This window comes from Pedobacter sp. MR22-3 (assembly GCF_026240075.1).
In the GTDB taxonomy this organism is placed as follows: domain Bacteria; phylum Bacteroidota; class Bacteroidia; order Sphingobacteriales; family Sphingobacteriaceae; genus Pedobacter.
Window position 1 is genome coordinate 115,344 of sequence record NZ_JAPIVF010000001.1, and the last position, 230,686, is coordinate 346,029.

217 protein-coding genes and 1 pseudogene (1 of these 218 running past the window's edge) are annotated in these 230,686 nt (G+C 38.5%); 87 read left to right on the forward strand and 131 right to left on the reverse strand.

Annotation, left to right across the window (positions count from 1 at the left end; all coding sequences use genetic code 11):
• Both OQ267_RS00500 and dcd read right to left on the reverse strand, forming a co-directional pair.
• A protein-coding gene (locus OQ267_RS00500; RefSeq protein WP_265834508.1) for a TonB-dependent receptor plug domain-containing protein crosses the window boundary here: on the reverse strand, positions 1-1,599 show its 5' portion. The gene continues 1,089 nt to the left of window position 1, outside the view; only the first 1,599 of its 2,688 coding nucleotides appear in the window; it begins with the start codon at positions 1,597-1,599; the stop codon falls past the left edge of the window.
• An 80-nt stretch (positions 1,600-1,679) separates the two neighbouring features.
• Positions 1,680-2,216: a dCTP deaminase gene (dcd, locus tag OQ267_RS00505; RefSeq protein WP_088299623.1), complete on the reverse strand. Its 537-nt coding sequence runs from the start codon at positions 2,214-2,216 to the stop codon at positions 1,680-1,682.
• A gap of 72 nt (positions 2,217-2,288) precedes the next feature.
• Here dcd and OQ267_RS00510 point away from each other — a divergent pair, with 72 nt between their 5' ends.
• From OQ267_RS00510 to OQ267_RS22410, 5 genes are all read left to right on the forward strand, one after another.
• On the forward strand, positions 2,289-2,936 hold the full coding sequence (locus OQ267_RS00510; protein ID WP_265834509.1) for a 4'-phosphopantetheinyl transferase family protein: 648 nt from the start codon (positions 2,289-2,291) through the stop codon (positions 2,934-2,936).
• A 12-nt stretch (positions 2,937-2,948) separates the two neighbouring features.
• Entirely contained in the window at positions 2,949-3,677 is a 729-nt protein-coding gene (gene lipB / locus OQ267_RS00515) for a lipoyl(octanoyl) transferase LipB (RefSeq protein WP_088299625.1), read from the forward strand.
• Positions 3,678-3,807: 130 nt separating this feature from the next.
• The gene (locus OQ267_RS00520) at positions 3,808-4,452 is read left to right on the forward strand and encodes an SGNH/GDSL hydrolase family protein (RefSeq protein WP_265834510.1); all 645 of its coding nucleotides are present in this window, start codon (positions 3,808-3,810) and stop codon (positions 4,450-4,452) included.
• A gap of 85 nt (positions 4,453-4,537) precedes the next feature.
• Positions 4,538-5,053, forward strand: coding sequence for a DUF5684 domain-containing protein (locus OQ267_RS00525; protein WP_265819147.1), 516 nt, complete (start codon positions 4,538-4,540; stop codon positions 5,051-5,053).
• Positions 5,054-5,068: 15 nt separating this feature from the next.
• A complete protein-coding gene (locus tag OQ267_RS22410; protein ID WP_265834511.1) occupies positions 5,069-5,389 on the forward strand; it encodes a DUF2752 domain-containing protein in 321 nt (106 codons plus the stop codon).
• 5 nt (positions 5,390-5,394) lie between these two features.
• Here OQ267_RS22410 and OQ267_RS00535 read toward each other — a convergent pair whose 3' ends face one another.
• The gene (locus OQ267_RS00535; protein ID WP_265834512.1) at positions 5,395-6,138 is read right to left on the reverse strand and encodes an RDD family protein; all 744 of its coding nucleotides are present in this window, start codon (positions 6,136-6,138) and stop codon (positions 5,395-5,397) included.
• A 142-nt stretch (positions 6,139-6,280) separates the two neighbouring features.
• Between OQ267_RS00535 and OQ267_RS00540 the strand changes: the two genes are divergently transcribed.
• From OQ267_RS00540 to OQ267_RS00565, 6 genes are read left to right on the forward strand one after another with little or no spacing between them, the layout of a single operon-like run.
• On the forward strand, positions 6,281-7,243 hold the full coding sequence (locus OQ267_RS00540; protein ID WP_265834513.1) for a stage II sporulation protein M: 963 nt from the start codon (positions 6,281-6,283) through the stop codon (positions 7,241-7,243).
• The gene (locus OQ267_RS00545) at positions 7,236-8,111 is read left to right on the forward strand and encodes a hypothetical protein (RefSeq protein WP_088299631.1); all 876 of its coding nucleotides are present in this window, start codon (positions 7,236-7,238) and stop codon (positions 8,109-8,111) included. The genes OQ267_RS00540 and OQ267_RS00545 overlap by 8 nt, the downstream gene beginning before the upstream one ends.
• Before the next feature lies 1 nt (position 8,112).
• Complete coding sequence (locus tag OQ267_RS00550; protein ID WP_088299632.1) at positions 8,113-8,847, forward strand: DUF4129 domain-containing protein; 735 nt, start codon at positions 8,113-8,115, stop codon at positions 8,845-8,847.
• Entirely contained in the window at positions 8,844-10,034 is a 1,191-nt protein-coding gene (locus OQ267_RS00555) for a DUF4350 domain-containing protein (RefSeq protein WP_088299633.1), read from the forward strand. Before OQ267_RS00550 ends, OQ267_RS00555 begins: the two co-directional genes overlap by 4 nt.
• On the forward strand, positions 10,015-10,992 hold the full coding sequence (locus tag OQ267_RS00560) for an AAA family ATPase (protein WP_088299634.1): 978 nt from the start codon (positions 10,015-10,017) through the stop codon (positions 10,990-10,992). Before OQ267_RS00555 ends, OQ267_RS00560 begins: the two co-directional genes overlap by 20 nt.
• Positions 10,993-11,032: 40 nt before the next feature.
• Positions 11,033-12,379, forward strand: coding sequence for a DUF58 domain-containing protein (locus tag OQ267_RS00565; RefSeq protein ID WP_265834514.1), 1,347 nt, complete (start codon positions 11,033-11,035; stop codon positions 12,377-12,379).
• 298 nt (positions 12,380-12,677) lie between these two features.
• On the opposite strand, the gene OQ267_RS00570 is transcribed toward OQ267_RS00565, so the two are convergent.
• The 4 genes from OQ267_RS00570 to OQ267_RS00585 form a co-directional block, all read right to left on the reverse strand.
• Positions 12,678-13,736 (reverse strand): nucleoid-associated protein, encoded by a 1,059-nt coding sequence (locus OQ267_RS00570; RefSeq protein ID WP_265819153.1) that lies wholly within the window; start codon positions 13,734-13,736, stop codon positions 12,678-12,680.
• Positions 13,737-13,806: 70 nt separating this feature from the next.
• On the reverse strand, positions 13,807-14,289 hold the full coding sequence (locus OQ267_RS00575; protein ID WP_088299637.1) for a MarR family winged helix-turn-helix transcriptional regulator: 483 nt from the start codon (positions 14,287-14,289) through the stop codon (positions 13,807-13,809).
• Complete coding sequence (locus OQ267_RS00580; RefSeq protein WP_265834515.1) at positions 14,289-14,792, reverse strand: GNAT family N-acetyltransferase; 504 nt, start codon at positions 14,790-14,792, stop codon at positions 14,289-14,291. Before OQ267_RS00580 ends, OQ267_RS00575 begins: the two co-directional genes overlap by 1 nt.
• Before the next feature lie 102 nt (positions 14,793-14,894).
• The gene (locus OQ267_RS00585) at positions 14,895-15,467 is read right to left on the reverse strand and encodes a TlpA family protein disulfide reductase (RefSeq protein ID WP_265834516.1); all 573 of its coding nucleotides are present in this window, start codon (positions 15,465-15,467) and stop codon (positions 14,895-14,897) included.
• A 103-nt stretch (positions 15,468-15,570) separates the two neighbouring features.
• Between OQ267_RS00585 and OQ267_RS00590 the strand changes: the two genes are divergently transcribed.
• Positions 15,571-15,903, forward strand: a complete 333-nt coding sequence (locus OQ267_RS00590) for a hypothetical protein (RefSeq protein ID WP_088299640.1) — start codon at positions 15,571-15,573, stop codon at positions 15,901-15,903.
• 161 nt (positions 15,904-16,064) lie between these two features.
• Positions 16,065-18,383, forward strand: a complete 2,319-nt coding sequence (locus OQ267_RS00595; protein ID WP_265834517.1) for a TonB-dependent receptor — start codon at positions 16,065-16,067, stop codon at positions 18,381-18,383.
• 204 nt (positions 18,384-18,587) lie between these two features.
• Here the strand turns inward: OQ267_RS00595 and OQ267_RS00600 are convergent, their stop codons facing one another.
• The 5 genes from OQ267_RS00600 to OQ267_RS00620 all read right to left on the reverse strand — a co-directional run bounded on the left by OQ267_RS00600 (position 18,588) and on the right by OQ267_RS00620 (position 27,186).
• On the reverse strand, positions 18,588-19,328 hold the full coding sequence (locus OQ267_RS00600) for a rhamnogalacturonan acetylesterase (protein WP_265834518.1): 741 nt from the start codon (positions 19,326-19,328) through the stop codon (positions 18,588-18,590).
• Between the two features lie 3 nt (positions 19,329-19,331).
• Complete coding sequence (locus OQ267_RS00605) at positions 19,332-20,354, reverse strand: pectinesterase family protein (protein ID WP_265834519.1); 1,023 nt, start codon at positions 20,352-20,354, stop codon at positions 19,332-19,334.
• A gap of 82 nt (positions 20,355-20,436) precedes the next feature.
• Complete coding sequence (locus tag OQ267_RS00610; protein WP_265834520.1) at positions 20,437-22,083, reverse strand: DUF4957 domain-containing protein; 1,647 nt, start codon at positions 22,081-22,083, stop codon at positions 20,437-20,439.
• An 18-nt stretch (positions 22,084-22,101) separates the two neighbouring features.
• The gene (locus OQ267_RS00615) at positions 22,102-23,937 is read right to left on the reverse strand and encodes a RagB/SusD family nutrient uptake outer membrane protein (protein ID WP_265834521.1); all 1,836 of its coding nucleotides are present in this window, start codon (positions 23,935-23,937) and stop codon (positions 22,102-22,104) included.
• An 18-nt stretch (positions 23,938-23,955) separates the two neighbouring features.
• On the reverse strand, positions 23,956-27,186 hold the full coding sequence (locus tag OQ267_RS00620) for a SusC/RagA family TonB-linked outer membrane protein (RefSeq protein WP_265834522.1): 3,231 nt from the start codon (positions 27,184-27,186) through the stop codon (positions 23,956-23,958).
• Positions 27,187-27,445: 259 nt separating this feature from the next.
• Between OQ267_RS00620 and OQ267_RS00625 the strand changes: the two genes are divergently transcribed.
• Both OQ267_RS00625 and OQ267_RS00630 read left to right on the forward strand, forming a co-directional pair.
• Positions 27,446-28,480, forward strand: coding sequence for a LacI family DNA-binding transcriptional regulator (locus OQ267_RS00625; protein ID WP_088299645.1), 1,035 nt, complete (start codon positions 27,446-27,448; stop codon positions 28,478-28,480).
• A 144-nt stretch (positions 28,481-28,624) separates the two neighbouring features.
• Complete coding sequence (locus OQ267_RS00630) at positions 28,625-29,809, forward strand: class I SAM-dependent rRNA methyltransferase (protein WP_265834523.1); 1,185 nt, start codon at positions 28,625-28,627, stop codon at positions 29,807-29,809.
• Between the two features lie 267 nt (positions 29,810-30,076).
• Here the strand turns inward: OQ267_RS00630 and OQ267_RS00635 are convergent, their stop codons facing one another.
• Complete coding sequence (locus OQ267_RS00635) at positions 30,077-30,421, reverse strand: hypothetical protein (protein WP_088299647.1); 345 nt, start codon at positions 30,419-30,421, stop codon at positions 30,077-30,079.
• Between the two features lie 104 nt (positions 30,422-30,525).
• Between OQ267_RS00635 and OQ267_RS00640 the strand changes: the two genes are divergently transcribed.
• The 3 genes from OQ267_RS00640 to OQ267_RS00650 all read left to right on the forward strand — a co-directional run bounded on the left by OQ267_RS00640 (position 30,526) and on the right by OQ267_RS00650 (position 33,307).
• Complete coding sequence (locus tag OQ267_RS00640) at positions 30,526-31,551, forward strand: Gfo/Idh/MocA family oxidoreductase (RefSeq protein WP_088299648.1); 1,026 nt, start codon at positions 30,526-30,528, stop codon at positions 31,549-31,551.
• A 62-nt stretch (positions 31,552-31,613) separates the two neighbouring features.
• Entirely contained in the window at positions 31,614-32,384 is a 771-nt protein-coding gene (locus OQ267_RS00645) for a zinc-dependent peptidase (RefSeq protein WP_088299649.1), read from the forward strand.
• A gap of 8 nt (positions 32,385-32,392) precedes the next feature.
• Positions 32,393-33,307, forward strand: coding sequence for a DUF6263 family protein (locus tag OQ267_RS00650; protein WP_265834525.1), 915 nt, complete (start codon positions 32,393-32,395; stop codon positions 33,305-33,307).
• Positions 33,308-33,473: 166 nt separating this feature from the next.
• Here OQ267_RS00650 and OQ267_RS00655 read toward each other — a convergent pair whose 3' ends face one another.
• From OQ267_RS00655 to OQ267_RS00670, 4 genes are read right to left on the reverse strand one after another with little or no spacing between them, the layout of a single operon-like run.
• Positions 33,474-34,334: a hypothetical protein gene (locus tag OQ267_RS00655; RefSeq protein ID WP_265834526.1), complete on the reverse strand. Its 861-nt coding sequence runs from the start codon at positions 34,332-34,334 to the stop codon at positions 33,474-33,476.
• 4 nt (positions 34,335-34,338) lie between these two features.
• Positions 34,339-34,713 carry a GntR family transcriptional regulator gene (locus OQ267_RS00660; protein WP_265834527.1) on the reverse strand — a complete coding sequence of 125 codons (375 nt, stop codon included), beginning with the start codon at positions 34,711-34,713 and terminating at the stop codon, positions 34,339-34,341.
• A 17-nt stretch (positions 34,714-34,730) separates the two neighbouring features.
• Complete coding sequence (locus OQ267_RS00665; RefSeq protein ID WP_265834528.1) at positions 34,731-35,540, reverse strand: hypothetical protein; 810 nt, start codon at positions 35,538-35,540, stop codon at positions 34,731-34,733.
• Between the two features lie 6 nt (positions 35,541-35,546).
• Complete coding sequence (locus OQ267_RS00670; protein ID WP_265819169.1) at positions 35,547-36,374, reverse strand: ATP-binding cassette domain-containing protein; 828 nt, start codon at positions 36,372-36,374, stop codon at positions 35,547-35,549.
• Positions 36,375-36,553: 179 nt separating this feature from the next.
• Between OQ267_RS00670 and OQ267_RS00675 the strand changes: the two genes are divergently transcribed.
• The 3 genes from OQ267_RS00675 to OQ267_RS00685 all read left to right on the forward strand — a co-directional run bounded on the left by OQ267_RS00675 (position 36,554) and on the right by OQ267_RS00685 (position 39,120).
• Positions 36,554-36,952, forward strand: a complete 399-nt coding sequence (locus OQ267_RS00675; RefSeq protein WP_088299655.1) for a DoxX family protein — start codon at positions 36,554-36,556, stop codon at positions 36,950-36,952.
• Positions 36,952-37,941 (forward strand): aldo/keto reductase, encoded by a 990-nt coding sequence (locus tag OQ267_RS00680; protein ID WP_265834529.1) that lies wholly within the window; start codon positions 36,952-36,954, stop codon positions 37,939-37,941. Before OQ267_RS00675 ends, OQ267_RS00680 begins: the two co-directional genes overlap by 1 nt.
• A 99-nt stretch (positions 37,942-38,040) precedes the next feature.
• Entirely contained in the window at positions 38,041-39,120 is a 1,080-nt protein-coding gene (locus OQ267_RS00685) for an NADH:flavin oxidoreductase/NADH oxidase (protein ID WP_265819171.1), read from the forward strand.
• A gap of 130 nt (positions 39,121-39,250) precedes the next feature.
• Here the strand turns inward: OQ267_RS00685 and OQ267_RS00690 are convergent, their stop codons facing one another.
• The 11 genes from OQ267_RS00690 to OQ267_RS00740 form a co-directional block, all read right to left on the reverse strand.
• Positions 39,251-40,867, reverse strand: a complete 1,617-nt coding sequence (locus tag OQ267_RS00690) for an NADP-dependent glyceraldehyde-3-phosphate dehydrogenase (RefSeq protein WP_088299658.1) — start codon at positions 40,865-40,867, stop codon at positions 39,251-39,253.
• A 39-nt stretch (positions 40,868-40,906) separates the two neighbouring features.
• On the reverse strand, positions 40,907-42,280 hold the full coding sequence (locus OQ267_RS00695) for an MFS transporter (RefSeq protein ID WP_088299659.1): 1,374 nt from the start codon (positions 42,278-42,280) through the stop codon (positions 40,907-40,909).
• A gap of 16 nt (positions 42,281-42,296) precedes the next feature.
• Positions 42,297-42,959, reverse strand: coding sequence for a bifunctional 4-hydroxy-2-oxoglutarate aldolase/2-dehydro-3-deoxy-phosphogluconate aldolase (locus OQ267_RS00700; RefSeq protein WP_172406422.1), 663 nt, complete (start codon positions 42,957-42,959; stop codon positions 42,297-42,299).
• The gene (locus tag OQ267_RS00705) at positions 42,952-44,007 is read right to left on the reverse strand and encodes a sugar kinase (protein WP_265834530.1); all 1,056 of its coding nucleotides are present in this window, start codon (positions 44,005-44,007) and stop codon (positions 42,952-42,954) included. The genes OQ267_RS00700 and OQ267_RS00705 overlap by 8 nt, the downstream gene beginning before the upstream one ends.
• Positions 44,008-44,096: 89 nt before the next feature.
• Positions 44,097-45,497 (reverse strand): glucuronate isomerase, encoded by a 1,401-nt coding sequence (gene uxaC, locus OQ267_RS00710; protein ID WP_265834531.1) that lies wholly within the window; start codon positions 45,495-45,497, stop codon positions 44,097-44,099.
• A 249-nt stretch (positions 45,498-45,746) separates the two neighbouring features.
• Positions 45,747-47,393, reverse strand: a complete 1,647-nt coding sequence (locus OQ267_RS00715; protein ID WP_265834532.1) for a UxaA family hydrolase — start codon at positions 47,391-47,393, stop codon at positions 45,747-45,749.
• A gap of 2 nt (positions 47,394-47,395) precedes the next feature.
• Entirely contained in the window at positions 47,396-48,991 is a 1,596-nt protein-coding gene (locus OQ267_RS00720; RefSeq protein WP_265834534.1) for a tagaturonate reductase, read from the reverse strand.
• 23 nt (positions 48,992-49,014) lie between these two features.
• Positions 49,015-50,028: a pectate lyase gene (gene pelA, locus OQ267_RS00725; protein WP_265834536.1), complete on the reverse strand. Its 1,014-nt coding sequence runs from the start codon at positions 50,026-50,028 to the stop codon at positions 49,015-49,017.
• A 76-nt stretch (positions 50,029-50,104) separates the two neighbouring features.
• Positions 50,105-52,039: a glycoside hydrolase family 88 protein gene (locus OQ267_RS00730; RefSeq protein WP_265834537.1), complete on the reverse strand. Its 1,935-nt coding sequence runs from the start codon at positions 52,037-52,039 to the stop codon at positions 50,105-50,107.
• The gene (locus OQ267_RS00735) at positions 52,039-53,712 is read right to left on the reverse strand and encodes a glycoside hydrolase family 28 protein (RefSeq protein WP_265834538.1); all 1,674 of its coding nucleotides are present in this window, start codon (positions 53,710-53,712) and stop codon (positions 52,039-52,041) included. Before OQ267_RS00735 ends, OQ267_RS00730 begins: the two co-directional genes overlap by 1 nt.
• Before the next feature lie 158 nt (positions 53,713-53,870).
• Complete coding sequence (locus OQ267_RS00740; protein ID WP_265834539.1) at positions 53,871-54,827, reverse strand: pectinesterase family protein; 957 nt, start codon at positions 54,825-54,827, stop codon at positions 53,871-53,873.
• 286 nt (positions 54,828-55,113) lie between these two features.
• On the opposite strand from OQ267_RS00740, the gene OQ267_RS00745 reads away from it, so the two are divergent.
• Together OQ267_RS00745 and OQ267_RS00750 are read left to right on the forward strand one after the other, a co-directional pair.
• The gene (locus tag OQ267_RS00745) at positions 55,114-56,751 is read left to right on the forward strand and encodes a glycoside hydrolase 43 family protein (protein ID WP_265834962.1); all 1,638 of its coding nucleotides are present in this window, start codon (positions 55,114-55,116) and stop codon (positions 56,749-56,751) included.
• Between the two features lie 39 nt (positions 56,752-56,790).
• Positions 56,791-57,555, forward strand: a complete 765-nt coding sequence (locus OQ267_RS00750) for a rhamnogalacturonan acetylesterase (RefSeq protein WP_265834540.1) — start codon at positions 56,791-56,793, stop codon at positions 57,553-57,555.
• A 50-nt stretch (positions 57,556-57,605) separates the two neighbouring features.
• Here OQ267_RS00750 and OQ267_RS00755 read toward each other — a convergent pair whose 3' ends face one another.
• The 4 genes from OQ267_RS00755 to OQ267_RS00770 all read right to left on the reverse strand — a co-directional run bounded on the left by OQ267_RS00755 (position 57,606) and on the right by OQ267_RS00770 (position 62,592).
• Positions 57,606-58,040, reverse strand: a complete 435-nt coding sequence (locus OQ267_RS00755) for a carboxymuconolactone decarboxylase family protein (protein WP_265834541.1) — start codon at positions 58,038-58,040, stop codon at positions 57,606-57,608.
• A 333-nt stretch (positions 58,041-58,373) separates the two neighbouring features.
• Positions 58,374-58,943, reverse strand: a complete 570-nt coding sequence (locus OQ267_RS00760) for a Crp/Fnr family transcriptional regulator (protein ID WP_265834542.1) — start codon at positions 58,941-58,943, stop codon at positions 58,374-58,376.
• Between the two features lie 21 nt (positions 58,944-58,964).
• Positions 58,965-59,738, reverse strand: coding sequence for a GLPGLI family protein (locus tag OQ267_RS00765; protein ID WP_088299669.1), 774 nt, complete (start codon positions 59,736-59,738; stop codon positions 58,965-58,967).
• A 43-nt stretch (positions 59,739-59,781) separates the two neighbouring features.
• Positions 59,782-62,592 carry a TonB-dependent receptor gene (locus OQ267_RS00770; protein WP_265834543.1) on the reverse strand — a complete coding sequence of 937 codons (2,811 nt, stop codon included), beginning with the start codon at positions 62,590-62,592 and terminating at the stop codon, positions 59,782-59,784.
• A 134-nt stretch (positions 62,593-62,726) separates the two neighbouring features.
• Between OQ267_RS00770 and OQ267_RS00775 the strand changes: the two genes are divergently transcribed.
• Positions 62,727-64,535, forward strand: coding sequence for a DUF4153 domain-containing protein (locus tag OQ267_RS00775; RefSeq protein ID WP_265834544.1), 1,809 nt, complete (start codon positions 62,727-62,729; stop codon positions 64,533-64,535).
• Between the two features lie 61 nt (positions 64,536-64,596).
• On the opposite strand, the pseudogene OQ267_RS00780 reads toward OQ267_RS00775, so the two are convergent.
• Positions 64,597-65,313, reverse strand: a pseudogene (locus OQ267_RS00780) (3-ketoacyl-ACP reductase).
• Between the two features lie 64 nt (positions 65,314-65,377).
• On the reverse strand, positions 65,378-66,919 hold the full coding sequence (locus tag OQ267_RS00785) for an aldehyde dehydrogenase family protein (protein ID WP_265834545.1): 1,542 nt from the start codon (positions 66,917-66,919) through the stop codon (positions 65,378-65,380).
• A gap of 123 nt (positions 66,920-67,042) precedes the next feature.
• Here OQ267_RS00785 and OQ267_RS00790 point away from each other — a divergent pair, with 123 nt between their 5' ends.
• The 8 genes from OQ267_RS00790 (at position 67,043) to OQ267_RS00825 (ending at position 75,967) form a co-directional block, all read left to right on the forward strand.
• Positions 67,043-69,556: a M1 family metallopeptidase gene (locus OQ267_RS00790; RefSeq protein WP_265834546.1), complete on the forward strand. Its 2,514-nt coding sequence runs from the start codon at positions 67,043-67,045 to the stop codon at positions 69,554-69,556.
• 369 nt (positions 69,557-69,925) lie between these two features.
• On the forward strand, positions 69,926-71,329 hold the full coding sequence (locus OQ267_RS00795) for a tetratricopeptide repeat protein (RefSeq protein WP_088299675.1): 1,404 nt from the start codon (positions 69,926-69,928) through the stop codon (positions 71,327-71,329).
• A 60-nt stretch (positions 71,330-71,389) separates the two neighbouring features.
• Positions 71,390-72,157, forward strand: a complete 768-nt coding sequence (locus OQ267_RS00800; protein WP_265834547.1) for a phosphosulfolactate synthase — start codon at positions 71,390-71,392, stop codon at positions 72,155-72,157.
• Positions 72,158-72,238: 81 nt separating this feature from the next.
• Positions 72,239-72,982 carry a shikimate dehydrogenase family protein gene (locus OQ267_RS00805; protein WP_265834548.1) on the forward strand — a complete coding sequence of 248 codons (744 nt, stop codon included), beginning with the start codon at positions 72,239-72,241 and terminating at the stop codon, positions 72,980-72,982.
• Between the two features lie 39 nt (positions 72,983-73,021).
• Positions 73,022-73,612 (forward strand): gliding motility lipoprotein GldD, encoded by a 591-nt coding sequence (locus OQ267_RS00810; RefSeq protein WP_088299678.1) that lies wholly within the window; start codon positions 73,022-73,024, stop codon positions 73,610-73,612.
• A 3-nt stretch (positions 73,613-73,615) separates the two neighbouring features.
• The gene (locus OQ267_RS00815) at positions 73,616-74,254 is read left to right on the forward strand and encodes an MBL fold metallo-hydrolase (RefSeq protein WP_265834549.1); all 639 of its coding nucleotides are present in this window, start codon (positions 73,616-73,618) and stop codon (positions 74,252-74,254) included.
• Positions 74,255-74,351: 97 nt separating this feature from the next.
• Positions 74,352-75,581, forward strand: coding sequence for an ABC transporter permease (locus OQ267_RS00820; protein WP_172406423.1), 1,230 nt, complete (start codon positions 74,352-74,354; stop codon positions 75,579-75,581).
• A gap of 2 nt (positions 75,582-75,583) precedes the next feature.
• A complete protein-coding gene (locus tag OQ267_RS00825; protein ID WP_265834551.1) occupies positions 75,584-75,967 on the forward strand; it encodes a hypothetical protein in 384 nt (127 codons plus the stop codon).
• 126 nt (positions 75,968-76,093) lie between these two features.
• Here OQ267_RS00825 and OQ267_RS00830 read toward each other — a convergent pair whose 3' ends face one another.
• The 3 genes from OQ267_RS00830 to OQ267_RS00840 form a co-directional block, all read right to left on the reverse strand.
• Positions 76,094-77,773 (reverse strand): sodium/sugar symporter, encoded by a 1,680-nt coding sequence (locus OQ267_RS00830; RefSeq protein ID WP_088299681.1) that lies wholly within the window; start codon positions 77,771-77,773, stop codon positions 76,094-76,096.
• A 130-nt stretch (positions 77,774-77,903) separates the two neighbouring features.
• On the reverse strand, positions 77,904-79,235 hold the full coding sequence (gene xylA, locus OQ267_RS00835; RefSeq protein WP_088299682.1) for a xylose isomerase: 1,332 nt from the start codon (positions 79,233-79,235) through the stop codon (positions 77,904-77,906).
• 24 nt (positions 79,236-79,259) lie between these two features.
• Positions 79,260-80,735, reverse strand: a complete 1,476-nt coding sequence (locus OQ267_RS00840) for a xylulokinase (protein ID WP_265834552.1) — start codon at positions 80,733-80,735, stop codon at positions 79,260-79,262.
• 229 nt (positions 80,736-80,964) lie between these two features.
• Here OQ267_RS00840 and OQ267_RS00845 point away from each other — a divergent pair, with 229 nt between their 5' ends.
• The 4 genes from OQ267_RS00845 to OQ267_RS00860 all read left to right on the forward strand — a co-directional run bounded on the left by OQ267_RS00845 (position 80,965) and on the right by OQ267_RS00860 (position 83,933).
• Positions 80,965-81,300: a tRNA-binding protein gene (locus OQ267_RS00845; RefSeq protein WP_265834963.1), complete on the forward strand. Its 336-nt coding sequence runs from the start codon at positions 80,965-80,967 to the stop codon at positions 81,298-81,300.
• A gap of 851 nt (positions 81,301-82,151) precedes the next feature.
• Complete coding sequence (locus tag OQ267_RS00850) at positions 82,152-82,619, forward strand: nucleoside deaminase (RefSeq protein ID WP_088299684.1); 468 nt, start codon at positions 82,152-82,154, stop codon at positions 82,617-82,619.
• A 144-nt stretch (positions 82,620-82,763) separates the two neighbouring features.
• Entirely contained in the window at positions 82,764-83,372 is a 609-nt protein-coding gene (locus OQ267_RS00855) for a superoxide dismutase (RefSeq protein WP_154279497.1), read from the forward strand.
• Between the two features lie 99 nt (positions 83,373-83,471).
• Complete coding sequence (locus OQ267_RS00860) at positions 83,472-83,933, forward strand: hypothetical protein (RefSeq protein ID WP_265834553.1); 462 nt, start codon at positions 83,472-83,474, stop codon at positions 83,931-83,933.
• 264 nt (positions 83,934-84,197) lie between these two features.
• On the opposite strand, the gene OQ267_RS00865 is transcribed toward OQ267_RS00860, so the two are convergent.
• Both OQ267_RS00865 and fcl read right to left on the reverse strand, forming a co-directional pair.
• Positions 84,198-85,130 (reverse strand): hydrogen peroxide-inducible genes activator, encoded by a 933-nt coding sequence (locus OQ267_RS00865; RefSeq protein WP_265834554.1) that lies wholly within the window; start codon positions 85,128-85,130, stop codon positions 84,198-84,200.
• 187 nt (positions 85,131-85,317) lie between these two features.
• Positions 85,318-86,244, reverse strand: coding sequence for a GDP-L-fucose synthase (gene fcl / locus OQ267_RS00870; protein WP_265834555.1), 927 nt, complete (start codon positions 86,242-86,244; stop codon positions 85,318-85,320).
• A gap of 113 nt (positions 86,245-86,357) precedes the next feature.
• On the opposite strand from fcl, the gene trmB reads away from it, so the two are divergent.
• On the forward strand, positions 86,358-87,008 hold the full coding sequence (trmB, locus tag OQ267_RS00875; RefSeq protein ID WP_265834556.1) for a tRNA (guanosine(46)-N7)-methyltransferase TrmB: 651 nt from the start codon (positions 86,358-86,360) through the stop codon (positions 87,006-87,008).
• Positions 87,008-87,340 (forward strand): MGMT family protein, encoded by a 333-nt coding sequence (locus tag OQ267_RS00880; RefSeq protein ID WP_265834557.1) that lies wholly within the window; start codon positions 87,008-87,010, stop codon positions 87,338-87,340. The genes trmB and OQ267_RS00880 overlap by 1 nt, the downstream gene beginning before the upstream one ends.
• On the opposite strand, the gene OQ267_RS00885 is transcribed toward OQ267_RS00880, so the two are convergent.
• A complete protein-coding gene (locus tag OQ267_RS00885; protein WP_265834558.1) occupies positions 87,330-87,689 on the reverse strand; it encodes a hypothetical protein in 360 nt (119 codons plus the stop codon). The genes OQ267_RS00880 and OQ267_RS00885 overlap by 11 nt on opposite strands.
• Positions 87,690-87,746: 57 nt before the next feature.
• On the opposite strand from OQ267_RS00885, the gene OQ267_RS00890 reads away from it, so the two are divergent.
• The 3 genes from OQ267_RS00890 to OQ267_RS00900 all read left to right on the forward strand — a co-directional run bounded on the left by OQ267_RS00890 (position 87,747) and on the right by OQ267_RS00900 (position 89,139).
• Positions 87,747-88,100, forward strand: a complete 354-nt coding sequence (locus tag OQ267_RS00890) for a carboxymuconolactone decarboxylase family protein (RefSeq protein WP_265834559.1) — start codon at positions 87,747-87,749, stop codon at positions 88,098-88,100.
• 87 nt (positions 88,101-88,187) lie between these two features.
• Entirely contained in the window at positions 88,188-88,550 is a 363-nt protein-coding gene (locus OQ267_RS00895; protein WP_265834560.1) for a four helix bundle protein, read from the forward strand.
• A 1-nt stretch (position 88,551) separates the two neighbouring features.
• Positions 88,552-89,139, forward strand: coding sequence for a DNA-3-methyladenine glycosylase I (locus OQ267_RS00900; protein ID WP_265834561.1), 588 nt, complete (start codon positions 88,552-88,554; stop codon positions 89,137-89,139).
• Positions 89,140-89,278: 139 nt separating this feature from the next.
• Here OQ267_RS00900 and OQ267_RS00905 read toward each other — a convergent pair whose 3' ends face one another.
• Entirely contained in the window at positions 89,279-89,962 is a 684-nt protein-coding gene (locus tag OQ267_RS00905) for a hypothetical protein (protein WP_265834562.1), read from the reverse strand.
• A gap of 203 nt (positions 89,963-90,165) precedes the next feature.
• Between OQ267_RS00905 and polA the strand changes: the two genes are divergently transcribed.
• Together polA and OQ267_RS00915 are read left to right on the forward strand one after the other, a co-directional pair.
• Positions 90,166-92,970, forward strand: coding sequence for a DNA polymerase I (gene polA, locus OQ267_RS00910; protein WP_265834563.1), 2,805 nt, complete (start codon positions 90,166-90,168; stop codon positions 92,968-92,970).
• Between the two features lie 88 nt (positions 92,971-93,058).
• The gene (locus tag OQ267_RS00915; protein WP_088299697.1) at positions 93,059-93,397 is read left to right on the forward strand and encodes a hypothetical protein; all 339 of its coding nucleotides are present in this window, start codon (positions 93,059-93,061) and stop codon (positions 93,395-93,397) included.
• Between the two features lie 102 nt (positions 93,398-93,499).
• On the opposite strand, the gene OQ267_RS00920 is transcribed toward OQ267_RS00915, so the two are convergent.
• The 5 genes from OQ267_RS00920 to OQ267_RS00940 all read right to left on the reverse strand — a co-directional run bounded on the left by OQ267_RS00920 (position 93,500) and on the right by OQ267_RS00940 (position 97,495).
• Positions 93,500-94,177 (reverse strand): metal-dependent hydrolase, encoded by a 678-nt coding sequence (locus tag OQ267_RS00920; protein ID WP_265834564.1) that lies wholly within the window; start codon positions 94,175-94,177, stop codon positions 93,500-93,502.
• Between the two features lie 75 nt (positions 94,178-94,252).
• Positions 94,253-94,558 (reverse strand): YbaB/EbfC family nucleoid-associated protein, encoded by a 306-nt coding sequence (locus OQ267_RS00925; RefSeq protein ID WP_088299699.1) that lies wholly within the window; start codon positions 94,556-94,558, stop codon positions 94,253-94,255.
• A 98-nt stretch (positions 94,559-94,656) separates the two neighbouring features.
• Positions 94,657-95,640, reverse strand: coding sequence for a hypothetical protein (locus OQ267_RS00930; protein WP_265834565.1), 984 nt, complete (start codon positions 95,638-95,640; stop codon positions 94,657-94,659).
• A gap of 5 nt (positions 95,641-95,645) precedes the next feature.
• Positions 95,646-96,875 carry a serine hydrolase domain-containing protein gene (locus tag OQ267_RS00935; protein WP_265834566.1) on the reverse strand — a complete coding sequence of 410 codons (1,230 nt, stop codon included), beginning with the start codon at positions 96,873-96,875 and terminating at the stop codon, positions 95,646-95,648.
• 68 nt (positions 96,876-96,943) lie between these two features.
• A complete protein-coding gene (locus OQ267_RS00940) occupies positions 96,944-97,495 on the reverse strand; it encodes a cupin domain-containing protein (protein WP_265834567.1) in 552 nt (183 codons plus the stop codon).
• A 964-nt stretch (positions 97,496-98,459) separates the two neighbouring features.
• On the opposite strand from OQ267_RS00940, the gene OQ267_RS00945 reads away from it, so the two are divergent.
• Entirely contained in the window at positions 98,460-98,837 is a 378-nt protein-coding gene (locus tag OQ267_RS00945) for a GxxExxY protein (protein WP_265834568.1), read from the forward strand.
• 165 nt (positions 98,838-99,002) lie between these two features.
• Here OQ267_RS00945 and OQ267_RS00950 read toward each other — a convergent pair whose 3' ends face one another.
• Positions 99,003-100,694, reverse strand: coding sequence for a pyruvate dehydrogenase complex dihydrolipoamide acetyltransferase (locus OQ267_RS00950; protein WP_265834569.1), 1,692 nt, complete (start codon positions 100,692-100,694; stop codon positions 99,003-99,005).
• A gap of 30 nt (positions 100,695-100,724) precedes the next feature.
• The gene (pdhA, locus tag OQ267_RS00955) at positions 100,725-101,720 is read right to left on the reverse strand and encodes a pyruvate dehydrogenase (acetyl-transferring) E1 component subunit alpha (protein WP_088299705.1); all 996 of its coding nucleotides are present in this window, start codon (positions 101,718-101,720) and stop codon (positions 100,725-100,727) included.
• A 654-nt stretch (positions 101,721-102,374) separates the two neighbouring features.
• Between pdhA and OQ267_RS00960 the strand changes: the two genes are divergently transcribed.
• From OQ267_RS00960 to OQ267_RS00970, 3 genes are all read left to right on the forward strand, one after another.
• Entirely contained in the window at positions 102,375-102,932 is a 558-nt protein-coding gene (locus OQ267_RS00960) for a C40 family peptidase (RefSeq protein WP_088299706.1), read from the forward strand.
• Between the two features lie 89 nt (positions 102,933-103,021).
• Entirely contained in the window at positions 103,022-104,119 is a 1,098-nt protein-coding gene (locus OQ267_RS00965; protein ID WP_265834570.1) for a CapA family protein, read from the forward strand.
• Positions 104,120-104,183: 64 nt separating this feature from the next.
• Positions 104,184-104,372 (forward strand): hypothetical protein, encoded by a 189-nt coding sequence (locus tag OQ267_RS00970; protein WP_088299708.1) that lies wholly within the window; start codon positions 104,184-104,186, stop codon positions 104,370-104,372.
• Between the two features lie 44 nt (positions 104,373-104,416).
• Here the strand turns inward: OQ267_RS00970 and OQ267_RS00975 are convergent, their stop codons facing one another.
• Together OQ267_RS00975 and OQ267_RS00980 are read right to left on the reverse strand one after the other, a co-directional pair.
• Positions 104,417-104,602, reverse strand: a complete 186-nt coding sequence (locus OQ267_RS00975) for a hypothetical protein (protein ID WP_088299709.1) — start codon at positions 104,600-104,602, stop codon at positions 104,417-104,419.
• 108 nt (positions 104,603-104,710) lie between these two features.
• Positions 104,711-106,753, reverse strand: a complete 2,043-nt coding sequence (locus OQ267_RS00980; protein ID WP_265834571.1) for a M13 family metallopeptidase — start codon at positions 106,751-106,753, stop codon at positions 104,711-104,713.
• 89 nt (positions 106,754-106,842) lie between these two features.
• Here OQ267_RS00980 and OQ267_RS00985 point away from each other — a divergent pair, with 89 nt between their 5' ends.
• The 3 genes from OQ267_RS00985 to OQ267_RS00995 all read left to right on the forward strand — a co-directional run bounded on the left by OQ267_RS00985 (position 106,843) and on the right by OQ267_RS00995 (position 109,803).
• A complete protein-coding gene (locus OQ267_RS00985; RefSeq protein ID WP_088299711.1) occupies positions 106,843-107,775 on the forward strand; it encodes an SPFH domain-containing protein in 933 nt (310 codons plus the stop codon).
• 204 nt (positions 107,776-107,979) lie between these two features.
• Positions 107,980-108,873, forward strand: a complete 894-nt coding sequence (locus tag OQ267_RS00990) for an SDR family oxidoreductase (protein WP_265834572.1) — start codon at positions 107,980-107,982, stop codon at positions 108,871-108,873.
• Between the two features lie 9 nt (positions 108,874-108,882).
• Positions 108,883-109,803: a helix-turn-helix domain-containing protein gene (locus tag OQ267_RS00995; RefSeq protein WP_265834573.1), complete on the forward strand. Its 921-nt coding sequence runs from the start codon at positions 108,883-108,885 to the stop codon at positions 109,801-109,803.
• 77 nt (positions 109,804-109,880) lie between these two features.
• On the opposite strand, the gene OQ267_RS01000 is transcribed toward OQ267_RS00995, so the two are convergent.
• The 4 genes from OQ267_RS01000 to OQ267_RS01015 form a co-directional block, all read right to left on the reverse strand.
• Entirely contained in the window at positions 109,881-112,049 is a 2,169-nt protein-coding gene (locus tag OQ267_RS01000; protein ID WP_265834574.1) for a carboxy terminal-processing peptidase, read from the reverse strand.
• Between the two features lie 293 nt (positions 112,050-112,342).
• Positions 112,343-113,023 carry a hypothetical protein gene (locus OQ267_RS01005; RefSeq protein WP_265834575.1) on the reverse strand — a complete coding sequence of 227 codons (681 nt, stop codon included), beginning with the start codon at positions 113,021-113,023 and terminating at the stop codon, positions 112,343-112,345.
• A gap of 29 nt (positions 113,024-113,052) precedes the next feature.
• Positions 113,053-113,895, reverse strand: a complete 843-nt coding sequence (locus tag OQ267_RS01010) for an isoaspartyl peptidase/L-asparaginase (protein ID WP_265834576.1) — start codon at positions 113,893-113,895, stop codon at positions 113,053-113,055.
• 115 nt (positions 113,896-114,010) lie between these two features.
• Positions 114,011-114,886: a cyanophycinase gene (locus tag OQ267_RS01015; protein ID WP_088299717.1), complete on the reverse strand. Its 876-nt coding sequence runs from the start codon at positions 114,884-114,886 to the stop codon at positions 114,011-114,013.
• Between the two features lie 293 nt (positions 114,887-115,179).
• On the opposite strand from OQ267_RS01015, the gene cphA reads away from it, so the two are divergent.
• Positions 115,180-117,795 (forward strand): cyanophycin synthetase, encoded by a 2,616-nt coding sequence (cphA, locus tag OQ267_RS01020; RefSeq protein WP_088299718.1) that lies wholly within the window; start codon positions 115,180-115,182, stop codon positions 117,793-117,795.
• 62 nt (positions 117,796-117,857) lie between these two features.
• Here cphA and OQ267_RS01025 read toward each other — a convergent pair whose 3' ends face one another.
• From OQ267_RS01025 to fumC, 8 genes are all read right to left on the reverse strand, one after another.
• Positions 117,858-118,313, reverse strand: a complete 456-nt coding sequence (locus OQ267_RS01025; RefSeq protein ID WP_265834577.1) for a ferritin-like domain-containing protein — start codon at positions 118,311-118,313, stop codon at positions 117,858-117,860.
• Positions 118,314-118,670: 357 nt separating this feature from the next.
• The gene (locus tag OQ267_RS01030) at positions 118,671-119,435 is read right to left on the reverse strand and encodes a ThuA domain-containing protein (RefSeq protein WP_265834578.1); all 765 of its coding nucleotides are present in this window, start codon (positions 119,433-119,435) and stop codon (positions 118,671-118,673) included.
• Positions 119,436-119,481: 46 nt separating this feature from the next.
• Positions 119,482-119,916 (reverse strand): low molecular weight protein-tyrosine-phosphatase, encoded by a 435-nt coding sequence (locus OQ267_RS01035; RefSeq protein ID WP_265834579.1) that lies wholly within the window; start codon positions 119,914-119,916, stop codon positions 119,482-119,484.
• A 2-nt stretch (positions 119,917-119,918) separates the two neighbouring features.
• On the reverse strand, positions 119,919-120,338 hold the full coding sequence (locus OQ267_RS01040) for a hypothetical protein (protein ID WP_265834581.1): 420 nt from the start codon (positions 120,336-120,338) through the stop codon (positions 119,919-119,921).
• 105 nt (positions 120,339-120,443) lie between these two features.
• Positions 120,444-121,250: a S1/P1 nuclease gene (locus tag OQ267_RS01045; RefSeq protein WP_265834582.1), complete on the reverse strand. Its 807-nt coding sequence runs from the start codon at positions 121,248-121,250 to the stop codon at positions 120,444-120,446.
• 1 nt (position 121,251) lies between these two features.
• The gene (locus OQ267_RS01050; protein ID WP_265834583.1) at positions 121,252-121,767 is read right to left on the reverse strand and encodes a fumarate hydratase; all 516 of its coding nucleotides are present in this window, start codon (positions 121,765-121,767) and stop codon (positions 121,252-121,254) included.
• Positions 121,768-121,815: 48 nt separating this feature from the next.
• Complete coding sequence (locus OQ267_RS01055; RefSeq protein ID WP_265834584.1) at positions 121,816-122,151, reverse strand: hypothetical protein; 336 nt, start codon at positions 122,149-122,151, stop codon at positions 121,816-121,818.
• 68 nt (positions 122,152-122,219) lie between these two features.
• Positions 122,220-123,617 carry a class II fumarate hydratase gene (fumC, locus tag OQ267_RS01060; protein ID WP_265834585.1) on the reverse strand — a complete coding sequence of 466 codons (1,398 nt, stop codon included), beginning with the start codon at positions 123,615-123,617 and terminating at the stop codon, positions 122,220-122,222.
• Between the two features lie 479 nt (positions 123,618-124,096).
• Between fumC and OQ267_RS01065 the strand changes: the two genes are divergently transcribed.
• From OQ267_RS01065 to hisS, 3 genes are all read left to right on the forward strand, one after another.
• Complete coding sequence (locus tag OQ267_RS01065; RefSeq protein ID WP_265834587.1) at positions 124,097-125,719, forward strand: sensor histidine kinase; 1,623 nt, start codon at positions 124,097-124,099, stop codon at positions 125,717-125,719.
• A 1-nt stretch (position 125,720) separates the two neighbouring features.
• On the forward strand, positions 125,721-126,464 hold the full coding sequence (locus OQ267_RS01070) for a LytR/AlgR family response regulator transcription factor (protein ID WP_265834588.1): 744 nt from the start codon (positions 125,721-125,723) through the stop codon (positions 126,462-126,464).
• Positions 126,465-126,655: 191 nt separating this feature from the next.
• The gene (gene hisS, locus OQ267_RS01075; protein ID WP_265834589.1) at positions 126,656-128,047 is read left to right on the forward strand and encodes a histidine--tRNA ligase; all 1,392 of its coding nucleotides are present in this window, start codon (positions 126,656-126,658) and stop codon (positions 128,045-128,047) included.
• Positions 128,048-128,250: 203 nt separating this feature from the next.
• On the opposite strand, the gene OQ267_RS01080 is transcribed toward hisS, so the two are convergent.
• Positions 128,251-128,982 carry a class I SAM-dependent methyltransferase gene (locus OQ267_RS01080; protein ID WP_265834590.1) on the reverse strand — a complete coding sequence of 244 codons (732 nt, stop codon included), beginning with the start codon at positions 128,980-128,982 and terminating at the stop codon, positions 128,251-128,253.
• Between the two features lie 378 nt (positions 128,983-129,360).
• On the opposite strand from OQ267_RS01080, the gene OQ267_RS01085 reads away from it, so the two are divergent.
• The 4 genes from OQ267_RS01085 (at position 129,361) to OQ267_RS01100 (ending at position 133,716) form a co-directional block, all read left to right on the forward strand.
• On the forward strand, positions 129,361-130,641 hold the full coding sequence (locus tag OQ267_RS01085) for a replication-associated recombination protein A (RefSeq protein ID WP_265834591.1): 1,281 nt from the start codon (positions 129,361-129,363) through the stop codon (positions 130,639-130,641).
• Between the two features lie 57 nt (positions 130,642-130,698).
• On the forward strand, positions 130,699-132,171 hold the full coding sequence (locus OQ267_RS01090; RefSeq protein ID WP_088299730.1) for a DUF5687 family protein: 1,473 nt from the start codon (positions 130,699-130,701) through the stop codon (positions 132,169-132,171).
• A gap of 1 nt (position 132,172) precedes the next feature.
• On the forward strand, positions 132,173-132,865 hold the full coding sequence (locus OQ267_RS01095) for an ABC transporter ATP-binding protein (protein WP_265834593.1): 693 nt from the start codon (positions 132,173-132,175) through the stop codon (positions 132,863-132,865).
• Between the two features lie 173 nt (positions 132,866-133,038).
• Positions 133,039-133,716 (forward strand): OmpA family protein, encoded by a 678-nt coding sequence (locus OQ267_RS01100; protein WP_172406424.1) that lies wholly within the window; start codon positions 133,039-133,041, stop codon positions 133,714-133,716.
• A gap of 77 nt (positions 133,717-133,793) precedes the next feature.
• Here OQ267_RS01100 and OQ267_RS01105 read toward each other — a convergent pair whose 3' ends face one another.
• Complete coding sequence (locus tag OQ267_RS01105; protein WP_265834594.1) at positions 133,794-134,036, reverse strand: DUF6814 family protein; 243 nt, start codon at positions 134,034-134,036, stop codon at positions 133,794-133,796.
• A 1-nt stretch (position 134,037) separates the two neighbouring features.
• Positions 134,038-135,558: an MFS transporter gene (locus tag OQ267_RS01110; RefSeq protein WP_265819230.1), complete on the reverse strand. Its 1,521-nt coding sequence runs from the start codon at positions 135,556-135,558 to the stop codon at positions 134,038-134,040.
• Between the two features lie 122 nt (positions 135,559-135,680).
• On the opposite strand from OQ267_RS01110, the gene OQ267_RS01115 reads away from it, so the two are divergent.
• A complete protein-coding gene (locus OQ267_RS01115) occupies positions 135,681-136,571 on the forward strand; it encodes a bestrophin family protein (protein WP_088299735.1) in 891 nt (296 codons plus the stop codon).
• Between the two features lie 61 nt (positions 136,572-136,632).
• Here the strand turns inward: OQ267_RS01115 and OQ267_RS01120 are convergent, their stop codons facing one another.
• The 5 genes from OQ267_RS01120 to OQ267_RS01140 all read right to left on the reverse strand — a co-directional run bounded on the left by OQ267_RS01120 (position 136,633) and on the right by OQ267_RS01140 (position 141,536).
• Positions 136,633-137,409, reverse strand: coding sequence for a TerC family protein (locus OQ267_RS01120; RefSeq protein ID WP_265819231.1), 777 nt, complete (start codon positions 137,407-137,409; stop codon positions 136,633-136,635).
• A 135-nt stretch (positions 137,410-137,544) separates the two neighbouring features.
• Entirely contained in the window at positions 137,545-138,912 is a 1,368-nt protein-coding gene (locus OQ267_RS01125) for a S41 family peptidase (protein ID WP_265834595.1), read from the reverse strand.
• A gap of 134 nt (positions 138,913-139,046) precedes the next feature.
• On the reverse strand, positions 139,047-140,333 hold the full coding sequence (locus OQ267_RS01130) for a hypothetical protein (RefSeq protein WP_265834596.1): 1,287 nt from the start codon (positions 140,331-140,333) through the stop codon (positions 139,047-139,049).
• Between the two features lie 125 nt (positions 140,334-140,458).
• Positions 140,459-140,986: a hypothetical protein gene (locus OQ267_RS01135; RefSeq protein WP_265834597.1), complete on the reverse strand. Its 528-nt coding sequence runs from the start codon at positions 140,984-140,986 to the stop codon at positions 140,459-140,461.
• Positions 140,979-141,536 carry an RNA polymerase sigma factor gene (locus tag OQ267_RS01140; protein ID WP_172406425.1) on the reverse strand — a complete coding sequence of 186 codons (558 nt, stop codon included), beginning with the start codon at positions 141,534-141,536 and terminating at the stop codon, positions 140,979-140,981. Before OQ267_RS01140 ends, OQ267_RS01135 begins: the two co-directional genes overlap by 8 nt.
• A gap of 199 nt (positions 141,537-141,735) precedes the next feature.
• Between OQ267_RS01140 and OQ267_RS01145 the strand changes: the two genes are divergently transcribed.
• From OQ267_RS01145 to aspS, 4 genes are all read left to right on the forward strand, one after another.
• On the forward strand, positions 141,736-142,137 hold the full coding sequence (locus tag OQ267_RS01145; RefSeq protein ID WP_265819235.1) for a hypothetical protein: 402 nt from the start codon (positions 141,736-141,738) through the stop codon (positions 142,135-142,137).
• 77 nt (positions 142,138-142,214) lie between these two features.
• Positions 142,215-142,439 (forward strand): DUF2798 domain-containing protein, encoded by a 225-nt coding sequence (locus OQ267_RS01150; RefSeq protein WP_265834598.1) that lies wholly within the window; start codon positions 142,215-142,217, stop codon positions 142,437-142,439.
• A gap of 15 nt (positions 142,440-142,454) precedes the next feature.
• Positions 142,455-143,024 carry a Crp/Fnr family transcriptional regulator gene (locus OQ267_RS01155; RefSeq protein ID WP_265834599.1) on the forward strand — a complete coding sequence of 190 codons (570 nt, stop codon included), beginning with the start codon at positions 142,455-142,457 and terminating at the stop codon, positions 143,022-143,024.
• 175 nt (positions 143,025-143,199) lie between these two features.
• A complete protein-coding gene (aspS, locus tag OQ267_RS01160; RefSeq protein WP_088299742.1) occupies positions 143,200-144,945 on the forward strand; it encodes an aspartate--tRNA ligase in 1,746 nt (581 codons plus the stop codon).
• 316 nt (positions 144,946-145,261) lie between these two features.
• Here aspS and OQ267_RS01165 read toward each other — a convergent pair whose 3' ends face one another.
• The 7 genes from OQ267_RS01165 to OQ267_RS01195 all read right to left on the reverse strand — a co-directional run bounded on the left by OQ267_RS01165 (position 145,262) and on the right by OQ267_RS01195 (position 150,305).
• The gene (locus tag OQ267_RS01165; RefSeq protein ID WP_088299743.1) at positions 145,262-145,699 is read right to left on the reverse strand and encodes a hypothetical protein; all 438 of its coding nucleotides are present in this window, start codon (positions 145,697-145,699) and stop codon (positions 145,262-145,264) included.
• Positions 145,686-146,066, reverse strand: coding sequence for a phage holin family protein (locus tag OQ267_RS01170; protein ID WP_088299744.1), 381 nt, complete (start codon positions 146,064-146,066; stop codon positions 145,686-145,688). The genes OQ267_RS01165 and OQ267_RS01170 overlap by 14 nt, the downstream gene beginning before the upstream one ends.
• 55 nt (positions 146,067-146,121) lie before the next feature.
• Entirely contained in the window at positions 146,122-146,388 is a 267-nt protein-coding gene (locus tag OQ267_RS01175) for a YtxH domain-containing protein (protein WP_088299745.1), read from the reverse strand.
• A 71-nt stretch (positions 146,389-146,459) separates the two neighbouring features.
• Entirely contained in the window at positions 146,460-147,509 is a 1,050-nt protein-coding gene (locus tag OQ267_RS01180; RefSeq protein ID WP_265819237.1) for an AI-2E family transporter, read from the reverse strand.
• A 49-nt stretch (positions 147,510-147,558) separates the two neighbouring features.
• Entirely contained in the window at positions 147,559-148,971 is a 1,413-nt protein-coding gene (locus tag OQ267_RS01185) for a sigma-54-dependent transcriptional regulator (protein ID WP_265834600.1), read from the reverse strand.
• 131 nt (positions 148,972-149,102) lie between these two features.
• Positions 149,103-149,882 carry an enoyl-CoA hydratase-related protein gene (locus tag OQ267_RS01190; protein ID WP_088299748.1) on the reverse strand — a complete coding sequence of 260 codons (780 nt, stop codon included), beginning with the start codon at positions 149,880-149,882 and terminating at the stop codon, positions 149,103-149,105.
• A gap of 3 nt (positions 149,883-149,885) precedes the next feature.
• Positions 149,886-150,305 carry a cobalamin B12-binding domain-containing protein gene (locus tag OQ267_RS01195; RefSeq protein WP_088299749.1) on the reverse strand — a complete coding sequence of 140 codons (420 nt, stop codon included), beginning with the start codon at positions 150,303-150,305 and terminating at the stop codon, positions 149,886-149,888.
• A 288-nt stretch (positions 150,306-150,593) separates the two neighbouring features.
• Between OQ267_RS01195 and OQ267_RS01200 the strand changes: the two genes are divergently transcribed.
• Positions 150,594-152,249, forward strand: coding sequence for a glutamine--tRNA ligase/YqeY domain fusion protein (locus tag OQ267_RS01200; protein ID WP_265834601.1), 1,656 nt, complete (start codon positions 150,594-150,596; stop codon positions 152,247-152,249).
• Positions 152,250-152,382: 133 nt separating this feature from the next.
• On the opposite strand, the gene OQ267_RS01205 is transcribed toward OQ267_RS01200, so the two are convergent.
• Positions 152,383-153,219, reverse strand: a complete 837-nt coding sequence (locus tag OQ267_RS01205) for an N-acetylmuramoyl-L-alanine amidase (protein ID WP_265819624.1) — start codon at positions 153,217-153,219, stop codon at positions 152,383-152,385.
• Positions 153,220-153,332: 113 nt separating this feature from the next.
• Here OQ267_RS01205 and OQ267_RS01210 point away from each other — a divergent pair, with 113 nt between their 5' ends.
• The gene (locus OQ267_RS01210) at positions 153,333-155,012 is read left to right on the forward strand and encodes a dipeptidyl-peptidase 3 family protein (protein ID WP_265834603.1); all 1,680 of its coding nucleotides are present in this window, start codon (positions 153,333-153,335) and stop codon (positions 155,010-155,012) included.
• Between the two features lie 266 nt (positions 155,013-155,278).
• Entirely contained in the window at positions 155,279-157,717 is a 2,439-nt protein-coding gene (locus tag OQ267_RS01215; protein ID WP_265834604.1) for an outer membrane beta-barrel protein, read from the forward strand.
• Between the two features lie 87 nt (positions 157,718-157,804).
• Here the strand turns inward: OQ267_RS01215 and carB are convergent, their stop codons facing one another.
• Both carB and OQ267_RS01225 read right to left on the reverse strand, forming a co-directional pair.
• Complete coding sequence (gene carB, locus OQ267_RS01220) at positions 157,805-160,642, reverse strand: carbamoyl-phosphate synthase large subunit (RefSeq protein WP_265819242.1); 2,838 nt, start codon at positions 160,640-160,642, stop codon at positions 157,805-157,807.
• 351 nt (positions 160,643-160,993) lie between these two features.
• On the reverse strand, positions 160,994-161,311 hold the full coding sequence (locus tag OQ267_RS01225; protein WP_088299754.1) for a carboxypeptidase-like regulatory domain-containing protein: 318 nt from the start codon (positions 161,309-161,311) through the stop codon (positions 160,994-160,996).
• A gap of 474 nt (positions 161,312-161,785) precedes the next feature.
• On the opposite strand from OQ267_RS01225, the gene pnuC reads away from it, so the two are divergent.
• Entirely contained in the window at positions 161,786-162,403 is a 618-nt protein-coding gene (pnuC, locus tag OQ267_RS01230; RefSeq protein WP_265834605.1) for a nicotinamide riboside transporter PnuC, read from the forward strand.
• Positions 162,387-162,917: an ATP-binding protein gene (locus tag OQ267_RS01235; protein ID WP_265834607.1), complete on the forward strand. Its 531-nt coding sequence runs from the start codon at positions 162,387-162,389 to the stop codon at positions 162,915-162,917. The genes pnuC and OQ267_RS01235 overlap by 17 nt, the downstream gene beginning before the upstream one ends.
• Before the next feature lie 224 nt (positions 162,918-163,141).
• Here OQ267_RS01235 and typA read toward each other — a convergent pair whose 3' ends face one another.
• Positions 163,142-164,947, reverse strand: coding sequence for a translational GTPase TypA (gene typA / locus OQ267_RS01240; RefSeq protein WP_088299756.1), 1,806 nt, complete (start codon positions 164,945-164,947; stop codon positions 163,142-163,144).
• Positions 164,948-165,227: 280 nt separating this feature from the next.
• On the opposite strand from typA, the gene OQ267_RS01245 reads away from it, so the two are divergent.
• Positions 165,228-165,569, forward strand: coding sequence for a hypothetical protein (locus OQ267_RS01245; RefSeq protein ID WP_088299757.1), 342 nt, complete (start codon positions 165,228-165,230; stop codon positions 165,567-165,569).
• 63 nt (positions 165,570-165,632) lie between these two features.
• Here OQ267_RS01245 and OQ267_RS01250 read toward each other — a convergent pair whose 3' ends face one another.
• The gene (locus OQ267_RS01250) at positions 165,633-166,082 is read right to left on the reverse strand and encodes a VOC family protein (protein WP_265834609.1); all 450 of its coding nucleotides are present in this window, start codon (positions 166,080-166,082) and stop codon (positions 165,633-165,635) included.
• Positions 166,083-166,229: 147 nt separating this feature from the next.
• On the opposite strand from OQ267_RS01250, the gene OQ267_RS01255 reads away from it, so the two are divergent.
• Positions 166,230-166,907, forward strand: coding sequence for a TIGR02117 family protein (locus OQ267_RS01255; protein ID WP_265834611.1), 678 nt, complete (start codon positions 166,230-166,232; stop codon positions 166,905-166,907).
• Between the two features lie 3 nt (positions 166,908-166,910).
• Here OQ267_RS01255 and OQ267_RS01260 read toward each other — a convergent pair whose 3' ends face one another.
• Positions 166,911-167,720, reverse strand: a complete 810-nt coding sequence (locus OQ267_RS01260; protein ID WP_265834612.1) for an alpha/beta hydrolase — start codon at positions 167,718-167,720, stop codon at positions 166,911-166,913.
• Between the two features lie 166 nt (positions 167,721-167,886).
• Between OQ267_RS01260 and OQ267_RS01265 the strand changes: the two genes are divergently transcribed.
• The 9 genes from OQ267_RS01265 to OQ267_RS01305 all read left to right on the forward strand — a co-directional run bounded on the left by OQ267_RS01265 (position 167,887) and on the right by OQ267_RS01305 (position 175,640).
• Positions 167,887-168,591: an esterase family protein gene (locus tag OQ267_RS01265; RefSeq protein WP_088299761.1), complete on the forward strand. Its 705-nt coding sequence runs from the start codon at positions 167,887-167,889 to the stop codon at positions 168,589-168,591.
• An 81-nt stretch (positions 168,592-168,672) separates the two neighbouring features.
• Positions 168,673-169,728, forward strand: coding sequence for an ATP-grasp domain-containing protein (locus OQ267_RS01270; RefSeq protein WP_088299762.1), 1,056 nt, complete (start codon positions 168,673-168,675; stop codon positions 169,726-169,728).
• A 26-nt stretch (positions 169,729-169,754) separates the two neighbouring features.
• Positions 169,755-170,855 (forward strand): carboxylate-amine ligase, encoded by a 1,101-nt coding sequence (locus tag OQ267_RS01275; protein WP_088299763.1) that lies wholly within the window; start codon positions 169,755-169,757, stop codon positions 170,853-170,855.
• Between the two features lie 7 nt (positions 170,856-170,862).
• Positions 170,863-171,690, forward strand: a complete 828-nt coding sequence (locus OQ267_RS01280; protein WP_265834615.1) for a type 1 glutamine amidotransferase — start codon at positions 170,863-170,865, stop codon at positions 171,688-171,690.
• Between the two features lie 188 nt (positions 171,691-171,878).
• Positions 171,879-173,066, forward strand: a complete 1,188-nt coding sequence (locus tag OQ267_RS01285; protein ID WP_265834616.1) for a hypothetical protein — start codon at positions 171,879-171,881, stop codon at positions 173,064-173,066.
• A 153-nt stretch (positions 173,067-173,219) separates the two neighbouring features.
• Positions 173,220-173,378, forward strand: a complete 159-nt coding sequence (locus OQ267_RS01290) for a FeoB-associated Cys-rich membrane protein (protein ID WP_088299766.1) — start codon at positions 173,220-173,222, stop codon at positions 173,376-173,378.
• Positions 173,379-173,387: 9 nt separating this feature from the next.
• A complete protein-coding gene (locus tag OQ267_RS01295) occupies positions 173,388-173,975 on the forward strand; it encodes a Crp/Fnr family transcriptional regulator (protein WP_088299767.1) in 588 nt (195 codons plus the stop codon).
• Positions 173,976-174,175: 200 nt separating this feature from the next.
• On the forward strand, positions 174,176-174,706 hold the full coding sequence (locus OQ267_RS01300; RefSeq protein ID WP_265834618.1) for a YceI family protein: 531 nt from the start codon (positions 174,176-174,178) through the stop codon (positions 174,704-174,706).
• A 64-nt stretch (positions 174,707-174,770) separates the two neighbouring features.
• A complete protein-coding gene (locus OQ267_RS01305) occupies positions 174,771-175,640 on the forward strand; it encodes a pirin family protein (protein WP_265834619.1) in 870 nt (289 codons plus the stop codon).
• A gap of 54 nt (positions 175,641-175,694) precedes the next feature.
• Here the strand turns inward: OQ267_RS01305 and ispF are convergent, their stop codons facing one another.
• The gene (ispF, locus tag OQ267_RS01310) at positions 175,695-176,174 is read right to left on the reverse strand and encodes a 2-C-methyl-D-erythritol 2,4-cyclodiphosphate synthase (protein WP_265819254.1); all 480 of its coding nucleotides are present in this window, start codon (positions 176,172-176,174) and stop codon (positions 175,695-175,697) included.
• Between the two features lie 71 nt (positions 176,175-176,245).
• On the reverse strand, positions 176,246-177,430 hold the full coding sequence (gene porV, locus OQ267_RS01315) for a type IX secretion system outer membrane channel protein PorV (protein ID WP_265834620.1): 1,185 nt from the start codon (positions 177,428-177,430) through the stop codon (positions 176,246-176,248).
• 600 nt (positions 177,431-178,030) lie between these two features.
• On the opposite strand from porV, the gene OQ267_RS01320 reads away from it, so the two are divergent.
• A complete protein-coding gene (locus OQ267_RS01320; protein WP_172406427.1) occupies positions 178,031-179,698 on the forward strand; it encodes an SUMF1/EgtB/PvdO family nonheme iron enzyme in 1,668 nt (555 codons plus the stop codon).
• 61 nt (positions 179,699-179,759) lie between these two features.
• On the opposite strand, the gene OQ267_RS01325 is transcribed toward OQ267_RS01320, so the two are convergent.
• The 31 genes from OQ267_RS01325 to OQ267_RS01475 all read right to left on the reverse strand — a co-directional run bounded on the left by OQ267_RS01325 (position 179,760) and on the right by OQ267_RS01475 (position 207,413).
• Positions 179,760-180,260 carry an acetyl-CoA carboxylase biotin carboxyl carrier protein subunit gene (locus OQ267_RS01325; RefSeq protein WP_265834621.1) on the reverse strand — a complete coding sequence of 167 codons (501 nt, stop codon included), beginning with the start codon at positions 180,258-180,260 and terminating at the stop codon, positions 179,760-179,762.
• Positions 180,261-180,264: 4 nt separating this feature from the next.
• Complete coding sequence (locus tag OQ267_RS01330) at positions 180,265-180,990, reverse strand: DUF4159 domain-containing protein (protein WP_265834622.1); 726 nt, start codon at positions 180,988-180,990, stop codon at positions 180,265-180,267.
• Positions 180,987-181,691, reverse strand: coding sequence for a 16S rRNA (uracil(1498)-N(3))-methyltransferase (locus tag OQ267_RS01335; RefSeq protein ID WP_265834623.1), 705 nt, complete (start codon positions 181,689-181,691; stop codon positions 180,987-180,989). Before OQ267_RS01335 ends, OQ267_RS01330 begins: the two co-directional genes overlap by 4 nt.
• 9 nt (positions 181,692-181,700) lie before the next feature.
• Positions 181,701-183,056, reverse strand: coding sequence for a hemolysin family protein (locus tag OQ267_RS01340; protein ID WP_172406438.1), 1,356 nt, complete (start codon positions 183,054-183,056; stop codon positions 181,701-181,703).
• Positions 183,057-183,127: 71 nt separating this feature from the next.
• Entirely contained in the window at positions 183,128-183,679 is a 552-nt protein-coding gene (locus tag OQ267_RS01345; RefSeq protein ID WP_029282047.1) for an inorganic diphosphatase, read from the reverse strand.
• Between the two features lie 8 nt (positions 183,680-183,687).
• Positions 183,688-184,338: a DedA family protein gene (locus tag OQ267_RS01350; RefSeq protein ID WP_088299777.1), complete on the reverse strand. Its 651-nt coding sequence runs from the start codon at positions 184,336-184,338 to the stop codon at positions 183,688-183,690.
• 46 nt (positions 184,339-184,384) lie between these two features.
• Positions 184,385-185,758 carry an NADH-quinone oxidoreductase subunit N gene (locus OQ267_RS01355; RefSeq protein ID WP_265834624.1) on the reverse strand — a complete coding sequence of 458 codons (1,374 nt, stop codon included), beginning with the start codon at positions 185,756-185,758 and terminating at the stop codon, positions 184,385-184,387.
• A gap of 3 nt (positions 185,759-185,761) precedes the next feature.
• Positions 185,762-187,225, reverse strand: coding sequence for a complex I subunit 4 family protein (locus OQ267_RS01360; protein ID WP_265834625.1), 1,464 nt, complete (start codon positions 187,223-187,225; stop codon positions 185,762-185,764).
• A gap of 20 nt (positions 187,226-187,245) precedes the next feature.
• Positions 187,246-189,147 carry an NADH-quinone oxidoreductase subunit L gene (gene nuoL / locus OQ267_RS01365; RefSeq protein WP_322974701.1) on the reverse strand — a complete coding sequence of 634 codons (1,902 nt, stop codon included), beginning with the start codon at positions 189,145-189,147 and terminating at the stop codon, positions 187,246-187,248.
• 13 nt (positions 189,148-189,160) lie between these two features.
• The gene (gene nuoK / locus OQ267_RS01370; RefSeq protein WP_010601897.1) at positions 189,161-189,490 is read right to left on the reverse strand and encodes an NADH-quinone oxidoreductase subunit NuoK; all 330 of its coding nucleotides are present in this window, start codon (positions 189,488-189,490) and stop codon (positions 189,161-189,163) included.
• Positions 189,490-189,993, reverse strand: a complete 504-nt coding sequence (locus OQ267_RS01375; protein ID WP_088299780.1) for an NADH-quinone oxidoreductase subunit J — start codon at positions 189,991-189,993, stop codon at positions 189,490-189,492. Before OQ267_RS01375 ends, nuoK begins: the two co-directional genes overlap by 1 nt.
• Positions 189,994-190,124: 131 nt before the next feature.
• The gene (locus OQ267_RS01380; protein ID WP_088299781.1) at positions 190,125-190,628 is read right to left on the reverse strand and encodes a NuoI/complex I 23 kDa subunit family protein; all 504 of its coding nucleotides are present in this window, start codon (positions 190,626-190,628) and stop codon (positions 190,125-190,127) included.
• A 2-nt stretch (positions 190,629-190,630) separates the two neighbouring features.
• The gene (nuoH, locus tag OQ267_RS01385; protein WP_088299782.1) at positions 190,631-191,668 is read right to left on the reverse strand and encodes an NADH-quinone oxidoreductase subunit NuoH; all 1,038 of its coding nucleotides are present in this window, start codon (positions 191,666-191,668) and stop codon (positions 190,631-190,633) included.
• Complete coding sequence (locus OQ267_RS01390) at positions 191,668-192,678, reverse strand: 2Fe-2S iron-sulfur cluster-binding protein (protein WP_088299783.1); 1,011 nt, start codon at positions 192,676-192,678, stop codon at positions 191,668-191,670. The genes nuoH and OQ267_RS01390 overlap by 1 nt, the downstream gene beginning before the upstream one ends.
• A gap of 60 nt (positions 192,679-192,738) precedes the next feature.
• Entirely contained in the window at positions 192,739-193,287 is a 549-nt protein-coding gene (locus tag OQ267_RS01395; protein ID WP_088299784.1) for an ORF6N domain-containing protein, read from the reverse strand.
• A 59-nt stretch (positions 193,288-193,346) separates the two neighbouring features.
• Entirely contained in the window at positions 193,347-194,714 is a 1,368-nt protein-coding gene (gene nuoF, locus OQ267_RS01400) for an NADH-quinone oxidoreductase subunit NuoF (protein WP_265834626.1), read from the reverse strand.
• Between the two features lie 76 nt (positions 194,715-194,790).
• Positions 194,791-195,306 carry an NADH-quinone oxidoreductase subunit NuoE gene (gene nuoE, locus OQ267_RS01405; RefSeq protein WP_265819261.1) on the reverse strand — a complete coding sequence of 172 codons (516 nt, stop codon included), beginning with the start codon at positions 195,304-195,306 and terminating at the stop codon, positions 194,791-194,793.
• Entirely contained in the window at positions 195,299-196,513 is a 1,215-nt protein-coding gene (locus tag OQ267_RS01410) for an NADH-quinone oxidoreductase subunit D (protein ID WP_265819262.1), read from the reverse strand. Before OQ267_RS01410 ends, nuoE begins: the two co-directional genes overlap by 8 nt.
• A 5-nt stretch (positions 196,514-196,518) precedes the next feature.
• A complete protein-coding gene (locus OQ267_RS01415; RefSeq protein WP_088299788.1) occupies positions 196,519-197,019 on the reverse strand; it encodes an NADH-quinone oxidoreductase subunit C in 501 nt (166 codons plus the stop codon).
• Entirely contained in the window at positions 197,019-197,561 is a 543-nt protein-coding gene (locus OQ267_RS01420) for an NADH-quinone oxidoreductase subunit B (protein WP_088299789.1), read from the reverse strand. Before OQ267_RS01420 ends, OQ267_RS01415 begins: the two co-directional genes overlap by 1 nt.
• Before the next feature lie 185 nt (positions 197,562-197,746).
• Positions 197,747-198,118: an NADH-quinone oxidoreductase subunit A gene (locus OQ267_RS01425; protein WP_088299790.1), complete on the reverse strand. Its 372-nt coding sequence runs from the start codon at positions 198,116-198,118 to the stop codon at positions 197,747-197,749.
• An 81-nt stretch (positions 198,119-198,199) separates the two neighbouring features.
• Complete coding sequence (locus tag OQ267_RS01430) at positions 198,200-199,915, reverse strand: tetratricopeptide repeat protein (RefSeq protein ID WP_088299791.1); 1,716 nt, start codon at positions 199,913-199,915, stop codon at positions 198,200-198,202.
• A gap of 74 nt (positions 199,916-199,989) precedes the next feature.
• Entirely contained in the window at positions 199,990-200,892 is a 903-nt protein-coding gene (locus OQ267_RS01435; RefSeq protein WP_265819264.1) for a PstS family phosphate ABC transporter substrate-binding protein, read from the reverse strand.
• Between the two features lie 9 nt (positions 200,893-200,901).
• Positions 200,902-201,129 carry a hypothetical protein gene (locus tag OQ267_RS01440; protein ID WP_088299793.1) on the reverse strand — a complete coding sequence of 76 codons (228 nt, stop codon included), beginning with the start codon at positions 201,127-201,129 and terminating at the stop codon, positions 200,902-200,904.
• 6 nt (positions 201,130-201,135) lie between these two features.
• Entirely contained in the window at positions 201,136-201,957 is an 822-nt protein-coding gene (locus tag OQ267_RS01445) for an energy transducer TonB (RefSeq protein ID WP_088299794.1), read from the reverse strand.
• A gap of 17 nt (positions 201,958-201,974) precedes the next feature.
• Positions 201,975-202,481: an ExbD/TolR family protein gene (locus tag OQ267_RS01450; RefSeq protein ID WP_088299795.1), complete on the reverse strand. Its 507-nt coding sequence runs from the start codon at positions 202,479-202,481 to the stop codon at positions 201,975-201,977.
• 3 nt (positions 202,482-202,484) lie between these two features.
• The gene (locus tag OQ267_RS01455) at positions 202,485-203,099 is read right to left on the reverse strand and encodes a biopolymer transporter ExbD (RefSeq protein WP_088299796.1); all 615 of its coding nucleotides are present in this window, start codon (positions 203,097-203,099) and stop codon (positions 202,485-202,487) included.
• 74 nt (positions 203,100-203,173) lie between these two features.
• Positions 203,174-204,004: a MotA/TolQ/ExbB proton channel family protein gene (locus OQ267_RS01460; RefSeq protein WP_010601914.1), complete on the reverse strand. Its 831-nt coding sequence runs from the start codon at positions 204,002-204,004 to the stop codon at positions 203,174-203,176.
• A 298-nt stretch (positions 204,005-204,302) separates the two neighbouring features.
• Positions 204,303-205,898: a phosphoenolpyruvate carboxykinase (ATP) gene (pckA, locus tag OQ267_RS01465; protein WP_265834627.1), complete on the reverse strand. Its 1,596-nt coding sequence runs from the start codon at positions 205,896-205,898 to the stop codon at positions 204,303-204,305.
• Positions 205,899-206,140: 242 nt separating this feature from the next.
• A complete protein-coding gene (locus tag OQ267_RS01470) occupies positions 206,141-206,491 on the reverse strand; it encodes a translation initiation factor (protein ID WP_088299798.1) in 351 nt (116 codons plus the stop codon).
• A gap of 40 nt (positions 206,492-206,531) precedes the next feature.
• A complete protein-coding gene (locus OQ267_RS01475) occupies positions 206,532-207,413 on the reverse strand; it encodes a diacylglycerol/lipid kinase family protein (RefSeq protein ID WP_265834628.1) in 882 nt (293 codons plus the stop codon).
• 224 nt (positions 207,414-207,637) lie between these two features.
• On the opposite strand from OQ267_RS01475, the gene metK reads away from it, so the two are divergent.
• Positions 207,638-208,888: a methionine adenosyltransferase gene (gene metK, locus OQ267_RS01480; RefSeq protein ID WP_088299800.1), complete on the forward strand. Its 1,251-nt coding sequence runs from the start codon at positions 207,638-207,640 to the stop codon at positions 208,886-208,888.
• A gap of 61 nt (positions 208,889-208,949) precedes the next feature.
• Here metK and OQ267_RS01485 read toward each other — a convergent pair whose 3' ends face one another.
• Both OQ267_RS01485 and OQ267_RS01490 read right to left on the reverse strand, forming a co-directional pair.
• On the reverse strand, positions 208,950-209,480 hold the full coding sequence (locus OQ267_RS01485) for an ExbD/TolR family protein (RefSeq protein ID WP_265834629.1): 531 nt from the start codon (positions 209,478-209,480) through the stop codon (positions 208,950-208,952).
• Positions 209,481-209,575: 95 nt separating this feature from the next.
• Positions 209,576-210,109, reverse strand: a complete 534-nt coding sequence (locus tag OQ267_RS01490; RefSeq protein ID WP_088299954.1) for a superoxide dismutase family protein — start codon at positions 210,107-210,109, stop codon at positions 209,576-209,578.
• 118 nt (positions 210,110-210,227) lie between these two features.
• Between OQ267_RS01490 and OQ267_RS01495 the strand changes: the two genes are divergently transcribed.
• Both OQ267_RS01495 and OQ267_RS01500 read left to right on the forward strand, forming a co-directional pair.
• Positions 210,228-210,575, forward strand: a complete 348-nt coding sequence (locus tag OQ267_RS01495; RefSeq protein ID WP_088299802.1) for a hypothetical protein — start codon at positions 210,228-210,230, stop codon at positions 210,573-210,575.
• A 136-nt stretch (positions 210,576-210,711) separates the two neighbouring features.
• Entirely contained in the window at positions 210,712-211,569 is an 858-nt protein-coding gene (locus tag OQ267_RS01500) for an EamA family transporter (RefSeq protein WP_265834631.1), read from the forward strand.
• Between the two features lie 41 nt (positions 211,570-211,610).
• Here OQ267_RS01500 and OQ267_RS01505 read toward each other — a convergent pair whose 3' ends face one another.
• From OQ267_RS01505 to tssO, 12 genes are all read right to left on the reverse strand, one after another.
• Positions 211,611-212,201 (reverse strand): hypothetical protein, encoded by a 591-nt coding sequence (locus OQ267_RS01505; protein ID WP_265834632.1) that lies wholly within the window; start codon positions 212,199-212,201, stop codon positions 211,611-211,613.
• A gap of 3 nt (positions 212,202-212,204) precedes the next feature.
• Positions 212,205-212,972 carry a hypothetical protein gene (locus OQ267_RS01510; protein WP_265834633.1) on the reverse strand — a complete coding sequence of 256 codons (768 nt, stop codon included), beginning with the start codon at positions 212,970-212,972 and terminating at the stop codon, positions 212,205-212,207.
• An 877-nt stretch (positions 212,973-213,849) separates the two neighbouring features.
• Positions 213,850-214,245: a type VI secretion system tube protein TssD gene (gene tssD, locus OQ267_RS01515; protein WP_088299806.1), complete on the reverse strand. Its 396-nt coding sequence runs from the start codon at positions 214,243-214,245 to the stop codon at positions 213,850-213,852.
• Positions 214,246-214,375: 130 nt separating this feature from the next.
• On the reverse strand, positions 214,376-214,771 hold the full coding sequence (tssD, locus tag OQ267_RS01520; RefSeq protein ID WP_029281978.1) for a type VI secretion system tube protein TssD: 396 nt from the start codon (positions 214,769-214,771) through the stop codon (positions 214,376-214,378).
• Between the two features lie 290 nt (positions 214,772-215,061).
• Positions 215,062-215,634 carry an NAD(P)H-dependent oxidoreductase gene (locus tag OQ267_RS01525; protein ID WP_088299807.1) on the reverse strand — a complete coding sequence of 191 codons (573 nt, stop codon included), beginning with the start codon at positions 215,632-215,634 and terminating at the stop codon, positions 215,062-215,064.
• Positions 215,635-215,836: 202 nt separating this feature from the next.
• Positions 215,837-217,228 (reverse strand): DUF5458 family protein, encoded by a 1,392-nt coding sequence (locus tag OQ267_RS01530; protein ID WP_253248952.1) that lies wholly within the window; start codon positions 217,226-217,228, stop codon positions 215,837-215,839.
• A gap of 18 nt (positions 217,229-217,246) precedes the next feature.
• Positions 217,247-217,693, reverse strand: coding sequence for a hypothetical protein (locus tag OQ267_RS01535; RefSeq protein ID WP_265834634.1), 447 nt, complete (start codon positions 217,691-217,693; stop codon positions 217,247-217,249).
• Between the two features lie 55 nt (positions 217,694-217,748).
• The gene (locus OQ267_RS01540) at positions 217,749-220,265 is read right to left on the reverse strand and encodes an ATP-dependent Clp protease ATP-binding subunit (RefSeq protein WP_265834636.1); all 2,517 of its coding nucleotides are present in this window, start codon (positions 220,263-220,265) and stop codon (positions 217,749-217,751) included.
• 5 nt (positions 220,266-220,270) lie between these two features.
• Positions 220,271-222,646 (reverse strand): type VI secretion system protein TssR domain-containing protein, encoded by a 2,376-nt coding sequence (gene tssR, locus OQ267_RS01545; RefSeq protein WP_265834637.1) that lies wholly within the window; start codon positions 222,644-222,646, stop codon positions 220,271-220,273.
• 38 nt (positions 222,647-222,684) lie between these two features.
• The gene (locus OQ267_RS01550) at positions 222,685-223,662 is read right to left on the reverse strand and encodes a PKD domain-containing protein (protein ID WP_265819273.1); all 978 of its coding nucleotides are present in this window, start codon (positions 223,660-223,662) and stop codon (positions 222,685-222,687) included.
• Positions 223,663-223,706: 44 nt separating this feature from the next.
• On the reverse strand, positions 223,707-224,192 hold the full coding sequence (locus OQ267_RS01555; protein WP_088299812.1) for a type VI secretion system transmembrane protein TssO: 486 nt from the start codon (positions 224,190-224,192) through the stop codon (positions 223,707-223,709).
• A gap of 9 nt (positions 224,193-224,201) precedes the next feature.
• Positions 224,202-224,723, reverse strand: a complete 522-nt coding sequence (tssO, locus tag OQ267_RS01560; protein WP_265819274.1) for a type VI secretion system TssO — start codon at positions 224,721-224,723, stop codon at positions 224,202-224,204.
• Positions 224,724-224,894: 171 nt separating this feature from the next.
• On the opposite strand from tssO, the gene OQ267_RS01565 reads away from it, so the two are divergent.
• Positions 224,895-225,329 carry a GPW/gp25 family protein gene (locus tag OQ267_RS01565; RefSeq protein ID WP_088299814.1) on the forward strand — a complete coding sequence of 145 codons (435 nt, stop codon included), beginning with the start codon at positions 224,895-224,897 and terminating at the stop codon, positions 225,327-225,329.
• Between the two features lie 27 nt (positions 225,330-225,356).
• Positions 225,357-227,222, forward strand: coding sequence for a hypothetical protein (locus OQ267_RS01570; RefSeq protein WP_265834638.1), 1,866 nt, complete (start codon positions 225,357-225,359; stop codon positions 227,220-227,222).
• A gap of 19 nt (positions 227,223-227,241) precedes the next feature.
• Here the strand turns inward: OQ267_RS01570 and OQ267_RS01575 are convergent, their stop codons facing one another.
• Positions 227,242-228,180, reverse strand: a complete 939-nt coding sequence (locus OQ267_RS01575) for a type VI secretion system baseplate subunit TssG (RefSeq protein ID WP_265834639.1) — start codon at positions 228,178-228,180, stop codon at positions 227,242-227,244.
• 115 nt (positions 228,181-228,295) lie between these two features.
• Between OQ267_RS01575 and OQ267_RS01580 the strand changes: the two genes are divergently transcribed.
• Both OQ267_RS01580 and OQ267_RS01585 read left to right on the forward strand, forming a co-directional pair.
• A complete protein-coding gene (locus OQ267_RS01580) occupies positions 228,296-229,189 on the forward strand; it encodes a TssN family type VI secretion system protein (protein WP_265819277.1) in 894 nt (297 codons plus the stop codon).
• A 17-nt stretch (positions 229,190-229,206) separates the two neighbouring features.
• Positions 229,207-230,346 (forward strand): hypothetical protein, encoded by a 1,140-nt coding sequence (locus tag OQ267_RS01585; protein ID WP_265834640.1) that lies wholly within the window; start codon positions 229,207-229,209, stop codon positions 230,344-230,346.
• Positions 230,347-230,686: the final 340 nt, after the last annotated feature.

Consider the following 230,686-nt stretch of genomic DNA (forward strand, 5'->3'; position numbering starts at 1 on the left):
TCCCTGTGTGAGCAGTAAATTATCGAGTTCTTTTTGTGTAGCAACATCATCTTTTAAAAAATAATGGTTTGGTTTTTCCACATAGCCGGCAAGGTCTGAAGTTAACAGGAACGAGGTTAAAATATTGGTCTCATTGTCCTCATCAGGAGCAACTTTACTGGCATTGGTAACTGCCACAGAGAAACTGCTCACCTCGGGCTTTTGCTGATTTGTAGCATCGAACGTTACCGTTGTTTTTGCCTTTTTATTGTTTGAGACTGCTGTCGTATTTAAAGCGATATCCAGTTGATCTGCTTTATTTTTCACAAAAATCAGTCTTTCAGATACAGGCTCATTAGTAGCGGAGAAAAGGGTGAATTGTACAATGCCACTTGGTAAATTCTTCTTCAGTATGTAAGCCATCAGCACCTGTTTATCCATTTTTGCTTTAGATACATAGCATATATTTCCGGCTTGCTGTCCTACTACTTTTAACTCTGCTCCGTTAACCAAATCAGCACTTGACATAATTTTAAGGGAAACTTTTGCTGTATCTAAATTATTAATCGCAATGGCATAACCGCTTTTTTGCGCTAACGGCATTTTAATATCCTTTGAAGAACCATCGGCAAACTTGATTTTGGCGGTATATACTTTACCGGCCTGGGCATTAAAAATAAAGTTGCCCATCCCAAGGTATGTGGTTTCAAAAGCGGTGACTTCCGCCCCTTTATCATCAACGATTGTTCCTTTTACATTTTCACCGTGGCCAGCGGCATTTACCGCTTTAATGGCGATCTTCTGCGGCAAATCTTCTATTAAATTTCCACCTTCGGGCAGAAACTGAACATCAACATCATTTGAAGTAGATGTAATGGGGATTGATTTTACCACTTTCTGCTTATTATCCAGCGTAATGGTGGCTATAATTTTCCCTGATTTATTTGAATTTGCCGTTGTATTTACAAAAGTAATTACGGCATCACCATTTACATTCGTTTTTGTTTTTCCCTTTTCAACTGATTTATAATCCAGCTGTACATCATAACTTACCTCACTGTTTTTATAAGCTAAACCTACTTTATCCTCAAAATGAATGGTTGCTGTAACTTTATCCGTATTATTTTCTCTTTTGAAATCGTATTGTGTGTCAGTGAAAACCTTATTTGCCCAGCTATTTCCAATTTTTATACTTTTGTCGAAGAAAAAGGCTGTGCCGAAATTCCGCATGTAATTGGTATAAGCCCTGATGCGGTAATTGCCTTCAGAAAGCGTGTCAGCAAGTTTAAAATCCCCCCAGGTAATGCCACCCACTACAGGCAGTTTCAGCTGCTTTTTAACAGAATCTTTCTCGTTAATCAACTCTACATAAAGTATTTCACTTAAGGCTGATGGTGCCGAAGATTTGGCATCCAAAACATAGGCCTTAAACCAGATATCGTCGCCAATGGCGTAATAAGGCTTATCTAAATGAAGATGCACTTTCTCTTGCGGATATTTGTTGGTATAATCTTCCAGCTTCTTCAGTAGCTGTGTAAACGGATCATCGTCCAGTTTAAAGGCTGAAAAGCCAAGGATTATCAACAGAAAACTGAGAACGAGCCTGATGCTTAATTTCATTTTAAGAAAGCTATAATAAAAATATGCCTCAAGGTACAAAACTCAAGGCATATAATAATGAAGGTATTATGAATTTTAGCTTAGAACTTATTCTTCCACATCATACTTTCTACGGGACGGGTTGTTTTATGATTATACTTTGCATTGCCCTTTGTATTGTACATGGTTTCAATGTTTCCTTCCACTACAAAGTAGATTAATTGCCCGATGGGCATGCCGGCATAAATTTTAACCGGTTGTGCAACTGATATCTCCAAAGTCCAGGTATTGCAGAAACCAACATCCCCTTTACCAGCGGTAGCATGGATATCGATACCCAGCCGGCCGGTACTGCTTTTTCCTTCGAGAAAAGGCACATGGCTATGTGTTTCGGTATACTCCAGGGTTACCCCCAAATACAGCGTACCGGGATGGAGGATATAACCATCCTTCGGGATTTCAAAATGTTCGATCTCATTATGTGCTTTTGCATCTAAAATGCGGCTTTTGTATGTAGCCAGGTATTTGCCTAAATGAACGTCATATGAATTAGTTCCCAGGCATTCGCGTTTAAAAGGCTCAATGATAATGGTACCCTTATCAATTTCTTCCAATATCCTTTTGTCAGATAATATCATTTTTATGCGTATTTTTGGCCTAAATTATTAATAAATTAAGATAATGTTGCATGCCAATCTCCAATTTTATAGATGCCAATAGTTTATAATAAAAATCTTGATGACCATTCGGTTCTGGCCATCTGGAAAATTGAAGAAACCGAGGAAGAAATGTTGGCTGGCCTCCAACTCAAGCAACACGAACGCGATATTATTTCTTCCTTCAATAATGGCAAAAGGCTCTTGCATTGGCTAAGTACGCGGCTTTTGCTGCGGAAAATGCTCAATACAGCCGATTATATTGATTGCCAGTTCGATGAAGACGGCAAACCCTACCTGGTAAATTCTGATTATCAGATCTCATTAAGTCACTCTTATGATTATGCTGCAGTGATCATTAGTAAGGAATTTGCCGTTGGTGTAGATATTGAACTGATTAAACATAAGATTAAAAGCATTAAACATAAATTTCTGAGCGACATTGAACTTGCCCAGAAGCAAATTGGCAACAATACAGAAGGCCTCTATGTAGCCTGGTGTGCCAAAGAAGCCATCTATAAATGGCATGGCAAAAAAGGACTCGAATTTAAAAGAGATATTCATATTAAACCTTTTAAGCTAAAGGCTGAAGGAAATTTAAATGCCCTGGTGGAGTTACCGGGAGGCACCAGGGAATTAACGGTTAATTACTTTAAAACTAATGACGGTTATATGCTGGGTTATGTGGTAAACAAAGCGTAAAATTTGATAAAAATGAGTGAGTTGGAAGAAAAAGCCCTGGAAGTTAAACGGGTACCTACCCAATTTATCGATTGGGGTTTAACCGATTATCAGGATGCCTGGGACAGGCAGGAAAACCTGCTGAATAAAACGGTAGCCCTGAAAACCGAAAACAGGGTTAATGGTACGCAATTGCCTACACCTAACTACCTTATTTTTAACGAACACCCTCATGTTTATACTTTAGGTAAAAGCGGACATCCAGACAATTTATTACTGGATGAAGACGGTCTTATAGAAAAACAAGCTACTTATTATAAAATTAACCGTGGCGGAGACATTACCTATCACGGGCCCGGGCAAATTGTGGGTTATCCGATTCTTGACCTGGATAATTTTTTTACCGATATCCATTTATATCTCCGCACGCTTGAAGAAGCTGTTATTTTAACCCTAAAAGATTATGGTATTGAATCTGGTCGCTACCCGGGCTATACCGGTGTATGGTTGGATGCAGACAATGAAAAAGCACGAAAAATTTGCGCAATGGGCGTTCGTTGTAGTCGCTGGGTAACCATGCACGGCTTTGCCTTTAATGTAAATGTAGACCTGGATTATTTTAAGAACATTGTACCCTGTGGTATTGATGATAAAGCAGTGACATCTTTAGAAAAAGAACTGGGCTATAAATTGGATATGGAAGCGGTAAAGGGTAAATTGAAGCAGCACATTGCTGATCTTTTTAAAATGAAACTCATATAACTACATCCAAAAACAATCCTGATCATTTCAAAACCCCTGTAATTGGTTTTGCGTACATAAGAGCATGAAAGTTTTGTTTTCGGTTATTTTATTTTCTTTGCTAACTTGGGCTAGCACTACAAAAAAAAGCATGTTATCTACTGATCAAACCACGCCTGTACCTAAAGAAAAACTATCCTACCTGGCCCTGGGTGATTCCTATACCATTGGCGAAGCTGTGGCACCACAGGAATCCTTTCCTTTTCAGCTACAAGACTTATTAAGCGCAAAAAATTTAGATGTATCATCTCCAAGAATTATTGCCACAACGGGCTGGACTACCGATGAACTGCAAAGCGCCATTAAGCAGGCTGATATTCAAAAAAAATATGACTTCGTTACGCTATTAATCGGGGTGAATAATCAATATAGAGGTTACCCGATTGAGCGTTATAAAGAAGAGTTCTCCGCATTGTTACAAAACACAATTGTTTTTGCCAGCGGGAGAAAAGATCGTGTTTTTGTGGTTTCTATCCCCGATTGGGGTAGTACTCCTTTTGGAAAAGGTTCAGGTAAAGACATTAACACCATTGCTAAAGAAATTGATGCATTTAATGCCGTTAATCAATCTATCGCGCTGGCGGCTGGCGTGAGTTATACCGATATTACACCTGCTTCAAGAAATGCAGCTACAGATTTAGGGCTCGTAGCTAAAGATGGCTTACATCCCAGTGGTAAAATGTATGCCAGCTGGGCTGCTGAATTATCCCCAAAGGTTTTAAAAGCACTGGACTAATCAGACAAATAGTTAGGTAATTGTAAATAAAAATTTTACTTTAGTTTAACTATTTAAATCTAAAACCTTAAAAAAACAGAAAATTATGAATGAGTATGAAGCAAGCGGAATAGCCGCGGGAATTGGTACGGGTATGGTCATCTTATACCTGGCGATTATTGTACTATGGGTGGTTGGTATGTGGAAAGTATTTGAGAAAGCCGGGAAACCTGGCTGGGCGGCAATCATTCCGATTTACAATTTTATTGTAATGATTGAAATTGTTGGAAAACCAATGATCTGGGTGCTTTGGTTAATCCTTCCTTGTGTAAATTTTGTTTTTATCGTATGGCTATACAATTTGGTAAGCAAAAGCTTTGGTAAATCAGAAGGCTTTACTGTTGGAATGCTTCTATTTCCATACATTTTCTGGCCAATTTTAGGTTTTGGAGATGCTAAATACTTAGGCCCATCTGCAGCTGAAGCGCAAAACGGTGGTTTCGGAAACAATCCTTTCAATAACCCGAACAACCCGTTTAATACTCCAAATAATCCGTTCAACAACCCTAATGATCCTTTCGGGAATAAACAAAATCCGAATGATGGTCAGGGTAATGTTTAAACTCAATTGATTACAATGACATTTATATTTTGCAGCTCAATCAGCTTTTTTGATTGGCTGCAAAATCATTTATTAACCTGCCCTTTTAAAGCACTGACGGGAATTGATTGCCCCGGATGTGGTTTTCAACGATCATTGATTGCATTGTGCAAAGGTGACTTTGAAACCAGCTGGATGCTTTATCCTCCAACGATTCCACTAATATTTCTTTTCCTGACAGCCGGAATATTGTATAAATTTCCGGTCAAACATCAATCATTGGTGCTTAAAACACTTATGCTGATTGTAGGGAATTTCGTTATGATTTCTTATATCTACAAAATGTTTATCCAATAAGCTGGTTAAACACTCATGTTTGAAGTCAGGTGGCTATAATCCTTTAACACCGTTTCCAGGAATTGCAATTCATTCATCCCGGTAGGGATATTAACCAGAATATGTGCTTTGGTTTTGGCAGCCATAGTATAAATCAGCTCAGGGTTTCCGGTTTGGTAATAACTGGTTAACACCTCATGAACTAATTCTATATCACGATCGTTCAGGTGGAGCACTTCTTTAAAAACAGGCTGATATTCATCAGGCAGGCTAAAATTGAATGCCACATTCTGAATTTCGGTGCGGGGTTTCGTTTTAATAAGTGTGGTTTTTGCCAGAATATCCCCAACGCGCTGGTGATTTTTAGTGACTACCACAGCAATCAGCGCCACTACTCCCCAACCGAAAGGAATGCCAAAATCGACCATCCTGAATAACCACCTTAGAAGATACTGCCCAAAGGTAGGTTGGCTACCATCCAAGCTGATGACTTTTATTTTCAATGCCTTTTTACCGAAGGTTTGTCCGTTCATGAACAGTTCGCAAACCAAATCGTAAAAAACAATCATCACTACATATAAAATCAGTACGACATATAAACCAGTTGACGACAGGCTGAAAGCTGCAATTAACCCGATAATGGTTGCCAGAAAATAAAGTACCGCAAAACCAGCCAGATCAATACACCGTGCAGCAATCCGTTCGCCCAAACCGGCAATTTCATATTCAATATCTATATTCTGGGCGGTACTGATTTTGATGGTATCCATATTTCAAACATAATTTTTTTTAAGGATAAATGTGCTTAACTGCAATCAGTTTTTTTCTATTGCGGCAAACTAATGTTATGGATCGCTTTTTGTATCTGTTAAAATTTAACTATTTTAACCCGGGATTTGGATAGCCATTTAAATGAGAGAAGCATTATTTGTTAAACAGCATACAGAAAAATGGAAACGCTTTGAAGCGACACAACATGCCAATCCTGATGAAATGGCCAATCAGTTTATAGAAATAACCAATGATCTGGCTTATGCTAAAACATTTTACCCCAACTCTAAAACAACAGCTTATTTAAACGGGCTGGCCTCCAAACTGCATCAGTCGGTTTATAAAAACAAGAAAGAAAAATCAACCCGATTCTTCCATTTCTGGAAAACAGAACTTCCGCTTATCTTTTTCCTTCATAGAAAACAGATTCTGTATGCCCTGGTCTTTTTTTTAATTTCATGTACCATTGGTGCCTTATCTGCTAAATATGATGATACTTTTGTACGCCTGATTATGGGCGATGGTTATGTAAACATGACCAATGAAAATATTGCAAAAGGTGATCCCTTTGGGGTTTACAAACAGCAAAATGAATTCCTGATGTTTTTACAAATAGGCGCAAATAATATTTATGTTGCGCTTTACACCTTTGTACTGGGCATTATTTTTTCATTCGGATCTGTTGTTTCCTTATTTAGAAACGGCATTATGCTGGGTTCATTCCAATATTTCTTTTTTAGCAAAGGACTGGGTTTACAGTCGGTACTGGTGATCTGGATTCATGGAACCCTGGAAATTTCTGCCATCGTTCTGGCAGGAGCTGCCGGCCTGGTTTTGGGAAATAGTTTTCTCTTCCCTAAAACCTATACCAGAATGGAATCTACCTTAAAAGGTGCAAAAAATGGATTAAAAATGGTACTGGGCCTGATCCCAATCTTTATTGTAGCCGCCTTTTTTGAAAGTTTTGTGACCCGCCATACCGAAATGCCAATGGCCATCAGCCTGATGATTTTGTTATCATCAGCTACATTTATCATCTGGTATGTTTTTATCTATCCATCAAAAATTAATCATAAACAAACGCTAATCAACTCATATGACTGAAAATATTGAATTTAAAAAACGAAGGGATTTTGGTCAGGTTATTAATGATACCTTCACCTTTATGCGGCAAAATTTTAAGCCACTGATTAAAACTTATTTTATCTTTTGCGGGCTGTTTGTGCTGGCCAGCATGTCTACCATGTTAATGCAGCAATATAAAACGGTTAACGTAATCAACACCATGGGTACGGGAGCTAGTTCGCCCGGACTCGGACTGTACGGAATTGAATATTTCCTTTCTATAATTTTTTCATTAGCCAGTTACGCCAGCATGACGGTGGCTATTCTTTCTTACCTTGCTATTTATGTACAAAAGGGGAATCAAACACCCACTACGGAAGAAGTTTGGGGATTCTTCAAATATTATTTCTGGAGGGTTTTTGGCAGTTCCATTTTACTCTTGCTGATGGTGCTGGTAGGCTTTATCTTTTGCCTCGTTCCTGGTTTTTACCTTTTCCCGTTTGTGGCCCTGATGTTTCCGATTATGGTGATTGAGAATGCCTCTTTATCTTATGCTTTCGGCAGGAGCTTTAAACTCATCAAAGATCATTTCTGGATTACTTTCGGAACTTTAATTGTGGTGTGGATTATTATTTACGCCTGTATGAGTATGATTGTATTGCCCACCACACTATTTGGTATGATCGGAATGTTTTCCAGTAAAGGAGTACACATGTCATTAACCTTAACCCTGATCAGTACTGTACTGCAGTCACTTTGCCAGGTATTTACGATTGTGCCCGTGATTACCATTACCCTCATGTATTTTAATTTAATTGAGGAAAAAGAAAATGTAGGTTTAATGGAAAGAATCTCAAATTTCGGAACTTCAGAAAAACCAATTGATACCCGCCCAGAAGAATACTAAAATGTCGAAATTTCTGCTCCATTATCTTCTTATTGGCTTACTCTTTTTTATGCCGGTCATCAGCAAAGCCCAGGCTCATGCTGCTAAACCAAAGCAGGAGAAACAGGAGATGAAAATCGATAGCAGCCAGATTACGCCATCGAAGTTCGACAAACGTGCCATCAGCGATTACAAAGAGCAAAAGGAATTTCAGTATGATCAGATTGAAGGCCAGCAACTCTCGCTTTGGGAAAGATTCTGGATGTGGTTCTGGAAAATGATCAGCAAAATATTTGTTGGCGCAGCATCTAATTCAGTGTCAAAATATTTCTTTATTAGCCTGGGTATTGCCTTACTGGCTTTTCTGGTTATTAAAATGATCGGTGCAAAAAATATCTTCAGCAAAAAACCGCTGGAAACCATTTTACCATACGACGTTTTAAACGAAAATATTCATGAAATAGATTACGATAAAGAACTACATCGCTTAATAAGCGAGGGTAAATTCCGGCTTGCCGTGAGGTTGCTGTATTTAAGGGCTTTAAAAAAATTGAGTGATGCCCAGCTGATTCAATGGCAACCAGATAAAACCAATTACAATTATTTAACGGAAATCAGCAAACCGGAACTAAAGAATGATTTTAGCCAGTTAACCCTTCAGTTTGATTACATCTGGTATGGAGATTTCCCCATAGACGAACAAAAATTTGAGCCGATAAAGCAATCATTTAACCATTTTAACAACCAGATAAAATGAGGAGCTTTAAAATTTACTTCGCGCTCGGATTAATACTGATTTTTGCCTATTTAATGGCGCAGTACAATAAGCCCGTACCTACCAATTGGGAGCCAACCTATCTTTCTACTGATAAAATCCCTTACGGCACTTATATTCTTCACCATAGAATAAAGGACATCATCCCCAATGCGAGTGTAAAGGCAACGCAGCAGACCATATACAATACCCTTAAAAACAGCCGGTATAATCAATCTGCCTATATCATTGTAGCACAAAATGTGAATTTCGAAAAATATGAGTTCGAACAGATCAAAAAATATATGCAGGCCGGGAATGATTTGTTTATTGCCAGTTATGATTTTGGAAAACTCGAAAAATTCTTAAATTTCAATACTGCCGGCACCATCTCCAGAAATGGCAGTGCGCTAAATTTCACCAACCCTAATTTGAAAACCGACGCCAGTTATGGCTTTGAACGCGGTATAGGTACGCAGTATTTTGGCAATATTGATGCAAAGCAAACGATAGTTTTAGGCGTTAATGCCAGTCAGCAACCTAATTTTATCCGCTTTAACTTTGGTAAGGGATCACTGTTTCTGATTGCAGAACCCGGGTTTTATACAAATTTTGTATTGCTGGATAAATATGGTGCAGAGTATAGTGCGAAGACACTGAGTTATCTTCAAAAAAGGAAAACAGTCATTCTGGATGAATATTTCTCTGCAAAGAAAACTGAAACTACTGATGTTTTAAGGGTATTTTTTGCACATCCCGAATTGAAGTGGGCTTATTACCTGACCATCTTCAGCCTGATTATTTTTGTACTTTTTGAAATCAAACGCAAACAACGCATTATTCCTGTTGTAGATCCGATGACAAATACATCAGTTGAATTTGTAAACGTAGTAGGCAGTGTTTACTACCATGAAAGAAACAATCAGGATATTGCCATGAAGAAAATGAATTACTTTCTGGAATATTTACGATCCAGGTATTATATCAAAACGAATGAAATTGATGCGAATTTCGCTAAGCTGATGATGGAGAAAACAGGCATCAATGAACCATTGGCTAAAACCCTAACCCGGTATATGATGAATATGCCTGCCATGGCGAATTTAAGCGACCATGAACTTATTAATTTAAACCAAAGTATAGAACAGTTTTATCAAAATACGCAACGCAATGGAGCAGGAACAATTTAACCCACGCACGGATTTAAGCGTACTAAACGCAGCAGTAGATCAAATCAGAAATGTGTTGGGCAATATCATCGTCGGACAGAAGCAAGTAATCGACTTTCTGATTGTTGGCCTACTGGCTGATGGACATATCCTGATTGAAGGCGTGCCGGGAGTGGCCAAAACATTGAGCGCAAAGCTACTGGCCAAATCCATTGATGCACAATTTTCGCGGGTGCAGTTTACACCGGATTTAATGCCTTCAGATGTATTGGGAACACCAATATTTAACACCAAAACCGGTGACTTCGAATTTAGAAAAGGTCCGATTTTCGGAAATATCATTCTGGTGGATGAAATTAACCGTGCCCCGGCAAAAACACAATCGGCTTTGTTTGAGGTAATGGAAGAGCGGCAGGTTACCATTGATGGCGAAACTTACCTGATGGATGAACCCTTTATGGTGCTGGCTACCCAAAACCCTATCGAACAGGAAGGAACTTACCGTTTACCTGAAGCGCAGCTGGATCGGTTTTTATTTAAAATTGAAGTTAAATATCCTTCTCTGGAAGAAGAAACCGCTATTTTAATGGCGCAGCACACGTTGGTAAATAAAAGCCTGGCGGCAGATGTTAAAGCGGTTTTATCAGTCCAACAAATTCAGGACGCCAGATCCATCATCCGGAGTCTGTTTGTAGAACCGAAATTACTGGAGTTCATTGCTAAAATTGTAAATGAAACCCGGAACAATCCATCGCTATATTTGGGTGCATCGCCAAGGGCATCTTTAGCGATTGTGCATAGTGCTAAAGCACTGGCAGCCATTCAAAACCGCGATTTTGTAACACCTGACGATATTATCGCAGTAGCTGTACCTGTGCTGGCACACCGGATTTTGCTCTCACCTGAAAAAGAAATGGAAGGTTTAACTACCAGCGACATCGTTCACCAGATTATTAAAAAGATAGAGGTACCCAGGTAGTTCATAAAAAATGTTAACCGATTAAACCGTCAATCCTGTTTTGAAAAAATTCTTTCAGCAATATTATACAAACCTTTATCTGACAGACCGGCTGTTTGCGGCACTGGGATTTTGCATTATACTTTTCCTGCTGAGGTTCTTTTTCTCCTGGCTGGGCGAAATTCCAGAGATAGCATTAGGTGTGCTATTGATATTATGGTTTATCGATATCTTGATTCAGTACAGAAATTCAGAAGGGATTGAAGCGAAAAGAATCACCTCAAAACGTTTAAGCAATGGCGATGAAAATCCCGTTCAGATTGAGGTTAAAAATAAGTATGGCTTTAAAATAAAGCTTCGTGTAATAGACGAAATTCCATTTCAGTTTCAGCTGCGGAATAAAGATTTCAGACTAAGTTTGCAGCCTGGAGCCATTAAATCCATTCATTATAACCTTCGGCCTACCAAACGCGGGGAATATGATTTTGGCTTTATCAGGATTTTCATATCATCACCCATTGGTTTAATCAATCGACGGTATAATTTTGATGGTGCTAAAGTATTGCCCGTTTATCCTTCCTTTATCCATCTGGGTAAATATGAATTGATGGCTGTTTCGCGCTACCTCACAGAATTTGGCATTAAAAAAATAAGAAAAGTTGGCCAAAGCAGTGAGTTTGATCAAATCAAAAACTATGTTGGCGGAGATGATATCCGAACCATTAACTGGAAAGCTACTGCGCGAAAAAGCGCATTAATGGTGAATACTTACACCGATGAACGTGCCCAGAACATTTATTGCATGATTGATAAATCAAGGGTGATGCGCATGCCTTTTGAAGGTTTAAGCTTACTGGATTATGCCATTAACGCCAGTGTGGCACTATCTAAAGTGGCCATGCTGAAAGAAGATAAAGCAGGTTTAATTACCATATCAGAGACGATCGGAGCAATCGTTCCTGCCGACCGTAAATCTTCTCAGTTAGGCACCATCATGAATGTTTTGTATAAAGAGAAAACCCGATACCTGGAAAGCAATCTCGAAGTTTTGTATAGTTCGGTAAGGACTGTCGTGAAACAACGTGGACTACTGGTATTTTTCACCAACTTTGAAAGTTTATCCGCATTGCAAAGACAACTTCCCTATTTAAAGAGAATAGCTAAATATCACTTGCTTTTGGTGGTTTTCTTTGAAAACACGGAATTAAAAGCATTGAGTACCGAACCGGCAAAAGATATAGAGGGTATTTACCACCAAACCATTGCCGAAAAATTTATCTATGAGAAAAAGTTAATGGTTAAAGATCTGAATAAACATGGCATTCTTTCCGTACTTACACCACCGAAAAAATTGACCGTGAACGTGATTAATCAGTACCTGGCTTTGAAAGCACAACAGCGGATTTAGTCTTTAGTCAGGAGTCCTAAGCCTATTCACTGACCTGAAAGGATTACAAGTATTTTGATGTTTAGATTGCTGCTCGAAAAACTGACGAAGTTTCCAGGCACACAACCCATCAAAACTTCATCAGCCGGAATAAATTACCGACTTTCAATAGTTTAAAGATGAGGTGATGAGGTTAAAGGGTTAGGTTAATCCTTTGCTTGAATTTATTAGTCTATTTACGCCCAAAACTCCAAACGCTTAACTCCGAACGCCAAACTTATCCCGCCTGGACTCCGGACTAATGACTAAAGACTCCCTATCACTCTTCTTCTCTAAAATACACTTTATAAAAATTCATCGATTTATCATCATCGTAACCTTTTTCAATCATGTCTTTATTGCCGTGGATGTAAATGTGGAAGTTTTTATCCAGCTTAAGCACACTTTTATAGGCCCTGGCTTGCTTCTTCACGGCTGATTCTGCAATCTCGAAATGATCAGCAATGGGTGATTCAAATTCCTCTTCATAATTCTTTTTATAATTTTTGAAGGATTCAATTCCTTCAGCATTCCCAATTACTTCGTTTCCGAATTCTTCGATATCAAAAGTTTCCTTTTCCTTAAAATATTTCATGGAGCGGTTGAGGAGATCAATTTTATCGGCCTTGCTGATTTCATAATCATCATCCAGCTTCTGCGTGACAAAGTTTTTATAAACCCCCAAAACATTATTGGTTTGGTTATAACTGTCGTTCCTGATTTTTAGTTTTAAAAACTCATCCTTCCAGTATACGGCAGATTCGTTGCTGCTCTTCGATTGATCCAGAACCACTACTTTATAACCTTCTTCTTTTTCAGTATTGAAAATCAGGCAACCTTTATCCAGTTTATTGATGCTGATGGCATCTTGTTCATAGCTCATGTTAAAGCCATCATCTTTTGGAAAAACCTTTAGGTAAGTATCCTTTGTTTCTGATTTAAAAATCCCGAGTACGTCTAACTGTTCACCCTCAATCTGCACTTTTTCAAAGTAGGCCACATACATTTCTCCCGATTTTATTTTCGGGTGGTTAGCCACATCATATAAATATTTGGCCAGCTGCTGAGAATCTTCATGAAAAAGTTCGGTGTTCTCAAAAATTTCGTGTGCAAAATGATAAACCTCATTCAGGTTTAAATTATCATTAGGATGAAAGAAGTGGTAAACCTCATTTACTTTTTCAAAGGGTTTAAGAAAGTATTGCATTAACAAATTGCTCAAAACTTCATCATCTATCCTGAGCGGAGCATCAGATAATTTATAATATTCTTCAACCAGTTTATTACCGGTATGGTGAATGGAGAGTTGTTTCAGCGAAGCTTCGAAAAATGAGATCATAGCGGCAAAAATAGTAAAATCATTGGTTAACCTTCTCCGTCATCCCATCATTATACCATTCGGAATTCTATTATTTTTTAATATAAACTTCCGCCCTTTGTAGAAAAGTCTTTTCCTTTAAGCCTGCTTCAACCTCGTTTATGGCTTTCATTAAATTATTTTGCGTATTGGTAATATCTGCTGTGGCTTTAATGATCACCTCCCAAACGGGCTCCATGGCAGAAAGAAGGGTAGTTCCTTTTTCAGTAAGCTCAATCAGGCGCTTACGCGTATCTACTTTGTCTTTTTTAGACCGGATTAACTTTTCCTTCTCCAATTCTTTTAACAAACTAATGGTTGAAGGGTGCGCATAACCAATTTCATCAGAGAGGGAAACTACGCTCATCGTCGATTTTTTATATAAGGTATATAATACAGGAAACCATTTTGGCTGAAAATCTATCCCGAATGCTTTATAAATCAGCAAACCATCTTTGCGGATCTGATCACTTAGCCTTTGCAAGCGGGTAGATATCGCCAATAAACCAGAAGCATCAATTACATTTTGTTCCATTAAACAGATTTTAAATGAAGGCTGTAAAAAACATTGTCAACGGGCATCCGCGGAAAGTAAACGGGTAAATCTTCCATTGCGATGGGTTTAAACCCATTACGTTCATAGAAACGACAGGCTGCTTGCAGGATATCCCCGGTTCCTAAATAGATTTCATGCAAATTATTATCTTCACAAAAGGTTAAAAGGTTTTGAAGTAAAGTCTGCGCTACTCCTAATTCTTTCCCACGAAATTCTTTTTTAACAAACATCTTCCTGATGGTACCCGAATGATGGTTCGGTGCCGCAATTAAAGCAATGGTACCAATAAGTTCGCCTTTTAATATCGCTCCCCAAAAGGCTCCTCCAGAACCATCGTAATATTCCTCAATATCCAATAAATCAGGTTGGGCAGCTAAATCGATATCGACCTTAAATTCTATTTGCTGAATGGGCAGAATTAACCCGATAATCGCTTCACAGAAATGATTATCTAACCGTTCAATTTTAAGTTTGTTTTGCATTTATCAAAATTATAACACAAATATACGTAGTCAACTACATATATCACAAATAAATATTATTAGGTCAAATTTCTTGATAATGGACAGTTCATGGAAAGAAGGCTATTTGGTGTTCTTTAGTTTATTAATGAAGTCTACGAACTTTTGATCGTTGTAATTTGCCATTCCCTCATGCCGGAATGATAATCTGCCTTGCCGGTCAAAGATTACGGTTGTGGGCAAGGCACTTTCGAAAACCTGTTTCGGGATTTCACTGGCGAAGGCATATACGGGTAGTTCATACTGGCGGTCTGCGATGAACTTAGCAGATTTTTTAAGGTCTCCATCCGCATCTACAAAAATGAAAACCACATTTTTATCATTTTTAAATTGGGTAAATAATTTATGCAACGAGGGCATTTCTGCCCGGCACGGCGGACACCAGGTGGCCCAAAAATTCAGGAAAATGACCTTGCCTTTTAAATCTCCCAGGTCAACAAGTTTGCCTTTAATATCTTTAAATTTAATCCCATCCAAATCAGAAGCCAATGAAACCGTTTTTACCGGGTCGGGTGTGTAAAATCCGATAGTCATCAAACTACGCAGGAGAAATGCTTTCGCGTCAGGAACGAAGATAATCGTCAGCAAAAGCATGAAAAACAAAATATTTATACTATTTCTCTTAACTAATTTCATGTTTAAGCCTTTAAGCCAGCGAAAATCTGATCATTATGGACATATAATCAATGTTACTTTTCAAAGATATTGTTTTGATCAATAATTTATTACTTTTGAGCCATTGAAAAAGCATCAGCAAAATATTAGAAAATATTTTTCAGCATTTATGCTGTTTACCTTTGCTATTGCCTTAACGCCATGGAGCGTTTTACACCATCACCAGGAAATTCCTGTTTCTAAGAAGGAAGTCAACTGCCATCACCTGACCCACGTTCAGGCACATAGCGATACCTGCTTAGTTTGTAATGCCAGTTTTGAAAAGGATTATGTGCAAACCCATCAGGTTTACCGCATTTTTCTTTCTGCTACCATTTTTAGCCGGAAAGAGCCCGTACTCAAGAGTTCATATACCCAGTTACTCAGCACCAGCTTACGCGGTCCGCCTTTAGCCTGATTTCCTGAAAGGTACATCCCTTCTATATTATTTAATACCTGAGCAAGGCTTTCTAAGCTTTTAACTCGCTATTCCCATTATTACGAATTAAAATCGTTTTGAATCTGCCCTGATGAAATATTTCGGTGGCCATTCATAATATTTATTATAAAAACAAAACAATGAAAAAATTACAGCTTATTGGCTTAGTGATTCTATATACCATATTCAGCAGTACGGTTTTCGCTGCCACTTTAAAAGACATTACCGGAAAAGTAACAGATGCCAGCAACAATCAGGCATTGCCGGGTGCATCTATTTATATCCCCGATTTAAAAGTGACTGCTGTGACCAATACAGCTGGTGAATTTACCTTAAATAACCTGCCTGCAAAGGGAAGTTATCTGGTAGAAGTTCATTTTATTGGCTACAAAACAGCTACACAAATCGTAAACTTTGCTGAACCATCCAATTTAACTTTCGCCTTGCAGCCTACAGCAATAGAAACCAGGGAAATTGTTATTACCGGTAGCATCATCAGCAGTACCAGTAAACGAAACAGTGCATCATCGGCTGTATTAGATAAGGAGCTGTTACTGGCACCATCTACTAACCTGATTGATGCATTGACTAAAATTCCAGGGGTATCACAAATTACCACCGGACCTTCTATATCAAAACCAGTCATCAGAGGGCTGGGCTATAACCGCATTGTTACTTTAGATGACGGGATTAAACAACAGGGCCAGCAATGGGGAGATGAACACGGAATTGAAATTGATCAGTTTAAATCAGACCGTGTGGAGGTTTTACGCGGAGCAGCTTCATTAATGTACGGATCGGATGCATTAGGTGGCGTAATTAATTTACTGGAGCCAAGTACAGCTCCGGATGGACAGGTAAAAGGGGAGTTGATCAGCAACTATTCTACCAATAATGGCCTAACAGCTAACTCTTTAATGTTGACCGGAAATGAGAATGGCTTTGTTTGGAGAGCCCGTGGCACCTACAAAAATGCTTATTCTTTTAAAACACCTACCGGATACTTCCCAAATTCAGGATACAATGAAACGGATTTTAGTGGTATGGTCGGACTGAATAAAAGCTGGGGATATGCTCACCTGAACGTTTCCAATTTCCACAATAACATTGGATTTTATGATCCGTTTCTGGATGCCAATGGAAATTTTGTAAAGGAAAACGGAGATCCGTTTTTAAATTCTGAATTCAAAAGCCGCAGCTTAGATTATCCACGTCAGGACATCAGACATTTTAAAATTGCGTTAAATAATAACTTTATTCTGGGCAATGGTAATTTAAAGGCAGATTTTGGTTACCAGCAAAACCAACGTCGTGAACTGGAAGACGGGCCAAGTCCATCTTTATTCTTTGACCTGAAAACATATAATGCTGATTTGAAGTACTACATCCACGAAACCAATGGATGGCAACCTGTTTTTGGTTTAAGTGCAGATGCCGGACACAGCCAGAATAAAGCCAATGATGAATTTCTAATTCCGAATTACGATACTTATGGTTTAGGTGTATTTGCCTATGCCAAAAAGAACTGGGAAGATAATACTTTCAGTATTGGTGCCCGTTATGATTATCGTAAAAACAATGGCAAACAATTGTTTGTAGATGGCGAAGAACGCTTTGCTCCTTTCCAGAATAAGTTTTCCAATGTAAGTGGTGCTTTAGGTTTTACCCACCAATTTAATGATGAATTAAACTTTAAGGCCAATGCAGGTTCAGCTTTCCGTGCACCTAATCCGGCAGAACTGGCTTCTAATGGCGTACATGAAGGAACCTTCCGTTATGAAGTTGGTAATCCGAACCTGAGTCCAGAACGCAGTTATCAGGTAGATGCTGCTTTAGAATATGAAGGTAAAATCATTAGTGCAAGTGCCAGCGTGTACAACAACTATATCCGAAATTTTATTTACGCTTCAACCAATGGCGAAACGACCATTTCAGAAGGCAGCCAATATCCTGTTTACCGTTATGGCCAGGTGAATGCCAACTTATACGGTGCAGAAGCAAGCTTAACCATCCATCCGGTTCCCTTTATTCATTTCGAAAATACTTTTGGCTATGTTCATGCACATAATAGTACCTTAGACAGGCCTTTGGCTTTTATTCCTGCCGGAACATTGAGAAACGAACTTCGTTTTGAGCCTAAGTTTAAAGGGACAAATGATGCTTACTTATCAGTTGGCATTAACTCTGCGTTTAAACAAAATCGCGTGGATGAAACTTTTGAAACGCCAACGAGCGGATATACTCTACTAAATGCAGGCATTGGCGCAACCTTTACATTAGGCAAACAACCTGTTAAGCTTTCTGTATCAGCAAATAACCTGCTTGATCAGAAATATTATGATGCTTTAAGCAGATATAAGCCAGGACGTTTGAGTTCTGAAAACCCTAATCTGGGCGTTTATAACACAGGCAGAAATATCACTTTTGGCTTGTATGTACCCTTTACGCTAGTGAAATAAATAATTTAACGACTATAAAAGCCGCAGATTCACAGATAAAATTCGGTGAGTTTGCGGCTTTCGTTTTTATGTAATACTTTAAACATTGTAATGAAAGGTAGGATTTAGTACCGGCGTGAAGCCATCTCTCTAAAATAGATTGCTTCGTTGGCTGATAAAGCTGCCTTAGCAAAGACGATTAGCTGAATCTCCTTGCTTAGAATATTATTTTAAACTCTTCGCAATGCTGAGTTGATTTTCTTTGATGCCTTTTGCCACCAAAGCGGCTATTTGTTTTGCCCCATCCGGGTTTAAATGGGTATCATCTTTCTTTCCATTAGGGTAATTTACATTTCCAGCATCCACATGCAGAAACAGTTTTACTGATCCTTCATCACCCAGGTTATTTAATAACTGTTCTGTTTTAGCAAGCATATCAATCAATGGTACTTTTAGGGAATCTGCTACTTGCCTGGTTATGGCAGGATAAGCACCATGGGTATCCTTTAAAATGCCGTTTTTAAAACTTCTCCTGGAGATTGGTGTAAGCAAAACGGGAATGCCCTTTTTACTTCTGGTTTCATTCACATAATTCACCAGGTTCATTTTAAAATCAGTTAAAGAAACACCCACAGTGGGCTTGTCAATCTTTTCATCATTATGCCCGAACTCAATTAAAACGTAATCACCTGCTTTTAAATTTTCAAGGATGGGCTCCCAGTGGTTTTCTGCCCGGAAAGATTTTGTACTCCGTCCGTTCAGGGCCCTGTTCTCCACTTTAACATCACCATTAAAAAACGATTGTAGTTCCATACCCCAACCTGTTTCGGGATAAGCTTCCGGCTGCTTGTTCGCAGCTGTAGAATCACCAATAATGTAAAGTGTTGTTTGTTTTTGAATGAAGGAAAATCCACTCAGGATGATCAGGCTAGTTGCAGCAAAAAGGGCAAAAAATTTTGTTTTCATGTGCTAGTTTTTTATGGTGGGGTTCCAATGATCAGTGCTACTACTGAATATGTTTTTAACCGTATAATCTTTAGCTTCCTGATTCGTTAACTGCCTGCTCCAGTTTAATCTTGTATCCGGAGATGCGCCCGCACCAACGCTTTTGTATTCAGCATAAAAAGTAGTTTTCTCTTTATCCGGAAACATTTTATCGCCTTTCCAGGCATTCCATCCTTCCGAAAGGATATGTTTGCCTAAATCACATTGGATGAAGACCGTTTTGGCAAAGGGCCTCCAGGGTCTGCCGAGATAAACCTTATTGACAGTTTGATCAGCGATCAGTTTACAATTAAGAAAGACGAAGCCAAATTTTTGATTTTTAGAAGTGGCGGCAGCTGTAACATATGAATCACTTAAACTTTTTATTTCACAATGCTGAAATACGGCTGTAGCCTCTCCGAAAATAAAATCTGTAGTCCCTTCAATGATGCAGTTTACATAATACTGCCTGCTTTTTTCTGTGGCGGCATACAGGGTATCCTGATGGCCTAAAAATTTACAGTTTCGTGCAACAAAGCGATCACCTTCTACATGAAGCGCAACGGCTTGTCCTACCCGGCCGGAAGAATTGATGATGGTCAGGTTTTCCAGCCTGCAATTATTGCCCTGAACCAGAACAGTATAAGAGGTGTACGTGCTCATTTTTTCATTCCCAAAAGCATCTTTGTTCAAATTTATCTTTCCTGAATAATCATTAAAAGTAATAATGGTTTTTTCCCTGTTTTCTCCTACAATGCTAATATTGCTTTTCCAGGATGGGATAACCAGTTTTTCCTGATAGACTCCGTTCTTCACTAAAATTTTGACTTCCTTTTCACCCAAATCTCGAGTGGAATTTACAGCTTCCTGAATGGTTTTGTAGTTACCACTTCCATCTTGTGAAACAGTTATTTCGGCCGGATACCTGGGATCCTGCGCATTGGCCTGCATAAAAAACAAAGCCGGTATAAACAGGGCTATATATCTGAATAAAAGGATTCGATGCATATGCAGAAGGTTAAAATCTAAGATTTAAAGATCAATAAAAAAGGGCAGAATAAATCCTGCCCTTTACTAAAATTGAGAGGCTTTAATATGTCCATCTTGGATCGCCAATCGCACCACCTGAATTACCTGCAGTTCTGAGTGTAGAAGTTGCCGGAAGAGAAAAATCAGTTGTTGTGGCAGACCACCCTAGGTTTTGTGTTTGGTTACTGGTTAATGTTGCCGTGCCAAAGGTTAAAGCTGTACCTCCGGTTAAAGCACTTGACAGGTTAAAGTAGTTACTGTTTGTAATGCTCAATATGCTTCCTGCGCCGGTTGACCTGATGGCAGCGGCATTCACGGTACCTGATTTTGGCGTATTTGCAAAAATGCTGTTTTGTATGGTAAATTTAATGGGGTTTGCAGCGGCATCCAGCAAGGCATATTTCGCATTCCCTCCAAAGCCATTAAAGGTTGAATTACTGATGGCTACAGATGGCACTACATCACCGGCATAAGTGGTACTCGCTGTAACCAAACCCGGACCAGCATTGTAAAATGTAGATTTAGATACACTGATGGTATTAAACTGCATTTTATTCACGTGGAAGGTGTAGTATGCTGAAGAACCATTCAGTCCCATTTCATAAACGATGGTATTATTTACTGAGATATTAGTTATTTTAAAATCCCTGGCGGCAGCTCCTCGGTCTCCACGGAGAAATGCTGTTGTAGCACCATGTACAATACAGTTTTCTACCACTACATTGGTGAAGGTTGCTGCTGAGCCATTTGCTGCCTGAGAACCAATGAAGTTGATAAAATAAAGTGCAGCTCCGGCCGTACCATCAAATTCGATTCCTGAAAGCGTAACACCTGCGCCTGTACCCTCAAGATCTATTTCCTTATAATTGACTTTTGTATCGGATGGATTACCGGAAGTCGATTTTAGGGTAATGGTTTTCTGCGTAATAAATGAAGCAGTAGCCAGCGTGTAAGTGCCGGGATTTAATCCGATGATGGCACCATTAGCAGCATTGGTAATAGCTGTGGCCAGGTCATCACCAGGATTCAGTTTTACCGTGTAATTAGTCGGCAAAAGCGTGGTAAACGTTACAAGTCCTTTACTTTTGGTGCCGTCAAAAAGTTCTGCACTGTATAAAACCCCTGCTGTTATTCCGCTAATGGTTTTAATACCGGCAGCTGCATCGGTAGTGCTAAGCGATGTTGTTATGGCAGCACCTGTAGCAGGAGTAAGTACAATTGAACTCAAACCTGTCGTTGGCTTAAAGCGAAGCGTAATATTATTTTCTTTAATGTCGTTATCTCTTACGGCCAGAAACAATTGTGTGCCGCTCAACTGAAACACACTGCTTCTTACATATTTAGATTCAGGTTGATCAGCAGTGGCATTGGCCTTAATTCTGGCGTAATATTTTGTACGAACCGGAATATTGTCTTCAGTAACCGTTACCCCCGCTGCATCTGATGTTGCAGAGTATTTAATGGTTGCAAAGGTAGAATCGGTAGAGAAATCAATACTGTATTTTAAAGTTTTACCTGTGGCCATTAATGGAATTGTCCAGGTTAATTTGGCTTGAGTTTCTCCGGCAGTAATTTTAACTTCACTAGGTTTAAATAGTCTGGCAGGTTCATCCGGCTGATCTTCCGATTTTTTACAGGCATTCAGTGCCATAGCCATTAAAATAAGTATGGCCAATCTGCTGCTGATCTGAGCTATTATTTTTTTCATTATTGATGTTTCTAAGCGTTAATAACCAAAGTTTTGTACCATGCTGGTATTTTCGATCAAAGCAGTTTTCGGATAAGGGAAAAGCTCCTTTTTATTGGCTTCGAAATAAAAGGCTATACCTGTTGAAGTGCTGGTAATTGAATTGTCCTCCGTTACAGATTTTCTCCAATTTTTGGTGGTGTATCCTGTTGGTGCCGAAGCAATGCCTAATCCAGGCGAGGCGAAAACATTGTTGGGTGTACCGCCGTACAAATCTAAAGTGGCTACTTCATTTACACTGGTACCTAAAAGATAATTTCCTTCCTTCGCATAAATATAATCCGGAACTCCGGCATATGCGCCTGTTCCGGCAATTAGTGCCCTTATTTTGGCCCGCGTTTCTTCAAATTTACTTCCAAGTAAGTTCCACCTGATCAGGTCGTATTTCCTAATCGCTTCGCCTCCGAATTCCAATAACCGTTCTTTAACCAATGCATTAAAAAATTCGGTTTTAGCAGTTGGCGCAACAGGGATTTGTGTTTCAAAACCCAGGTAAGCCCGTTTTTGCACTTCCTGCAGGGCGCTTATTGCTGCAGCAGATGGCGCACCATTAATTTCATTATCGGCTTCTGCATACATTAACAATACATCCGCAAAACGGATCAAAGGCCAGTTAACACTGAAATTCTGTGCTGCGGAAGAACCATTATAGGCTGTCCATGACTTGCGGAATTTTCCATCCGTCATGGTAAAAAGCGTGTTGATGATCTTTTTTGAGGTAGCTGTAATTTCGAAGACGCCGATGGTTACGTCTCGGCGGCAATCTTTAGTGACATCGAAATCATAAAAATAAGTTGGAATGGCATTCATCCCGCCACCGCCCGTACCATAAGTAGAAGCGGCATTGAAACGGACTCCATTATAATAACCCAATTTACTATCGGTTGAAGCATTACTTCCAAAAGCAGCCACTTCAAACATCAGTTCATGTGCATCATCCAGTCGGGTTCCGTGCAGGGTTTTAAACACGTTTTCATAACTTGGATTTAAGCTGTGTTCCGACCTGTTATTCATGATATCCAGACACTCGTCAAATGCGATTTTATAATAAGTTAAGTAATCGCTGCTGCGCGTCATCTGGTTCCGTTTCAGGGAATAACCGCCACGCGCCAATGCTAAACGGGCCCGCAATGCTTTGATGGCACCTTTTGTAAAGCGAAAACTTCCATATTCAGTAATGCCACTTCTCCATGGCACCAGGTCTTCTGCCGTTTTTAAATCGGCAATAATTTTATCGTAGGTTTGGTTACGGTCTACATTGGGACCATAAAGTGATTCCGCATCTGCTGATGGCACGAAAGATACCGGCACATCTCCCCAGTTGCGGATCAGTTCATGTAAAAATTGTGCCCTTAATGCCAAAGCTTCGCCCAGATAGCGTTTCATAATGGTTTTATCCGCTTCTGATCCATTGTTATAAAGTTTGGAAGCCGGAATGTATTTAATACAGATATTGGCACGCTCTACCCCCTGATAGAGTTGCAGAAATGGATTGGTAAGATCTGTATTATCAGCACTTGCTCCATACATACTTATTCCACGGCGATCAGAAGAACTGTAGCTCCCTGAGGTTCTGAAATCATCAGCACTGACGCCAAATAAGGTAGAGATCCGGTTGCCATATCCGTTATCGCCACAAAGCCTGTTGTACACACCAATAATAGCTGCATTGGTGTTGGCAGTGCTTTCAAAAACCACATCCGGTGAGGAGGTAGACGGAGATTGCACATCTAAATATTTTTTACAGGCGGTATTGAAGCAAACTGCTGCAATCATGAAGACCATTAAAGCAGATTTTATAAATTTATTGTTCATTTTTCTTTAATGTTAGGATTAAAATACCATGTTAATACCGGCAAGAATATACCTGCTACGCGGATATGCGGCGTAATCTATCCCGGGTGTGAGCGGGTTCGACCGACGGGTATTGGCTTCCGGATCGTAACCGGTATAACCCGTAATGGTATATAAATTGTTAACTGTTCCGTAAACCCTGAGTTTAGAAATGAAACCCGTTCTTTTCATTAATTTCTGCGATAAGGTATAGCCTAAAGTAACGTTGCTGATTCTCAGAAACGAACCATTTTCTATGGCATAGGAGGTAAGTGCATAATTACCGGTTGTTGGCGTCCACATGGTGGTATTGGCATTCATGGCCGTTAATAGATTTGGATCGGTAACTTTCACCCCATTTGCATCAAAGTTCTGCCAGCGATCATTCATCACAGAAAGTAAATTATTGTCTTTTACATTGTATTGTGAAGTAAACTCAATTTTATTGGCATTATAAACCTTGCTTCCATAACTGAAGTTGACAAAAACCGTCATATCGAAGTTTTTATAGGCAAACTGGTTATTAAAACCTCCTGTAAATTTCGGCTGTGAGGTTCCTAAAACCGTCCTGTCATCATCACCAATCATCATGCTGGTTGATGAGGAAAGCTTTTTAACCTTCATGTCACCTGGCTGCGGATCACGACTTCCTAACAGCACCCTGCTATTGGCAACCGTTGGCTTTAAAGTATATGTATAGGCACCCGTTGTTGCATTTTGTACGGACGTAAAATCATCTATGGTATAACGGCCGTCAGAAACAAAACCATAAAACTGCCCTACAGGCTGACCAACTTCTACTTTAAAATCGCCAAGGCTATTTACCCAGCCAGATTGGGTGATGTAGGAGTTTACACCATTTTGAAGTTCAATAATTTTATTGCTGTTGAAGGAAATGTTAAAACTGGTAGTGTAATTAAAATTCTGCGTTTTTACCGCCTGATAATTTAATTGTACCTCAAAACCTTTATTTTGCGTTTTACCTACATTTTGTTGTTGGGTAGCATAACCCGTAGTTTGCGGAACATTGGCATTTAAGAGCAGGTTTTTAGTCCTGTTGTCGTAATAATCCAGGTTAAGGGAGAGCCTGTTTTTGAACAGGTCGATATCAATCCCTAAGTTTTTAGAAAGATTGGTCTCCCAGGTAATATTCGGATTGGACAAAATATTACCCGTGGCCGTACCGGAAATCAAACCCGGAGTAACGACATTATCTCTGTCGGCATAACCACCAGTAGTAGAACTGATGTAAAACAAGGTTCTGAATAAATCCTGGCCAATACGGTTGTTTCCGGCAGCACCATAACTCATCCTGACTTTAAAGTTTTCCAGCCAGTCAAGATCCAGGTCCTTCACGAATTTTTCTTCGGTTACCCTCCAGGCCAATTGGGCCGATGGGAAATAGCCCCATTGCTTGCCTTCCGCAAATAAGGAAGAAGCATCCGTTCTGAAGTTTACAGTAGCTAAATATTTGTTTTTGAAGGCATAAGAAAGCCTGCTGAATAGGGAGAACTGCCTTGTTCCGGTAATTAAAGATATTGGCCTTTCTTGTACCGTATTTGGCGGAGCCGCACTTTTAAAGGCATCTTCGGCAGAAATATTTATAGGAAAAAATTTAGTGGTGGTAGACCTGGAATCGATGTCGATCATGTTAATTTCCTGTCCAACCAGAATATCTAAACTGTGGTTTTTACCCAAATCTGGTTTATAAGAAAGGGTATTGGTATTGATGAAAGACTTTTGTGATACGGTATCCAGTTGAATGGCTGGTAAGCCTGCGCTGTTTCTGGCCACGTTACTTACGGGACCGTTAAAGGTATTAATGTGCCTGCTCACCCTGTTGTAACCTACAGTACTTTTAAAAGTCAGGTTTTTTAAAATGGAATATTGTGCATAAGCACTGCTGATCAGGTCATTTCTGTAATCGTATCTCAATTCCTGGTTGGCCAGCGTAATGGGATTGGATAAACCTGTAGTGAGGTAATCTGCATCAAATAAATCGCCACTGTCGCTCCCGCCCGAATATGGCTGATAACGCACCGAGTTTCTTAAGCGATTGGTGCCTTGTGATCCTGTTGATGTTGTACCTACACCATCCACACGCTGATGGCTATAACGTGCATTCACCCCAGCCCTTAACTTATCCGTAAATTTGTGATCCAGCCGAACGGAGGCAAAAGTTCTTTTAAAGCCTGAATTCAGCATGATGCCGTCTTCATCCGTATTATTCACAGAAACATTATAGGTTGTTTTTGCTGAACCTCCGGAAAGATTTAACACTTCGGTATGGCTGAAAGCTTGTCTGCCAAAAACTTTGTCCTGCCAGTCAATGTTCGGAATATTTTGATAGATATCTAAATCCTCAAAAGTACCGTAGCGCTTGGAGAAACTGTCCTTAACATCCTGTGTAGTATTGTTATTATAAAGTTCGTATTGGTATTTAACAAATTCATAAGGGTTCATGACATCCAGCTTATTTACAATCTGCCTGGCACCGGCATAGGCATCAAATGAGATGATTGGTTTACCCGGTTTACCGCTTTTAGTGGTGATGATCACGACACCGTTTGCTCCCCTGCTGCCATAAATCGAAGTGGATGCCACATCTTTTAATACATCAATGGATTGAATCTCATTTGGCGATAAAATGGATAAGGCGTTTTCAACCTGAATCCCATCAACAATATAAAGTGGTGAATTATCGCCTGTGAGTGAACTTCCGCCACGAACTTTAATCACTACTTCTGCCCCCGGACTTCCTTCTGTTGTGGTTACTGAAACCCCGGCCAGCTTTCCGGCCAATGCCTGTGCTGCAGTACTTACCGGAAATTGCTCAATATCTTTTCCGGAAACAGAAGAAACAGCACCAGTTAATGCTTCTTTTCTTACTGAACCATAGCCAATATTTACCGTCACTTCCTGTAAATTATTGGCATCTTCTTCTAAGGTAATGTCTAATTTACTCTGATCGCCAAGCGTAACCACGCGGGTTTTATAACCCACATAGGCAAAAGTAATAACCGCTCCTTTACCTGGAAAAGCGATTTTATATCCTCCATTGGCATCCGTACTGATGCCAGATTTGGAATCCTTTACGGTTACACTTACCCCAACTAAAGCCTGCCCGTCAGCTTTATCTTTTACGGTTCCGGTGAGCTGTTTATTTTGTGCATAAACTGCCGTAAACCCGAAAAAAGTGAGAAATAATAGAAAGCGAAAAACTCTGCTCATAATGCTAATTAAATAAATACTTGGTTTTAAGTTTAAATGGACATATGCCTGTAGAAGAAAATTCTAAGTCGGGATGATTGGGTTTGTTAATATTTGGTTACGTTGACTGAAACAATTTTACAAACTTAAAATGGATTGAAATCAGATTTAACTAAAAAAGTGTGCAATCGTTCCCAAAAACGTCTATATAACGTTTATTAAATTCGGTTTCAAAATCATGAAAAGAGATATTTTTTGTAACTTGTACGCATCACGAAAAATGAGATTTGAAACTTCTACCATAAAAGATATTGCCAAGGCCTTAGGATTATCCACTTCTACCGTATCCAGGGCCTTGAGAGACCGTTACGAGATTAGCGAAGAAACAAAAAAGCTGGTTTTAGCTTATGCAGAAAAGGTTAACTACCGGGCTAATCCCATTGCCCGTAGTTTAAAAGAACGCAGAAGTTATTCCATCGGAATTATTGTGAGTGAAATTGCCAATAATTTTTTCTCACAGGTGATTAATGGAATTGAGTCCATCGCATATGATCGGGATTATCATGTCATTATTTCGCAAAGCCATGAGTCCTGTAAACAGGAAAAACTCAACGTAGAGCACCTGGCATCACGTTCTATTGACGGCCTACTGATTGCCCTTTCTTCTGAAACCCAGGATATTGAGTATTTACGGAGTTTATATGCCAAAGGTTTACCTATCGTATTTTTCGACAGGGTACCTGAAAACTTTGAAACACATAAAGTTATTGCCAATAATTTTAAGGGCGCATTTGATGCTACTGAACACCTGATTCTGTCAGGAAAGAGAACGATAGCACATTTAACCAATTCCGAAAATCTTTCCATCACCAGAGAAAGGTTAAAAGGTTACCAGGCGGCCCTGGCCAAATATAATATCGAATTTAAAGCAGAACTGGTGAAATATTGCCAGCACGGCGGCATGCATAGCATTGAACTGGAAGAGGCGGTAAAAGAACTTTTACCTTTTAATCCGGATGGTATTTTTATTTCCAGCGACAGGTTAACAACTGGTTGTATCATGGCGTTGAAAAAAACCAATCCGGGCGTGGCACATAAAATCGCCATTGCCGGATTTACCAATTCCAATCTGGTTGAACTCTTCTCCCCTTCCCTTACTTCGGTAAAACAACCTGCTTTTGAAATGGGACAAGTGGCAACAGAATTGCTGATCTCCATGATTGAGGCCAAGCGACCGGTGACTGAATTTGAAGTGAGGGTTTTAGATACTGAACTGGTTAAAATGCAAAAGACTTTAGGAAACAGATTTTTGTAAATAGCTGTGCTTACATGAGCACCGCATTTACTTTTTTAAAATACTTTGCTTACTGGCTATCGGCTCCTTGTTTTACGCTCCCCACCTGTCGCCCAACGCCATCCGCCTGTCGCCAATTTCCAAACTAATACTTACCTTTGCCGAATGGTAGAAATCGTATTAAAAAAGGGAAAAGAGAAAGCGGCATTGCAAAGACATCCATGGGTATTTTCCGGAGCTTTAGAAAAAGTTAAGGGTAAACCAGAAGATGGTGATGTGGTTAAAGTTTTCGCCTTTGATCACGAATTTCTCGCCTATGGTTATTACAACAGCAACTCACGCGTGGCCGTTCGTTTACTGGAATGGGATGAAACCCAAACCATCGATCAAAACTGGTATCAGAACAGATTAACCCAGGCCATCGCCTCCCGTCAGTTTATCCTGAATGAAGAAACCAATACCTGCCGCCTGGTGTTCAGCGAGGCCGATTTTCTACCCGGCTTAATTGTGGATCAATATGCAAACTTCCTGTCTCTGCAAATTTTAAGTTCTGGCATCGAAAAGGTAAAAACAATTATTGTCGACATCTTAAGATCTGTTCTACAGCCGAAAGGAATCTTCGATAAAAGTGATGCGACCGCCCGAACACATGAAGGTTTACCAATTGAAAATGGATTGCTTTGGGGCGAAAATCCACCAGAATTACTGGAAGTAAAAGAAAACGGAATTACCTATAACATCAACATTGCCGAAGGGCAGAAATCTGGCTTTTATTGCGATCAACGTGATAACCGGAATATTTTAGCCAGTTATACCCAAGGTAAAAAGGTGTTAGATTGTTTCAGCTATAGCGGAGGCTTTAGTTTAAATAGCCTGGCCCATGGTGCTGCAAGCATTACCAGTGTAGATAGTTCTGGCTTGGCGGTAGAAACATTGAAACAGAATGTAGCCTTGAATCAGTTTGATCCGGCAAAAGTGAATGCAATTCAGTCGGATGTAAATAAACAGTTGCGTGCATTTAAGGATGCCGGAGAAACATTTGATGTCATTGTACTTGACCCGCCAAAATATGCACCATCCCGCTCTGCTTTAGATCGTGCGGCAAGGGCTTATAAAGATTTAAATCGTTTAGGCATGTTACTTTTGGAAAAGGGCGGTTTACTCGCTACTTTCTCTTGCTCGGGTGCTGTTGACATTGAAACCTTTAAACAAATTATTGCCTGGGCTGCACTGGATGCGGGTAAAGAGGTGCAAATCATTAAGCAATTCTGCCAGCCTGAAGATCATCCGGTACGGATTTCTTTCCCGGAGGGAGAATATTTAAAGGGATTGTTATTGAGGGTACTTTAATAAAATAATCTGTTAAGTCAGCCTGCAAAATTCTTCAACACTTACTTAGGCTATGGAAACTTCGTATTCAATTTTCCATCCAGATCCTCGGAATCTCTGTAATCTGCGGGAAACAATTACCGGCAACGATCTAGATTTAATGAAAGAAGATGAATTGATATTTCCTCAAACTTGTGAAGTTCTTCAGCGGTAAGACCTTTTGAACTTTCGACACTTGATTTCTCCACCATCCAGATCCGTGGAATCTCTGTCTGTTGGAAACAATTCTTAAGAATAAATATCTTCAAAATAACTCACCACCAAAGATTTCATCAGCATTTCCTGTTCAAGCATGGTATAGGGCGGTATGGCCTTGATTAATTTCCAGTGTGGCCAGCCATCCTGATCTAAACCTTCCAGCTCATAAAATCCCATTTCGCTGAGTAGACGGCAGGTGGCAATATGCATGAGTTCTTCTTTTTGCCTTTTGCTATATTTTTTTGGCCCTTTGCCTAACTCCTGCACGCCAATCAGAAAAAGCATCACCTTCAGGTCCGGGAAATCAGAATCAAACTCCTTCGCAATTTTCTCCTGCAATATTTTCCATTTGGCATTAATCTCCGACGGTTTCATATTTGCAAAGATAGTGTAAAAAGGTTCATCCGAAGGTTGAAAAGCTTGTCAGTTTAGCGCAAAACTTTAAACTAGAATCGTACTTTTACGTACAATCACAATTTATGAGTGCAAATTTGAATAAAATAATAACAGCTGGTTTAATGGCCTATGGCATGTCAGGAAAGGTTTTTCATGCGCCATTCTTAAATGCACACCATGGTTTTAAATTGAAAGCCGTAGTGGAGAGAAGCAAGAAAAATGCGGTGAAAGATTATCCCAATATCTTAAGTTACAGCAGTATCGATGAACTTTTGAATGACGAAGAAATAGAACTGGCTGTTATTAATACGCCAAATAATCTTCATTACGAACACTCGAAAGCAGCCCTTCAAAAAGGGAAGCATATTTTAGTTGAAAAACCGTTTACAGCCACTTCTGCTCAGGCAAGAGAACTATTCAAACTGGCAGATGAAGTAGGAAAGCAGATCTTTTTTTACCAGAACCGCCGTTGGGACAGTGATTTTACATCCGTTAAAAAAGTGCTGGCCAGCGGTAAACTCGGAAAGCTGAATGAAATGCATTTGCGTTATGACCGTTATAGAAATGTAATCGGACCAAAAGCCTTTAAAGAACAAGCGATTGAGGCCAGTGGATTGCTTTATGATTTGGGTCCACACCTGCTTGATCAGGTCATCAGTATTTTTGGTAAACCAGAAAGCTTTCACAAAACGCTGGGTAAAAACAGAAAAGATACTGTGGTTGATGATTTTTTTACCATACAGCTTAATTATAATGATAGCGTTAATGTATTTGTTACTTCTAGTATGTTGGTGGTGAATCCACAGGCTGCATTCGTGCTACATGGGGTAAATGGCAGTTTCATCAAGGAGAGAGCCGATGTACAGGAAGAACAATTGCTATCCGGACAAAAACTAACCGATGCCGGTTATGGAATTGAACCTGAGGGAAAGCAAGGTTTACTCACTACTATTGATGAAAATGGTGATAAAACCGAAGAAATTATTCCATCTGAAATTGGAAGTTATCTGCCGTTATTTGATGCCGTTTATCAGTCAATAGTAGCTGGCAAAACTTATCCGGTTAGCCGGGAGCAGGTACTGATCCAACTGGAAATATTGGAAAGCTGAACAGGAACAGGCAAAATTATTTAAAAATCTAACCAATGGCTGAATAGCCAAAAAATACCCGCATGAATTCATTACCTTTTGCCTATTTAATTCCCATATTTTTAATCGCACTTTATTTTATTTTGCGTAAAAAGAAGCCTGCTATTGAGCCTTTAACTGATACAGACCGAAAGATTCTGGATGATTATGTGGGGTATTACCATAACCTTGACTCCACTGATAAACTTAAGTTTGAGCAAAAGGTGGCAGAATTTTTCAGCACGGTTAGAATAGAAGGCATTGGGTTAGACATGACTACATTAGATGAATTGCTGATTGCTTCCAGCGCCGTAATTCCCATCTTCGGTTTTACCGACTGGCAGTATAAAAACTTAAGCAGCGTGTTGTTATATCCGGATACCTTTAACAAAGATTTTCAGTTTGAAGGTGGCGAACGGAATATTGCCGGGATGGTAGGAACAGGCTACATGAACGGACAAATGATTTTATCGCGTTCTGCGCTTCGGCATGGTTTTTCAAAAAGTGCCGGAAAAGAAAATACAGCCATTCATGAGTTTGTACATCTTTTGGATAAATCTGATGGTGCTACCGATGGTGTTCCGGAAAATCTGATGGCGCATGAATATACTTTGCCCTGGATCAAAATGATGCACGAAGAAATGGAAAGAATTGAAGATAATCAATCAGATATCAACCCATATGCCATCACCAACGAAGCAGAATTTTTTGCAGTAGTTTCAGAATATTTTTTCGAAAAACCAGAGCTGTTGAAAGAGAAACACCCTGATCTATACCATGCACTGAGCAGAATTTTTGCGCAGCAACCTGTTTAACTTATAAAATGAATGTGTTCAAAATATTCCCGGTTCTAGGACTTATTCTTATAAGTATAACTGCAGGTGCCCAGAAAAAATATGTGCTCAGGCAAAACTTTCCCATCGGAAAAAAATATGATTTCACCTTGATTTCCGATCAGGTGATTAACCAGAAAATGGCCGGACACAGCATCAACCTGAGCCAGAATATCGGCACAGATTACCTGTTCGATATCCGAAATGGCGAAGGGCAGGAGAAAAATATTGAGGTGACTTATAAGCGTATTTTCATGAAATCTAAAGGAATGGGCAACCAGATGGAAATGGATTCTGAAGATGCTGACACGACTAAGGAAAATTCATTTCGTGGCTTAAAGGATGCAACATTCCAGATGGTGATGTTGCCGAACGGCACCCTTAAATCGGTAACCGGAACAGAACAAATGGTGAATACTATGGTTGAAAAGATGAAGGCAGATACGCTGATGAAGAACAAAATAAAAGCCAGTTTAAGTCAGCAGTTCAATGCAGAGGGAATGAAGCAAACGCTGGAATCTTCTCTTAAAATCTATCCGGATCAGCCGGTTAAAATTGGCGACAGCTGGACGGTTGACACCAGGATGCAGCTGACCATGCCGGTAGAAACCATTACACGGTATACCCTTAAGGAAGTAAAGGATAATATTGCTATCCTGAATATTAACGGCACTTTAGTTTCAAAGGGCAGTTTTAAAAGTATGGGTAACACAATCGATACGGATTTAACCGGAACCAACGTTGGCGATGCCGAGCTTGATATTAAAACCGGCCTGATCCTTAAAAGTCATCTGCGGATGGAATTAACGGGTAAGATGCAAACAGGTGGTCAGAATATTGATTTTGAATTGCAGGGAATTAATAAAATTATGGGTAAGGAACAAGTAAACCCCACAGGTTTTTAAAACCTGTGAGGTTTGGCGCAAAAACCTTGTCGAAAAATCGTCATTTCAAGGACTCTTCCAGTCCACAAAGCAATCTATTTTGTAAGAAAGATTGCTACACTCAAGCTCTAAATCCTGTCCTTCTGTTCGCAAGAACGAATTTATCCTTAAGTATTGCCAGCTGTTTTTATTTTGACGATTGCTTCCCGTAAAATTGCTTCATGTATCTTGCCGGGGTATTGATTTTCGTAGCGTCTGAGAAATTTCCCATTGCCTCAATAACCTTAATTTTATCCAATGAAATGGTTGAACTGCCCTTATCCGTAATCAATAAACGATCAATTTGGTACTTATTTCCATCAACGTCATCTCCTGAAATGGTAATATCAGATTTCCCGGATAATGTAAGCGCTAATGATTTGTAGGAAGATGAAGTGCTTCTGAACTCAACATCCATCAGGTTTAGCTTCAGTTCATTCACTTCATTATGGCTTAAGGAGAAGTCATTTACCTGATCACCATTTACATTTAATTGCGAAATCTTAGTTTTCTGATCAAATGAAACACTGTTTATATTCTTTAGATCAAGGTTAAGCTGCTTGAGTTTTGTATTCAGCTCCAGCTGCAAAACATCTGCAACGGCAAGCTGATTAAATTTCGGCGCAAAAATCACCAGGTTTAAAACGTACTTATCGTCGTCCTGATTTGCCTTTCTGGAAATATTCAACCTTCCATTGGCATCAACAATGGCTTGATAATGTTGATCGTTATCCTCAGAAATTTTATACCCATATGCGGGGTTTTCTACTAAGGTCAGATTTAATATCGCCTTTTCTGAACCATTGATGTTTATCAGGTTAAATGCCTGATCGATTTTATGCGATACGAATGCAGGTGTTTTAGTGTCAAAATGTGTTAAGCCTTCATTATTTTTAATGGCTTCATTTATTGTGATATAATTTACTTTGACGTAGGTGGCAATCACCAAAATGGGAACAATAATCAGCAATGCTGCAAGCGCGATTAATAATTTATTACTTGTTTTCATAATTCTAAACGTTAAAATTTTCATTAACAAAAGTTTCATATTTACGTTGCAGTTCATCAAAGCTGATGTTTAACAAGTAAATATTTCGGAATAAAACGGGTAGCTCATCATCTATAAAATGTGCTTTTCTAAAATCTTTTACTTGGTCTATGGCCTTCTCCGCTACAAAAAAACCTATTCCCCTTTTATTACTGATGATATTTTTAGTTTGTAATAATTCATATGTGCGCATAATGGTATTCGGGTTCACTTCCAGTTCAACCGCCATTTCCCTCACCGATGGTATTTTTTCTTCAGCCTTCCATTTTTCCAGCAAAATATGCTCGCAAACATAATCTGCTATTTGCAGGTATATTGCCTTATTATCTCTAAATTCCATATGTATACCTTTTAATGTTAAACTTCTTTCTCTTTCAGACGGATATAAGTGATGAACCATAAAATCAGGGTAATAATGGCACTCACCAGAAATATCCAGGTCAGCACATCAATCTCTTTAATATGAAGATTAATCCTTGTCATATTCCTGGTAAGTAAGTCACCGGTTTTATAAATCAGGTAACCACCTGCATAGGTAAAAACCACAACTGAAACAGCTGTTTTAATATAATGGAAGCGGTTAAAGTAAATGGAACCCAAAAGAAAAAGACTTATAACTAAAAATGGAAACGCAAAGAAAGCACTGCAATATTTAAGGTATTTTTGATCACTCATCACCTGATCAAAAAGACCATCTGTCATTTTCAATGGTGTTTTTATGTCTGCAGCAGATTTAAAGGCCGACAGGTTGGCGTTCAGGTATTTCACAAAACCCAGATCAATCAGATAAAAAACCAGTAAATACCCAAACAAGGTTACCACTACGGTATAAAAAATGCCGACCATGAACTTTTCAAAGGTTGAAGCCGGGATCATCAGTTCATGTATGGCTCTTGATTTCTGACCAAAATTATTAAAGTAAGTACTGGAAGTGATGCTGATGAACAGAAAGCCCAGCATCAGAAAAAGGCCGTATCTGAAACGCATATCTAGATTGCCATCATGATCAAGAATATTATGATCTCCAGTAGATGGGATAAAATAAGAATAAAAGGCAAATATGATTCCGGCCAGCACAATCAGCGTTCCCAAATAAATTTTCCCAAAATCCATCCATTGTCTTTTTACCAGTAATCCGAACCGGTTAAAGTTGAAGGTATTGTTCATAGGTACTTAATTAAAATAAGGTTTAAATTTTGTTTTCTCGGTCAGTATAGCATTAAACAGCAGTTCAAGGTCGAGCTTGCTCTCTTCCTGGTGGTAGTTTGGCATTACGGCATTATATCCTGACAATGAGGGCTCAGCATAAATAATGCTGTCATCAACCGATTTGATTTTCTTGAAAGTCAGTTTTTCCGTAATTTCTTCTACTGAAGCATGTAAAGCGATGTTGTTTTCATCCAGCATCATCACCGTATCAATTAAATTATCCAGATCCCTCACCTGATGCGTGGAAATAATGATGCAGCAATCGTCCGTTAAGGCTGAAGCCATTATTTTTCTGAACTGTGCCTTCGAAGGAATATCCAGTCCATTTGTAGGCTCATCCATGATAATCAGTTTGGCTTGTGTAGCCAATGCAAATGCAATAATGACCTTTTTCTTTTGTCCGTAACTCATGTGAATGAGTTTCTGATTTACGGGGATATCAAATTCTTTAATCAACTCAGTAAAATAATCATGATTAAATTTTTTATAAAATGGAGCATTGGCATTGACATAAGCATCAATTTTAACGGCAGGCAAATAAAACTCCTCCGGAATGAAGCAAATTTGTTCAAGCATAGCCGGTGTTCTTTTAGCCGGATTAAATCCAAAAACATCCAGCGTACCACTTTGCGCATAAACCAGGCCTGCCAGATTTTTCAATAAACTCGATTTGCCAGCGCCATTTTTGCCAAGCAAACCATAAATATGACCAGCATGTAACTGGAAACTGATGTTTTTGAATAACGGACCGTTTTTGCCATATCCAAAATGAAGATTGTTAACTTTTATCATGCCTACTGTATTAGTTAAATAATACACTAATATAAAGTTGATTTCTGATATCTCCAAATTTTTTATTTTTTTCATTTACAGAGATCGTTTATAACTTGTTTGTAAAATGCACGAAAAGCTCTTTTATATTAAAACATGATCCATATAGAGATTGTATCTTTAACAGTAACGCAATAATCATGGATACAAAACAGGCTTATTTATTAAGCAGAATGGCAATCGGATTAAGCTTTTTCGGACACGGGCTGGTTCGTTTACCAAAACTTGATGGTTTCAGCCACTGGATGATGGAACAATTTTCTAAATCATGGCTGCCTGAAGCTTTGGTATTGCCTTTTAGCTACGCCCTACCCTTACTGGAATTTGCATCAGGGCTAATGATCTTAACCGGATTGTTCACCAGGCAGGGATTACTGTTAGCCGGAGCCGTTTCGCTGGCCCTTATTTTTGGCACCACCATGATCGAAAATTGGGAAGCCTTGCCTTCACAGCTCATGCACATCGCCTTCTTATCTGTGTTACTGGCTTACCTACCACACAACAGTTATGCAATTGATCAAATGATAAAAAAAAGATAATGGAATATAGAAAAATAGGAAAATCAGATTTAGAACTTTCAGTAATTACTTTTGGAGCATGGGCCGCAGGTGGGTGGATGTGGGGCAGCACAGACCGCAACGATGCCATTAACGCCATTAAAGCTTCTTACGATTTAGGTGTAACTTCTATTGATACCGCTCCGATTTACGGTCAGGGTGATAGTGAACAAATTGTTGGCGATGCCATTAAAGGAATTTCCAGAGATAAACTACAGATTGTAACCAAATTTGGTATGCGCTGGGATTTAGCCAAAGGCGATTTTGGTTTCAAAAGTAAAAACAATGAGGGCAAAGACATTGATATTTATAAATATGCAGGTAAGGAAAGTGTAATTTATGAATGTGAGCAATCTTTAAAACGGCTGGGAACAGATTATATTGATTTGTACCAGATTCACTGGCCGGATTTAACCACGCCTATCAGCGAAACTTTTGAGGCCGTGAGCAGGTTAATTGAACAGGGAAAAGTGCGTTATGCAGGGGTTTGCAATTATAATGCAGCACAGCTGAAGGAGGCTGACCAGACTTTAGAGATTATTTCCAACCAGATTCCGTTTAGTATGGTCAACCGCGGCGTTGAAGATGAAACAGTTCCCTATTGCATTGAAAATAATAAATCTGTTTTGGCTTATAGCCCGATGGAACGTGGTTTGCTGACCGGAAAAATTACACCGGGTTATCAGTTTGAAGAAGGCGATCACCGGAAGGACGTTAAATTTTTTACGGCTGAAAACATTGAAAAAACAAATGCTTTTTTAAATAAGATTAAGCCGCTGGCCGATGAAAAAAATGCATCGCTTTCTCAGTTGGTTTTAAGGTGGACAGTGGAGCGTCCAGGGATAACCATTGCTTTGGTTGGGGCCAGAAATGCCAAACAATCCGTTCAGAATGCTGAGGCTATCAATGTGAAGTTATCAGCAGATGAAATTCAGCTGATCAACACAGAACTGAAAAACGCAGGTTTTTAATTTCATCAACGCAACGCATGTAAAGGGAAAGCAAAATAGGCAGATAAATCTAAATTTTTATGTCTCCCTTTTTAATTTACGTTATAATATCATATTAATATGTCAAAATTATTTTCTCCTTTCACCATAAAGGATGTTACGTTTAAAAATAGAATTGTAATCTCGCCCATGTGTCAGTATTCGGCAGTGGATGGTTTTGCCAACGACTGGCATTTGGTGCATTTGGGCAGTCGCGCGGTAGGTGGTGCAGGCCTGATTATTCAGGAAGCGTCAGCAGTAACTCCAGAGGGCAGAATTACACATGCAGATTTAGGCATCTGGAAGGATGAGCATGTGGAAAAACTAAAACAGATTGTTTCGTTCATTCACGAAAATGGGGCCCTTGCAGGTATTCAACTGGCACATGCCGGCCGGAAAGCAAGTTGTGATTTACCCTGGAACGGTGGTGAACAACTGGCGGCAGGCGAAAACAGCTGGAAAACAGTTGGGCCTTCACCCATTCCTTTTAAACCGGGGCAGGTTGCGCCACATGAGCTGAGTATTCCTGAGATCCAGGAAATTGTTTTTGCTTTCCGGGCTGCGGCAAAACGGGCACTTGATGCGGGCTATAAGGTGGTGGAAATCCATGCGGCACATGGTTATTTATTACATGAGTTTTTTAGCCCGATCAGCAATAAACGTACAGATGTATATGGTGGAAGTTTCGAAAACCGCATTCGTTTGGTTATTGATGTGGTAGAAGCCGTACAATCTGTCTGGCCGGAAACTTTACCATTATTCGTACGCATTTCTGCCACCGACTGGACAGAAAACGGATGGAATGAAAATGATTCTTTACAGTTATCAGCCGTATTAAAAGATCGGGGTGTAGATTTAATCGATACTTCGTCGGGAGGAAATGTACCAGATGCAGTTATCCCTGCCGGGCCAAACTATCAGGTGCCTTTTGCAGATCAGATCAGGAATAAAATCGGTATTTATACCGGTGCTGTAGGTGTAATTGTGGATGCCCATCAGGCTGAAGAAATTTTACAGGAAGGCAAAGCCGATTTGATTTTCATCGCCAGGGAATCTTTACGTGATGCTTATTTTCCTACACATGCCGCTCAGATTCTCGGTGATGATGTGGAATGGCCGAATCAGTATGTACGGGCCAAAAGAGAAACCTTTAAAAAGTAAGTACCATATGAATAGCTTTGATAGCCTTTATTAGCAGATCCTTATAAAAGTTGTCAAAACTAAGATCTTTAAAACTGACGAAGTCTTGCTGAGCACTTGCTTTTGAGACTTCGCCAGTTGGCTATTTAGCTTAAAAAATATATTTCGTACTTAAGAAATTGGAATCATTTCCATTTACAATCTCATTCAGTAATTTCTTGTTGTCATCCGTAAATTTGGTAGCCACCAATGAACGAATAGAAAAAGAACGCAAAGCATCAACTACAGAAAGCGTTCCTTCGGCACTGTCTTTTCTTCCTGTAAAAGGAAATGCATCCGGCCCACGCTGGCACTGGCAGTTAATGTTCACTCTACTCACCTGGTTTACCAAAGGATCAATCAGTGAAGAAATCACCGCAGCATTATTACTGAAAATACTCACTTGCTGTCCGTGTGGCGATCCAATTAAGTATTCAATAGGCTCTTCCAGATCATCAAATGGAACCACCGGCACAATCGGACCAAACTGTTCTTCACGATATAATTTCATATTGCTGTTTACCGGATAAACAATTGCCGGATAAACGAACGTTTCGAAGGTTTGTCCGCCATTTTTGTTTACCACTTTCGCTCCGTGTACAATGGCATCATCAATACATTCTTTCAGGTATTCAGGTTTATTTAACTCCGGAAGCGGGGTAAGATTTACACCTTTCTCCCAGGGCATTCCGAATTTCAGTTTCTCCACTTCTGCAGATAAACGTTTTAAAAATTCCTGTGCCAGGCTGCGGTGCACATATATAATTTTAAGTGCGGTACAACGCTGTCCGTTGAATGACAGTGCGCCAAGAACCGTTTCAGAAACGGCTAAATCCAGATCAGCATCTTTGGTGATAATAGCTGCATTTTTTGCATCTAAACCTAAAATTGCACGCAAACGATTCACTTTGGGATGCAATTTCTTCAGTTCATTAGCCACCTTACTTGAGCCGATCAAGGTTAATACATTAATTTTTCCCGACTTCATTAAACCCGGAACAATTGTATTTCCACGGCCATAAATGGTGTTTACCACCCCCTTTGGGAAACTAGACCGGAAAGCCTCCAATAAAGGATAATGCAATAGGGTACCATGCTTAGGTGGTTTGAACAAAAGCGTATTGCCCATGATCAAAGCAGGAATCAGGGTCGTGAACGTTTCATTTAAGGGATAATTAAACGGGCCCATACAAAGCACCACGCCAAGTGGTGAACGGCGAACCTGTGCCACAATGCCTTGCTCAATCTCGAAACGGGAAGATTGACGGTCGATATCTTTCAGCGCATCAATTGTGGCATAGATGTATTCCACTGTACGGTCAAATTCTTTAACCGAATCGGCATAAGATTTACCGATTTCCCACATGATGAGTTTGGCAACAATTTCTTTTTGCTCTATCATTTTGTGGGTAAAATTTTCTACGCAGGTGATGCGGTCGGCCACACTCATGGTTGGCCATTGTCCGCGGCCATTGTCGTAAGCCGCAACAGCAGCATCCAAGGCTTCGGTAGATTCTTTTTCCGTACAAACCGGAAAACTACCAATCCGCTTCCGCTGGTAACCTTCAGGCGTTTTTACGCAAACCGGGGAGAAAACCTCGTTGAAAGGTCCGTTCCAGGTTTTCATTTCACCGTTCGACAGAAACGCTCTCTGATTAATTTCTTCTTTCAGCCTGAATTCATCCGGAATCTGGCTTTCTTCAACGAAAATACTTTCAAGATCTAGCATGGTGTTCAATTGGTCATTTATTAAGATTTATAATTTAGTTTAATCCAGTTCTATCACTTTGTATTTTGGAACGAGAAATTTCATCACTGTCCAGGCGATTACATAGGCAATGGCACAAAATGCAAACATAATGGTATAGCCCGTTTGAATATGGCCCAAGGCTTTATAATGATCGAATAAAGCGCCACCTGCTTTTGAAACAATAACACCACCTAAACCACCCGCCATTCCGCCGATTCCGATAATGGAACCTACCGCTTTTTTAGGAAACATGTCAGAAACAGTTGTAAAAATATTTGCAGACCAGGCCTGATGTGCCGATGCGCCAATACCTATAAGGATAACGGGAATCCAGAAAGTATAATGACCTAAAGGTTGCGCCAGGAGCACGACCAAAGGAAATAATGCAATCACAAACATGGCTTTCATTCTGCCTTCATATACATTATATCCCTTTTTCAGAAAATAGGCCGGGAACCATCCACCACCAACACTTCCAATCATGGTCATGCTGTAGAGGATAAATAAAGGAAAAGAGATGGATGTACCTTCCATGCCATACTGTGCTTTAAGATAGGACGGTAGCCAGAACAGGAAAAACCACCAAACACCATCGGTCATAAACTTACCGAAAGTAAAAGCCCAGGTTTGTTTGTAACCCAGCAGTTTAAACCACGACACTTTTTTGGCTTCGGTTTCAGATTCTGTAGGCACAATTACCTGCTCATCTGTGTCACACAGGATGTATTCAAGTTCAGGTTTCTTCAATCGTTTTTGCTCTTCCGGTTTATCATAAAATATAAACCAGAAAATCAGCCATAAAAAGCCCACCCCGCCAATAATCAGGAAGGCAGTTTCCCAGCCCCAGGCTTCGGCAATATAGGGTACGGTTGCCGGCGCAAGGATAGCACCAACATTGGCTCCGGAATTGAAAATCCCGGTGGCCAGAGAACGTTCTTTTTTAGGGAAATATTCTGCCGTAGCTTTGATGGCTGCCGGAAAGTTTCCCGATTCGCCAAAACCCAGCACTGCCCGTGATACAATAAACCCCAACACCGAAACTGATATGCTGGTAATGCCAATCAAGGCCAGTAAGGAGGAAACAGCCTCCCCAACCGGAATGGCTTTTGCATGCAGGATTGCCCCTAAAGACCATACAATGATTGCGATGGCATAACCCCATTTGGTCCCCAGCTTATCGATAATTCTTCCGGCGAATAGCATGGAAATGGCATAAACAAACTGAAAGGCTGCCGTGATGTTAGCATAATCGGAATTTGTCCAGCCAAATTCAGTTTCAAGCTTGCCCGAAAGCAAACTTAATACCTGGCGATCTAAATAATTTACGGTAGTAGCAAAAAACAGCAGGGCACATATTGTCCACCTGTATTTGCCAATCTTGGTACGGTTCATTTGGTTAGTTGTTAAGTTATTTGCTCTGCTTGATCAGATCGAGCGCTAGTTTTGTGTTTTCAGAAAGCTCCTCATAAAGCCCTTTATTCATGACCTCTTTACTGATCAATTTGCTGCCCATCCCCACGGCACAAACCCCTGCTTTAAACCAGGTTTTCAGGTTATCGGCATTAATTTCCACACCACCTGTTGGCATAAAAAGCTGACCAGCGAAAAGATCTTTAATGGAAGAAATAAATTCAGGCCCTAAGATATTGGCCGGGAAGATTTTAATCAGCATGGCCTTATGTTCCTGTGCGATGCTGATTTCGGTAGGTGTCATACAACCCGGAATCCAGAGCATCCCTATTTTATTCGCAATTTCTGCTACTGCAGGATTAACAATTGGCGCTACAATAAAATCTGTTCCTGCCTCAATAAAAGCATTTGCATCAGCTGGTGTTTTAATGGTTCCAATGCCCAGATAAAGATCGGGCATTTCTGCATCTCTGATTTCTTTAAGCTTTTTAAAATTTGGCAAAGCTGATTTTCCACGATTGGTATATTCAAATACGCGAACACCGGCTTTATATAACGTACGTAATATTTCTACACTCCCTGTTTCACTATCCTGGTAAAAAAGTGGCAGCATGCCTTGTTCTAAAATGGCATCTAAAATCTTGTGTTTGTTACTAATCATGGTGTATTATTCTTTTTTCAATATCCGCCACGGTACTGGTGGTGGCATCGCTTGGGATGTATAATTTATCGTATGCCGCTGCGGTGGCAAAATTTAGGGTTTCAGCCACCGGAAGATGGTTGTAAAAACCATAAATCAATCCGGCCATAAAACAATCGCCACTGCCTACCTTATCTAGAATCTCATCAGAAACATATTCTGGCGAAACGGTTAATTCATCATTACTGTAAATGGCTGTATAATACCTGATGCCCTTCCCATGATCAAAACGAAAGGTATTGGCAACAACCTTACATGCCGGAAACAAACTTAATATTTCTTTGGAGGTATCAGTAGCTTGTTGCAGTAACGTTTCCTTTGCATAGCCTTCTGTTGGCAACAAATCTTCGTGAAGTGCCGTGCCCAGCATTTTATTTGCTGCCCATACGTTGCCCATAATCAGGGTACAGTATTTAGCCAGTTCCGGAAGGATATCGATTGGCTCTTTACCATATTTCCAGAGTTTGGCCCTGTAATTTAAATCCATAGAAATGGTGATGTTCTTTTCGCTGGCTACCTTTAAAGCTTCCAGACAAACATCTGCTATAGATTGATTAACCGCCGGACAAATCGCACTAAAATGAAACCAGGTTACCCCCTCAAAAACATCATCCCAATTGATCTGACCTACTTTTAAATTGGCATAAGCAGAATTAGCCCGATCATAGATTACGCCGGCATTTTTTAAATCTTTTCCTTTCGTAAGATAATATAAACCCAAACGGTCGCCATGAAAAACCATAGACCCGGTATCAACATTTCTTTCATTAAGATAGCCAACAATATCCTGCGTAACTGAATTTTCAGGCATGGCAGACAGATAAGCAGAGGGCACTTGCCAAAGTGCCAGCGCAGTAGCCACATTGAGTTCTGCTCCACCAATGTAAAAGGGCAGTTTATTCTCATTCAGCCACTGTCCATCACTATCAGGGCAGATACGTAGAAGGATTTCTCCAAAACTTAAAACTTGTTCTCCTTTTTTTATGAAGGATGCGAATTGATTACTCATGTTTTTTTCGGCTTGTTTATTCACTTTAGTTCGTATGCTAAGAACCGTTAATTATTTAGGTTTGTGCTGACAGAAAGCGAGGTGCTGAATTAAAAAGTAAAGTAATTTTTTGCGTTAAAGTACGAAATATCCTGCACTATTTTACCCACCCAATCCAAATCGTCAGGCAATTCGCCATTCTCTATATCTTCGGCAAAGAGGTTACAGATTATCCTGCGGAAGTATTCATGTCGTGGAAAAGACAGAAAACTTCTGGAATCAGTTAACATCCCAACAAGGCGGCTCAGAAGCCCCATATTTGATAAGGCATTTAGCTGTTTAATCATGCCGTCTTTCTGATCCAGAAACCACCATGCCGATCCAAACTGCACTTTACCAGCGATTGATCCATCGTTAAAATTCCCAATCATGGTGGCAATTAATTCATTGTCTGCCGGATTTAAATTGTAAATAATGGTTTTTGCCAGTTGATCCTGATTATCTAAACGGTTTAAAAACTTAGACAGCATTCTGGCCTGAGAAAAATCGCCGATAGAATCCCATCCTGTATCCGGACCAAGCTGGCGCAGCATCCGGGCGTTGTTGTTGCGCAAAGCCCCCAAATGATATTGTTGCACCCAGCCTTTTTCATGGTCCCACTCGGCAAAACAGATCAGCATGGCTGATTTAAATTTCAGGTTTTCCTCGTAAGAAATTTCTTTTTTACTTCTGATTTTTTCAAAAATGGAAGTGATTTCCTGATCGGTATAATCCTCGGCATAAATCTGCTCCAAACCGTGATCTGAAACGGAACAGCCGTTCGCAGCGAAGTAATCATGACGGCTTTTTAAGGCATTGAGATAATCCTGAAAATTGCTGATCGATGTCCCAACCACACTTTCTAACTTATCAATGTATTCATTTAAACCCGTCACATCGTCACTATTCATGGCCTTATCCGGACGGAAAGCAGGCAACATCTTTAAAGCCACCCCTTCTTGAGCCAGCTGCTGATGAAAATTCAAACTATCTAATGGATCGTCAGTAGTGCAAACGGCTTCGACATTCATCTTCGCCAGCAAACCACGCACTGAATATGCTGGTGTTTGCAGTTTGGCCGAACATTCATCGTAAATTTTACGGGCTGTTTTGCCTGATAAAATATCGGTGATCCCGAAATAACGTTGCAATTCCAGGTGTGTCCAGTGGTATAAAGGATTACGTAAGGTATAAGGAACAGTTTCTGCCCATTTTTCGAATTTTTCAAAATCTGATGCATCGCCAGTGATGTATTTTTCATCTACACCATTGGCACGCATCGCCCTCCATTTGTAATGATCACCAGCCAGCCAGACCTGTGTAATATTCTCGAACTGTTTATTGTTCGCAATCTGATCAGGAATAAGGTGATTGTGGTAATCAATAATGGGTAACGATTTTGCAAAATCATGGTAAAGCTTTTCAGCTGTTTTGCTTTGCAAAAGAAAATTTTCGTCTAAAAATGGTTTCATTCTATTTGATTTGAGACATTAGATTTGAGATGATCAAAACGCCTGTCTATTCATTTCATTTATTAATAATCTTTGTATGATGTTTTGTGAAGACACAGAACATTAACTTCTTATGGTATTTATCCTCATTGAGCAGTACGACATTTTAATTTCGAAAGAAATGACTTCGTATCTCGCAATGACGGTTTTTACGCCAGAGACTTAGGACTAAAGACTTCTGACGCTAGACTCCCGACTAATGACTCTGTACTACAAACTCACTCCCCGTTTCCATGGAATAAAATCATCCTGGTTTAAGAGGACTGCTTTCGGAATTACCTCACCACTGGCTGCTTTAATACAATATTCTAAAATATCTTCGCCCATTTGTTCGATGGTTTTTTCCCCTTCAATTACCGGCCCGCAGTTGATATCGATGATATCGCCCATGCGTTTGGTTAAAGCATTATTGGTAGACACTTTTATGGTAGGACAAACCGGGTTTCCTGTCGGCGTTCCCAATCCGGTTGTAAACAAAATAAGCGTTGCACCTGAAGCAGCCTTACCAGTGGTGGCTTCCACATCATTACCGGGCGTACAAACCAGGTTTAAGCCGGGCTTGGTGGCAGGTTCGGTGTAATCAAGCACATCTTCTACCGGCGATGTTCCGCCTTTCTTCGCCGCACCTGTACTTTTAATGGCATCCGTAATTAAGCCATCTTTAATGTTTCCAGGTGATGGATTCATGAAAAAGCCCGAGCCCACGTTTTCTGCAGCCTGGTTATAAGCTGTCATCAGCTGGATAAATTTACGGGCCGCAGTTTCATCTTTTGTGCGATCAATTAACTGTTGCTCGGCGCCACAAAGCTCCGGGAATTCAGCTAAAAGTATGGTTCCGCCCAGGGCCACCAATAAATCCGAAGTATAACCCACTGCCGGGTTGGCGCTGATGCCGCTAAAGCCATCGCTTCCGCCACATTTCACGCCTAATACCAGTTTGCTTAAAGGTGCTGGCTGACGTTCAATTTTATTGATCTCCGTTAAACCGATAAAGGTTTTCCTGATCGCTTCTTTTACCAATTGTTCTTCACTTTGCGATTGCTGCTGTTCGAAAATAAACATTGGTTTATCGAAATTCGGCGAACGTTGTTTTAAGTCATCCACAAAATCCTGCACCTGTAAATTCTGGCAACCTAAGCTTAAAACAGTAACTCCAGCCACATTCGGATGATCTGCATAAGCAGCTAAAAGCTTGCTTAATGTTGCTGCATCCTGACGGGTACCGCCACATCCGCCCTGGTGGTTTAAAAACTTAATGCCATCTACATTTTTGAAAATACGATTGGCTACATGATTGGCCTGTCCGATAGTGGTGGTATCAGCCTCGCTTAAATCTTCACCATTTTTATAAGCCTCTACCAGATGATGAGCGTATGATTTGTATTTATCAGTAACGGCATAACCCAACTCATTGTGCAGTGCTTCACGGATCACATCCAGGTTACGGTTTTCGCAGAATACCGTTGGAATAAATAACCAGTAATTTGCTGTACCCACGCGACCGTCATTACGGATGTACCCGTTAAAGGTCCTAGCTGCAAATTTAGAAACATCAGGTGCATGCCACTCATAATGGTAGGGTTTAAATTCATATGGATCTGAAGCATGTTTGGTATTTTCAGTATCCATTAACCCACCTTTAAGGATAAAATGTTGCGCTTTACCTACCAAAACGCCATACATGATGATGTGATCACCTGCATTCATATCCTGCATGAAAAACTTATGCTTCGCCTGAATATCATCCTGTAAAACATATTCATCTCCATCGTAAATAATGGTTTCGCCCTTTGTTAAATTTTGTAAGGCTACCAGCACATTATCATTGGGATGGATTTTTAAAATTCTAGTCACCATTTTTAATTTGTTCTTTCTTGATGCAAGTTACTTAAAGTTTCCTTTGCACCTTTATTTTGTAATTGTTCTACGTAAGATTTTACAGCTGCATTAAAACCAGGATAATTGTTTAGGTTTTTATCCCATAAACGCCGATCGCCCAATGTATTTTCTACCACTGTTTCAGGGTTTTTCCAGTAACCGTGAAGCACTTCAGCGAACTCATCCTGCGTAGTGTACCTTTTTCCATTAACGGTGGATACATATTGGCCGCCATCCTGAGTAACATTCATGAAAACGATGTAGGCAGCAACACCGAGCGCAGTGCGCTGAGGCACCTGGTTATGAAGTGCATAATATTTTCTAATCAAAGGCATATTACGCATCTGCAATTTCTGGGTATAGTTTAGCGTAATGGCATGCCATTGATGGTCTAAAAACGGATTACTGAAACGATCGACCACACTTTTAGCAAAAGCGAGGGCTTCATCTTTGGTAATATCTTCATTTTCTACTGCCGGTACAATTTCTTCCTGCATTAGTTTCAACACATGGTTAGCAAATTCTCCATCAGCCATAGCTTCTTTTACGGTATGGAAACCTGCTAAAATGGCTAACCCACAGCTAATGGTATGCGTTCCGTTTAACAAACGGAGTTTCAGCTCTTTAAATTTATCAATGGAGGGTACAATAAAAACGCCTTTATCTGCTGAAGCAAACGATAAAATTTCTTTCACTTTCTCATTTGATGATTCAATTGCCCAAAGCCTGAACGGCTCAGCCATGATCATCAATCCATCAGTATACCCGAGTGCATCTTCCATGCTTTGCTGTGCTTCTGCCGGCAGCTTTCCGGGCACAATCCGGTCTACCAGTGTTTTGCAGAAATGATTAGCTGTTTTCAACCAGTTTTCGAAATCCCAACCCAGTTTATTTTGAATAGCCAGATCGAGTACAATTTCTTTTAATTTATCGGCATTATCACTAATAAGTTCTGTTGGCACAATTACCATCCCGCTTTCCTCCGATCCGTTGAAGGCTTTATATCTTTCATGTAAGAAAGCCAACAGTTTACCTGGAAAGGATTGCGGTGGCGCATCCGTAATTTTATCTTCACTTTTTACAATTCCAACTTCAGTTGTATTTGAAATCACAACCTTCATCTCGGGCTGATGTGCCGTTTTTAAAACTTCTGCCCATTCGGATGTTGCTGATAATACACGGCTTATGGCCGCATTGATCATGTTTTCTTCCACTTCGTCACCATTTTCAATCCCTTTAACACAAAGTGTATACAAGTTATCCTGATTAGCAAATTCATCTGCGCCGGCTTTAGCTGTTGTTTTAACCACCACTACTCTTCCGTTAAAAATGCCCTGATGATTGGCCTGATCAATAAAATAATCCGGCAAGCCACGTAACAGAACGCCGGTTCCGAATTGGATTACCCGCTCTGGCAACTCCAACATTTCAGCGGTTGGCTTTTTCACCTTTTCTTCGCTAATGTTCTTTAAATTTTCTTTGTTTAGAATCATGTTCACATCATTTCGTCCTCTCGGGAAACGAGCCATCTTTAACGGTAAAATCCCTACCTGTAGTTTAAGATTGCTTCCTTCCACGCAATGACAAGTCTTATTTTTATTTAATTTCCGTTAGCAGCCAACCACTTCGGGTATTCTTTTTCTATCAATTTTTGTCCCCAGTTACCATACCAGGCATAACCATTCCTTCTTTCCGGACTTAATTCTTCCAGCTTTGATTTTATGGAATTATCGCGGTCGCCAAAAAGGGGTACGTTCTTATCTAAATCATAAAAGCGTGCCCAAACCATTCCTGATGGATCGGCGATTAGCGCGGCTGTTTTTCCTTTTTCCCTGTCGAAACGATAACCTGTTATTTTATAAGTATCGAACCATTTTATTGCGGCGGCTATTGCTGCTTTTATTTCATTAGATGGGTTTTGAATACGCATGAGAAAACGAACAATACCAACTGATTCACTTGTACTTAAAGAAGCTGGCTCAAAATTCCGGGCTTTTGCCGGTAACATCGAGTCTTTATCATATTGTGCTGCCCAAATGGTGCGCACACCTTGTTGTTTTACCTGAGTTTCCAACATGCATTGAGTTCCTTTTACAATGGCCTTTTTAACTTTCGGAAGATACTTTGGGTTAACGACTTCGAAATCATTTTTCCCACTGGCAATGTCTTGTAAAATATTCAGCACATTGACCATTGCATCATCATTGTATGTAATTTCAGAACGGTAGGAAGATTGATCGGGATAATACTGAGGCCAGCCACCATTATCATATTGAGCCGCCAGCATATAATCCAGCCCTTTTTCTGCAGCTTTCAGGTAAGTTTTGTTCTGCGTTTTTTTATAGGCTTTTACCAGGTAAACGACTTCCCGACTGGTCGCCTTATTATCAAATGTAGCATGCTTATCTTCAGTGGCTTTTATTCTGGCAAGCAATGCAGGTGTTAAGTCTGCACCATAATTGACAACACTCTTATCTTCCAGTTGCTTTGGCCAGCCGCCGTTTCCTAACTGATAAACCAACATTTTTTCTGCGGTTGAATCGGTTCGCATTTGTGCATAGCAAGATGCCAGCAGGAAACAACAGATAACGGTTAATAATAATTTTATGCTCATTTTGTTGTTCGTTTCATTAACCAAAATCATGAACTGAATTAAACTGTTTTCTCCTTAAGTTAAGGCCTTTAAATTCTTATTTCTTAGCCGGCACCTGCTTGATTAACCAGTTCACCAAATCGTTGGTTGCCTTAAAATTTTCAAATTCTGCTGGCAATTTTCTTCCATCGATATATTCATTGTAGAACCATGGATCGCCAACGGCGAATACCGTTCCTTTGCCATATTTTGCTGTCGCGATAATTACATCACCTTTATCGGTTAGCGCAGCAACTGCAGGCATTTTGGCAACGATGGTTGAAATTTCTTTGATGTACACTTTTTTCGCTGTTTTGAAAATCGAATTTCCTGCCGGGATTTTGATTGCACCCTGTTCAAAATTTGAGCCTTGTACTTTGTTGCGGCTATCCTCATTAAATTTAATTCCGAAGGATTCTGGCAATACATTAAATTTAGTGATCTCGCAATTGCCCACATCATTAAGCAATAGCACTAAAATACCGCCAGCTTTCACCCATTCGCTCACTTGTTTGGCGTGTTCGGCATTCATGAAATTTGGATTTGCTGTTTCCTTTTCGGTATCCGGATCAACAATAATATAAATATTACTGCCTTTTAAATTCGCTGTGGTTGGCGCAACTTTTAAGGTTGAGGTTTTTACACCTGCATCGTTAAAAACCTTTCCAAGCAAAGAAAATCCATTGTTATCATCTTCATTCCAAAGGTAATGGAAGGGGATTTTATCATCGGCTGGGCCGGTCATGTACTCGTTGTTAAAGAAATTGTCGACCGTAACGGTAAGACCTTTTCCAGTTTTAGGCAATGCGGCTATTTCCATTTCGGCGGCTGCACAAATAAAAGCTCCAACACCTTTCGGATCGTTGGTAATCACTTTCTCACTGATGTAATATTCAAAGCTGCCATCACGGTATTTTGGCTTTCCGCCTAAACCAGAAACAGAAACGGTTTTAGTCAGGTTTACCCTTTCATCACCAGCCTTTTCAATAAATTCTTTCTTTAAACCGGCATAACCTTTACTTGCTGCAGCCATAAAATTTTGTGGTAACCAGCCTTTGCGAACACCTTTAGCTAAACCATACACAAACATACTCGATGCGGAACTTTCCAGGTAATTGCCTTTTTTAGCGGGCAGGTTGAGGATATCAAACCAAACGCCTGATTTAGCATCCTGAACTTTTACTGCAGCAGTGGCTGTACGGTTTAAAATGGCCAATAATTCTTTTCGTTTCGGATGATTTTCAGGAAAATTATCCAATACATCAACCAAAGCCATCATGTACCAACCCATTGCCCGCCCCCAGAAGTGCGGCGATAAGCCTGTTTTCTTATCTGCCCATCTTTCGGTCCTGCTTTCATCATAACCATGGTATAAGAGACCTGTTTTCAGATCGCGAGCATTTTTTTCCATCCAGATAAACTGATTGGCAATATCATCATAAGCAGCATCTTTTTTCATCAGACGAGCATATTCCGCGTAAAAAGGCTCGCCCATATACAAGCCATCAAGCCACATCTGGTTGGGATAAATTTTCTTATGCCAGAAGCCCCCCTCTTTCGTTCGCGGCTGTTGCTGCAACTGATCATAAAGTTTATTTGCTGCCAGAAGGTATTTTTGCTGCCCGGTAACTTTATACAACAGCAGAAGCGAACGCCCGTTTTTAATATTGTCGATGTTAAAATCTTCCGCCTTGTAAGTAGCAATATTTCCTTCCTTATCTAAATAAGCATCCATAGATGACTGGATGTATTTAAAATAGTCACCGTTTCCGGTATTGCGCCAAACGGCAGCGGCACCTTCAAGCACTACACCCATATCGTATGTCCACTTCGGACCTTTCGCACCTTTTAGTACAGCAGTATCCTGAAACAATTTCTCCATTGCAGTCCTGGTTAACTGTTCAGAAAGTTTCTTTTGTGCAAAACCTGTCAGCGATAATACTGAACATCCCAGAAATGCGATTGCGGTATATAAAACTGATCTCTTCTTCATTATTTTGAAATCTCTAATGCATTTTTATTGACTTCAGCAGCACTGCTGGATACCTTTTTTGCTTTTGAAGCATCTGTGCCGCTTACTTTAATTCCTTTTGATTTATCGCCGGCTACATTAAATAATAATTCGGCACCGTTTTTATACTGGAGTTTATCGATATTGATATTGGAGCTGTTCTGAATATTCACAACCGGGTTAGAGTTATCGGTAATCACCTTTACATTCTTTAAAAAGATGCCTGTTGCTTCAATGATTTCAATGCCTTCTTTAGCCTTAATGGTTACATTTTCCAGGTGAATGTCTTTGATATTCATTTCTGGCAAACCCCTGAAAAAGATGGCTTTTTCAGCACCATTCGCCACCACATCTTTAATATAAAAATTTCTGAACTGTGGTGTAGCTTCCGTAACCGGAATCATGACACTTTTAATGGCCTCACGTTTTTCACCCGCCAGCACAATGGGATCAACGGCGGCATAATACATATCAAACAGGATGGCCTCACCCGGAATATCAATCATGTTGATGTTGTTTACATAAATATTTTCTACAATTCCACCACGCCCACGTGTTGTTTTAAAGCGTAAGCCAATATCGGTACCAATAAAAGAACAATCATATACCCAGATATTTTTAGCACCACCGCTCATTTCACTTCCTATAACGAAACCGCCATGCGCATGGTATACTACATTATTTCTTACAATTACATTTTCTGTTGGTACACCACGCTGGCGTCCGGCTTCATCTCTGCCAGATTTAATGCAGATTCCATCATCACCAACATCAAAAGTGCTGCCTTCAATTAATACATTTTTACAGGATTCTACATCTACCCCATCACCATTTTGTGCATACCAGGGGTTTTTCACCTGAAGATTTCTCAAGGTTAAATCTTCACAAAGCAGGGGATGCAGGTTCCAGGCGGGTGAATTTTGAAAAGTAACCCCTTCTAAAAGGATGGTTTTACAATTGGTGAGCACGAGCAGATTCGGACGGAGAAAATCTTTGATATCTTCATAATCCTTTGCTGTTTTACCTGATTCAATGACACCTGCATTTTTGGTATTTGAGCCCTTAACGGTTTTAGCCGACGGGTACCACATTTTGCCATCTTCGCGAACAATTCCACCGGAAGTAACCAGGTTTTTCCATTGGGATTCTGTTAACTTATCTTTTTTTACCATGCGCCACGCGCCACCGTTCCCATCGATAATGCCGGTTCCGGTAATGGCAATGTTTTCCAGGTTTGTTCCTGAAATCGGACTTTGGTTGCGCCAAGCCGGCCGGCCTTCCCAATTTCCTTCCACCAGTTTATATTGATTGAAATCAGCTGTAAACTGAAGAATAGCATCTCTTTTTAAATGAAGATTCACGTTACTTTTCAGTTCTATAGGCCCGGTAAGCCATAAACCTGAAGGGATTACCACCACTCCGCCACCTTTCTGGCTGACACTGCTTATGGTTTTATTGATGCTTTCTGTATTTAAAGCTATGCCATCACCTTTAGCGCCAAAAGCAACAATACTGGTGGTATCATTTTTAATTTTAACCTGGCGGATAACTGGTAAACTCGTTTTTTGCTGGGCTTTTGCTATACCAGCACTACAAATAAGGATAAAGGCGAGGGCTATTTTAGAATGGCATAAACTTCCAGAAATATATTTCATTATTTGTGCGGTTAAATTATACTTGGTTATTGTAATAACAAGTGTACGTTGTTTGCCTTTAAAAGCGAAGAGAAATCTATGCAAACGTTGCCGGAGAAAAGCATCAGATACCTGCCATACAAATAATTAAAAAACTGAAATACAAAGCCTTACATACATTATTTTTGTTCAGGATTCCATCCGCGGAAAACGTTTTCCATAATGTAACTTTTATACGCCTCATTGCTGAGCTGATGAGACCATTTCACCCGCTTTTCAGGCCGGGCACCTTTGCCGCTGTTTTGATATTCAGCATAATAAGCAGTTTGTTCATTGCTTTCTTTCCCCCAGTTATCCCAGCCTTCAGGTCGAATCAGTGCCGGAAGCTCACAGTTTAAAAATACCACCTTTGCATAAGGCCGCCACGGACGCCCCAGATAAAAGCTGTTTTCAGGCGCATCGCCTTTGATTGTACATTGGTTAAAAACATAGCCAAATTTAGTCGTATCAGCAGTTGATGCAGCGGTAATGTAACCTTGCTTTTTGCAAAAAAGCGTACATTTTTCAAACCAGGCAGTAGCAGAACCAAAGATAAAATCTACCGTTCCTTCAATGTAGCAGTTTTTATAAAATTGCCGGTTATTACCACCATAAGTATAAAGCGTATCCTGAAACCCCAGAAACCTGCAGTTTATGAAAGCAGATTTATCGCCACCTACCCAAACGGCAACGGCCTGCCCCACCGGACCAGAAGAATTTTCGAAGGTGATATTTTCAGCTGAAAATCCTTCTCCATAAATATAAAAACTGGAAGATCCTGAAGTACCTTTATCTTCTCCGAAAATGTTTTTCTTCTGTGCAAAATCATCATAGGTTAAAATGGTTTCATTTAAACTTTCACCAATCAACCTGACATTTTTTTTAGATGCGGCCAGCACTAATTTTTCTTTGTATATCCCTTTTTTAATAAGAATAATTGTGACCTTATTTCTAAAATCAGGTACCGCATGGATGGCTTCCTGCACCGTTTTAAAATCGCCACTCCCTTTGGTATCTACCACAAAATCAGGTTTAATGTCGATGGCATTTACCCTTATGGCACAGGTAACAAGCAAAATCAGGACTATAAATTTCATATCGGCTTTGGCTAGGTACAAATAAAACCGGCTACGCAAGGTTTAAACTTATTACGCAGCCGGGCTTTAACAAATATATGATGAGCAATTTTAAACATTAATATCTACCGGAAAGAAAAATCTGGGATAATAAATGCTGCAAACGATATCGGGAACGATTGCACAGTATCGTCTTGATCAAAAATAAAAAAAGGCTTAATCTTGTTAGTTGGCTAATCTGCAGGCTTGATTACATAAATAGCCAAAGATTTAATGCGATAATACTAACCATATATCAATCATCATGATGAAATATTTCCTGAAATTCATACTTGTAACGGGCCTTTGCTTCCACGCATTGGCACAGTCTCAGAATAATAGTGATATCTCAAAAGTTTGGATAGCTGATCAGGGCAATGGTACTTATCAAAACCCGGTTATTTATGCCGATTATTCTGATCCGGATGCCATCCGTGTGGGCAATGATTTCTATCTGATTGCTTCAAGCTTTGATGCCGTTCCGGGCTTGCCCATTCTTCATTCAAAAGACCTCGTTAATTGGAAAATTATTGGTCATGCTTTAAAGAGGCAACCTCCATTTGATCATTTTGAAAAAACACAGCATGGTAATGGTGTTTGGGCACCCTCTATCAGGTACCGAAATGGTGAATTTTATATTTATTATCCCGATCCGGATTTTGGCATTTATCTAACTAAAGCAAAAAACATTACAGGAGAGTGGTCTGACCCGAAATTAGTGGCTGCCGGAAAAGGTTTGATCGATCCTTGTCCGTTTTGGGATGAAGATGGAAAAGCCTACCTCGCCTATGCTTATGCCGGAAGCCGTGCCGGAATTAAAAGTGTTTTAGCCGTAATGCCGCTTACTGCTGATGGAACCAAAGCTACCGGGACGGGTAGAATTGTTTATGACGGACATGAATCAGACCCGACCATTGAAGGACCTAAATTTTATAAACGTAATGGCTTTTATTACTTATTTGCTCCTGCTGGCGGGGTCTCTACTGGCTGGCAATTGGTATTAAGAAGTAAAAATATTTATGGTCCCTATGAAAGAAGGGTGGTGATGGATCAGGGAAAATCAACAGTTAACGGGCCACATCAGGGTGCCTGGGTTAACACACCAACCGGCGAAGACTGGTTCCTCCATTTTCAGGATCAAGATGCTTATGGAAGAGTGGTTCATTTACAGCCCATGAAATGGACAAATAACTGGCCGATAATTGGTACTGACCAGGATAATGATGGCATTGGAGAACCGGTCATGATTTATAAAAAACCAAATGTTGGCCAAACTTATCCGATGAGTACGCCAGTAGAAAGTGATGAATTCAATGCAACAGATTTAGGCTTGCAATGGCAGTGGCAGGCCAACCCGCAGCCTACATGGATGTTTACCGATGCAGGTAAAGGTGTTCTGAAATTGTATACTGCAAAAGTTCCGGAAGAAGCGAAGAACTTGTGGGATGTGCCCAATTTACTGATGCAGAAATTTCCTGCAGAAGAATTTACGGTCACGACTAAAGTAAATTTTAAACCCAATCCAAAACTCGAAAATGAACAAACCGGATTAGTGATAATGGGTAGAAGCTATGCTAAAATCAGTATTAAAAGTAAAAATGACGGACTTTATCTGATGTTTGGCATTTGCCAGAGTGCAGATAAGGGAAAAGCCGAAAGCGAAAAAGAAATTGCCAAACTTAAATTAGGTCAGGTTTATATGAAGGTAACGGTTGCTAAAGGTGCTAAATGTCAGTTTAGTTTTAGTGAAGATGGCATCATGTTTAAACATGTTGGTGATGAATTTCAGGCTACAGCCGGACAATGGATTGGTGCAAAAGTAGGCTTGTACGCCATAAGGGATACACAAACCAATGATGCCGGAATAGCAGAGTATGATTGGTTCAGAATTGATAAATTAAAATAACTGCGGTATATGAAAAAATATGTTCAAATCTGTCTCTTCATGGGATTAACAGTTTTGCTGATGTCGTTTATGATAAAACGCGAACCCGTAAAAGTTTACCTGATTGGTGATTCTACTGTTGCTGATTACAGCCTGGAAACCGATTACATGCAGAAACGTTATCCTTTAACAGGCTGGGGACAGGTTTTTCAACAATTCCTGATAAAAGATAGTCTGAAAAATTTAAATCATCTGATCAAAAATGATAGTGCCCTGGTAATCGACCAAGCAAAAGGCGGCAGAAGCACCCGGTCATTTTTTGAAGAAGGCAGATGGAAAGCGCTTTTAACTACATTGAAGAAAAATGATTTAGTCCTCATTCAATTCGGACATAATGATGCAGCGAAAGATAAACCTGAGCGTTATGTTGATATCCCTGGCTATAAAAAATTTTTAAGAATGTATGTAAATGAAACCAGGGCGAAAGGTGCCAAACCTATCCTGATTACTCCCGTAACCCGAAATTATCCCTGGAAGAATGGAGTACTTGGCAGTGCTCATGGTGAATATCCTCAGGCCGTCATGGATGTAGCGAAGGAATTAAGTGTTCCGGTAATTGACTTAACAACACTTTCCGCAGATTTATTTACTTCAAAAGGCATTGATTTCGTTACCAAAAATTATTTCATGAATTTAGATTCCGGGAAATATGTTGCTTATCCTAAAGGACAAAAAGACAATACCCATTTTCAGCCGGATGGCGCAAAAGAGATTGCCAGGTTAGTATATGAAGGCTTAAAAAAAATCAATACATCTTCAATGTAATCACTAATATGAGCGGGATTTAACCGATCACATTAGTGATCCCAGATTATTTATCCAACGATTAATTTCGTGGCGATGGCAATTCTATTCCAGGCATTGATGGTAATAATCGCCATTATAACCTGAGCTAAATGCTGCTCATTAAAAAAACGAGAAGCGTTACGGTATGTCTCATCAGAAACATGCTTTGAAATTAAAGTTACCTCTTCCGTTAAAGCCAAAACAGCTTTTTCTTTTTCAGTAAACAAAGTAGTTTCTCTCCAGGCATTCAGCAAGTATAAACGCTGTTCAGTTTCGCCAATTTTACGTGCATCTGTACTGTGCATATTCAGGCAAAAAGCACAACCATTAATTTGCGATGCCCTCATTTTAATCAGCTCCAATAATATGGGGTCAATTTTAGTGTTTGATAAATACTTTTCTAAACCATACATGGCTTCATAAGCTGCTGGCTCTGCTTTTTTAATGTTAATTCTAGTTTCCATTGTTATATTTTAATTACGCTATAAAGGTCCGGAATCAATAGATCAAAAAACTTAATCTAGTTTAAGAAAAGAGGCTACTTAACCGCAAAGGACACCAAGCTATTTGCAATGAATTCAAAATTGGGAAGGTTTAATAATCATATTGCCTAAACATAGTTCAGTGCCTTCCTTGGTTGAAACAACTGAGATTGTTGCTTATTTGCATTAAATGATAAGAATAAACATCTATTTTAAATTTGCCTATAATAAGAACATATATAAGCTCAACTATTTTGGATACCCATTATATACTTAGCACATACTATTTCCGTATATGCCTTAAATGGTAAAACATTATCGCTTCGCCCTTATTTTACTTAAAAACTCAGGTGTAAAACCTAAATATGAAGCCAGCATATATTGTGGAATGCGCTGTACAAATTCGGGAAATGATCTGTTAAAATGATGATACCTTTCTTCTGCCGTCATGCTGTACAGATACCTGATCCGCAATTGGCTGGCCTGATGGCTTTTCTGCAATACCTGTCTGAAATACCTCTCCAGCTTTGGTAATTGAGCAAACATTTCTTCATAATGGCGGTGCTCAATGGCAATAACTTCAGTCGTTTCAGCAGCCTGGATAAAAAACTCAGAAGGTTGTTGAAAAAGAAAGCTGGTCAGGTCAGAAAGCCACCAGTTTTCAATGGCAAACTGCGTGGTTTGTTCTGCACCTTTGATATCAATAAAATATAACCTTAAACATCCTTTTGCCACAAAATAATTGGCCCTGCAAACCTGCCCCTGTTCCAGTAAATAAGATTTCTTTTGAACTGTCAATGATTTGAGCAAAGCCGACAGTATTTCTTCTTCCTCCCCACTTAAATTTATAAACCTGTTGATATGACTAAATAAAGATTGATACATTATAGCGAATATACAGATGAATTACATATCTGCAGATTTTAAGATATCACTGGCATAATTGCCCCAGTCCTTTAACGCACGCTTTAAAATATCACTCAACTGTTTTTTATTTACAAGCTTCCCTTTTGAAGGTACTTTAAGCTGGGCATCCGTAACCTCTATATCTTTTACTTTCGTTGCAAACCAGGTAATATGTTCACGCGGCAAGGCTACGCCTAATATCATACCTGGTAATCCATTAAAGGTTTCCGGACCGCCAGATACCGGAATGGCATCGGCATAAAAGGCAACAACGTAAATAGAATCCATCATTAAAGCATTTGCCCGCCTGCAATCATAGCCTGCAATATTTCTGAATTCATCTGTTATTTTCCAGTTTATTTTGCGGATGGAATCTTTAACCAGGTAAGTTTCTTCATAAACCGATTTTTGAATAATACTGGTTTCTGATTTAAGATTACTTAAAATAATGTTATTCTGCTTTGCCGTCGCGAAATTACCTAACCAATTGTTAGATACACTTTCATCTGCCAGCGGATTAAAAAATGTTTGGTTGTTCTTAAAAGTAAGCTCACTTTTCAAAGTTTTAAATTGCGGGTTATTTTTTTGATACTGCTCCAGCGCCTGTGCACTCCAAAAGTTATCAGGATATTTTTTTGCCTGATCTTGAATCAATGCGTAAACATTGATCTTTTTCTCAAATTCTATAATGCCCTGGTTCACAAACCTCGCATTTTGCGCCATTGCATTATTCATTGTGCAAACCAGCATCAGTAAAGTATATTTTAATTTCATTTATAATATTTTAAAAGGATTTTGAATCATTACCATTCAAATTTTATTTTTGAGGCGCACCACCGCCCATTTTATTAAAATCCCAAACCAGGGAGAACATAAAATAACGGCTGATATTATTATAGCTTGTTTGCGTGATCATATTGGAATAGGAAGACCGCCTGAAACCCCGGTTCTGATTAAATAAATCATTACCGCGAATGGTAAGTTTCAGATCTTCATTTTTAAAGAAACATTTGGTTACAGCTGCATTGATAATGATCTGTTCGAAACTGGTATCAAAAGCTGGCGATTTAGGTGTGTAAGTATATTCACCATCCGCACGAAGTTTGATTTTTTTCGGCAGGGTTAAGCTGAAGCCTCCCCAACCTTGCATCCCCCATCCTTTATTTGCCCGATCTTTTTGAAGCGAGGCTACCTGTGCATGATAACTCGGACCAAAGTTTAAATAGATTTCACTCTTATCCTTATACCTGTTAATCTGTAATGAAGGAGAAAAGCTGGTACTCACAATTTGATTTAATTCGACCACATCACTTAACTGACTTTTTACGTAGCTATAATTTGTATTGCCATTTGCATTTAAATTTAGCCCGATATTGGCATCAAACAGAAATTTAACTTTTCTATTGAACCCGCTATATACACTATAATTAACCGGCGTTCTATCTGTTAAATTAACAGATTTCGCTATTGTCTTTCCAGAAGCATCTGTTTCTGTGCTACTGACTATTGCTTTGTTAACAAAGCCGAAACTACCGTTAATGTATATTGATTGCTGACTCAAAACTTTATAAGCGTTATAACTTGCATTAAATCGACTATTGAAGGATGGTGCCAGATCTGGATTACCAAGAGGTTGATATAAAGGATTATCATTTACCCTTACCGGCTGCAACTGGTTAACGGTAGGTTGGTTTGTACTTCCGTTATAACTGAACCTAAAAGCCCTTTGAGCGGAGAATTTATACATGTAACTGGCTTGAGGTAACCAATTTACGAAACTTCTGCTATAACTTTGATTAGAGAGTTGCTCAAATTGATCAAACTTTGCGGCACTCACCTTACTACCAAAACTAATAGTTGTTTTAGGCTTTTTATAGTTAAAAACAGCTCCACCCTGATTAAGGTATTGACTTGCTTTAAAATCATTGCTGAATTCTTTATCCAGAATATCATAATTTCCAGGTGATGATTGATTGAAAGATTTACGATCAGAACGACTTTCATTAATACCAAAACCATAATTTAACACTAAAGAGATTGATTTTGTTAGTGGCTCATTGTAAGTTAAATTGCTACTAAAAATAGAACTCTGGGTATTGTTTTTCTTTAACTGATCTGTAACTTCCTTTCTTAAAGGTAAACCAGCTTCATCATAATATTCTACAACTGAATTTAAAAAACCATCTGAATTGAGATCATTGAGATTCTGACTAAGACTTACTGAATAATTACGCCCTGCTTTTTTTAGCTTTTTGTTATAAAAGGCAGAGATATTAAATGTTTGTTCTTTACCATTGTTACTATTCGACTGCCTATTTTCGTTGAGTTTGGAATTGTCGCCCCTTAATCCAATACTATTTAAGCTGGAGATATTATCACTGTTTTTAAGCAGGCCATCTACTGATACTTTGAGGTTACTGGTGGTATCCGGTTTGATGGTATATACTGCATCAATTTTCTGCCTGAACACATTTCGATCAGAATTTTCATCGGTATTTGTATTGATAATACCATCAGGTAAATTATTCTGACTAAGGGTATTTTTAGTCGTTTTGATGCCTAAGGCACCCAACTTATAATTGGTGTTAATACTCTCCTTATCGCTATTCCATTTATTATCATAATGTGCACCGCCGGTTAAGGCCCGGGGTATCCCTTCACCATAATAATTTCCGTTTTCTAATTCATCTCCATCCCCATAGCTAAACCACATGTTTCCATCATCACTCATTTGCATATTACTATTACCCGCACCTAATTTATTGCCATCTTCCCAACTCAAACCCGTAGTACCGTTATTTGCGGCCGTACCATAAACAGAAAACTTTTGTTTGGCTTTGAAGCGGTTAAACAATGCCTGGCCCTGATAAAAATCTTTAGTACCATAACCCGCATCAATCTTTCCGAAGTAACCACTTTTCTTATCTTCTTTAAGTTTTATATTGATGGTTTGTGTTTTTTTCCCATCATCAACACCTGTGAAGGCTGCCTGATCGCTGGATTTTTCATAAAGTTGAACTTTATCCACCATATCCGCCCTTAGGTTTTTAGTTACCAAGGTTGGATCATCACCAAAAAATTCCTCTCCATCTATCAATACTTTAGGTACGGTTTTCCCCTGGGCCGTAATTTTCCCATCCTTATCTACCTGTATTCCCGGCAGTTTTTTTAACAAATCTTCCACTTTATCATTTGGTTGTATACTATAACTTGATGCGTTAAACTCTGTAGTATCGCCCTTAATTTTAATAGCGGCCTTTTCGCCTTTAATAATTACATCTGCCAAAAGTTTGGCTATTCCGGTTAAATTAATCGTACCAAGATCTATGTCTTTTTTAGTAGAATCTAAGGTAAAGTGATCAACAAAATCAGCATACTTAGGATAAGAAACCAATAGCATAAACTTGCCATTTTTAATACCGTTGATTTCAAAGGAGCCGTTTTCAGCAGACCTGGTAAATTTCACCAGCGTAGAATCTTTAGCATTTAATATGGCAATGGTAGATCCGGAAAGTAAAGTAGTTGAAGCAGTGTCAATGGTGCGGCCTTTAATCTGGTGAACAATTTGCGCCTTCAGGTAGGAAGTAACAAAAACCAGAAAACACAGGCAGAGGAGCGTTCGTTTCATAAGATAATTGATTAGCTTGGTGCTCTAATATAAAACTAATTAATTAGTTAAAAAAGGCTTTAACTTTTTTTAACAATATGATCACACCATATTTAAATCATTAAAAAAATTATATTTAATCAAATTTTAAATTGATGAAACTCCCATCTATACAACACCTTTATAAGGACTTATTAACCGTTGTTAAACGCTTCCCGCTACAGTTCGTATTTATTATTGTGGCAACAGTATGCTGGACATATTATATTCATCTTGACCGTTATGGTGCAGATTCATTGCTTAACGCCGCTCTTCACAAGATTCTGATAAAAGCTATATTAATCAGTAACCTCGGCCTTACCCTTACACTCGCTTTAGATTTACTGGCAGAAAAAAAGGCATATAAGCCTGGAAAAAAGTGGCTGATCAGGATCTTTACGGTTTTGAGTTGCCTGTCGCTCTTTTTCTTATTAGATCCTGCGGATAACTTTGCTGATCAGTTAAGAATTGCATTGATGGCATTTGCCTTTCATTTGTTTGTTGCTTTCTCTCCATTTATGGATAAAGGCCAGATTAATGGCTTCTGGCAATTTAATAAAGTGTTGTTCCTCCGCTTTCTAACAGCAGCGCTTTATTCTATTGTGCTGTATGGTGGTTTAGCGATAGCCCTGGTAGCCATAGATGGCTTATTCAATGTCGCTATTTATTGGAAAACATACATGATTGTTTTTGCAATCATAGTCGCTGGTTTTAGTCCGGTATTCTTTTTAGCAGGTATACCCACCAATTTCGAACAACTGGAAAAAGAAGCTGCTTACCCTAAAGGACTGAAGATATTTACACAATTTGTACTTATTCCACTAATGACCATTTACCTGGCGATTTTATTATTTTATGAAATCAAAATCATGATAAGTTGGTCATTACCTAAAGGTTTGGTGTCCAGCCTGATTATTGGTTACGCCGTTTTTGGAATCCTATCATTGCTCCTTATTTATCCGATGAAAGAGCAGGAAGGAAACAGCTGGATAAAACTTTTCTCGCGTTTCTTTTATAGCATGCTGATTCCGCTCATCATACTCCTCTTATTGGCAGTTTGGAAGCGGGTTGAACCTTATGGAATAACAGAAAGCAGGTACATACTAATACTGATTGCCCTATGGCTAACTTGCATAACGGTTTACTTTCTCTTTAGTAAAAGGCAAAACATTAAACTCATTCCCATTAGCCTGGCTATTTTAACGATGCTTGCAGTTTACGGACCTCAAAGTGCATCTGCTGTTTCTAAATACGCACAAATTACAAGGCTCAAGAAGATATTATCCTCTCAAAAGGCCGAGGATCTAAAGGAAAAGCCATCTGTGGTGAAATATCTCGTATCCAAACATGGCTTAAGTGCTTTGCAGCCTTTTACTTCAAAGAACCTGACTCATATTGAAAATGTAATTGACAGTCGAGATGATTATCAATATGTCAAAGATAAGATAAAAGTGGATACTGCCTTTTCCACTTTAAAGATCAACGACAAGGATATTTATCCCGCCGATACCCAATATACTTTTTTAAGTACCGATCATGATTTCCCTGCGATTAGCGGATTTGATTACCTGCTGGATATAAATAGCTATGAAAATACGGAAAAGGTTTTCAATGGCATCCAAATAAAAATAGATCGTACTAATGATAAAGACTTAATCATTAACCTGGGTGATACAGCCAAATTAGCAATTAAACTGACTAAAATTTTTGAGGAATCAGTAGAACTGGCGAAAGCTAAAAAATTAAAATCAACTAAAAATTATAATGAATTTCTCCTGCCTGCCAATAAGCTAACTTTTTCTAAAATAGTGAAGAATTATCAGTTTACTTATACAATTGGTCAAATCAGAGGTTACAAAACTGGAAGTAGTTTACAGAAAAACTGGTTTGATATTGAAGCGCATTTATTGATTAAAAAATTATAGTATAAAACTATTTTGGAAAGGGGCTGTATCAGGAAAAAATGAACAGCCCCTTTTCTTTTTTTTACGGATTGGTAGACCAAACGGCTGCATCTTTTACAAACACCCGTCTGTTAAGCTTCAATTGAGCAATAATCAGTTCTGCTATATCTTCGGGTTGCATCACCTTATCAGGATTACCATCGGTAAGTTTTAAATCAATAGCCATATCCGTTGCCGTAGTACTCGGCGATAATGCCGTTACCCTGATGTTATGTTTTCTCATTTCCTGCATTAATGAAACAGAAAAAGCATTAACTGCCGCCTTAGATGCCGAATATGCACTGGTTACTGCCGCAGGACTAAATGCTGATGAACTTGAAATGCTAATAATCTCACCAGTTTGCCTTTCTATCATTTCCGGCACAACTGCACGGGTTACATAATAAGTACCCATTAAGTTAGTTTGAATAATCCGCTCCCAGTCTGCTATTTCCATTTATAAGAATTTACCAAACTTTCCAACACCAGCATTATTGATCAAAATTTCAATAAAACCCAACGCTCCTTTAACCGTTTCTATGGCATGGTTTACAGAATCGATATCACTAACATCCATAGTTGCAACAGCTATTTTTACGTGATATTGCTTTAACTCTTCTGCCAGTTCATCTAAATGACTTTTCGTTCTGCCAACTAAGGCTACGTTTACACCTTCTTTTGCTAAAGCTGTGGCAATAGCCTTTCCTATGCCTTTACCCGCACCGGTAACGATTGCATTTTTTCCTGATATATTTTCCATTGTTACATTATTAATATGGCGTTAAACTTTTTAAAAGTTAGTAACGCTAACCTAAATCATTTCATTACAAATCAAACTTAATCCCTTGTGCCAAGGGCAAGGTATCCGAATAATTGATTGTGTTCGTTTGTCTGCGCATATAAGCCCTCCAGGCATCAGATCCGCTTTCTCTTCCACCGCCGGTTTCCTTTTCACCTCCAAAAGCACCACCAATCTCAGCACCTGAGGTACCTATATTTACATTCGCAATCCCGCAATCTGATCCTTTTGAAGATAGAAAAAGTTCAGCTTCTCTCAAATTCAAAGTCATAATTGCTGAAGATAAACCCTGTGGAACACCATTTTGTAAAGCAATGGCTTCTGCTAAGGTTTTATATTTAATCAGGTATAAAATCGGCGCAAAAGTTTCATGCTGCACAATTTTGAAGTCATTTTTAACTTCGGCAATACAGGGTTTTACATAACAACCGCTGCTGTAATGATCGCCGGTTAACACACCACCTTCCACGATAAATTGACCACCTTCGGCTTTACATTTCTGAATCGAATCCAGATATGAAGCCACAGCATCCTGATCAATCAACGGACCAACATGATTACTTTGATCCAGCGGGTCGCCAATCCGTAACTGATCATAAGCCTTCACTAATTTTTCTTTAAAGGTATCATAAACACTTTCCTGAATAATCAATCTTCTGGTAGAGGTACAACGCTGACCAGCTGTACCTACGGCACCAAAAACAGCACCGATTAAACTCATATCCAAATCAGCATGTTCTGAAATGATAATCGCATTATTACCTCCCAATTCCAGCAAGGTTTTACCCAGGCGGGCGCCCACGGCTGCAGCAACTTCTTTTCCCATCCGGGTAGAACCTGTTGCAGAAATTAAGGCCACGCGGCCATCATGGGTCATCGCTTCTCCCACTACCTTGTCGCCCAAAACCAGGTTACAAACGCCTTCTTCTATATCATTGGCCTTAAAAACTTTAGCAATAATATGCTGACAGGCAATTGCCGTTAAAGGTGTTTTTTCAGAGGGTTTCCAGATGCAAACATTGCCACAAACCAGCGCCAAAGCTGCATTCCAACTCCAAACGGCCACCGGAAAATTAAATGCTGAAATAATGCCAACAATCCCCAATGGATGCCATTGCTCATACATGCGGTGGTTCGGGCGTTCACTATGCATGGTTAAGCCATATAACTGGCGCGATAAGCCTACTGCAAAATCACAGATATCAATCATTTCCTGCACCTCACCTAAACCTTCCTGCAAACTTTTTCCCATTTCGTATGAAACCAGTGCGCCCAGAGCTTCCTTATTCACCCTCAAAGCATCACCAAACTGCCGGATTAAATCTCCACGCTTTGGAGCTGGCACGGTTCTCCATTCAGAAAATGCCAGCTGAGCCTTTTTCACCACCTGGTTATAGTCTTCAGCAGTGGCAACCTTGGCAGAAGCAATTAATTTTCCATCAACAGGAGAAAAACTTTCCAACAATTCAATGTTGGAAAGGCCACCCCAATTACTTCCTGTACTAAAAGCAGCATTATTGGCTTTTACACCTAACTGATCCAAAATGGATTGAATATCTGTCTTCATATAGCTAAACGATTTACACAAAAAAACAAAAAATTAAGAGAAAGCAGGTACATTTGAGTCTTTACTTTATCACAATAATTTAGATGTTGTTTTAAAGATAACAGACCCATAAAATCATAAAAAATGAATAATAAGTTTCTCACCTGCAGTGCGCTGTTGCTGACTTTTTTTGTGGCAGGTAATCTTTCAGCTCAGGAAAAATCTTCAGAAAAGCCCGAAAATTTATCTGTCTACCGTGTTACCCCCACTAAAATTAATGATTTGGTGCATACCAAACTGGATGTTTCCTTTGATTATGCCAAACGTTATCTGTACGGAAAAGAATGGGTAACCTTAAAACCTCATTTTTACCCGACAGATTCCCTTACCTTAGATGCCCAGGGAATGGATATTAAAACCGTTGCATTAGTAGGTATCAAAGGAAATACACCGTTGAAATATGTATATAACAACAATAAGTTATACATTAACCTTAATAAAAAATACACTAAACAAGAAAAATATACCATCTACATCGCATATACGGCGAAGCCGGATGAATTAAAAGTAAAAGGTAGTGCAGCCATAACGGATGCGAAAGGATTATACTTCATCAATCCGGATGGAAAGGATAAAGATAAACCTGTTCAAATCTGGACACAAGGTGAAACCGAATCTTCTTCAGCCTGGTTTCCGACGATAGATAAGCCAGACCAAAAAACTACCCAGGAAATTTCGATGACAGTTAAATCGAAATATACCACCTTATCCAACGGAAAACTAGTCAGCCAAAAACCCAATACAGATGGTACCAGAACCGATACCTGGAAGATGGACTTGCCGCATTCTCCTTACCTCTTTATGATGGCCATTGGCGATTTCAAAATCACAAAAGATACTTATAAAGGCAAAGAGGTTAACTATTACCTGGAACCAAAATACGCACCTTATGCCAAACAGATTTTTGGGAAAACCCCTGAGATGATGAAGTTTTACAGCGAAACTTTAGGGCTGGATTATCCCTGGAATAAATATGCACAGGTGGTGGCCAGAGATTATGTTTCGGGTGCTATGGAAAATACCACGGCAACTTTACACGGTGAGCAGATTCAGAAAACAGATCGCGAATTGTTAGATGGAAATGAAGAAGGCACCATCGCACACGAACTCTTCCACCAGTGGTTTGGCGATTATGTAACGGCAGAATCATGGTCAAACTTAACCATGAACGAATCTTTTGCCACTTTTGGTGAGATTATCTGGCAAGGACATGATGCGGGTAAAGATGCCGAAGATAAATTACGCTATGAAAAACTTCAATCTTATATCAGTTCCACCAAAAATGGAGAAAGTCCTGTTTTAGCGCGTTTTCACTATGCAGATAAAGAAGACATGTTTGATAATGTGAGCTACGCAAAAGGATCTGTTATTTTATATGCACTGAAAAATCAAATGGGCGATGCGGCTTTTTATCAATCGCTCAATAAATACCTAACCACCAACGCATTTAAAAATGGGGAAACGCACCAATTGAGATTAGCCATGGAAGACGTGACCGGCAAAGACTGGAGTCCTTATTTTAACCAGTGGTATTACAATGGCGGCCACCCCATTTTAGCTATAGATTATGGCTATCAAAATGGAAAGGCCACTATTAAAGTGAAGCAAACACAAGATTCAAGTGTACAAACTTTTACCTTACCAGTTAAAGTGGATATCTATGCAGCCGGGAAAAAGATCAGAAAAGAAATTATTATCGACAAGCGTGAAGAGACTTTTTCTTTTGACGTAAGCAGCAAGCCAGATTTAATTGATTTTGATGCCGATAAAATTATCGTTGGCGAAATGAACGACAATAAAGTGGCTGAAGATTATTACTTTCAATATAAAAATGCACCAAGTTATGCCAACAGACTTGAAGCACTGCAATTCATTATGCAAAGCAAAGCCATAAGCGGTCAGCAGGTTTTATTGGCAGCCCTAAAAGATTCGTCAGGCGATTTACGTGCCTTAAGCATTGCCGGTTTAAATCTTGAAGATGCCCAAATTAAAGCTGCGGCACTTCCGGTTTTATTACAGCTGGCAAAAACAGACCGGGATACTGAAGTGAGAGCTGCAGCAATTTCCAAATTGGGAGAAACCGGCGATCAGACTTATAAAAGTTTAATGTCCGAAAGCCTAAAGGACAGATCTTATCGCGTGATTGCGGCAGGAATAAGCGGTCTGGCAAAACTTGCCCCTAAGGAAAGTATAAGCACGCTATCAGCATTGGATCAGGATACAAAAGATCATATTGCGCCTTCGATTGCCGAACTTTACATTGGCGATCCGAAAGATGAACACCAGGAATTTTATACAAACATTATGGATAAGGGAGACCGGAATAAAGTTTTTGCGGTGATTGGTCAATATTTTCAGTACCTGAGGGCCAATACCAATCCGGCTGTAACAGAAAAAGGCATTAAAAATATTAAAGATGCCATTGAAAGACTGAAATTACAGCCTTACCTGAATAAACAACTTTCATCAGCATATGAAGCTACGGCCCAGGGTAAATCCAAGCAAGCCGGCGCAGCAAGCGGAGAAGATAAAAAGAACCTGATGAAACAGGCTGAGATATTCAAAAAAGCAGCTGTTGATTTAGGAAAAGAATCATAAAAAATTAAGGTTGATGAGTCAGATCATCAACCATTTTTCTTTGCTTAATGCCGGCCTTTGAAAGCAGTGGTTTTATAGGGTGTAGTACCCACAACCAAAGATATTACGGCTTAATTTTCATGACTTCATCATTACCTTAGTCAGGCAAATTAGTGCTATTTTTGTAAGAGAAGGGAAAAGGAGCCGCGATGTTGAAAAAATATTTTGATTATCCACACCTTATAATTAGAACAATAAGCTTTATTTTCAGTTGCTTACATCTTTTTCAACAACTGATGTTAATAATTATTTCTTAACCGAATAATTTAATTTGGTAAACTTATATTGTATCTTTCTGCCAATTGGCACGGTTCTTTAATTTAATTATATATGGAAGAAGAATTCTTTTTTGAATCCAATGAAGACGCACAACGTTCGGTAGAGCGCTATGAAGAGATGATCCGCAATCAGGATCAGTACTTTTTTGATGCAGGCGCCTTTGAGTATATTGTAGATTTTTACATCGAAAAAAATGATCCGGTTAAGGCTTTACAAGTGGTAGATTATGCCATCAATCAACATCCTTATGCCACCGTATTTTTAATTAAACAGGCACATCTTTATATTTTAACCAATAATAATGATCAGGCTTTTTTAGCCTTGCAAAAAGCCGAATTACTGGAACCATCAGAGCCGGATATTTATCTGCTCCGTGGTAATATCTTTCAGAATACCGAGCGTTTTAGTGAGGCACTGGAAAATTACGAGAAGGCATTGGGCTTAGCCGAAAGTACGGATGAAATTTTATTGCAGATGGCTTATGTATACCAGAGCATGGGCGATTATGAAAGTGCCATCACCTACATTAAGCTGAGCCTGGAACAAAATATGGAAAACCAGGATGGCTTATATGAGCTGGCTTTCTGTTACGATGTTTTAGACAAACAGGAAGAAAGTATTAAATTCTATCAGCAGTACATTGATACCGATCCTTATTCATATGCAGCATGGTATAATCTGGGCAACAGTTTTCATAAATTAAATCTTTTTGAAAAAGCCATAGATGCTTATGACTATGCAATTTTAATCAAAGAAGATTTCAGCTCGGCCTATTTTAATAAGGGAAATGCCCTGGTACAGCTTGACAAGTACGATGAGGCCATAGATGTTTATAAGCAAACTTTCGAATATGAACAGCCCAATGCCGATACCTATTGCGCCATCGGGGAATGTTATGAGAAGTTGGAAAAGATGGACGAAGCCCGCTCCTATTACAAAAAGTCGGTAAAAATGGATCCGAAAATGGCTGATGCCTGGTTCGGAATTGGCGTAACCCTTAACCATGAAGAACGCTATTTTGAATCATTGCATTTTTATAAAAAAGCAATCGACCTGGAAGCGGAAAATGCTGATTTCTGGTTTGCTATGGCTGATGCCTACTATAAATTAGGGCAGATTGAAGAATCTATTACGGCTTACGAAAAGGTTTTGGAATACAATCCGCTTGATATTGAAGCCTGGCTGGATTTCAGCACAGTATTGTATGAACAAGGGAAATTGCTTGATGCATCAGAAACAATGGCTGAAGCCATTAAGAATAATCCGGAAGCAGCAGAATTATACTACCGCATGGTGGCATACCTGTTTGCAATGGGAAATTATGCAGATGCGCTGGGTTATCTCGAAACCGCTTTAACCACTGATCCCGATAAGCATTACATCTTATTTGAATATTTACCGCAGCTGCAGGATAACAGTGCCATTATTAATGTTATTAACAGATATATCAGGTAAAAGCCTTTTGAGAAAAATTTAACAAATAAATCTCAAAATTTTTTTCACTTTTGTACGCATATGAATTACCCATTATTAAACGTTCCTGAACGTCCTGCTAAACCACGCCAGAAAGGCCTCACCATGGTTATGGATAAAGGATTAAGCCTTCGCCAGGTGGAAGATTTTATCGAAGTTGCCGGCGTACATACAGATATCGTAAAATTAGGTTGGGCTACATCTCACGTTACACCAAACCTTAAAGAAAAATTAGCTTTATATAAAAGTTCCGGCATTCCTACTTATTTTGGAGGAACATTGTTTGAGGCCTTTATCATCCGGAATCAGTTTACTGATTATCAACGCATTCTAGATCAATACGGAATGGAATACGCCGAAGTATCTGATGGTTCCATTGAAATTGAGCATGACCTGAAATGTGGCTACATTTCCGAACTGGCTAAACAGGTAACTGTAATTTCTGAGGTAGGCAGTAAGGATGCAGCTAAAATATTTGCGCCATACAAATGGATCAAATTAATGCAGGCAGAACTTGAAGCTGGCTCCTGGAAGGTAATTGCAGAAGCACGCGAAGGTGGAAATGTAGGAATTTACCGTGGCAGTGGCGAAGTACGTGAAGGCCTGGTAGATGAAATTCTGACACAGATTCCGGAAGAAACCATCATCTGGGAAGCACCGCAAAAAGAACAACAGGTTTGGTTTATCAAACTGATCGGCTCAAATGTTAACCTGGGCAATATTGCACCGGCAGAAGTGATCCCTTTAGAAACCATACGTTTAGGACTTAGAGGTGATACTTTTGATTACTTCCTGAACCAAACTAAATAACCTACAGTCCTGATAAGGATGCATAGTTAAATAAGCCTTGCAGGTTTCAAAACCTGTAAGGTTTGCTGTTTATATATCAATATGAAAACTTACGGCTTAATCGGATTTCCGCTATCTCATTCCTTCTCTAAAAAGTATTTCACAGAGAAATTTTTAAATGAAGGCATTGTTAATCATCGCTATGAGCTTTATCCTATTGAACAGATTCAATCACTGCCTGAATTATTAAGTGCAGATGCGACATTAGCCGGCTTAAATGTTACTATTCCACACAAGGTAAGTATTTTACCATTCCTGAATGAGATAGAAGAGGCTGCAGAAAAAATTGGGGCAGTAAACTGCATATCCATCAAACGGCTTGAAGGTGAAGTTTATTTAAAAGGCTTCAATACGGATGCCTTTGGCTTCGAAAAGTCTTTAGTTCCCTTACTTAAATCACACCATAAAAAAGCATTGGTATTTGGTGATGGCGGAGCAGCTAAAGCGGTTAAATATGTATTGGAGAAACTGGGTATTGCCTATCTTACCGTGGTGCGTAAACCCATTGAAAATGGAATTTTATATGCTGAAGTTACACCGGAAATTTTCTCCAGCCATACTTTGCTGATTAATACCACCCCGCTGGGAATGTTGCCTCATGTGGATGCCTATCCGGAAATAGATTATTCGCAGATCGGGCCGCAGCACCTGGCCTACGATTTAGTGTATAACCCTTTAGAAACTGCTTTTCTGGCAAAAGCAGCCGCCCGGGGTGCTGTAATTAAAAATGGGCTGGAAATGTTGCATCAACAGGCTGAGCAAGCCTGGGACATCTGGAATAAATAATTTTAATGGCTGTTAAGGCTTTATTAATGATTAGGAACAATGAAATTAAAATACCTTATCCTTTTTCAGTTTGTTCTGCTGTTGAGTTTTTCGGCTTGCCAAAACAATGATTACAGTCCGAAACCTAAAGCATATTACCGCATTTTATATCCAAAAAAAACTTACCAGCCACTTTTAGCACCGGTTCCTTTCCGTTTTGATTATCCGGAATATGCTACGCTGGAAAAAGATGTTAGCCGTGATGCGCAAAAGTATTGGTACAATTTACATTTTAAGCAGTTTAACGGTTTTCTGCATTTAACATATTATGATATTTCAGGCAAAAAGGAATATGACAATATGGTTGAAGATGCCAGGAAATTAGCTTTCAAACATACCATAAAAGCCAGCGCCATCGATCAAAAACTTATTCACTACCCAGATAGAAAGGTTTATGGAATTTATTATGCCATTGAAGGAAATACGGCTTCTTCGGTACAGTTTTTTCTAACAGACAGCACAAAACATTATTTTAGGGGTGCCTTATATTTCAATGAGCGCCCGCAATATGATTCCATAGCACCAGTAATTAATTTTATTAAAAAAGATATCGACACCCTGATCTCTACCTTCAGGTGGAAAAACCAATAATATATGATTACAGTAAAAACCCTGACCTTTAATGCCTACAGTGAAAATACATATGTTTTATTTGATGAAACAAAGGAATGTGTAATTATAGACCCAGGCATGTATGAAGGCCATGAGCAAAATGAACTGACTATTTTCATTAAAGAAAATAACCTTAAGCCCCTTTTGTTGCTGAATACGCATTGTCATCTTGATCATGTTTTTGGTAATAAATTTATCTTCGATACTTATGGATTAAAACCACAGTTTCATAAGGGCGAACTGGAAGTATTAAATGCTGTTCCGGGTTATGCACCAGCAATGGGTTTTACTAAATACCAGATTTCTCCACTTCCAGATAAGTTTTTAACAGAAACAGATACCATCACTTTTGGAAACAGTTCGCTTACCATCATTTTTGCTCCGGGTCACTCTCCGGCTCATTTATGTTTCTACAGCGCGGCAGATCATACCTTAATGGGTGGTGATGTATTATTTCAGGGGAGTATTGGCCGTACTGATCTTCCGGGCGGAAATCATCAGCAATTAATTCAAAACATTTCACAGAAACTTTTCGTTTTACCTGATGAAACAATGGTATATCCAGGCCATGGTCCGGCAACAACTATTGGTTATGAAAAACAAAACAATCCTTTTTTTTAAAATAATACAGGATGATTAACGAGCCATACATTGTGCGGGGTTCACAAGCCTGGCCTTTTATCTTTAAACCCTCAACCTTTTAATTATCTTTACTGCTGTGAATACGCCACTATATATTGCAAAACGTTATTTGTTTGCAAAAAAGTCTACCAATGCCATTAACCTGATATCCGGCATATCAATGGTTGGGGTAATGGTTGGAAGCGCGGCACTCATTATTATCCTTTCCGTATTCAATGGACTGGAAACAGTGGTTCTTGGTTTATTTGATACCATGACACCAGAGCTCGTCATTGTACCGGCAAAGGGTAAAACATTTGACCCAAATACACCATACTTTTCATCACTCAGAAAAAATGCTTCGGTATTTTCTTATACAGAAGTACTGCAGGAAAACGCCTTGTTAAAATACAATCAAAAACAAGCCGTAGGCATGGTTAAGGGGGTAAGCCTGGCCTATTTAAAAAACAGTAAGCTGGATAGTTCTATTAAAGAAGGCCATTTCATCTTACAGAACAAAAATGGTTATAGTGCTGTAATAGGTTCTACATTACAAAGCCAGCTCGCCGTGAATACCCTTGATCCATTTACAGAAATGGAACTTTTCTCACCTAAGAAAACCATTGCAGTGAACTCATTAAACCCGACAGATGATTTTGTCAATAAGAGCATCAGGGTAAGTGGTGTTTTTGAGGTACAACAGGAATTCGATAATGGCATTATTGTACCGTTGGCCTTTGCCAGAGAATTGCTGGGGGAAGAAAAAAATGTATCCACTATAGAAATAAACCTGCAGGCCGGAACTGATGTGGACCATTTTCAGGAAGAAGTGGCTTCCAGGCTTGGAGAGGCTTTTGAGGTGCGTAACCGGGCAGAACAAAACCGGTCGCTCTACCACATCTTAAACACTGAAAAATGGGCGGTTTATATTATCCTGACATTTATTCTGATTATTGCTATTTTCAATATCATTGGTTCATTAACGATGCTGGTGATCGATAAAGTAAAAGACATTGCCATTTTAAGCAGCCTGGGAGCGAGTAAAAAGCTCATTAAAAGGATTTTCTTATTTGAAGGCATGATGATTACCATGTCTGGCTGTATATTAGGATTGATTATCGGGCTGATTTTCTACTTTATTCAGCATAAATATGGCATTATCAAAATGGGAGAAGCAAATTTGCTAATGGAATCTTATCCAATCGGACTCAAGTGGAAAGACTATGTCTTAGTATTCGTTACGGTTGGATTTTTTTCATTTTTGGCATCAGCTTTGTCATCAAATTTAAGTGTCAAAAAGATAGACCAAATTAATCAAACGATATAAGGATGAAGTTATTTAAACAAGCATTTGTAGGTGTTATGCTCCTTGGAGTAGCTGTTGCAGCTTGTAATAGAAAGGATAAAGCCGAGCGGGAAGAAAGTAACGTTAAGGTGGTAAAAGGATTATATAGCTTTGGTCCGGAGATGAAATCATTCACCATGTGTGACGATGGCCGGGAATATTGGGTGGCAGACAGTGTTAAAAATCTGGAGCTTTCCTACAGCAATCTGAATTTCGAAAAGCCCTATGAACCCGTTTATGTTGAACTGGAAGGTTATTTTTCCAAATCAGATACAACAGCCGTTTCGGCAGATTTTGATTCCACTTTGGTGGTTACAAAAGTTCTGAAAATCAGCAAGGAAATTCCTGATGGACCTTGTGCACAATAACCATTCACGTATATGAATAATAATATATTGGCATTAATTACGCCGCAAAACAAGTTAACCACAATATAATTAAACAGAAAGAGCTCCTAAATGGAGCTCTTTCTGTTTAATAGCATTTAGTCTGCACTACCAGTAAATTCCGTAAAGCGCAACCAACAAACCAACAATGATTAAAGCACCAACCGCAAAGCTTGTTGTTGTTTTAAACATGTTCGAATCGATTTCAAGTCCTTTTGGATTGGCGATACCTTTTCTGTTTTCAGTTAAGCTGATTAATACCATTCCGAGAATACAGAATACAAATACGATGCCCATTCTATCAAGGAAGGGAATTTCATAGATTCCGGCGGCCGTTTTAACAGAAAAACCTATTCCTGATAAGAAAGAAAGATCCATCATTCCAGGTAAGAATTTCAATAGTAAGGATAAGCCGAAACCACCAATTGTTGCAAATAGCGCCGCATTTGAAGTAGATCTTTTCCAGAAGAAACCCAAAATAAACATGGCAAAGATACCTGGAGATACAAAACCTGTATATTCCTGAATGTATTGGAAACCACCTTTTTTGTCAATCCCTAAGTGAGGTGCAATTAAAACACCCAATACCATAGCAACTACAACAGCAATTTTACCTGTAAATACGAGATCTTTCTCTGAAGCATTGGTTTTCAAAACCTTTTTATAAATATCAAGTGTGAAGATGGTTGCAATACTGTTGGCCTTACCCGCTAAAGAAGCCACTACTGCCGCGGTTAAAGCTGCAAATGATAAGCCTTTTAATCCGGCAGGTAATAAGTTTAACAATACCGGATAAGCACGGTCAGGGTTTACAGAACCATCCTGCAACATTTCTGCCTGGAAAACACCATCCTTGTACAGCACGTAGGCTGCGATACCCGGAAGCACAACAATGATAGGCATTAATAATTTTAAGAAAGCGGCAAATAATAAACCGCCACGGGCCGTTTTTAGATCGGCGCCCAACGCACGTTGTGTGATGTATTGATTACAACCCCAATAATTTAAATTCACAATCCACATCCCGCCGATTAAAACGCTTAAACCTGGCAAATCGATGTAGTTTTCATTATCCGGTTTTAAAATCATGTGAAAATGCTCTGATGCTTTTGAAGTCATCAGGCTGTAGCCTTCTAAAACACCTGATGTACCATAATGGGTAGACACTAAATTCAGTGCCAGGTAAGTTGTTGCCAACCCTCCAAGAATTAAGAAAAACACCTGGATTACATCGGTATAGCCAATTACTTTCATACCACCAAGGGTAATCAAAATGGCAAATGCAGCAATGGCATACATACAGAAAGTTAAATCAAAGCCTGATATACTGCTTACTGCCAGTGCACCTAAATATAAGATGGAAGTTAAATTAACTACAACATATAAAAGTAACCAAAACACGGCCATAATCATAGCAACAGTACCATTGTAGCGCTGATGCAGGAATTGAGGCATCGTTGCAATTTTATTCTTGAGGTAAACAGGAATAAAGAAAACAGCAACAATAACCAATGTTAAAGCACCCATCCATTCGTATGTAGCAATGGCCAATCCCATCTTAAAGCCGGAACCACTCATTCCTATAAACTGCTCAGCAGAGATATTGGAGGCAATGAGTGATGCACCGATTGCCCACCAGGTAAGCGAACCTTCTGCTAAAAAGTAATCTTTGGAACCTGTGGATGCAGATTTTTTCTTATTGTAGATGTAGAGGCCATAGGCAGCTACAATAACGAAGTATACTGCAAATACAATGTAATCCTTCGTGTCCAGTAAGTTTTGTTTCATTGAATGATATAAAGGTTATTTGGTTTAGAAATCTAAATGTAGTAAAATCATAAATTAATATTCACATTTTTTTAAATAAAAACGTTAAAAAGACGCTTATTAATTTATGATCCTACTGAAACATTAAATTTTAGATGTATCTGTTAATTAAATTTTCCAGATATTCTTGTCTGCCACTTCTCACTTCGGGCTCTCCGTTTTCGGCAGCATAGTTTCTTAAATCTTCTAAAGTCAGTTTTCCCTGTTCAAATTCGGCTCCCTTTCCGCTATCAAAAGAGGCATAACGATCAGTTCTTATTTTTTTGTAATCAGATTTTTGCAGAATGGCGTCAGCAGTAACCAAAGCACGTGCAAAAATGTCCATACCGCCTACATGGGCATAAAATAAATCTTTGGGATCTGTAGAGTTACGGCGAATTTTAGCATCAAAATTCACACCACCACCCTGCAGGCCACCGCCTTCCAGGATAATCAGCATGGCTTCTGTTAACTCGTTAATATCATTTGGAAACTGATCCGTATCCCAGCCATTCTGGTAATCGCCGCGGTTTGCATCAATTGAACCCAATAAACCACTATCAACCGCAACCTGTAATTCATGCTGAAAAGTATGACCGGCCAGGGTAGCATGGTTAACCTCTAGATTTAATTTAAAATCATTTAATAAATCATACTGCTGTAAAAAGCCTTTAACCGTAGCAGCATCATAATCGTATTGGTGCTTTGAAGGTTCACAAGGCTTAGGCTCAATAAAGAAGGTACCTTTGAATCCTTGTTTACGGGCATAATCTTTGGCTGTATGTAAAAATTTGGCCAAATGCTCTTGCTCACGTTTCATATTTGTATTCAGCAAACTCATGTAGCCTTCTCTACCACCCCAGAACACATAATTTTCACCACCTAAAGCAATTGTAGCATCTAATGCGGCCTTCACCTGTGCAGCACCATGTGCCAAAACCTTGAAATCGGGGTTAGTAGAAGCGCCATTCATATAACGTTCATGGCTGAATAAATTTGCCGTTCCCCAAAGTAATTTCACACCACTCTCGGCCTGCTTCTGTTTGGCATATTCAACCAGCGTTTGTAACCTGTTTTCGTTTTCAGCAACATTATTACCATAATCAACCACATCCACATCATGGAAACAATAGTAAGGCAACTGCATTTTAGTAATAAATTCAAATGCAGCATCCATTTTGTCTTTAGCCCTTTCAACAGCATCTTTCTTTTCATCCCAAGGGAAAACATGGGTGGCACCACCAAAAGGATCTGCCCCGTTTCCGTTAAATGAATGCCAATAGGCACAAGCAAATTTAAAATGCTCATTCATGGTTTTTCCGGCCACTACTTTATCAGCATCATACCACCTGAAGGCAAGCGGATTATCACTTTCCAGACCTTCGAATTTAACCTGATCTATACCTTTAAAAAATTCTTTTTCTCCTGTTACGACGTTTTTCATTGTACTCTTAATTTGCGGTTCTGTTTATAATAATTTGATTAAAATTTCTTTCCATTCCTGATATACCGTTTCGTATTGTTCCGTATTTTTCGGGGTTAGGGTTTTAATGACCTGGTGTTGCTTAAAAGCATCTTCAGCACTATTAAAAATTCCGGCACCTATTCCTGCGCCTAATGCCGCACCAACACTTCCGTCATTTTCATATAATTCAACCGGGATACCGGTCACATCAACAAATGTCTGCGCAAATACCTCACTTAAAAATAAGTTGGCCCGGCCTGCCCGAATTACTTTTGGTTGCATCCCGTTTTCACGCAGGATATCTAAACCGTACCTGAAAGAAAAGGCAATGCCTTCCTGCACCGCGCGGAATATATCGGCCTGCTGATGAATGTTAAGATCAATACCCAGCAATTGTCCGCCTGTATATTTATTGTTCAGCATGCGTTCTGCCCCGTTTCCAAAAGGAATCACTTTTAAACCCTTACTGCCAATAGGCGAAGTTGCGGCCAGTGCATTCAATTCCGGATAGCTGGCATTTGGCGCAAAATTGTGTTTTGCCCACCGGTACATGCTGCCGGTTCCATTGATGCACAGCAACACGCCTGTATGTTTCTTTTCTTTGGTATAGGTGACATGGGCGAAGGTATTTACCCTTGATTCCTGATCGTAAGTTAACTGATCACTTACCCCATAAATAACGCCTGAGGTGCCTGCCGTTGCAGCAACTTCACCTGGCTTAAAAACATTCAGTGATAAGGCATTGTTAGGCTGATCACCTGATTTATATGATACCGGAATGCCGGCTGCAAGTCCAAGCAAAGCAGCGGTTTCATCAAGCAGTTTTCCATGGGATGAAAATAATGGCTTCACTTCCGGAATAAGACTTTCTTCAAATCCGTAATATTTCATTAAATCGCTGGAAATCTTATCATTCTGAAAATCCCAGAAAATCCCTTCTGATAAAGCCGGAATACTGGTAGTGATGCTTCCTGTTAATTTCATGGCAATAAAGTCGCCAGGCAACATGATCTTATCAATCTGCCCGAAAACCTCAGGCTCGTTTTCTTTCACCCAAGCCAGTTTAGAGGCCGTGAAATTGCCCGGAGAATTTAATAAATGTGATAAAGATTTTTCCCGACCAATGGCCTCGAAAGCACCGGCACCGATTTCAACAGCCCTGCTATCGCACCAGATGATACTGTCACGCAATACCTGTTGGGCTTTGTCTACCACGACTAAACCATGCATCTGGTAAGCAATGCCGATCGCCCTAATTTCTTTAGGATCAAAATCAGCTTTAGCATTCACTTTTAATATGGCTTGTTGTACATTTTCCCACCATTCTGCCGGCGATTGTTCTGCCCAACCGTTTCTAACAGATTTTATCGCTGTTTCCTCGTCAGGATATTGAGCTGTTGCCATACATTTTTGTGTGGCTGTCTCTACAACTGCAACTTTTATAGATGATGTACCAACATCAATACCTAATAAATACATTCGTTTATAATTGGATTTTTTTAATATTTGGTTATGCAAACGGTTGCATAAAGTTAATTGTAAAATTCTGAATCGCAAATTTTTTATCTTTTATAATGCTTTTTTTACCTGAAGCGACTGTTAGAGTTCACCTATTAAACCTTGATTTTAAATTTAAAAGATGAATAACACACCAAAGAAGCCAGTATTGCTGATAATTTATTACTTTAGTTACCATAAAATAAAAGTGATGCAACAAATATCCTGGGATGATTTTGAAAAGGTAGAACTCAGAGTCGGAACGATTATAGAAGCTTTAGAATTTCCAGAAGCCAGACGTCCCGCATATAAATTACGTGTAGACTTTGGCGAGTTTGGTATAAAAACCAGTAGCGCCCAAATTACCAAACACTATACCTTAACAGAATTAATTGGCAGGCAAATTATAGGTGTGGTTAATTTCCCAAAGAAACAAATCGGAAAATTTATGTCTGAATTCCTGGTTACAGGGTTTGCAGATGAAAATGGCGATATTGTATTATCTGCTGTGGAACGTAAAGTTCCCAATGGAAGCAAATTGGTATAAGTTGGCAAGGCAGATTTTATACTTTTCTTAAGCGGGAACCATTTTACATTCTATATTTCCCGCAGATCAAAGTGATGCACGCAGATTGCTAATGGCCTGAAACAAAACCCTACTTTAATCCGCGAGAGCACCGCAAATCAGCCGGAACCTTCTTACAATTTATATTTCTCGCAGATCAAAGTGATGCACGCAGATTCTTAATTACCTGAAACAAAACCTTACTTTTATCCGCGAGATCTCCGCTAATCAGCGGGAACCTTTTACAATTTATATTTCCTGCAGATCAAAGTGATGCACGCAGATTCTTAATTACCTGAAATATCTCAACATCTTCTTTTATCCGCGAGATCACCGCTAATCAGCGGGAACCTTTTTACAATTTATATTTCCCGCAGATCAAAGTGACGCACGCAGATTGCTAATGGCCTGAAACAAAACCCTACTTTAATCCGCGAGATCACCGCAAATCAGCCGGAACCTTTTTACAATTTATATTTCCCGCAGATCAAAGTGATGTACGCAGATTGCTAATGGACTGAAACAAAACCTTACTTTAATCCGCGAGATCACCGTAAATCAGCGGGAACCTTTTTACAATTTATATTTCCCGCAGATCAAAGTGATGCACGCAGATTCTTAATTACCTGAAACAAAACCTTACTTTAATCCGCGAGATCACCATAAATCAGCCGGAACCTTTTTACAATTTATATTTCCCGCAGATCAAAGTGATGCACGCAGATTGCTAATGGCCTGAAACAAAACCTTACTTTTATCCGCGAGACCTCCGCAAATCAGCGGGAACCTTTTTACATATTAAATCAGCCTTAAAGATTCTCTATATTTGTTTCATGAGTTTTTACAATTTCGATGACACTGATTCAGGTGAAGAAGATATCCATTACATGAAGCTGGCTTTAGAAGAGGCTAAAAAGGCATTGGCCGAAGATGAAATTCCCATTGGTGCTATTGTGGTGAGTAAAAACCGGATTATTGGACGGGGTTATAATTTAACAGAACGCTTTAACGATGTAACTGCACATGCCGAAATGCAGGCTTTCACTTCTGCAGCGCAAACCATTGGTGGTAAATATCTAAAAGATTGCACGTTATATGTAACGATTGAACCCTGTGTGATGTGTGCCGGGGCCAGTTACTGGACGCAAATCAGCAGGATTGTGTATGGTGCACGGGAAGAAAAACGAGGTTTTATTTCTAAGGGGTCAAACCTCCTTCATCCAAAAACAATTTTGAAAGGAGGCGTATTGGCAGATGAATGTTCCTTATTGATGAAAAATTTCTTTGCCAGAAAACGTTAATTATCAAATCTATTTTACGCATATTTTATTCTGATCAGGCTTTTACGAAAGTGAATACCATTTGATGATAATAACATGAACAAATCTTAACCTACGAATGTTATATTTGCTCAACAAACATTTTTAAATTTAAAACATAAAACTATGGCTTTTGAATTACCAGCGTTACATTACGCTACAGACGCATTAGAACCGCATATTGATAAAACTACCATGGAAATCCACCATGATAAACATCATCAGGCTTACGTAACGAACTTAAACAAAGCTGTTGAAGGCAAACCTGAAGCAAATTTAAGTATCGAAGAAATTGTTAAAAACATTTCAAAATATCCTGCTGCTGTTAGAAACAATGGCGGTGGTCATTATAATCACTCTTTGTTCTGGAACGTTTTAGGTCCGAACAAAGGTGGCGAGCCTACTGGCGATTTAGCTAAAGCGATTAATGAAACTTTTGGTTCATTTGCTGAATTAAAAACTAAATTACAGGAAGCTGGTGCAACCCGTTTTGGATCAGGCTGGGCCTGGTTATCTGTTGGTGCGGATAAAAAACTTCAGGTTTCATCTACACCAAACCAGGATAATCCTTTAATGGATGTTGCTGAAGTAAAAGGCACACCTATTTTCGGTATCGATGTTTGGGAACATGCGTACTACTTAAAATATCAGAATAAACGCCCGGATTACTTAGCTGCCATCTGGAACGCAGTAAACTGGGATGCTGTTGCAGAACTTTACAAAAAAGCATTGTAAGCAAATCCATTTAAATCAGAGAGAAAGTCCCGGCATTAAAATCGGGACTTTCTTGTTTTAAGATAATTACCTAACTTTACAGCTATTAAAACATTCAAAATGAAGCGGGTTATATTTTTACTCTTTATATTAGTTGGGATCAGTGGCTTGGTAAATGCACAACAAAATAAGGTTCCTACACCAGACGAGATTGCTAAAAAAAATGTAGATGATTTAGATAAAAGATTAAAACTAAACGATACGCAAAAAAGCGTTATTTATCGTTTTACCTTTAATCAGGCCAAGGAACAGGCAGATCTTATTAAAAGACAACAAGCTGGTAATTCACGTGAAGACGATGTAGACAAATTTTATAAACTGCAAAACGAAACCTCCAAAAATATCCGTAACGTATTAAAAGGTGAGCAACAAGCCGAATATGATAAGGTAATTGAAGAACGTTTGAGCGGTAAATCAGCTAAAGGAAAAAATAAGAAAAAGAAAAAGGGTGAAGAGGAAGAAGTAGAAGGTGATATTAAAGGATTGTTATCTGCACCTCCGCTTGAACAGCAAAAGCAATAATCCTACCGAGAAGTGTTCTAATTACGAGTATAGGCCTCCCTCTAATAATGTTGCTTCATCCAATGAAAAATTGGCTTCACAATGACGATTATTCGTAAGTTGAAAAGTTCAGAATTCTTCATTGAGGTTGAAATGATAGATGATAACAAGACGGGTCGTCATTGCGAGGAGGTACGACGAAGCAATCTTTCTTACTAAGAAGTCCCTATATTGATTCTTCTATACGATCAGTACAACCTAAATGTTCCTTAACAGCACTGAATATTAAATCCCCACAATATCCTTTTTTTTCTTTTGCTTCATGGTTTTAGGAATGATGGCTAAAATTTCCTCTTTTAAAGCATTCAGCATCCGCTTTTTGATAAAGTTTTTATGTGTAACCAAGCTGATCTCTCTCACTGGTTCAGGCGATTTGAAATGACGTATTTTCGCGGTTTGTTTCACACTTAACTCGGCAATAGCCAACTCAGGCAGCAAGGTTGCACCACCGTTTAAATCAACCATTCTGATCAATGTTTCTACGCTTCCTGTATTGTATTCCAAGCCCTGCATCCTGTTGTTTTTGGTAGACCGGCAAATATTTAAAACCTGGTTGCGCATACAATGGCCTTCGTTCAACAGCCAAATATTTTCCTCATTGAGGTCATCAGCATCAACTGCTTTCTTTTTATACAGCTTACTATTTTTACTAATATAACTTACAAAGTTCTCATAATAAAGAGGTGTCTCTGAAATATTCACATCAGTTAAGGGCGTAGCCAAAATACCACAATCCAAAACACCAGTTTTAAGGTGATGAATGATATCTTCAGTAGTATATTCCCAAATCAATAGTTTAAGATCAGGATATTTTTCCAGCATCGCTGAAATGACCTCAGGCAATAAATAAGGGGCTACGGTAGGAATTACCCCAATTTTAAGTTCTCCTAAAACATCTTGCTGCTGACTGCTGATCAATTCTTTCACCTTCCCACTCTCCTGCAAAATCACCCTGGCTTGTGCAATTACCTGAGCACCAATTTCTGTCGGAAAAACGGGTTGCTTACTGCGATCAAATATTTTAACACTTAACATTTCTTCCAGCTTTTGAACTTGCATACTTAGCGTGGGCTGCGTCACAAAACATTTTTCGGCAGCAGTGACAAAACTTCTGTAAGTATCAACAGCAACTATATATTCAAGCTGAACTAATGTCATATCATAGAAATTGATTTATTTATTCAAAGATATAAATTTTAACTATAGCGGGAAATGATTGATGGATGGAATGAATAAATGATAGCATGAAGAAATATTTAACTGATTGGTTTATGACAAATAGCTATACTCCATACCTTAACATGCTCTCATTTAAAATTCTTCATTTCAATTATTTTCTAATTTTTTAATCCCTGCTTTTAAAATCTTCGTATGCCAATGCAATTCCTTCCCGCAATTCAACCTGATGTTTCCAGCCTAAATCATGCAGTTTGGTCACATCCATCAGCTTTCTGGGTGTTCCATCAGGCTTGGTTGTATCAAAAACCAGTTCGCCTTCATAGTCTAAAACATCTTTGATCAGCAACGCCAAATCTTTGATCGTTAAATCATGACCTGTACCAATATTGATTAGATGAGGTTCATTGTATGTTTGCATCAGAAAGTAACAGGCATCAGCCAGGTCATCAGCAAACAAAAACTCCCGCATTGGCGACCCTGATCCCCAAACCACTACTTCTTTTGCATCATTTACTTTCGCTTCATGAATTTTCCGGATCAGCGCAGGTAAAACGTGTGAATTTTGCGGATGATAATTATCATGATAACCGTATAAATTAGTTGGCATAACGGAGATAAAATTAGCGCCATACTGATCACGGTATGCATCGCACATTTTGATACCGGCAATTTTTGCAATGGCATAAGGCTCGTTGGTTTCCTCTAAAGTTCCGGTGAGCAGATAATCTTCTTTTAAAGGCTGTGGTGCCAATTTGGGATAAATACAACTCGAGCCTAAAAACATTAGCTTTTTAACCTGATTAAGGTAAGCATGGTGGATAACATTATTTTGGATAGCTAAATTGTCATAAAGAAAATCTGCCCTGTAAGTATTATTCGCTACAATACCACCAACTTTCGCAGCAGCCAGAAAAACGTAATCAGGTTTTTCAACAGCAAAAAAATCGTTCACTGCTTGCTGGTTCCGGAGATCCAGTTCAGCTGAGGTCCTGGTGATGATGTTTGTATAACCTTCTTTAAGCAGTTTCCGGTGAATTGCCGACCCTACCATTCCACGATGCCCGGCTACATATATCTTATCGTTTTTTTCCACAGTAATTTTTATAGGCTGTAAAAATACAATTCCTGAATAAGAATGGCATTAATCTTTATGTCAAAACATATACGATATTGATTTAATTGTATTTTTGCAGAAAAATTAAACTTTTGGGTAAAGATAAACTTAGGCGTTTTGCGGAGATCGAAACCTTTGCAAACGTATATCAATTAGAAGAAGGCAAAGTATTAAAGGGAAATTGGGCAGCTCATCATTTCAAAAATGCCAATCCGGTGGTGCTCGAACTCGCTTGTGGTAAAGGCGAATATTCTGTAAACCTGGCCAGGTTATTCCCGGATAAAAATTTCATCGGTATCGATTATAAAGGTAACCGCATCTGGCGTGGTGCCAAAACCGCTATTGAAGAAAGCATTGATAACGTTGCATTTCTGAGAATACAGATCGAAAATATCCTCGAGTATTTTGCAGAAGGTGAAATTGATGAAATCTGGATTACTTTTCCTGATCCTCAGCCACAGGATAGCCGGGAAAAAAAACGACTCACCTTTCCCGCATTTTTGAACCGATATAAACAGGTCTTGAAACCAGGTGGATGTGTAAACCTGAAAACAGATAACGACCAGCTTTATGCCTACACTGTTGAAAAAACAACAGCGTTAGGTTTGATCGTGCACAAAAATACGGATCATCTGTACACTTCGGAGTTTGCTGATGATGTATTATCGATCAAAACTTATTACGAAAAGAAATACTTATTACACGATAAAAACATCAATTACATCCAATTTTCATTTGAGTAATGAACACCAACTTTTACGAGCAGGTATATGAAATTGTGCGACTGATTCCGAAAGGCAGGGTTACCTCTTATGGTGCCATCGCTAAAAGTTTAGGTGCAGCAAAATCATCGAGAATGGTTGGTCATGCGATGCGTTTTGCAGGTACCGCACACCCGAAAGTACCGGCACATCGTGTGGTAAACAGCAGTGGATTACTGACAGGAAAGTTTCATTTCGGAACACCGGAAATGATGGAAGAATTATTGGCCAAAGAGGGTATCCAGGTAAAAGGTGATAAGGTTTTAAATTTCAAACAGGTTTTCTGGAATCCGCTGGAAGAGATTACAGAATAACCGGCAAGCTTCTTTTATAATCTGTGATGGTAAAAATAATTAAAATCAAAAGACCTAAACAGGCATAAAACATTTCATCAACCACATTACCTTTAAACACAGTAAAGGCCAAAATAATTAAAGTGACGCTAACCACAAGTTCAAATAAACCATGAAGCTTTAGACTGATGATTTTAAAAATACCACCACTAAAATTGGTACAGATGGTTAAAAGAAATTGGACAATTCCGAGGGTATAAGATAATGTTGAACCGGTTTCAGAAAGACCAAAGAGATCTGGCGAAATCAGGAGCAACATCACCAGCATATAATCTAAAACGGCATGAAACTTAGGGGATATAATTTTCATATTCAATCATTTAATAAACAAACAATCGTCTCTTAAAAAAGATTTAAATTTTACAATATGGGAAAGTTAGTAGAAGAATTTAATGGCTATCGTGAAAAAATGAACGATAGAATCATGGAAACTGCAAATACAAACATCAAGCGTTTTTTTGCTTTAGATACCACTTCATATGCCGATGGTGCCTTAGATGTTAAAACAAAAGAAATGCTTGGTTTAGTTGCATCAATGGTTTTACGTTGCGATGATTGCATTAAATATCATTTAGGAAAATGTCATGATGCTGGTGTAAACAGTGAAGAAATGAATGAAATTTTTATGATCGCCAACCTGGTTGGTGGAAGCATCGTAATCCCGCATTACAGAAGAGCAGTGGAGTATTGGGATGAACTTTTAGAGGGTCCAAAGTCTTGAGTCATTAGTCAAAACCCGTTAGTTAAAACTATAAATTTAAAAAACAAATAATTATTCCTAATCGCTATATTAGATAAAAAAAATAGTATGGGAAAGTTTAGAGAGTTAATTGCCTATAAAAAAGGTTTTTGCTTGTTGATGGAGATTTATACATTAACTAAAGACTTTCCAAAAGCTGAACAATATAGCTTGGTTGATCAAATTAGGAGATCGTCTAGATCGGTTTGCAGCAGCATTGGCGAAGCCTATAAAAAAAGACGATATCCAAATCATTTCATCAGTAAACTAACTGATGCAGATATGGAAAATGGCGAAACGCAGGTTTGGCTCGATGTGGCTTTTGCTTGCAAGTACATCTCTGATGAAACATTTAAGCATTTAGATGACCAATGTGAGGAAATAAGTAAGTTATTAAACTACATGATAAACAACCCTGCTAAGTTTGCGTAAAATGACTCAAGACTTTAGACTCAAGACTCAGGACTTAACAACCCGCTGCACCTGGGCCGGCACTGATCCGCTATACATCAAATATCATGATGAAGAATGGGGTAAGCCTGTTTATGATGATCAAACTTTATTTGAATTTCTGATCCTGGAAGGTGCGCAGGCCGGCTTAAGCTGGATTACCATTCTTCGCAGAAGGGAAAATTACCGCAAAGCCTTTGCCAATTTTGACGTACAAAAAGTGGCCGCATTTAATGAGCAGGATGTTGAACGCCTCCTGAACGATCTGGGCATCATCAGAAACAAACTGAAGGTAAATGCTGCAATTTTAAACGCCAGACTGTTTATCGAAATTCAAAAAGAATTCGGAAGTTTCTACAATTATATCTGGGCTTATATTCCTGGTCAGAAAACCATTGAAAACAATATTCAGAAGATGAGCGATGTACCAGCCAGCACAGAAATCTCCGATCGGATGAGCAAGGATATGAAAAAACGTGGCTTTAAGTTTTTCGGTACCACCATTTGTTATGCTTTTATGCAGGCCACTGGTATGGTAAATGATCATTTAATGAATTGCTGTGCGCGATAATTAATGATTTTCAAACCTTATAGCCTGATAAATTTGTTGTATACTAACGTTGAAACCCCTGGTTATTTTAGCTTTCGTGCTATATCTTTAACCCATAGTTAATCTCGATCTTAAAATCATTCAATCCTGTAAGTCCTTGTTATTTCTTCACCTCATTATAGGCTTTTACCAACTCAATTACATCGCGAATATTATACTCAGCGCTATATTCGACTTTCTCTTTAAAACCCGGAGCATCGCCCAGCTTTTGCAGTAAAATGGTTCGCACAGCAGCACGCTTATTATCATCAGTAATGGCCTTAACCGATAGTTCCTGCAGCGGACCTGAACCCGGCTTTTCAATAAAGTATCTTACTACAGATGCACCGGCAGGCTTTTCTCGCCGGGCATTACCGCCACCACCTATGCTAATTCCTCCACCCATGCCCATGCCACCAAAACCTCCGGTTCCTGCCCCAATCCCCACAGACGGACGAAACCTAACTTTTCTATCCTTCGCTGCAGGCACCAGATCGCCCCCACCAAAAGAATATAAATTCACTGCCCCTAACTCCATTACTTTTACAAAGCGGTATTCAAAATTTTTACCGTTAGCAAAACCCTTACTTAGGAAAGCATTGCCGTTCCAGAAAAAATTCTTCACGTCCTTAGCTGGCAGAAAAACATCACTTTCATCATTGGCACTGATTAAAACAGAGAAATAATCTGTTCCTTTTATGGTACCACGAATCACATCGTCATTATTTTTTACGATGAAATCCTGGGCGAAAAGATGGGTTATTGAAAATAAGAAAAGAGATACAGCAAATAGAAACTTCATCATATGAATAGCCTTTATACAAATAACGTGAACTCAAACCTAAATCTTATTATTTAAACCATAAAGTTGCATTTTTTTTAATCCTTTGCATTCACTGGATTTTGTTGAAAAAGCATTTTAATGATTTGGCTAACTTTGGTTACTTTTACTCGAATAAGTAAACAATAAACCGGAGTAATCCTTTTTATCTGTGTAATCAATATTTTATGAAAAAACTCTTTCTTCTAGATGGAATGGCATTGATGTATCGGGCGCATTTTGCATTAAGTAAAAATCCCCGATTCACTTCTTCCGGAATTAATACATCTGCTGTTATGGGCTTTACCAATACACTGCTTGATGTTTTAAAGAAAGAAAAGCCAACCCATATGGCGGTGGTTTTTGATACAGATGCACCAACAGAAAGACATACATCCTTTGAAGCCTATAAAGCACAGCGCCAGGCCATGCCGGAGGATCTGGCGGCAGCCATGCCTTATGTAATCAAACTCATCACCGGCTTTAATATTCCGGTCATTACGTCTGATGGCTATGAAGCGGATGATATTATTGGTACCCTGGCAAAAAAAGCCGAGCAAAAAGGCTATCAGGTTTTCTGCATGACCCCGGATAAAGATTTTGCTCAGCTGGTATCTGAAAATATCTTTATTTATAAACCCGCCCGTATGGGTAACGACATGGAAATTCTGGGCGTTAAAGAGGTACTGGCCAAATGGGAAATTGAGAACGTACTCCAGGTGATTGATATTTTAGGATTATGGGGTGATGCTGTGGATAATATCCCTGGGATTCCGGGAATCGGCGAAAAAACCGCCAAGTCTTTAATCAAGACCTATGGATCTATGGAAAATATCATTGCCCACTCACACGAGCTTAAAGGTAAGCAACGTGAAAATGTAGAAAACTTTGCTGAACAGGGATTAATTTCAAAAAAGCTGGCCACTATTATTTTAGATGTCCCCGTAGAATTAGATGAAGCCAGTTTAGAAATCTGCGATCCTAGTCGTGATTTGCTCGAACCCCTTTTTACTGAACTTGAATTTAGAACTTTAGGTCGCCGTGTTTTTGGTGATGAATTTTCTGTAACCACTGCCAGGTTTGGAGAAGGCACACAGACAGACTTATTTGGCAATCAATCCGGAGAATCCATCCAATATACCAACACTTTAGAAGAGGAACCTGCAGAGAAGCTGCCAGCCAAAACGATAGAAAACACCGAACATGATTATCAGCTGGTGGATACGGCTGAAAAACGTGCTGATTTAATTAAACTTTTATTAGCAGAGCCTAAAATTTCTTTCGATACCGAAACCACCGGAACGGATGCCAACATTGCCGATCTTGTAGGTTTGTCATTCTCCATTAAACCCGGAACCGGATATTATATTCCGCTTTCTGCAGTCAGAGACGAAGCACAGGCCATTGTTGATGAGTTTCGGGTAGTTTTAGAAAATCCTGAAATTGAGAAAATCGGACAAAACACTAAATATGACATTCTGGTTCTGAAATGGTATGGTATAGAAGTTCAGGGGAAAATTTTTGATACCATGCTGGCCCACTACCTGATTGATCCGGATACGCGACATGGGATGGATATTTTAGCTGAAAATTACCTGGGTTATTCACCCATTTCTATTACCAAGCTGATTGGTCCAAAGGGAAAAAACCAAGGCACGATGCGTGATGTTCCGGTGGAAGACGTTGTAGATTATGCTGCTGAAGATGCTGATGTAACCTTGCAACTGGCTCAAATCTTTGAACCGAAATTGGTAGAGCTCAATGCCGCTAAACTTGCAGAAGAAATAGAAAATCCTTTGGTATATGTTCTTGCTGATATCGAAAAAGAAGGTGTTCGCATTGATATGGACACGCTTAAAGCTTATTCTGCCGAATTGGAAATTGAAATCCGCAAAGCAGAGCAAAGCGTTTATGAAAAAGCGGGCTTAACCTTCAATTTAGCCTCTCCAAAACAATTGGGCGAAGTTTTATTTGATAAACTACAGCTTGATCCTAAAGCTAAGAAAACAAAAACAGGACAGTACCAAACCGGCGAAGATGTACTCATGGCCCTGGCAAATAAGAGCGATATTGTAAAAGACATTTTAGATTTCAGGCAGTTACAAAAACTAAAATCTACTTATGTTGATGCACTACCATTAATGGTCAATCCAAAAACGGGCCGGGTGCATACTTCATACAATCAGGCTGTTGCCGCAACAGGCCGGTTAAGTTCTAACAACCCTAACCTTCAGAACATCCCTATCCGTACGGAAAGAGGAAGAGAGGTACGTAAGGCATTTATTGCCCGGGATGAGAACCATATCTTGCTGTCTGCGGATTATTCACAAATTGAATTAAGGATAATTGCCGAAATCAGTAAAGAAGAAAACATGCTGGATGCTTTTAACAACGGCATTGATATTCACACCGCCACAGCAGCAAAAGTATATGGCGTAAGTATTGAAGATGTAGATAGTACGCAGAGAAGAAATGCAAAGGCGGTTAACTTCGGTATTATTTACGGCCAATCTGCTTTTGGTTTATCGCAAAACCTGGGCATACCGCGTAAAGAGGCTGCTGATATCATTGAACAATACTTCACCCAGTATCCGGGCATTAAGCGATATATGAGCGATACCATGAACTTTGCCAGGGAAAATGGTTTTGTAGAGACGATTATGGGTAGAAGACGGTATTTAAGAGACATTAACTCAGCCAATCAAACAGTACGTGGTTTTGCAGAACGAAATGCTATTAACGCACCTATCCAAGGTTCGGCAGCAGATATGATCAAAATTGCGATGATCAACATTCATCGCGAAATGAAAGCACAAAATCTGCAGTCAACCATGACCATGCAGGTACATGATGAGCTCGTGTTTGATGTAGTTAAATCTGAAAAAGAAGTGATGAAATCTATTATCCAGGATAAGATGGCCAATGCCATTAAGTTAACCGTTCCAATTGTAGTAGAAATTGGTGAAGGAGATAACTGGTTGGCCGCTCATTAAACTAAATAGTCATCTTCATTAAAACTTCATTACGATTAATCAATTTTACATCAACAAATAAACGAGTAAAACAAAAAAATAAAGAATTATGAAAAAGTTATTAAGTTTAATCGCAATCGCAGCATTTGGTTTATCTACAGCATTTGCTCAAACACCTGCAACAACTCCGGCTAAAGCTAAAACTGTTGTTAAAAAAGAAGTAAAAACTACAACAGCTCCTGCAAAAGCAGCTGCAAAACAAGAAACTAAAAAAGTAGAGACAAAAACAACAACTGCAACTTCTAAAGTTAAAGCTGATGGTACTCCGGATAAACGTTTTAAAGAAAATAAAACTAAATCAGTAACTAAAGTTGATGTAAAAACTAAAAAAGACGGTACACCAGATATGCGCTATAAAGCAAATAAAACTGCTGCTAAAAAAAATTAGGTTAGTATGATGATTGAAAAAGGGTTCTGACGAAAGTTAGAACCCTTTTTTATTATCCTCTTTCTGGTATACTTACCCCTCAGAAATCATATAACAAATCAGCTATAAACTGATGGTTTCACCAATCTTTGGAAGTAATAGCGTTTTGTCCTCGCGCTTAAATTTGGCTATCGCATCTTCTTCATTGATACTAATCGGAGGAAAAGTATTATAATGTACACCTATTATCTGATCACAATTGATGTATTTAGCTGCGATAACAGCATCGTCTACATCCATCGTATAGTGACCACCGATAGGTAAAATGGCATAATCAAGGTGATGCAGTTCAGCCAGTAACTTCATTTCTGAGGTTAAAGCCGTATCGCCGGCAAAATAAATTTGCTTACCCTCTAATCCCAGCACAAAACCCGCCGGATTTCCGCCATAGCTTCCATCAGGATTTGAACTGCTGTGAACAGCCCATACGGTACGCAATTTACCAAAAGGCATTGTTTGTGTCCCAAAATTAATGTCGGTAACCTTTTCAACACCTTGTTCCTTTATCCATTTGGCTACCTCTACCACTGCAATAACCTGTGCATCGGTTTGCTTAGCCAATTCCACTAAGTCAGCCACATGGTCACCGTGCCCATGACTAACCAAAATATAATCGGCTTCAATTTTAGAGATATCTACATCTTTAGCCAGTGGGTTTGATTTAATAAATGGATCAAAGAGAAATTTTTTGCCATCTGCTTCAATTAAAAAGCAAGACTGACCATAATATGTATATTTCATATATCGGAGATTTAATTATTGTATACCTGGTAATGAACTTATAGCTTCACCACCCAGTTAGGACTTTAAAATTAATTACTGTCCAAACATGCCACCTAAACCACCCAGCATGTCTTGTGCCGAGGCCTGCATTTCTGTAGCACTTACTTCTTCAGCATTCGCCAGGGCTTTATTGATGGCAGTTAACAGCAATTCTTCCAACGCCTCCTTATCTGTATTTTTTAAAAATTCATCATCAATAGCAACACCGGTAATGGCTTTATTGGCTGTTGCTGTAATCTTGATGGCTCCATTTTCGACTTCACCAAATACAGAAATGGTATCTAAACGTTTTTTAATTTCCTCAGCTTTTTGTTGCGCTGCAAATAATTTATCGAACATATTTATTGTTTTTATAGTAAACGAAACTCGGCTGGATTGGTTTTCAAATGAAGCGTGTAAAAGCATTAATTTACACGCTAATACTTTTCTGCTATTTTTTAAATTCTTCCCAGAATAGTATTGAGTTCATCAAGAAAGCGATCAATTTTTTTAGTACCCATAAAACTCTTTAAAGACATTACACGCATTTTATCTTTACCAGGCAGGTAAATTTCGGCATTAACCTCTGTGCCCGAATAAATCAGGTTTGTGGTTTTTCTAACAATCTGAAAACGAATAATATCATCAAAAGCATATTCTTTCACCTTACGTCCGCCAAAAGTAGCATGGATTAATTTTCGCTGGTGTTTATCAAATTTTACACTTGAAAATACCATGTAGAATAACACCAGACCAATTATAAGCGGGAAATAAGTCACCAGAATCCTTTTAAAGTCATTTTCTCCAGCCATAAAATCTGGTTGAAGTAAGATGGCAACCGTAATCCCTATCATAATTAGACCAACAATCACTCCTCCAATTTTCTGCTGTTTTAATTGGTAAATGCCGCCTTCTTCTTTAAAGAATTCAAAGTCATAAATCGCCTGTTTCGGAATTACCGGTGCGTTGGCAAAAACAAGTTCATCAATTTTTGGTAAAACCTCATTCTGATACTGAATTAGGTTAGCATCGGTAACCTTACTATACCCGTTAGATACTGGCAGCCCTTTCCCATGCCTGTTACTTTTTTTAAATAAGCGATAACTGTATCCGCCACCATAAACTTCATATGAGTCAACAGCGGCAATATCATCAAAAGAAATAGAGCCAACTGGTAAAAAACCAATCTTCCGATATAATGTTCTGTCCGTTCCATTAAAGATTAATTTTGATTCTGCCATCCAAACTAAGAGTAACGGAACCATTAACAGTACCCCACAATAAATTATGGCAGTGCTTTGAGAATAGCCGCTCATCTGAGTAGAAAGATAGTAAACAAGCCCTAAAAAGAGAATAAAAAAAACCAATCCAACTATCCGTAAATTACGTTTCGGATAAATGGTGAGCGTATTTGGCTCAATAATCCATTTTGTCTTTGCCATAAAAATTAATCTTCATCTGAGCCTGGTAAGCTCCCGTTTCCATGATAAGCACCTTTACGGATAATTGGCATATTCAAGTGTTTGTATAAATCATCCAGATGCATTAAACTTCCGTTAGTTAAATTTCCCAAAAATATAACGATGATGTTTTTATCTAAATCACGCACATAGATGTGCCTGAAACCATGCCACCATCCGGTATGGTATACCACCTTGTCCATCTTTTCACCATCAAACATTCTCCATCCATAGCCATAGTTAAAGTGGCCATTTACAGGCTTATTACGCCCAACGTATGAAGAATCGCTACTTTTTTTGGTAATTAGTCGTCCGTTTTTAAGATACTTATCAAATAAAACCAAATCATGTAACGTACTGTAAATTCCTTTATCTCCAACTGGGCCATCTAAAAAATTCTGTGCAACAGAGTACTTCCAGGTACGATCATGCCCTACCACGTCAACCGGAATTTTTTCATATTCGGTGGTGCTGTATACATGCGTATGTTTCAAGCCTGCAGGTTTAAAAATATGCTCCATCATGTATTGCGAGTAGCGCTGTCCTGTAACCTTTTCAATGATCGCTCCCAAAACCATAAAATTGGAATTGTTGTAATGGAAACGATTATCTGGTTTGGTATAGGGATTTGGTTTGCGCTCAGCAATTACATTCATCACTTCCTGGTTGGTCACGCCCTTTTTCATCGGACGCTTTTCCTTCCTCCAGATATCATCAATGAAATAAACATAATTCATCATGCCGCTACGGTGACTCAGAAGCAATTTTATAGTAATGCCATCATATGGAAAGTTTGGAAAAAACTTCTTTACATTATCATTTAACGACAATTTACCGGCCTCAACCAACTGCATAATGGCAGTTCCGGTAAAGGTTTTGGTAATAGAGGCCAGTTCAAACTCTGAATTGATCTTTAAGCTGTCGCGATGCAGATAATCTGCCCAGCCAATTGCTTTTTCATATAGAATTTTGCCATCCTTCGCAACGAGCATATTTCCATTAAACCCATACTTTTTATGCAGGTTCTGTACAAAATCAGCGATCCACTTATCACCTTTCGCCGGATCGTATGCAATTAAAATACTGTCCGCCTTATCATCTTCTTTTACGCGGATTTTGGCGTCAGCAGCCTTTTTCTCTTCTGATTTTTTGCTGTTGCATGCGGTTAATAAAGTGACAGAGAGGGCTAATACTGAACAGATATATCTAAAATTCATTTATGTAAAAAAAGAGGGATTTAAAACCCGAAAATTAAAGAATTTTAGACGTTTAATCAGAAAGAGTTTTAAACATTTGCGCATTTTTGATGATACCAGCATTCGAACAAATGTCCTTTGCTTCCATAAACCGGATCATTATCCGGATTCTTAACTTTTGCAATCTCTTCATCTGCCTCCGGACGCTCCTCGGCTTTGCCATACCTAATATTGTATGCGGCTCCGTTTGGATAAGCACCAACTACCGTAAAGTCTTCACTGGCACTTAATTTCATGTGTGCAACACCTGCAGGAATTACCACAACATCGCCTTTATCCAATTCAATACAAACGCCGTGTTCACCACCAAACTGTACTTCGGCTTTGCCACAGAATACCCCCATTACCTCATGCGTATTGCTATGATAATGTGGATAATCAAAAATCCCATCCACCCAGGCATTAGAATATCCGTTTTGGGCAAACACTTTTTTAATCACTTCTTCAGTTTCATCAGGATGAATCAGGAAAGCACCCTTATAAATCATTAAAGGTAATTTTTGATTATTGGGGAAATTTCCGTTTTCTGCTATTGTATGTGATACAAGATAAGCTTCCTGTATTAATTTTTCTTTATTCATGATTGTGGTATTTCCATAATTAACAAAGTAATGCAGAAAGGGTTTAGGATTTGTTTTCAAAATTGCCTGCAGTCATGGAGGTTTAGTTGTTGAATATGCTGGATGACGCATGAAGGCTTATTTCATCGGTGAGATCTGCGCAATCAGTAGGAACGATTAAACGCATTTTTTTATTCCCGCAGATCAAAGATGATTAACACAGATTTTCAATATAACGCCTTAATACATCCTCAAGGTCTTATATCTGAGAGATTCCCGCAAATCAGCGGGAACCATTTAAACGTATTTTTACTCCCGCAGATCAAAGATGATTAACGCTGATTTTCAATATAGCGCTTAATACAACCTCAAAGTCTTATATCTGAGAGATTCCCGCAAATCAGCGGGAACCATTTAAACGCATTTTTTTATTCCCGCAGATCAAAGATGATTAACGCAGATTTTTAATATAGCGCTTAATACATCCTCAAAGTCTTATATCTGCGAAATCCCCGCATATCAGCGGGTACCATTTAAACACCTTTTTTTCTCCCGCAGATCAAAGATGATTAACGCTGATTTTTAATATAACGCTTTACATCCTCAAAGTCTTATATCTGCGAAATCCCCGCATATCAGCGGGTATCATTTAAACACCTTTTTTTCTCCCGCAGATCAAAGATGATTAACGCAGATTTTTAATATAGCACTTAATACATCCTCAAAGTCTTATATCTGCGAGATCTGTGCAAATCAGCGGGAACCATTTAAACGCATTTTTTACTCCGCAGATCAAAGATGATTAATGCCGATTTTCAATATAACGCTTTACATCCTCGAAGTCCTATATCTGCGAGATCTGTGCATATCAGCGGGAACCATTTAAACACATTTTTACTCCCGCAGATCAAAGATTTACATAGATTTTAATTAAATTCTTATATTAGACTATTCATCCCATTCTTAACATCAAAACAATTTAACAATGGATGAAAATGATATTTCTTATCTGGTACGTGGTGCTATCTTTAAAACATATCATACACTTGGTCCAGGCTTATTGGAATCTGCCTATGAAGCGATATTAATTTATTTGCTAACTGAAGATGGCTTAAGTGTCAGGAGGCAAGTTCCTTTACCAATCATCTTTAATAAGATAAAACTTAAAACAGGATATAGGGTAGATTTACTTGTCAATAACTTAGTAATTATTGAAATAAAATCTAATGAAATGCTTGCTCCTGTTCATCATAAACAAGTATTAACCTATTTAAAATTATCAGGTATTAAGCTTGGCTTGCTGGTCAATTTCAATACGTCGAATATAGCTGCATCAATCCATCGCAAAGTGAATGGATTGTAAAAAACTTCTGCGCAGTTAAATTATATGTGTAATGAATATCTAAGGGATGTCTGAAATTGCTGGACATATTGCAAAATTCAAAACTCAAAAAAGCCACTCCTATTCAGGAATGGCTTGATGTATATTTCTCAGTCCGAAAACTGAAACTTGTAATTTGTTAACTGATTAAGCTAATAACCTGATTGGTTCTTCAAGTAATCCTTTCAAGGTTTGCAGGAACTGTGCTCCGGTTGCACCATCAACGACACGGTGATCGCAACCTAAAGTCAACTTCATAACGTTACCTGGAACAACAGCACCGTTTTTAACAACAGGAACCTGTTGTATAGCACCTACTGATAAAATTGCACCATCAGGAGAGTTGATAATTGAAGTAAACTCATCAATACCAAACATACCTAAGTTAGATACGGTGAAAGTAGAACCTTCCCAATCTGCTGGTTGTAATTTTTTAGCTTTTGCTTTACCACCGAAGTCTTTCACTTCTGCAGAAATATGTGATAATGATTTCCCATCAGCAAAACGTACTACAGGAACCAATAAACCATCTTCAACAGCCATCGCTACACCAATGTTGGTATGTTCATTGAAACGGATTTTATCTCCACCCCATGATGAGTTAACAGCAGGGTGTTTCTTCAATGCAACTGCAACCGCTTTAATTACGATATCATTGAATGAAACTTTAACTGAGGCAACAGCATTAATTGCCGTACGGGCTGCCATTGCATTATCCATATCAATACTTACGGTTAAGTAAAAATGAGGAGCAGTAAATAAACTTTCAGCTAAACGTTTGGCAATTACTTTACGCATTTGCGAAACCGGCTGTTCAGTGTATTTAACTTCGCCAACATAAGTAGGAATTACCGGAGCTGCGGCCGCTGCTTTCGGTTGTTCGCTGCTTTCTGCTTTTGGCTTCCCGCTTTCAGCTGGTGCTACTGGCTTATAGTTTTCAATATCTTTTTTAATGATTCGACCACCTTCTGCACTACCAGAAACCTGCGATAAATCAATTCCTTTATCTTTGGCAATTTTCTTAGCCAGAGGCGATGCTTTTACACGACTATCAGAAGAACCTTCTGCAACAGGAGTTGAAGTGGCGTCAGCGGCTGTTGTTTGCTTCTCTTCTTTCGGTGCTTCGGTTTTTTCTTCGCTTTCTGCTTTAGGCTTTGCGTTTTGATCTCCACCAGCCAAGATACTACTTACATCCGTTCCTTCAGGACCAACAATAGCTATAATTCCATTTACCTTAGCTGCTGAACCTTTCTCCACACCAATGTGCAATAAAGTCCCGGTTGCATAACCCATCACTTCCATAGTTGCCTTATCGGTTTCTACATCAGCTAAAACATCATCGTCCTTAACTTTATCGCCCACTTTTTTATGCCATTCAGCAATTACGCCTTCAGTCATGGTATCACTTAGCAAAGGCATCCGAATTACGGTAACACCTTTTTCTGCCAGTTCTTCCTCGCTTAAACCACCACCTTGCGCAGGAGCAGTTTCTTCTTTTTTATCATCAGCCTTAGGCACGTCATCTTTACTTTCAGACTTCGGACTTGCCGACTCCTGACTTCCAGACTGTTCTGCTTCTAAAGCTGCTTTGTAATCTTCACCTTCTTTACCAATAACGGCCATAACAGCATCAACAGGCACAGCGGTTCCTTCTTCTACACCGATGTATAAAAGCGTACCATCCCAGTAAGATTCCATATCCATTGTTGCCTTGTCAGTTTCTACTTCTGCCAAAACATCTCCGCTTTTCACTTTATCGCCCACTTTTTTATGCCACTTCGCCAAAACCCCTTCGGTCATGGTGTCGCTCATTTTGGGCATTTTAATTACCTCAGCCATTACATCTAATTAATTGAAATCTTTAAAATATTAGTCCATTACATAAGGATAGTTTTCTGTCATATACACATCTTTGTATAATTCAGAAACTTCCGGCCACGGAGACTCTTCAGCAAATTTAACTGCCTGGTCTACTGTTGCTTTAACTTTAGCTTCTACTTCTTCAATCCAGGCCTCATCGGCATATTTTTCTTTCAGGATTGTTTCTCTCGCCAATTCAACCGGATCTTTAGCCTTATAATCTTCTAATTCTTCTTTAGTACGATATTTAGCCGGATCAGACATGGAGTGTCCACGGTAACGGTAAGTTCTCATTTCCAGGAAGGTTGGTCCTTCACCTTTACGGGCGCGCTGAATAGCTTCATCCATTGCATTATGAACAGCAACAGGGTCCATACCATCAACAGGTGCGCATGGCATGTCAAAACCTAAACCAATTTTATAAATATCAGTCATGTTGGTGGTACGCTGTACCGAAGTACCCATGGCATAACCATTGTTTTCACAAACAAAAATTACCGGTAATTTCCACAACATGGCCATGTTAAATGTTTCGTTTAATGCACCCTGACGTACTGCGCCATCGCCCATATAACAAATATTAACATTATCTGTTCCTTTATATTTTTCTGCAAAAGCAACACCAGCGCCTAATGGAATCTGACCTCCAACAATTGCGTGTCCACCATAAAAATTATGTTCTTTGCTAAACATGTGCATTGAACCACCTTTACCTTTAGAGCAACCTGTAGCCTTACCATACATTTCTGCCATGATGCTGTCGGCACTTACACCTAAAGCTAAAGCATGAGCGTGATCGCGATAAGTAGTAATCATCGAATCACCTTTTTGCATTGCAGATATTGCACCTGCTACAACAGCTTCTTGTCCAATGTATAAATGACAAAAGCCACGTATTTTTTGTTGTCCGTATAACTGGCCAGTTTTCTCTTCGAATTTGCGCATCAGCAACATCGACTCAAACCACTTTAACCAGGTATCTTTATTTATTTCTACTGCACTCATTTTAGGGTATTTGTTTTTTTGCGACAGCAAATCTAATTTTTTTATTATAATTTTTGGCACTTTCTAATGTAAAAACATCATAATATCAGCTATGAAATTACATTTACCTTTTGTTACTTAACCATTTGGCGTTCATATCTCCCTATTCTTCAAAAAAGGCAATTTCACGGATGATTAATTTCACGATTTAACAAATTACTTATTCTAATGATTGTGAAATTTTATTCTGCGAAACTTTACCACACCACAATTAACCAATTCCCTTTCCATCAGATCGTATAGAAATACTTATGCAAAAAAATCCGGAAATTAATTTCCACTTTTTAAGGAATTAAAGCTCGCGATGGTAAATACAGATTGATTTAACGTTTCAATTGCTCACTTATTAATCATCTTAAATAACTTTGAGCCAGAACAATTAAAATCAATTCGAAGTGGTCTAATTTTCTTCAAAAATTGTTTTCTATCTTGGGATAATTTTAAATATAAAACACCGTTAACTAACATGTCACAACGTGGAGATGTTAATAACTTTTACTTTTTAACACAAACATTTGGATGACATTTGTATAATTGATACCTTTGACAAATCAACAATAAGCCAAAATGGTTTACGTTACTGTGTAAGTGAATACCCAAACATAACTGTATAACATGATTAAAAAATTTTTGTTTTCATCCATAATTGCTATCTGTACGCTCTCAACTGCATTTGCACAAACAAAAACAAAAGAATCTGGTAAAGACTTAAATGATCCTGACAACTTAGCTTCACAATACTTTTCTCAGGTTATGGGTGTAGCGGTAGATGCAACATCGAACTTAAAATTATATAAGTTTATTTACGAATGGATCGGAACACCTTACAGTTATGGTGGTTCAAGCAAAAAAGGGATTGATTGCTCTGCTTTTACCAAAGCGATATACGACAAAGTTTTCAACACTACAATCAGAAGAAATTCTCGTGATATCTTTAGTATGGTAGACCCATTATCTAAAGAAGATTTAAAAGAGGGTGACCTCGTTTTCTTCAAGATAAGAAGCAGAAGTATTTCTCATGTTGGTATCTATCTTGGTGATAACAGATTTGCACATGCATCGAGTTCACGTGGTGTCGTGATCAGCAATTTAAATGAGCCCTATTACAGTCGTTATTTTTACAAGGGCGGCCGCGTTTTAGAATCATTTAAAAAAGAATTTACAGTAGAATAAATACGATTGTAGATTTACGATCTTTGATTAAACAGATATAGTCCTCCAGAAGTAATTTTGGAGGATTTTTTTTATCCCATCCATAGCCGATGAAATTCATAAAGACATCTTTTTTAACCCTTTCCGCAATCGTTACCATCTTCAGTTGCACCAACAATAGTGCACAGGTGGTGGTATCAACAGCTAAAACAGATACTGTAGTTATAAAAATAAAAGATACCATTTCCATCACCGCCGTTGGCGATATCATGCTGGGCTCAGCCTTTCCATCCACTTCAAACCTTCCTGCTGATGATGCAGTGAATAGTTTTCAGGCGGTTGATAGCCTATTAAAGGGTGATATTGTTTTTGGTAATCTGGAAGGTTGTTTTTTAAACTCAGGTCATTCTACAAAATGTAATGGCATTAATCCCAATAATTGCTATGCATTCAGAATGCCGGAGCGCTATGCCGGTATCTATAAAAAAGCAGGCTTTAATGTATTAAGCATTGCCAATAACCACGTGGGCGATTTTGATTCGAGAGGAAGAAAAAACACTGCCAGAATTTTAGATTCGTTACAAATTCATTATGCTGGTCAGCTGAACAAACCTTTCGAAATTTTTGAAAAGGATAGCGTGAAATATGCTTTTTGTGCATTTGCGCCAAATGAAAATACCGTTTCCATTAATAAAATTGAAAGTGCAAAAACTTTAGTTGCACATCTGAAAACAATGGCAGATATCGTGATTGTCTCCTTTCATGGTGGTGGCGAAGGCGCCAGGTTTGAACATGTGCCACGTAAAAATGAAATATTTTATAAAGAAAACAGGGGCAATGTTTATGCTTTTGCCCATGCTGTAATAGATGCTGGTGCAGATGTGGTTTTAGGTCACGGCCCGCACGTTACCCGAGCCGTAGAAGTTTATAAAAACAAGTTCATTGCTTATAGCCTCGGAAACTTTTGCACTTATGGCATGTTCAGTCTGAAAGGCAATAACGGCATTGCACCATTGCTTCAGTTGAAGGTAAATGCCAAAGGTAATTTCCTTTACGCCGATGTGACATCTATACAACAAGATAAAATTAAACGGTTAACACGGGATGAAAGCCACCGTGCTTTTAAACGCATGAAGGAGTTAACAGATATAGATTTTGCAGGCCATCAGCTCAATTTTGAAAACAACAGGATTACTTTAAAAAATTAATTTCCTGTTACACCAATTCTGATTTATTTCCGAATCTTTGTTACTTACTGAAGTTAAACAGCATATGAAAAAAGGACTAGTTCTTCATTACATCATCGGCATCGCTGCAGCAGTTTTAGTATTGGCCGCAGCTTACTACATCAACCAGAATCCTAAAAACCTGCTATCTGCTGGAATTATTATTTTGGCTGGCTGTCTGGTTGCATTTAGCCAGTATCAGATTATAAAGCATAAAAGAAAAAACAAGCACTAATACCGATTAAAGGTTGTTTATCCAGCGATCTTATAGGAAGAGTATTAACTCTCGTCTTTGGTATTTTTAACAAGCCCAATTCCAGACACGAAGAATATCAATCCGATAATACCGTACACAAATAAGCCACGTGTATTCTGACTGTGGTTGACAAAGCCATATCCGGCATAGATGAGTCCGATAATGCCCAGAACAGTTAATATGGTTCCGAAAGTGCGTTTTATATTCATGATTTTAGATTAATAGTGTAAATACAACAAATACCAACTTTTGTTTTAAAGCGCACAAAAAAAGCCACGTCCTTTTTTAAAACGTGGCTTAAATTTATTTATTCAGCATTACCAAACACCTAGCCTGTTTTCTGGAGCCAGATACATTTTAGCTGTAGTGGGTATATTAAATGCCTTATAAAATGCTTCCATGTTATAGACGGTGCCATTTACCCTAAAAATTTCCGGACTATGTGGATCAGTCTTAATACGAACACGCATTGATTCATCTCTGGTTTTCATTCTCCAAACCTGAGCGAAACTTAAAAAGAATCGTTGATCTGGTGTAAATCCATCGATTTTCTTATCGCTTTTAGCTTGTTCGGTTAATTTAAAGGCATCATACGCAATATTCAAACCACCAATATCAGCCAGATTTTCACCTAAAGTTAATGAACCATTCACATGCTGATTATCCAAAAGTGTAAACTTATTATATAATGCAACTACTTTATCGGCTTTACTTTTAAATTTCGCGGCATCTTCTTTCGTCCACCATTCTTTTAAATTACCAGCTGCATCATATTGTCTGCCCTGATCGTCAAATCCATGTGTCATTTCATGGCCGATAACGGCACCGATAGCGCCATAATTAATGGCATCATCAGCATTGAAAGCAAAAAATGGAAATTGCAGAATGCCGGCTGGAAATACAATTTCATTATAGGCAGGGTTATAGTAGGCATTTACTGTAGGCGGTGTCATAAACCATTCCGTTTTATCAACCGTTTTACCCAATTTAGCCATCATCTCTTTATAACCGTGCTTTCTTGCCGATTGAAGGTTAGCGAAATATGTACTTCTCGAAATTTCCACATCATCATACTTTTTCCATTGATCAGGATAGCCTATTTTTTTGATAAATGCATTTAACTTCTCGAGGGCTTTCTTTTTAGTTTCGGCAGACATCCAATCTACTTTTTTGATTCGTTCTGCATATACTTTCTGCAGGTTATTCACCAATTCCAACATACGTTTTTTAGCTTCAGGCTTAAAATATTGTTCGGCATAAAGCTGTCCCAGTAAGTCGCCCAGATTACTATCCGTATTGTTAACCATTGTTTTCCATCTTTCAGTTTGTGCAAGCTGGCCATACAAGGTTTTACTAAAGAATTCAAATTTTGCCGTTCTAAAGGCTTTAGTAAGTGCATTTGCAGCATTATTCAGTGCATCAAACTTTAGTTTTTCCTTCCAGGTTTCAATGGGCTGGCTTTTTATCAGGGCAGATAATGCCTGGTAATATTTTGGCTGTCTGACAATAATGCTATCCGTTGATGCGCCAAGATTTTTCAGTACCGTATTAAAATTGATATTTGGAATTTGTTTCTGGAAATCTGCAACCGCCAGCTTGTTATAATTTTTCTGAGGATCACGCAATTCAACCGGGGTTGAATGTGATTTTGCCAACATGGTTTCCAGCTTTAAAATATGGTCGGCATAGGAGGAGGCATGAGCAGAATCTCCGGCAAGGTTAAATATTTTGGTGATGTATTTCAAATATTCTGTCCTGATTTTTTTTGCCTTATCATCCTGATCGAGATAATAACTACGTTCTGGTAAATTTATCCCTGTCTGGGTAAAGATAAGCACGTTTTTTGAACTCATTTTATCATCCGGATCAACACCAAAACCGAATAAGTCTCCATTGCCATTTTTAAAACCTTCAGATACAAAATTAATGAGATCCTCATCGTTTTTAATACCATCTATTTTCTCCAACAGTGGCTTTACTGGCATTACACCAAGCTTTTCGATGGTTAAAGAATCCATTCCACTGGCATAAAAATCGCCTACCTTTTGTTCATTACTACCCTTTGCTACTTTGCTTTTAGCCGCGTTTTCCAGAATGACCTTTAAATTTTTAAGGTTATCATTATACAAGGTATAGAAAGAACCCCATCCGGTTTCTGTTTGTGGGATTTGCGCATTTTTCATCCATTTTCCATTGGCATAAAGGAAAAAGTTATCGCCGGGTTTTACTGTCGAATCCATTCCGGCAGTATCAAAAAAAACAGTCCGCTGATCTGTTTCTGTAGCTTGATGATTTTTATCATTCTGACAGGCTGCGAATAACATTATTGCCGCCGCAGAGAGAAATAAATTCTTTTTCATGTAGTATAATCTAGTTAGGAAAAAATAAAGCTACAAAAAGCATTATGTAGTTTGTATGATTTTTTTTTAACTTCAAAAAAAATCTAATTATGCAGTACACTATTTACATTCTCATTTTCCTGGCGATTATTATTTTGCTAAGCTCATTTGTTACTGTTAAACAAGGAACCATAGCAGTAGTAACGGTTTTCGGAAAATACCGTAGACAACTCAGGCCAGGATTAAACTTCAAAATCCCACTAATAGAGCAAATTTATTCCAGAATTTCAATTCAAAATCGCTCTGTTGAGTTGTCATTTCAGGCAGTTACCCAGGATCAGGCCAATGTTTATTTTAAAGCAATGCTTTTATATTCTGTTGTTAACCAGGATGAAGAAACCATCAAAAACGTAGCCTTTAAGTTTGTAGATGCAACCAATTTAATGCAGGCACTGATCAGAACAATAGAAGGTTCCATCCGTGCTTATGTGGCTACCCAGAAACAGGCCAATGTTCTGGCGCAACGTAACGAAATCGTTTTGCATGTTAAAGAGCAGATAGACCAGGTTTTAGATGGATGGGGTTATCATTTACAAGATCTTCAATTAAATGACATTACATTCGATGAAGAAATTATGCGCTCCATGAGCCGTGTAGTTGCTTCCAATAATTTAAAGGCAGCTGCAGAAAATGAAGGTCAGGCCTTATTAATTACCAAAACCAAAGGTGCCGAAGCAGATGGTAACGCCATTAAAATTGCAGCGACTGCCGAGCGGGAAGCTGCACAACTCCGTGGACAGGGTATTGCTTTGTTCAGAGAAGAGGTAGCAAAGGGTATGACCAATGCCGCGCATGAAATGCAACAGGCAAATTTAGATACTTCAGTTATTTTATTTACCATGTGGACGGAAGCGATTAAACAATTTGCCGAATATGGTGAAGGTAATATCATTTTCCTGGATGGCAGTACAGAAGGCATGAATAAAACCATGAAAGAAATGATGGCCATGCAGTTAAGTCAAAATCCTCCAAAGAAAGACTAATATATTCTGCTATATAGAGAGACTGTTGCTGAAATGCAGCAGTCTTTTTTTTGCCCTGTATAATTTCGTTTTGGCTAAATCAAAAATGGATTAGGCTAAATAGTGTACTCAAAAATAATGGAGTTTTGTACAGTGATTAAAGAGATACGTATGCGGGATCTCAAAACTCATGTAACATTATTTATGAAATTAAAATAAATCGCTATGAAAGTTTTTGTAACAGGAGCAACAGGCTTTGTTGGTTCAGCTGTAGTAAAAGAATTAATTAATGCCGGCCACCAGGTTTTGGGTTTAGCCCGAAATGAAGCTGCAGAAAAAGCACTATTGCTGGCCGGTGCCGAAGTGCATAAGGGTGACCTGGAAGACCTGGAAAGTTTACGCAGAGGAGCAAATGCTGCTGATGGGATTATACATACTGGATTTATTCATGATTTTAGCCGTTTTAGAGCCGTATGTGAAATTGATCGTGTAGCAATAGCGACTATTGGAAATGAAATAACGGGAACGGATAAGCCCTTTATTGTTACCTCCGGAACGTTGATCGTGAGCCCTGGTCAACTGGCTACTGAAGATAAAATGCCTGATTATAATGGTCAAAATCCCCGGATTGCTACAGAAAAAGCAGTTGATGAACTTGCTAAAAAGAATGTCCGCATATCAGTTGTCCGTTTATCGCCATCAGTTCATGGCGAAGGCGATGTGCATGGCTTTATACCCATGCTTATTGATATTGCCCGCCAAAAGGGTTCATCAGCCTATATAGAAGATGGCGCAAACCAATGGACAGCTGTTCATCGTCTTGACGCCGCTGTTCTTTTCAGATTGGCTTTGGAGCAGGCCAGGCCTGGAGCTCGTTTTCATGGTGTGGCGGAAGAATCAATAACCTTTAAATCGATAGCTGAAGCCATTGGTAAGCAGCTGAACTTACCTGTTGTATCAAAATCAAACGATGAAGTTGCTGCCCATTTTGGCTGGTTTGAACATTTTGCAAATATTGACGGGCCTGCTTCAGGAAAATTAACCCGTCAGCGTTTGCATTGGGAGCCCCAATATTCCGGTTTAATTCAGGATTTGGAGCAAGGGATTTATTTTACGTAAATTATAACCATGGAAAACTTGAGCCGCTACCACTTTAAAACAATATCAGAATATCATAAACTGGCTGGATTGCCCAAGCCTGGGCATCCGTTAATTAGCGTTGTTAACATGGAGGAAGTGCAAATGCAGGTGAATGGACGATCAAAGACGATGATTTTTGATTTTTATTCCATAGCACTAAAGCGTGTTCCGGATGCTAAAATTAAATACGGACAGCAAATGAGCGACTTTGATGATGGTGTGTTATTTTTCATGGCTCCGGGTCAAGTTTTTACCGTTGAAGTTAATCAGGATCAATACCATCGTCCAACTGGCTGGATGATTCTGTTCCATTCAGAATTACTCTGGAATACGCATCTGGCTAAAACCATAAAAGATTATGATTTCTTCGACTATGCCTTATTTGAAGCCCTGCATGTTTCTGAAAATGAAGAAACAATTCTTAATGCCATTGCCCAATTGGTAAAAAATGAAACCAATAGCAATATCGATCACTTTACTCAGGATGTCGTGATCGCGCAAATAGCATTGCTTCTCAATTATGCACAACGTTTCTACGGACGGCAATTTATTACACGTAAAGCCATCAATCATCAGCTACTTGATCAACTGGAAGAGATTGTTAAGGGTTACTTTGCAAATGATAATCTTGGCCTTAGGGGATTGCCTACGGTAGGTTACATCGCTGAAAAACTAAATGTTTCGCCAGGTTATCTTTCCGGACTATTAAAAACACTTATTGGACAGAATACACAGCAATATTTACATCAAAAACTGATTGACCTGGCTAAAGAGAAACTCTCTACCACAAATCTTTCCATTAGTGAAATTGCTTATGCACTTGGTTTTGAACATTTGCAATCTTTTACAAAGCTGTTTAAATCCAAGACAAACCTTACCCCCTCGGCGTTCAGGCAATCTTTTAATTGAAATCTGGTCTTGAGGTTAATTCCAAAAAAAATCGGGCGATCTGAAATAGATCGCCCGATTTTTTTCACTTTTTATGATTAAAGTTTAGGTACCGCTGCACCTCCTAAATTCATTACATAATTACCAGATTGCTGCATAAAATCACCCATCACTTTTAAAGATTCATCTTCAATGAAATCAAAAGTATCCTGTTTGGTTATTTTCTCTCCTTTCTTAATTGCAGGCAAGCCTCTCAAAGCCCTTAAATCATTTTGTCTGGCCAAAGATTTGGCTTCCTGGGCTTCTCGTTCAGCTTTAAGCTTGGCCTCATTCAAGGGAACAGAAACTTCCTTATCACGCTTTTTCAATTCAGCAATATCCTCTTTCAGGTATTTAAAATCCAAAGAGTTTGAGATACGTTGTTCACTGTTTTTCATGAGTCCTGCTTTTACAGCTGAGAGGTTAGCCACTGCAGTAAAATTAGAACTCGGAATAACATCCCAGGGCAATGCCGATGGTTCAGTATCCTCTCCGATTTTATCCATTGGATAAAGTGAAGGAAAAATAACATCCGGTAAAACACCTTTATGCTGCGTACTGCTTCCGGCCACACGGTAAAATTTAGCCATGGTAAGGTTAATCTGGCCTAAGTTAATATCTGAAGCATTAGTTGAAGTTGGTGAAGTACCAAGTGTTTTGTCTTTCGTTACCAGGCCGGCAATTTTCTGCAACATGCCCGGGTTAACCAGTTTATTCAAATCAATAGATGATTGAACAGTTCCCTTACCGTAAGTTTGACTACCCATAATAATTCCACGTCCATAATCCTGTATCGCTCCGGCAAAAATTTCTGAAGCTGAAGCACTTAAACGGTCAACTATAACACCAAATGGTCCATTCCAGGCCACACCTGCATTTTCATCTTCATCCACTTCGATCTTGCCTCGCAGATCTTTTACCTGAACAACTGGTCCGCGGTCAATAAATAAGCCTGTAAGGGAAATCGCTTCTACAAGAGATCCGCCGCCGTTGCCGCGTAAATCCATTACAATAGCATCAACCTTATCAATATTTTTCAAAGAATCCACTAATTTCCGTACATCACGGGTTGTACTTTTATAGTTCTTGTCTCCTGCATTAGCCGCTTTAAAATCAGCATAGAAAGCAGGAAGTGAAATCACGCCAATTTTATAGTTCTTGCCATTGGTTGTTACCGTTTTTACTTTTTTCTTAGCAGACTGATCTTCGAGAATAACCTTCTCGCGCATCATCTCAATAATGACGGGCTTAGAAGACATTTCTTTTCCAACCGGAATAACTTTTAAGCGTACTTTAGTTCCTTTCGGACCTTTAATTTTACTGACAGTGGCATCTAATCTCCACCCTACAATATCCACAAAATCATCATTTCCCTGGGCAACAGCAATAATCCGATCACCCGCAGTCAATTGTTTTCCTTTAAACGCTGGTCCGCCGGGGATAATTTCGGCAATCTTTACTACTTCATTTTCCAGTTGTAAACGTGCACCAATACCTTCAAAAGATCTTGACATTTCTTCATTAAATTCTGTTGCTCTTGCCGGAACAAAATAATTGGTGTGTGGGTCAATTGATTCTGTAAAGGCATCCATCAGGATCTGAAAAACATCCTGATTATTATTTTTAGCGATCTGCGATTTTAAGTTCTGATAACGTTTGGTAAGCGTCGTAACATTTTTATCCTGGGCAGAGCCAGCCAGGTTTAAATTAATCAGTTCATACTTTACCCTTTTTTTCCAGGTATCATTTAATGCTGCTGTTGAAGGTGCCCATGGCAGCTTTTCACGATCGTAAACATAGGTGTCATTCTGGTTGAAATCGTATTTATTTTTAATCTGCGCCAGCGAATAGGCAAAATATTCATTCAGTCTTTTTGCGTAAACATTATAGATATAAAACGGACCACTCAGGTCACCATTTTTAAAGTCATCATCCAGCGTATACCTGTATTTCTCAAATGCGGCAATATCAGAAGCTAAGAAATAATTTTTCCCCTGGTCTAAAGCCTTAATATATTTATCAAGGATTAAAGAAGAAATGGAATCATTTACCTGAACTTTTTTATAGTTATAGCTTTCAATCAGGTTGACTACTTCTTTGATCACAAGCTGTTGTTGCTGGTCAGGCATAACATTCGCAATGCCATCCACTATTGGCTGGGGCTTTGGAGCAGCATGACATGCAATCACTGCTGCCGTAAAAATTACAAAAAATACTCTCTTCAACATCTTTTTAAATGATTTAAAATCCATTTTCAATTCTATATAGCCAATATGATACCATTTTAACGAAAAAACAAAAAAGAGACAGCATTATTACCGTCTCTTGTTAAAACTGATCAAATCTAACCAAAAGCTTCTTATTTAACAATTCTAAAATGGTAACGTAATTAGATTTAATTTGTTTTAAGATCTTAGATCATCAGGCTTTTATGCCGGATTGACCACAAGAATTTGGAAATGAATTTTTGTGAACAAAAATCTTTGTTCGATTGCCTTTTATAGTGAAAGTAGCAGGGATATTATTTTAAACCCTTTTTAGGATTTGTTTTAGCGGAAATCATTTCCCTTGCATCACGAATCTGGCCTTTATATTGTGTAATTTTTACCGAATTGGCAAACCACTCTGCAGCTTTAAGATCCCTTAAAGCCAAGGTAAAATCTTTCTTTTTTATTTTAACCTGCACAATGCCCAAAACTGATTCAAGGTAGGCATTATTGCTTTTTAACTGTTTGGCCAGCATGCCTTGCTGGGTATAAAACCACATGGATTGTGTGGATTTATTATTGGCCAGATAGACCTTACCAAGTAAGCCATAGGTATTCATCAGGCCATTTCTGCTGCCCATTTTAGAATAGTTTTTAAGCGCAACATTTAATAGAATTTGTTCTGCATCACCAAAACGACCGAGCATATAATGCATATTGCTCATTTTTATAATGGCCTGACCGTACCTATTAAAGTTTTTAACTGAATTATATTCAAATGCGGCCTTGCCAAATAAGGTCAATGCTTCATTAAAATCGCCCTTTTTTTCAAAACTCTCCGCTTCTTCATAAAAGGAATTGCCATCTACCAGATCAAATTTTGATACCGATATTGTTATCGCATTGCCAGTAGCGGGCTCCTGGCTATCAAAATTTTGAGCATGTAGTTGAAATGAGGCAAAAAGGCTTATGAGCGCCAATACAATTTTGGACATGCAACAAAAATAATACTTTATATTTAACTTTAGTTAAATACCTGTAAATTAACATCAAAAGATGCCCAAACCATGTAAGGGTGTGAATCGCAATGATAAATTTCACCAGTATTGGAGATGCCAATAACTCCTGCAAAACCATCAAATGATTTAAGTTCCCGGAAAGATTTGTCGCAGGCATCTTTTAAAGAAAACCCGTCGGTAACCCTGGTCACTATTTTTGAGGCCAGTGCACCACTCACAATATCTTCGCCAACTCCGGTACAGGAAACACCGGCAAACTGATTAGCGTAGTTACCTGCTACTGTAGCTGAATCACTTACTCTACAAGGAATTTCAAATCCTTTTCCTCCTGTAGATGTAGCCGCCGCAATATTGCCGTCCGCATCTAAAGCCACACAACCTACAGTTCCCTTATTGTTTTGCTGGTTTATCTTCGCTTCATATTCAGATTGCCGCTGATCAGTAACCGGATTAAAATACCTAAACCCTTTTTCACGTGCAAAGTGTTGCGCACCTTCACCACTCAGTACCCGGTCATCATATGCCAATAAACTTTGTGCAATCTGAATGGGGTTCTTTACCTCTTCTACATTAATCACACCGCTGAATTTTTCCGTCTTCCCATCCATTAAGGAAGCGCTTAAGCGTACTTTCCCGTCACTTTGAATCTGAGAACCAATCCCTGCATTAAACAGTTCATTATCCTCAAGCAAAGCAACCGTATAAACAACTGTTTCAAGTGCAGAATGATTTTCCAGGTAAGCGTAACCAAGCTGAACAATAGCAGACAGTGCATCCTGTTTGGCTTTCTTTGTTTCCTGATTGGTTGATGACTCGCTGAAAAAGCCACCATGTATAATTAATTTCATTTTTAAGAGATTGAGATGTTAGATATGAGAAGTTAGATTGAAGTGCTAAGCCCTGAACTTTTTAGCGTTGAGCGATAACCTCAGGCCTTCTACCTGGTAAACCTTCAACCTTTCACTATTCTATCGGAACAACTTTTGGATGGTGGATCACCAGGCTATGATCAGTCAGATCGTAAACATCGCCGTCACACATCACATGCACCACCATATTTTTGATAGATACAGGCTGACCCATTTCTACATCGGTTAAATTGGTATCAGCCATCTGACGGCCATCAACCAGGATTACCATGCCTGAACCAATGGCTTCCATGATGTGTCCATCCGAGATAAATAAGCCCGTGTCTTCACCCAGGCCGATCCCCAGAATCCCGGGATTACTCGCAGCGGCATAAAGTAATCTTCCAATCCGCCCGCGCTGCACGAAGTGTGTATCTACAATTACATCATCAATAAAACCCAGTCCGCCTGTAATTTTCACCTCACCCTTTAGCAAGGCATCCTTACTGCTTCCCTGATAAATCATATTCTTGGAACTTGCCGCCGCACCTGCTGATGTTCCGGCAATAACTACGGGTTCCGTTTTATATTTATCAATCAGAATCTGATGGATTTTGGTTCCACCGAAAATAGATGATAGCCTTAACTGATCTCCTCCGGTAAAAATAATCACTTCAGCGGCCTTAATGCGCGCGCAATTTTCTTCGGCATTTGCTTCTTCCCGATTGGTTATGTTCAATACGCCAACATTATGCACATCTAACTGGGCATAAGCCTTAATGTATTCTTCCCCCACTTTTTCGGGCATTAAAGAGGCCGTGGTAATGATTTCGAACCTCGATTCAACATCTCTGACTGATTCTGTCGTAATTCTCTTTAAAATTCCCCGTTCGAAAAAATTCATATTTTCGGGCAATCCGAATTGTGTTTCTGCAAAGCTGCCTGTATTTATTGCACCTCCAATAATGATGAGTTTGCCCTTAGGAACCATTTTATGTGTATTAGTATTCTATCAAAAAACCCAAATATATCAGGTTAAGATAAAAAACACGACTTTTTTTGTCAATAATTCTGCAATTATCAACAATGGTTGAAATAATTATGAATAATTTGAGTTAAAGTTAGGTCTGAAAATAAAACAAATCACCTATGAAATTGATTTAGCTATTTGAATTGCCAATTTTCAAAATAAATGCATAATTTACAATCATCAATTTTAGTCTCTCCATTTGAAAAAAGGTTCGCCTAAAATCCGTTCTTTTAATCATAACGACAAAACATTACATGAAGATACATAACATACAAGTATTAAGAGGACCAAATATATGGTCGATTAACCGCAAAAAACTCATCCAGATGAGACTGGATTTAGAGGAGCTGGAGCAAAGACCAACCAATCTGATTGAGGGGTTTAGTGAGCGAATAGAAAAATTATTACCCAGTATGTTTATACACCGCTGCTCTAAAGGTGTGGAAGGTGGTTTCTTTACACGCGTTAAAGAAGGCACTTGGATGGGGCATGTGATTGAACATATTGCCCTTGAAATTCAAACCATTGCCGGAATGGAAACTGGCTTTGGCAGAACCCGCCAAACCAAGACTGAGGGGATCTACAATGTCGTATTCAGCTATTTGGAAGAAAAAGTAGGCGTTTATGCCGCAGAGGCGGCAGTGAAAATCGCTCAGGCACTGATTGATAATGAAGAATATGATTTGGAGCATGATATCAGGAGGATGAAGGAAATCCGTGAACTGGAAGCCCTTGGCCCAAGTACAGGATCAATTGTTCAGGAAGCAGTGAGCAGAAATATTCCATGGATCAGGTTAAATAAAAGTTCGCTGGTGCAGTTGGGTTATGGCAAAAACCAGGTGCGTTTCAGGGCAACCATGACTGAAAAAACCAGCAGCATTGCCGTTGACATTGCCAGCAACAAAGAAGAAACCAAGCGCTTATTAACCGAAGCAGCCATTCCCGTAGCTTCAGGTGTAACCATTTCGAATCCAGATGAACTGGAAGCATCGGTAAATAAAGTAGGTTTTCCTTTAGTTTTTAAACCACTGGATGGAAATCACGGCAAAGGTGCCACCATTAATGTTAAAACCCTGGAGGCTGCCAAAGAAGCTTTCGAATATGCGAAGACGTATTCGAGAAAAGTCATTATAGAAAAATTCATTACCGGCTTTGACTTCCGGGTGCTGGTGATTGACCATAAGGTAGTGGCAGCTGCGCAGCGTGATCCGGCACATGTACTGGGAAATGGTATTCACACGATCCAGGAGTTAATCGATAAGGAAAATGAAGATCCACGTCGCGGTTACGGGCATGAAAATGTATTAACCGAAATCGCTGTTGACCGTGATACTTTAGATTTACTGGCCAAAAAGGAATATACTTTAGAAACCATTCCTGAAAAAGGTGAGGTCGTTTATTTAAAATCAACAGCTAACCTGAGTACCGGGGGAACATCCATCGATGTAACGGATATTGTTCATCCGCAAAATATATTTATCTGCGAAAGAATTTCGAGGGTAATCGGACTGGATATCTGCGGAATTGACATCATGGCGCAAAACCTGACCCAGCCACTAACAGAAAATGGCGGTGTGGTATTGGAAGTAAATGCTGCCCCGGGTTTTAGAATGCACCTGGCACCAAGTGAAGGCTTACCCAGAAATGTTGCCGCTTCTGTTGTAGACATGCTTTACCCGCAGAACAGGCTATCCTCTATTCCCATTATAGCGGTAACCGGAACCAATGGAAAAACCACCACTACACGGTTAATTGCCCATATTATCCGCAGTAACGGTAAACGTGTAGGTTATACCACCAGTGATGGTGTTTACGTGCACAACACCATGCTGATGAAAGGCGATACCACAGGGCCGGTTAGTGCCGAATTTATTTTAAAAGACCCTACGGTAGAATTTGCCGTTCTTGAAACTGCCCGTGGTGGAATTTTAAGAGCCGGACTGGGTTTTAATGCGTGTGATATTGGGGTGATTACCAATATTCAGGAAGATCACCTGGGTATATCTGATATCCATAACCTGGATGATTTAACCCGGGTTAAAGCGGTAGTAGTTGGCGCTGTTCGCCGTAAAGGATGGGCCGTATTAAATGCTGATAACGGCTATTGTGTAAAAATTGCCAGAGATGCACGCTGTAATGTAGCTTATTTCAGCATGGATGAAAACAATCCGGTGATTAAAGAACATTGCAGAAAGGGTGGTATTGCCGCCATATATGAAAATGGTTATATCACCATTAAAACGGGAGACTGGAAATTAAGGGTTGATAAAGCGACACATATTCCGCTTACTTTTGGCGGCGCGGTGAACTTTATGATTCAGAACGTTCTGGCAGCAACATTGTCAACTTACTTATGGGGCTACAAGCCGGAAGATATCCGCTTAGCCTTAGAAACCTTTATCCCATCTGCAGCACATACACCTGGCAGGATGAACGTGTTCCGGTTTAAAGATTTTAAAGTATTGGTAGATTTTGCACATAATCCTGATGGTTTTAATGGCGTGAAAGCATACCTGCAAAGCGTTGAAGCCACAGAACATGTAGGCATCATTTCCGGAACGGGCGACAGGCGTGATGAAGATATTATTGAAACCGCGCGCATCTCGGCACAAATGTTCGATAAGATTTACATTTGCCAGGAAAAATACCTGCGCGGCCGTAAGCAAGATGAACTGATCAATTTATTGATTAAGGGCATTAAAGAGGTAGATCCCAACAAGGAAATCATCATCAATAATAAGAGTACAGAATGTTTGCAAATTGCCATCAATACGGCGAAAAAAGGATCTTACTTAACCATTTTAAGTAACACCATTGATAACACCATCCAGCGCGTAACTGAACATCTGGATAGAGAACTGGAATCTTAAGAAGCAAAAAATCCTCCTGATATGAGCTATCAGGAGGATTTTTTCGTTTCACTCAGGCCAAATTATACCTGAGCATCGCGCAATCTTTTGATTTCATCGTGTGAAGTCCTTAATGAAGCTTTCTGTTCTGAAATCAAGGTTCTGATGTTGGCCGGAAGATCTTCCACTTCTAAAGCCATTTTATAAGCGCTTTGAGCTGCATCTTCTCCACCTTCACAATTATTTAAAACTGTTTTTCTGTCATGGCCTGTAAATAAGGCTTTAACATCCATCCAAGCCCTATATATTTTTCCAGAATTTGTGGTACCTGTATCAATATCTTCTCCTAAAGCAGCGATCTCTGTTCCCAGAGCCATTTTATATTTCTGACTTTCTGAGATCATATCGAGGAATAAGGATTTTAAATCGGCATCGGCATCTTTTAATTCGGTACGTGCTTTTTCATAACCGGCAATACGGTCGTTATTAATTTGCACTAAATCGTTTAATACTTCTGTTGTTATTGTTGCAGTATTCATGTTTTTATAAGTTTTGATGTACTAATGGAACATGATCGGCATGGAATAGTTTATATTTATTTCTAAATTTTAATTCCTGAAAATACTATCGCCTCATTTTCAATCATCAGCTGACATTTCGCCATGATATGATTTCTTTTCAAATAGCTTAAAAATTCCTCGAAACTTTTAAATATCAAAAGACTTTATTTACTGAAAGGTAGCGTATACCTGACGTTTAAGTTCGTACTTTTCAACTAAGTATTAATAGTTAATGCTCTCTGTCAGGTTTCGGTTTCCAATATTTGACTCCTGATTAAACGTCATGAAAATGATTAGATTTTTATCTTTCTCATTTATTATTGCAGCTTAATTGAGTTACTCCAGTAGTTTGGTTTTTGCTTTGCGGTAATCCAGTTTTTGATGTTTTCCAATTGCATATACTATGCCTCCATTTAAGTGCATCAGAAATTTTTGATCGTTCCAACATTCTTTGGTGTGCCCCATTGAAGTGTAAAACGCCCGGCCGCCATCAAAATTATGGTACCAGCTGAAGGGATGAAAATTACCATTATTACCACCCTGATAAGAAGCTTCATCAATCGTGATCAGCACTTTGATATCCGGATTGACATTTTTGAAATTATAAAGCTCATCTGTATGCATCCAGACAGAATCTGTCAGAAACCTGGTTGCAGGGTGCTTTCTATCTTTTATGACAAATCTGGCTTCCTGCACTTTGGGGTGGCTAACAAAGTAAGCACCTACCAATTTGCCATACCATGCCCAGTCATATTCTGTATCTGTTGCGGCATGAATGCCCACAAAGCCTCCTCCCGCCTGGATATAACGTTCAAATGCTGATTGCTGTATGTCGTTCAATACATCACCTGTGGTGCTTAAAAAGATAATGGCAGCATACTTTTTTAAATTACTTTCGGTAAAAAGCTCCGCGTTTTCGGTGGTATCAACAGTATAATGATGTAACTGACCTAACTGGATAATTGCTTTTTTACCTTCTTCAATAGATGCATGTCGATAGCCTTTTGTTTTAGAAAAGACCAGAATACCGGGATAGCTTTGCGCAAATGCGATACTTTGCAGGATGACTAGCGTAATCGCCATTGTTATTATTTTTTTCATCGAAATTTGGTTAGACGTTTAAATGCTTTCTGTAATACAGATAAATTTAGGAAAGTTCTTTGATAATTTCTTTACACCGATCCTCAACTTGTTTACAAACTGGTGCAAACAGGGTATCATCCCAATAAGGATCTGCCAATTCATCATCCTTTAGAAAAAGTTTAACCTTCAACCGCTCCTCTTTTGTCTTGGCCAGATTCTTAACATCGCTTAAATTTTTCCGGTCCATCACCAGAATCAAATCATATGTTGAAAACATAGCAACAGAGAATTGTTGCGCCCTTTGCCTGCTGATGTCATAGCCAGAATCCTGAGCCGCGGCTATACTTCTACGATCAGGTGCCTGACCGATGTGCCAGTTTCCGGTTCCGGCCGATGCAATTTCCCAATCCAAGTTTTCCTGTTTTGCAAGGTGACGCATAATGCCCTCAGCTAAAGGAGAGCGACAAATATTACCCAGGCAAACCATTAAAATTCTCAATGCTATTTAGATTTATACACGTATACAAAGGTATAAGTTTTTCCATCTTGTTCGGTCGTGGTGGTCTGTGTCAATTTTTTGCCATCAAAGAATAACGGCGTTGAAGGGGAAGCAGATAAAACAATCTTGTTACCTTCTCTTTTCCAGGTTTTTACACTCGCATCGTTCATCCTGTCGCAAAGTGCCCCATTAGCACCCGCTACGTAAGAACTATCTTTGGCAAACGATAGTGATAAGTTGGCTACACAACTTTCGGGTCCTGATAGCGCTATATAGTTTTCGCTCGTCTTATCGCCCATGGTCATCGCCGGCTGAACCGTTACTGATTCAATTACCCATTTTTTTGAAACAAGTGTTTTATAAGCATCTTTTGTACAGGCAATCGCAGTGCAAATTAAAAGTACAGATAATAGTTTTTTCATATCGTTAAATGTTGGATGTATGTAAGGTAAAGGAAATTAATGATGAATTTGCTGCATAAAGAAAAATCCCCCATTTCTGGAGGATTTAAATGTGCTGTAAGCAGGTTATCCGTAAATGTCATTCAGCATTTTAGCCAACCGAACACCACCTTTTAATAATTGCTGGTTAAGTGTTTCAGACCAGTCGAAATTGTAGCGGTAGCTTAACCTGGAATCTGGTTTTGCACCTTCATAAATTTTACCACAAATGGTATAGGCATCATAAACGCAATCTTTTAAACTCGTATTTTGCCAATTATAAAGCTCAACGGCTGATGGATGGTTAATCGCTTTGGCAAATTCGGTATAACTGAGCTGTTGATATTCAATTAATTGCTCATCCCAAACACGGTGCAGGTTAGATTTTTCATTAAACCACATCACTGAAACCTTATTCCCGCCTAAATCTTCCTTATGTGCAACGTGCATGGGCTGACATAAATCGCCGGCCATATGCACCAGCATCCTCAGCGCCAGTTTCTTTTCTGATGCCGTACTGCTTGCCTTTTTCAAAACGGCAGTTAAATCGATGATCTTATTGTAAAGGTTTGGTGCTTTTTCCGTTTCTAAAATATGGTAAACCCCCTGCTTATCCAATCCTCCGGGAAGGTTCACAAAATGCCAGTTGTACATGTAATTATAAGTGGAATCTGATTTTATAAAATCGCCCCAGTTGGCAGACATGGCCAAAGATTCTGTTCCTAAAATAGCCCTGATAGCCTTACGGGTTTTGGTCTTTAAGTAACTATCTGCAATTTCTCCGACTACACGGTGACCTATCATCCCCCAGGCATTGGCCTGAACAGGTAAATAGGCGAGCAGGCCAATGACAGCAATGGTTTTTAATTTCTTTTTGATCGATTTAAATTTCATTTTATAATTCTTTTTGTACGCAGGTGATTTTTTCTTTGAGTGCTAATCTGATTTCACTTTGATCATTTAAGCTCTCTAATATCAAGGTATCAGTTGAATGTTTTTTGATCAGAAAGTTTTTATCGTAACGGCCAATGCGGTAACAGCCGGAAATTTTCTGTTTATAATTGGCATGTGTAAAGGTGGCACCTACATATAGCGTATCGCCCCTAACCGCATACACGCCTTTTGCATATTCTTTCCAGATTCCATTATGGTAACAAGAATCTTCATAAAAGTTTATTTTGCTGTGCGTGACCAGATCAATATAAATAGAATCGCAGGTTATTTTAAAATGATGCTGTGTATAATTGCTCCGCTTATGGCTAAAAGCGACGGTATCCTCATTCCATACCCCCTGCATAAATTCTTCACCTTTACCTTGAATATTGGGCCGCCTGGAACAGGAAGAATACAGCAAAATGGCGGTGAAAAACATCACATACAGAAATTTTAGTTTTTGATTGTTTTTTGGCATTGTGCTGATGAAAATGTAAAATAAGGTTTCTGATGCATTGCCGATGTTTTAAAATTTTTCGCGAAACAGCTTATTGGCATTTAGCATATTATTGATTAATAGAAAAAGCCCGGTTGCAAAAAAAAGCCCGCCTAAAAGACCAATACCTCCAAGTATAGAATAGTAAAAACTTACCTCTCCAACGGGCATTGCTCTATTTTGAGCTATATGTGGCATCCAAATATACATGCCACTTATCAATAAGGTAATTCCTGAACCCACACAAAGTAAAATGGCATCAACCCTTGCGATTTTAATCATGTAAAGATAAGAGGCAATAAAAACCAAAAGTGGTGAAATTAATGGTACCAAGGCAAATAAGAATGGCAAAACTGAATTATCCATGTTTTATTAATTAAGCTTTTATTTAATTCAGGCCTGATAGTTTTTGAAACCTACCAGGCCTGAATATGCTATTTTAAACTTCCAACCATATCTTCCGGACGAACCCATTCATCGAATTGCGCGTTGGTTAATAAGCCCAATTCTACAGCCGCAGCTTTTAGCGTTTTGTTTTCCTTGTGTGCCTTCTTAGCAATTTTTGCCGCATTCTCATACCCTACATGTGGATTTAAAGCAGTTACCAGCATCAGTGAGTTTTGCAAATGCTTTTCAATTTCTGGTAAATTCGCCGTAATGCCTTCCGCACATTTATCAGTAAAAGAAACACAGGCATCACCAATTAAACGGGCAGATTGCAATACGTTAGCTGCAATTAAAGGTTTGAAAACATTTAATTCGAAATGACCCAACATCCCGCCTACTGAAACGGCTACATCATTACCCATTACCTGGGCACAAACCATGGTTAAAGCTTCTGGTTGTGTTGGATTTACTTTCCCGGGCATAATAGAAGAACCGGGCTCATTATCAGGAATCACAATTTCACCAATTCCACAACGTGGACCAGAGCTTAACATCCGCACATCGTTTGCCACTTTCATTAAAGCAACTGCAGTACGTTTTAAAGCACCGGAAAGTTCAACCATTGCATCATGTGCTGCCAAAGCCTCAAACTTATTTGGTGCGGTAACAAAAGGCAAACCCGTTAATTCGGCAATTTTCTTCGCCACTAAAACATCGTAACCTTTAGGTGTATTTAAACCTGTACCAACAGCCGTACCACCTAAAGCCAACTCAGCCACCATCACAAGGGCATTTTTAATGGCGCGGATGCTGTTATCAATTTGCTGTACATAACCTGAAAATTCCTGCCCTAAAGTAAGCGGAGTTGCATCCATAAAATGGGTACGACCTGTTTTAACAATCGCGTTAAATTCTTCTACCTTTTTAGCCAGGGCATTTCTTAAATGTTCTAAGCCTGGAATGGTGTTTTCTACCGTAAGTTTATATGCTGCAATGTGCATTGCAGTAGGGTAAGTATCATTAGATGATTGTGATTTATTTACATCATCATTTGGGTGAAGTACTTTTTTATCATCGGCTAATGCACCACCATTGATGACATGTGCACGGTTTGCAATGACTTCATTGCCGTTCATATTACTCTGTGTACCAGAACCTGTTTGCCAGATCACCAATGGAAATTGATCGTCTAAATCGCCGGCAATAATTTCATCACAAGCTTTTGCAATTAATGTTGCTTTTTCAGCAGAAAGTACACCAAGTTCGGTGTTAGCTAAAGCAGCGGCCTTTTTTAAATAGCCAAAAGCATGAATAATTTCTTTAGGCATCGACCCTTCCGGTCCGATTTTAAAGTTATTGCGTGAGCGTTCGGTTTGTGCACCCCAGTATTTGTCTGCAGGCACCTGCACCTCGCCCATGGTATCGTGTTCTATTCTGAAACTCATGATAATTTTGATTTTTATTGTCGCAAATTTAAGTTTTTTGCCTATAAAGCAAGGTATTATCTTCGATATTTAAAATCTATGATTTGAGAGTTATTTGATTATATCTACAAAAACCAAAACGTAAATGGTCACTTGAAGATAGTTAAATCAGACTGTTAATACATTTTGCCCGGCTTACAATAAAGTAACCTTTTTGATAAAGTTAGGTCGTATTTTAGACGCAGTTTAGTCGGGTACAATTGTCATAAGTCCGACGAACCTCCGACTTAACCCCGTCGAAAGTCCCTCGCAACCGTTCCGATATTATTATACTGTCTTATTACTAAAATAAGTTTACAGTAAGCCTGATTCGGTTTCGCTTTACAGATTAAATACTGACCGTAACCATTCAAATACTAAGTTGATGGTTTCATTTACTATTTTGGCATTTTACAGCCCGGAATTTAAGCGGAGGTTTAGGGAAAATTAAAACTTAAATTATGAAAAAGATAATTTTCATACTGTTCAACTTAATTATTGTTGTTTCTAATGTGAAAGCGCAAAAAGGCATCAACTTTTCTGGCTCATACCCTGGCGGAGGCAAACTACTCATGTATGTTGATAGTTCAGCTAAAAACGTTTATTATGCAAATGTATTCCCCAATCAACCAAATACCTCATTTAATTATTTACCAGATGTCAATAATGTAAGTATTCAAATCAATTTTAGAAAAACTATTAATATAGGAGATTACAGGTACACCATAATAGTAGACCATAAGCCGGTCGCCGTAAACAAATCCATCAATAAAGCAACGTTGATTGACACTCATGCGGGTGGAGATGAAGAACTATTCAGCACCACAACACTGGGAACCTTCCCTGTAAATGGTAAAGTGATTACAATATTAGGATATAGCATTGAAACACCCCTTGATGTTGATAGATCCGTTTTTTATGGTAAGCCTCTTCCGAAAGCTAAAATCAAAACATTTGCAAAGCGTTTCAAAACTGACAAAGGCGTTGACTATAGTCACATAATCGACCCAAAAGGAGCGACAAAACTCACTTTTACTGAAAAAGATGATGAACTGACAATAGTGAAAGACAAGTCTGATATTGATTATATATATTACACCTCTATAAAAGACAAACAAACAAATAAAATAATTTTCGAATCAACTTCCTGGCAATATGGGAGTATTATCGACGAAACAAATCAGTATTCACCTTATTTAAAATTTGATAAAAGCATTTTCAAAAAATCGGGAGACTATGAAATTATAATTCAGCCCATGATTAAATGGACTAATTGCCGTAATTGTGATATTTCGCCAAAAGAAATAGAAAAATATACAGCCAGATATATGCTTGCTGTAACTTTAGATGAACCAAGAATGTTCTCAGGGAGAACGATGTTAATTTTTGGAATTATTACTCCATTACTGCTTGCTGCTATTTTTGTGGCAACACTTATCTACATCAAAAGGAAGAATGCAAAAAAACTAGCACAACAATCCAGGCAAAAAGAAATCGCTCAACTTCAACTTAACTCTGTTCGTTCACAATTAAACCCGCATTTTTTATTTAACGCACTCGCTGGCATCCAAAACCTGATGAACAAAAACGAAATCGATAATGCTAACCGTTACCTCAGTAAGTTTGCCCGACTAACCAGAAATGTATTAGATAGCAAAGAACTCTTCAGTTTAACAGAAGAAAAGACATTGCTGGATGATTACCTGCAAATGGAACAATTGCGTTTCGGCTTTGAATACCAGTTGAATACTACTAATGATTTAGATACTGAAAACATAGAAATACCTGCGATGCTTTTGCAGCCTTTTGTGGAAAACGCTGTTAAACATGGTATTGCTGAAAAAGGCCCTGAGGGTAAGATTATCTTGCGTTTCGAGAAGCAAGCATCAGATTTAATTTTAAGCATTAAAGACAACGGCAAAGGTTTCGATGCAGTTCAAACGTATAATGGTTTAGGCTTGGCGTTGAGTAAAAACCGGATATCTTTACTGAATACGATTTATAAAAATACGCCTTTCGTTCTGGATATTCGGTCAGGAATGGAAGGAACAATAGTTACGATTACTTTAACACAATGGTTATAGAATGAGAGCAATTTTAGTAGATGATGAAATGGCAAATCTGGAAAACCTACAGGCTTTGCTGATGAAAAATTGCCCACAAGTTAAGGTTGTGTCCATTTCCAGCAACATTGATGATGCCTTTGAACAAATAAACCTGCACCGACCGGATTTACTTTTTCTTGATATTCAGATGGGAAAAAACACGGGCTTCGATTTGCTTAACAAGCTTATAGAAAAACCATTTGAGGTTATTTTCGTAACGGCCTACGACAATTACGGAATCCAGGCAGTAAAATTTGCTGCCCTGGATTACCTGCTAAAGCCAGTCGACCCTGACGAATTGGTAGCAGCTGTTATTAAAGCTGAAGCAAGAATTGCGAATAAGATTAATGGAGAACAACTCAATTTTCTACTTAATCAAATTAAACGAAGTGAGCAGAATATTCCTAAAATCGCATTGCCCCAACAGCACGAAATCCGTTATGTTTCAGTGGATGATATTGTACGTTGCGTTGCCGATAATACATACACTTTTTTCCATTTATCAAATGGTGAGCAGATCTTAATTTCCAAGCCGTTAAAAGAATATGCTGATTTGCTAAAACCGCAAGGATTTGTCAGGGCACACCAAAGTCATCTGGTAAATCCGAAGTTTGTTAAAAGCTGGTTAAAAGAAGATGGTGGACTATTGCTAATGAGCAACGGCGATAAAATCCCGGTATCAAAACCGAACAGGGAAATGGTTAAAGCTGTGTTGGGGAAGTAGGATTAAGCTGATGAATATTTCTTAATATTCTAAATTTTGTCGTCATTTCGACCGCAGCGGAGAAATCTTTAGAATAAACGCGATAGCAATGTTCAAAGATTTCTCCATTGCGCTTCGCTCCAGTCGAAATGACGACTACTGGGCGGTAAAACATAACCGTGGTTAATAAACCTTTTTGTACTTTTGCGGCTATGTCAGTTATTAAACCCTCATTAGCAAAAGGTACCCGCGATTTTTCACCGGTTGAAATGGTCAAACGCAACTTTATTTATGATACCATTAAAACGGTTTTCAGAAAATATGGTTACGCTGAAATTCAAACACCAAGCTTTGAAAACCTTTCTACCTTAACCGGCAAATATGGCGATGAAGGGGATAAACTGATTTTTAAAATTTTAAATAGCGGGGAATACCTCAAAGATCCTAAAAAGAAATCTTTCGACTTTGCAGAAGAGGAAAACAGCAATAAACTAATCCCATTAATCGCTGAAAAAGCCCTCCGCTACGACTTAACCGTTCCTTTCGCCCGTTACGTGGTGATGCACCAGCATGAAATTACGCTACCGTTCAAACGTTTTCAGGTGCAGCCGGTATGGCGTGCAGACAGGCCACAAAAAGGCCGGTACCGAGAGTTTTATCAATGTGATGTGGATGTGGTAGGCTCAGACAGCTTATTAAACGAAGCTGAATTTATCCTGATTTACAACGAAGCCTTAGCCAAATTAGGTCTGAAAGATTTCAGCATTAAAATAAATAATAGAAAAATTCTATCAGGCATTGCCGAGATTATAGGCAAACCTGATTTAATTATCGACATGACTGTAGCCATTGATAAGTTGGATAAAATTGGCCTGGATGGAGTGAGTAAAGAACTTTTAGAACGCGGCTTTACAGAAGATGACCTGGAGAAACTTCGTCCGGTGATTTTATTAGAGGGCAGCAACGAAGAAAAATTAGCAAGCCTGAAAGAAGTTCTTGCTACCTCAGAAACAGGCTTAAAAGGTGTTGCCGAAATTGAGCAGGTTTTCGAATATGTAGAAAGTTTAATTTCTTATGGTTTGCCTTTAACCGCAAAACTCGAATTAGATATCACCCTGGCCCGAGGCCTAAATTATTACACCGGTTGTATTTTCGAAGTCAAAACCAATGAGGTAGCCATGGGTAGTATTGGAGGAGGTGGCCGCTATGATGATTTAACCGGCATGTTTGGTTTGAAAGATTTAACTGGAGTGGGCGTTTCTTTCGGTGCAGATCGTATTTATGATGTTTTAGAAGAATTAAATCTTTTCCCGACATCAGCAGAAGTGGGTACTAAGGTTTTAATCAGCAACTTCGATGCCGAGGCAGAAAAATATGCTTTGCCTATTTTACAACAATTCAGAAGTGCAGGTGTTGCAGCGGAGCTTTACCCATCTTCAGCGAAATTAAAAAAGCAAATGGCTTATGCTGATGCGAAGAAAATCCCATATGTTATTTTAATCGGTGGCGATGAAATGGCCAGTGGTGAATTAACCTTGAAAGATATGCAAAGTGGCGAGCAGAAAAAACTGACGGTTTTAGGTATTCTGGATTTGCTGAAATAAGGTTTTCGATTTTAACCACAGCTTATACCAAGGGTTTCACAGGGGGAAAACAGAGCTTTTTAAAGCCTTGTTATCGCGCCTATCCGTAACAATAGCCTAAACTTCGTGTTCGTTGTGCCTTTTCTTGGTGTTCTCCGTGTTAAAACTAAACATCCAACTTTGCGTTTCTTCGCGCCTTTTATTTGTTAGCTTGGCGGTTAAACTTACCTCCCAACCCGCAACAACACCGGAAAACGCACTTCTTTATCTGCATCATTGCCCCAGGCTTCTTTTAACTCAATCATCACATACTCCAGCGGATTGCGTTCATTTGCCTTTTTATAATGCTGCAGTGATGACCAGGTATTTAAATATCCGATCAGCTGGTTAAAATTCCAGGTGGTTTTGATTTGAAAATGAGGTGCTGTAATTTCCTCAAAAGGGAAAGGAATCGTTTTATAACCCTCCTCGATATACCGGCGTTCACTATCCCAGTATTTACCTAAAATATCTTCATATAATTTATAAATGACCTGATCCACTTTTTTATCAATCAGCATCAAACCATAACCCATCACAGCAATCAAACCATTTGGTTTCAAGGTACGCTTCACTTCCGAATAAAAGGCTTCAAAATTGAACCAGTGAATAGCCTGGGCTACTGTGATTAAATCGAAACTTTGATCAGCAACATTTACCTGATCGGAAGATTCGACTTTATATAAAATATTTGGCAATTTAAGTGCCTGGCTCAATTGTTTCTCACTGATATCAGTAGCATAAACCTGCCGAAAGTGTTGTGCCAATATCCTCGCCACCTGACCGTTTCCAGTGGCACAATCCCATGCAGTATCCTTCTGCTCCACCAATTTAAAAAGGAAGTCGTATAATTCAACAGGGTAAGTAGGGCGGTAAATGGCATATTCTGCCGCTTGTGTAGAAAAGTTATCTTTCATATCTTAAAGATTGAATGCGTGAATGATTGGATAAATGAATGCGTGAATGATTGGGTGAATGAATGGGTGAATGTTGAATAGTTCGGATCTATCTATTTCAAATTAACTTATAAATCACACATAAATAAACAACAGATTAAGCTTTGTGTTTAAAATTCGAGGGCCGAATCTTCAATCCCATTTCATAACGTGCATAAAATGCATATAGAACATTAGTCTAATGAAAATAAAGATATGAACATCATTCAAAAACAGAGGCATAAAACAGGATTTATAATTGATTGTTTTTAATCGCACGGATTGAAATATCGCAACCCATAAACCGTGTTCCCTTATGAAATCTGTAGTTAAAAATCATTTTTTCATATATTTACCATTATGCAAAATCTAGCACCGTTAGCCGAAAGAATGCGTCCTCAAAACCTGGATGAATATGTAGGGCAGAAACATTTGGTAGGAGAAGGTGCCGTTTTACGCAAGGCAATAGAAAGCAGCCAATTGCCCTCCATGATTTTCTGGGGACCGCCCGGGGTTGGCAAAACAACTTTGGCATATATTATTTCACAGGCACTGGATCGCCCGTTTTTTAATTTGAGTGCCATTAATAGTGGCGTTAAAGATATTCGCGAGGTAATTGATAAAGCGGCCGCATTAAAAGATAGTTTTCTGGGTTTGCCCATTTTATTTATTGATGAAATTCATCGTTTCAGCAAATCGCAACAAGATAGTTTGCTTGGCGCAGTAGAGCGCGGCTTAGTAACCTTAATTGGTGCCACAACAGAAAACCCATCGTTTGAAGTGATTTCCGCTTTACTTTCACGCTGCCAGGTTTACATTTTAAAATCGCTAACCGAAGATGAACTGGCCGGTTTACTTCAAACAGCGATAAAAAAAGACCCGATTCTTGCCGAAAAGAAAATAACCATTAAAGAACACGAAGCACTCATTCGACTTTCAGGTGGCGATGCGCGCAAGCTTTTAAATGTGTTAGAAATTGCGATAAATGGTATTGGCGGAAATGAAATCTCCTTAACGAATGATAATGTTCTGGCTCATGCGCAACAAAACTTAGCACTTTATGATAAAGCCGGTGAGCAACATTATGATATCATTTCTGCATTTATCAAATCTATCCGTGGTAGCGACCCTAATGCGGCTGTTTACTGGCTGGCCCGCATGATTGAAGGCGGCGAAGACCCCCTGTTTATTGCCCGGAGATTATTGATTTTATCTTCAGAAGATATCGGCAATGCCAATCCAAATGCATTGCTTCTGGCCAATAATTGCTTCACTGCCGTAAATGTTATTGGTTATCCCGAAGCGCGGATTATTTTGTCGCAATGTGTAACCTACCTGGCCAGTTCACCCAAAAGCAATGCAGCTTACGAAGCAATCAACCATGCCCAGGCTTTAGTGAAGCAAACCGGAAACCTGCCTGTTCCGCTACATATCCGAAATGCACCAACCAAACTGATGAAAAATATCGGTTATGGAAAAGATTATAAATATTCGCATGGCTATGAAGGAAATTTTGAAGCACAGGAATATTTCCCTGATGAATTAAGCGGCACCAAACTTTATAATCCGGGTAAAAATCCTGCAGAAGAAAAGCTTCGTGAAAAACTCAAACAAAACTGGAAAGATAAATACAACTATTAGCTGTAACATTTTAACCAAAATAAATACTAAACAGAAGAACTAATACCTAAACTATATATGTTGAATACTTTTTTAAGCCATCAATGGAAATCCTTCTGGCGTTCGCGGAATCGGGGCAGCAGTATTGCCGGTCAAATCGTTCTGGGTTTTTTCATGCTTTATTTTCTGGTTCTCGCCCTTGGTGCAGGTTTTGGGATGCAGTATTTTTTGCCGAAAGCCTTCCCAAATCAAGATGTAATCAAAAGTTTTAACGGATTAATCCTCTATTATTTCGCCCTTGATTTCATTATGCGTTTGCAATTGCAGGAGTTGCCAACTTTAAGTATTATTCCTTATCTGCATCTTCGCATTTCCAGAAGCAAGATTATTAATTTTCTAAATGTTAAAGCACTTTTCTCGGCATTTAACCTGTGGCCTTTTTTTATATTCTGGCCATTTTGCTTTATGAAAATTGCACCAACCTACGGTGCTTTTGCAGCTTTAATGTATATCGTTACCATTCTCTCCTTATCTGTTTTTAACAATTATCTGGCACTTTACATCAAAAGAAAATCAATCAGCAATGTATTTTATACACTTGCCGGCCTGATAATTTTCGCTGCTTTTGCTGCACTTGAATATTATAAAGTGATTTCGGTAATGGCAGCCTCTGATTACCTTTTTAAAACCATTGCTTCAAAACCATATATCGGCTTCGTTTTCACACTTGCAGCAATCGTTATCTTCTATCTGAATTCCACTTTCCTTCGTAAAAACCTATATACGGAAGAACTTGGCAGCAAGCAGGAGAAAAAAGCAAGTACAGATTATGCTTTCTTAAATCGTTTTGGCAAAGTAGGTGAATTAGCTGCTTTAGAACTGAAATTAATTCTTCGTCATAAAAGACCTCGTTCTTCCGTGATTATGGGTTTTTTCTTTCTGTTCTATGGATTTATTTTCTACAAAGAAAAAGCCATAAATGCAGATGCTTTCGGACAAATGATGTTCGGTGCCATTTTCATGACCGGAATTTCCATCATTATTTACGGACAGTTTATGTTTGCATGGCAAAGTGCTCACTTTGATGGAATCCTGGCCAATAAAATCAACTTTAAAGATTACATCAAGGCCAAGTTTTTACTTTTTACTATCGGCTGTACCGTGATTACTTTGCTTGCCAGTTTTTATGGATTTTTAAGCCCCAAACTCTTATTGCTTCATTTAGCAGCTTACCTTTATAATATAGGCTTCGGTACAGTGGTGGTACTTTATCTTGCCACCTTAAATTACAAGCGCTTAGACATTACCAAAGCAGCAAGCTTTAATTACCAGGGGACAGGCGCAACGCAATGGCTTTTAATGTTTCCTTATGCATTAACGCCAATTTTAATATATGTACCCTTCGGAATACTTGACAAGCCTTACTGGGGTTTAATAGCCGTTTCAATTTTCGGCCTGGTTATGCTGCTCATGCGTGGTTTCTGGGTAAACTATATTACAAAAAGACTTGAATTACAACGTTATAAAATAGCCGAAGGCTTTAGAGAATAATATGATTTTAGAAGTTAAAAATTTACAAAAAGTTTATGGCGATAAAATCGTTGTAAACATCGAAGATTTACATATCGGAGCTGGCGAAACCGTAGGTTTAGTAGGTAATAACGGAGCAGGAAAAACCACGTTCTTCCGTATGCTTTTAGATTTAATTCGCCCGACCCGAGGCGAAGTTTTATCGAAAGGCGAAAACGTCATGCAGCATGATAACTGGAAAAATTATACTGCTTCATTTCTTGATGAGGGGTTTTTAATTGATTATCTGACTCCTGAAGAATATTTTATTTTTATAGGAAGCCTTCACGACCTAGGTGCTGCAGATGTTTCGGCCTACCTTACTCAGTATGGAGAATTTTTTAATGGCGAGATTTTAAACAGCGGCAAATATATCCGTGATTTTAGTAAGGGCAACCAGGTTAAAGTTGGAATTGCAGCTGCATTAATGCAAAAACCCGAAATCCTGATTTTAGATGAGCCTTTCGCCAATCTTGATCCGACCACTCAGATCAGGCTAAAAAATTTATTAAAAACACAAGCCGGCAGTATGACTACTTTTATTTCCAGTCATGATTTAAATCACGTAACCGATGTTTGCAACCGAATTATTTTAGTAGAGAAGGGCCAGGTCATTAAAGACTTTAAAACAGATGAAAATACATTAAAAGAACTGGAGAGTTATTTCTCTGCTTAATCTTGTACTAAGAATGATACATTATAAATGAATGACAATTTGATTGGGCATACTAAATCATAACATGTTATTCTTTTTAACCTTTAAATGTGTAAAACTCACGAAATTTTATTTAAATGATTTTTTGGCATCGTGTTTGAATATCAATATTCAGAATTTAAATATAAATAATCATGAGTATCTCAAAAGTAAGAATAGCAACATTAAGCATAGGATTAGCAGTAGGATCAATCGCATTTCAAAGTTGTGATAGTTTAACCAAAACACAAAAAGGTGCTGGTATTGGTGCAGCAGCAGGCGGTGTTGTGGGTGCGTTAATTGGAAAGAAAGCAGGTAATACCGCTGTAGGTGCATTAATTGGTGGTGCTATTGGTGGTACTGCAGGTGCATTTATTGGTCGCAGAATGGACAGACAAGCGGCTGAAATTCAAAAAGCAATACCGAATGCAGAGGTTATCCGTGAAGGTGAAGGTATTATTGTAAAATTTGACAGTGGTATTTTATTTGATTTTGATAAAACAGCATTAAAAGACGCTGCTAAAACGAACGTTCAGAGTTTAGCTGCATCATTAAATCAATACCCTGATACTGATATTAAAATCATCGGACATACAGATAGCAAAGGTACTGAAACTTACAATCAGGGATTATCAGAAAGAAGAGCTGCAGCAGTTAAAGCTTATGCCGTTTCTCAGGGTGTTCCATCTTCAAGACTGGTAACTATTGGTAAAGGTTTTTCTGAGCCAATTGCTGACAATGAAACAGAAGCCGGCCGTGCAGCAAATCGTCGTGTGGAGATTGTAATCGTTGCAAATGATTCATTAAAACAAACCGCTCAAAAACAAGGATAATAAGCAATTACCCTCTACCTATGAGGTCTTCATATATCCACCCCGATGCCAAAAAGCATCGGGGTTTTTTATTTCCCTTAATCTGGGTTTTCCAACTGATCATATTCACCTTTCCAGGCATAAAAGCCAAAAACCACCAAACCTAAACAAATCGGAAAAAAGATAAACAGAATGATCCCCCATTGCAAAATGGTATTCATTCTTTCTATATCACTATGTGCCAATCCAACTTTATCAATGGCCTGCAAAAACAGGAATGCCATGGCCAACGGGCCTAAAGCTATCCATATGATTCCTAATAATTTCTTTAACCTGTTCATATTAATCGTTTATGCTTTCATCCTTCTTATTAGATAAATAAACTGTTCCTATAATTAAACTCAGCGTGGCAATTCCGATAGGATACCACAAACCGGAGAGCGGTGTGGAGCCAGAAAAACTGGCTATTAAAGTGGCAATAAATGGCACTAAACCTCCAAATACGCCATTACCAATGTGGTATGGGAGCGACATGGAAGTGTACCTGATTTTGGTTGGAAAGAGTTCAACCAGAAATGCGGCAATAGGGCCATACACCATCGTAACCAGTAAAATCTGAAAGAAAATAAGTCCGACAAACTTCCAGAAGATGGATGTTGGTAAAATTTTATCTTTAATGATTTCTTTTCCTGTAAGAATTCCTGAAGTCTTTGAAATTGTATCTGCCTGAACACGGTTAAAAGATGCACCATTAGAGAGTAAAACTTTAGTGGTAGCCGTATAAAGACTATCAGGTGTTCCGTCAATTAACTCACGTTTAACCGAAGGCTTGCTGTAGTTTGCCAAACTTAAATCCATTTTGGAAGTATCCGTATCATCTAAAAAGGTTTGATAAATAGGGCGGTAAAAAATAATCCCAAGCAGCATTCCGCCCAGCATAATCCACTTCCGACCCACCCGGTCGCTCCAGGCACCAAAAATTACAAAAAAGGGTGTGGCAAAGGCAATGCCCCATAGCAAAATATATCTTGAATCATTAAAATCAAGCTTGCAGGTATTTTCCAGAAAAGATTGAGCATAAAACTGCCCCGTGTACCAGATCACTCCCTGCCCCATAGTTGCTCCAAATAAAGCCAGTAAGACCATTTTAAAGTTGGCTTTGTTATTAAAACTTTCTTTCAGTGGGTTCTTAGATACATTTCCTTCTGCTTTTAATTTAGAAAACATGGGCGATTCATGCATTTTCATCCGGATATAGATGGATACCACTACCAGTAAAATCGATAATAAAAAAGGAATCCGCCAGCCCCAATCGGCAAAAGTATCAGCCCCTAAAACATTTTTGGTCATTACGATAATGCCCAAAGAAAGAAATAAGCCCAATGTTGCAGTGGTTTGAATCCAGCTGGTGAAGAATCCCCGCTTATTTTTCGGGGCATGTTCAGCCACGTACGTTGCCGCACCACCGTATTCCCCGCCAAGTGCCAACCCCTGGATTAACCTCAACACCAATACTAAAACCGGAGCAGCATAACCAATGCTTTTATAAGAAGGTACTAAACCAATTAGAAAGGTTGAGCCCCCCATGAGGACCAATGTCAGTAGAAAAGTATATTTCCTGCCTATTAAATCACCCAGCCGCCCAAAAACCAAAGCACCAAACGGACGGACAATAAAACCCGCAGCAAAAATAGCAAGCGTATTGATCAGTGCTGAAGCACCGGCATCTTTTGGAAAAAGCTGATCGCCAATAATGACAGCTAAACTGCCGAAAATATAAAAATCATACCATTCAATCAATGTGCCCAGTGAAGAGGCACCTATCACTTTAAAAATACTATTCTTAGGTAATGCTTCGCTCATAAACAGAATATTTGGTTTCCGAATATAAACATTTGAGTGGTAAAAAGATTAGTGATGATTTAAATTAGAATAGTAAAGCATTTTGGCCATAGTTTTGTACTTTCATACCGAAAATCATATATATGCTTTTAATACAAAATATCAGACTCAGTAGAATTTTAAGAAATACATGGCAGGTTGACCTCATTATGATTGCCTCCTGCACTGCGGCTTATCTCATTCGTGAATATTTAATTGCGCATCATTTTGAAATTCCTTCCATTATTCCTACCGTTTTAGGTACGGCAATTGCTTTTTTTATCGGCTTTAATAATAACCAGGCTTATGACAGGTGGTGGGAAGCCAGAAAAATATGGGGTGCCATCGTAAATGATTCCCGCTCCTATGCAAGGGCCTTGATTAATTATGTAGATGATGATGAAGCAAGTACCAAAAGAATTATTTTCAGGCATATTGCTTTTCTTTATGCGCTTAAAGCGAGCTTACGTAGTACTGTAGATGAAATTTACATTAAATATTTACCTCCTGAAGAACTGATTGAAGTTCGCAAACATTCAAATGTGCACAATGCAATACTAAATATCCAGTCGAGAGAATTACAAAAACTGTCTAAAGAAAATAAAATTGACGGCTTCAGGTTTATTGAGATCAATGAAATGCTGGTTCGATTTTCAGATTCAATGGGCATGAGTGAGCGGATTAAAAACACTATTTTCCCTACCACCTACACTTATTTGACTAAAGTGTTTATCTGGCTTTTCGTGGTTACCTTTACACTGGTAATTAGCCAGTCTGCCGGGCCAGCTTCTATCTTTTTAGGCTGGTTAATTGGTTTTGTTTTCGTTTCTACTCAGATTAATGGAATGAGCCTGGTAGATCCTTTTGAAAATAATTCTGCAGGAATTCCATTGAATCAAATCACCAGAACAATTGAAATTAATCTGCTGCAAATGCTGGAAGAAACTGATATTCCAGACCCTATAAAACCAATTAATGAAGAATATGTGCTGTAAGATTTATTCTTAAAAAGATATAGACTTTAAACTAAAGTTGAGAAGTTCAATGGTGATTTCACTATTTCTTTGGCATATTTCTGAGTTCAACCGGTTTCTTCGTATTCTTTTTCATCTTGAGGTTAAGCATTTCCACTAGGACTGAAAAGGCCATTGCAAAATACACATAACCCTTAGGAATATGCTGATCAAGTCCTTCTGCAAGAAGCGAAACCCCAATTAAAAGTAAGAAAGAAAGAGCAAGCATTTTAACTGTTGGATGGTTATTCACAAACTCACTGATTTTACCGGCAGAAAACATCATGATAATTACGGCGATGACTACGGCTGCAATCATAATTTCAATATGTTCTGCCATCCCCACTGCAGTGATTACAGAATCTAATGAAAAAACAATATCTAAGACGAGGATCTGAACAATGGTTGCCCAGAACGAATGTACTTTTGTTTTCCCTTCCTCGTCTTCTTCACCTTCCAGTTTGTGATGAATTTCGTGCGTACTTTTATAAATCAGGAACAATCCGCCAATAATTAAAATCAAATCACGGCCTGAAATGGCCAGCTTTTCATACCATTCCCCACCATCAATACCAACCCAGCTTCCGATATTAAACAAAGGAGAAGTAAGCGTCATGATCCAGCTAAGCGACAGGAGCAACATTACCCTCGTAATCATGGCCAGACCTAAGCCAAGCTGACGGGCTTTTTTCTGCTGGTTTTGAGGTAACTTGCCTGAAAGGATGGAAATAAAGACGATGTTATCAATGCCCAGAACAATTTCCAGAAGAGTTAAGGTTAAAAGTGAGATCCAGGCTTCCGGAGTACTTAAGAAATCCATATGTTATTTTATCTGATAAGGCGAAGATAAATAAATCAACCACCTTTTATGGAACAGATGATGTGATATTTTAGTTTTGATCTGCCTGACGAAGATTTTTGATCTCTGCTTAGTCGCTAATTTTATTCTTTAGAATTATTTTAGCTTCTTGCTCAAAAAATCTATTGCTTTTTTCAGCGCAGGATCATTGTTATTGATTAAATCTTCCACCTTTGGTACAACCTCAATATCAGGTTTAACGCCATAGCCCACAAATTCGCGTCCGTCAGGATAGGTGTCTTTTTTGGTACATACCCTCACCACTGCCCCACCTGGAAGATCGAAAAGAAAAGGCTGCCCTGTACTACCACAAGAATTCTGACCAATTTTAGTCATGTGTTTCTGGTTATCCGCATAAATCAGAAAATCTTCAGCCGCTGATGCGGTATTGTGCCCAATCAATAGCACGGTAGGAACAACTATTCGTTTTGCCGAAAGGTCATTTTTAAGCGGATAATAATCAAAATTATAAAAATAATTATCCTGATAGGTGAGTAGCGCTTTTGCATTCCATGAATTATTCACCGTATCTTTAGCCGTTGTGTATTTACCCCAGGCTTTAAAAGCAGAATTTAATTGCCTGGTAGAATATCGTGAGCCATATAACAAACTATCATTGGTCAGGTATTTCAGGATATAGCTTCCAATACCTGTGGTTCCGCCCCCATTGCTTCTTAAATCTAAAACCAGGGCTTTTGCCTTGTAAAGTTCTGGCAGTTTAGCCACAAACATAGAATCGATTTTCTCATCGGTAAAAGAGTTTAACGCTATGTAGGCAATTCCTTTGGTTTCCCATTTAAAACTAAGCAATTTCCCTTCTGAAGGAAAAGCTGGAAAAACTTCGGTTTCCGTAGTTTGTTGATGCGTTAGGGTAAATGACAATACCTTTCCTTTCGGAGTTTTAATTTTAATTTTAAACTGCGTACCATCCAGCCCCTGCAATAAGGTGCTTATACTGATATCCTGAAGTCCATAATCCGTTGATGAGGAAATATACGGGGTAATATTTTCAGAAATATATGCAGCCGTAGGCTTGCCGTTTACTTCAATGACCTCACTCCCTATCGGAATCTCCTCTTTCTTACTGAGGTTAACACGGGTAACAATTGCTTTATCAGCCACATTTTCTATGAACAGCCTGTAATCACCAAACTTCGTATTTAAAGGTTCGAAATCACGTCCGGCAGGCATATAAAGATCAGTATGTCCATCTTTCAGCATGGCCAAAAAACGTTGTAGCTCACGATAATATTCGTAATCGCTTTTGGTTTCAGGAATGGTATTGATTAATACTTTATAAGTACTATCCCATTTAATGCGGTCAACTTTATTGAGGTAAACAAAGTTATAATTTACCTCTTGCAACAATTTCGATAACCCATAAATTTTATCAGCTTTACTAAGTTTATTTGATTGTGCAAAACTCAGCAAGGGCATAAGCATTAAAAGGAAAAATTTTTTCATGAAATTAAAAAGTAAACAGCTATTGAAAATTATGCTTAATTTATCTCCTTTAATTTACCAAACTAGTTATTATTAAAACAATAAGCCTTCCCAAATGCGGAAAGGCCTGTTTAGCTCATCTAGCCTGTAAATTCTTATTTAAAAGTAACCGAACCGTAGCTGGTTTTAATATTTACATTTCCAGTGCTACCATTCCCGATTTTACCGGAATACCGCTTATCCTCATCATCTTTGCTGGTTAATGAAGCGGATACATTTGATCCGAATTTAAAGCCGGCATAAGAAGTAGACACATTAAAGTTCCCGTTATATCGCTCTGCAAACCCCAAACCAACGCCAACATATTCACCGGCAAAGGTAAAGCTTTTGCAGGCAGGCGTAATTTCATTCACATTTAAGCGGTTATAATCCATTTTAATATTGGCATCACCGTTAACCGAACCCAAAGTGACATTTGAATATTCAGCATCCACTGCAATTTTACCTGCTGATGCGATGGTCAGGTCTGCATATGCTTGTTTAGCTACCATATTTCCCCTGATGGTATTAATGTTCACCTTGGCGTATTCTGTATTTAACAATAAATTCCCCCCAATGGTACCCACGTTTAAGCCTTTACCATATTGAATGCTCAAATCAGCAGACCTGCGGATGGTATTGATATTAACGCCGACATACTCTGCATCCAATTCTAAAGTCCCTGCGCTGCCAATATTCACGGGGCCATTATAACTGTGCTTAACTACACCCGCATTTAATTCCCGGATATCGCATTTACCATATTGTACATTAATATAATTGTTGCTGTTGTTCAGGCTGCCCACAAGTAAATTACCATATTGCACTTTTAAAGAGGTTGGGCCAGTAAAGTTGCCTACTTCCACATTACCATACTGTTGAATAAGCTGAAGTGAATTTGCGGCAGGCATGTAAACCACATAGTTGATTTTAACTTCTCTGCGCCAGCTGGTGACACTATTTCTCGTTCCCCGGCCATAACGGCCATCTCTTTCACTCATATTGGTTTTAACTGCAACCATATCTCCATTTTTACTGGCATCAATGGTGACGGCATCAATCATTTTTTGCGCATCCCCATCAGAATTGCTGAAAGCCCTAATATCTACATCTACCTTAACCTCTTTTTTATCCCAGGTTTTAATGGTAATGGTACCGTATTGGTTATTCAGGTTTACTTTATCATTGATATCGACATTGAAACTTTTACTGAAAGATTTAAACTTTTCAGTATCCCCGCCCTGCTCATCCTGTTTTAAAGACACAGTAGCATTAACACTGGCGGGGGTGGAAACCTTATTTACCACATAGCTTTCAGTGGGTGACTGCATCACAACAGTTTCCTGTGCATCACTTTTAACGGCAAAGAGCGCCATCAAGGCTAATAATATTTTTATTTTCATGATGTTTATTATAAATAATGGCCTAAACCTGCCGGCGGACTAAAACCATCATATGTTATATTTAATAACAGGTATCAAATGAGCAATGCACCCATTTTATACTTGAATTTCGAATTGTCTTTTACCTAAATCTGATTTACTTTTTTATAGTCGTCTACCTGGTTAATGATCAGGAGTTGCTGTTTTAACAATTGCAATTGAATTTCGCGATTTTTAACCATGGCCTTCACTACAAACGTTTGATTAGGAGATGCGGGAAGTTCATTTTTTAACCGTTCATATTCTTCATCCAGTTTCTTTAAATCTGCCGTAAATTTTTTATATAACTCCGGATTTGCAGCAGCAAAAATAGCTAGACTATCTTTCTTCTCTACAATCAGGCCTGCAAACTGAACTTCTTTCTTTGCATAAACAGTATTTACATCAGCGATTTCTATTTCGCCGCTTTGCATCTTTCCTGCGTAGAACCAGCCTAAACTGAAAACAACTACTATTGCTGCTGCTACACTCATCCATAAGTATAGCTTTACCGGCTTTTTTTCTTTTTTCTGATCCAGTTTTTGTTCAATTTTTGCCCAAAGTGCCGGCGATGGTTCCATCATATCGAAAGATCTCCGGTTCTCTTTAACAAAGGTTTCTAATCTATTATTCATCTCTCATCCCTTTCAGTTCTAATATGCTTTTTAATTTCTTTTTTGCCCTCATGTATTGCGTGCGACTGGTATTTTCACTAATTTTTAAAATATGTGATATTTCTTCATGATCATAGCCTTCTAACAAGTATAGACTTAAAACCACCCTGTAACCATCTGGCAATTCAGTAATTGCTTTTCTAACCTCTTCAACTTGTAAACGGATATCATAATCGTCGAAACTGATTTCATCAGGCACTTCAGACACCTCATCAGTGCTCACAAATTCCATTTTACGTTTTCGCAGATAATTAATGGATTTATTAATCACGATCTGTTTCAGCCATAAACCAAATGTTGTTTCCTGTCTAAAATCAACAATCCTGGTAAAGGCATCCAAAAAGGATTCCTGTAAAACATCTTCAGCCTCTTCTTCGTAATTTAAAATCCGCAAGGCTACATTATACATCGCTTTCGCATACAGTTTGTATAAATCAAACTGTGCTGCACGGCTGCCCTGCATGCATGCTTTTACCAATTCCAGGTTTTTATCGATATATACCGTTTCCAAAATTTCGAAGATTCTGATGATAAGACATAAGGGAATTTAAAACGTTGCATCAATGTATAAAAAAGTTTAAATAAACCTCACACCTGTAAACTTTAATAAAAACCATCAAATCTTTTACGCAATTTATCTGTTAATTTCGAAAGAGGATCACCCCTCATTATTATTTTTAAAGCTTCATGCAAACTTTTAACTTCATGCCATGGAAATTGATTTAATCTTAAACGAACTGGATACTGTACACCAAAAAGCTAATCTGGCTTTTGAAAGAAAAGATATTAGCCTATACATGAGCCAATTTGATGATGGCATACAATACAGCAATGCCGATGCCACCGTGTATGACAGAAAAGAACTGGTTTACCAAACCGAAAAGTATTTTAAGAAAACGAAAGAGATTTCTACCACACACTATCGGCTAAGATCATCCATTGATGGTGAAATAGTATCCGAAAAGATTGCCAGGAAAACAGTTGTTCAAGTGAAAGGAATAGTCTTCTCTAAAAAACAAACTATCCAAACAGAGGAAATTTTCCAATGGAAGAATATGGGTGGCAACTGGAAAGTAATAGCCGTACAGGTAATCCTGGAAGAGAAATATTAGCCCATTTCTATTTATTGACTTACATCATAGTTTAGCTTTTTTTATCCCTGCATCTTTGTCTTAAAAACAAAATTCATATGAAAAAAGCATATTTTAAATACCTCAACACACTACTGGTAGTCATCCCAATGACCTTAATTATGGCATTTGTAGGACTGATGCGGAACTATGGTTTTGGTGAAGATTGGTTCATTAAATTTTTAAAGGCCTGGAGCGTGATGTTACCAGTATCATATCTTTCTGCCTTTATCATTATTCCTATTGCCCGTAAATTTGCAGAGAAAATTGCGTCAAAAAACTAATTCGCTATTAAAATAATGTACCAACAGCTTTCAAATTATATCAGCCATCGTATTGAAATTAGTGAACATGATCTGAAAACTGTTTTATCGTTTTTTACTATATCAAAAGTAAAGCGGAATGAACACTTGGTAAGTCCAGGTCAAATTAGCAATAAAATATATTTTGTAACCAAGGGTTGCCTGCGAATTTATTTTTTAAATGAAAAAGGCAGTGAAGCAACCAGGCTCTTTGCTTTCGAAGATCAATTTGTAACAGCTTTGGTTAGTTTTGTTACCGAAGAGAAGTCTTTGGAATTTGTTCAGGCTACAGAAAGCACCACATTGCTGAGCATTAATAAAACCGATTTCTATAACCTTTTAACAATTGTTCCACATTGGGAAAAACTATATCGTCATTATCTGGAGTATGCCTATGTAACCAACACCAACCGTTTAATGTCATTTATCACATCAGATGCTACGGAAAGGTATCAGCAATTACTTCATCAACATCCAATCATTGTGAAAAGACTGTCAAATAAAATGATTGCATCATACCTGAACATCTCGCCGGAAACACTGAGCAGATTAAAGTCTAAGGGTTAATGCCTTTTTATGAATGATTAAATTCTGAATAAGGCAATGGTTATTAAATTTGATATTTTCCTGTTTAAGAAACTATTCACCTTAAACTGCTTAAGTAGCTAAAAAACCTCGGCGCTTCTATTCCAAAGTTTAAAACTAATTCGGTATTTTTGCCGCTCAATTTAGATTACAATATATGTTAAGAACAGTAACTTGTGGTGCACTCACCCTTAATAACTTAGGCGAAAGTGTAACCTTGTGTGGTTGGGTACAAAAATCAAGAGATTTAGGTGGGATGACTTTTATAGACATCCGCGATCGTTATGGTATTACCCAGTTGGTTTTTAACATGGATGATAACCGCGAGTTATGCGAATCTGCACGTACCTTAGGCAGGGAGTTTGTGATTAAGGCTTCCGGTATTGTTGTTGAACGGAGCAACAAAAACCCTAAAATGCCTACTGGCGATGTAGAGATAAAAATCACGGCTTTAGAAATTTTAAATGCAGCTAAACTGCCTCCATTCATGATCGAAGATGATACTGATGGTGGTGATGAATTACGCATGAAATATCGCTACCTGGATTTGCGCCGTAACCCGGTTCGCAATAACCTGGTTTTACGCCATAAAATAGCGCAATCTGTTCGTCGCTACCTGGATGCTTTAGATTTTATTGAAGTGGAAACCCCGGTTTTAATTAAATCTACCCCAGAAGGTGCAAGAGATTTTGTGGTGCCAAGCCGTATGAATGAGGGTGAATTTTATGCGCTACCTCAATCGCCGCAAACTTTTAAGCAACTGCTGATGGTTTCAGGTTTCGACAGGTATTTCCAGATTGTAAAATGTTTCAGAGATGAAGATTTAAGGGCGGATCGTCAGCCAGAATTCACACAAATAGACTGTGAAATGTCTTTCATTGAACAGGAAGATATCTTAAATACTTTTGAGGGCTTAATCCGTACGCTTTTTAAAGAGGTACGCAATTATGATTTACCAGAGGTTCCAAGAATGCAATACGCAGATGCTATGCGATTATATGGTTCTGATAAACCTGATACCCGTTTTGCCATGCAGTTTGTAGAATTGAATGATTTGGTGAAAGGCAAAGGCTTCCCGGTTTTTGACAATGCAGAATTGGTCGTTGGTATTAATGCCAAAGGGGCCGCAAACTATACTCGCAAGCAGTTAGATGAATTAACAGATTTTATCAAACGCCCGCAAATTGGTGCTACAGGACTTATTTATGCCCGTCATAACGAGGATGGAACCATAAAATCTTCTGTTGACAAGTTTTTCAATGAAGAAGATTTGAAACAGTGGAGCCAGGTATTTAAAACGGAAAAGGGTGACTTACTTTTAATTTTAGCAGGTTCTACAGATAAAGTGCGCAAACAATTGAACGAACTTCGTTTGGAAATGGGTAACCGTTTAGGGCTACGTGATAAAAATACATTTTCTGCGCTTTGGGTGTTGGATTTTCCTCTGTTAGAATGGGATGAAGAAACGGAACGTTATCATGCCATGCACCACCCTTTTACCTCTCCTAAGCCAGAAGACATTGCATTATTGGATACCGATCCAAAAAATGTACGTGCCAATGCGTATGATATGGTCATTAACGGAACTGAGGTTGGTGGCGGATCAATCAGGATTCATGACCGTACCCTTCAGGCACTAATGTTTAAACACTTAGGTTTCAGTGCAGAAGAAGCACAGAAACAATTTGGCTTCTTAATGGATGCCTTTGAATTTGGCGCACCGCCACACGGAGGTATTGCCTTTGGTTTTGATCGTTTAACATCCATTTTCGCTGGTTTGGATTCCATTCGTGATGTTATCGCTTTCCCTAAAAATAATTCGGGCAGGGATGTGATGATTGATAGTCCGAGTACTATTGATGAAAAACAATTAAAAGAGCTGAAAATTAAAACGGATTTATAAGGTTCATTAGTTCAGGGGGCTAAAATACGCCATAGCAGCCTTCTGTCTATCGGTGTGGTGCCTCACTAAGTCAAATTAATGCCCACAAATGCATTACATAAGATAAATTTAAGCTGGTAGATGAGACACCAACCAGTAGGGTAAAACGGATTTATAAGGTGCATTAGTTTAGTTGTTATTCGTTCATAGGGCTAAGCGCAGAAATACGAAATTACGAGCATAAACAAAAAACTCCTGATGATTCATCAGGAGTTTTTTGTTTATCTAATTTTCGCACCTCGTTAACTAATTAATGGATGACTAATGAATCATCAGACTAATATGTTTCGCTATCTGGCGGAATGCCATAATCAATAAACTTTTTTGCTTTTTTATCTTTTCTGCTGCCGAACCAGCCTTTAACCGAATTGTAAATTGCTGAAAGGTGTTCTGCATCTAAAGATTTACCAACCTTACCAGAAACCAGTCCGACTGCTGCTTTAGTTAAAAAGCCTGCACCCCTGAAAAGTGTTTTATTCATAAACATCGGCAGCAGCAAAGACATTGCTGTTCCGCTGATATTCAATTTCTCGTCAGCTTTGAAAAAATTATTCGGAGTAGCGTATTTTTTAATCAGTGCCCCAAAAGTAAACTGTTTTGCATAATTTTTTGAATCTGCAATAAGCAGGTTTTGTTTTAATGTATATTCTACCTTAAGTTCAAGCTTTTTGGCTTGCAAATCTTCCAGATTGCTGATATTTTTATAACTTCTCATCTTCTTCCTCCTTATCGGCAAGTTTGTTGAAATACTTACTAATTGCGATATTTATAATTGCCTTTTCGATGTATTTATCTTTAGTTAAATACACCACAACTGCAAGTAAAATATAAATTAATGAAACGCAGCCAAACCCTCCGGCATAACTATTTAAAACGCTAGATAAGAAGAGAGCCAATGTTACACTACCAAATAAGAATGCCAGAATAAAGCATACAATTACCACAGTATTGGTTACTAAATCAGCAAATATTTTAGATACCTTTTCCACGAGGTAAAGTCGGGTATATTCTACTCTTGCCTCTAAATAGCCTTTGGCATCATCGAAAATATCCTCGATACCTTTCTCTTTATTTTCTTGCATAGTTAAGATGAAATTTAACTGGGTGCCATAAAACACCCAGCTATTATTTTATTGCTTATGCGTGCTCTACGTCGTCACTATACTCCTCTTCAACACTTCTCAATTTGGTTTTAATTGAGGTCACGACTTTATCTTTCAGGCTGGACAGACTGTTAATTTCATCAGCAGCTTTGTCTTTAATAGAATCGCCTAAATCTTTTAAAGACTGGCTTAATTTATCGCGGGTTTCGTCACCTTTATCAGGTGCAAATAAAATACCTAAGGCGGCACCGGCAGCTAATCCTGCTAAAAGGGCAACTACAACTTTTGAGTTATCATTCATAATTATGTATTTTAAGGGTTTAACGTTTACAATATAAGGATTACTATATTATTTAATTGTTAAGCTGTAATTTATAACTCATTATGCTCATTATTTGTTTTAATTCTTTCTAATCTTTCTGAGGCAAGCGTGCTTGTTTCATAAATTTTAATCAGCAATATAAAGTAAGATAGCAAAAGCGGCCCAAAAACGAGCCCCAGAATCCCAAATAATGGGATACCAATAATTACGCCAATTACGGTGATGATGGGATGAATGTTGCCTACTTTTTTAGCAATAACAAACCTTAGCACGTTATCAATATTTATAATCACCACGAAACCAAAAATCAGCATTGCCCAACCTTCAAAATTATGTCCGTTCACAATTTGAAGAATAGCAGCCGGAACAAATACTACCGGAGGGCCCAAAACAGGCACGAAAGAAATAAATGTAGTAATTACACCCCAGAAAACAGGATCCTGATAACCCAAAACATAAAAAGATAAACTGACAAGCGAACCCTGAACCAAACAAATCAGCCCCTGGCCAAGTACATTTGCATAAGTAGTATTTTTCATTTCATCGCCAAAACGAAGTGCATTCTGTTCTCTGAAAGGGGCATACTTAACCAGAGAGAATTCAAATTGCTTTCGTTCTATCAGCATAAAGTAAAGCAGGAAATACATCACCAGCAAACTCAATATGATATTTACGGCGCTGGAAATTAAAGACGGGAAAAGCTGTGTGGCCCAATTACCCAGCCGGTTTAAACCTTCCTGAATTAAATTTTCATTAATTTTTAAAGGAAGCAGGTGCTGAATTTTAACCAATAAATTTTTAAAGAAAATTTCATTACTCCTTAACTCTGAAATTTTACTGATCACCATACTGCTTAATGCATAAAAAGGCAATATTATCAGCACTATACTTATGGTAATGAGCATAATGGCCACAATACGCTTATTCCAGTTTTTTACTTCGGCCAGATAAATATATACCGGACGCATAATGGTGTATAAGACCAGTGTAGATAGTATGGCAGAAAATATATCTTTTAATGAATAGGCAATCAGCACACCAAGTGCTATGATGATCACAAGATTAATATTCTGACGCTGTTTATAAGAAAATACGGACATAATTTAGAAGCACTGCAACATTTAAATAGCAAAACCCTGCAATTTGTTTTTAGCGATCTTCAGTTTTAAAGGCTTCATTTAATTTAAGGCCTTTCATTTTATTGTAGAGTGTCTTCCTGTCAATATTTAAAATTTGTGCTGCCTTGGTTTTATTAAAATTAACCTTTATTAAAGCATTTAGAATGGCATCATATTCTGCTTCCTTCGCTGCATTTTTTAAGGCTTTCGATGGATTAATCGCTTCAATACCATTTTTATGCTTCTCCTCACGACCAGTATAATTGGATAATTCCAATGGCAGAACATCAACCTGGATTTCGTTTCCATCAGTTAGCAGGGCTAATCTTCTGACTACATTTTTTAATTCGCGGATATTACCCGGCCAGCTATAATTCAGGAAGCATGTTTTTACCCCTTCAGAAAAACATTTAATTTTTTTATTCAGCTCCAGGTTTGCGACCATTAAAAATTTAGCCGCAAAAATTAAAATGTCATTCCCACGCTCTTTAAGTGATGGCAGATGAATAGAATACTCATTAAAACGGTGAAATAAATCCTCTCTGAATGTTCCCTTATTAATGTTCAAAGCAATATTTTCATTGGTTGCTACGATAATACGAACATCGATATCAATTTCTTTTGTACTTCCGATGCGCTTCACTTTGCGTTCCTGAACGGCCCTTAACAGAACGGCTTGAATTTCATAGGACAAATTTCCAACTTCATCCAAAAACAAAGTACCTCCATTAGCCTGCTCGAAATGGCCTATTTTGGTAAACAAGGCTCCGGTATAGGCACCCTTTTCATGTCCGAAAAATTCGCTTCCTGCAAGTTCTTTCGTTAATGAACCACAATCCATAGCGATAAAAGGCTTATCTTTTCTTAAACTGTTGGAATGAATCGCTTTAGCTACACATTCTTTTCCGGTTCCACTTTTACCTGTTAAAATTATACTATAGGATGTTGGTGCAATCAAATGAATTTCCTTCAGCAGCTCGCAAGAGGCTTCGCTTTGGCCGCAAATAAAATCAACAGGATCTGTCTCGTATTCTGCAACATCTTTTGCATTAGCCTGCAATACAATTTCCTTTAAGCTTTTCTGACTTTCGAGTGCAGTATGAATAGCCGCTAAAATTTTATCAGGATACAGGGGTTTGGTAATATAATCATACGCACCAAGTTTAATCAACTCTACGGCAAGTTTTACATCTGAATAACCGGTAATAATGATGACAATTGTGGATGGATGTTTATCCTTTACTTTAATTAAAATTTCACGCCCATCGGTATCATTAAGACGATAATCGCAGATAATCAAGTCGAACGTTTCCTGTGATAAAATCTCCATCGCAGCGGCACCCGATATAGCGTTTGACACTTCGAAACCATTCTTTGTTAAAAATTTAGACAGGAATAACCCTATACTTATTTCATCATCTACTATTAAAATCTTTTTATTCATGAGCGTTTACTAATTGTTTAGCTAAAAACCTCCAGATTAGCAGCAAGCATTCCTAAATAGAGCGATAATTTAGAAATTATAAAGATCAATGATTAATAAAAACAAACATATTTTAAGAGCAATTTACAATCCTAAATTCCCTTAAAGTGCGCTTTCCGCTTATCAATAAATGCAGAAACACCTTCTTTAAAGTCACTTGTTTCGAAACATTTCCCAAATTCTTCTATTTCAACGTCATAACCATTTAATGCATTAACACAAGTATTAACCGCTTTTATGGCAGCAGATACGGCCAATGGCGCGCGTTGTTTAATCAGGTTTAAAATTTCAGTTGCTTTATTCATCAAATCAGATGGATCGACTGTATGGTTTACCAAACCTATTTTCAGGGCTTCGTCTGCAGAGATCATACCAGCCGTCGTAATTAGCTCAATGGCTTTCCCCTTCCCAACCAGTTGGGTTAGCCTTTGTGTTCCACCATAACCCGGAATTAACCCCAGCGTAACTTCAGGTAAACCGAGTTTCGCATGTGAGGATGCAATGCGCATGTGGCAGGCCATGGCAAGTTCTAATCCGCCGCCCAAAGCAAAACCATTAATGGCTGCGATAAAAGGTTTTAGTGAATTTTCAATAGCATTAAAAACATCACGCTGCCCATTTCTCGCCAGTGCTTTCCCTTGTTCGGCATTGTAATCCGAAAATTCTTTAATATCCGCTCCGGCAACAAAAGCTTTTTCGCCTGCGCCCGTCAAAATCACACCTTTCACCTCTGCAGTTTCATTTGCAAATGAAACTACTTTTGCCAGTTCAGCTAGCGTTTCTTTGTTTAAGGCATTTAATGCCCTTTCGCGATTGATGGTCACATAAAGAATATTCTCTTTTATCTCTGATATTAAATGCTGATATGTCATAATTTAAAAATTTCTGTTTTCTGCTACCCAATTCTGAATGTATGCTACAATACTGGCCATGGTGGTTCCTGGCGGAAATAATTCTCCGACACCAATTTCCGCAAGTTTCATCCGGTCCGATTCAGGTATAATCCCCCCACCTGTTAACAAAACGTCGTCGAGCTGTTTTTCTTTCATAAAATGAATAATTTTTGGAAAGATGGTCATGTGTGCCCCAGAAAGTATAGATATGCCTATTGCATCCACATCTTCCTGCAATGCGGTATTTACAACCATTTCTGGCGTTTGCCGCAAACCCGTATATATTACTTCCATCCCGGCATCGCGTAGTGATGTGGCAATTACCTTGGCACCTCTATCGTGCCCATCTAATCCAACCTTCGCGACTAAAACGCGTATTGGTCTGTTTAATACTTTGCTCATGGTAATATTAAATTGATGTAAATGTATTGATTTTTCTTTTATGTGAATAGAGAATAGGTAACGGGAAATCAATAATAAAAATAGATTTCCAGCCCATTCTCTATTTTTACGTTTCTGCCTATAGATGGGAAATGATGAAGAGCAAAGCAAGCTCCATTTATTTACCGTTTCCAACTCCTTATTCATTAAGTTACTACTCAATTCCCTATTTATACATTTTCTATTTTCTAATCATTACCTAAATACGCTCAATCTTTTTACCTTTGCATTCCTAATTTACAGCTTTTTATGAGTGAAGAAAAGTCATTGAACTTTATTGAAGAAATTGTTGAGAACGACCTAAACAGTGGTAAGTATAAAACTCTAGTAACGCGTTTTCCACCTGAACCCAATGGCTACTTACACATTGGCCATGCAAAAGCGATATGCCTGAACTTCGGACTAACACAAAAATACGGTGGTTACACTAATTTGCGTTTTGATGATACCAACCCGGTTACAGAAAAAACAGAGTATGTAAACAGCCAGCAGGAAGATATTAAATGGCTGGGCTTTAACTGGAAGAATGAACTGTATGCATCAGATTATTTTGATGAATTGTATGCTTTTGCAGTTAAGCTTATTGAAAAAGGACTGGCATATGCTGATGAAAGTTCAGCTGATGAAATTGCTGCCTTAAAAGGCACACCTACTGAACCCGGACAGGATAGCCCATACCGTAACCGCAGTATTGAAGAAAATTTAGACATTTTCACAAAAATGAAAAATGGTGAATTTGCTGATGGAGCGTATATTTTACGGGCGAAGATAGATATGGCCAGCCCAAATATGTTGATGCGCGATCCAATTATTTACCGCATTAAACATGCCGAACATCACCGTACGGGCAACAAGTGGTGCATTTACCCTATGTACGATTTTGCACACGGGCAAAGTGACAGTATTGAAAACATCACGCACTCCATTTGTACATTAGAATATGTTTCGCACCGTGAACTTTACGATTGGTTTATAGAGAAATTAGAAATTTTTCCATCTAAACAATATGAATTTGCACGTTTAAACCTTACCTCAACGGTAATGAGTAAACGCAAATTACTGCAACTGGTAAATGAAAACTTAGTTAACGGCTGGGATGATCCACGTATGCCAACCATTTCTGGTTTGCGCAGAAGAGGCTTTACGCCGAAAAGTGTCCGTGAATTTTGTGAACGAATAGGTATTGCCAAGCGTGAAAACCTGATAGAACTAAGCTTGCTGGAATTTTGCATTCGTGAGGATTTAAATAAAACGGCTAATCGTGTAATGGCCGTTTTAGATCCAATCAAACTGGTGATCACCAATTATGAAAAAGGAACTGAAGACTTAATCGGTGAAAATAATCCTGAAGCGGAAGATGGCGGTGGTACCCGCACTATTCCTTTCAGCAATGAACTCTGGATTGAGCGCGAAGATTTTATGGAAGTGCCTGCTAAAAAATGGTTCCGTTTGGCACCAGGAGCAATGGTGCGTTTAAAGTTTGCGTATATTGTCAAGTGTGAGGATTTTGTTAAAGACGAAAATGGCAATGTAACTGAAATTCACTGCACCTATATTTCGGAATCAAAAAGTGGAAATGATACCAGTGGCATCAATGTTAAGGGAACCATTCATTGGGTGAGTGTTCAACATGCTAAAACAGCAGAAATCAGATTATATGATCGCCTGTTTACTTCTGAAACACCAGATGCGGAAGAAGGTGATTTTAAGGATTACTTAAATCCGGAAAGCTTAACGGTTCTTCCAAATGCTTACATCGAGCCTGCTTTGGCTCATGCCGATTTAGATAGCCGTTATCAGTTTATCAGAAAAGGATATTTCTGTTTAGATAAAGATTCTACATTTGAGAAACTGGTTTTTAACCGGACGGTTACTTTGAAAGATACTTTTAAGAAACCTAAATAGTTAAGGTATAACAACAGATAAACACGGATGAACTTAGATTTATCCGTGTTTTTTTATGCTTAATTGCTTAAGAATTTTCATGGGAACACAGAGATCAACCCTTCTACCATCAACCTTCCTACCTTCATCCTTTTTAGTATTTCGTATACACATTATACAATACCAATAAATCAACCGGCGTAAGCTTAGGTGTAATATCGCTTTGTATAAAGTGGCGTTTAAACCCAACTATTGCGGCGCCTAAATCGCTGGTATCATAACCCATTAATTTTAATGCATTTGGTCCATCAAAATCTGCCGGAGGATTTTTAAGCACATCATCATACCAATAACCAAAGCCTTTTAAAGCTAATTTTTTCCATGGAAATTTATTTGGGTCAGGCTTGCGTTTAGGGGCAATATCAGAATGGCCTATGAAATTCGCAGTCGGAATATTATAAGCCTTTTTTAAGGTCTCCAGTAATTTCACCAGGCTGTTAATTTGTGCATCCGGCCATGGGTCTGTTGTTCCGTTGTTATCCAGTTCAATACCAATGGAGGAAGAGTTTAAGTCTGTATCCTTTCCCCATTTCCCAATGCCGGCATGGTTTGATCGCAGATAATCATTTACCATATGCACTACTTTTCCATCACGGCCAATCACATAATGTGCACTAACTTCTGCCTTGGTAGAATGAAAGGTCTTGATGGTTTGGGCTAAGCTATCCTGGGCAGTGTGGTGAAGGATAACAAAATTAGGTTTACGTATCCCAAAATTTACAGAACCCACCCAGGTTTGATTTGTTGCGTTTTGGAGATCATATAACTGACCTTCAGGTGGTGTAGCTGAAATTATATTGGCAAATTCTTTACTCTTTTGCTTATAAATCTTTTCTGTTGCAGCATATTTATTCGTACTGCAGGAAGATAAGAATAATGCCAGAGCCAAAACAGAAGTACTTTTAAGAGAATAAGATTTTACAGGAAACATGATATGAATAAATAAAATATGAAGGTACAAAGTTATATTAAACTTCATCCATTACATCAAACTTTATACAAAGCTTTCAAATTTTAGTAATTTAGTCGCGATATATCTTAATCATGAAAAAACTATACAAACCTATACTATTTGTATCGGCAATAGCCTGTTCTGCAAGTTTATTTACGGCTTGCACCAACAATAGCAAACCCACTGAAGAAAAAGTAACCGTAGTACAAAAAGATAGCTTAACAGATTATGTAGCCAGTCGGCTCCCTATATACGAGCGGGTAAAGCTCAGCACAAACCTTAATCAGCTTAGTATTAATGACCGCAAAATTTTGCCGCTTCTTATTCAGGCGGCTGAAATTATGGATGAACTCTACTGGAAACAGGCCTATCCGCAACGAGATAGCTTACTGGCAACAGTTAAGGACGAAAAAACCCGTGAATTTGTTAACATTAATTATGGGCCATGGGATAGACTCAACAATGATAAGCCTTTTGTTGCCGGCGTGGGAAATAAACCTGAAGGTGCTTCATTTTATCCATATGGCACTACCAAGGAGGAAATTGAAAAAGCTGAATTAGCAGATAAATACGGCGCATATTCTGTAGTAAAAAAAGATAGCCTCGGAAAATTCATTACTGTTCCTTATCATGTATTATTCGCTTCCGAATTACAAAGAGCAAGTTCCCTTTTGAAACAAGCAGCATTAATTGCAGAAGATGCTGGTTTAAAAAAATATTTAAACTTACGGGCTGATGCCTTAGTAACGGATAAGTTTACCGCCAGTGATTATGCCTGGCTGGACATGAAAACAAATGGCCTGGATATTATCATTGGTCCGATTGAAAACTATGAAGATAAGCTCTTTAATGCCCGTACCAGTTACGAAGCTTATGTTTTAATCAAAGATAAAGAATGGAGTAAGCGCCTGGCAAAATATGTAAAGCTATTGCCAGAGTTACAAAAGAATCTTCCGGTACCAGCAAAATACAAAACCGAAACTCCTGGTACAGATTCTGAATTGAATGCCTATGATGTGGTATATTATGCCGGAGATTGCAATGCAGGCTCAAAAACCATTGCCGTTAACCTTCCAAACGATGAAAAAATTCAGCAGGAAAAAGGAACCCGCCGTTCGCAGCTAAAAAATGCGATGCAGGCAAAATTTGATAAAATCCTTCTTCCAATATCTAAAGAACTAATAGACTTAGACCAGCAGCAATACATCAAGTTCGATGCTTTTTTTGCCAATGTAATGTTTCATGAGGTTGCACATGGTTTGGGCATTAAAAAAACCGTTACCGGGAAAGGTTTTGTTCGTGAGGCTTTAAAAGAACAATACAGCTGGCTGGAAGAAGGCAAAGCCGATATTTTAGGCTTGTACATGGTTACCGGCTTGCTGAAAAAAGGTGAATTACAAGGCGATATCAAAGACTATTACACCACGTTTATGGCAGGTATTTTAAGATCAGTTCGTTTTGGCGTTTCAGAAGCACATGGTAAGGCCAACATGCAATGCTTTAATTACTTTGCAGAGAAAGGTGCTTTCGAGCGAACCTCCAAAGGAACCTATAAAGTTAATTTCGAAAAATTTGGTTCTGCAATGAATGAGCTCAGTGCATTCATCATCACTTTACAGGGAAACGGAGATAAAGCAGCTGTAGAGAAAACGCAAAAAGAAAAAGCAGTTATTCCGGCTACACTACAGCAAGACCTTGACCGCCTGACCAGAAAAAACATTCCTGTTGATGTTGTTTTTGAACAAGGTGTAGACGTATTAGGCGTTAAATAATAGCAATAAAAAACCACACATCGTTTTTTGATGTGTCAAATAAATCCCTGATTGGAAGACTAATATTCGTCTTTCAATCAGGGATTTTCTTTTTTTTTGAAAACGGCGTAACCTTTTAAACAAACGTTCGTCTTACTGATAACTAAACAATGGGAACAATTCGTTTCCAGGCTAAACTATAAAGATAAAGGCAAAAAATAGAAAACGGATACAGATGCGTTATGGGAATTATTTGGCCTGGATTTTTAAACTTTAAACCTAAACAAATGAAAATTTTATATAAAATATCCTTCATCATCTTTGCTGCCTGCTCTTCAGGAAGTTTATTTGCGCAAACTTCACCTCAGCCTAACCTAAAGGGAATTATTCTTGATGAGCAGAAAAAACCAGTAGATTATGCAACAGTAGTATTATATAAAGCAGCCGACTCAAGTATTGTAAAAACCAGTTTTACAGATCAGAATGGTGTTTTCGGCTTTAACGTAAGTGCAAAAGGAACTTATTTCTACAAAGCCAGTAATATGGGCTATAAAACGTTTAAAAGTAAAACCATTACCCTTACCGATGAAAATCAAAAAGTAGATTTTGGTTCGGCACAACTGGTTTCCAGCACGCAAGATTTAAAGGAAGTTAGTATCGCAGTGACCAAACCATTAATTGAGAGAAAGATGGATAAAGTGGTAATGAATGTATCCGGCAGTTCCATCATGACAGGATCTACGGCACTGGAAGTTTTACAAAAAGCACCAGGTGTTTCGGTAGATCAGAATGATAATATTTCAATGCAGGGAAAGCAAGGTGTATTAATTCAGCTTGATGGAAAACAAACTTACATGAGTAGTGCAGATGTGGCGAACTTACTTCGAAACATGCAAAGTTCAGAGATAGAAACAATAGAATTGATTACCAATCCATCATCCAAATACGATGCAGCCGGAAATTCAGGTATCATCAATATTAAAACCAAGAAAAACAAAGCTGGCGGCACCAATGGAAGTTTAAATGCTACGGCCGGATATGGTAAAAACTTTAGAGGCAATACAGGCTTAAACCTGAACCACAGAACAAAAAAGCTAAATCTTTTCGGGAACTATAACTACGGCAAAACTACGCGTGAAAACATCATCACCATTGACAGGATTTCTAACGGCACACCCGATACTTATTTCATGCAGGCCGGATCAAGCTTACGGAAGCAGCAAAACAATAATTTTAAAACTGGTTTAGATTACTTCATCAATAAAAATAATACTATTGGGGTATTGGTGAACGGCTATTTTAACCACGGAACGGAAGCTTCGAAAAACAATACCTTAATTGGCCCGTCTTTCCAAAAAGTAGATTCAACACTGGCATCTAATAGTTTGCAAACCAATAAATACAATAATATTTCTTATAACCTTAACTATAAATCGGTTCTGGATACCGCAGGTTCTGAAATTTCAGCTGACTTTGATTACTCAAAATACAATGGAAACGATGGTTCTGCATATGAAAATGATTATATGTTCGCTAATGGCAATAGAATTCGCCCTGTTAATTATACCAGAAATGGTACACCATCCAAAATTGATATAAAAACCTTTAAAATTGATTATAATGTTTCATTAAGTAAAACCATAAAGCTTGAAGCAGGCTTAAAAAGTAGCTGGGTAAAAACAGATAATGATTTGCAGGCTGAGGAACTGGTTAATAACATCTGGCAAAATGATGTTCGCCGCAGCAATCAATTTGTTTATGACGAGAATGTAAATGCAGCCTATACAAACATTAACAAGCAATTTAAAAACACCAGTATCCAGCTTGGTTTAAGAGTGGAGCAAACCAATTCTAAAGGGAATCTGGTTACCACCAATACGATAGTTGAACGTGATTATTTCGATTTTTTCCCGACATTATTCGTGCAACAAACACTCTCTAAAAATAATCAGTTAGGATTTTCCTATAGCCGCAGGATAGATCGCCCAAGCTATGATGCTTTAAACCCATTTGTTTATTACCTGGATCAATATACCTACAATAAAGGTAATCCATTTTTAAAACCGCAGTATACCAACAATATGGAACTGAGTTACACTTTCATGCAGAAATATATGCTCTCGGTAGGTTATAGCAGAACCAATGATGTGATAACAGAAGTTTTACTACCAGATTCTGCTCAAAAAGCGTTGTTTCAAACCAATGAAAATTTAGCTAAAAACACCAGTTATAATGCCAACCTGAATATCCCGGTTCAGGTAGCCAAATGGTGGTCGATGAATAATAACCTAAATGTTTTTTACCTGAGTTTTGAAGCCCCGGATTTAGCTGGTGTAGCCCTAAAAACAGGAAAGACTTCCTTCCAGTTTAAATCTCAACAAAACTTTACCATCGCAAGCGGCCTTACAGCAGAATTAAACGGCAGTTACGAATCGCCACTGGATTATGGAACACTGAGAATTAAATCACGCTATTCTATTGATGCGGGTTTGAGTAAATCATTCCTGGGTAAAAAAGCTTCACTGAAATTGGCTTTATCGGATATCTTTAACACTTATAAAAATGATATCTCCAGCGCTTACCCGGGTTTAAAATATGAAGTACATCAGAAAAATGAAAGCCAGATTGGCAGAATAAGTTTCACGTACCGGTTTGGTAAAGAAATTAAACCAGCCCGCCGCCGCTCTACCGGTTCAGAAGATGAGCAAAACAGGATGAAGAATTAATAATATTAATGATTTGATATTAATGCCTCCCTATTTACCAGCACACTTTACAGCAAAAAGGGCGATGTTTCCATCGCCCTTGGCTATTTATTTACTCAAATACATTGATTTATCTTTGTAAAGTTTACGGAAGTAAGGATCTTCCAGATCTTTAATGAAGCGAATGGCCTCACCTGTTGATTTCATTTCCGGACCTAATTCTTTCGTCACCTCAGGGAACTTCTCGTAAGAGAACACCGGCTCTTTAATCGCATATCCTTTTAACTTCCGTTCGATGGTGAAATCTTTCAATTTCGCTACCCCTAACATAATCTTCGCAGCGATGTTAATGTATGGAACATCATATGCCTTGGCAATGAAGGGAACTGTACGTGATGCTCTTGGATTAGCCTCGATTACATAAACCTTTTCATCTTTGATGGCAAACTGAATGTTCAATAAGCCACGTACATCTAATGCTTTCGCAATCTTAACCGAATACTCTTCCATTGCTTTAGTTACCGATTCAGGCAAGCTAAAAGTAGGTAATACGGCAAACGAATCACCGGAGTGGATCCCCGCTGGTTCAATATGTTCCATCATCCCAACAATGTGAACGTCATCACCATCAGAAATCGAATCGGACTCCGCTTCTTCTGCCCGATCTAAAAAGTGATCGATCAATACACGGTTACCTGGTAAATCGCCCAATAATTTTACTACAGCTTTTTCCAGGTCTTCATCGTTAATCACGATACTCATTCCTTGTCCGCCTAATACATAACTCGGGCGCACCAGAACCGGATAACCTACTTCATTGGCAACCACAATGGCTTCTTCAGCATTTTCTGCTACACCATATTTAGGATATGGAATATCTAATTCTTTAAGCAAGTCAGAGAAACGACCACGATCTTCAGCGATATCCATGTTCTCAAAAGATGTTCCGATGATTTTAACACCAAGCTGTGTTAATTTTTCAGCCATTTTCAAAGCGGTTTGACCACCCAACTGAACGATCACACCAACTGGTTTTTCCAGCTCAATGATTTCACGAACATGTTCCCAGAAAACCGGCTCAAAGTATAACTTATCGGCCATATTGAAATCTGTAGAAACTGTTTCCGGGTTACAGTTAACCATAATGGCTTCGAAACCAGATTCTTTAGCGGCTAATAAACCGTGCACACAAGAATAATCAAATTCGATACCCTGACCAATACGGTTCGGGCCAGAGCCTAAAACAATTACTTTTTTGTTGTCTGTAGGGATTGATTCATTTTCCTCATCAAAAGAAGAATAATAGTAAGGTGTTTGTGCAGGGAATTCGGCAGCACAGGTATCTACCATTTTGTACACCCTGTTGATGCCTAAAGCCTTCCGGCGATCGTAAACTTCATCTTCCGTAACATTTCCTAACAACCAGGCAATCTGAATATCAGAGAATCCTTTTTGTTTCAGGGTGAAGAAGAAATCCTGAGGGATGTTATTTAATGAATATCTTTTTAATTCAGTTTCCAAAAGAACCAGATCCTGGATCTGGTTTAAGAACCATTTATCAATTTTGGTTACCTTACGGATAGATTCCAAAGGCACCCCCATTGTCATGGCATCTTTTATTAAAAACAGACGGTTCCACGAAGCATGCTCCAGGCCATCCATAATTTCTTCAATGTTGCGCACCTGTCTGCCATCAGCTCCTAAACCTGCACGGTTGATTTCCAAACTCTGACAAGCTTTTTGTAAAGCTTCGATAAAGGTACGACCTATCGCCATTACCTCACCTACAGACTTCATTTGTAAACCCAGTTCTTTGTTGGCACCTTTAAATTTATCGAAATTCCAGCGAGGGATTTTAACGATTACGTAATCTAAAGTAGGCTCAAAGTAGGCTGAAGTTGTTTTGGTAATTTGATTTTCAATCTCATCCAAGTTATAACCGATAGCTAATTTCGCCGCAATTTTAGCGATTGGATAACCTGTAGCCTTACTGGCTAAAGCAGATGAACGGGATACACGCGGATTAATTTCGATGGCGATAATGTCATCATTTGCAGGATTTACCGAGAATTGAACATTACACCCACCAGCAAAAGTACCGATAGCACGCATCATTTTAATGGCCTGATTACGCATTTCCTGATAACAACGGTCAGATAAGGTCATCGCTGGTGCTACAGTGATGGAATCTCCTGTATGGATACCCATCGGATCGAAGTTTTCAATCGAACAGATAATGATTACATTATCATTGCTATCTCTCAATAGCTCCAATTCGTATTCTTTCCAGCCTAAAACAGCTTGTTCTACCAAAACCTCATGTGTTGGCGAAGCTTCTAAACCACGTTTAAGTGCAGCGTCAAATTCTTCCTTTCTATGCACAAAACCACCACCAGAACCACCTAAGGTATAAGAAGGACGAATTACCAACGGAAAACCAATTTCCTGAGCAGCTTCTTTACCTTCTAAAAATGAGTTGGCAATTTTAGACGGCGCTACACCTACACCTATATCAACCATTAACTGGCGGAAAGATTCACGGTTTTCAGTTTTTTCGATAGCTGCTACATCAACACCGATCACTTTAACACCATATTTTTCCCAAACACCACGCTCGGAAGCTTCTACACAAAGATTTAGCGCCGTTTGACCGCCCATAGTTGGCAAAACGGCGTCAATTCTAGGTAAATCTGCAGAGTCGATATGCTCCTGTAAAATTACCTCTATGGAATCAACTGATAAAGGCCGAAGATAAACATGATCTCCGATAACCTTATCCGTCATAATCGTAGCCGGATTAGAGTTGATAATGGAAACGGTAATTCCTTCTTCTTTTAAGGAAAGTGCCGCTTGTGAACCCGAGTAGTCAAATTCGCAGGCTTGTCCAATAATGATTGGTCCCGATCCGATAATTAATACTGAGCGTATTGAAGTGTCTTTAGGCATGATTAAGCTTAAACAATGATTAAAATTCTAAAGTGTTTGACCTGTTAAAGGTGAAGAAGCAAGAAGGTTTTTTTGCTTTTTGAAGAGAAAATCCCAACTGTTCTGTCGGGATGCAAAGATATGTTTTTTGAAGTAGTTTTTGTTTAATTTTTTAAAATTAAAATACCCGAAATCAAATCCATAAAATTAACCTTTTCTATCCTTTTTTCTGAAGATTAAACCAGGTTTAATGAAAGGGTTATACAGGTGTTTGCCATCAATAATATCTTGCTGGCGATGCATAAAGCAATGGTATCCTAAATTCCGGGAAATAAAAAAGGAGCTTGACGCTCCTTTTTCTATCTTTCAAAACTATTGCTTTAATACGACTTCACCCAGATCAGTAGTGGCACTGTCTTTAACAGCAACGTTTTCAATAATCGCATCCTTGTAGGGTGCATTTGCTTTGATCACAAGTGTATAAACACCTTCTTTCAGATTGGTAAAAGAAAAACTACCCTGATTAACTGTTACCGTCATCGTATCCTGCCCGGCAATCAGTGAAATCCCTGAAACGGCATCGGCATGGCTTACCCGTCCTACAATACCGCCTAATTTGACGAAGGTAAAAGCTACAAACAGAATAGATGAAAGGATTAATGCCACGCAAAAAACACTCAGCTTTTTCATATTAATTTATTTTAGTCTTTTTTCTAAAAATTTCATCTCAATAGTGCCCATCTTAAACGCATCATACAACTAATTTGTTTGTAGCAGAAATTGAACACTGTATTCTTTTTTAAATAATCAGGCTCAAATATTGTCCTGTACAAATTTCATATTAATTGTAAACTGAGCGCAAAAGTAATGAACAATCGTTAAAATTCTGTTAAAATGTAACATAAATATAGTGTTAAAAGAACACGAAGTCATGTTTAAGTCATGAATGATCCTAACCAGGATAATTGGCAATAATGTTGTAATAAGCAGAACATATATGCGTTTTGTATATACTTTAGAAAAAGATCTAAAGCTTCCTCCGCGGAGTAGTTAACCGCAATGAGGATTTCTTCATAAATAGTTTGTTTGGTTTATTATCCGGTTAGAGGAGCCCTCCTCTACCGGATTTTTTCTTTTATGGCTTTTTCTTTTACTTTTGATAATATGATCGTGTTAATAGCATCATTTTTTCAATTTGTTACCTCACAATTCCAGCAGACAACGCTTTTAGAATGGGCTGCGGTAATTACTGGCTTCCTTTGTATTTATCTTGCCGCTAAAGAAAGTATCTGGAACTGGCCGGTTTCTATCATCAGTGTGGTGGCTTATGGCTTACTTTTTTTCAGAGAAGCGATGTACGGCGATATGACACTGCAGATTTATTTCTTATTTACCGCTGTTTATGGTTGGTATTTCTGGATCAGGAAAAAAGTAGAACAACACCGGCCAATTTCTAGGTTAACAGCAAAACAATGGTTTTTAGCTATTCTTTTTATTCCATTGCTAAGCATATTATTAGGTTGGTTTATGGATCGTTTTACCAATAGTAATGTGCCTTATGCTGATGGATTTTGCACGGCTATAAGTTTCACGGCCCAATTTCTCCTCACCAGAAAAATATTAGAAAACTGGTTACTCTGGGTTTTTGCTAACATCTGTTACGTTCCACTATTTATTTATAAAAACCTTAACCTAAGCGCATTACTTTATCTTGTACTGATCATCATTGCATTTAATGGATATTTAAACTGGAGAAAAACATATCGTGAACAAATTAGTTAAAAAAATTGCCATTGTCGGGCCAGAGAGCACGGGTAAATCAACGATGTCTCAATTGCTGGCAAAACATTATGGTGTTTCCTGGGTACCTGAATATGCCCGCTATTATTGCGAACACTTAACGGCCCCTTATACTTTACAGGATGAGGTAAACATGTTTTATGGACAAATTGCGCTGGAGGATGCCATTTTGGTTACCACTGAAAGCGACTTCATCATTTGCGATACCACGTTTGTTACCGTAAAAATCTGGAGTGATGAGATGTTGGGTAAAACGCCCCGGGTGGTATTGGATGCACTTCCGAAAAGACCTTATGACCTCTATCTCCTGATGGATATTGATTTACCGTGGCAGGATGATCCGCTTCGTGACTTCCCGAATCAGAGGGAATATTTTATGGAAGTTTGGCACCAGGAACTAAAGGCTTTGGATGCAAAATACAAGGTGATCGGTGGCTTAGGAAACCAACGAGTTGCGCATGCAATAAAGGCTATTGATGAGTTTTTAGAGAGATAGGGCTTCATCTTGTCAACGATCCGTAGGTTGCGGTAGGCTTATGGAAGTCCGTCTCCTGAAAGAGAGGGGAACAATGGCTCGTGAATCAAACCTGAAAGCCAGGAATTTCCACTATCCAACTTACATTCTTTAAATGATAAAAACTTCACCAATTAAACAAAAAAAGCCCCGATTTACATCGAGGCTTTAGTAAGCTATATTTTACCCCTTAGGGATTTAGGCGTTTAAGCGAATTGCTTTCCTTTAACTTTACGTTCTTGTTCTGTTAAAAAGATTTTACGTAAACGCATGCTTGCAGGTGTAACCTCAATATACTCATCAGCCTGGATATATTCCATAGCCTCTTCTAAAGAGAATTTAATTGCAGGTGCGATACGGGTGTTATCATCTGTACCAGATGCACGCATATTGGTTAATGCTTTTCCCTTCACAACGTTTACGACTAAATCATTATCACGGATGTGTTCACCCATAATCTGACCTTCATAAACATCAACTCCCGGATCAACAAAGAAACGACCTCTATCCTGTAACTTATCGATTGAATAAGCAGTAGTTTGTCCTTTTTCCATCGATACCAATACACCATTTAAACGACCAGGAATAGTTCCTTTCCAAGGCTCATAAGCTTTGAAACGGTGCGCCATAATTGCCTCACCAGCTGTAGCCGTTAATACGTTGTTACGTAAACCGATGATACCGCGAGATGGGATTTCGAATTCTAAGTGTTGTAAATCACCTTTTGGCTCCATAATCAATAACTCACCTTTACGCTGCGTTACCAATTCAATTACCTTACCAGAAACTTCAGCAGGCACATCAACAATTAAAGTCTCAATTGGCTCATGTTTTTTACCATCAATTTCCTTTACGATTACCTGTGGCTGACCAACCTGAATCTCATAACCTTCACGACGCATCGTTTCGATTAATACAGATAAATGGAGAATACCACGACCGTAAACCAACCATGAATCAGGAGATGCTGTTTCAACTACTTTTAAAGCCAGGTTTTTCTCAGTTTCTTTGATCAAACGCTCTTTAATACGCTGAGAAGTAACCAATTTACCTTCTTTACCAAAGAATGGAGAGTTATTGATGGTGAACAACATGTTCATCGTAGGCTCATCAATGCTGATTACTGGTAATTGTTCAGGAGCTTCAAAATCAGCAATTGTATCACCAATATCAAATCCGTCAATACCTACAACGGCACAAATATCACCGGAACTTACTTCTGTGGTACGGATTTTTCCTAAACCTTCGAAAGTATAAAGTTCTTTTACCCTGGTTTTAACAACTTTTCCATCGCGTTTGATTAAAGTAACCGGTTGGTTTTCTTTAATGGTTCCGCGGTGAACACGACCAATGGCAATACGACCTACGAAAGAAGAATAATCTAACGAAGTGATTTGCATTTGTAAAGTACCATCGTTAATCGGTGCAGGTGGAATGTTAGCCACAACGGCATCTAACAATGCGAAAATATCTGTAGTTGGTTTTTGCCAGTCAGTACTCATCCATCCTTGTTTAGATGAACCGTAAATAACCGGGAAATCCAATTGCTCTTCAGTAGCTTCAAGGTTAAAGAACAATTCGAAAATTTGTTCGTAAACTTCTTCAGGGCGACAGTTTTCCTTATCCACTTTATTTACTACCACAATTGGTTTTAAACCAAGGGCTAAAGCTTTTTGCGTTACGAAACGTGTCTGAGGCATTGCACCTTCAAAAGCATCGCAAAGTAAAAGTACACCATCTGCCATCTTCAAAACACGCTCTACTTCACCGCCGAAATCCGCGTGACCAGGAGTGTCAATAATGTTAATTTTTACGTCTTTGTACTGAACAGATACGTTTTTAGATACGATGGTGATACCACGTTCGCGCTCTAAATCGTTGTTATCCAATATCAAATCTCCTGTTTGTTCGTTGTCACGAAAAATAGAACAAGAGTGTAAAATCTTATCAACCAACGTGGTTTTACCGTGGTCAACGTGTGCTATAATAGCTATATTTCTAATCTTTTGCATAAAATGCGCCTCAAATTTGGCGCAAAGATAGTGTTTAGAAATGGATTTTCTACTATATCACTTACTATTTAATGCTATAATAATCTTGTAATGGTCTCATTTTTAATTAGAAAAGCAAAGGCAGTAACATTTCAGTTTGCTTCAGTCCTGCTGTACAATTAGCACCCATCAAAAATTCGGGGCAGCCCTTTCCATCAGGTTTAGAAACCAAAGCCTGTTTTAAAAAATCGTGCAAGTTCAAATGAACAAAACAAATGAATAATTTTAAGGTATTATGTAAATGGAAAAATCGATACAACAATTATTTGATCAGTACGAAGAAAAGTCGCTTGAAGTAGAAGCAGCAAAAAGGGCTATGGATGCAGCTGAAGTACCAGATTTATCTAAAGAAGAATACATTACTTCAGACCAGGCCGATGAACACCTGATTGCCTGTGTGGAAAGAGAACGCCGGGAAAAAGAACTGGAAACACTGAGTCAGGAATGGAGTGAAATCCAGGATGCTCTGGCTGATAAACTCTGTAAGATTAACACCAAAGTGCTGGTTAAAGACAGGCGCGATGAATGTACCGTGTTGATTCATTGTGAAGGCGGCGGCATTGTGGTACAGGATAAAGAATAATGCTTAGAACAACTTGTTTTTTAGGCATTATGGCTCTATACTATTTCTCTTAATGCCACATTTTTAAATGCTATTCAGCCATTCTTCATAAGAAATAACGCCTAAATCAGGTTTGGCTTCGCCTTCCAGCATCGCAATAAACTCTAATGCATTTCCATCAGGATCGTTAAAATAAATAGCAATAGCTGGCATCCAGGCAAAAACCATAGGTGCTAAATCATCGCTCTTTAAAAAATTATAAGGTTTTAGGTTGTTCTCCCGTAAAAAACTTACGGATTTGTTCAGTACATCATCTACATCGCAACTGAAAGCAAAGTGCCTTACACAGACTTCACCTTTCGGTTTTTCCCATAGTCCCAGCATGGCTCCCTTCGGTTCGCCAACCCAAAAGAAAGCAATTCTCCTTCCTTCTTCATAATAACATTGGGTTAAACCCATTACATTTTTATAAAAATCAATAGCTCTTTCTAAGTCCTCAACATCAATATGAGTTTCAAATAGTCCTTTTATCATGTGATGAAAGTAAACTTTATCTATAGTTTCAAAAAATCACCTTTATTGATAAGCACATCACTAAAATTGATATTACTATAAATTATGCCATTTTGGGGTTACCCTATTACCCATTTTGTATTAACAACAGACCCCACTCCATTTTCAATGAATAAACGGTTTCTTAAATACGCTGGTAGATTTACCTTTATTTTTATTGCTCTGATTGCTTTCTATTTTCTGATGGCCTTTGGTTTATCACGGATCACCGTAAATGCGAAACCAAAGAACAAACCAGAAGTAACCATCTATATTTTATCGAATGGAATCCATACTGATATTGTCATGCCCGCCACAAATCCCGCAATAGACTGGACAAAGAAAATCCCCTATAGCAACACCCTTGAAGCCGATAGTACCTATCAATACCTGGCTATTGGCTGGGGCGATAAAAAATTTTATTTAGAAACGCCGGCATTTTCTGACCTGAAACTGGTTACCGCGCTACGAGCCATATCTGGCTTAAGCACTTCTGCCATGCACGCTACTTACTATCAATATATGATAGAAGATGAGCAATGCAAAAAAGTAATGATCAGCCATGTGCAATACCAAAAACTGATTCGCTATGTAAGCAATAGTTTTCAGACAGACGTTGCAGGAGACTTTATTAAGGTAAAAACCAATACCCATTACGATATTGGCGATGCATTTTATGAAGCCAAAGGAAGTTACAGCATGTTTAAAACCTGCAATACCTGGACAAACGCCGCATTAAAAAAGTGCGGTCAGCGCAGTTGTTTATGGACCATATTTGATACGGGTATACTTGAAAAGTACAATTAGTATTTAAGCCTCAAACGCCCAATTCAAAAAAGTAGGCATCACGCTTTCCCAGGTTTGCACATCATGCTTTCCACCCACTTTTTCATAATAAAAGATGTGATCAGGCCGCTTATAACCTTTGTTCAGCAGTCCTTTCACCACGTCAATGGTATCATCTATAGAATCAATAATCAGATTTCTATTGCGATCGGCCTTTTCATCTTCTGTTCCGGTCATCAGCCAGAATTTCATATCCGGTTTTGTATCGCTGGAATCGATCAATTCGTGAATAATTCGATCTGCATCCGTATATCCATCGGTTAAATCCTTTTTTCGCCACCAGAAAGCCCCTGAAAAAACGCCAATTACATCAAAAATACCTGGATTATTCCATGCAATATCGAAAGCAGAAAGGCCACCCAGCGAAAACCCTGCGTAAGCAACTTTACCGGTAATGGGCATCGCAATTTTCTTTTTAACAAAAGGCAAAAGCTCCTTAATGATAAAATCATTGTATAACCCGGCACTTGCTCCCCTTCCCTTAAAATCAGGTTTACCTGCAACACCATACTCCATTAAACGATCTCCTGATGCTTTAATCGCCACTACAATTAACCTGTGGTTTCGCTTACTATGATGGGCATCTTCCAGTATTTGCGCAAAATCCATCCTGGCTACATCTTGTCCGTCGTTAATTAAAAGCAGCTCTATTTTTTCGTTGCCCAAAATACCCTCAGGCACATACATATCGATTTCAACCTCGTGTGCTAAATAAGCTGAAGTAATCTTGAAATGGTTAACATTAACTTTTATTGATAAAATTGCGGTATACATAAATAATCCCCTAACACTGGCATCTTGCCCTTTAAAGGCGCAAAGGTACAAATCTCGCTAAACTATTAATTATCAGTATTCAATTTTTACATTACGCTTTTATTTAAGCCATGAAGGTTCTTTTTATAATGATAAAATCTCTATCTTAAAACATTCAATTTTTGATATGAGAGAAGAACATAAAAAGTGGTACAGCACAAATTTAAGCACAGAAATAGACATGCTCATTTTTGGCCATAGCGGAATTCCTATTTTGCTGTTCCCGACAAGTATGGGGCGCTATTACGAAAACAAAGACTTTAAACTGATTGACTCGGTGGAAGGATTTATCAATGAAGGAAAAATTAAAATCTATTGCCCTGACAGTATTGACAAACTGAGCTGGTACAATAAGGGTATCCATCCAGCAGACCGGGTAAAAAATCACATCTGGTATGATCGATACCTGCTGGAAGAAGTGGCACCATTGGCCAGACATGAAACCGGAAGTACTAAAATCATCACTGCCGGCTGCAGCTTTGGCGGTTACCACGCGGCTAATTTTGCCTTTCGGCACCCCTGGCTGGTGAGCCACATGTTTAGCATGAGTGGCGCTTTTGACATCAAAGGACAGTTGGATGGTTTTTATAACGATGATGTCTATTTTAATAACCCTGTAGATAACCTGATGAACAACAGTAACCCAGAACTGCATCACATGAAAATTGTTTTGGGCACTACTGATCGGGATATGTGCCGTGCGGATAATGAAAATCTATCTGGTATTTTAACAAAAAAAGGAATAGACCATTGGCTGGATATCAGGCAAAATGCAGATCATGACTGGCCAATCTGGAGAGAAATGTTTCCAAATTATATCGCTCAGTTATAGATGTTGCTTAACAATAAAACAATTTAACAATTAATCAGTTACACGATTAACCTTTACCACAATTAAACTTAATTAGTAAAAATGAAAAAAATTGGGATTCTATTTGGCCAGGAACGTTCTTTCCCTGAAGCCGTTATCGAGAGGATTAATCAAAAAGCAGAAGATGGCATTACTGCCGAAGCAGTTAAAATTGATAAAATATTTCAAAATGTGCCACTGGGTTATTCGGTGATTATTGATCGTATTTCTCAGGATGTTCCATTTTACCGTGCATCATTAAAAAATGCAGCAACTACCGGTACGGCAGTTATTAATAATCCGTTCTGGTGGAGTGCTGATGAGAAGTTCTTTAACAATGCGCTTGCCGAACAGATTGGTGTACCGGTACCTAAAACAGCTTTAATTCCATCAAGACAACATCCAACAGGAACCACCAGTGAATCTTTCTCTAATCTGACCATGCCACTGGATTGGGATGCGATTTTTGAATATACCGGCTTTCCGGCTTACATGAAACCATATGATGGCGGTGGGTGGCGAGATGTATATAAATTGCACGATAAGGAAGATTTCTTTGATAAACATAGCGGTACTGAACAACTGGTGATGCTTTTGCAAGAAGAAATCATTTTCGAAGAATATTTCAGGTGTTATTGCATAGGCGGAAAACATGTACGCATCATGCAATATGACCCACGCAATCCGCACCATTTGCGCTATGCGGTTGATGGTAAAGCACCAGACCCTAAACTACTAAAAACTGTAGAAGAATATACATTGAAATTATGTCAATATTTGGGCTACGATTTTAATACTGTAGAATTTGCCGTTCGCGACGGGGTGCCTATTGCCATTGATTTCTGTAACCCGGCTCCGGATGCCGATATTAAAAGTGTTGGACAGGAGAACTTCGACTGGGTGGTAGAAACTACAGCCAATTATGCCATTGAAAGAGCCAAAGCACAACAAGATGGGCAGGATAACTTAACCTGGGGCGAGTATATTAAAGCTTCAGTTGCTGGAAAACCTTTGGTTGCCAAAGCAACTCCAAAAGCGCCAGCCAAAAAAGCCGTTGCCCCGAAAGCTGGAATAGAAAAAGCTACTCCAAAGCCTAAAAAGGCAGCACCAAAAAAATAAATGGGATTTTATAAATACCAATCAGGATGAATGAATTTACGCTTGGCATAGAGGAAGAGTACATGGTAATTGATCCCGTTACCAGGGAACTTACCTCACATGATCAAAAAATTGTTGAAGCTGCACAAAAAATCCATAAAGACCAGGTAAAGGCAGAGATGCACCAGGCTGTAGTGGAGGTGGGAACCGGCATCTGCAAATCAACTACAGAAGCCAGAAAAGAAATTTCCCAACTGCGCTACACCGTTTCGCAACTGGCCGGAGAACAGGGCTTACGGATTGGCGCCGCAGGTACACACCCGTTTTCGCACTGGGAAAAGCAGTTGATTACGGAACATCCGCGGTATAATGAAATTGTGAACGAATTACAGGAAGCTGCACGTTCAAACCTGATCTTTGGCCTTCATGTGCATGTGGGTTTTCAATCACGTGAGCTGGCCATCCATATTGCCAACCAGGTTCGTTATTTTTTGCCTCACGTATTTGCATTATCTACAAATTCACCTTTTTGGGAATCGAGAAATACTGGCTATAAATCTTTCCGGACCAAAATTTTCGATAAGTTTCCAAGAACAGGTATTCCCGATATTTTCAACAGTATTGAAGATTATGACAGCTACGTTAAGCTGCTGATCAAAACCAATTGCATGGACAATGCCAAAAAAATCTGGTGGGACATTCGCGTTCACCCCTTTTTTGATACGGTAGAATTCCGGATTTGTGATTGCCCGATGCTGATTGACGAGACGATGGCTTTCACTGCCCTGTTTCAGGCCCTTTGTGCCAAGTTATATAAGTTGCGTTTACAGAATATGGAATTTATCAGCTATTCACGCGCACTCATTAATGAGAATAAATGGCGTGCTGCCCGTTATGGAATTGACGGAAATTTAATAGATTTCGGTAAAGAAATGGAAGTTAACTGTCGAAACCTGATCCTGGAGCTATTGGATTTTGTTGATGATGTCGTGGATGATTTAGGCTGTCGTGATGACATTAACTATGTACACCGAATACTGGAGCATGGTACAGGTGCCGACAGGCAACTGGCCGTTTACCAGCAAACCGGTAGTTTTGAATCAGTAGTAGATTATATCACCACTCAAACCCTGATTGGCGCAAAGTAATTTCACGATGAATAAAAAAGATTTAAAGGTGGCCGTTATCGACCTGAATAACGGCGCACCCAATCAGGGCATGCGGGGAATTCAGGAAATCCTGTTGCGCTTTGGAAAAGAGAATCATATCAACCTTTCTTTTGATCTGTTTGATTTAAGGCAGAAAGGAGAAATACCCGGTTTGGAATACGATGCTTACATTTCAAGCGGCGGCCCCGGAAGTCCGCTGGAGAGTGAAGGCGAAAAGTGGGAAAATGACTTTTACAACTTGCTCGATCAGATTGAAGCCTTTAATCAAGGAAGCGAAATGAAAAAAAAATATGCTTTTCTGATTTGCCATTCCTTTCAGCTTGCCTGCAAAAAGTACAAACTGGGAAATGTAACCGAAAGGCGATCAAATGCTTTTGGAATTTTCCCCATCACGCTAACGGAAGAAGGCGAGCAGGATGAAATTTTTAAGGGTATCACCAATCCCTTCTTTTCAGTTGATAGCAGGGACTGGCAGGTAATAGAACCAGATTTTGATGCCTTTGAAAGAAAAGGTGCTAAACTACTCGCGATAGAAAAAGAACGAAAACATATAGACCTTGAAAGATGTATGATGTCTATCCGCTTTTCAAATGAAATAATTGGGACACAGTTTCATCCGGAGGCAGATCCGGTTGGAATGAAAATGTATTTGCTTCAGGAAGAAAAGAAAAAAGCAATTGTTGATCTGCATGGCGAACAAAAGTATTTGGATATGCTGAACAGTTTGGATGATCCGGCCAGGATTGTATTGACCCAAAGCATAATCTTACCTAATTTTTTGAAACAAGCCATCGGGAGATTACAGGAAGTTTAAGTATGGTTTATTAAGTAAATTATTATTGTAAAATGATGCTGAATCATAATGTTAAGCAATCTTCCTGATTCGAATTTCATTTATAATCGTTTGCTTCGTTTTGTTGAAAAAATGAAAACTGGCAATGAGCGGCCTGCGAAGCAAAAGCTGCAGAGAAATAGAATAGCATCAAATAAATATACCTAATTATGATACCTGCACAACGCGAAAAATATAATAAGCAGTTTAATGATGAAAAGTATCAAAACTTCATTAAAGCGCTGGAAGATAGTTATCCTCAAATTCCCTTTCGCGTAGCCGAAACTCCGGTTTTTATTCCTAAAGCATTAAAAGAAAAGTTAATCGCTGCCGGTGAAGAAATCATCAATCTGATTAAGCAACCAAATTTCAAAGCGTTTACAGCTCCATCAATACCGCCTCAATGGAATGTGCCAAATGAAAACGACCACCCTCATTTTCTCACTTTTGATTTCGGCATTTGTAAAAACGAAGCAGGGGAATTAACACCGATGTTAATAGAGCTGCAGGGTTTTCCCTCGCTTTATGGTTTTCAGCATCACCTTGGAAAAACTTTTGCTACGCAGTTTGATATTGATTCATCCCTGGATTATTTCCTGAATGGATTTAATGAAGCGCAATACATCCAATTATTAAAAGAGGTGATTATTGGCAAGCATCAACCACATGAGGTAGCGCTGATGGATGTTGATGCGCCCAATCAAAAAACAGCCATCGATTTTTTTGTGACGCAAAAGCTGCTTGGAATAAAGATCCTGGCATTGGAGGATATTAAGAAGATAGGAAAGCAGCTTTTCTACGAAGAAAACGGCGAACAAATTCAGCTGAAGCGAATCTATAACCGATTAATATTTGATGAAGTAGCCAATAATACCGAGATGTTCAAAACCAGCTTCGATCCGCGAGATGAACTGGATATTGAATGGGCAACCCACCCCAACTGGTTTTATCGGATCAGCAAATACACCATGCCTTTTCTGGATAGTCAATTCGTACCGGAAACCAGGTTTTTAAATCAGATAGACAGTATCCCTACCGATCTGGAGAATTATGTACTTAAACCCTTGTTTTCTTTTGCGGGGATGGGTGTGATAATCGATGTTACAGAACAAGACATCAACGCAATTCCTGATCCTGAAAATTGGATTTTGCAGCGAAAAGTTAATTATGAACCTGCCGTACAATCGCCAACTGGCGGTGTGAAGGCAGAAATCAGGATGATGTATTTATGGCCGGATGATGGCGAACCGCAACTTTGTATCAACCTGGCCAGGTTAAGCCGTGGCAAAATGATTGGCGTCCGTTACAATGCAGATTTTGACTGGGTTGGTGGCACCGTAGGTTTTATGGAAGACTAATCTCTTTATTTTAATCCTAAAAAATTACTTTCTCTGTGCACTCGCTGTTAAAATGCAGTGCGCTCTGTGGTAAATATTTGATGCTTACTTTGACTTTAAAATAATTTACATTCACCTGAACACCAAACTAAAAATGCCTGTTATATTTGTATTATGAATATTCAAACCATTTTAGTCTTTTTACTTTTTGCGGTAGCATTGGTATATGTTGGCCGTTTGGTTTATAAATCTCTTCGGGTGAAGAAAGATGGCTGCGGCGGCAATTGCAAATGCGGTGTAGATTTTTCGGACATTAAACCTTCAAAAAAGTAATAATCCTTTATGATCGATCAGTTTAAAAACTATCTCAAAGAAAAAATAGCCATAACTGATGAGCAATTTGACAGCATTTCTTCTCCTTTAAAAGTAAAGAAATTCGATAAAAGCCAGATCATTCAATATACAGGAGATAACCTTAAACATGGTTTCTTTGTTTGTAAAGGACTATTACGTGCCTATTCAATTGATTCAAAGGGCAAAGAACATATTCTTCAGTTTGCACCCGAAAACTGGTTAATTTCTGACCGGAATAATATGAATAATGAGCCATCGATATTTTTCATTGAGGCGATCGAAGCTTCCGAAGTCGTGCTCATGCCCAATGATTTTATGGAGCAGGCCGCCATACAGGTACCCTGTCTGCAGCCGATGCAAGTCAGGTTGCTGAATAACTCCATCCGATTTATGCAAAAGCGCATTAATATGCTGTTGAGTGCAACGGCTGAAGAACGTTATCTTGATTTTATTAAGCTTTATCCAAATCTTACACTTCGTGTACCTCAATGGATGATTGCATCGTATTTAGGCATTACACCGGAATCATTAAGCAGGGTAAGAAAAGAACTGGCCAACAAACACTTCCGCCCGTAATTAAGAACAAATAAGGTTTGAATGAAGGAATGCATTTCTAATAATTGAATGCTTGAGTTTTGAAGAAGAGATAGCTTTTCACATTCTATAATTCAATAATTCTCTAATTCAATAATTTATTTATTACCATACATCAACCTCCTCTCCTAGCTACTATCGTAATTTTGTGATGTAATATTAAACGCATCAAAACAGAATATATGGCTACTACAAAATGGACATTAGATCCAACACATAGCGAACTTCAGTTCAAAGTAAAACACTTAATGATCACCACCATTACTGGTAATCTGAAATCTTTTAAAGCAGAATTAGACACAGAAAATGATGAATTTGAAAACGGTAAAATTTCATTTGAAGGCGACATTAATTCTTTAGACACCGGAAATACAGACCGTGATCATCATTTAAAAAGTGCAGATTTCTTTAATGCAGTGCAATTTCCAACTATGGGATTTCAATCATCATCCGTAAGAAAAGAAGGAGATGATTACCTGATTCAGGGTGATTTAACTATTAAGGGCGAAACTAAACCAGTAAAGTTAACTGCAGAATTTGGTGGCATAGCAACTGATCCGTGGGGAAACACCAAAGCAGGTTTTACATTAAACGGCAAAATCAACCGGACTGATTTCGGTCTGACATGGAATGCATCGATAGAAGGCGGTGGTGTAATGGTGAGTGAGGAAGTTCGAATTTTAGGCGAATTACAGTTTGTGAAACAAGCATAGAGCAAAGGGAATTTAAGCATGGGGTTATTGCTCCATGCCCTATGCCTTATTTAACTTGAAGGGAATGGAAATAAAACAAATAGCCAGCATTTTAAAAGCACCTGCACCACATATGGTTGGAGATGGTTTTAGAGTACATAACTTTTTCCCCGGGGGATATAAAATCGAGATGAGTCCTTTTTTCCTGATGGATTATGGTTCAAAAATTGAATTTTCTGCACGAAAAAATCCGCGTGGAGTTGGCATTCATCCGCACCGGGGTTTTGAAACGGTAACCATTGCTTACCATGGAGCTATTGCACATCACGATAGTACGGGAAAGAGTGGAATTATTTATGCCGGTGATGTTCAATGGATGACTGCAGCAAGGGGCATCCTGCATAAGGAATATCATGAAGAAAACTACAGTTTAACCGGGGGATCCTTTCAAATGGTTCAGTTATGGATTAATCTACCTTCGAAAGATAAAATGGGGAAACCCGGGTACCAGAGCATTAAGCAAGCAGAAATGGCAAATATTGAGCTACCGGATCAGGGCGGAAAAATAGAGGTTATTGCCGGGAATTATCAGGGAATAACAGGCAATGCCAATACTTTTACCCCTATTCATGTGTACAATGCCAGGTTAAATAAAGGCGGAAAAGTAAATTTGAGCTTTCCTGCAAATTATAATACCGGCCTCATGATGATTGAGGGTGAGATAGAAGTAAATGGAAAAGAAATCGCTCATGCAGATAGCTTTGTACATTTCCGAAATAACGGAACAGAAATTGAAATCGAAGCCTTAGCACATAGTGTTATCCTAATCTTAAGTGGTGAACCCATTGATGAGCCTATTGCACACTATGGTCCCTTTTTAATGAATACAGCCGCTGAGATACAGCAGGCCTTATCAGATTACAATCAGGGAAAATTTGGTTACCTGGAGGAATAGGTAGATAGGATGAATTTAAATCCATCCTATTTAGCGTGCTGCAGTATCAGCAAATCAGGCTTTTTCAATCAGGCAAACCGCATAGGCTACCACACCTTCTTCCCTGCCAATAAAGCCCATCTGCTCATTTGTAGTTGCCTTGATAGAAATATCTTCAGTAGAAATTTCAATGGCATCAGCAATATTTTGTTGCATAGCAGGAATATGAGGATTAATTTTAGGGGCCTCCAGACAAAGCATGGCATCAATATTCCCCACTTGCCAACCTTTTTCTGTTAACAATTTAACCGTTTCTTTTAATAGGATAATGCTGCTGATGCCTTTCCATCGGTCGTCAGTATTCTTAAAATGGTAGCCGATATCACGGAGATTCGCTGCTCCCAAAAGTGCATCACAAATGGCATGTAGTAAAACATCTGCATCCGAATGGCCAAAAGCACCCTTATGATGTTCTAATGTTACCCCACCCACCACAAAAGGATGCTCATCTTTTAACTGATGAACGTCGAAGCCAAAGCCTACTTTAATCTTCATTATAAAAGTTTATTGATTTAAATTGATAACGGTTAATTGCTAGCGGAAAACTACATGAGAACCAAAAGCGGTTATTTAACTGTTTTGCTACCGCCAAAGTTAAACAAAAGACCAAAACGTAGGGTATTGGCAAGCGGACTAGTTTGTGCATTGGCCATTAAGTATGAGAAATCAATATTGAAGACATTATATTTCAGACCAAGGCCCATGGTAAAATAACGGCTGTCTCCCTTCATTGGGCTCTGGTAATTGTAACCGGCTCTGATGGCAAACTGTTGGTTATACCAATATTCTACTCCTGTGGAGATGCCAATCTCTTTTAATTCCTCGCTTAAACCACCGGGCGCATCGCTAAAAGATCCGAATATTCCGGCAGGAACAGATCGGTTGGGATCTCTTCCACTGACGATATTATTATTGGCATCATAAATGGGCTGCGTGGGGACCAGTAATTTATTAAAATCCAGCGCAAAAGTAAATGTATTATAATCATCTAACAAAATGGTAGATGCCCCGCCCAGTTTTAAATTTGTAGGCAGAAAAAAGTTCTGACTACCATCAGAATAACTCATTTTAGTACCAATATTTGAAATATTGGCTCCTGCTGAAAAAATGGCAGGCTTTCCGAAAAGATCACTTTCTGTTTTATATAGGCCTGAAACATCAACCGACACGGCATTTCCAGCCCTTACCTGACCTGAAGCAAACTGTCCTGAAGCTAGATTGGAATAAATATACCGTAGCGAGGTTCCTAATGAAAACTCTTCACCAAAATTTCTTGCGAAGCTCACATCAAAAGCCAGCTCATTTGGGTTGGCAATTCCGAGTTCTTGTTGGTTAATATCCGTTAACTGAATAGATCCTAAGGAGAAATACCTTAAGGAGGCACCAATTGTATTTCGGTCATCTAATTTATAAAATCCACTGAGATAAGCCAGATTGATATCAGGGACAAGGCTTTTCAGCCAGGGGCTATATGATACTGCAAATCCATAAGGCTGATCCAGAAAAGCCAGTTTAGAAGCATTAATACTTGCTGAATTTACATCACCGGCTACTGCTACACCTGCATCACCCATTGCACCTGCACGGGCATCTGGAGTAATCAACAGGAATGGAACCGAAGTTACAATATTGTTGGATTCACTTCCATTGGTAAGCGTATTGCCAGCTACAACCTGTGCATTTGTTTTACCAAACACTAAGGCCAGCGACAGTGCAGAAAAGGCAAGTTTACTGATGTACTTGAAATTCATCCTTTAAAGGTACGTAATTTTAGATTTTGGTATTTGGTAAAACCTGCAGAATATATTTAATATATTGATCCTAACGTCAAACCAAACACTATATTTTAGCAAATTACGAATTAAGTCATAATTTACTAATTAAACCCACATTTTTTTACAAACCAACTATGATCACAACCTTCTGAGGAAAGTTGAAGCATGAAGTCATCTGCTATCGGCGCTTTGATTACCCTTGCCTTCGTCCAGTAAATTATAGCATTTGTAGGTGATCAAACAACAAATGTATTCGCTAAAGTTGTAGCACACTATTTCTTTGGTCTGAATCCTCTTTAATCAGAATGGTCATCCTTAAACACTGCAGAAATTTTTTGTAAATTAAGATCCTGATAATGCCATTTCACGCAACCAGAATCCAACTAGATGCCTTATTTATAATATTTTAGCCTAAATAAAAAATAAAAACCCTATTGCTACAATATGAATCAAGACGACACGTTATGCCTTTAAAAATATATCCTCAATTAATTAGCACAATATTTATATATTGATTTAAAATTGCTTAATTTTATCAGTTGAATCGTTGACGGGGCGATACTTTGAAACTCACTTATGAAAAAACTATTACTATACTCTTTTACATGTTTGTCGGTAGCCATTCTGCTTTCCAGCTGTAGCTCGAAAGGTGGAAACAGTTCTAGTAAAACCGGCATTCCTTATGCCAATCGTAAAAGTAAAACAAATCCTTCCGGAGCTTTTGCCGTAGCGACGCAATATAAGCGTGCACCCGGCCCGGGATTGATTCCAATTGAAGGCGGTGTTCTTGTGGTAGGCGGAAGTGCAATTGAAATTCCTGGAGTAGAACCAAATATCTACAATTATAAAAGACAGGTGACTGTGCCTTCATTTTATATGGATGAAACAGAGGTATCCAACACGGATTGGCTAGAATATTTACACTGGATCAGGTATAACTATCCGGAAGACCGGGAATTCTATTATAATGAGCTACCTGATACCCTTGTTTGGCGGAGTGCATTATCTTACAATGAACCCTATGTAGATAACTATTTGAGGCATCCGGCATACCGTGATTACCCCGTAGTAGGCGTTTCCTGGGAACAGGCATCCCGTTACTGTGAATGGCGGACCTCAAGGGCAAACGAGTTTATTTTGCGTGAAAAAGGTATCTTAACGGATTATAAAACACTTAATGCAGGTACAAGCGGTAAAGGGAATAATGCGACTGCTGCAGCAACACCTAGACCCGATAAGCCCTTTAATACGGATGCTTATCTGAATGGGCAATATGATGATAAAGGCAAAAATGCACCTATAGATTATAATACCAGAGCAGGTGCAGCAACTACAACGGCCGGTGCAGGAAAGGGAAATACTCAACCACGCAGAACAGCCACATTGGAAGATGGTGTAATTATGCAACCCTATCGCCTGCCTACTGAGGCTGAATGGGAGTATGCTGCATTGGGCTTAATCGGTAATACCGAATATGAAAATATTAATCAGAATAAAATCTATCCATGGAACGGATTAGGTGTAAGTTCAGCCAGCAAAAAAACGAGGGGCATGATTCAGGCCAACTTTAAAAGGGCTCCGGGAGATTACATGGGTGTTGGCGGATCACTGAACGATAAGGGTGATTTAACTGTTCCGGTTATTCAATATGCGGCAAACGATTTTGGTTTATACAACATGGCCGGAAACGTTAATGAATGGGTTAACGATGTGTATAGAACAGGCACATTTACAGATGCTGATGCTTTTAATCCTTACCGTGGTAATTACTTTACCAATAAAAAATTGGAGGATGCTCAGAATGGTAAAATTGCGCTTGATAAATATGGCAACCCAATTAAAGAAAATGCATATTCAGGCAGAAAGCAAACCTGGGCTGAAAAACAGGCACAGGCCAAACGTATCGATTCTATTTCTAAATCTACGGATCCACAACCTATTACGGCTTCAAATAGTTATCAGGCAGATCAAAGGGGTTTTCGTGATAAACAGAATTTACTGCTGAATGAAGAAGGTGTAACCTTGGTTAATGATAAATCAAGGGTTTACAAAGGTGGTTCATGGAATGACATGGCCTACTGGTTAAATCCTGCAACACGTCGCTTTATGCAACAAGATGAATCATCTGCTGAAGTTGGATTTCGCTGCGCCATGACGATGTTAGGTGCACCGGAAATCAGCACTGCCGGAAAGAGAAGTTTCAAAACCCCACCTCCTAAACCTTATCGTGTTAAAGGAAGATAAATCATAAAAAAAAGTCCCGGTTTTAGGCCGGGACTTTTTTCATACAAAGGCTTATATATCGTTATTTAAACTGAATTAAGATCTGGTTCTTTTCTACCTTATCTCCTTGTTTAACTAATACTTTACTAACTGTTCCATCCGTAGTTGATTTTAAGATATTTTCCATCTTCATGGCTTCCAGGATTAAAAGGTTATCGCCCTTTTTAACTTCATCACCAGCATTCACCAATACTTTTAAAACCATACCAGGCATGGGCGCTTTCATTTCTAAAACTTTATTAGAATTGAGGTTATCCATACCCAGGTTTTTTAATAACTGATCAAATCGGTCTTCAACTTTGGTTTGATAAATTGTCCCGTTGACTTTAACTTTACAGGCCTTATCTTGTTGATTTACTTCTACGACTTCTACATTGAATGATTGATTTCGATATAAAATATGTGTCTCCGAAGCCGATATATCAATTAAATCCAATTCTACTGGCTGATCATTCACATGGAATTTAGTAGCGTCTCCGCTAATATTAAAAATGATATTCTTATTCACCTCGATCTTATCCATACGTCTATTGTGTTAAAGCATATTGCACTAAATTAGCACCCATTTTTAGTGCTTTTAAGCGCGTTTCCTGTGTGTCTCCGGCGTATGTACCCAAATCTTCCCAGCCATTCCCTAAATCGCATTCATAGGTGTAATAGCAAACGACCCTGCCCTTATAAATTAAAGCAAATCCCTGCGGACGTTTATTATCATGTTCATGAATTTTAGGCAATCCTCCTGGGAATTTAAATTTCTGCTGATAAATGGCATGATTGGATGGTAGTTCTACAAAATTCAATTCAGGAAAAACTTTTTTCATTTGCGGCCGGATAAATTTATCTAAGCCATAATTATCGTCAATATGCAGAAAACCTCCTCCTGTTAAATATTGTCGTAAGTTTTTTACTTCAAGATCGCTAAACTGTACATTCCCATGCCCGGTCATATAAACAAAGGGAAAGTTGAAGATATCTTTACTCCCTACTTCTACAATGCTTTCTTCAGGATAAAAATTAGTTTTCAGGTTGGTATTACAAAATGAAATGAGGTTAGGTAAAGCTGTTCGGTCAGCATACCAGTCTCCCCCACCACTATATTTTAATTTCCCCATCCTATAAGAAGGGACAGTAAAAGACAAAAGACAAAAAAGTAAAGAGAAAGGAATGAGGAGAAACGAAAAAAAGAATAATCGTTTTAAGAAGAATGAATGCTGACCTTTAACTTTTAACTTATCGCTTATAACTTTTTTCATCGGTTAAGGTAATTGATTTCAAAACAAACAGACAATGCAGCAGTTTCTGTGCGCAGCCTGTTTTCACCTAAAGTTAATGGTTTAAAGCCTTTATTCAAAGCCAAACCAACTTCTTCTGGTGTGAAGTCACCTTCGGGACCGATAAGAATTAAATATTTTTGATGAGGCACTGCTAAATCAGAGATGAATTTCTTTTCTGCATCTTGAATACAATGGGCAATTAAACGCTCGCCATCGAATGGCTGTTTCAAAAAATCATCGAAAGAAATTGCCTCATTTAGTTTAGGATGATAAGCTTTGATGGATTGTTTAACAGCAGCGGTAATTACCTTATTTAACCTGTCATCTTTTACTATCCTGCGTTCAGAACGGTCTGTAATGATGGGCGTAATTTCATCAATCCCCAGTTCAGTAGCCTTTTCAAGGAACCACTCCAATCGGTCAATGTTTTTAGTTGGCGCTACAGCAATGTGTAAATAGTGATTACGCTTATGAAATTCCCTTTCCACATTTAAAACGGATAGCGTAACTTTTTTAGGATGATCGTCAATAATTTCGGCTGTATAGAAACCGCCAATACCATCAACCAGGTTAACAACTGTTCCTTTTGAAAGCCGAAGCACCCGAACACAATGCTTACTTTCTTCTTCGTTTAGGGTATAAGTATTTTTGGAAATATCTGGCGTATAAAAAATATGCATGCATTGAAATTAGTGATTATCAACCATATCTTCTTTATTGATCACCAATTCTAACTTTATGGTTTCGATATTTTGTTCAGTTTTCTTCAGAATGGTAAACAGATAACCATAAGATTCATTGCTTTCGCCAACTTCCGGAATACGTTCAAACACATGCGACACTAGACCACCAATGGTATCGAAATCTTCATCCTCCGGTAAATCATGTGGCAAATGTTCATTAACATCATAAACTGTTGCAAAGGCGTTTACAATAAACTCATTATCAGAAACCTTTTCAACCAATGGTTTTTCCTCATCGTATTCATCCTGAATTTCTCCAACAAGCTCTTCTACAATATCTTCAAGGGTAACCATACCTGCTGTTCCACCGAATTCATCTAATACAATAGCAATCTGAATGCGGTTACTCTGAAGTTCGCTCATCAAATCATTAATCTTTTTTGTTTCCGTAACAAAATAGGGCTTACGGATAATGTCGTTTAATGTCCAATGCTGGTTTCCGGCTGCAACGAGCGGCAAAATATCTTTAGCGTGAATGATACCGACAATTTTATCCATGATGTCATCATAAACCGGTAAACGGGAGTATCCTTCTTTAATAATTGTATCCACCACTTCTTCCTTTGGAGAAGTTAATTCAATACCCGAAATTTTAGTTCGTGGTACCATAATATTTTTAACCACACGCTCATTAAAATCAAATACATTTTTAATTAATTCGTGTTCGTTATTATCTAATGCACCACTCTCTTTACCTTGTTCAAGCAAGTACTGTAATTCTTCGGTGCTATGCAGTGATTCATGCCCTGCGGAAGTATCAATCCCGAATGGTTTTAAAATTACAGCAGCCAAGCTGTTTAACGTCCATATAAATGGCCGGAAAACGACATAAAAGATCTGTAAGGGTACGGATACAAATAATGTTGTGGCTACCGGACGCTGAATGGCGAATGATTTGGGAGCCAGTTCACCAAACACAATATGCATAATGGTGATCAGAGAAAAGGCTACAATGGTAGATGCGGTATGAATAGTTGCATCACTTAAACCCCATTGTAAGCTATCAAAAAGATTTTTAAAGATAGTATGCATAACGCCTTCACCAACCCAACCCAGGCCAAGTGATGCAAGCGTTATACCTAACTGTGTGGCAGCTAAATAACCATCCAGGTTATGGATAATTGTTTTAGCCATTTTACCCACTCTGCTGCCTGTTTTTGCTTTGATTTCAATTTGTGAAGCCCGGACTTTAACAATGGCAAACTCTGCCGCAACAAAAAATCCATTCAACAATACCAGGAACAAAGCAAAAAATAACCGCCATCCAACTGATGTTGTATCAGTTTCCGCTAAGGCAACCATCGCCAGGCTTGATGATGGAAGGATTGCGCTTAATTTAATATTTAAAAACAAGCAAACCGTGGGTAAATCCATTAAGCTAATTCTCTAAATGTGGTATTATAAAGTTCCATGCTCTCTTTAATCACTTTATGAGCATAGCGAACACCTAACAAATGTTCGATGGTTACATTTTTATCTTCTAATGCTTTATAATCCTGAAAGAAACGAACAATTTCTTTCATCTGGTGCGGAGGCAATTCATCTAAGTCGTTAATATAGTTAACTGACATATCATGAGCAGCAACAGCTATAATCTTATCATCCTGCTCTCCATTATCCACCATATGCATTACACCTACAACCTTTGCTTCGATTAATGTCATAGGATAAACATCAACTGAACAAAGCACTAAAATATCTAAAGGATCTTTATCGTCACAATAAGTTTGTGGAATAAAACCATAATTTGCAGGATACATCACTGATGAAAAAAGAACCCTGTCTAATTTAATTAATCCTGATTCTTTATCTATTTCGTATTTTGCTTTTGAGCCTTTTGGGATTTCAATAATTGCATTTACAATTTCCGGTACGTTTTTACCTGGTGATACGCTATGCCAAGCGTGGGTTTCTTCTTTTGCCATTTTTAATTTTAATCTGTCTTATCCTCTTCAGAACTTGTTACTTTACTTTTTACAAATGTAATCAATAAAGGGATAGTTGTGATAATGATGAAGCCAATAATAATATATAATAAGTAATCGTTAATTTCTTTTTCAAACCTTTTTCCTAAGAAATATCCTAGTAAAGTAAGCGAGCAAATCCATAATACACCACCCACTACATTGTAAAGGGCAAATCGCTTAAAGTCTAATCTCACCACCCCAGCAAAAATCGGTGCAAAAGTTCTAACAATCGGAACAAATCTGCCCATGATTAATGCGAAAGCCCCCTGTTTGTTATAATAACGTTCTGCAGCTTTGAGATATTTCTTTTTAAAGAAAAAACTGTCTTTTCTAGTGTACAGCACCGGCCCTGTTTTTCTTCCGAACCAGTAACCAGTAAAATTTCCTGAAATTGCAGCAACGCACAATCCTGCCAACAGCAATGCAATGTTGACATCCAGCTTCCCTGTTGCTACAAACATTCCAGCTAAAAACAGTAAATAATCACCAGGGAGAAAGAAACCGAAGAATAAACCGGTCTCTGCATAAATGACAAATACAACAAGATAGAAACCGCCCTCCCTCAATAATTTCTCGGGATCAATCAGGTGATGCAGGTTATTCCAAAAATCGTGCATATAAGTTATTTGTAAAACTACAAATAATTATCTAACAACTGTATACCTATATTAGGTTTAAAATAATTGCTGGATAAATACCCAAAATAAGCGTAATCGCTACTGATACCAATAGAACTACCTTATACTGACCTGGTGTAGAAAGTTCTATTTCTGCCCCTTCTTTAAACCATATGGCTATAATAACCTTAAAGTAATAGTAAAAACCTACCAGCGCGTTTAGGATGGCAAAGGCTACCAATAACATTTGATATTCGCCCATTACATTCAGGAACATCAAATACTTCCCGATAAAGCCAGCAGTTAAAGGAATACCTGCTAAAGATAACATCGCCACCGTGAGCGAAAGTGCCACTAAAGGATTTTTCCTGCCCAAACCGTTGAAGCTCTCAAAACTATCACTGCCGGTTTTTTGCTTTACCAGAATCAACACCGCAAATGCAATGATGGAAGCGAAAGTATAGGCCGCCGCATAAACTAAAACATTGTTTTCTGAATTTGCACTTAATACAATAAGAGAAAACAACAGGTAACCTGCATGAGAGATACTGGAATACGCTAACATCCGCTTAAAGTTCTTCTGAAACAGTGCCGTAATGTTACCAATAAATAAGGTTAAACAAACAATTACAATTAAAGGTGCCACCCAGAAATCATGAAGGGGAGCAAAAGCATCTGAAAACAACCTTAAGAAAGCAGCGAAACCAGCTGTTTTAACCACGGTACTCATAAAGGTGGTAATCAATGTAGGAGACCCTTCATATACATCAGGTGTCCAGAAATGGAACGGTGCAGCGCCAACTTTAAAGCATAAACCAATCATCATCAGGATAACGCCAGGATAAAAAATTGGCGATATCGCTTTACTGTTGTCAACCAGGTAAGCCTGAATTTTATCTAAATCAAATGAACCGGTGGCACCGTAAATTAAGGTAATACCGAACAGTAAAAAGCCTGTTGAAAATGCACCCATTAAAAAATACTTTAATGATGCTTCGTTCGATGCAAAGTCCCTTTTTCGGATCCCGGCCAGAATGTATAAACTTACCGACATGATTTCAAGTCCCACAAAAAGCATCGCCATATTTTTATACGATACCATCATAATCATCCCGGCAAGGGCGAAAAGAATTAAAGTATAGTATTCGGCTATGTTATCACTTTTAGCATGAAAATAGTTCTGTGTCAACAGGAAAATCAAAAGTGTACCAATGATACAAACGCCAGAGAATGCTAACGCAAAGTTATCTGTCTGCATCATGCCGAAGTGAATGGCATGACCATTCCAGGCGCCGATAGTAAATCCCAATGCGGTAAGCAAGCCAACAACAGTAAGCGGCAGTAATGCTTTCTTGGCTTTAAACAATCCTGCATAAAGAACAATAAAAGCGGTTATACTAATGGTTATGATAATATTCATTGCTTATTTTACTGATGTTAATTTTTGATGTACCTGTTCTAATAAATGTTGTACAGATGCCTCTGTTAAATGCAATAATGGTTTTGGATAAACACCCAAAATAATAATCAAGGCACAAATAATGTAAAGGACTAATTTTTCAGTTCCTTTAATATCTGTGAAGGTAATGGTTAATTCGTTGGTTTTGCCAAGCATTATATTTTGATACATGCGCAACATGTAAACTGCGCCGAAAATGATGGTTAGCCCTGCAATTGCAGCAGCCCATATACCGTAATTGTAAACCCCCATTAATAGCAGGAATTCACCAATAAAACCATTCGTTCCGGGTAAAGCTACTGTACCCAAAACAATAATTAAAAATGTGATAGCCAATTGTGGAGCCAACTTAGCAATACCGCCAAGTTCTTCAATCTTATTCGTTTTTAACCTGGAGAAAATAATATCCAAAACGAAGAACAGACCAACCACGTTAATACCATGACTTAACATTTGAACCATTGCACCTTGCATCCCTTGTTGGTTCAATGCAAAAATGCCGGCAGAAATTAACCCAACGTGCGCAATAGATGAATAAGCAACGAGTCGCTTAGCGTCTTTCTGAGTAAAGGCAATGAGTGAAGCGTAAACAATTCCGATAATGGACAGTACCATAGCCAGACAAGACCAATCCTGAACGCCCGTTGGCACAATCGGCAACAACCATCTGATTACACCGTAAATACCCATTTTCAACATGATACCGGATAACAGCATCGTTCCTTGAGTTGGAGCTGCCGTATAGGTATCTGGCTGCCAGGTATGGAAAGGGAAAATCGGCATCTTGATCGCGAATGCAATAAAGAAAGCCCAGAAAATCCAGCCTTGTTGTGCACTATCTAAGTTTAAAGCATAAAAAGCCTGAATATCGAAGTTGTGGGCTGGGTTTTGTAAGTATAAATAAATAATACCCATCAACATAAACAATGAACCTGCAATCGTATAAACGAAGAATTTCATGTTAATGCGTATCCTATCTTTTCCGCCCCAGAATGCGCAAATAAAGTAAATCGGAATCAATGCAGCTTCCCATCCTATATAAAATAAGAAAGCATCCATTGCGGTAAAAACCAATAATAAACCAGCCTGCATGAATAAAATCAAGGCATAAAAAGCAGCCGGATTTTTATAATCGTATTTGTAGCTCGATAAAATGATAATCGGAATAAGCAAATTCGTAAGTAATACCACTAACATGCTAATGCCATCGATACCTGCATGGAAACGAATGCCAAGATCCGCAATCCATGGTAAGTTTGCTTCGAACTGTGTACTTGCGTCTGGAATAAAGTTACAGGCAATGAACAAGGCCAGGCCCAGAGATGCAACCGAAATTACGGTCGAAACTATTTTAGCCGACTTACCTGCAAGGGCCGTAATAATTGCACCTGCAAGCGGAAGAAATATAAGTAGTAAAAGTTGTTCCATTATTTATTTTTGAACCCTTTTTAGATGTAATAAAATGTATAAGCAAGCAATGCGATGATACCAGCTACCATCATAAATATATAGAAACCTACGTTCCCACTTTGTAATAAACGAACACCTTTACTTGCCTCGTTTGTACTCCATCCCAATCCGTTCACCATACCGTCGATGAATTTTGTATCAATGATTCTGTAGAAAAATCTTGAAAATGCATCTAAAGGTTTTGTAATGATGAAATCGTAAATCTCATCCAGATAGAATTTATGATATGATAATTTAGCCAAAGCTGAACGTGGTGCCTCATCAGCAACAGGAACGCGAGCACCTTTTACATATCTGGTATAAGCATAAAGCAATGCGAAAATGGCAGCTACAACGGAAACACCCATTAATGTAAATTCAGTTGAATGACTTAAATCCAACTCATGTTGTGCAACACCTGCACCTGATAACCAATGTGCCAGCCACTCGTTGCCACCGAAAACATGAGGAATGTTAATTGCTCCTCCAATTGCAGCCAAAATGGCTAAAATAATTAATGGAATAGTCATTGCTTTTGGCGACTCATGCACATGACTTTCTTCATGATGTGTTCCTCTGTATTTTCCGGAGAAAGTAAGAAACATCATTCTGAACATATAGAACGCAGTTAAAAATGCAGTTAATACACCAATACCCCAAAGTACCGGGCTATATTGAAAAGCATGTGCTAAAATTTCATCTTTAGAAAAGAAACCAGAGAACGGAGGTAAACCAGCGATGGCAATGGTGCCGATCATCATGGTTAAGAAAGTTACCGGAAGTTTCTTCCTTAATCCGCCCATTTGTCGCATATCCTGCTCATGATGCATGGCGTGAATAACTGAACCAGCCCCAAGGAATAATAATGCTTTAAAGAATGCGTGGGTTAACACGTGGAAAAATGAGCCTGTGTAAGCGCCAACACCTAAGCCCAAAAACATATATCCCAATTGGGATACGGTTGAATAAGCCAATACTTTTTTGATGTCTGTTTGTGTTAAAGCAATAATTGCAGCTACTAAAGCGGTTGCCGCACCAATAATGGCAATAATATGTTGGGTAAATGGTGCCAGATCAAACAATACGCTTGAACGGGCAATCATATAAATTCCCGCGGTTACCATTGTCGCTGCATGTATTAATGCAGAAACAGGCGTTGGTCCGGCCATCGCATCAGGCAACCAGGTAAACAAAGGCAACTGCGCCGATTTACCACAGGCACCAATAAATAATAAGATAGTAATTAAAACCAGTGTGTTATTTCCTGGCAACATGTTCGCTGCTTGAGGAAAGATTTTAGAAAATTCAACACTTCCGAAGAAGTTGAACATTAAGAATACGCCTAGTAAAAAGCCTAAATCACCGATTCGGTTCATGACAAATGCCTTTTTAGCTGCCGATGCATAAGCGGTGTTGGTATACCAGAAACCGATTAACAGATATGAGCACAAACCTACGCCCTCCCATCCGATAAACATCACGATATAATTTGAACCCAATACTAATAACAGCATGAAGAATACAAACAGGTTCAGGTAAGCGAAGAATTTACCAAATCCGGCATCATCGTGCATGTAGCTGGTCGAATATAAATGGATTAAGAAACCAATTCCTGTAATAATCAACAGCATAATTGAACTCAACGGGTCAACCAGGAATGATAGTGGAATGTGCAATGTTCCTGCGCTTATCCAATCGAATAAAAATACTTCGTGAGATTTTTGTGTATCGCCTTGTAAACTAAAGAAAATAACTAAGCTGATCATGAATGAGGCAAATATTACGCCACTTCCAATGATTCCAACAAGTCCTTTAGATAGAGTGTTTCTGCCCAGTCCGTTAATTACAAACCCTAAAAAAGGAAGTAAGGGAACTAACCAAATCAATTGTTCTATTGTCATTCTTAATATATATTTACCACTTAAGGCGATTTAAAACATTAATATCTATTGATTTTGTATTTCTGTAAACCATTACGATAATCGCCAAACCCACTGCAACTTCTGCAGCCGCAAGCGCCATAATGAAGAACACAAAAACCTGTCCGGAAGGATCATTACTGTGAACCGAAAAGGCAGTCAAAAGCAGGTTTACTGCATTTAACATGAGTTCAACCGACATGAAAATTACGATTGCATTTCTACGGGTTAATACGCCGATTACACCAATTGTGAAAATGATGGCGCATAAATAGATGTAGTGATTAAGCGGAACGCCTGCCATTTGTGTAGTTAAATTTTCCATTATGCTTCTACCTCATCTCTTTTAGATAATAAAACGGCCCCAACCATTGCGGCTAATAGCAACAGAGATGATAATTCGAATGGTAACAGGAATGGGCCAAAAAGTTCCTTACCTAAATTTTCAACCAAGCCTAATCCCTGGTTTTTTAAGATCAGCGGACTGTTAATGCTTGCAGCCTTAAATGAACCTACCAGGGTAACAATTAAGCAACAGCCTGCAATTACCCCCACAATCTTAATTAATGGTGATTTTACCGGTTCAGTTTCTTTATTGAGGTTGAGAAGCATCAGTACAAATAGAAATAATACCATGATGGCTCCCATGTAAACAATGAAATTTACAACCGCTAAAAATTGTGCATTCAACAGTACATAATGTACCGTAAATGTGAAAAAGGTGAGGATTAAGTATAGAACGCTATGAATTGGATTTTTAGCAAAAATCACCATCAGCGAAAAGATGATACTTAATGTGGCTACGAAATAGAATACTTGTGTACTCATTAATTTGTTATTTGTTTATTAGTTTCTTCGTCATCATTGCGAGGTACGAAGCAATCTTTTTATTTTCGTCTTCCTGAATTTATTTCAGGATCTTAATGTTTAGTCCTTAAACAAGTTCAGGACAACATTTATTATTTTTTCATCTCCAACGGCGCCTCAACCAGTTTATCTTTACCGTAAATAAAATCTTTACGTAAATAATCAGCAGGTACGATTGGCCCGTCTAAGTAAATGGCTTCTTTAGGGCAGGCTTCTTCACATAATCCACAGAAAATGCAACGCAACATGTTAATTTCATAAGTAGCTGCATATTTTTCCTCACGATATAAATGCTTTTCCTCATTTTTGCGTTCTGCAGCGATCATGGTAATTGCTTCAGCGGGGCAGGATAATGCGCATAAACCACAAGCTGTACAACGCTCTTTTCCGTTTTCATCGCGTTTAAGTGAGTGCATTCCCCTAAAGTTTGCAGAAAATTCGCGTTCAACTTCCGGATATCTTACTGTAGCCTCTTTTTTGAACAAGTGGCTGATGGTAATGCCCATTCCTTTTGCAATTGCCGGAAGGTACATTCTTTCCATAAAGCTCAGCGGCTTTTGTTCCAGTACTTTTTTCTTGTTACTTAATGATTCCATAATTAAAACTTCTCTATAATCGCAATCACAACTCCGGTTATTATAATGTTGGCAATGGCCAAAGGTATTAAACCTTTCCAACCTAAATTCATCAACTGATCATAACGGAAACGAGGGATTGTCCAGCGTACCCACATGAAGAAAAAGATGAAAAAAACTATTTTCAGAAAGAAAACACCCACACCAAAAAGTGGTGCCCATGTTGGCCCAAGCAAAGTAGCCATATAATCCATGCCTGGATAGTTATACCCGCCAAAGTATAAAGTGGCCATTACTGCTGATGAAACAAACATGTTGATGTATTCTGCAAACAGGTAAAAACCTAATTTCATGGATGAATATTCCGTGTGGTAACCGCCTATTAATTCCGTTTCACATTCAGGCAAGTCGAAAGGCGCACGGTTGGTTTCTGCAAAAGAACAAACCATGAATATCAGAAATCCCAATGGTTGATATAATACATTCCAATGCCAGCCATGTTGTTGCTCAACAATGGTTTTTAAACTTAAAGTATTGGTCATCAAAAGCAATGCGATGATAGATAAACCCATTGCAATTTCATAGCTGATGTTTTGTGATGCTGCACGAATGGCACTCAATAATGAATACTTATTATTCGATGCCCAACCGCCAATCATTACCCCATAAACGCCTAAAGAAACCACGCCAAAGATGTATAAAACGCCAACGTTGATGTCAGCTACCTGTAATGGAACAACTTTACCGCCAATTTCCATCGGGCTGCCCCAGGGAATAACCGCCGTACCGATACAGGCACAAAGCAAAGCCAAACCCGGGCCCACAATAAATAACCACTTATTTGATGAAGCGGGGATGATTTCCTCTTTCATAAACATTTTTACACCATCGGCTAAAGGTTGCAGTATTCCAAACGGACCAGCTCTATCCGGACCTAAACGGTCTTGCAGATAAGCTGCAACCTTACGCTCCGCATAAGTGGAATACATGGCTACAACCAAACTGATACCGAAAATAACCGCTACCAGAATAAATTTCTCTATGATAAAACCTGTATCCATTAGTATTTTACTGTTTTATGTAATTCAATTTCATTTGCCGCCTGTAGTGCCGCATTTGGCTTAATTACCGGAAGTGGCCTTAGTGTTTCGTAATGATTAGATGCAATTACTGAAGTATCATCAATATGTGTTGGATGCTCAATAGTCCAGTCGGAAGTTGCTTTCTTATCAAAACGACAAGTATTACAAATAAATTCTTCAACCTCTCCAAACTGATCTTTACGGGCCGTAACACGTAAAACATCTTCTCCTTTGTACCAAAGTGTCACTTTACCGTTGCATTTTTCATGGTCACAATTGCGGTGTGCATCAACCGGTTTGGTAAACCAAACCCGGTTTTTGAAACGGAAAGTTCTATCGGTTAGTGCTCCAACCGGGCAAACATCAATCACATTTCCGGAGAAATCATTATCTACGGCCTGCTGTATATACGTTGAAATTTCAGAATGATCGCCGCGGTTTAAGATTCCATGAACACGCTTGTTGGTAATCTGATCGGCAGTAAAAACGCAACGGTAACACAGAATACAGCGATTCATGTGCAACTGAATCTGATCACCAATATCGATACGATCAAAAGTACGGCGCTCAAACTCATAACGTGTTTTTTGCAATCCATGCTCGTAACCTAAGTTTTGCAAATCACACTCCCCTGCCTGATCGCAAACCGGACAATCTAACGGGTGGTTAATTAATAAAATCTCGACTACACCAGCGCGTGCTTCCAAAACCTCTGGAGAAGTAATGTTTAACACTTCCATTCCATCCATTACGGTTGTACGGCAAGATGCCACTAGCTTTGGCATTGGACGCGGATCTTTTTCCGAACCTTTTGTTACCTTAACAATACAGGTACGGCATTTACCACCACTTCCTTCTAACTTAGAATAGTAGCACATGGCCGGAGGTACGATATCACCACCTATTTGCCTTGCAGCATTCAGGATAGTGGTTCCGTTATCAACCTCTACTGCTATTCCATCTATCGTAACCTTAACTTTTTCACTCATGGTTAATGATAATCTTTATTTTTAAGCACTATGCCAATATTATTAGGCGTTTAGCAATCTTTATAATTTATTTTTCTCTTTCGAGATTTTGTAACCAATTTCTTTTCTTGGTTTTTCTTTCTGTTCGAGTAGTTCATCAAAATACCTGAAGATGACTTCAATGTTTTTATCCTGATGATCTACCTTCTTTTTTATCTTTTCTACTTCTAATCTGATTTCTGTATTGCTCAAAACCATTGTTCGGAGCTGTACAAATACATCAATAATTTTAATACTTACCGCTATCGCCTGATTACTTTTTAAAACATTTGATAATTGCAAAATACCATGTTCGCTAAATGCGAACGGTAGATATTTTGAGTATTTCCCTTGTTCTAAGGTCGCAAATTGCGACCTTAGAACATCATTTTCTTCTTTCGTCAATTCAAACATAAAGTGTTCCGGAAAACGCACTATGTTTCTTCGAACCTGCTCTTTTAACCGTTTAGTATCAACACCAAAGAGCTCTGCCAAATCAGAATCTAACATCACCTTTACTCCTCTAAAAAGATATATTTTATTAATTATTACTTCGTTGGGGATGATTACTGGTGATATTTCTTCTTTCATCTACATATTTTTATCGTATTAAGTTAAATCCTAAGGTTACAAATTGCGACCTTAGGATTTTATTTCTCTTCTGTTACCGGCGCTTTTTCAATCGGTGTTGCATAATTAGCAATACCGTAGTTTTGGCTCTGGCTTTTAACGGGTTCTTTAATGTGCCACTCAAATTCATCTCTGAAATGACGAATTGCACTTGCTACAGGCCAAGCTGCTGCATCTCCTAATGGACAAATGGTATTACCTTCAATCTTCCGTTGGATATCCCAAAGCAAATCCACATCATCCATCGATCCATGACCATGTTCAATTTTGTGTAACACTTTTTCCATCCATCCGGTACCTTCACGGCATGGCGAACATTGTCCGCAACTTTCGTGATGATAAAAACGGGAGAAATTCCAGGTATTACGAACAATACACTGGTCTTCATCAAAAGCAATAAAACCACCTGAACCCATCATGGTTCCGGTAGCAAATCCGCCTTCTGATAAAGATTCGTAACTCATTAAGCGAGGTTCTCCGTTAGCTAACTTTAAAGTTAAATTAGCCGGTAAAACAGGAACAGATGACCCACCTGCAACTGTTGCTTTTAAGCGTTTACCATTCGCAATACCTCCACAATATTCATCAGAATAGATAAATTCTTCAACTGGTAAGCCTAATTCAATTTCATAAACACCAGGTTTTACTAAGTTTCCTGATGCTGATATTAATTTTGTACCTGTACTTCTACCAATACCTATTTTTGCGTATTCATCGCCACCATCATTGATAATTGGTACCACTGCAGCAATCGATTCTACGTTATTGACTACCGTTGGGCAGCCATATAAACCAGCAATCGCAGGGAATGGTGGCTTAATCCTCGGATTACCCCTTTTACCCTCAAGTGATTCTAACAAAGCGGTTTCTTCTCCACAAATGTAAGCACCACCACCGGGCTGAACATATAATTCTAAATCGTAACCTGTTCCTAAAATGTTTTTACCTAACCATCCGGCAGCTTTTGCCTCAGCAATTGCCTTTTCCAAAATACGGATTTGAGGCATCATTTCTCCACGAACGTAGATGTATGAAACCTTCGCACCCAGGGCAAAACTGGAAACAATCATTCCTTCGATTAAAGCATGAGGAATGTAAGTCATCAGGTAACGGTCTTTAAAAGTTCCCGGCTCAGACTCATCAGCATTGCATACTAAATAGCGCGCAACTCCTTCTGGTTTAGCCAAAAAACTCCATTTCATTCCCGTTGGGAAACCCGCACCACCACGACCGCGCAAACCTGATTTCTTAACTTCTTCAACAATCTCTTCAGGTGTTAAAGTTCTAAGGGCTTTCTCCACGGCACGGTACCCGCCTTTTTGGCGATAGACCTCAAGTGTATTGATGCCTGGTACGTTTATATGCTCAAGTAACAGTTTTCGAGACATTTTTATTAGTCTATAGTCCGTAGTCTTAAGTCTTAAGTCTCGAATCCAAAATGACTCACGACTTAAGACTTAAGACTTAAGACTTATTTTTCAAATCTTCAATCAATTGATCTACACTTTCTGTAGTTAAGTTTTCGTAGAAAGTATATTCCGGGCTAATTTGCAAAACCGGACCAAATCCACAGGCAGCTAAACATTCAACTCCTCTAAAGCTAAATAAACCATCTGCTGTGACTTCACCTTCTTTAACACCCAGCTTTGCTTCGAGGTGATCTAATATTTTTTCTGCACCAACCAGGCAACAAGGCCCTGTACGGCAAACCTCCAAAGCATATTTACCTTGGGGTTTTAAAAAATACATCGTATAAAATGTAGCCACTTCATATACTTCAATGGGCTGAATATTTAAGTATTCGGCAACCTTATCCATCGCCGGAGTACTTACCCAAAGGTATTCTGCCTGTACCAAATGTAATAATGGCAGCAATGCTGATTTTTCTTTCCCTTCAGGATAGCGACTTTTAACATCATCAAATTTGGCTAACAATTCTGATGAAAATTGTACAGGTGTTTGTTCTTCTACTTTAAGCATCTAATTCTCCTGCAATGATATTCATACTACTCATGTTGATAATGGCATCAGACAATAACATGCCTTCACTCATTGGTGCAAACATCTGGTAATTTACAAAACTTGGTCTGCGGAAGTGCAAGCGATATGGTGTACGCCCTCCATCATTAATCAGATAGAAACCTAACTCGCCGTTTCCGCCTTCCACGGCATGGTAAACTTCTGCCTTTGGTGCATCAATCTCTCCCATCACAATTTTAAAGTGATAGATCAATGCTTCCATATTATTATACACTTCTTGTTTCGGAGGAAGATAAAAATCAGGAACATCGGCATGAAAAATACCTTTAGGTTCTGTTTTTAACTTCACCAGTGCTTGTTCGATGATGCGAACACTCTGCCACATTTCTTCATTACGCACCAGATATCTATCATAGATATCACCACTTGTACCTACCGGGACTTCAAAATCGAAATCCTGATAGGAAGAGTAAGGATCACTTACCCGAACATCATAATCTACACCTGTCGCACGCAAAAGCGGACCTGTCCAGCTATATTCCAGGGCAGTTTCTTTCGTAACTTCAGCAACCCCTGCTGTTCTGTCGATAAAAATACGGTTACGGGTTAAAAGATTTTCAAACTCTTTTAAAGCTACCGGAAACTCTTTTAAAAATTTATTGATTTTGGCAAAGGCAATTTCATTGAAATCTCTTTCAAAACCACCAATACGACCAATGTTAGTTGTTAAACGAGCCCCGCAAACCTCTTCAAAAATCTCGTAAATGTGTTCGCGAAACTGGAACAGATAAAGGAAAGTTGTCGTTGCACCGGTATCCTGACCGATAATCGTATTACAGATAATGTGATCAGCGATACGGGAAAGCTCCATGATGATTACGCGAAGATAATCAACACGTTTTGGCATCTGGATGTTCAGTAATTTTTCAACTGTCATATGCCAGCCCATGTTATTAATAGGCGATGAACAATAGTTTAACCGATCAGTAAGTGGCGTGATTTGATAAAAAGGGCGATGTTCAGCAATCTTTTCGAAAGCACGGTGAATATACCCAATTGTAGAAACGCCGCTTACAATCCGCTCGCCATCTAATTGCAAAACGTTTTGAAAAACACCGTGGGTTGCAGGGTGTGTTGGACCTAAGTTCAAGGTTACCAGCTCACTTTGCGGATCGTTATCTGTATATACCGGATGGTTATGATTCATATAAATTACCTTCCAAAAAATTCATCTTTTTTATCAACTCTGTTAGGGTCTTCCAATGGATATTGTTTCAACATCGGATGTACACCTAAATCATCCATATTTAAAATACGGCGTAAATCTGGGTGGCCTTCAAATTTAACCCCAAACAAATCATACGTTTCACGCTCCATCCAGTTAGCACCTTTCCAAACAGTTGTTGCCGTAGGAATGGTTGGATTTTGCTCAGAGATAAAAACCTTAATTCTGATCCTTACTCGCTCTACCATATTATTCAGATGGTAAACCACCGCAATACCATGATCTTTACCCGGATAATGAACCGCAGTAATATCAGTAAGAAAATTGAACTTTAATTCTTCTTTGAGATAAGAAAGCACATTAATGATCACATCTTTGTAGGTTACGATAGTTAAAAAACCATAAGGCTCAGAAACGGCAGTAACTTTTTCACCAAACTTTTCAGTCAGCTTAACGTGGATGTCGTTATTTAGCGTAGTTTCTTCCATTATTTAATGCCGTATTGACCTAAAAGATCTTTATAATAATCTGAGTTTCTTCTTCTGCCTGATTCGTTTCTTACCAAATCCTGAATACGTTGGAAGCCATCTAAAATAGCTTCAGGCCTTGGTGGGCAACCCGGTACGTAAACATCAACAGGAATAACTTCATCAATACCCTGTAAAACGGAATAAGTATCAAAAATTCCCCCACTACTGGCACAAGCACCAACAGCCATTACCCAGCGTGGCTCAGCCATCTGGATATAAACCTGCTTTAATACCGGAGCCATTTTTTTTGCAATAGTTCCCATCACCATTAAAACATCTGCCTGACGTGGAGAAAAGCTTAAGCGCTCTGCGCCAAAACGACCAAGATCATAGTGAGATCCCATAGTTGCCATAAATTCAATACCACAACAGGAAGTGGCAAAAGGCAGTGGCCATAATGAATTGGAGCGCGCCAAACCAATTACTTTATCTAAAGAAGTGGCAAAATAACCAGGCCCTTCGGTTCCTGGAGGCGCATCTACTATATTAATTTCACTCATGTTTATAAACAAAAAATGCTCATCCCTTTGCAGAATGAGCAACAAATTTACAATATTTAAAAGGCAATTAAACAAGCTTAACCTGATTTAGAACCTTTCTAAATAAATAAAGAAGATATAAGTTAGTGTAGTTGTTAACTTTTAGTTTTCAGTTAAAATTAGCTAACCAAGAATGGCCAACCGAACTAGTTCCAGTCTAAAACTTTTTTCTTTATTACATAAATAAATCCTAAAAGTAATGTCCCCATGAAGATGAACATTTCAATCATCCCATCCATTCTAAGTGCTCTGAAATTCACAGCCCATGGATACATGAAAATTACTTCAATATCAAATAATACAAAAAGAATAGCCACTACAAAATATTTGATAGAGAAAGGCTGACGGGCATTACCTACGCTCTTAACGCCGGCCTCAAATACCTCAAGCTTATCACTTGTTTTACGTTTTGGACCTAAAAAGTGTGTAGCCACCAAAGTGGTAACCACGAAACCCAAAGCAACTACGACTTGAAATATAATGGGTAAAAAATCTATTGAGGTACTTTGTGCTTGCATAATATATATTTTCTGATGCAAAAGTAAAAGAAAAAGGCAGAGTAACCAAACGCTGCCTTTTCTAAATTATTTAACTTGAAATTATTTACCTTTTCCTTTTGCTGCAGGAGCAGATAACTCTTTCAGCTTTGCAGCAGCAAATGTTCCTGTTGGATATACAGCAACGCTCTTATCAAAGTATTCTTTCGCTTTTGCTTTATCAGTATTGAAATAATATCCTCCAAGGTTATCATATGCTTCTGATAATTTTTTAGCATTCGGTGTAACCAATTCTGGTTTTTCAGTTACCTTTTTGATAAACATTTCAAAATGAGGCACCATTAATCCTTTTGGTGCTTTTTCATCATCCAATAAACTATTAACTCTTGCACGATATAAATATGCATCAGTAGTTTCCGGAGCAAGCTGAGCTACTTTAGCAATAGATGAATCCGCCTTCACTAATAAATCTTTTGAAGGGTTTTTCTTTGCTGAATATTGAGTAGCATAATCAAAGTAATAAGCTAAGCCATCATAAAAATAACTGTATAATACACCTTTTCCATTAGGATTAGCAGCAATTACTTTATCATATATTTGAGCAGCCTTTGTATATTTCTTTGCGTCAAAGAAGGTTTTAGCCACCTCTGCTAATGCTTCAACGTTGGTTGAATCTTTTTCTACAGCTTTAGTAATATTAATTAATGCCAAACTATCCTGTCCAGATTTCAACTGTGCTTTACCTAAGTACAAATAATCGAAGCCCAAGATTTTATTTGGATCTTTTTCTTTTGCAAAGAACTCATTCATACTGGTTAAAGCTGCAGGATAATTTTTATTCTCGTAAGCAGCCCATCCTTTTAACCTAGAAACAACAGCACTTTTTGGATCATTTGCCGGAGCCTGGATTGTTGATGCTACCTGCTCTAATGTTGCGTAATCCTTTGCATAAAACAAGAATTGTGCATAACGTAACTGAGACTCTAAAGATTTATCTGTTAAATCCATATATTTTTTATAGTTCTCAATTCCTTTTTTAGCTTTTTCCTGATCTGTACCAAAACTACTCCATTGTAGATAAAGCTCACCTAATTCACGATAAGCCGGTCCATAGTTCGGATCAGCAGCGATTACATCCTGTAATTCTTTTTCACCTTCAGGAAACGCTCTTGATTCTTTATACATTTTACCAATCTGCGTTTTAGCCCTGCGATTGTTAGGATCTACATCACCAACACGCATGTAAGGACCTAATGCCTCAGAATTTTTCTTTTGCAACGCATAAGCATCACCTAAAGCCAAGAAAACCTCTGCATCCTTATCTTTCGAATCTAATTCATCAGCCTTAGTAATATTCGCTAAAGCATTGGTAAAATCTGGTTTAGACACATCATCACTGGGTTTATCCTGCGCTAAATAAGCTTTACCGATTTCCAGATAGGTTTTATAATTTTTTTTGTCCATTTCGATTGCTTTATCGAAATTGGTTTTAGCAGAAGTTGGGTTATTAGATAACATATCTGCTTCACCTAAACCAATCAGGTTTAAGTTATTCTTGGCATCTGCTGTTACGCCTTTAGTAAAAACAGCACGGGCTGAATCAATATAACCTGTTTTTAAATAAACCAAACCCAGATTATAATAATTATCGCCATTTGAAGCTTGTGAGCTTACCAATGATTTTAGCATTGATGTTGCTTTCTGATATTGTTCAGCGTCAATGGCTTTTTTCGCATCATTTAAATTTTGAGCAAAAACTGCAGAACCCATCAACACCAAACCTACATTTAAGGTTATTGCTTTCTTTAAAATTTTCATCGGATATTCTGTTTTTTTAATAAAAATGAAGTGTCTGTTGAGATAACTTCGTGGTTCAATTTATAATTTGTTATTTATTTTCCTTTTGTCAGGTTAATCTCTCTAGGCATTAACTTATGTGGACCAAGTCCAGATTTAAGTACAATTAATTGTCCTCGCTGACTTCTTAACCATGTTGCAAATCCTGTGCCTAAACCATCTCTACCCTCACAATCTATAATATTTACGTTTCTTAGAAAAGGATAGATTCCATTTATAAGATTATCCTGTGTTGGTTTATAAAATTGATCATCTCCTGGCTTACCTTTCAAATTTTTTACACCAAGTGTTTTAATCTTCGACAGGTATTCAGCATACTTTGTATTTCTATCTGAAACCCAATCAACCCCTAAAATACCTATAAAATTTTTATCTTCAGCAATAAATTTAATTACTTCTGCACTTGAGTTTTTTGAATAAACACCCTGAGCTGGAAACTGACTGATGTTAGCCAGTTGCTTAAAGTATTGAAAGGTACTTGAATAGGTGTTATCAAAAACCAGTTTTTTTGCTGAAGTCTTCCCCTGTAAAATATCAATAACCTCTTTAACGGTAATAGTACTATCGATATTGTCTCTATTGGTAATTAATGCAATGCCATCAACGGCAAACCGGGTAGCATTTATCCTGATGCCCCTTTGAGTATAGTATTTTTCCTCTGCTTTAGTCAGTAACCTGGGCATTACAATTACCCTTACGCTGTCATTCAGAAAAGCGGGAATAATCTTTTCTTCAGGTTTAACTGTAATCTGAAATTTGGCATCCGGGTAATCCAGACTAAAAATATCAATCTGCTCCTGAACGATAGGACTTACACTTTCATCAACCAGAATTTTCAATATTCCGCTTGTTCTTGTTTCTTTAACCTGAGTGGTCTTTTCCTTTCTTTTACAAGAAATGAATCCCAAGATCATAAATATTAAAAGTATGTTTCTCATTTCAGGATTTTAGTCTCTTCTGCCAAGGCTCAATAGCCTTACAAAAGCATAAAAAATTAAAAATACACCTATGGCAATACGCCCCCATGCCGGAATAAAATTAAACCTTATTGCAAGTGGTGCCCAAAAGATGAAGGCAAGCCCCATCACTAAATATAAAGCAAAGGTGAGTAGGCCTAAAATGAGCAAAAACCGCTGTTTAGGCGATTTTTGCTTAAAAATATCAAAATTTAACATTTACTTTTAGTTCAATGTAAAGTTAACGTTGATGTTATACTTTACCCTTACCGGCTTACCATTCTGGATACCTGGGTTCCAGCGTGGACTCGCTTTTAACACACGGATGGCTTCTTCATCAGTTCCGCTACCCAAACCACGGGTAACCTGAATATCTGTCAATTTACCATCTTTTTCAACAACGAAAGATAAAAATACTTTACCCTGTACGTTATTTTCCTGTGCCATTGGTGGGTATTTAATCGCTCCTCCTAAATATTTGTAGAACTTAGCGATACCTCCAGGATATTCTGGCTGCTTCTCGATACTAACGAAGTCATAAACCTTGTTATCATCAACCGCAACTGCAGCTTCTCTTTTCGGACCTTCACCAACTGGTTCAGCGATTACAATATCAGCGGTTGGATCACCTTTAATATCTCTCTGCCCCGGATCTGCCTCTTTTAATTTTTCTACTGTTGGTGGTTCCTCATCACGCACCTGCTCATCAGGCTTAACGATTGGAGGCGGCATTTTAACCTGATCCACTTTTGGTGGCGGTGGCTCTACCGGTGGTGGGGGTGGTGTTTTTGGATCAACTGGTGGCGGTGGCGCAATAACTACTTCCTGTGCTTTTTCTACCTGCTCAGTATCATTCATCGAACCTTTAATAAGGCCATAAATTTTTGGAGCGAAGAAAAGTGCAAGGAATACTATTGAACCAATAATTAATGCCCGTGTGGTATTGGCCCCATTGGTTTTACGCAATTGGTAGGCTCCGTAGCTTTTATTCTTTTCAGCAAAAACTACTTCAATCCACTCCTTTCTTAATATATCTAATTTTGACATGATTACGGATTTAACAATTATAAAATACCCTTCTCCTTCATGAATGCTTTTTCATTATCAAGAATATTGTCATCATCAATCTGACGAACTTTAACCTTTAATATTTCCAATTCATCCATGATATCAACGAAGTTTTTGAAATTTGATCCGCTGGTTGGTTTAACCAATACCACGAAATCACCTTTCACTCCAGATGCATCTGCAACTTTTCTGTTATCGATAATCGCTTTTTCAACCTGTGATAAACTTTCTATAGTTGGAGCTGATGCACCAGCTTCTCCCATATACCAGGCTACCTTATCGCTTTTACCCAATAAAATAGTCATGGTTTTAGAAGCTTTCAGTTCCAATTTATTGTCCTTGTTGTTATCATCCTTATCAGGCTTTACAATATCCATCGCCTGAGGCGTAGAGATTGATGTAGTTAAGATAAAGAATGTAACCAAAAGGAACATCAAATCTACCATCGGCGTCATATCGACTCTTGGCGTGGCTTTCTTCCCGCCTGTGTTTAATTCTGCCATTTCTTATTTTCTTCTAGCTTCTGCGTTGGTTACCAATAAAAACTTGTTAACTTTTTGCTTCTGCAATACATCCACGATCTTTTTAATTACAGGATATTCTTCTTTTGAATCTCCTTTGATACTTACACGCATTGGTTGCTGATTAACTTCAGCGGTTGCTTTACGCGCAAGTAAAACCCAGTTATTCAACTGGTTATCAGTAGAATCTGTAGGAATACCTGTTTGAACACCTGGCTTCATCCGATCGCCACCTGGCATATTTATAAACTTTTTAAGGTCTGCAACCGGTACTCCAAAGGTTCCGATAACCGAAAACCTGTTTACTTCATCAGGTGTAAACTTGATTTTGTACTGCTCTCCAATTAACTCTAAGGTTCTAGCCCTTACTTTTTGGCCAGCCACTTCAAAGAATACCTTACCTTGACCAATGGTTAATGTTGCATTGTTCTCAGCTGGCACCTTAAATTCATATGTTGATGAAGGCGTAGATACCGCTAATGGTTCTGGTTGCTTTGCCGTAGCAGTTAATATGAAGAACGTAAGTAACAGCGCAGCTACATCGCACATGGCAGTCATATCTGTTACCGTACTGGTTCTTTTAACTTTAATTCTAGGCATAATATTTTAACTTTTTAATAATGATGATCTTTTTGCCGGTTTTCCATAAAGCCGGTAAAAATTATTTCAAAATATTATTTATGCGAACTAGCGTAAGTTTGAACGATGCTAAATCCAGCTTCGTCAATTGCATAAGTTAACTTGTCAATTTTTGATGTTAATACGTTATACATGATGATCGCTAAAGTAGATACACCGATACCAGTCATCGTGTTAATTAACGCCTCAGAGATACCTACCGCTAATGCTGATTGATCTGGAGCACCAGAGTTTGCCAAACCGGCGAAAGCACGGATCATACCTGTTACTGTACCTAATAAACCGATTAATGTACCAATTGAAACCAAGGTAGCAATAATGGTTAAGTTTTGCTCTAACATAGGCATTTCTAAAGCTGTAGCTTCTTCAACTTCTTTTTGGATGGCAACGATTGATTGCTCAACATCTAAATTAGTATCAGCTTCAACTTCGCTATATTTTTTTAATCCTGATTTAATTACATTAGCAACAGAACCTTGTTGTTTGTCACACTCAGCTTTAGCAGCTTCGATGTTACCAGCGTTTAATAAACCTTTTACTTTAATGATGAAGGTATCTAAGCTTGATTTTCCGCTTGCTTTACCAATTACGATTAAACGCTCGATAGAGAAAACGATAGTAGTTAATAATAAACCGATTAAGATTGCCACGATCGGACCACCTTTGTAAGCTGTACCTGGATAGTTGTTTGGTAATGGTAAGTTCTCGTTATTATTGTCAATAAAGTTTGCCGGATCACCCAACACGAATCTCCAGATAATAAAGCCAATTACGATACAAATAGGAATAACCAATGTTGCGAAAACATTTGATGCACTTGAAGAGCTCTCTTTTTTAACAGTTGTTGGTTTTGGTGCGTTTGCCATTTTTTTTAATTTTTAGTTTTAGTTCTTGTTTTTAATTTTTAGCTGTTTTATCTTTTGTACTACACACAACGGATGCGATCTGATTTTGTTGCGAAAAACAAATTTATAAATTGATTTTAAATTACAAATTAATAAATCAATAAACAATTAAATCGTTACCTAACGATATGGTTTATTGCAAACGTACAGGGTGTATAACAAAAAAATTGCCTCAGCCGGAGACAATTCTTTCACAATAAAAACTAAAAAAATCTCTATTTGCAAATTTTTCGTTCAAAAAATGCATTTTAAAGTGCTTTTAGCACAATTTTAACGATTTAGGGTGTACTTTTGACACTTTGGTTTGCTCAAACTGCTTAAAATTCTGGTCAAAGGCATTTGCCAGTTCATACGCTTTAATAAAGTATTCTTCCTGATTACTCCATGTTTTTGAGGGATCCAATATCTCATCAGGCACATTAGGACAATGTAAAGGAATCGTTAATTTAAAAACATGATGCTTTTTATAGTGATGATGATCTAAATCTCCTTTTAAAGCGGCACTGATTATTGATCTGGTATAACTTAATTTTATTCTTTTTCCAATGCCATATGGTCCTCCACTCCATCCTGTATTAACCAACCATACATTGACATTTTCATTTTTCATTTTTTCACCTAAAAGGCCGGCGTATACGGATGGGTGCAATGGCAGAAAGGCTTTGCCAAAACAGGCCGAGAAAGTAAGCTGAGGTTCTATAATACCTGTCTCTGTACCGGCAACTTTGGCCGTGTAGCCATTTAGAAAATGAAACATAGCCTGTTCTACATTTAACTTTGAAATAGGCGGCAACACGCCATAAGCATCGGCTGTTAAGAAAAATATGTTTTTTGGAATAGATGCGACAGAAGGTATTACCGCATGATCTATGAAATCAATCGGATAGGCTACCCTTGTATTTTCGGTTTTATCGGTATTACCATAATCAACATCTTGCGTTCCGGGTTGAAAATTAACGTTTTCCAATAAAGCACCAAATTTGATGGCTTTATAAATCTGCGGTTCTTTTTCTTCAGTGAGATCCACGCATTTGGCATAACAACCTCCCTCAAAATTAAACACCGAGTTTTCATCCCATCCATGTTCGTCATCACCAATCAGCTTTCTTTGTGGATCTGCAGATAAAGTTGTTTTGCCCGTGCCAGACAAACCAAAAAAGATCGCAGTGTCACCTTCCTTACCTACGTTGGCAGAACAATGCATGGGTAAAACATTTTTATAAACAGGCAATATAAAGTTTAATACAGAAAAAATTCCCTTTTTGATTTCACCTGTATATCCGGTTCCACCAATCAGAATCATTTTTTTTGTAAAGTTAATGACCGAAAAATTTTCCTGGCGCGTCCCGTCAGTAAGCGGATTGGCCAGAAAACCCGGCGCCGCAATAACTGACCATTCCGGACAATTGCCTAAGTCGTCATGTTCCGGACGGAGAAAAAGATTATGGGCAAAAAGATTTTGATAAGCGGTTTCTGTAATAACACGGATTGAAATGGCAACATCCGGTTTGGCGCAGGCCGCAGCATCACGTACATAAATTTTCCGATTATGCAGATAGCTGGTCATTTTAGAAAAAAGCTGATCGAAATGCGATGGAGCGATTTTAATATTTACATCTCCCCACCAAATCATGTCTTCAGTAAGATTGTCATATACGATAAACCTGTCTTTGGGAGATCGTCCTGTAAATTTACCCGTATCAACAGCCAAAGCTCCTGAAGACGCCAATGTACCTTCTCTGTTTACCAGGGCTTCATCAATTAGCTCCATTGGCGACAACTGGTACATTACAGTCATGTTTTCACCCAGATTTAAATAGCCTAAATCTGGTGCTTGCAATTTCTTTTTGCTCATAAACAATAAGTTGATTAGTGCAGCAAAGGTAAATAGTTATTGATCACAAAAACCAATATTTTTAACTATTTATTTACATATTGTAGCAAATACACTAATACTTAAAGTATTGGCATACTGAATCTTAAGTCAAAATTTTAGATCGAAAAAAAATTAAAAAAATACACTAAGACTGACTTAAAAACTGAAGTAGAAAGGATCATTTAAGGAAATATTCTAATCGCATTTAAACACCGGATTTTTTAGCCCCCAGCTTTTTTAACTTTATAACCATCTTTCTGAAGAATAGCAATCACTTTATCTCTGACATCTCCCTGAATCATAATTTCACCATCTTTAACGGCACCACCTACGCCACACTTGGTCTTTAACATTTTCCCCAGAACCCCAAGGTCTTCATCTCGCCCGTTAAAGCCTGTAATGAGCGTTACTGCTTTTCCTCCACGATTTTTTTTATCCAGCATTACCCGTAAATCCTGCTGATTATTGGGCAATGTAGTTTGATCATCTGCCTCTTCCTGGTATTCAAAGTCGGGATTGGTAGAAAACATAATTCCTCCAAGATCGCTCAGGCTGTTTTTTTTAGGTTTCATGGGTACAAATGTAAGGCGAAATGATCAATAAGAAAATTTGCTAGGGAACGACGACACTCAATGAAAGAGGGGCTACACTCACCGCTATCTCTTTGCCCATTTTTAAAGGTTCACCATCGATATGCACGGCCCCATCGGTTTCTCTGAGAATTTTAATCTGTTTACCCTTGATGATCTCAATCATTTCTGAATGTTCAGCAGTTCCTTTTAGCATTACATAACCTAAAAGAGGCAATTTTAGCAGTGAAAATGGCTTAATGATACAAACATCCAAAAGACCATCCTTAATGGATGCGCCTGGCGCAATAAAAACATCATTACCATATTGTGAGGAATTGGCTATGCTGATTGCAAATGCATTTCTTTGATATTCTATTCCGTCAATATCAATAATATATTTTTGTGCACGATAACCAAAAACTTCCTTCAAACCTAATTTTACATAGCCGGCAAGTCCTCTTTTCTTATCGTTTGAAAAAACGGAGCTCAGGTGAGCATCAAAACCGATTCCGGCAAGGTTAAAGAATTTTTTATTATTGAAGGTTGCCGTATCAATTTTATCTATTTTCAAACGGTTAATGGCTAATATGGCCTGACGAAGATTTTTAGGAATCTGCAGAAACCTGGCCAGTCCATTTCCTGAACCCAGAGGCAAAATACCCAGAATCTTTTGATGCTGAAGTACTTTAGTCGCTACTTCATTTATGGTGCCATCTCCACCAGCGGCAATGAGAATGTCAAAATTTTTATTGGCGGCTTCGTCGGCAAGTTCAGCGGCATGGCCAATGTATTCTGTAAATACAAAGTTTGCATTGAACTTCTCCTTATCGAGATATTTATCTATAAAATCAGGGATCCGCAGTTTTCCCTTCCCACCTGAAATTGGGTTGATGATAAAAAGTATATTGTGCTTTGTGTGCAAAACGTAAAGAATGAGGGTACAAAATAATCTATAATTTTTGAAATAAAGAAAATATGCTAATTTTGTCGCATAATATAGTGGACTGATTTGCTATTCCGAAGAGATTCGGAACGGATTGCAACCACTTAAAAAAAAGTGCTAATACCTCCTTCAATCATGTATAACCTGTTTCCAGGGGTCATTGGCGCTTTTATAAATGTTTATTTATCATTAAAACTTAATAGATGTCGTATTTATTTACATCAGAATCTGTATCTGAAGGCCACCCAGACAAAATTGCCGATCAAATTTCGGATGCATTAATTGATAATTTTTTAGCTTTTGATCCGGAATCGAAAGTGGCCTGTGAAACTTTGGTTACTACCGGCCAGGTAATTTTAGCCGGCGAGGTTAAATCTAAAACTTATTTAGACGTACAGCAAATTGCCCGTGATGTAATCAAGAAAATCGGTTACACCAAAAGTGAATATATGTTTGAGGCTAACTCCTGCGGCATTTTATCCGCCATACATGAACAATCTCAGGACATTAACCAGGGGGTAGACAGAAGCAGCAAAGAGGAACAAGGCGCCGGCGATCAGGGCATGATGTTTGGTTATGCCACCAATGAAACGGAAGATTATATGCCTTTGGCTTTAAATCTTTCTCACAAATTATTGCAGGAATTAGCTGTTTTAAGGCGTGAAAACGACGAGATTAAATATCTGCGCCCGGATGCGAAAAGTCAGGTTACTTTAGAATATGATGATCATAATAAACCTGTTCGCATTGATGCAATTGTAATTTCTACACAACATGATGATTTTGATGAAGAAGCTACTATGCTGGCTAAAATCAAATCTGATTTAGTGGAGATTTTGATTCCAAGAATCATCAAAAGTAATCCACAATATGCTCATTTATTTAATGATAAAATTGAATACCACATTAATCCGACCGGTAAATTTGTAATTGGCGGCCCACATGGGGATACAGGTTTAACCGGCAGAAAAATTATTGTTGATACTTACGGTGGTAAAGGTGCACATGGTGGTGGTGCCTTCTCTGGCAAAGATCCAAGCAAAGTAGATAGAAGTGCTGCTTATGCTACCCGTCACATTGCTAAAAACCTGGTTGCGGCCGGCATTGCTGATGAAATTTTAGTTCAGGTATCATATGCCATCGGCGTTGCAAAACCAATGGGAATTTACATTAATACTTATGGTACCGGCAAGGTGGGTAAAACAGATGGCGAAATTGCTAAAATTGTTGAATCAGTTTTTGATATGCGCCCTTACTTTATTGAGCAACGCTTAAAACTTAGAAATCCGATTTACAGTGAAACTGCTGCTTATGGCCACATGGGCAGAACACCTGAAACCGTTAGCAAAACCTTCAGAACACCAAATGGTGAAGAGAAGACCGTTACGGTTGAGTTATTTACCTGGGAAAAATTAGATTATGTAGACCAGGTCAAGGCTGCTTTTGGCATTTAAGCTTTTTTAAAAAACATGAGTAAAGTCCCGGCGAACACCGGGACTTTCTTATTTACGTACCTTATAAATCATTTGCTTTTAGTGCTTCTATTTCTAAAGGATCGAAATGCTGATCATCAATGCTGTAGGATTTAATCGCTGCAATTTTCATTTCATCAATAACATCAACAAAATCCTGGAATTTTGCTGTCTTGACAGGCTTTATGATCACGAGCATATATTTACTTTCATTATTACCGTGGGATTTTGCAATCACTGATTTATTCAGTCTGATCTGATTATAAATTTCACTGACGGGCATTACTTTCATACTTGCACCTGCTGGTGTACCGAGATAACTGATTGCCATATTATTTCTCCCTAGCAAGATTGTCATTGTTCTGGAAGCAGGATAATCAATTGTACAATCATCACAGGGATCGGGCTTAGCGATGTCTGCCGCGTTTAATGTACCTAAAGAGGTCGTCAGCATAAAAAACGTGGTAAGCAGAAACATGAGATCAACCATTGCGGTTAAATCCACTCGTGGAGCTGTTTTTCTGATTTTTCCTTTATGGGCCTTGCCACGAGGGGATTCATTTAAAGTTGCCATATCTTATCTTTTTTATGATGATGACAGTCTTGTTAAAATTGCATAAAAAAAGCGATTAATATTTAATCGCTTTTCTGATATGGTCAAATTAAAGGTTACTTTTTAACTGCTTCAATGACACCACAACCTACTCTAGGACCTGAATTACCAGTTGGCTGCGTTTTATAATCATCAGTTCCTCCATGAACAATAATGCCTCTTCCAATGATATTTTTCACATCGCCGTCCTGCACACTCCATCGGTCAGTGGTAACTGAAATTTCACCCTCTCCTTTATCATCTAGTTTAATGTTGCCGATATCACCGCTATGATACGACCCCGAACCCCATTTCCCATGGTCCTCTTTTGTTGGATTCCAATGTCCATGAGTATTTTCACCCATATCACCGCAATCGCCATGTTCATGAAAATGTACAGCAACATTACTATCTGCCTTTGATGCAAACTTTAATTTTAAATCCATTTTAATTTTCCCGTCACTAAGTCCGTAGAACTTTACAGTACCAATGTTTTTAGATGGATCTGCAGTTTCAGAAAGATTTGCAGTAGCGAGTTCTGTTTCCTTTTGAGAACAGGCACTGATGAATGCCATACCCGCAATGGCTAAGCCTAAAAAATATTTTTTCATTGTTTTCATATTTAGTTTTATATCAAACACATTGACAATCATTTAGTTTGCTTTTTAAAATATGATTACAAAACCATTTACGCTACGTAGTGTTTATTCAATATAAAATCATGTAACTATGGAACAGCCATTTGAAATGAACACCTTGAGTCAAATTTTAGAGAAATTGAGGCTGAAAGGAAGAGATAATGAATTAAAGATGACAGATCACGGTAAGATGCAAAGTAAATCATTAGATAAGATTTATAAGCCTGAAGACCTAACGATTGTAAAAACATACCGCTTTGAGGGCCAGTCTGATCCCGGCGATAATTCCGTTCTTTATTTGGTGGAAGATTCTGATCATAATATTGGCTTTATTTTGGACGCTTATGGCATTTATTCTGACAATATTGGTTCTGCATTTGACGACTTTCTAAAGAAAATACCGACTGAAAACAGAGACGAGCAGGAGTTGTTCTGCTAACTTTTATTGAAGTACTTTTGCGAGAGGCGTTGATCTGATCTTCGCCTCTTTTTTTATAATAGAAGAGCCATAATGCTCATCTGATTGATAGTGGCATCCGATAAATATGTAATTTCGCCGCTCGTTTATCATTTCTATGAAAAGTAAATTTAATATCCCACCTATTCCTGCCGTTATTACGTCCATAATCAGCGTTCAGTGCGGGGCAGCTATCGCAAAAGGGCTTTTCCCGGAGATAGGTGCGGCGGCTACTGCATCACTCAGAATTGGATTATCAGCCGTAATTCTTTTCATTACTTTTCGTCCCAATCTTTTTAAATTAAATGCTAAGCAGTGGCAGTATGTCTTCCTGTATGGCAGCACGCTTGGATTGATGAATATGATATTCTATTTAGCAATCGAACGAATTCCTGTTGGGTTGGGGGTAACACTCGAATTTGTCGGCCCTTTAATTCTAGCCATTTCTACGTCCAAAAAGGCCATAGATTTTATCTGGGTTTCTTTATCGATAATTGGTATTGCTTTAATTGCCCCCTGGCACAGCAATGGATTAAATATTGGAGGAATTTTACTGGCTTTGCTTGCCGGTGCTTTTTGGGCAGCTTATATAGTATTGGGCGGTAAAATATCAAAAATAATGAAAGGCGGCGAAGCTGTTTCAGCAGGTATGCTCATCGCCACTATTGTTATTTTACCCTTCGGCATTTTCAGCGGGGGTTTTAGTGTATTAACCCCCAGATTATTGGGCCTCGGTGCAGCACTTGCCTTACTTTCGAGCGCCGTTCCATTTACCCTTGAAATGAGTGCATTAAAGAAACTACCGGCCAAAACCTTTAGTATATTAATGAGTCTGGAACCTGCAGTGGCTTCGCTCGCAGCCTTTGTATTTTTACAGGAATACCTTTCCTTTACAGAATGTGTTGCCGTGGCCTGTGTGGTTATTGCTTCTGCCGGCTCTTCTTTTACCGCCAGAAGAAATCATCAGGGAGGCTAAAATAGAGGGCATTCTATGTAATTAATACGGTTATAGGAAGATTATTTAACAGGCCACTTAGCGTAGGTAGCCAGCATTTTAAATTTACCATTTACTTTGCCAAAGATAAAGCTGAAATAACTTTCAGCTTGTGTACCGCGTTCAGGGTATTGCATATAAACTTCATACATTTTACTGCCGGCATCAGTTATTTTTTTGAGTGAACGATAATAAACCTCATCTGTTTTATCGTCAATTTCAGATAAGTTATCTTCTTTACATAAAGGCAGAATCCGCATCACATCAGTATTGAAAATAGCAGATTTATACGTATTAAATTCTGACAGATTGATGGGATCATCAGGTATTCCAATGCCATTAGAGGCTTGTTTATGACTGGTATAAAAAGGATAATTTAATAAGGCAGAAACATTTTTTAAACTTTTCTTCCTTAGATTTTGCTTTAAACTTTCCAGTACTCTCCTGAATTCCTGCTCATCACTTAAACTGGTCAAAGGCTTTTCAGACAAGGATCGATGTGATTTCTGATCTGCTTGTTTATCCATCATTTGCTGCCCCCGGCCGTTTTCCGTAGTGCAGCAAATGAAAAAGGGCAAAACCACTATGGCTGTTAAATTTTTAATCCAGTTCATATATTAGTGTCTTGGTATATATATCAGTGCGCGTTGTTCCATTCTTTTCAGAATAACTGCTGCGCCCATTTGTTTAGAAACCGCTTCTGCATCAAACTTCCCATCAGAAACATATTTTCCTTTTTGATATTGATTGGAATAACTCCACAGGTAGGGAGAATTAATGCTATGGTACTTAAAATATCCAAAACCATTGTACGCTTCCAGTTGACGCAAAACTGTTGGCAGACTCCAGTTGGTGATTTCATTAAATTTTTTAAGCTTTAAAGCATCAACAGCACTTTCTTCGAAGGTAAAAGGAGGCCCATGCCCTACTTTTGGCCTGTTAGCGGGTACCCGTTTGGTATAACCTGTTAAAGGATCTCCATTATGCAAATGCTTCTTAAAATCAAAACTACATTCTAAATAATGTGTACAGGCTATAAAGTACCATGGAATTTTTGATGAGCCTGTCACAAAATCCTGAAAAGGTTCTTCTGCTGGATTAGCCTGAAAAAGGCCTATGGGTGTATCCAGCGGCTTAATTAAATTGAGTGCATGAACTGGCTCAAATAAAGACCCGGATGCAAATGGCGAAGCCAAAGAATTGCCTGATACCTGATTGGAAATATCAGTATACCGGTTTCTGTTGGCATTGATATTGTCATCTATCGTTTTATCAATTGTTCCAATTTTAGTTGAGTCAATAACACAATCATCAAACATTTTGATGTACTCTAGGTCTGTTGGTTGTGATGGCTTTACTATTTTTATGGTTTTGGTCTTTTTCATTAGTAAACGATCATTAGGTGAAAGATATATAAATGCCTTCAAAGGATATCTGGAATTTCATGGGCATCCGGTGATGCCAAAAGTATTATTCCTTCGGAATACCTTACCATATCATCCTGTTTAAAACCATTTCTATTATTCTGGTATTTTTTCCCTATTTCCAAATCAAGTACTTTCCGGCAATAGGCTTGTATTGTTTATTGATCATCGCTCCGATATTAAGGTATCCGATTTCAATATTCTATTTCACACCGCCGAAGAAGACTGCAGATGATAGGCTTCCCTTTAGCGCATTCACATCACAGTTAAATCTAGCTTTGAAAGCCAAAGTTTTAAATTTTAGAATTAAAACTTTGGTTATTTCAGCATTATTATTGCCCCCAAATGCCAAGCCAAATTCAATGTATCTTACTCATATATAATGGCTAACGAGTATACATATTAAAACAGTTAATTTCGCTCCAGTAGAATGCTAATTATCCTCTTGGCATTTGATGAATGTATTTTTCAAACACTATACACTGAACAATGCAATCAATTTATGAACTTGTATGAGCGTTAGCCACTACTTTTAGATCATTCCATTGGTGGATCAAAAATCAACTGAAACTTATTCAGAAAGACATGTGACGTTGATCTGAACAAAATCCAATTCACTTACAATGCTCAGTTAAATAAGTATTGATTGATACTGATTGCACTAATTAAATATTTAAAAAGCTTATTATGTTAATTCTTAAATACAATTCAAGCTTAAATATCAGAGTAGAGTGGTTTTGTTTCGAATATTAGATTAGTGGTTTAAATTTCAATAATGTGATAAACAAAAGCGATTGGCTTATACCAATCGCTTCTAATCTTTATATTAAAATATAATTTAAGCCTTTGGCCAATCGTTTTCGTGTTCTGCATTACCCAGTTTGAGTTTTCTGGCTGATACCACGAAAGTAAGTGTCATTGGTGTATTGTCATTCACGGCAATACCTTCACTATATTGAACGATATAGCCATCTTCGAAAGTTAGTTCTTTCATTTTGGCATCTTCTTCGCCTTTTTTGAAGACAATCGTTCCTGATTGTGGTTTGTATTGGTTGTTTACCATCGATTCGATTACGGAAGTATCTTCAGTTGATTCGATTTCAATGTTGATGGTTCCACCGTATACCCCTGATGACGGACGGCCTTTAGCGTCTACATCCCTGTTTAATGAAAAGCTGCACTGTAATACATCAAATTCTTTTGAACCTAATGTTAATCTGGTTTTAAATGCCATTTTGGTAAGTTTTAAATGTTTTTTAAAAAATGAATTGTTATTAGCGGTTGGCGTGTGGCGAAGAGCATGGTCGTGGGCATCCGGTATCTAATTAACCTTATCCCTTCAACCTTTTTATCCTCTACCTCCTTTACGCTTTAGGCCAATCATTTAGATGCTCTGCATTTCCGAGTTTCAGCTTTCTGGCCGAGATCTGGAATTTAAGCGTCATCGGATGATCGCCCACAATGTTGATTCCTTCGGAATACTTGACAATGTAACCATCTTCAAAATCCACTTCTTTCATTTTGGCATCTTCTTCCGTTTTCTTAATCAGAAGGGTTCCGGTAATGGGTTTGTACTGGTTGTTTACCATTGCTTCGATAATGGAGGTGTCTTCGGTCGACTCGATCTCAATATCAATGGTACCGCCATAAACTCCGGAAGAGGGTCTTCCTTTAGCATCTACATCACGGTTTAATGCATAGGCGCAATGAAGCACATCGTACTCCTTGCCCGAAAAATTCAATCTAGCTTTGAAAGCCATAGGGTCTAAATTTAAAGGTTAAAATTTGTTAATGTAGCTTTTGCTACGACACAAAATATAAACCAAATATCAGGCCAGCAATCAGTTAACGTATTTTAAAATTTGATAAACCATAAAAGTAATGTTACAAATATCCCTTTTACAAACGCCTGCGACAAGATTTTTATGGTAAAGAATTTACAAAAAATAATTAAAGACTTTAATATGCTTCATAAAAAAAATGCTGATTGTAGTAATTCTCCATGATATGTAGCACTTTTGGGCATGTTATTCCGCTGTGGGTTTGTCTACTAAATTAATTGAAATCCGAATTTTTCCATTTTGGCCACCCATTTTTGGCTATAATGATTTTCAAGAGAATGTAATTCGCCCATGGTATTGGTTAATACAGGGCTTATCTTACATTTTTCAAACACCGCCTTTTTAATTGCGAGATATGTTGTTTTCTTATTTGCTTTCCATTCTTTAAAAGTAGCTTCATCTAAAATAGAAACAATCCTGGCAGAACGCCCGCTAAAGTTATTATTGATGTTTTGTTGCTGAGTCAGAAAAATCTGATCAGGCATAAATAACCGGTCAAAAAATCCTTTGATTTTGGCAGGTATATGATCTACATAAACCGGGCAAAAAAGCACAATATGGCTGCTCTGTCTGATGGCATTTAAAGCCTTTTGTAAGTCAGGCTCCAGCTCGGCAATCTGTCTGTTATTAAAAAGTTTATTAGAATTAAAGATCAGGTCAATAATGGCAATTTCCCTAATTGTTGCACCAGCACTTTCAGCACCTTTTTTATAGGCATTAATCAAAAAATCTGTGGATACCGTCTTTTCTATATCCCCATTCAGGATAAGTACTTGCTTCATTTATATGTTGATATTTAGCTTTTGAGGCGGTAGATGTTACAAAACTATAAAGTTTTTGTTAACCTCATGCATCAAAAACGAAAAAACCTGATCAGACTGACCAGGTTTTTTACCTTAACAAAAATAAATATCATCAATCCAGGTCTGCAGTAAACCTGTTTTAAAAACACATTTAGCCTGTCATGAATTCATTCAGGCTCTCTTATTGCTGATTGTATTCAGATGCCCAGGTGGTACTTTCATCTTCACCTTTATGACCGTCTAATTTCACTACAAAACTCTTTGCAGGAAAATATGGGGTAATGTGAATATCTAAATGAATTCTGTCTTTTTGTTGTTCATCACGTTCGAAACGCATAATTTTGAAACGTTCAATTAAGCGATCAGCACCTTGAATACCATCCAAAAACTTCACAATCTGTCCACGTAAATCCTGTTCTGTTTTTGATGTCCAGTTTTCAAAAGCTCTTCTGTTTAAGAAATCAAACAACACTTTGGTAATGTAATCAAATACCCTTACTACAGAATAAGTTTGCAGGCCGATGTTATCGCCATTAAATAAAGTTTTAGCAGAGAATGCCATTACTTTTCCATATTCATTAACCATTGGCACCAATCCTACTCTTTCCAAATGTGAGATTTCGCTTTTCTTCAAATCAAATTTAACGCCGTCTACTTCATTAATGGCACCATGTTTTTTACCGGCTGTAACCTGAGACATTAAGGTATAGTACATTTTTCCGGCTAATGCAGCAGACCCCGGAACTGTTAAATCATCTTCCTCACCTACTTCCGCCACTTTACCTCTGCCTACTAACCAGTTACAGGTCATAATAACATTAGAACGGAAAGCATCAGCACCGGTGAAATTAGCAGCCGTAAATAGATCCAGCACATCATCCGGCTGGTCTAAATCGGCGAAATCTGTTACTAGCATGGCTTTATTGTTGTGCGCAATTTTACCCCAGCGTTCCAGCACTTTGTTTGATCCCATGTAACCAGGCACTACCATTAGTGAATAGTTTTTACGTAAATCTAAACGGTCGTAATTTTGCTTTAACTCATCATCAACGTAATCGATAAAACGAGGATTATCCAAATCCTTAATCTGATCCATTGAAGCGTTCAACAGCACTACATTTTTAAGCTTATCGGCTTCTGTATTTTTGTAAAACAAGTGAACCGACCGGTATGCCTGCTCCAGTTCTCTTGAACTTTCTAAAGCTGTACCAATATTTTTATTCAGGTTTTGTTCCGCAGCGTTTAATTTCTCGGTACTCTTCTCTACCATATCCGCAACAGAAGTAGAAGATTCAAGTACGTCGATCCAGAGCTGAATTTTCTTTTTCAGTTCTTCACGTTCCTTTCTTTTCTCATCTCCTGTTAAAAAGATTTGCTTTCTGGCTTTTCTTTCCGGGTTTAAGTTCTGTAGGCCATCAACCGTAGTTTCCAACAAATCAAAACCACCTACTCTGGCCAGTTTTTCTAAGTTTTCTTTAAGTGATGTTTTCGCTATCTTATTGCCTTCTGCCGGTTTGAAGCCTGCTTCCTGGGATATATTTTGTTCTGCGTTTAATTCTTGAGGATTTGACATGTTTTCTTGGCGTTTAGATTATTTATTTTGCTCCAGTTCATCTACAAAATTCTTCAAAGCACTAATGAAAGCATGTTTAGTTTCTTCATCATCAAGGGTAGCTTTTAAAGTTTTGTTGGATTTCAGTTGTTTGATTACGTTAAGTGACATTTCCCTTTCAATATTCACATTGGTTAAATAGTTACTTTGGTTGATGATATTCTTCACACCAAAATCACTCATGTCATTAAAGTTGATGGTTTCACCAACGGTTGATCCGTCTTGTTTCTCAAAAGCCACTTTAACATTGGGCCTGTAGTGATCAAACACTTCTTTAACGGTTTTTAAACCCTCAACCTTTTCTGGCTTAATGGGTTCATTATCTGTTAATTTTTGTACAAAAAGCGTTTTGTTGTGGGCAATTTCTGCGAATGCTTCTGATGTATCGATTTTTCGTTCGTTTCCACCAATTTCATAGTTAAACATAGTATGCTGTTTTAGGTTTAAGGTTAAATTTTATAATGATATAGTAGTTAACATTTTAACTCAATTTTTGTTCCAATATTGATGCTTCAGGATGAATAATATTCCATTCCAGCTGATCTTCTTCAGGATGTTTACTCACCACGATCTTGGATCCCTTTTTAAGTTCACCAGAAATGATGTATTTAGAGATCGGCCGACGCAAAAGATTTCTGATCACGGCTGACAGCTGCCTTGCGCCGTATTTAGGGGTAAAGCCATCCAAAGCAATCATTTTCTTGGCATCTTCCGCGATTTCAAATTCGATGCCCATTTTATTCAGTGATTGTACCAGACTGCTTAACTGGATCTCGAAAATACGGACCACATTACTTTCATTAATCGGGGCAAAAGGCACAATTTCCGAAATTCTGGCTAAAAACTCCGGGCGGAAATGGCCAGCCATAACTTCCATCAGTTGATTTGAGGCCGGTATAACCCCTTTACCAATTTGCTCGGCAATCCATTCGCTGCCGATATTAGAGGTAAACAGGATTAATGAATTGCTGAAATCTCCTTCCTTACCCAAACGATCGTGCATATGACCTTCATCCAAAATCTGTAAAAAGGTATCAAAAACCGAAGGGTGAGCTTTTTCTATTTCATCAAATAACAATACAGAATAGGGCTGTTGTCTGATTTTATTCACCAGTAAACCACCTTCTTCATAACCCACATATCCCGGAGGCGCGCCATAAAGTAAGGCCGCACTGTGCTCTTCCTTAAATTCAGACATGTCAAACCTGATCATTGCCTTTTCATCATTAAATAAAAATTCGGCAATTGATTTGGCCAGTTCGGTTTTACCTGTTCCTGTGGGACCTAATAAAAAGAATGACCCGATTGGCTGTCCTTTTTTATTTAGCCCACTTCTTGATTCCAGTATAGCATCTGAAACAGCCTTGAGTGCCTGATCCTGCCCAACCACACGCTTTTTAAGGTATTGCTCCATATTCAGCAATTTTTCCTTCTCACCTGCCTGCAGTTTACCCATTGGGATGCCAGTTTTATAAGCCACAATGGAAGCAATATCCTGTTTAGTGATCCTATCGCTCTTTTCAGCAGCATATTTCTTTAATTCCTGCAGACTGCTATTGATATAACCCTGGTATTCATCCGCCGTTTCAAAGGCATCTGTTTGGGTTTCATCCGTTAAGCGGCCCAATAAAACCGGGCTCAGTTTATTTTGAAGTAAAGAGAATAGCCATTTGTAATCGGCAAACTGATCCGCCTCTGATTTTTCTTCATCTGCATTCAGCGCCACAAGGTCCGTTTCCAGACTTGCAATTACCTGATCAGATGTATCATTCATCATTTTCATGGCAGCCATGGTTCTGTCCAGTAAATCAAATGCAGAATCAGGTAGTCTTCTGTCTTTCATGTATCGCTTGGCCAGGCGAACACATTCACCCAATGCATCCGGTTCAATACTTAAGGCATGATGTTCTTCGTATTTCACCGCGAGTTTCTGCAACATTTTGATGGTGCTCTCTTCATTCGGCTCATTCACCTGAAGGACTTCAAAACGCCTGCTGAAAGCCTGTTCCGGTTCAATAATTTTCCGGTATTCATCAATCGTTGTAGCACCAATTACCGTAATTTCTCCACGGGCCAGTTCTGGTTTTAATAAATTACCAATTCCGGCACCTAAAGGCCCTTTACTATCTAATAAGGTGTGGATTTCATCAATAAATAGTACTGCTTTTTCAAACTGCTTTACTTCTTTAATGATGTTTTTTAAACGATCTTCTATTTCCCCTTTATATGATGCACCGGCAATTAGCGATCCCAGATCAAGTTCAAAAAGTTGTACGGGCTTCAAACTGTCGGGCACATTCTGATTTACAATATCGATAGCAAATCCATCAACTAAAGCTGTTTTACCTACGCCTGCATCGCCTGTAAGAATGACGTTGGGTTTGGTTCTGCGGCAAAGAATTTCCATCATCATGCGGGTTTCCTTATCACGACCAATTATCGGATCTGTTTTAGCATCCCGAACCATTTGTAAGCGATCTATACAATATTTATACAGGGCATTGCCTGTACTTTTATTTTCGGTTCCGGCAGTGGCTTTATCAGGAGAAACTACTCTTGAAATTTCCTCATCTTTAACATAAAGGTCTAAAATTTCGCGTTCCTTAATCGGAAAAGATTTTAACTGATCTGGCTGAAAACCTATTCCCGGCTTTGCCAGTGCCGTTAACACACAAACGGGAGTAATTAAATCGAGCCCGAGTTTTATACGTACATTATCCGCTTCTTCAAATATAACAGCGATTTCAGGGGCACCACTAACGGTATCGCTCAGGCCTGCAGATTTTGACTGTTCTTCAATCCTTACCTCTGCCCATTCACTGATGTATTCTTCATCTTTTCCGATAGCGGTAATAAATGATCTTAATCCAACATCTTTATGCATTAAACCCTTGAGCAGATGCGCAGCGGTAAATACTTCATTTCTATACTCCTTAGCCAGCGACTGTGCAATGTGCAGGGCTGTTTTAACTGACTCGCTTAAATTTGTAATCGCCATATCCCTTAATTGGTTACTGGCACAACTGCCGGGTTAAAATTATTTTCAGTGATGTAATAATATATTTTACCATTAGATAAAAACTGCTGTTCTATCTGTGTCGCTCTCTTAATTTGCTGAACGGATTGATTTAGTAGTTTGATATAACTTTCAAACTGATCCAGTGGCATTTTGGAAGTGCTCTTTAAATCATTGACCTTATACTTAGCTAAAAACTCATTATTCAATGGTAATCCGGTTACTAATTTAACATAGTCAGCCAGTGTCATCGCTTTTATCTCACCAGAAGACACTTTCATGCCCAACAATTGCTTTGGCATTTTAATATAGTTTTTAACCAGTTTCCTTCTGAAAGATGATTGATCTGCCTGCAGGTTTTCGCCCAGCATGATTGAAAAAACATCAAGAATCTGTTTGTATTCCATGTTATTTAACACAATCGCATATTGCAAAGCTGATCGGTTATTTTTTACTACATCAGCAGATAAGTTTGCCGTACTGAAATACTTAAAGGCATTATGCGGCATCCGGTCTGCTACTTCTGCACCCACTGGTGGCGGTAGCAGGCTTTCCACATCTGCAGCAAGATTTTTACGGGAAATACCGGTTAAACGAAATGCGCTATCTAATGAACTGATCTGATTTTCGATATCCATATTGGTTTCTTTTACAAAACGGCGTAGGGCTATCGTCATGCTCTGGTTTGAATTTACAGATCCTTTGGTTGGGAATACCACTCCTCCCTGGATCAAACTATTTTTAGGATAATCCAGATAGTAAGAGATTGAATCCTGAAGACTAGTGTTATATGGCTGGAAGCTTTTTAAGCCTTCACCTTTAACCATGGTGTTTTTTCTGTATTCAGCAGAACGGATGGCTGATTCAGAAACCAGTTTACGCGCCTGAATTACAAAATTATTAAACGACTGATTGAAATCACTATATACCTGAAGTGCCAAAATCCGGGCATCTGCAAGGGCAACCTGCTCACTTAATTCATTAATCAGGTAATTATTAGTACCACCTATATTCCCTGTACTACCCACCAGGATAATGAGATTGGTTTCATTCTTTTTGGCTTTAAAAAGGCTCAAGCCTGCTTTTAAGCCATCAAATACAGGTCCTTCAGCTACTTCTCCATTACACCTCAACGTATTTTTGGCCTGGTTGGATAAAAAGGTCATTAACTTCCGGTAGTCATTCTGAATTGGGCTGACGAAGATTCCCTGAAGCGCGCAGCCAGATTCACCACGGTATACTACACCGCCGTAGCTTATATTTGTACCCTTACCGAAATCGCCCATGGTATTTTCAAATGAAGCAATGGTATTGGTCATTCCGGATAAATATTTCGTCATGGAACTTCCGCCATCTACCACAAACAGCACATTGATCTTATTCTTGTTTTTACGGAGTTTAAGGTAATCCTGATAGGAAAGGGATGAACCATTAATCGTTAAAATTTTATTGTCCTTCTTGTTGTAAACATCTGCCGCTATCCCCACGGTGTACGCATTGTCTTCATTGGTGATTACAGGTACACTTTTTAGGATAACGTTTTCCCGTGGCAGCAAAGGGTCAATCACAAAATCGCTTCCTTTACCCATTCCACTTTTAATGGCTGTTGCGGTAGAATCGTTGCTGTTATCATCACCAGGTTTTGCAGAAGTGATATACAAGCGGTCTCCCCAGTTATGCACGGCTTCTGATGAAACCCAGCCATAAATACTTTTTAAGGCCGTATCGGCAACAAGCTGATCATCAGAACCAATCAGGTATTTTTTGCCATCTTCAGATTTTTTATAGATATAAGTTATTTCATGCAGTCTTACTTTTGTACGTCTGTCCTTCAGTTCGGGGGTGTTGTAAACCAGAATGGAATCTGTGGTATCAAAATAGAATTTTGGTTCGGTTAACGCATTTTTACCATTTACAATACCTATAGATTTTTCGGCATAACCTGTTTTTTGGTTAGAGAATGCACGTTGCCATAAAAGCAGTTTTGATTTAGCAATCCAGCCATAGCTGATGGCACTTTTTTTATCATTAATTTTTCTTCCCCTGATCATTCCTGCTTTGTATTTGATCAGTTTCAGGTAACCGTTTTCTTGTTTTGACACATAAAAAGGCTCCATAAAACCTATTTTTTTCATGATCAGGCTACCACCCGGAGCAGTGGTGGTATAATTGTCCTCACGATCTGAAAACACAATCCAGGGCAAACGGCTGTTGCTGGTATTTTCATTTACATTGATGGATTCTGCAGGCCTTTCATAGGCCTTAGGCATATATTTTACTTTTTTGCCAAATGCTGCCGGCGATTGTGCCTGTGCAAACGATATTCCTAACAACAGGATGGATAAGGCATAGTATTTTTTCATAGTTCTTATAGATGAGCTTTAGAAGTTAAGATGTTAATCTATTTTGATTGATCAGTAGCGGCAGTGGCTGTTGCTGCAGGCTGGACGGTTCCCGAATGTTGTTTAATATTTAATAAACTTGCACAGGTAGAATTTGGTTTAATGGTAAGTTGTGCTTCATCTACCGCAATCTCTCCCCCGAAGGTTAGGCCCATACAGTACGAATAAATATCAGTCTGTTTTTTCTTTCCGTTCATCTCCACATTAACGGTTACTTTTTCATTGCCACACATGTATTTGTTAATCAGGTAATAGTAGTTGGAATTAAAATCAGCTCCGTTTGCGATTGCCTGTAAACGTGCCCTGATATCATCGATCGTTTTGCGTTCTCCATCACCTGGCGCTACTAGATCGTCTACAATCTCTGCATTAGGATCAGTAATCAATACGGTTAAATAAGCGGGTTTACGTGCTTTGTCTGACCGCAGCCGAACCACATATTTTCCTGGTGCCCGATAAGTATACAAAGCGGTTTTACCTTTCACATCAACCCTTCCGGTTTCACCGAAAGACCATTCAAAATCTTTTCCTTCCCCGTCTCCTTCCAATCTGATTTCTTCATTAACCAAACCTGCAGTAGGCCCGCTGATGGTGAGCACACTATCTGCAACGGCCGTTTTTACGGTATCTCTTACCGTAATCGGAAACTCCTGGCGCAATTCTCCGTCAACCGTTAAGCGTACAATGTAAGTATCCGGTTTAGTGTAATGATAAGATCCCGTTTTTGTGGTGGCTCTTTCGCCGTTACCAAATTCCCATAGCCACTTTTTGGCATTTGGGGTATTATCGGTAAAAACTAAATCTTCATTTAAATAAATCTCGTCTTTGAGAATTCTGGCTTCAATTGCTCTTTTTTCGAACAATGAGCTTTTAAATAAAAAGATGAGGCCTGTTAACAGTAATACAGCCAATAAGATGTATAAAATAACATAGCCTTGTGAATTTGAATTAACCTGCTTGGTGTTTGAGTCAGACATAGTTAGCGTTTTATATTTATTGTTTTGATAAGGAATTAGATGGTTTATCTTGATGAAATCGTTTGTTGTAACTGTCGCCTGTTGGTAATGCAGTCGTCAAGTTGTCTTTTGTGCAATTCAATATCCGATATATTTCTGTTCTGTTCCTGCCTGTCGTAAAATAACCTGTCATACAACTGTGCCGTCTGAACGAATATTTTGTAGCGTGAATCGGATGCTTTACGGTCGAATGCTGATTTTATAGAGCCCAGCGAAAGCTGAATGTCATTCTTTAAAAAAACGGCCTGTACGTTTGGATTATAGCGCGTAATCTGCTTAAAAGTGGTATCAATGGTGGGCATGGTTTCCTTTACCATGTTTTCAAATACTTCATTTTCATTGATTTTAACTTCAAGATCTTCTTTCGAAATTTCATATCGCGATTGGTTGCTGTAGAAAATACCAAAGCTCAGCAGCCCTACGGTAAAAACAAACAACGCTGTAAAAAACAAGAATTGTTCGCGTCTTTCTTTAATGCTTAATTTTATCATGGTAAACTATTATCGGCCGAATCGCCCGTTTCTGATTCTGTTTGCTGCAGACCTATTGGCCTGTTGACACTCGTCTATTTGCTCTTTATAACGTTGTATGTCGCCTCTCGACTGGATGAGCGAATCCTGCAAATCAGCCATTGCACCAACGTTATTGTTTAGTTTACCATACAAGTTAAAACTTGGACTATCCTCCGTTTTTTTGGAAATCAGATCCTTAATTTTGTTGTTGGCCGACTGTATATCAGCAAGAAGAATAGCCTGCTTGCTCATTTCATTGGCATTGTAAGCCCGGTATTGTGCAAGCTCTTTAAAACGAACCAGGATCAGGTCAAAGTTGGTATTAATGTCTTTTCTTAAATAAGATAACTTTTCTGTTTCCTTCACTTTTTTATCCAGCAGGGCATATTCATAATCAGAGGCTGCAAAAAAAAGAAAAATACAAAAAATAGAAAAAACAGTGAGGATCAAAAAATTCAGGATAAACTTTGTATAAGCATTCCTGATTTCGACGGCGTTAATGGGTTTCATAGAGCTTTATGTTTCACTTAAAATAGTTTATAATTAATCTGACAATCAACATCACTTAATCACACAAGCCTTTTCAAATCAACTTTGCAAATAACAATTTTTTATATTTTGTGTTTGGATATAAAAACGATTATTTTAAATTACTTTTAACAAACTTTAAGCCAACTTTCTATGTCTGAATTTTTTTTCAATAAACCCTTCAGATTTAACTCCCTATTTCTAGGTAGTGGACTTCAATCCACTGATCTTGGAAAGTCTATATCGAACCATATCGAATTGATTATTTTTACACGATATGGAGAGCACCGCTACCGTAACGATTTTGGTTGTGAGATATGGGACCTTGATTTTGAGTTAATTGTAAGTGAAAGCCTCTGGGAGGAAAAATTCCGCAAATCCCTGCTTAAATCGATCTCGGATTATGAATTTAGAATAGATCATATTGCAGTAGAAGTACGCATTACAGAGGTCGAAAATGTATATCCTTTACGCAAAATAACAGAGATTAAAAAGAAGGTTGATATCACGGTAAGGGCCAAGATAAAAACCACCGGAGAAAAATATTTTTTTAATACCGCTTTATTCCTCAGCCCACTTTCAACCTAATCTAAAAACGACTCATTTATCCTACACATGAAACCAGTATTTTATTCATCAAAAGATGAAATCCGAAATAGAATATTAAAAAACGCAGAAGATTTCTGGAATATTAAAGACAGTAATGATTTTGATCCGTTAGTCAGGTTAATCATTGAAGCCTTAAGTAACGAACTTTTTAATGTTGCCAATGATGTTAAAAATCTGGAAAACAGAATTTTTGATAAGATCAGCCGGATTTTAGCACCTGATCACCTGACTTCTTCGTTGCCTGCCCATGCCATTATCCACGCCAGGCCTATTGAAGATGAAGATTACCTTTCGCCATACACCCAGTTTGCTTTTAAGAAAAGCGTTCAGCAGGAAAATGACAAAGCTAAAAAAACAGACATTTTTTTTAGTCCATTGCATACTGTAAAAGTTCATAATGCCGCTGTAAAATATATTGCAACCGGAAATACCCTTTTTAATACCGTAAATACAAGTAAACAACCGCTCTTAAATACACTTCCTGGCTTTTCAATAGAAAAGAATACCATGTATATTGGCTTAAGCGGGATTAAAAACTGGATGGATTTTAACAAGTTGAATTTATTTTTCGACTGGAAGAATTATTCGGTACCTGAAAATACCTATGATTTGTTATCACTGGGAAAATGGTTTTATAAGGATAACGAACTTAGTGCTTATACAGAACGATTTATGGATGAACCTTTAACAGGTAAAGCTGAAGCCCCCTTCCATCACAAGCAATTGCTTAATCTCATTAAAGCGGATATTTTACAGTTTTACAGTAACCGGTTTCTCACACTGGGCGATCTTAACGATTTCAACATCGATGATCAACAGGAATTGCCTGCTGCCTTGGGCAACATTTTCCAGCCCGCAGCTTTAAATCAGATCGATAAAAATGTAAAATGGCTGAAAGTAATTTTTCCGGCGGTAATTAATCAGGAAATGCTGAATGAACTTCATGTTTACATCAATGCATTCCCGGTGGTTAATAAGAGATTAAGCCAGATTAAACACCGGCTTAAAACGATGAATAACATTATCCCGATTAAAACAGAAGCCCTTGATCAAATGCTTGCAGTAGAAAACCTGCAAGATAACCACGGGCATAGTTATAATGAAATTCCCTTTACCAACGAGAATGAAAAGGGTGATGGCTCATTTTCCATCAGGTATGGTGGAACAGAACGCTTCGATACGAGGAATGCAAAAGAACTCGTTGACTATCTTTTTGAATTGCTTAGAGATGAAAAAGCTGCTTTCTCTGCCTATGGCCCTGATTTTTTAAGCACCATACTCAAAAACTTAGAACAAAACATTGCCCTTATTGAACAAAAAAGCCGTTCGGCGCTGAAAGATATTAAAGAACTGCCAAGTTACATCATACTAAAACCGATTGATGATGCTGATATTTTATTTGTAGATATCTGGGTAACACAGGCTGAAGAAGCCAACCACATTAATGCAGGTAGCCGGTTAGTGGTTTATGAGAACAATAAAGTCAATGCCGAAAGTATCTTTTTCCTGAGCCAGACAAAAGGAGGCCGCACAAAATTAAATGCCACCAACAGGGTACAGGCTTATAAGTATGGCTTAACTACGGCAGACAGGATTATCACCAAAGCTGATGTCATTAATTTTTGCCGTTATGAACTGGGTGAGAAACTGAGTGGAATTACTTTGGCCAAAGGCATTATGATGGACCATAAACCCAATGCGGGCTTTATTAAAACAACAGATATTATTATTGAGCCTGCCGAAAATATAAAACTGACTGCTGAAGATTGGGAAGAACTATTAAGTTTAACCCTGGCCAAATTAAAACTCAGAAGCACGATGAACATACATTACCGGATGTTATTAAAGCCTTCTGTATATAAAGTAATATAATTAAGTGTTTAAAACAGGATTAAATATAAACCGTGTAGCCCAGATAGGCACTTTCGCCACCATCAGTTAATAAGGTTTCCTGAAAGTCTGCGGCCGTTAGTAATTCAACATTGACGTCAGCATCAACTGGTATAAGGTAACTAATGGCCATATCTAAAATAGCACGGTTTGGCTGCCCCGGAATAAACTTAATCAATTCCTGCGGGGTGGCTGGTCCAATATTGATGTGATAAGCTTCGTTGTCAGGCATAAAGCTGTCTCCAATAATGGTGTCAATACCAAGGGCACTTTGCCCCAGCTGCATCTGCATGTCATCCGCTATTTTTACCGGGCTAACATTGCCCGAAGCATCTACCAGCAGAATCGGCAGATTAAACAAGGCTGTAAGTACTTTAGATACGAAATCGATATCATTCCTTTTTTGCTGAATTTCAGGTAGCAGGTGCATCCAGATAATACTCTGCTCTTTATTTAACAAATTAAATTCATCCCAGCCAAATTCGAAAATCTGGCTTAAATCAGCATAGGTTGTTTTTTTATCAAGTTTATTTTCATAAAGCTCGGTCATGATCCTGACATGATTGATTTCAGCATCAAAAGGTGTAAAAAACAACCTGGCATGCCGTTCTTCCTCCCTCCTGTCCTTGATATCCTTAATCATGGATTCTTCATCCATCCCCGCGCTTCCGGTAGGTGGACGGTGAAAAAGTCCTTCAGGTAACATATCATATAAACTTTCCCGGTTGGCGCTGATGCGGATGCGGTCTTGCCTTCTCTTTTCAGAATAATAAACTTCACTGTTTTCGATATCTTTTGCAAAAGCGCGCTTATCCGGTCCAATGGGAATAATTTCAATCCTGTCGGCAGCAATGACCTCCCGTTCTATCAGGTCGGCAGCATGTGCAATCGCTTTATAATCGGTAAAGAGTTCATTATGAACCAAAGTTTCTTTTTTCATCTAAACTTTAAGCTAGATTATTTGTTAAGGTTAAATTTATATTATAGAAAAAAATAGGATTACAATCAACTACTAAAGATACTATATTTGTAACACATCACATCTAAAAAAATTAATGGACGTTCAATCATTTTTTATTCGCTATCTGCTATTTCCGCTGATCTTCATTGTCTCGGCCAGCGTACTCTCTATCATTAATAAAAAGAACCAGTTTCTTAATAACAAAAGACTTATTGTAAGTGTTCTGCTTATCGGCATTATTTTAGCACTCCCCGGTTTTTTAGGATTTCTGAATTTTAATTTCATGCCTTGGGGCTACATCATCTGCTGTATTTTTTACATTTTAACCGGTACCGTTTTTGTATATCTGCTCACCAAGCACTACGCCACTGAGCTACTGGAACGTAAGGTATTTATTTTCTTCGCGACGCTGGTTTCAGCTATTCTGGCACTTTATTTATATCAACTGGCTTTTAACTGGCTAAGCAATGTTCATTTTGGCTGGTGGGGAGCCGGAAGTATTGCCTGGTTCTTTGTACCGCTCATGTTTTGGTGGGCATATGTTTCCCTGCTGGGCATCCCGTCAGAAATTTACAAGATCTGGAAATACCCTGCAACACCTCTGGATATTAACATGGACCATGTAGATTTTAATAAGTTACTGGTATTGGAGCTTGAACTTTATAAAAAAAGCACTGATCCTGAACCTTTAAAAGTTAAAGTTAAGGCACCTGAAAATATGAACTTTGGTATCTGGTTTCATAAATTCATTGATGATTATAACCTTAAATTTGCTAAAAACCCTGTTGAATTCAGAGATGAAGACCAGGATGGTTACAAGTGGATTTTCTTTATCAAAACATCATTTTTTAAAAGGAACATTTTTATTGACCCGGATTTAGACATCACAGAGAACGGCATTTCAGAAAAAATGACCATTTATGCTAAACGTGTATCCGAAAACGTTAACAAGCCAAATGAAGTAGGAGAAAGTGCTATCTTTATCTAACCATTAAAACCGCTACCATGATTAAGCCACTAAAACATAAATCGATCAACTGGATTAATGGAATGAAGTTATCCAGTAATCATTTTACTGCCAACGATCTCTATTTACAGGATTTTGTCAGGGATGCCATATCTCTTAATATCAATAATGCCAACTATGGATTCTTACCGCCACTTGCAGGATATCCTAACTCTCATGATATTGAAATCGTAGAAAAGGCGACCAATCATATCGAAATCAGGGTGAAACATTGCAATGCATTAACACCGGAGGGTTGTCATATTGATATTTTGCAGAATGACAGCATGGATAACCTGACCCACAGTCATTATTTCGGCCAATCAGAACCCCGCAATTATTACATTTTACTGGTTGTAAATCCTTTTAACCGGGTGCCGGCTGGTACGCCAGATCCGGAAGAGAGCCCTATACGCTATCCTGAACTGGCTAAAGCTTACAGCATTGTTGTTCTTCCGGAAAACGAAATTGCTAGCCAGTTGCCCGATAATTATTTTCTGACAATCGGCCAGGTTTATCATGAAAACGGGAGGATTTCCATCAACAAAAATTATATTCCACCAAGTTCTACCATTACCAGCCACCCGGCATTAATCCGCTATTATGAAACATTTAACAGCTTGCTTAACGATTTGCAGCTGGCTTCTTTTAAGATTATTGATAAGACCGGAGGCAGGGATAATATCACTCCTTTAGGTAAAAATATCAGGTTGGTTTCTGAAAAAATTGTTGATTTTATTGCCGGTATTTTTTATGAATACCGAAATGTTGCTTACCGGGAATCTCCAACTGTTTTAGTAGGGTATTTTTCCAGTCTGGCACATATCTTTTTCACGGCCATCAAATTAATTGACTCCAAAGAAAGAGAAGAGTTATTAAAGTACTTCTATGAATGGAAGGATGTAACTCCAGGAAATTTTGAAGAGTTATTGGCAAAAACAATTGAAATTGTTTATGACCATAAGCAGATTAACCAATCGATGGTTACCATTAACGACTTTTTAAGTGTATTGGTTGCACTATGGAATAAACTCAGCGGACTGGAATATATCGGTCAGCGCAAGGAAAACATTGTGGTTGCAGAACAGCAAGTTGTGCAACAGGTGCAGGCCAGAAAAACCTGGACGCTTTTAGATTAAATTAGCAGCAAACGGTAAATTACCGATCAATATTCAGTTTAAATGATTGGGCGTAAGAAAAAAGCCTAAATCATTAAATGCTAAATATTGATCGGTTTTTTTATTTAAAATGGAACAGATTAAATCATTATTCTTGAAATCTTTGACTCACAAATTTATTCGGTTTAATCATAAATACAGCTGGGCTTTCTTCTTGTATAATTCACTTCTTTAAATCGCCTTCTCAGGCATCAAGGCGATTGGCATTTATCTGCTGATCAACAAGCCACTAATTACACTTTCTTTATAACAAAATATACCTATATTTAAATACAAATTAATGTAGCTTAAAACTACCTTA

What these genes read in the sequence shown, in the direction of transcription:
- dcd (WP_088299623.1), bottom strand. Translation starts at nt 2,216, where the DNA reads ATGATATTATCTGACAAAAGGATATTGGAAGAAATTGATAAGGGTACC.
- OQ267_RS00510 (WP_265834509.1), top strand. Translation starts at nt 2,289, where the DNA reads ATGCCAATAGTTTATAATAAAAATCTTGATGACCATTCGGTTCTGGCC.
- lipB (WP_088299625.1), top strand. Translation starts at nt 2,949, where the DNA reads ATGAGTGAGTTGGAAGAAAAAGCCCTGGAAGTTAAACGGGTACCTACC.
- OQ267_RS00520 (WP_265834510.1), top strand. Translation starts at nt 3,808, where the DNA reads ATGTTATCTACTGATCAAACCACGCCTGTACCTAAAGAAAAACTATCC.
- OQ267_RS00525 (WP_265819147.1), top strand. Translation starts at nt 4,538, where the DNA reads ATGAATGAGTATGAAGCAAGCGGAATAGCCGCGGGAATTGGTACGGGT.
- OQ267_RS22410 (WP_265834511.1), top strand. Translation starts at nt 5,069, where the DNA reads ATGACATTTATATTTTGCAGCTCAATCAGCTTTTTTGATTGGCTGCAA.
- OQ267_RS00535 (WP_265834512.1), bottom strand. Translation starts at nt 6,138, where the DNA reads ATGGATACCATCAAAATCAGTACCGCCCAGAATATAGATATTGAATAT.
- OQ267_RS00540 (WP_265834513.1), top strand. Translation starts at nt 6,281, where the DNA reads ATGAGAGAAGCATTATTTGTTAAACAGCATACAGAAAAATGGAAACGC.
- OQ267_RS00545 (WP_088299631.1), top strand. Translation starts at nt 7,236, where the DNA reads ATGACTGAAAATATTGAATTTAAAAAACGAAGGGATTTTGGTCAGGTT.
- OQ267_RS00550 (WP_088299632.1), top strand. Translation starts at nt 8,113, where the DNA reads ATGTCGAAATTTCTGCTCCATTATCTTCTTATTGGCTTACTCTTTTTT.
- OQ267_RS00555 (WP_088299633.1), top strand. Translation starts at nt 8,844, where the DNA reads ATGAGGAGCTTTAAAATTTACTTCGCGCTCGGATTAATACTGATTTTT.
- OQ267_RS00560 (WP_088299634.1), top strand. Translation starts at nt 10,015, where the DNA reads ATGGAGCAGGAACAATTTAACCCACGCACGGATTTAAGCGTACTAAAC.
- OQ267_RS00570 (WP_265819153.1), bottom strand. Translation starts at nt 13,736, where the DNA reads ATGATCTCATTTTTCGAAGCTTCGCTGAAACAACTCTCCATTCACCAT.
- OQ267_RS00575 (WP_088299637.1), bottom strand. Translation starts at nt 14,289, where the DNA reads ATGGAACAAAATGTAATTGATGCTTCTGGTTTATTGGCGATATCTACC.
- OQ267_RS00580 (WP_265834515.1), bottom strand. Translation starts at nt 14,792, where the DNA reads ATGCAAAACAAACTTAAAATTGAACGGTTAGATAATCATTTCTGTGAA.
- OQ267_RS00585 (WP_265834516.1), bottom strand. Translation starts at nt 15,467, where the DNA reads ATGAAATTAGTTAAGAGAAATAGTATAAATATTTTGTTTTTCATGCTT.
- OQ267_RS00595 (WP_265834517.1), top strand. Translation starts at nt 16,065, where the DNA reads ATGAAAAAATTACAGCTTATTGGCTTAGTGATTCTATATACCATATTC.
- OQ267_RS00600 (WP_265834518.1), bottom strand. Translation starts at nt 19,328, where the DNA reads ATGAAAACAAAATTTTTTGCCCTTTTTGCTGCAACTAGCCTGATCATC.
- OQ267_RS00605 (WP_265834519.1), bottom strand. Translation starts at nt 20,354, where the DNA reads ATGCATCGAATCCTTTTATTCAGATATATAGCCCTGTTTATACCGGCT.
- OQ267_RS00610 (WP_265834520.1), bottom strand. Translation starts at nt 22,083, where the DNA reads ATGAAAAAAATAATAGCTCAGATCAGCAGCAGATTGGCCATACTTATT.
- OQ267_RS00615 (WP_265834521.1), bottom strand. Translation starts at nt 23,937, where the DNA reads ATGAACAATAAATTTATAAAATCTGCTTTAATGGTCTTCATGATTGCA.
- OQ267_RS00620 (WP_265834522.1), bottom strand. Translation starts at nt 27,186, where the DNA reads ATGAGCAGAGTTTTTCGCTTTCTATTATTTCTCACTTTTTTCGGGTTT.
- OQ267_RS00625 (WP_088299645.1), top strand. Translation starts at nt 27,446, where the DNA reads ATGAGATTTGAAACTTCTACCATAAAAGATATTGCCAAGGCCTTAGGA.
- OQ267_RS00630 (WP_265834523.1), top strand. Translation starts at nt 28,625, where the DNA reads ATGGTAGAAATCGTATTAAAAAAGGGAAAAGAGAAAGCGGCATTGCAA.
- OQ267_RS00635 (WP_088299647.1), bottom strand. Translation starts at nt 30,421, where the DNA reads ATGAAACCGTCGGAGATTAATGCCAAATGGAAAATATTGCAGGAGAAA.
- OQ267_RS00640 (WP_088299648.1), top strand. Translation starts at nt 30,526, where the DNA reads ATGAGTGCAAATTTGAATAAAATAATAACAGCTGGTTTAATGGCCTAT.
- OQ267_RS00645 (WP_088299649.1), top strand. Translation starts at nt 31,614, where the DNA reads ATGAATTCATTACCTTTTGCCTATTTAATTCCCATATTTTTAATCGCA.
- OQ267_RS00650 (WP_265834525.1), top strand. Translation starts at nt 32,393, where the DNA reads ATGAATGTGTTCAAAATATTCCCGGTTCTAGGACTTATTCTTATAAGT.
- OQ267_RS00655 (WP_265834526.1), bottom strand. Translation starts at nt 34,334, where the DNA reads ATGAAAACAAGTAATAAATTATTAATCGCGCTTGCAGCATTGCTGATT.
- OQ267_RS00660 (WP_265834527.1), bottom strand. Translation starts at nt 34,713, where the DNA reads ATGGAATTTAGAGATAATAAGGCAATATACCTGCAAATAGCAGATTAT.
- OQ267_RS00665 (WP_265834528.1), bottom strand. Translation starts at nt 35,540, where the DNA reads ATGAACAATACCTTCAACTTTAACCGGTTCGGATTACTGGTAAAAAGA.
- OQ267_RS00670 (WP_265819169.1), bottom strand. Translation starts at nt 36,374, where the DNA reads ATGATAAAAGTTAACAATCTTCATTTTGGATATGGCAAAAACGGTCCG.
- OQ267_RS00675 (WP_088299655.1), top strand. Translation starts at nt 36,554, where the DNA reads ATGGATACAAAACAGGCTTATTTATTAAGCAGAATGGCAATCGGATTA.
- OQ267_RS00680 (WP_265834529.1), top strand. Translation starts at nt 36,952, where the DNA reads ATGGAATATAGAAAAATAGGAAAATCAGATTTAGAACTTTCAGTAATT.
- OQ267_RS00685 (WP_265819171.1), top strand. Translation starts at nt 38,041, where the DNA reads ATGTCAAAATTATTTTCTCCTTTCACCATAAAGGATGTTACGTTTAAA.
- OQ267_RS00690 (WP_088299658.1), bottom strand. Translation starts at nt 40,867, where the DNA reads ATGCTAGATCTTGAAAGTATTTTCGTTGAAGAAAGCCAGATTCCGGAT.
- OQ267_RS00695 (WP_088299659.1), bottom strand. Translation starts at nt 42,280, where the DNA reads ATGAACCGTACCAAGATTGGCAAATACAGGTGGACAATATGTGCCCTG.
- OQ267_RS00700 (WP_172406422.1), bottom strand. Translation starts at nt 42,959, where the DNA reads ATGATTAGTAACAAACACAAGATTTTAGATGCCATTTTAGAACAAGGC.
- OQ267_RS00705 (WP_265834530.1), bottom strand. Translation starts at nt 44,007, where the DNA reads ATGAGTAATCAATTCGCATCCTTCATAAAAAAAGGAGAACAAGTTTTA.
- uxaC (WP_265834531.1), bottom strand. Translation starts at nt 45,497, where the DNA reads ATGAAACCATTTTTAGACGAAAATTTTCTTTTGCAAAGCAAAACAGCT.
- OQ267_RS00715 (WP_265834532.1), bottom strand. Translation starts at nt 47,393, where the DNA reads ATGGTGACTAGAATTTTAAAAATCCATCCCAATGATAATGTGCTGGTA.
- pelA (WP_265834536.1), bottom strand. Translation starts at nt 50,028, where the DNA reads ATGAGCATAAAATTATTATTAACCGTTATCTGTTGTTTCCTGCTGGCA.
- OQ267_RS00730 (WP_265834537.1), bottom strand. Translation starts at nt 52,039, where the DNA reads ATGAAGAAGAGATCAGTTTTATATACCGCAATCGCATTTCTGGGATGT.
- OQ267_RS00735 (WP_265834538.1), bottom strand. Translation starts at nt 53,712, where the DNA reads ATGAAATATATTTCTGGAAGTTTATGCCATTCTAAAATAGCCCTCGCC.
- OQ267_RS00740 (WP_265834539.1), bottom strand. Translation starts at nt 54,827, where the DNA reads ATGAAATTTATAGTCCTGATTTTGCTTGTTACCTGTGCCATAAGGGTA.
- OQ267_RS00745 (WP_265834962.1), top strand. Translation starts at nt 55,114, where the DNA reads ATGAAATATTTCCTGAAATTCATACTTGTAACGGGCCTTTGCTTCCAC.
- OQ267_RS00750 (WP_265834540.1), top strand. Translation starts at nt 56,791, where the DNA reads ATGGGATTAACAGTTTTGCTGATGTCGTTTATGATAAAACGCGAACCC.
- OQ267_RS00755 (WP_265834541.1), bottom strand. Translation starts at nt 58,040, where the DNA reads ATGGAAACTAGAATTAACATTAAAAAAGCAGAGCCAGCAGCTTATGAA.
- OQ267_RS00760 (WP_265834542.1), bottom strand. Translation starts at nt 58,943, where the DNA reads ATGTATCAATCTTTATTTAGTCATATCAACAGGTTTATAAATTTAAGT.
- OQ267_RS00765 (WP_088299669.1), bottom strand. Translation starts at nt 59,738, where the DNA reads ATGAAATTAAAATATACTTTACTGATGCTGGTTTGCACAATGAATAAT.
- OQ267_RS00770 (WP_265834543.1), bottom strand. Translation starts at nt 62,592, where the DNA reads ATGAAACGAACGCTCCTCTGCCTGTGTTTTCTGGTTTTTGTTACTTCC.
- OQ267_RS00775 (WP_265834544.1), top strand. Translation starts at nt 62,727, where the DNA reads ATGAAACTCCCATCTATACAACACCTTTATAAGGACTTATTAACCGTT.
- OQ267_RS00785 (WP_265834545.1), bottom strand. Translation starts at nt 66,919, where the DNA reads ATGAAGACAGATATTCAATCCATTTTGGATCAGTTAGGTGTAAAAGCC.
- OQ267_RS00790 (WP_265834546.1), top strand. Translation starts at nt 67,043, where the DNA reads ATGAATAATAAGTTTCTCACCTGCAGTGCGCTGTTGCTGACTTTTTTT.
- OQ267_RS00795 (WP_088299675.1), top strand. Translation starts at nt 69,926, where the DNA reads ATGGAAGAAGAATTCTTTTTTGAATCCAATGAAGACGCACAACGTTCG.
- OQ267_RS00800 (WP_265834547.1), top strand. Translation starts at nt 71,390, where the DNA reads ATGAATTACCCATTATTAAACGTTCCTGAACGTCCTGCTAAACCACGC.
- OQ267_RS00805 (WP_265834548.1), top strand. Translation starts at nt 72,239, where the DNA reads ATGAAAACTTACGGCTTAATCGGATTTCCGCTATCTCATTCCTTCTCT.
- OQ267_RS00810 (WP_088299678.1), top strand. Translation starts at nt 73,022, where the DNA reads ATGAAATTAAAATACCTTATCCTTTTTCAGTTTGTTCTGCTGTTGAGT.
- OQ267_RS00815 (WP_265834549.1), top strand. Translation starts at nt 73,616, where the DNA reads ATGATTACAGTAAAAACCCTGACCTTTAATGCCTACAGTGAAAATACA.
- OQ267_RS00825 (WP_265834551.1), top strand. Translation starts at nt 75,584, where the DNA reads ATGAAGTTATTTAAACAAGCATTTGTAGGTGTTATGCTCCTTGGAGTA.
- OQ267_RS00830 (WP_088299681.1), bottom strand. Translation starts at nt 77,773, where the DNA reads ATGAAACAAAACTTACTGGACACGAAGGATTACATTGTATTTGCAGTA.
- xylA (WP_088299682.1), bottom strand. Translation starts at nt 79,235, where the DNA reads ATGAAAAACGTCGTAACAGGAGAAAAAGAATTTTTTAAAGGTATAGAT.
- OQ267_RS00840 (WP_265834552.1), bottom strand. Translation starts at nt 80,735, where the DNA reads ATGTATTTATTAGGTATTGATGTTGGTACATCATCTATAAAAGTTGCA.
- OQ267_RS00845 (WP_265834963.1), top strand. Translation starts at nt 80,965, where the DNA reads ATGCAACAAATATCCTGGGATGATTTTGAAAAGGTAGAACTCAGAGTC.
- OQ267_RS00850 (WP_088299684.1), top strand. Translation starts at nt 82,152, where the DNA reads ATGAGTTTTTACAATTTCGATGACACTGATTCAGGTGAAGAAGATATC.
- OQ267_RS00855 (WP_154279497.1), top strand. Translation starts at nt 82,764, where the DNA reads ATGGCTTTTGAATTACCAGCGTTACATTACGCTACAGACGCATTAGAA.
- OQ267_RS00860 (WP_265834553.1), top strand. Translation starts at nt 83,472, where the DNA reads ATGAAGCGGGTTATATTTTTACTCTTTATATTAGTTGGGATCAGTGGC.
- OQ267_RS00865 (WP_265834554.1), bottom strand. Translation starts at nt 85,130, where the DNA reads ATGACATTAGTTCAGCTTGAATATATAGTTGCTGTTGATACTTACAGA.
- OQ267_RS00880 (WP_265834557.1), top strand. Translation starts at nt 87,008, where the DNA reads ATGAACACCAACTTTTACGAGCAGGTATATGAAATTGTGCGACTGATT.
- OQ267_RS00885 (WP_265834558.1), bottom strand. Translation starts at nt 87,689, where the DNA reads ATGAAAATTATATCCCCTAAGTTTCATGCCGTTTTAGATTATATGCTG.
- OQ267_RS00890 (WP_265834559.1), top strand. Translation starts at nt 87,747, where the DNA reads ATGGGAAAGTTAGTAGAAGAATTTAATGGCTATCGTGAAAAAATGAAC.
- OQ267_RS00895 (WP_265834560.1), top strand. Translation starts at nt 88,188, where the DNA reads ATGGGAAAGTTTAGAGAGTTAATTGCCTATAAAAAAGGTTTTTGCTTG.
- OQ267_RS00900 (WP_265834561.1), top strand. Translation starts at nt 88,552, where the DNA reads ATGACTCAAGACTTTAGACTCAAGACTCAGGACTTAACAACCCGCTGC.
- OQ267_RS00905 (WP_265834562.1), bottom strand. Translation starts at nt 89,962, where the DNA reads ATGATGAAGTTTCTATTTGCTGTATCTCTTTTCTTATTTTCAATAACC.
- polA (WP_265834563.1), top strand. Translation starts at nt 90,166, where the DNA reads ATGAAAAAACTCTTTCTTCTAGATGGAATGGCATTGATGTATCGGGCG.
- OQ267_RS00915 (WP_088299697.1), top strand. Translation starts at nt 93,059, where the DNA reads ATGAAAAAGTTATTAAGTTTAATCGCAATCGCAGCATTTGGTTTATCT.
- OQ267_RS00920 (WP_265834564.1), bottom strand. Translation starts at nt 94,177, where the DNA reads ATGAAATATACATATTATGGTCAGTCTTGCTTTTTAATTGAAGCAGAT.
- OQ267_RS00925 (WP_088299699.1), bottom strand. Translation starts at nt 94,558, where the DNA reads ATGTTCGATAAATTATTTGCAGCGCAACAAAAAGCTGAGGAAATTAAA.
- OQ267_RS00930 (WP_265834565.1), bottom strand. Translation starts at nt 95,640, where the DNA reads ATGGCAAAGACAAAATGGATTATTGAGCCAAATACGCTCACCATTTAT.
- OQ267_RS00935 (WP_265834566.1), bottom strand. Translation starts at nt 96,875, where the DNA reads ATGAATTTTAGATATATCTGTTCAGTATTAGCCCTCTCTGTCACTTTA.
- OQ267_RS00940 (WP_265834567.1), bottom strand. Translation starts at nt 97,495, where the DNA reads ATGAATAAAGAAAAATTAATACAGGAAGCTTATCTTGTATCACATACA.
- OQ267_RS00945 (WP_265834568.1), top strand. Translation starts at nt 98,460, where the DNA reads ATGGATGAAAATGATATTTCTTATCTGGTACGTGGTGCTATCTTTAAA.
- OQ267_RS00950 (WP_265834569.1), bottom strand. Translation starts at nt 100,694, where the DNA reads ATGGCTGAGGTAATTAAAATGCCCAAAATGAGCGACACCATGACCGAA.
- pdhA (WP_088299705.1), bottom strand. Translation starts at nt 101,720, where the DNA reads ATGAGTGCAGTAGAAATAAATAAAGATACCTGGTTAAAGTGGTTTGAG.
- OQ267_RS00960 (WP_088299706.1), top strand. Translation starts at nt 102,375, where the DNA reads ATGATTAAAAAATTTTTGTTTTCATCCATAATTGCTATCTGTACGCTC.
- OQ267_RS00965 (WP_265834570.1), top strand. Translation starts at nt 103,022, where the DNA reads ATGAAATTCATAAAGACATCTTTTTTAACCCTTTCCGCAATCGTTACC.
- OQ267_RS00970 (WP_088299708.1), top strand. Translation starts at nt 104,184, where the DNA reads ATGAAAAAAGGACTAGTTCTTCATTACATCATCGGCATCGCTGCAGCA.
- OQ267_RS00975 (WP_088299709.1), bottom strand. Translation starts at nt 104,602, where the DNA reads ATGAATATAAAACGCACTTTCGGAACCATATTAACTGTTCTGGGCATT.
- OQ267_RS00980 (WP_265834571.1), bottom strand. Translation starts at nt 106,753, where the DNA reads ATGAAAAAGAATTTATTTCTCTCTGCGGCGGCAATAATGTTATTCGCA.
- OQ267_RS00985 (WP_088299711.1), top strand. Translation starts at nt 106,843, where the DNA reads ATGCAGTACACTATTTACATTCTCATTTTCCTGGCGATTATTATTTTG.
- OQ267_RS00990 (WP_265834572.1), top strand. Translation starts at nt 107,980, where the DNA reads ATGAAAGTTTTTGTAACAGGAGCAACAGGCTTTGTTGGTTCAGCTGTA.
- OQ267_RS00995 (WP_265834573.1), top strand. Translation starts at nt 108,883, where the DNA reads ATGGAAAACTTGAGCCGCTACCACTTTAAAACAATATCAGAATATCAT.
- OQ267_RS01000 (WP_265834574.1), bottom strand. Translation starts at nt 112,049, where the DNA reads ATGTTGAAGAGAGTATTTTTTGTAATTTTTACGGCAGCAGTGATTGCA.
- OQ267_RS01005 (WP_265834575.1), bottom strand. Translation starts at nt 113,023, where the DNA reads ATGTCCAAAATTGTATTGGCGCTCATAAGCCTTTTTGCCTCATTTCAA.
- OQ267_RS01010 (WP_265834576.1), bottom strand. Translation starts at nt 113,895, where the DNA reads ATGAAATTAATTATACATGGTGGCTTTTTCAGCGAGTCATCAACCAAT.
- OQ267_RS01015 (WP_088299717.1), bottom strand. Translation starts at nt 114,886, where the DNA reads ATGGTTCCTAAGGGCAAACTCATCATTATTGGAGGTGCAATAAATACA.
- cphA (WP_088299718.1), top strand. Translation starts at nt 115,180, where the DNA reads ATGAAGATACATAACATACAAGTATTAAGAGGACCAAATATATGGTCG.
- OQ267_RS01025 (WP_265834577.1), bottom strand. Translation starts at nt 118,313, where the DNA reads ATGAATACTGCAACAATAACAACAGAAGTATTAAACGATTTAGTGCAA.
- OQ267_RS01030 (WP_265834578.1), bottom strand. Translation starts at nt 119,435, where the DNA reads ATGAAAAAAATAATAACAATGGCGATTACGCTAGTCATCCTGCAAAGT.
- OQ267_RS01040 (WP_265834581.1), bottom strand. Translation starts at nt 120,338, where the DNA reads ATGAAAAAACTATTATCTGTACTTTTAATTTGCACTGCGATTGCCTGT.
- OQ267_RS01045 (WP_265834582.1), bottom strand. Translation starts at nt 121,250, where the DNA reads ATGAAATTTAAATCGATCAAAAAGAAATTAAAAACCATTGCTGTCATT.
- OQ267_RS01050 (WP_265834583.1), bottom strand. Translation starts at nt 121,767, where the DNA reads ATGCCAAAAAACAATCAAAAACTAAAATTTCTGTATGTGATGTTTTTC.
- OQ267_RS01055 (WP_265834584.1), bottom strand. Translation starts at nt 122,151, where the DNA reads ATGGATAATTCAGTTTTGCCATTCTTATTTGCCTTGGTACCATTAATT.
- fumC (WP_265834585.1), bottom strand. Translation starts at nt 123,617, where the DNA reads ATGAGTTTCAGAATAGAACACGATACCATGGGCGAGGTGCAGGTGCCT.
- OQ267_RS01065 (WP_265834587.1), top strand. Translation starts at nt 124,097, where the DNA reads ATGAAAAAGATAATTTTCATACTGTTCAACTTAATTATTGTTGTTTCT.
- OQ267_RS01070 (WP_265834588.1), top strand. Translation starts at nt 125,721, where the DNA reads ATGAGAGCAATTTTAGTAGATGATGAAATGGCAAATCTGGAAAACCTA.
- hisS (WP_265834589.1), top strand. Translation starts at nt 126,656, where the DNA reads ATGTCAGTTATTAAACCCTCATTAGCAAAAGGTACCCGCGATTTTTCA.
- OQ267_RS01080 (WP_265834590.1), bottom strand. Translation starts at nt 128,982, where the DNA reads ATGAAAGATAACTTTTCTACACAAGCGGCAGAATATGCCATTTACCGC.
- OQ267_RS01085 (WP_265834591.1), top strand. Translation starts at nt 129,361, where the DNA reads ATGCAAAATCTAGCACCGTTAGCCGAAAGAATGCGTCCTCAAAACCTG.
- OQ267_RS01090 (WP_088299730.1), top strand. Translation starts at nt 130,699, where the DNA reads ATGTTGAATACTTTTTTAAGCCATCAATGGAAATCCTTCTGGCGTTCG.
- OQ267_RS01095 (WP_265834593.1), top strand. Translation starts at nt 132,173, where the DNA reads ATGATTTTAGAAGTTAAAAATTTACAAAAAGTTTATGGCGATAAAATC.
- OQ267_RS01100 (WP_172406424.1), top strand. Translation starts at nt 133,039, where the DNA reads ATGAGTATCTCAAAAGTAAGAATAGCAACATTAAGCATAGGATTAGCA.
- OQ267_RS01105 (WP_265834594.1), bottom strand. Translation starts at nt 134,036, where the DNA reads ATGAACAGGTTAAAGAAATTATTAGGAATCATATGGATAGCTTTAGGC.
- OQ267_RS01110 (WP_265819230.1), bottom strand. Translation starts at nt 135,558, where the DNA reads ATGAGCGAAGCATTACCTAAGAATAGTATTTTTAAAGTGATAGGTGCC.
- OQ267_RS01115 (WP_088299735.1), top strand. Translation starts at nt 135,681, where the DNA reads ATGCTTTTAATACAAAATATCAGACTCAGTAGAATTTTAAGAAATACA.
- OQ267_RS01120 (WP_265819231.1), bottom strand. Translation starts at nt 137,409, where the DNA reads ATGGATTTCTTAAGTACTCCGGAAGCCTGGATCTCACTTTTAACCTTA.
- OQ267_RS01125 (WP_265834595.1), bottom strand. Translation starts at nt 138,912, where the DNA reads ATGAAAAAATTTTTCCTTTTAATGCTTATGCCCTTGCTGAGTTTTGCA.
- OQ267_RS01130 (WP_265834596.1), bottom strand. Translation starts at nt 140,333, where the DNA reads ATGAAAATAAAAATATTATTAGCCTTGATGGCGCTCTTTGCCGTTAAA.
- OQ267_RS01135 (WP_265834597.1), bottom strand. Translation starts at nt 140,986, where the DNA reads ATGAATAATAGATTAGAAACCTTTGTTAAAGAGAACCGGAGATCTTTC.
- OQ267_RS01145 (WP_265819235.1), top strand. Translation starts at nt 141,736, where the DNA reads ATGGAAATTGATTTAATCTTAAACGAACTGGATACTGTACACCAAAAA.
- OQ267_RS01150 (WP_265834598.1), top strand. Translation starts at nt 142,215, where the DNA reads ATGAAAAAAGCATATTTTAAATACCTCAACACACTACTGGTAGTCATC.
- OQ267_RS01155 (WP_265834599.1), top strand. Translation starts at nt 142,455, where the DNA reads ATGTACCAACAGCTTTCAAATTATATCAGCCATCGTATTGAAATTAGT.
- aspS (WP_088299742.1), top strand. Translation starts at nt 143,200, where the DNA reads ATGTTAAGAACAGTAACTTGTGGTGCACTCACCCTTAATAACTTAGGC.
- OQ267_RS01165 (WP_088299743.1), bottom strand. Translation starts at nt 145,699, where the DNA reads ATGAGAAGTTATAAAAATATCAGCAATCTGGAAGATTTGCAAGCCAAA.
- OQ267_RS01170 (WP_088299744.1), bottom strand. Translation starts at nt 146,066, where the DNA reads ATGCAAGAAAATAAAGAGAAAGGTATCGAGGATATTTTCGATGATGCC.
- OQ267_RS01175 (WP_088299745.1), bottom strand. Translation starts at nt 146,388, where the DNA reads ATGAATGATAACTCAAAAGTTGTAGTTGCCCTTTTAGCAGGATTAGCT.
- OQ267_RS01180 (WP_265819237.1), bottom strand. Translation starts at nt 147,509, where the DNA reads ATGTCCGTATTTTCTTATAAACAGCGTCAGAATATTAATCTTGTGATC.
- OQ267_RS01185 (WP_265834600.1), bottom strand. Translation starts at nt 148,971, where the DNA reads ATGAATAAAAAGATTTTAATAGTAGATGATGAAATAAGTATAGGGTTA.
- OQ267_RS01190 (WP_088299748.1), bottom strand. Translation starts at nt 149,882, where the DNA reads ATGACATATCAGCATTTAATATCAGAGATAAAAGAGAATATTCTTTAT.
- OQ267_RS01195 (WP_088299749.1), bottom strand. Translation starts at nt 150,305, where the DNA reads ATGAGCAAAGTATTAAACAGACCAATACGCGTTTTAGTCGCGAAGGTT.
- OQ267_RS01200 (WP_265834601.1), top strand. Translation starts at nt 150,594, where the DNA reads ATGAGTGAAGAAAAGTCATTGAACTTTATTGAAGAAATTGTTGAGAAC.
- OQ267_RS01205 (WP_265819624.1), bottom strand. Translation starts at nt 153,219, where the DNA reads ATGTTTCCTGTAAAATCTTATTCTCTTAAAAGTACTTCTGTTTTGGCT.
- OQ267_RS01210 (WP_265834603.1), top strand. Translation starts at nt 153,333, where the DNA reads ATGAAAAAACTATACAAACCTATACTATTTGTATCGGCAATAGCCTGT.
- OQ267_RS01215 (WP_265834604.1), top strand. Translation starts at nt 155,279, where the DNA reads ATGAAAATTTTATATAAAATATCCTTCATCATCTTTGCTGCCTGCTCT.
- carB (WP_265819242.1), bottom strand. Translation starts at nt 160,642, where the DNA reads ATGCCTAAAGACACTTCAATACGCTCAGTATTAATTATCGGATCGGGA.
- OQ267_RS01225 (WP_088299754.1), bottom strand. Translation starts at nt 161,311, where the DNA reads ATGAAAAAGCTGAGTGTTTTTTGCGTGGCATTAATCCTTTCATCTATT.
- pnuC (WP_265834605.1), top strand. Translation starts at nt 161,786, where the DNA reads ATGATCGTGTTAATAGCATCATTTTTTCAATTTGTTACCTCACAATTC.
- typA (WP_088299756.1), bottom strand. Translation starts at nt 164,947, where the DNA reads ATGCAAAAGATTAGAAATATAGCTATTATAGCACACGTTGACCACGGT.
- OQ267_RS01245 (WP_088299757.1), top strand. Translation starts at nt 165,228, where the DNA reads ATGGAAAAATCGATACAACAATTATTTGATCAGTACGAAGAAAAGTCG.
- OQ267_RS01250 (WP_265834609.1), bottom strand. Translation starts at nt 166,082, where the DNA reads ATGATAAAAGGACTATTTGAAACTCATATTGATGTTGAGGACTTAGAA.
- OQ267_RS01255 (WP_265834611.1), top strand. Translation starts at nt 166,230, where the DNA reads ATGAATAAACGGTTTCTTAAATACGCTGGTAGATTTACCTTTATTTTT.
- OQ267_RS01260 (WP_265834612.1), bottom strand. Translation starts at nt 167,720, where the DNA reads ATGTATACCGCAATTTTATCAATAAAAGTTAATGTTAACCATTTCAAG.
- OQ267_RS01265 (WP_088299761.1), top strand. Translation starts at nt 167,887, where the DNA reads ATGAGAGAAGAACATAAAAAGTGGTACAGCACAAATTTAAGCACAGAA.
- OQ267_RS01270 (WP_088299762.1), top strand. Translation starts at nt 168,673, where the DNA reads ATGAAAAAAATTGGGATTCTATTTGGCCAGGAACGTTCTTTCCCTGAA.
- OQ267_RS01275 (WP_088299763.1), top strand. Translation starts at nt 169,755, where the DNA reads ATGAATGAATTTACGCTTGGCATAGAGGAAGAGTACATGGTAATTGAT.
- OQ267_RS01280 (WP_265834615.1), top strand. Translation starts at nt 170,863, where the DNA reads ATGAATAAAAAAGATTTAAAGGTGGCCGTTATCGACCTGAATAACGGC.
- OQ267_RS01285 (WP_265834616.1), top strand. Translation starts at nt 171,879, where the DNA reads ATGATACCTGCACAACGCGAAAAATATAATAAGCAGTTTAATGATGAA.
- OQ267_RS01290 (WP_088299766.1), top strand. Translation starts at nt 173,220, where the DNA reads ATGAATATTCAAACCATTTTAGTCTTTTTACTTTTTGCGGTAGCATTG.
- OQ267_RS01295 (WP_088299767.1), top strand. Translation starts at nt 173,388, where the DNA reads ATGATCGATCAGTTTAAAAACTATCTCAAAGAAAAAATAGCCATAACT.
- OQ267_RS01300 (WP_265834618.1), top strand. Translation starts at nt 174,176, where the DNA reads ATGGCTACTACAAAATGGACATTAGATCCAACACATAGCGAACTTCAG.
- OQ267_RS01305 (WP_265834619.1), top strand. Translation starts at nt 174,771, where the DNA reads ATGGAAATAAAACAAATAGCCAGCATTTTAAAAGCACCTGCACCACAT.
- ispF (WP_265819254.1), bottom strand. Translation starts at nt 176,174, where the DNA reads ATGAAGATTAAAGTAGGCTTTGGCTTCGACGTTCATCAGTTAAAAGAT.
- porV (WP_265834620.1), bottom strand. Translation starts at nt 177,430, where the DNA reads ATGAATTTCAAGTACATCAGTAAACTTGCCTTTTCTGCACTGTCGCTG.
- OQ267_RS01320 (WP_172406427.1), top strand. Translation starts at nt 178,031, where the DNA reads ATGAAAAAACTATTACTATACTCTTTTACATGTTTGTCGGTAGCCATT.
- OQ267_RS01325 (WP_265834621.1), bottom strand. Translation starts at nt 180,260, where the DNA reads ATGGATAAGATCGAGGTGAATAAGAATATCATTTTTAATATTAGCGGA.
- OQ267_RS01330 (WP_265834622.1), bottom strand. Translation starts at nt 180,990, where the DNA reads ATGAAAAAAGTTATAAGCGATAAGTTAAAAGTTAAAGGTCAGCATTCA.
- OQ267_RS01335 (WP_265834623.1), bottom strand. Translation starts at nt 181,691, where the DNA reads ATGCATATTTTTTATACGCCAGATATTTCCAAAAATACTTATACCCTA.
- OQ267_RS01340 (WP_172406438.1), bottom strand. Translation starts at nt 183,056, where the DNA reads ATGGTTGCCTTAGCGGAAACTGATACAACATCAGTTGGATGGCGGTTA.
- OQ267_RS01345 (WP_029282047.1), bottom strand. Translation starts at nt 183,679, where the DNA reads ATGGCAAAAGAAGAAACCCACGCTTGGCATAGCGTATCACCAGGTAAA.
- OQ267_RS01350 (WP_088299777.1), bottom strand. Translation starts at nt 184,338, where the DNA reads ATGCACGATTTTTGGAATAACCTGCATCACCTGATTGATCCCGAGAAA.
- OQ267_RS01355 (WP_265834624.1), bottom strand. Translation starts at nt 185,758, where the DNA reads ATGAATATTATCATAACCATTAGTATAACCGCTTTTATTGTTCTTTAT.
- OQ267_RS01360 (WP_265834625.1), bottom strand. Translation starts at nt 187,225, where the DNA reads ATGGAACAACTTTTACTACTTATATTTCTTCCGCTTGCAGGTGCAATT.
- nuoL (WP_322974701.1), bottom strand. Translation starts at nt 189,147, where the DNA reads ATGACAATAGAACAATTGATTTGGTTAGTTCCCTTACTTCCTTTTTTA.
- nuoK (WP_010601897.1), bottom strand. Translation starts at nt 189,490, where the DNA reads ATGGAAAATTTAACTACACAAATGGCAGGCGTTCCGCTTAATCACTAC.
- OQ267_RS01375 (WP_088299780.1), bottom strand. Translation starts at nt 189,993, where the DNA reads ATGAGTACACAAGTATTCTATTTCGTAGCCACATTAAGTATCATCTTT.
- OQ267_RS01380 (WP_088299781.1), bottom strand. Translation starts at nt 190,628, where the DNA reads ATGGAATCATTAAGTAACAAGAAAAAAGTACTGGAACAAAAGCCGCTG.
- nuoH (WP_088299782.1), bottom strand. Translation starts at nt 191,668, where the DNA reads ATGGATACAGGTTTTATCATAGAGAAATTTATTCTGGTAGCGGTTATT.
- OQ267_RS01390 (WP_088299783.1), bottom strand. Translation starts at nt 192,678, where the DNA reads ATGAGTGAAAAAGTTAAGGTTACGATAGATGGAATAGCAGTAGAGGTT.
- OQ267_RS01395 (WP_088299784.1), bottom strand. Translation starts at nt 193,287, where the DNA reads ATGAAAGAAGAAATATCACCAGTAATCATCCCCAACGAAGTAATAATT.
- nuoF (WP_265834626.1), bottom strand. Translation starts at nt 194,714, where the DNA reads ATGTCTCGAAAACTGTTACTTGAGCATATAAACGTACCAGGCATCAAT.
- nuoE (WP_265819261.1), bottom strand. Translation starts at nt 195,306, where the DNA reads ATGCTTAAAGTAGAAGAACAAACACCTGTACAATTTTCATCAGAATTG.
- OQ267_RS01410 (WP_265819262.1), bottom strand. Translation starts at nt 196,513, where the DNA reads ATGAATCATAACCATCCGGTATATACAGATAACGATCCGCAAAGTGAG.
- OQ267_RS01415 (WP_088299788.1), bottom strand. Translation starts at nt 197,019, where the DNA reads ATGGAAGAAACTACGCTAAATAACGACATCCACGTTAAGCTGACTGAA.
- OQ267_RS01420 (WP_088299789.1), bottom strand. Translation starts at nt 197,561, where the DNA reads ATGAGTGAAATTAATATAGTAGATGCGCCTCCAGGAACCGAAGGGCCT.
- OQ267_RS01425 (WP_088299790.1), bottom strand. Translation starts at nt 198,118, where the DNA reads ATGCAAGCACAAAGTACCTCAATAGATTTTTTACCCATTATATTTCAA.
- OQ267_RS01430 (WP_088299791.1), bottom strand. Translation starts at nt 199,915, where the DNA reads ATGAAAATTTTAAAGAAAGCAATAACCTTAAATGTAGGTTTGGTGTTG.
- OQ267_RS01435 (WP_265819264.1), bottom strand. Translation starts at nt 200,892, where the DNA reads ATGAGAAACATACTTTTAATATTTATGATCTTGGGATTCATTTCTTGT.
- OQ267_RS01440 (WP_088299793.1), bottom strand. Translation starts at nt 201,129, where the DNA reads ATGTTAAATTTTGATATTTTTAAGCAAAAATCGCCTAAACAGCGGTTT.
- OQ267_RS01445 (WP_088299794.1), bottom strand. Translation starts at nt 201,957, where the DNA reads ATGTCAAAATTAGATATATTAAGAAAGGAGTGGATTGAAGTAGTTTTT.
- OQ267_RS01450 (WP_088299795.1), bottom strand. Translation starts at nt 202,481, where the DNA reads ATGGCAGAATTAAACACAGGCGGGAAGAAAGCCACGCCAAGAGTCGAT.
- OQ267_RS01455 (WP_088299796.1), bottom strand. Translation starts at nt 203,099, where the DNA reads ATGCCTAGAATTAAAGTTAAAAGAACCAGTACGGTAACAGATATGACT.
- OQ267_RS01460 (WP_010601914.1), bottom strand. Translation starts at nt 204,004, where the DNA reads ATGGCAAACGCACCAAAACCAACAACTGTTAAAAAAGAGAGCTCTTCA.
- pckA (WP_265834627.1), bottom strand. Translation starts at nt 205,898, where the DNA reads ATGAGCAAAAAGAAATTGCAAGCACCAGATTTAGGCTATTTAAATCTG.
- OQ267_RS01470 (WP_088299798.1), bottom strand. Translation starts at nt 206,491, where the DNA reads ATGAAACCTAAAAAAAACAGCCTGAGCGATCTTGGAGGAATTATGTTT.
- metK (WP_088299800.1), top strand. Translation starts at nt 207,638, where the DNA reads ATGTCGTATTTATTTACATCAGAATCTGTATCTGAAGGCCACCCAGAC.
- OQ267_RS01485 (WP_265834629.1), bottom strand. Translation starts at nt 209,480, where the DNA reads ATGGCAACTTTAAATGAATCCCCTCGTGGCAAGGCCCATAAAGGAAAA.
- OQ267_RS01490 (WP_088299954.1), bottom strand. Translation starts at nt 210,109, where the DNA reads ATGAAAAAATATTTTTTAGGCTTAGCCATTGCGGGTATGGCATTCATC.
- OQ267_RS01495 (WP_088299802.1), top strand. Translation starts at nt 210,228, where the DNA reads ATGGAACAGCCATTTGAAATGAACACCTTGAGTCAAATTTTAGAGAAA.
- OQ267_RS01500 (WP_265834631.1), top strand. Translation starts at nt 210,712, where the DNA reads ATGAAAAGTAAATTTAATATCCCACCTATTCCTGCCGTTATTACGTCC.
- OQ267_RS01505 (WP_265834632.1), bottom strand. Translation starts at nt 212,201, where the DNA reads ATGAACTGGATTAAAAATTTAACAGCCATAGTGGTTTTGCCCTTTTTC.
- OQ267_RS01510 (WP_265834633.1), bottom strand. Translation starts at nt 212,972, where the DNA reads ATGAAAAAGACCAAAACCATAAAAATAGTAAAGCCATCACAACCAACA.
- tssD (WP_088299806.1), bottom strand. Translation starts at nt 214,245, where the DNA reads ATGGCATTTAAAACCAGATTAACATTAGGTTCAAAAGAATTTGATGTA.
- tssD (WP_029281978.1), bottom strand. Translation starts at nt 214,771, where the DNA reads ATGGCTTTCAAAGCTAGATTGAATTTTTCGGGCAAGGAGTACGATGTG.
- OQ267_RS01525 (WP_088299807.1), bottom strand. Translation starts at nt 215,634, where the DNA reads ATGAAGCAAGTACTTATCCTGAATGGGGATATAGAAAAGACGGTATCC.
- OQ267_RS01530 (WP_253248952.1), bottom strand. Translation starts at nt 217,228, where the DNA reads ATGTCAAATCCTCAAGAATTAAACGCAGAACAAAATATATCCCAGGAA.
- OQ267_RS01535 (WP_265834634.1), bottom strand. Translation starts at nt 217,693, where the DNA reads ATGTTTAACTATGAAATTGGTGGAAACGAACGAAAAATCGATACATCA.
- OQ267_RS01540 (WP_265834636.1), bottom strand. Translation starts at nt 220,265, where the DNA reads ATGGCGATTACAAATTTAAGCGAGTCAGTTAAAACAGCCCTGCACATT.
- tssR (WP_265834637.1), bottom strand. Translation starts at nt 222,646, where the DNA reads ATGAAAAAATACTATGCCTTATCCATCCTGTTGTTAGGAATATCGTTT.
- OQ267_RS01550 (WP_265819273.1), bottom strand. Translation starts at nt 223,662, where the DNA reads ATGTCTGACTCAAACACCAAGCAGGTTAATTCAAATTCACAAGGCTAT.
- OQ267_RS01555 (WP_088299812.1), bottom strand. Translation starts at nt 224,192, where the DNA reads ATGATAAAATTAAGCATTAAAGAAAGACGCGAACAATTCTTGTTTTTT.
- tssO (WP_265819274.1), bottom strand. Translation starts at nt 224,723, where the DNA reads ATGAAACCCATTAACGCCGTCGAAATCAGGAATGCTTATACAAAGTTT.
- OQ267_RS01565 (WP_088299814.1), top strand. Translation starts at nt 224,895, where the DNA reads ATGTCTGAATTTTTTTTCAATAAACCCTTCAGATTTAACTCCCTATTT.
- OQ267_RS01570 (WP_265834638.1), top strand. Translation starts at nt 225,357, where the DNA reads ATGAAACCAGTATTTTATTCATCAAAAGATGAAATCCGAAATAGAATA.
- OQ267_RS01575 (WP_265834639.1), bottom strand. Translation starts at nt 228,180, where the DNA reads ATGAAAAAAGAAACTTTGGTTCATAATGAACTCTTTACCGATTATAAA.
- OQ267_RS01580 (WP_265819277.1), top strand. Translation starts at nt 228,296, where the DNA reads ATGGACGTTCAATCATTTTTTATTCGCTATCTGCTATTTCCGCTGATC.
- OQ267_RS01585 (WP_265834640.1), top strand. Translation starts at nt 229,207, where the DNA reads ATGATTAAGCCACTAAAACATAAATCGATCAACTGGATTAATGGAATG.